211 protein-coding genes, 1 tRNA gene, 1 other RNA gene and 2 pseudogenes (1 of these 215 running past the window's edge) are annotated in these 229,437 nt (G+C 54.5%); 116 read left to right on the plus strand and 99 right to left on the minus strand.

Translation table 11 applies throughout. The features are described from left to right. Positions 1–334 carry the end of an MBL fold metallo-hydrolase gene (locus BJF95_RS12930; protein ID WP_075639857.1) on the plus strand. Its footprint begins 539 nt before the window's first position, so only the last 334 of its 873 coding nucleotides appear in the window; the start codon falls outside the window, past its left edge; it ends in the stop codon at positions 332–334. 90 nt (positions 335–424) lie between these two features. Here the strand turns inward: BJF95_RS12930 and BJF95_RS12935 are convergent, their stop codons facing one another. Beyond that, positions 425–994: a GNAT family N-acetyltransferase gene (locus BJF95_RS12935; protein ID WP_075640326.1), complete on the minus strand. Its 570-nt coding sequence runs from the start codon at positions 992–994 to the stop codon at positions 425–427. Between the two features lie 249 nt (positions 995–1,243). Here BJF95_RS12935 and BJF95_RS12940 point away from each other — a divergent pair, with 249 nt between their 5' ends. After that, the gene (locus BJF95_RS12940) at positions 1,244–2,203 is read left to right on the plus strand and encodes a glutathione S-transferase family protein (protein ID WP_075639858.1); all 960 of its coding nucleotides are present in this window, start codon (positions 1,244–1,246) and stop codon (positions 2,201–2,203) included. Here the strand turns inward: BJF95_RS12940 and BJF95_RS12945 are convergent. Beyond that, positions 2,195–2,686, minus strand: a complete 492-nt coding sequence (locus BJF95_RS12945; RefSeq protein WP_075640327.1) for an NUDIX domain-containing protein — start codon at positions 2,684–2,686, stop codon at positions 2,195–2,197. The genes BJF95_RS12940 and BJF95_RS12945 overlap by 9 nt on opposite strands. Before the next feature lie 138 nt (positions 2,687–2,824). On the opposite strand from BJF95_RS12945, the gene BJF95_RS12950 reads away from it, so the two are divergent. Further along, positions 2,825–3,736, plus strand: a complete 912-nt coding sequence (locus tag BJF95_RS12950) for a metallophosphoesterase family protein (protein ID WP_075639859.1) — start codon at positions 2,825–2,827, stop codon at positions 3,734–3,736. Between the two features lie 48 nt (positions 3,737–3,784). Here BJF95_RS12950 and BJF95_RS12955 read toward each other — a convergent pair whose 3' ends face one another. The 3 genes from BJF95_RS12955 to BJF95_RS12965 form a co-directional block, all read right to left on the minus strand. After that, positions 3,785–5,128 carry an HD-GYP domain-containing protein gene (locus BJF95_RS12955; protein WP_075640328.1) on the minus strand — a complete coding sequence of 448 codons (1,344 nt, stop codon included), beginning with the start codon at positions 5,126–5,128 and terminating at the stop codon, positions 3,785–3,787. A 225-nt stretch (positions 5,129–5,353) separates the two neighbouring features. After that, entirely contained in the window at positions 5,354–6,712 is a 1,359-nt protein-coding gene (locus BJF95_RS12960; protein ID WP_075639860.1) for a cell envelope biogenesis protein OmpA, read from the minus strand. Positions 6,713–6,992: 280 nt separating this feature from the next. Then, complete coding sequence (locus tag BJF95_RS12965) at positions 6,993–7,454, minus strand: tRNA (cytidine(34)-2'-O)-methyltransferase (RefSeq protein WP_075639861.1); 462 nt, start codon at positions 7,452–7,454, stop codon at positions 6,993–6,995. Between the two features lie 344 nt (positions 7,455–7,798). On the opposite strand from BJF95_RS12965, the gene BJF95_RS12970 reads away from it, so the two are divergent. Continuing rightward, positions 7,799–9,655: an ABC transporter ATP-binding protein gene (locus BJF95_RS12970; RefSeq protein WP_075639862.1), complete on the plus strand. Its 1,857-nt coding sequence runs from the start codon at positions 7,799–7,801 to the stop codon at positions 9,653–9,655. A gap of 97 nt (positions 9,656–9,752) precedes the next feature. Beyond that, entirely contained in the window at positions 9,753–11,624 is a 1,872-nt protein-coding gene (locus BJF95_RS12975) for an ABC transporter ATP-binding protein (RefSeq protein WP_075639863.1), read from the plus strand. On the opposite strand, the gene BJF95_RS12980 is transcribed toward BJF95_RS12975, so the two are convergent. Then, on the minus strand, positions 11,621–12,562 hold the full coding sequence (locus BJF95_RS12980) for an endonuclease/exonuclease/phosphatase family protein (protein ID WP_075640329.1): 942 nt from the start codon (positions 12,560–12,562) through the stop codon (positions 11,621–11,623). The genes BJF95_RS12975 and BJF95_RS12980 overlap by 4 nt on opposite strands. Before the next feature lie 627 nt (positions 12,563–13,189). Between BJF95_RS12980 and petA the strand changes: the two genes are divergently transcribed. The 4 genes from petA (at position 13,190) to BJF95_RS13000 (ending at position 16,637) form a co-directional block, all read left to right on the plus strand. Then, positions 13,190–13,792, plus strand: coding sequence for a ubiquinol-cytochrome c reductase iron-sulfur subunit (gene petA, locus BJF95_RS12985; RefSeq protein WP_425348692.1), 603 nt, complete (start codon positions 13,190–13,192; stop codon positions 13,790–13,792). A gap of 13 nt (positions 13,793–13,805) precedes the next feature. After that, positions 13,806–15,074 (plus strand): cytochrome b, encoded by a 1,269-nt coding sequence (locus BJF95_RS12990; protein WP_075639865.1) that lies wholly within the window; start codon positions 13,806–13,808, stop codon positions 15,072–15,074. A 26-nt stretch (positions 15,075–15,100) separates the two neighbouring features. After that, positions 15,101–15,973: a cytochrome c1 gene (locus BJF95_RS12995; protein WP_075639866.1), complete on the plus strand. Its 873-nt coding sequence runs from the start codon at positions 15,101–15,103 to the stop codon at positions 15,971–15,973. 121 nt (positions 15,974–16,094) lie between these two features. Then, positions 16,095–16,637: an adenine phosphoribosyltransferase gene (locus BJF95_RS13000; protein WP_075639867.1), complete on the plus strand. Its 543-nt coding sequence runs from the start codon at positions 16,095–16,097 to the stop codon at positions 16,635–16,637. Between the two features lie 97 nt (positions 16,638–16,734). Here BJF95_RS13000 and BJF95_RS13005 read toward each other — a convergent pair whose 3' ends face one another. The 7 genes from BJF95_RS13005 to ychF form a co-directional block, all read right to left on the minus strand. Further along, the gene (locus tag BJF95_RS13005; protein ID WP_075639868.1) at positions 16,735–17,346 is read right to left on the minus strand and encodes a LysE family translocator; all 612 of its coding nucleotides are present in this window, start codon (positions 17,344–17,346) and stop codon (positions 16,735–16,737) included. Between the two features lie 82 nt (positions 17,347–17,428). Next, the gene (locus BJF95_RS13010; RefSeq protein WP_075639869.1) at positions 17,429–18,226 is read right to left on the minus strand and encodes an AraC family transcriptional regulator; all 798 of its coding nucleotides are present in this window, start codon (positions 18,224–18,226) and stop codon (positions 17,429–17,431) included. 2 nt (positions 18,227–18,228) lie between these two features. After that, on the minus strand, positions 18,229–18,708 hold the full coding sequence (locus tag BJF95_RS13015) for a glutathione peroxidase (protein ID WP_075639870.1): 480 nt from the start codon (positions 18,706–18,708) through the stop codon (positions 18,229–18,231). Position 18,709: 1 nt separating this feature from the next. Then, positions 18,710–19,189 carry a MaoC family dehydratase gene (locus tag BJF95_RS13020; protein ID WP_075639871.1) on the minus strand — a complete coding sequence of 160 codons (480 nt, stop codon included), beginning with the start codon at positions 19,187–19,189 and terminating at the stop codon, positions 18,710–18,712. Continuing rightward, positions 19,186–19,650 carry a MaoC family dehydratase gene (locus tag BJF95_RS13025; protein ID WP_075639872.1) on the minus strand — a complete coding sequence of 155 codons (465 nt, stop codon included), beginning with the start codon at positions 19,648–19,650 and terminating at the stop codon, positions 19,186–19,188. The genes BJF95_RS13020 and BJF95_RS13025 overlap by 4 nt, the downstream gene beginning before the upstream one ends. Before the next feature lie 138 nt (positions 19,651–19,788). Next, complete coding sequence (locus tag BJF95_RS13030) at positions 19,789–21,282, minus strand: hypothetical protein (protein ID WP_139317484.1); 1,494 nt, start codon at positions 21,280–21,282, stop codon at positions 19,789–19,791. A 255-nt stretch (positions 21,283–21,537) separates the two neighbouring features. Continuing rightward, the gene (gene ychF / locus BJF95_RS13035) at positions 21,538–22,641 is read right to left on the minus strand and encodes a redox-regulated ATPase YchF (protein ID WP_075639874.1); all 1,104 of its coding nucleotides are present in this window, start codon (positions 22,639–22,641) and stop codon (positions 21,538–21,540) included. Positions 22,642–22,781: 140 nt separating this feature from the next. Between ychF and clpS the strand changes: the two genes are divergently transcribed. After that, the gene (clpS, locus tag BJF95_RS13040; RefSeq protein WP_075639875.1) at positions 22,782–23,093 is read left to right on the plus strand and encodes an ATP-dependent Clp protease adapter ClpS; all 312 of its coding nucleotides are present in this window, start codon (positions 22,782–22,784) and stop codon (positions 23,091–23,093) included. A 54-nt stretch (positions 23,094–23,147) separates the two neighbouring features. Here the strand turns inward: clpS and BJF95_RS13045 are convergent, their stop codons facing one another. From BJF95_RS13045 to BJF95_RS13070, 6 genes are all read right to left on the minus strand, one after another. Next, the gene (locus tag BJF95_RS13045) at positions 23,148–23,711 is read right to left on the minus strand and encodes a YcxB family protein (protein WP_075639876.1); all 564 of its coding nucleotides are present in this window, start codon (positions 23,709–23,711) and stop codon (positions 23,148–23,150) included. 61 nt (positions 23,712–23,772) lie between these two features. Beyond that, on the minus strand, positions 23,773–24,225 hold the full coding sequence (locus BJF95_RS13050; protein ID WP_075639877.1) for a GNAT family N-acetyltransferase: 453 nt from the start codon (positions 24,223–24,225) through the stop codon (positions 23,773–23,775). A 1-nt stretch (position 24,226) separates the two neighbouring features. Continuing rightward, a complete protein-coding gene (pth, locus tag BJF95_RS13055) occupies positions 24,227–24,940 on the minus strand; it encodes an aminoacyl-tRNA hydrolase (RefSeq protein WP_075639878.1) in 714 nt (237 codons plus the stop codon). 114 nt (positions 24,941–25,054) lie between these two features. Beyond that, on the minus strand, positions 25,055–25,831 hold the full coding sequence (locus BJF95_RS13060; RefSeq protein WP_083638806.1) for a substrate-binding periplasmic protein: 777 nt from the start codon (positions 25,829–25,831) through the stop codon (positions 25,055–25,057). A gap of 48 nt (positions 25,832–25,879) precedes the next feature. Next, positions 25,880–28,252, minus strand: coding sequence for an EAL domain-containing protein (locus tag BJF95_RS13065; protein ID WP_075639879.1), 2,373 nt, complete (start codon positions 28,250–28,252; stop codon positions 25,880–25,882). A gap of 248 nt (positions 28,253–28,500) precedes the next feature. Beyond that, entirely contained in the window at positions 28,501–29,097 is a 597-nt protein-coding gene (locus BJF95_RS13070) for a 50S ribosomal protein L25/general stress protein Ctc (RefSeq protein WP_075639880.1), read from the minus strand. 292 nt (positions 29,098–29,389) lie between these two features. Between BJF95_RS13070 and BJF95_RS13075 the strand changes: the two genes are divergently transcribed. From BJF95_RS13075 to BJF95_RS13085, 3 genes are all read left to right on the plus strand, one after another. Next, positions 29,390–30,346: a helix-turn-helix domain-containing protein gene (locus BJF95_RS13075; RefSeq protein ID WP_075639881.1), complete on the plus strand. Its 957-nt coding sequence runs from the start codon at positions 29,390–29,392 to the stop codon at positions 30,344–30,346. A 147-nt stretch (positions 30,347–30,493) separates the two neighbouring features. Continuing rightward, complete coding sequence (gene adh / locus BJF95_RS13080; protein ID WP_075639882.1) at positions 30,494–32,008, plus strand: aldehyde dehydrogenase; 1,515 nt, start codon at positions 30,494–30,496, stop codon at positions 32,006–32,008. Between the two features lie 235 nt (positions 32,009–32,243). Beyond that, a complete protein-coding gene (locus tag BJF95_RS13085; RefSeq protein ID WP_075639883.1) occupies positions 32,244–32,615 on the plus strand; it encodes a DUF779 domain-containing protein in 372 nt (123 codons plus the stop codon). Between the two features lie 106 nt (positions 32,616–32,721). On the opposite strand, the gene BJF95_RS13090 is transcribed toward BJF95_RS13085, so the two are convergent. The 7 genes from BJF95_RS13090 to lgt form a co-directional block, all read right to left on the minus strand. Continuing rightward, positions 32,722–33,612, minus strand: coding sequence for a hypothetical protein (locus BJF95_RS13090; protein ID WP_083638807.1), 891 nt, complete (start codon positions 33,610–33,612; stop codon positions 32,722–32,724). Positions 33,613–33,937: 325 nt separating this feature from the next. Then, positions 33,938–34,873 (minus strand): ribose-phosphate pyrophosphokinase, encoded by a 936-nt coding sequence (locus BJF95_RS13095; RefSeq protein ID WP_075639884.1) that lies wholly within the window; start codon positions 34,871–34,873, stop codon positions 33,938–33,940. 214 nt (positions 34,874–35,087) lie between these two features. Further along, the gene (locus tag BJF95_RS13100; RefSeq protein ID WP_075639885.1) at positions 35,088–35,990 is read right to left on the minus strand and encodes a hypothetical protein; all 903 of its coding nucleotides are present in this window, start codon (positions 35,988–35,990) and stop codon (positions 35,088–35,090) included. A 180-nt stretch (positions 35,991–36,170) separates the two neighbouring features. After that, the gene (locus BJF95_RS13105) at positions 36,171–37,322 is read right to left on the minus strand and encodes a M24 family metallopeptidase (protein WP_075639886.1); all 1,152 of its coding nucleotides are present in this window, start codon (positions 37,320–37,322) and stop codon (positions 36,171–36,173) included. Further along, complete coding sequence (gene pgeF / locus BJF95_RS13110; protein WP_075639887.1) at positions 37,319–38,116, minus strand: peptidoglycan editing factor PgeF; 798 nt, start codon at positions 38,114–38,116, stop codon at positions 37,319–37,321. The genes BJF95_RS13105 and pgeF overlap by 4 nt, the downstream gene beginning before the upstream one ends. 13 nt (positions 38,117–38,129) lie before the next feature. Next, complete coding sequence (locus BJF95_RS13115) at positions 38,130–39,230, minus strand: class I SAM-dependent methyltransferase (RefSeq protein WP_075639888.1); 1,101 nt, start codon at positions 39,228–39,230, stop codon at positions 38,130–38,132. Positions 39,231–39,355: 125 nt separating this feature from the next. Then, on the minus strand, positions 39,356–40,195 hold the full coding sequence (gene lgt / locus BJF95_RS13120; protein WP_075640332.1) for a prolipoprotein diacylglyceryl transferase: 840 nt from the start codon (positions 40,193–40,195) through the stop codon (positions 39,356–39,358). 196 nt (positions 40,196–40,391) lie between these two features. Here lgt and BJF95_RS13125 point away from each other — a divergent pair, with 196 nt between their 5' ends. The 4 genes from BJF95_RS13125 to BJF95_RS13140 all read left to right on the plus strand — a co-directional run bounded on the left by BJF95_RS13125 (position 40,392) and on the right by BJF95_RS13140 (position 42,802). Beyond that, the gene (locus BJF95_RS13125; protein WP_075639889.1) at positions 40,392–40,655 is read left to right on the plus strand and encodes an accessory factor UbiK family protein; all 264 of its coding nucleotides are present in this window, start codon (positions 40,392–40,394) and stop codon (positions 40,653–40,655) included. Between the two features lie 481 nt (positions 40,656–41,136). Beyond that, positions 41,137–41,637: a type III secretion system chaperone family protein gene (locus BJF95_RS13130; RefSeq protein WP_075639890.1), complete on the plus strand. Its 501-nt coding sequence runs from the start codon at positions 41,137–41,139 to the stop codon at positions 41,635–41,637. A gap of 2 nt (positions 41,638–41,639) precedes the next feature. Further along, entirely contained in the window at positions 41,640–42,446 is an 807-nt protein-coding gene (proC, locus tag BJF95_RS13135; RefSeq protein WP_075639891.1) for a pyrroline-5-carboxylate reductase, read from the plus strand. Continuing rightward, on the plus strand, positions 42,443–42,802 hold the full coding sequence (locus tag BJF95_RS13140; protein ID WP_075639892.1) for a tRNA-binding protein: 360 nt from the start codon (positions 42,443–42,445) through the stop codon (positions 42,800–42,802). Before proC ends, BJF95_RS13140 begins: the two co-directional genes overlap by 4 nt. A 7-nt stretch (positions 42,803–42,809) precedes the next feature. Here BJF95_RS13140 and BJF95_RS13145 read toward each other — a convergent pair whose 3' ends face one another. The 4 genes from BJF95_RS13145 to BJF95_RS13160 are packed head-to-tail and all read right to left on the minus strand — an operon-like array spanning position 42,810 to position 45,998. Beyond that, on the minus strand, positions 42,810–43,391 hold the full coding sequence (locus BJF95_RS13145) for a DUF1349 domain-containing protein (RefSeq protein ID WP_075639893.1): 582 nt from the start codon (positions 43,389–43,391) through the stop codon (positions 42,810–42,812). Between the two features lie 51 nt (positions 43,392–43,442). Then, complete coding sequence (locus tag BJF95_RS13150) at positions 43,443–44,822, minus strand: ATP-binding protein (RefSeq protein ID WP_075639894.1); 1,380 nt, start codon at positions 44,820–44,822, stop codon at positions 43,443–43,445. 4 nt (positions 44,823–44,826) lie between these two features. Continuing rightward, positions 44,827–45,528, minus strand: coding sequence for a response regulator (locus BJF95_RS13155; protein WP_075639895.1), 702 nt, complete (start codon positions 45,526–45,528; stop codon positions 44,827–44,829). Between the two features lie 5 nt (positions 45,529–45,533). After that, positions 45,534–45,998, minus strand: a complete 465-nt coding sequence (locus tag BJF95_RS13160; RefSeq protein WP_083638836.1) for a MarR family winged helix-turn-helix transcriptional regulator — start codon at positions 45,996–45,998, stop codon at positions 45,534–45,536. Between the two features lie 384 nt (positions 45,999–46,382). Here BJF95_RS13160 and BJF95_RS13165 point away from each other — a divergent pair, with 384 nt between their 5' ends. Both BJF95_RS13165 and BJF95_RS13170 read left to right on the plus strand, forming a co-directional pair. After that, a complete protein-coding gene (locus BJF95_RS13165) occupies positions 46,383–46,568 on the plus strand; it encodes a hypothetical protein (RefSeq protein ID WP_075639897.1) in 186 nt (61 codons plus the stop codon). A gap of 85 nt (positions 46,569–46,653) precedes the next feature. After that, entirely contained in the window at positions 46,654–47,301 is a 648-nt protein-coding gene (locus BJF95_RS13170) for an MBL fold metallo-hydrolase (RefSeq protein WP_075640333.1), read from the plus strand. 77 nt (positions 47,302–47,378) lie between these two features. Here BJF95_RS13170 and BJF95_RS13175 read toward each other — a convergent pair whose 3' ends face one another. The 3 genes from BJF95_RS13175 to BJF95_RS13185 form a co-directional block, all read right to left on the minus strand. Further along, entirely contained in the window at positions 47,379–47,594 is a 216-nt protein-coding gene (locus BJF95_RS13175) for a cold-shock protein (RefSeq protein WP_075639898.1), read from the minus strand. Between the two features lie 443 nt (positions 47,595–48,037). Continuing rightward, on the minus strand, positions 48,038–48,928 hold the full coding sequence (locus BJF95_RS13180; protein ID WP_075639899.1) for a DMT family transporter: 891 nt from the start codon (positions 48,926–48,928) through the stop codon (positions 48,038–48,040). A 202-nt stretch (positions 48,929–49,130) separates the two neighbouring features. Continuing rightward, positions 49,131–49,550 (minus strand): hypothetical protein, encoded by a 420-nt coding sequence (locus BJF95_RS13185; RefSeq protein ID WP_075639900.1) that lies wholly within the window; start codon positions 49,548–49,550, stop codon positions 49,131–49,133. A gap of 331 nt (positions 49,551–49,881) precedes the next feature. Between BJF95_RS13185 and BJF95_RS13190 the strand changes: the two genes are divergently transcribed. Beyond that, the gene (locus tag BJF95_RS13190) at positions 49,882–51,084 is read left to right on the plus strand and encodes a pyridoxal phosphate-dependent aminotransferase (RefSeq protein ID WP_075639901.1); all 1,203 of its coding nucleotides are present in this window, start codon (positions 49,882–49,884) and stop codon (positions 51,082–51,084) included. Between the two features lie 93 nt (positions 51,085–51,177). On the opposite strand, the gene BJF95_RS13195 is transcribed toward BJF95_RS13190, so the two are convergent. Together BJF95_RS13195 and BJF95_RS13200 are read right to left on the minus strand one after the other, a co-directional pair. Continuing rightward, positions 51,178–52,404 carry an OpgC family protein gene (locus BJF95_RS13195; protein ID WP_083638837.1) on the minus strand — a complete coding sequence of 409 codons (1,227 nt, stop codon included), beginning with the start codon at positions 52,402–52,404 and terminating at the stop codon, positions 51,178–51,180. A gap of 182 nt (positions 52,405–52,586) precedes the next feature. Continuing rightward, entirely contained in the window at positions 52,587–53,678 is a 1,092-nt protein-coding gene (locus BJF95_RS13200) for a calcium:cation antiporter (RefSeq protein WP_075639902.1), read from the minus strand. Between the two features lie 256 nt (positions 53,679–53,934). Here BJF95_RS13200 and BJF95_RS13205 point away from each other — a divergent pair, with 256 nt between their 5' ends. Next, the gene (locus tag BJF95_RS13205) at positions 53,935–54,207 is read left to right on the plus strand and encodes a DUF2188 domain-containing protein (protein ID WP_075639903.1); all 273 of its coding nucleotides are present in this window, start codon (positions 53,935–53,937) and stop codon (positions 54,205–54,207) included. On the opposite strand, the gene BJF95_RS13210 is transcribed toward BJF95_RS13205, so the two are convergent. Then, positions 54,195–55,088 (minus strand): LysR family transcriptional regulator, encoded by an 894-nt coding sequence (locus BJF95_RS13210; protein WP_075639904.1) that lies wholly within the window; start codon positions 55,086–55,088, stop codon positions 54,195–54,197. The genes BJF95_RS13205 and BJF95_RS13210 overlap by 13 nt on opposite strands. Positions 55,089–55,187: 99 nt before the next feature. On the opposite strand from BJF95_RS13210, the gene BJF95_RS13215 reads away from it, so the two are divergent. Continuing rightward, a complete protein-coding gene (locus BJF95_RS13215) occupies positions 55,188–56,156 on the plus strand; it encodes an NAD-dependent epimerase/dehydratase family protein (RefSeq protein WP_139317486.1) in 969 nt (322 codons plus the stop codon). 51 nt (positions 56,157–56,207) lie between these two features. On the opposite strand, the gene BJF95_RS13220 is transcribed toward BJF95_RS13215, so the two are convergent. From BJF95_RS13220 to trxB, 4 genes are all read right to left on the minus strand, one after another. After that, on the minus strand, positions 56,208–57,323 hold the full coding sequence (locus BJF95_RS13220; protein ID WP_075639905.1) for an alkene reductase: 1,116 nt from the start codon (positions 57,321–57,323) through the stop codon (positions 56,208–56,210). 51 nt (positions 57,324–57,374) lie between these two features. Then, entirely contained in the window at positions 57,375–57,710 is a 336-nt protein-coding gene (locus BJF95_RS13225; RefSeq protein WP_075639906.1) for an ArsR/SmtB family transcription factor, read from the minus strand. A gap of 565 nt (positions 57,711–58,275) precedes the next feature. Continuing rightward, positions 58,276–59,172 (minus strand): LysR family transcriptional regulator VtlR, encoded by an 897-nt coding sequence (locus BJF95_RS13230; RefSeq protein WP_075640336.1) that lies wholly within the window; start codon positions 59,170–59,172, stop codon positions 58,276–58,278. A gap of 25 nt (positions 59,173–59,197) precedes the next feature. Continuing rightward, positions 59,198–60,172: a thioredoxin-disulfide reductase gene (trxB, locus tag BJF95_RS13235; protein ID WP_075639907.1), complete on the minus strand. Its 975-nt coding sequence runs from the start codon at positions 60,170–60,172 to the stop codon at positions 59,198–59,200. A gap of 235 nt (positions 60,173–60,407) precedes the next feature. Here trxB and BJF95_RS13240 point away from each other — a divergent pair, with 235 nt between their 5' ends. After that, entirely contained in the window at positions 60,408–60,875 is a 468-nt protein-coding gene (locus tag BJF95_RS13240; protein ID WP_075639908.1) for an Lrp/AsnC family transcriptional regulator, read from the plus strand. A gap of 17 nt (positions 60,876–60,892) precedes the next feature. On the opposite strand, the gene BJF95_RS13245 is transcribed toward BJF95_RS13240, so the two are convergent. The 5 genes from BJF95_RS13245 to carB form a co-directional block, all read right to left on the minus strand. Beyond that, on the minus strand, positions 60,893–61,696 hold the full coding sequence (locus BJF95_RS13245) for a glycosyltransferase family 25 protein (protein WP_075639909.1): 804 nt from the start codon (positions 61,694–61,696) through the stop codon (positions 60,893–60,895). 22 nt (positions 61,697–61,718) lie between these two features. Beyond that, positions 61,719–62,816, minus strand: coding sequence for a glycosyltransferase family 4 protein (locus tag BJF95_RS13250; protein WP_245297339.1), 1,098 nt, complete (start codon positions 62,814–62,816; stop codon positions 61,719–61,721). Beyond that, positions 62,806–63,282 carry a transcription elongation factor GreA gene (greA, locus tag BJF95_RS13255; RefSeq protein WP_075639911.1) on the minus strand — a complete coding sequence of 159 codons (477 nt, stop codon included), beginning with the start codon at positions 63,280–63,282 and terminating at the stop codon, positions 62,806–62,808. Before greA ends, BJF95_RS13250 begins: the two co-directional genes overlap by 11 nt. A gap of 207 nt (positions 63,283–63,489) precedes the next feature. After that, positions 63,490–63,930: an SRPBCC domain-containing protein gene (locus tag BJF95_RS13260; protein ID WP_075639912.1), complete on the minus strand. Its 441-nt coding sequence runs from the start codon at positions 63,928–63,930 to the stop codon at positions 63,490–63,492. Positions 63,931–64,020: 90 nt separating this feature from the next. Next, a complete protein-coding gene (gene carB / locus BJF95_RS13265; protein ID WP_075639913.1) occupies positions 64,021–67,503 on the minus strand; it encodes a carbamoyl-phosphate synthase large subunit in 3,483 nt (1,160 codons plus the stop codon). 264 nt (positions 67,504–67,767) lie between these two features. On the opposite strand from carB, the gene BJF95_RS13270 reads away from it, so the two are divergent. Beyond that, on the plus strand, positions 67,768–68,481 hold the full coding sequence (locus BJF95_RS13270) for a DUF1868 domain-containing protein (RefSeq protein ID WP_075639914.1): 714 nt from the start codon (positions 67,768–67,770) through the stop codon (positions 68,479–68,481). 40 nt (positions 68,482–68,521) lie between these two features. Here BJF95_RS13270 and BJF95_RS24420 read toward each other — a convergent pair. After that, positions 68,522–69,373 (minus strand): annotated as a pseudogene (locus BJF95_RS24420) (phosphatase PAP2 family protein); the annotation flags it as partial. Positions 69,374–69,501: 128 nt separating this feature from the next. Between BJF95_RS24420 and BJF95_RS13280 the strand changes: the two are divergent. The 4 genes from BJF95_RS13280 to BJF95_RS13295 all read left to right on the plus strand — a co-directional run bounded on the left by BJF95_RS13280 (position 69,502) and on the right by BJF95_RS13295 (position 73,372). Further along, positions 69,502–70,173, plus strand: a complete 672-nt coding sequence (locus tag BJF95_RS13280) for a glutathione S-transferase family protein (RefSeq protein ID WP_075640337.1) — start codon at positions 69,502–69,504, stop codon at positions 70,171–70,173. Between the two features lie 119 nt (positions 70,174–70,292). Continuing rightward, positions 70,293–71,198: a KPN_02809 family neutral zinc metallopeptidase gene (gene ypfJ / locus BJF95_RS13285; RefSeq protein ID WP_075639916.1), complete on the plus strand. Its 906-nt coding sequence runs from the start codon at positions 70,293–70,295 to the stop codon at positions 71,196–71,198. A gap of 170 nt (positions 71,199–71,368) precedes the next feature. Further along, positions 71,369–72,766, plus strand: a complete 1,398-nt coding sequence (locus tag BJF95_RS13290; RefSeq protein WP_075639917.1) for an MATE family efflux transporter — start codon at positions 71,369–71,371, stop codon at positions 72,764–72,766. Positions 72,767–72,778: 12 nt separating this feature from the next. Then, the gene (locus BJF95_RS13295) at positions 72,779–73,372 is read left to right on the plus strand and encodes a VC0807 family protein (RefSeq protein ID WP_075639918.1); all 594 of its coding nucleotides are present in this window, start codon (positions 72,779–72,781) and stop codon (positions 73,370–73,372) included. Positions 73,373–73,445: 73 nt separating this feature from the next. On the opposite strand, the gene carA is transcribed toward BJF95_RS13295, so the two are convergent. Next, on the minus strand, positions 73,446–74,666 hold the full coding sequence (gene carA, locus BJF95_RS13300) for a glutamine-hydrolyzing carbamoyl-phosphate synthase small subunit (protein WP_075639919.1): 1,221 nt from the start codon (positions 74,664–74,666) through the stop codon (positions 73,446–73,448). 325 nt (positions 74,667–74,991) lie between these two features. Between carA and BJF95_RS13305 the strand changes: the two genes are divergently transcribed. Both BJF95_RS13305 and BJF95_RS13310 read left to right on the plus strand, forming a co-directional pair. Next, the gene (locus BJF95_RS13305) at positions 74,992–75,987 is read left to right on the plus strand and encodes an alpha/beta hydrolase family protein (protein ID WP_075639920.1); all 996 of its coding nucleotides are present in this window, start codon (positions 74,992–74,994) and stop codon (positions 75,985–75,987) included. A 170-nt stretch (positions 75,988–76,157) separates the two neighbouring features. Beyond that, entirely contained in the window at positions 76,158–76,613 is a 456-nt protein-coding gene (locus BJF95_RS13310) for a GatB/YqeY domain-containing protein (RefSeq protein ID WP_075639921.1), read from the plus strand. Between the two features lie 80 nt (positions 76,614–76,693). Here BJF95_RS13310 and BJF95_RS13315 read toward each other — a convergent pair whose 3' ends face one another. The 3 genes from BJF95_RS13315 to BJF95_RS13325 form a co-directional block, all read right to left on the minus strand. Continuing rightward, positions 76,694–77,491 carry a class I SAM-dependent methyltransferase gene (locus BJF95_RS13315; protein WP_075639922.1) on the minus strand — a complete coding sequence of 266 codons (798 nt, stop codon included), beginning with the start codon at positions 77,489–77,491 and terminating at the stop codon, positions 76,694–76,696. A 216-nt stretch (positions 77,492–77,707) separates the two neighbouring features. Beyond that, a complete protein-coding gene (bioB, locus tag BJF95_RS13320) occupies positions 77,708–78,685 on the minus strand; it encodes a biotin synthase BioB (RefSeq protein WP_075639923.1) in 978 nt (325 codons plus the stop codon). Then, entirely contained in the window at positions 78,682–79,251 is a 570-nt protein-coding gene (locus BJF95_RS13325) for a biotin transporter BioY (protein ID WP_075639924.1), read from the minus strand. The genes bioB and BJF95_RS13325 overlap by 4 nt, the downstream gene beginning before the upstream one ends. A gap of 226 nt (positions 79,252–79,477) precedes the next feature. Between BJF95_RS13325 and dnaG the strand changes: the two genes are divergently transcribed. After that, positions 79,478–81,487 (plus strand): DNA primase, encoded by a 2,010-nt coding sequence (dnaG, locus tag BJF95_RS13330; RefSeq protein WP_075639925.1) that lies wholly within the window; start codon positions 79,478–79,480, stop codon positions 81,485–81,487. 144 nt (positions 81,488–81,631) lie between these two features. Here the strand turns inward: dnaG and BJF95_RS23850 are convergent, their stop codons facing one another. After that, positions 81,632–81,997, minus strand: a complete 366-nt coding sequence (locus BJF95_RS23850; protein WP_139317487.1) for a hypothetical protein — start codon at positions 81,995–81,997, stop codon at positions 81,632–81,634. An 85-nt stretch (positions 81,998–82,082) separates the two neighbouring features. Between BJF95_RS23850 and rpoD the strand changes: the two genes are divergently transcribed. The 3 genes from rpoD to BJF95_RS24570 all read left to right on the plus strand — a co-directional run bounded on the left by rpoD (position 82,083) and on the right by BJF95_RS24570 (position 85,851). Next, positions 82,083–84,128: an RNA polymerase sigma factor RpoD gene (gene rpoD / locus BJF95_RS13335; protein WP_075639926.1), complete on the plus strand. Its 2,046-nt coding sequence runs from the start codon at positions 82,083–82,085 to the stop codon at positions 84,126–84,128. Between the two features lie 134 nt (positions 84,129–84,262). Beyond that, a complete protein-coding gene (locus BJF95_RS13340) occupies positions 84,263–84,493 on the plus strand; it encodes a hypothetical protein (RefSeq protein ID WP_075639927.1) in 231 nt (76 codons plus the stop codon). A gap of 242 nt (positions 84,494–84,735) precedes the next feature. Further along, positions 84,736–85,851: a DUF930 domain-containing protein gene (locus BJF95_RS24570; protein ID WP_175577254.1), complete on the plus strand. Its 1,116-nt coding sequence runs from the start codon at positions 84,736–84,738 to the stop codon at positions 85,849–85,851. A gap of 10 nt (positions 85,852–85,861) precedes the next feature. Here the strand turns inward: BJF95_RS24570 and BJF95_RS13355 are convergent, their stop codons facing one another. After that, a complete protein-coding gene (locus BJF95_RS13355; protein WP_075639930.1) occupies positions 85,862–86,467 on the minus strand; it encodes a LysE/ArgO family amino acid transporter in 606 nt (201 codons plus the stop codon). A gap of 85 nt (positions 86,468–86,552) precedes the next feature. On the opposite strand from BJF95_RS13355, the gene BJF95_RS13360 reads away from it, so the two are divergent. The 5 genes from BJF95_RS13360 to BJF95_RS13380 all read left to right on the plus strand — a co-directional run bounded on the left by BJF95_RS13360 (position 86,553) and on the right by BJF95_RS13380 (position 90,882). Next, on the plus strand, positions 86,553–87,431 hold the full coding sequence (locus BJF95_RS13360; RefSeq protein ID WP_075639931.1) for a LysR family transcriptional regulator ArgP: 879 nt from the start codon (positions 86,553–86,555) through the stop codon (positions 87,429–87,431). Between the two features lie 208 nt (positions 87,432–87,639). Further along, positions 87,640–88,179 carry a heme NO-binding domain-containing protein gene (locus BJF95_RS13365; RefSeq protein ID WP_075639932.1) on the plus strand — a complete coding sequence of 180 codons (540 nt, stop codon included), beginning with the start codon at positions 87,640–87,642 and terminating at the stop codon, positions 88,177–88,179. Then, a complete protein-coding gene (locus tag BJF95_RS13370) occupies positions 88,176–89,768 on the plus strand; it encodes a putative bifunctional diguanylate cyclase/phosphodiesterase (RefSeq protein WP_075639933.1) in 1,593 nt (530 codons plus the stop codon). The genes BJF95_RS13365 and BJF95_RS13370 overlap by 4 nt, the downstream gene beginning before the upstream one ends. A 12-nt stretch (positions 89,769–89,780) precedes the next feature. Then, complete coding sequence (locus BJF95_RS13375) at positions 89,781–90,206, plus strand: secondary thiamine-phosphate synthase enzyme YjbQ (protein ID WP_075639934.1); 426 nt, start codon at positions 89,781–89,783, stop codon at positions 90,204–90,206. Between the two features lie 199 nt (positions 90,207–90,405). Beyond that, positions 90,406–90,882 (plus strand): hypothetical protein, encoded by a 477-nt coding sequence (locus BJF95_RS13380; protein WP_075639935.1) that lies wholly within the window; start codon positions 90,406–90,408, stop codon positions 90,880–90,882. 22 nt (positions 90,883–90,904) lie between these two features. On the opposite strand, the gene BJF95_RS13385 is transcribed toward BJF95_RS13380, so the two are convergent. The 3 genes from BJF95_RS13385 to BJF95_RS24080 form a co-directional block, all read right to left on the minus strand. After that, positions 90,905–92,260: a putative bifunctional diguanylate cyclase/phosphodiesterase gene (locus tag BJF95_RS13385; protein ID WP_083638809.1), complete on the minus strand. Its 1,356-nt coding sequence runs from the start codon at positions 92,258–92,260 to the stop codon at positions 90,905–90,907. Between the two features lie 263 nt (positions 92,261–92,523). After that, entirely contained in the window at positions 92,524–93,324 is an 801-nt protein-coding gene (locus tag BJF95_RS13390) for a class I SAM-dependent methyltransferase (protein WP_245297315.1), read from the minus strand. A gap of 513 nt (positions 93,325–93,837) precedes the next feature. After that, positions 93,838–93,978, minus strand: coding sequence for a hypothetical protein (locus BJF95_RS24080; protein WP_175577255.1), 141 nt, complete (start codon positions 93,976–93,978; stop codon positions 93,838–93,840). A gap of 272 nt (positions 93,979–94,250) precedes the next feature. On the opposite strand from BJF95_RS24080, the gene BJF95_RS13395 reads away from it, so the two are divergent. Both BJF95_RS13395 and BJF95_RS13400 read left to right on the plus strand, forming a co-directional pair. After that, positions 94,251–94,685 carry a GNAT family N-acetyltransferase gene (locus BJF95_RS13395; RefSeq protein WP_075639936.1) on the plus strand — a complete coding sequence of 145 codons (435 nt, stop codon included), beginning with the start codon at positions 94,251–94,253 and terminating at the stop codon, positions 94,683–94,685. 216 nt (positions 94,686–94,901) lie between these two features. Next, positions 94,902–95,510 (plus strand): class I SAM-dependent DNA methyltransferase, encoded by a 609-nt coding sequence (locus tag BJF95_RS13400; protein WP_075639937.1) that lies wholly within the window; start codon positions 94,902–94,904, stop codon positions 95,508–95,510. 111 nt (positions 95,511–95,621) lie between these two features. Here the strand turns inward: BJF95_RS13400 and BJF95_RS13405 are convergent, their stop codons facing one another. After that, entirely contained in the window at positions 95,622–96,284 is a 663-nt protein-coding gene (locus BJF95_RS13405) for a hypothetical protein (protein ID WP_075639938.1), read from the minus strand. A 293-nt stretch (positions 96,285–96,577) separates the two neighbouring features. Between BJF95_RS13405 and BJF95_RS24085 the strand changes: the two genes are divergently transcribed. From BJF95_RS24085 to BJF95_RS13425, 4 genes are all read left to right on the plus strand, one after another. Further along, positions 96,578–96,721 carry a hypothetical protein gene (locus BJF95_RS24085; protein WP_175577256.1) on the plus strand — a complete coding sequence of 48 codons (144 nt, stop codon included), beginning with the start codon at positions 96,578–96,580 and terminating at the stop codon, positions 96,719–96,721. 252 nt (positions 96,722–96,973) lie between these two features. Beyond that, on the plus strand, positions 96,974–97,891 hold the full coding sequence (locus BJF95_RS13415) for a hypothetical protein (protein WP_075639940.1): 918 nt from the start codon (positions 96,974–96,976) through the stop codon (positions 97,889–97,891). Continuing rightward, positions 97,881–98,369, plus strand: coding sequence for a hypothetical protein (locus BJF95_RS13420; protein ID WP_075639941.1), 489 nt, complete (start codon positions 97,881–97,883; stop codon positions 98,367–98,369). Before BJF95_RS13415 ends, BJF95_RS13420 begins: the two co-directional genes overlap by 11 nt. Continuing rightward, entirely contained in the window at positions 98,366–100,390 is a 2,025-nt protein-coding gene (locus BJF95_RS13425) for a hypothetical protein (protein WP_075639942.1), read from the plus strand. The genes BJF95_RS13420 and BJF95_RS13425 overlap by 4 nt, the downstream gene beginning before the upstream one ends. Before the next feature lie 105 nt (positions 100,391–100,495). On the opposite strand, the gene BJF95_RS13430 is transcribed toward BJF95_RS13425, so the two are convergent. Beyond that, positions 100,496–101,275, minus strand: a complete 780-nt coding sequence (locus BJF95_RS13430) for an XRE family transcriptional regulator (protein ID WP_245297316.1) — start codon at positions 101,273–101,275, stop codon at positions 100,496–100,498. Between the two features lie 48 nt (positions 101,276–101,323). On the opposite strand from BJF95_RS13430, the gene BJF95_RS13435 reads away from it, so the two are divergent. From BJF95_RS13435 to BJF95_RS13475, 11 genes are all read left to right on the plus strand, one after another. Beyond that, complete coding sequence (locus BJF95_RS13435) at positions 101,324–101,662, plus strand: helix-turn-helix domain-containing protein (RefSeq protein WP_075639943.1); 339 nt, start codon at positions 101,324–101,326, stop codon at positions 101,660–101,662. Beyond that, entirely contained in the window at positions 101,662–102,027 is a 366-nt protein-coding gene (locus tag BJF95_RS13440; RefSeq protein WP_075639944.1) for a hypothetical protein, read from the plus strand. The genes BJF95_RS13435 and BJF95_RS13440 overlap by 1 nt, the downstream gene beginning before the upstream one ends. Positions 102,028–102,035: 8 nt before the next feature. After that, on the plus strand, positions 102,036–102,638 hold the full coding sequence (locus BJF95_RS23855) for a hypothetical protein (protein WP_139317490.1): 603 nt from the start codon (positions 102,036–102,038) through the stop codon (positions 102,636–102,638). After that, a complete protein-coding gene (locus BJF95_RS13445; RefSeq protein WP_075639945.1) occupies positions 102,632–102,982 on the plus strand; it encodes a hypothetical protein in 351 nt (116 codons plus the stop codon). Before BJF95_RS23855 ends, BJF95_RS13445 begins: the two co-directional genes overlap by 7 nt. Continuing rightward, positions 102,982–103,320: a ParB N-terminal domain-containing protein gene (locus BJF95_RS24430; protein ID WP_245297317.1), complete on the plus strand. Its 339-nt coding sequence runs from the start codon at positions 102,982–102,984 to the stop codon at positions 103,318–103,320. The genes BJF95_RS13445 and BJF95_RS24430 overlap by 1 nt, the downstream gene beginning before the upstream one ends. Further along, positions 103,308–103,808 (plus strand): DEAD/DEAH box helicase family protein, encoded by a 501-nt coding sequence (locus BJF95_RS24435; protein WP_245297318.1) that lies wholly within the window; start codon positions 103,308–103,310, stop codon positions 103,806–103,808. The genes BJF95_RS24430 and BJF95_RS24435 overlap by 13 nt, the downstream gene beginning before the upstream one ends. Continuing rightward, positions 103,805–104,269 (plus strand): hypothetical protein, encoded by a 465-nt coding sequence (locus BJF95_RS13455; RefSeq protein ID WP_075639946.1) that lies wholly within the window; start codon positions 103,805–103,807, stop codon positions 104,267–104,269. Before BJF95_RS24435 ends, BJF95_RS13455 begins: the two co-directional genes overlap by 4 nt. Further along, on the plus strand, positions 104,266–104,568 hold the full coding sequence (locus BJF95_RS24440; protein WP_245297319.1) for a MerR family transcriptional regulator: 303 nt from the start codon (positions 104,266–104,268) through the stop codon (positions 104,566–104,568). The genes BJF95_RS13455 and BJF95_RS24440 overlap by 4 nt, the downstream gene beginning before the upstream one ends. A gap of 24 nt (positions 104,569–104,592) precedes the next feature. Next, a complete protein-coding gene (locus tag BJF95_RS24445) occupies positions 104,593–104,925 on the plus strand; it encodes a DNA-binding domain-containing protein (RefSeq protein WP_245297341.1) in 333 nt (110 codons plus the stop codon). Between the two features lie 179 nt (positions 104,926–105,104). Next, positions 105,105–105,326 (plus strand): hypothetical protein, encoded by a 222-nt coding sequence (locus BJF95_RS13470; RefSeq protein ID WP_139317491.1) that lies wholly within the window; start codon positions 105,105–105,107, stop codon positions 105,324–105,326. A gap of 240 nt (positions 105,327–105,566) precedes the next feature. After that, positions 105,567–106,595 (plus strand): DUF2806 domain-containing protein, encoded by a 1,029-nt coding sequence (locus tag BJF95_RS13475; protein WP_075639949.1) that lies wholly within the window; start codon positions 105,567–105,569, stop codon positions 106,593–106,595. Positions 106,596–107,290: 695 nt separating this feature from the next. Here BJF95_RS13475 and BJF95_RS24090 read toward each other — a convergent pair. After that, complete coding sequence (locus BJF95_RS24090) at positions 107,291–107,437, minus strand: hypothetical protein (protein WP_175577257.1); 147 nt, start codon at positions 107,435–107,437, stop codon at positions 107,291–107,293. A gap of 1,154 nt (positions 107,438–108,591) precedes the next feature. Between BJF95_RS24090 and BJF95_RS13485 the strand changes: the two genes are divergently transcribed. Next, entirely contained in the window at positions 108,592–108,873 is a 282-nt protein-coding gene (locus BJF95_RS13485) for a hypothetical protein (RefSeq protein WP_139317492.1), read from the plus strand. Between the two features lie 36 nt (positions 108,874–108,909). After that, positions 108,910–109,764 carry a hypothetical protein gene (locus BJF95_RS13490; RefSeq protein WP_075639952.1) on the plus strand — a complete coding sequence of 285 codons (855 nt, stop codon included), beginning with the start codon at positions 108,910–108,912 and terminating at the stop codon, positions 109,762–109,764. 9 nt (positions 109,765–109,773) lie between these two features. On the opposite strand, the gene BJF95_RS13495 is transcribed toward BJF95_RS13490, so the two are convergent. Continuing rightward, entirely contained in the window at positions 109,774–110,364 is a 591-nt protein-coding gene (locus BJF95_RS13495; protein ID WP_075639953.1) for a recombinase family protein, read from the minus strand. A gap of 203 nt (positions 110,365–110,567) precedes the next feature. Between BJF95_RS13495 and BJF95_RS13500 the strand changes: the two genes are divergently transcribed. Continuing rightward, a complete protein-coding gene (locus BJF95_RS13500; RefSeq protein WP_075639954.1) occupies positions 110,568–111,287 on the plus strand; it encodes a hypothetical protein in 720 nt (239 codons plus the stop codon). Between the two features lie 54 nt (positions 111,288–111,341). Here BJF95_RS13500 and BJF95_RS13505 read toward each other — a convergent pair whose 3' ends face one another. The 3 genes from BJF95_RS13505 to avs3a form a co-directional block, all read right to left on the minus strand. Further along, positions 111,342–112,064: a hypothetical protein gene (locus tag BJF95_RS13505; protein WP_075639955.1), complete on the minus strand. Its 723-nt coding sequence runs from the start codon at positions 112,062–112,064 to the stop codon at positions 111,342–111,344. Positions 112,065–112,136: 72 nt separating this feature from the next. Continuing rightward, positions 112,137–112,865, minus strand: coding sequence for an AVAST type 3 anti-phage protein Avs3b (avs3b, locus tag BJF95_RS13510; RefSeq protein WP_342587947.1), 729 nt, complete (start codon positions 112,863–112,865; stop codon positions 112,137–112,139). Between the two features lie 4 nt (positions 112,866–112,869). Further along, complete coding sequence (gene avs3a, locus BJF95_RS13515; protein ID WP_075639957.1) at positions 112,870–119,142, minus strand: AVAST type 3 anti-phage nuclease/ATPase Avs3a; 6,273 nt, start codon at positions 119,140–119,142, stop codon at positions 112,870–112,872. A 255-nt stretch (positions 119,143–119,397) separates the two neighbouring features. Here avs3a and BJF95_RS24665 point away from each other — a divergent pair, with 255 nt between their 5' ends. Together BJF95_RS24665 and BJF95_RS24670 are read left to right on the plus strand one after the other, a co-directional pair. Continuing rightward, positions 119,398–119,688, plus strand: a complete 291-nt coding sequence (locus BJF95_RS24665) for a ribbon-helix-helix protein, CopG family (protein WP_075639958.1) — start codon at positions 119,398–119,400, stop codon at positions 119,686–119,688. A gap of 122 nt (positions 119,689–119,810) precedes the next feature. Beyond that, positions 119,811–120,014: pseudogene (locus BJF95_RS24670) on the plus strand (hypothetical protein); the annotation flags it as partial. Positions 120,015–120,059: 45 nt separating this feature from the next. On the opposite strand, the gene BJF95_RS23860 reads toward BJF95_RS24670, so the two are convergent. Next, the gene (locus BJF95_RS23860; protein ID WP_139317493.1) at positions 120,060–120,515 is read right to left on the minus strand and encodes a hypothetical protein; all 456 of its coding nucleotides are present in this window, start codon (positions 120,513–120,515) and stop codon (positions 120,060–120,062) included. On the opposite strand from BJF95_RS23860, the gene BJF95_RS23865 reads away from it, so the two are divergent. Together BJF95_RS23865 and BJF95_RS13530 are read left to right on the plus strand one after the other, a co-directional pair. Next, positions 120,508–120,726 (plus strand): hypothetical protein, encoded by a 219-nt coding sequence (locus BJF95_RS23865; RefSeq protein WP_139317494.1) that lies wholly within the window; start codon positions 120,508–120,510, stop codon positions 120,724–120,726. The two genes, BJF95_RS23860 and BJF95_RS23865, sit on opposite strands and share 8 nt — an antisense overlap. A 969-nt stretch (positions 120,727–121,695) precedes the next feature. Continuing rightward, complete coding sequence (locus tag BJF95_RS13530) at positions 121,696–122,796, plus strand: tyrosine-type recombinase/integrase (protein ID WP_075639960.1); 1,101 nt, start codon at positions 121,696–121,698, stop codon at positions 122,794–122,796. 8 nt (positions 122,797–122,804) lie between these two features. On the opposite strand, the gene BJF95_RS13535 is transcribed toward BJF95_RS13530, so the two are convergent. Continuing rightward, positions 122,805–122,880: transfer RNA gene (locus BJF95_RS13535), tRNA-Ile, on the minus strand. A 161-nt stretch (positions 122,881–123,041) separates the two neighbouring features. Between BJF95_RS13535 and BJF95_RS13540 the strand changes: the two genes are divergently transcribed. After that, entirely contained in the window at positions 123,042–123,788 is a 747-nt protein-coding gene (locus tag BJF95_RS13540) for an SIMPL domain-containing protein (protein ID WP_075639961.1), read from the plus strand. Between the two features lie 199 nt (positions 123,789–123,987). On the opposite strand, the gene BJF95_RS13545 is transcribed toward BJF95_RS13540, so the two are convergent. Both BJF95_RS13545 and BJF95_RS13550 read right to left on the minus strand, forming a co-directional pair. Then, entirely contained in the window at positions 123,988–124,638 is a 651-nt protein-coding gene (locus BJF95_RS13545; protein ID WP_075639962.1) for an outer membrane protein, read from the minus strand. Positions 124,639–124,829: 191 nt separating this feature from the next. After that, positions 124,830–125,696 (minus strand): DMT family transporter, encoded by an 867-nt coding sequence (locus BJF95_RS13550; protein WP_075639963.1) that lies wholly within the window; start codon positions 125,694–125,696, stop codon positions 124,830–124,832. 143 nt (positions 125,697–125,839) lie between these two features. Between BJF95_RS13550 and BJF95_RS13555 the strand changes: the two genes are divergently transcribed. Both BJF95_RS13555 and BJF95_RS24455 read left to right on the plus strand, forming a co-directional pair. Then, a complete protein-coding gene (locus BJF95_RS13555; RefSeq protein ID WP_139317495.1) occupies positions 125,840–127,237 on the plus strand; it encodes an aminotransferase-like domain-containing protein in 1,398 nt (465 codons plus the stop codon). Between the two features lie 146 nt (positions 127,238–127,383). Further along, positions 127,384–128,181, plus strand: coding sequence for a thermonuclease family protein (locus BJF95_RS24455; protein ID WP_245297321.1), 798 nt, complete (start codon positions 127,384–127,386; stop codon positions 128,179–128,181). A gap of 39 nt (positions 128,182–128,220) precedes the next feature. Here BJF95_RS24455 and BJF95_RS13565 read toward each other — a convergent pair whose 3' ends face one another. Continuing rightward, positions 128,221–128,727: an FUSC family protein gene (locus BJF95_RS13565; RefSeq protein WP_075640342.1), complete on the minus strand. Its 507-nt coding sequence runs from the start codon at positions 128,725–128,727 to the stop codon at positions 128,221–128,223. A gap of 331 nt (positions 128,728–129,058) precedes the next feature. On the opposite strand from BJF95_RS13565, the gene BJF95_RS13570 reads away from it, so the two are divergent. Together BJF95_RS13570 and BJF95_RS13575 are read left to right on the plus strand one after the other, a co-directional pair. After that, positions 129,059–129,283 carry a hypothetical protein gene (locus BJF95_RS13570; RefSeq protein WP_075639965.1) on the plus strand — a complete coding sequence of 75 codons (225 nt, stop codon included), beginning with the start codon at positions 129,059–129,061 and terminating at the stop codon, positions 129,281–129,283. Between the two features lie 204 nt (positions 129,284–129,487). Next, entirely contained in the window at positions 129,488–129,973 is a 486-nt protein-coding gene (locus BJF95_RS13575; RefSeq protein WP_075639966.1) for a hypothetical protein, read from the plus strand. Positions 129,974–130,033: 60 nt separating this feature from the next. Here the strand turns inward: BJF95_RS13575 and BJF95_RS13580 are convergent, their stop codons facing one another. Beyond that, positions 130,034–131,290: an AGE family epimerase/isomerase gene (locus BJF95_RS13580; protein WP_075639967.1), complete on the minus strand. Its 1,257-nt coding sequence runs from the start codon at positions 131,288–131,290 to the stop codon at positions 130,034–130,036. A gap of 154 nt (positions 131,291–131,444) precedes the next feature. On the opposite strand from BJF95_RS13580, the gene metH reads away from it, so the two are divergent. Both metH and BJF95_RS13590 read left to right on the plus strand, forming a co-directional pair. Further along, positions 131,445–135,218 carry a methionine synthase gene (gene metH / locus BJF95_RS13585; RefSeq protein WP_075639968.1) on the plus strand — a complete coding sequence of 1,258 codons (3,774 nt, stop codon included), beginning with the start codon at positions 131,445–131,447 and terminating at the stop codon, positions 135,216–135,218. 47 nt (positions 135,219–135,265) lie between these two features. After that, complete coding sequence (locus tag BJF95_RS13590; RefSeq protein WP_075640343.1) at positions 135,266–135,691, plus strand: GNAT family N-acetyltransferase; 426 nt, start codon at positions 135,266–135,268, stop codon at positions 135,689–135,691. A 129-nt stretch (positions 135,692–135,820) separates the two neighbouring features. On the opposite strand, the gene BJF95_RS13595 is transcribed toward BJF95_RS13590, so the two are convergent. The 10 genes from BJF95_RS13595 to BJF95_RS13640 all read right to left on the minus strand — a co-directional run bounded on the left by BJF95_RS13595 (position 135,821) and on the right by BJF95_RS13640 (position 148,132). Continuing rightward, positions 135,821–136,657, minus strand: a complete 837-nt coding sequence (locus BJF95_RS13595; protein ID WP_245297322.1) for an MBL fold metallo-hydrolase — start codon at positions 136,655–136,657, stop codon at positions 135,821–135,823. Further along, positions 136,635–137,768 carry a LysR family transcriptional regulator gene (locus BJF95_RS13600; RefSeq protein ID WP_245297342.1) on the minus strand — a complete coding sequence of 378 codons (1,134 nt, stop codon included), beginning with the start codon at positions 137,766–137,768 and terminating at the stop codon, positions 136,635–136,637. The genes BJF95_RS13595 and BJF95_RS13600 overlap by 23 nt, the downstream gene beginning before the upstream one ends. Positions 137,769–137,885: 117 nt before the next feature. Beyond that, complete coding sequence (locus BJF95_RS13605; protein WP_075639970.1) at positions 137,886–139,049, minus strand: acyltransferase family protein; 1,164 nt, start codon at positions 139,047–139,049, stop codon at positions 137,886–137,888. A gap of 292 nt (positions 139,050–139,341) precedes the next feature. Further along, a complete protein-coding gene (locus BJF95_RS13610; RefSeq protein ID WP_245297323.1) occupies positions 139,342–141,171 on the minus strand; it encodes a heavy metal translocating P-type ATPase in 1,830 nt (609 codons plus the stop codon). Positions 141,172–141,277: 106 nt separating this feature from the next. Beyond that, complete coding sequence (locus BJF95_RS13615; RefSeq protein WP_075639971.1) at positions 141,278–142,147, minus strand: PP2C family serine/threonine-protein phosphatase; 870 nt, start codon at positions 142,145–142,147, stop codon at positions 141,278–141,280. A gap of 237 nt (positions 142,148–142,384) precedes the next feature. Continuing rightward, positions 142,385–144,127: a methyl-accepting chemotaxis protein gene (locus BJF95_RS13620; RefSeq protein ID WP_075639972.1), complete on the minus strand. Its 1,743-nt coding sequence runs from the start codon at positions 144,125–144,127 to the stop codon at positions 142,385–142,387. A gap of 141 nt (positions 144,128–144,268) precedes the next feature. Then, positions 144,269–145,327, minus strand: coding sequence for an ABC transporter ATP-binding protein (locus tag BJF95_RS13625; RefSeq protein WP_075639973.1), 1,059 nt, complete (start codon positions 145,325–145,327; stop codon positions 144,269–144,271). A 6-nt stretch (positions 145,328–145,333) separates the two neighbouring features. Then, complete coding sequence (locus BJF95_RS13630; protein WP_075639974.1) at positions 145,334–146,122, minus strand: ABC transporter permease; 789 nt, start codon at positions 146,120–146,122, stop codon at positions 145,334–145,336. Further along, complete coding sequence (locus BJF95_RS13635; protein ID WP_075639975.1) at positions 146,119–146,988, minus strand: ABC transporter permease; 870 nt, start codon at positions 146,986–146,988, stop codon at positions 146,119–146,121. The genes BJF95_RS13630 and BJF95_RS13635 overlap by 4 nt, the downstream gene beginning before the upstream one ends. An 82-nt stretch (positions 146,989–147,070) precedes the next feature. Beyond that, the gene (locus BJF95_RS13640) at positions 147,071–148,132 is read right to left on the minus strand and encodes an ABC transporter substrate-binding protein (RefSeq protein ID WP_425348698.1); all 1,062 of its coding nucleotides are present in this window, start codon (positions 148,130–148,132) and stop codon (positions 147,071–147,073) included. Positions 148,133–148,995: 863 nt separating this feature from the next. Between BJF95_RS13640 and BJF95_RS13650 the strand changes: the two genes are divergently transcribed. The 3 genes from BJF95_RS13650 (at position 148,996) to BJF95_RS13665 (ending at position 152,919) form a co-directional block, all read left to right on the plus strand. Further along, on the plus strand, positions 148,996–150,567 hold the full coding sequence (locus tag BJF95_RS13650; protein WP_075639978.1) for an amino acid permease: 1,572 nt from the start codon (positions 148,996–148,998) through the stop codon (positions 150,565–150,567). Positions 150,568–150,792: 225 nt separating this feature from the next. Continuing rightward, complete coding sequence (locus BJF95_RS13660) at positions 150,793–151,938, plus strand: iron-containing alcohol dehydrogenase (RefSeq protein ID WP_075639980.1); 1,146 nt, start codon at positions 150,793–150,795, stop codon at positions 151,936–151,938. Positions 151,939–152,202: 264 nt separating this feature from the next. After that, positions 152,203–152,919, plus strand: a complete 717-nt coding sequence (locus tag BJF95_RS13665; protein WP_075639981.1) for a ParA family protein — start codon at positions 152,203–152,205, stop codon at positions 152,917–152,919. Positions 152,920–152,987: 68 nt separating this feature from the next. Here BJF95_RS13665 and BJF95_RS13670 read toward each other — a convergent pair whose 3' ends face one another. After that, positions 152,988–154,409: a L,D-transpeptidase family protein gene (locus tag BJF95_RS13670; RefSeq protein WP_245297324.1), complete on the minus strand. Its 1,422-nt coding sequence runs from the start codon at positions 154,407–154,409 to the stop codon at positions 152,988–152,990. A 167-nt stretch (positions 154,410–154,576) separates the two neighbouring features. On the opposite strand from BJF95_RS13670, the gene BJF95_RS13675 reads away from it, so the two are divergent. From BJF95_RS13675 to BJF95_RS13690, 4 genes are all read left to right on the plus strand, one after another. Then, entirely contained in the window at positions 154,577–155,398 is an 822-nt protein-coding gene (locus BJF95_RS13675) for an aldose 1-epimerase family protein (protein WP_075640346.1), read from the plus strand. A gap of 61 nt (positions 155,399–155,459) precedes the next feature. Further along, the gene (locus BJF95_RS13680; RefSeq protein WP_075640347.1) at positions 155,460–155,795 is read left to right on the plus strand and encodes a protein tyrosine phosphatase family protein; all 336 of its coding nucleotides are present in this window, start codon (positions 155,460–155,462) and stop codon (positions 155,793–155,795) included. Between the two features lie 69 nt (positions 155,796–155,864). Further along, positions 155,865–156,206: a RidA family protein gene (locus BJF95_RS13685; RefSeq protein ID WP_075639982.1), complete on the plus strand. Its 342-nt coding sequence runs from the start codon at positions 155,865–155,867 to the stop codon at positions 156,204–156,206. Positions 156,207–156,326: 120 nt separating this feature from the next. Next, positions 156,327–156,812 (plus strand): hypothetical protein, encoded by a 486-nt coding sequence (locus tag BJF95_RS13690; RefSeq protein WP_075639983.1) that lies wholly within the window; start codon positions 156,327–156,329, stop codon positions 156,810–156,812. A 41-nt stretch (positions 156,813–156,853) separates the two neighbouring features. Here the strand turns inward: BJF95_RS13690 and BJF95_RS13695 are convergent, their stop codons facing one another. The 3 genes from BJF95_RS13695 to BJF95_RS13705 all read right to left on the minus strand — a co-directional run bounded on the left by BJF95_RS13695 (position 156,854) and on the right by BJF95_RS13705 (position 160,534). Then, positions 156,854–158,506: a thiamine pyrophosphate-binding protein gene (locus BJF95_RS13695; RefSeq protein ID WP_139317496.1), complete on the minus strand. Its 1,653-nt coding sequence runs from the start codon at positions 158,504–158,506 to the stop codon at positions 156,854–156,856. Positions 158,507–158,540: 34 nt separating this feature from the next. Further along, positions 158,541–159,512, minus strand: a complete 972-nt coding sequence (locus BJF95_RS13700; RefSeq protein WP_075639985.1) for a DMT family transporter — start codon at positions 159,510–159,512, stop codon at positions 158,541–158,543. A 98-nt stretch (positions 159,513–159,610) separates the two neighbouring features. Next, complete coding sequence (locus BJF95_RS13705) at positions 159,611–160,534, minus strand: alpha/beta fold hydrolase (RefSeq protein ID WP_075639986.1); 924 nt, start codon at positions 160,532–160,534, stop codon at positions 159,611–159,613. A gap of 80 nt (positions 160,535–160,614) precedes the next feature. Here BJF95_RS13705 and BJF95_RS13710 point away from each other — a divergent pair, with 80 nt between their 5' ends. The 5 genes from BJF95_RS13710 (at position 160,615) to metF (ending at position 168,363) form a co-directional block, all read left to right on the plus strand. After that, positions 160,615–161,355 (plus strand): ribonuclease T2 family protein, encoded by a 741-nt coding sequence (locus BJF95_RS13710; protein ID WP_075640348.1) that lies wholly within the window; start codon positions 160,615–160,617, stop codon positions 161,353–161,355. Between the two features lie 129 nt (positions 161,356–161,484). Further along, complete coding sequence (ettA, locus tag BJF95_RS13715; RefSeq protein ID WP_075639987.1) at positions 161,485–163,134, plus strand: energy-dependent translational throttle protein EttA; 1,650 nt, start codon at positions 161,485–161,487, stop codon at positions 163,132–163,134. Between the two features lie 687 nt (positions 163,135–163,821). Further along, entirely contained in the window at positions 163,822–166,077 is a 2,256-nt protein-coding gene (locus BJF95_RS13720) for a methyl-accepting chemotaxis protein (RefSeq protein WP_075639988.1), read from the plus strand. A 355-nt stretch (positions 166,078–166,432) separates the two neighbouring features. Beyond that, entirely contained in the window at positions 166,433–167,434 is a 1,002-nt protein-coding gene (locus tag BJF95_RS13725; RefSeq protein ID WP_075639989.1) for an ArsR/SmtB family transcription factor, read from the plus strand. Continuing rightward, positions 167,434–168,363, plus strand: coding sequence for a methylenetetrahydrofolate reductase [NAD(P)H] (gene metF, locus BJF95_RS13730; protein WP_075639990.1), 930 nt, complete (start codon positions 167,434–167,436; stop codon positions 168,361–168,363). Before BJF95_RS13725 ends, metF begins: the two co-directional genes overlap by 1 nt. Positions 168,364–169,033: 670 nt before the next feature. Here metF and BJF95_RS13735 read toward each other — a convergent pair. The 6 genes from BJF95_RS13735 to BJF95_RS13760 all read right to left on the minus strand — a co-directional run bounded on the left by BJF95_RS13735 (position 169,034) and on the right by BJF95_RS13760 (position 174,950). Beyond that, positions 169,034–170,050 carry a GlxA family transcriptional regulator gene (locus BJF95_RS13735; RefSeq protein ID WP_075639991.1) on the minus strand — a complete coding sequence of 339 codons (1,017 nt, stop codon included), beginning with the start codon at positions 170,048–170,050 and terminating at the stop codon, positions 169,034–169,036. Next, positions 170,047–170,613 (minus strand): isochorismatase family protein, encoded by a 567-nt coding sequence (locus tag BJF95_RS13740; RefSeq protein WP_075639992.1) that lies wholly within the window; start codon positions 170,611–170,613, stop codon positions 170,047–170,049. The genes BJF95_RS13735 and BJF95_RS13740 overlap by 4 nt, the downstream gene beginning before the upstream one ends. A gap of 180 nt (positions 170,614–170,793) precedes the next feature. Continuing rightward, on the minus strand, positions 170,794–171,984 hold the full coding sequence (locus BJF95_RS13745; protein WP_139317497.1) for a lytic murein transglycosylase: 1,191 nt from the start codon (positions 171,982–171,984) through the stop codon (positions 170,794–170,796). Positions 171,985–172,095: 111 nt separating this feature from the next. Then, positions 172,096–172,914 (minus strand): glycoside hydrolase family 25 protein, encoded by an 819-nt coding sequence (locus BJF95_RS13750; RefSeq protein WP_075639994.1) that lies wholly within the window; start codon positions 172,912–172,914, stop codon positions 172,096–172,098. 111 nt (positions 172,915–173,025) lie between these two features. Next, positions 173,026–173,706, minus strand: a complete 681-nt coding sequence (locus BJF95_RS13755; RefSeq protein WP_075639995.1) for a class I SAM-dependent methyltransferase — start codon at positions 173,704–173,706, stop codon at positions 173,026–173,028. Beyond that, on the minus strand, positions 173,703–174,950 hold the full coding sequence (locus tag BJF95_RS13760; RefSeq protein WP_075639996.1) for a BtaA family protein: 1,248 nt from the start codon (positions 174,948–174,950) through the stop codon (positions 173,703–173,705). The genes BJF95_RS13755 and BJF95_RS13760 overlap by 4 nt, the downstream gene beginning before the upstream one ends. A 166-nt stretch (positions 174,951–175,116) precedes the next feature. On the opposite strand from BJF95_RS13760, the gene BJF95_RS13765 reads away from it, so the two are divergent. Then, the gene (locus tag BJF95_RS13765; RefSeq protein ID WP_075639997.1) at positions 175,117–176,496 is read left to right on the plus strand and encodes a serine hydrolase domain-containing protein; all 1,380 of its coding nucleotides are present in this window, start codon (positions 175,117–175,119) and stop codon (positions 176,494–176,496) included. Positions 176,497–176,529: 33 nt separating this feature from the next. On the opposite strand, the gene BJF95_RS13770 is transcribed toward BJF95_RS13765, so the two are convergent. From BJF95_RS13770 to BJF95_RS13780, 3 genes are all read right to left on the minus strand, one after another. Further along, positions 176,530–177,495: a lytic transglycosylase domain-containing protein gene (locus tag BJF95_RS13770; protein WP_075639998.1), complete on the minus strand. Its 966-nt coding sequence runs from the start codon at positions 177,493–177,495 to the stop codon at positions 176,530–176,532. Positions 177,496–177,610: 115 nt separating this feature from the next. Further along, positions 177,611–178,246: a hypothetical protein gene (locus BJF95_RS13775; protein ID WP_075639999.1), complete on the minus strand. Its 636-nt coding sequence runs from the start codon at positions 178,244–178,246 to the stop codon at positions 177,611–177,613. 55 nt (positions 178,247–178,301) lie between these two features. Then, a complete protein-coding gene (locus BJF95_RS13780) occupies positions 178,302–179,516 on the minus strand; it encodes a pyrophosphate--fructose-6-phosphate 1-phosphotransferase (protein WP_075640000.1) in 1,215 nt (404 codons plus the stop codon). A 340-nt stretch (positions 179,517–179,856) separates the two neighbouring features. Between BJF95_RS13780 and BJF95_RS13785 the strand changes: the two genes are divergently transcribed. The 3 genes from BJF95_RS13785 (at position 179,857) to BJF95_RS13795 (ending at position 182,168) form a co-directional block, all read left to right on the plus strand. Further along, positions 179,857–180,594: a J domain-containing protein gene (locus tag BJF95_RS13785; protein ID WP_075640001.1), complete on the plus strand. Its 738-nt coding sequence runs from the start codon at positions 179,857–179,859 to the stop codon at positions 180,592–180,594. Then, positions 180,591–181,349, plus strand: coding sequence for an N-acetylmuramoyl-L-alanine amidase (locus tag BJF95_RS13790; RefSeq protein ID WP_075640002.1), 759 nt, complete (start codon positions 180,591–180,593; stop codon positions 181,347–181,349). Before BJF95_RS13785 ends, BJF95_RS13790 begins: the two co-directional genes overlap by 4 nt. Before the next feature lie 261 nt (positions 181,350–181,610). After that, entirely contained in the window at positions 181,611–182,168 is a 558-nt protein-coding gene (locus BJF95_RS13795; RefSeq protein ID WP_075640003.1) for a lytic transglycosylase domain-containing protein, read from the plus strand. Positions 182,169–182,278: 110 nt separating this feature from the next. Here the strand turns inward: BJF95_RS13795 and BJF95_RS13800 are convergent, their stop codons facing one another. Further along, the gene (locus BJF95_RS13800; protein ID WP_075640004.1) at positions 182,279–182,848 is read right to left on the minus strand and encodes a DJ-1/PfpI family protein; all 570 of its coding nucleotides are present in this window, start codon (positions 182,846–182,848) and stop codon (positions 182,279–182,281) included. 140 nt (positions 182,849–182,988) lie between these two features. Here BJF95_RS13800 and BJF95_RS13805 point away from each other — a divergent pair, with 140 nt between their 5' ends. The 14 genes from BJF95_RS13805 to murB all read left to right on the plus strand — a co-directional run bounded on the left by BJF95_RS13805 (position 182,989) and on the right by murB (position 198,970). Continuing rightward, a complete protein-coding gene (locus tag BJF95_RS13805) occupies positions 182,989–184,182 on the plus strand; it encodes an FAD-dependent oxidoreductase (protein WP_075640349.1) in 1,194 nt (397 codons plus the stop codon). 50 nt (positions 184,183–184,232) lie between these two features. Then, positions 184,233–184,632, plus strand: an RNA gene (gene rnpB / locus BJF95_RS13810) — RNase P RNA component class A. 510 nt (positions 184,633–185,142) lie between these two features. After that, positions 185,143–185,583: a division/cell wall cluster transcriptional repressor MraZ gene (gene mraZ, locus BJF95_RS13815; RefSeq protein WP_075640005.1), complete on the plus strand. Its 441-nt coding sequence runs from the start codon at positions 185,143–185,145 to the stop codon at positions 185,581–185,583. Positions 185,584–185,612: 29 nt separating this feature from the next. Beyond that, complete coding sequence (gene rsmH, locus BJF95_RS13820; RefSeq protein WP_075640006.1) at positions 185,613–186,638, plus strand: 16S rRNA (cytosine(1402)-N(4))-methyltransferase RsmH; 1,026 nt, start codon at positions 185,613–185,615, stop codon at positions 186,636–186,638. A 3-nt stretch (positions 186,639–186,641) separates the two neighbouring features. Further along, a complete protein-coding gene (gene ftsL / locus BJF95_RS13825) occupies positions 186,642–187,013 on the plus strand; it encodes a cell division protein FtsL (RefSeq protein ID WP_075640007.1) in 372 nt (123 codons plus the stop codon). After that, positions 187,013–188,761: a peptidoglycan D,D-transpeptidase FtsI family protein gene (locus BJF95_RS13830; RefSeq protein ID WP_075640008.1), complete on the plus strand. Its 1,749-nt coding sequence runs from the start codon at positions 187,013–187,015 to the stop codon at positions 188,759–188,761. Before ftsL ends, BJF95_RS13830 begins: the two co-directional genes overlap by 1 nt. Positions 188,762–188,824: 63 nt before the next feature. After that, positions 188,825–190,297: a UDP-N-acetylmuramoyl-L-alanyl-D-glutamate--2,6-diaminopimelate ligase gene (locus BJF95_RS13835; protein ID WP_075640009.1), complete on the plus strand. Its 1,473-nt coding sequence runs from the start codon at positions 188,825–188,827 to the stop codon at positions 190,295–190,297. Further along, the gene (locus tag BJF95_RS13840; protein WP_075640010.1) at positions 190,294–191,727 is read left to right on the plus strand and encodes a UDP-N-acetylmuramoylalanyl-D-glutamyl-2,6-diaminopimelate--D-alanyl-D-alanine ligase; all 1,434 of its coding nucleotides are present in this window, start codon (positions 190,294–190,296) and stop codon (positions 191,725–191,727) included. The genes BJF95_RS13835 and BJF95_RS13840 overlap by 4 nt, the downstream gene beginning before the upstream one ends. 60 nt (positions 191,728–191,787) lie before the next feature. After that, positions 191,788–192,888 carry a phospho-N-acetylmuramoyl-pentapeptide-transferase gene (mraY, locus tag BJF95_RS13845; RefSeq protein WP_075640011.1) on the plus strand — a complete coding sequence of 367 codons (1,101 nt, stop codon included), beginning with the start codon at positions 191,788–191,790 and terminating at the stop codon, positions 192,886–192,888. A gap of 7 nt (positions 192,889–192,895) precedes the next feature. Next, positions 192,896–194,305 carry a UDP-N-acetylmuramoyl-L-alanine--D-glutamate ligase gene (murD, locus tag BJF95_RS13850; protein ID WP_075640012.1) on the plus strand — a complete coding sequence of 470 codons (1,410 nt, stop codon included), beginning with the start codon at positions 192,896–192,898 and terminating at the stop codon, positions 194,303–194,305. Position 194,306: 1 nt separating this feature from the next. Then, the gene (ftsW, locus tag BJF95_RS13855; RefSeq protein ID WP_075640013.1) at positions 194,307–195,461 is read left to right on the plus strand and encodes a putative lipid II flippase FtsW; all 1,155 of its coding nucleotides are present in this window, start codon (positions 194,307–194,309) and stop codon (positions 195,459–195,461) included. A gap of 3 nt (positions 195,462–195,464) precedes the next feature. Beyond that, positions 195,465–196,553, plus strand: a complete 1,089-nt coding sequence (murG, locus tag BJF95_RS13860) for an undecaprenyldiphospho-muramoylpentapeptide beta-N-acetylglucosaminyltransferase (protein ID WP_075640014.1) — start codon at positions 195,465–195,467, stop codon at positions 196,551–196,553. Positions 196,554–196,583: 30 nt separating this feature from the next. Beyond that, a complete protein-coding gene (murC, locus tag BJF95_RS13865; RefSeq protein WP_075640015.1) occupies positions 196,584–197,999 on the plus strand; it encodes a UDP-N-acetylmuramate--L-alanine ligase in 1,416 nt (471 codons plus the stop codon). Then, positions 197,996–198,970: a UDP-N-acetylmuramate dehydrogenase gene (murB, locus tag BJF95_RS13870; RefSeq protein ID WP_075640016.1), complete on the plus strand. Its 975-nt coding sequence runs from the start codon at positions 197,996–197,998 to the stop codon at positions 198,968–198,970. Before murC ends, murB begins: the two co-directional genes overlap by 4 nt. A 149-nt stretch (positions 198,971–199,119) precedes the next feature. Here the strand turns inward: murB and BJF95_RS13875 are convergent, their stop codons facing one another. Further along, a complete protein-coding gene (locus BJF95_RS13875) occupies positions 199,120–200,412 on the minus strand; it encodes an MFS transporter (RefSeq protein WP_075640017.1) in 1,293 nt (430 codons plus the stop codon). A gap of 271 nt (positions 200,413–200,683) precedes the next feature. Between BJF95_RS13875 and BJF95_RS13880 the strand changes: the two genes are divergently transcribed. From BJF95_RS13880 to BJF95_RS13930, 11 genes are all read left to right on the plus strand, one after another. Next, entirely contained in the window at positions 200,684–201,610 is a 927-nt protein-coding gene (locus tag BJF95_RS13880; protein WP_075640018.1) for a D-alanine--D-alanine ligase, read from the plus strand. Next, positions 201,598–202,551, plus strand: a complete 954-nt coding sequence (locus tag BJF95_RS13885; RefSeq protein WP_245297325.1) for a cell division protein FtsQ/DivIB — start codon at positions 201,598–201,600, stop codon at positions 202,549–202,551. The genes BJF95_RS13880 and BJF95_RS13885 overlap by 13 nt, the downstream gene beginning before the upstream one ends. Then, entirely contained in the window at positions 202,548–203,876 is a 1,329-nt protein-coding gene (gene ftsA / locus BJF95_RS13890) for a cell division protein FtsA (protein ID WP_075640020.1), read from the plus strand. Before BJF95_RS13885 ends, ftsA begins: the two co-directional genes overlap by 4 nt. A 107-nt stretch (positions 203,877–203,983) precedes the next feature. Continuing rightward, positions 203,984–205,750, plus strand: a complete 1,767-nt coding sequence (gene ftsZ / locus BJF95_RS13895) for a cell division protein FtsZ (protein ID WP_075640350.1) — start codon at positions 203,984–203,986, stop codon at positions 205,748–205,750. A gap of 473 nt (positions 205,751–206,223) precedes the next feature. Then, a complete protein-coding gene (gene lpxC, locus BJF95_RS13900) occupies positions 206,224–207,180 on the plus strand; it encodes a UDP-3-O-acyl-N-acetylglucosamine deacetylase (RefSeq protein WP_075640351.1) in 957 nt (318 codons plus the stop codon). A 231-nt stretch (positions 207,181–207,411) separates the two neighbouring features. Further along, a complete protein-coding gene (locus BJF95_RS13905) occupies positions 207,412–208,284 on the plus strand; it encodes an outer membrane protein assembly factor BamD (protein WP_075640021.1) in 873 nt (290 codons plus the stop codon). Between the two features lie 40 nt (positions 208,285–208,324). Then, on the plus strand, positions 208,325–209,998 hold the full coding sequence (recN, locus tag BJF95_RS13910) for a DNA repair protein RecN (RefSeq protein WP_075640022.1): 1,674 nt from the start codon (positions 208,325–208,327) through the stop codon (positions 209,996–209,998). Between the two features lie 96 nt (positions 209,999–210,094). Further along, positions 210,095–211,543: a cardiolipin synthase gene (gene cls, locus BJF95_RS13915; protein ID WP_075640023.1), complete on the plus strand. Its 1,449-nt coding sequence runs from the start codon at positions 210,095–210,097 to the stop codon at positions 211,541–211,543. A 26-nt stretch (positions 211,544–211,569) separates the two neighbouring features. Next, entirely contained in the window at positions 211,570–212,394 is an 825-nt protein-coding gene (locus tag BJF95_RS13920) for an endonuclease/exonuclease/phosphatase family protein (RefSeq protein ID WP_075640024.1), read from the plus strand. Between the two features lie 62 nt (positions 212,395–212,456). Continuing rightward, positions 212,457–214,616 (plus strand): NAD-dependent DNA ligase LigA, encoded by a 2,160-nt coding sequence (ligA, locus tag BJF95_RS13925; protein ID WP_075640025.1) that lies wholly within the window; start codon positions 212,457–212,459, stop codon positions 214,614–214,616. A 229-nt stretch (positions 214,617–214,845) separates the two neighbouring features. Then, complete coding sequence (locus tag BJF95_RS13930) at positions 214,846–216,969, plus strand: hypothetical protein (protein ID WP_139317498.1); 2,124 nt, start codon at positions 214,846–214,848, stop codon at positions 216,967–216,969. Positions 216,970–216,987: 18 nt separating this feature from the next. Here BJF95_RS13930 and BJF95_RS13935 read toward each other — a convergent pair whose 3' ends face one another. Next, positions 216,988–217,398, minus strand: coding sequence for a YkgJ family cysteine cluster protein (locus BJF95_RS13935; protein ID WP_075640027.1), 411 nt, complete (start codon positions 217,396–217,398; stop codon positions 216,988–216,990). Between the two features lie 353 nt (positions 217,399–217,751). On the opposite strand from BJF95_RS13935, the gene BJF95_RS13940 reads away from it, so the two are divergent. Further along, positions 217,752–219,410 (plus strand): BCCT family transporter, encoded by a 1,659-nt coding sequence (locus tag BJF95_RS13940; protein WP_075640028.1) that lies wholly within the window; start codon positions 217,752–217,754, stop codon positions 219,408–219,410. A gap of 73 nt (positions 219,411–219,483) precedes the next feature. Here the strand turns inward: BJF95_RS13940 and BJF95_RS13945 are convergent, their stop codons facing one another. Both BJF95_RS13945 and BJF95_RS13950 read right to left on the minus strand, forming a co-directional pair. Beyond that, a complete protein-coding gene (locus tag BJF95_RS13945) occupies positions 219,484–221,484 on the minus strand; it encodes a DEAD/DEAH box helicase (protein WP_075640352.1) in 2,001 nt (666 codons plus the stop codon). A 197-nt stretch (positions 221,485–221,681) separates the two neighbouring features. Next, positions 221,682–222,221: a GNAT family N-acetyltransferase gene (locus BJF95_RS13950; RefSeq protein WP_075640029.1), complete on the minus strand. Its 540-nt coding sequence runs from the start codon at positions 222,219–222,221 to the stop codon at positions 221,682–221,684. A 278-nt stretch (positions 222,222–222,499) separates the two neighbouring features. Here BJF95_RS13950 and BJF95_RS13955 point away from each other — a divergent pair, with 278 nt between their 5' ends. Both BJF95_RS13955 and BJF95_RS13960 read left to right on the plus strand, forming a co-directional pair. Then, positions 222,500–223,129 (plus strand): 3'-5' exonuclease, encoded by a 630-nt coding sequence (locus tag BJF95_RS13955; protein WP_075640030.1) that lies wholly within the window; start codon positions 222,500–222,502, stop codon positions 223,127–223,129. Positions 223,130–223,196: 67 nt separating this feature from the next. Beyond that, the gene (locus tag BJF95_RS13960) at positions 223,197–223,688 is read left to right on the plus strand and encodes a CreA family protein (RefSeq protein WP_075640353.1); all 492 of its coding nucleotides are present in this window, start codon (positions 223,197–223,199) and stop codon (positions 223,686–223,688) included. 501 nt (positions 223,689–224,189) lie between these two features. Here the strand turns inward: BJF95_RS13960 and BJF95_RS13965 are convergent. The 3 genes from BJF95_RS13965 to BJF95_RS13975 all read right to left on the minus strand — a co-directional run bounded on the left by BJF95_RS13965 (position 224,190) and on the right by BJF95_RS13975 (position 227,336). After that, on the minus strand, positions 224,190–224,531 hold the full coding sequence (locus tag BJF95_RS13965) for a hypothetical protein (RefSeq protein WP_075640031.1): 342 nt from the start codon (positions 224,529–224,531) through the stop codon (positions 224,190–224,192). A gap of 346 nt (positions 224,532–224,877) precedes the next feature. After that, positions 224,878–225,345, minus strand: a complete 468-nt coding sequence (locus BJF95_RS13970) for a chemotaxis protein CheW (protein ID WP_075640032.1) — start codon at positions 225,343–225,345, stop codon at positions 224,878–224,880. Between the two features lie 2 nt (positions 225,346–225,347). Next, complete coding sequence (locus BJF95_RS13975) at positions 225,348–227,336, minus strand: methyl-accepting chemotaxis protein (protein WP_075640033.1); 1,989 nt, start codon at positions 227,334–227,336, stop codon at positions 225,348–225,350. Positions 227,337–227,678: 342 nt separating this feature from the next. Between BJF95_RS13975 and BJF95_RS13980 the strand changes: the two genes are divergently transcribed. Continuing rightward, positions 227,679–228,278 (plus strand): SCO family protein, encoded by a 600-nt coding sequence (locus tag BJF95_RS13980; protein ID WP_075640034.1) that lies wholly within the window; start codon positions 227,679–227,681, stop codon positions 228,276–228,278. A gap of 201 nt (positions 228,279–228,479) precedes the next feature. Next, positions 228,480–229,352 carry a 50S ribosomal protein L11 methyltransferase gene (locus tag BJF95_RS13985; RefSeq protein WP_075640035.1) on the plus strand — a complete coding sequence of 291 codons (873 nt, stop codon included), beginning with the start codon at positions 228,480–228,482 and terminating at the stop codon, positions 229,350–229,352. Positions 229,353–229,437: the final 85 nt, after the last annotated feature.

Genomic DNA, 229,437 nt, shown 5'->3' on the forward strand with positions numbered 1-229,437 from the left:
CGATGATGGTGCGGTTCTGCCCGGCTTCAGCGCCATTTTGCGCGCAGGCCATACGCCGGGACATTTGACCATTCGCTTTGAGAGCGATGGACAGGTCATCGCTTTTGTTGGCGATATTGTGCATGGCGATAAACTGCAATTTGCCGATCCATCCATCACCATTGATTTTGACTATGATCAGAAAAACGCGGCCATTTCCCGAGCAGTTGCATTCAAACAGGCGGCAGACGAGGGGTATCTGATCGCCGCCGCTCATATTCCCTTTCCGGGTGTGGGGTATGTGCGCCGTGACGGCGATCACTACCGTTTTGAACCGCTCCTGCATCATTCGTGAAATCGGAATCGATTCAAGGCGAAAATTTGCAGCGGATATAAAGCGCTACAGCACTGTTTGCCATCTATGGCACAGTGCTGTGAAGCAGCCTTAACCGTTGGCAACCAGCAACTGCGGCTCATAAAAATCCTGATCCGCAGTGTCTTCGATCACCGGAGTGGGCGCGCGCCAGCCAATCTTGCCAGCAAGCCTTTGATGCACATCATCTGCCAGCGGCACAACCAGCACCCGGTTGGCATCCACCGGCCCGGGGAATTCCAGCGCCTTATAGCTAACTTTTTCAAATCCAAGCGGCATGTAATAGGCGGCGTCACCCACCAGAATCACGGCTTCGGAGCCATTGCGTCTGGCAGCTTCAATGGCAATCCGCACCAGTTCACGGCCAATGCCGAGGCATTTGTGCGAAGGGCGCACGGCCAGTGGGCCAAGCATATGGCCTTTGACGCTGCCAGCCAGCACCGGTGTCATCCGCACCGAGCCAATGGTTTCGCCGGCATCTGCGCAAACGAAAGAGAGTGTGCGATCATGCGGGCCTTGCTCACGGATACGTGCGGCGGCTTTTGTAAAACGGCCGGGACCGAAAGCTTCGGAATTGATGAGTTCGATGATGGCGTCGTGAGACGCGTCCTCAGTGAGGTAGACCAGATCGTGCTTATGCATGAAAACCAGAACCGTAATGCGAATTGCGTAAATGTGTTCCACCATCCATCAGATGGTTGATCAGCATCAGCGTCGTCGCAGGTTCCGGGTGGTCATAGGGTGTTATCCTCGTTGGTGAAAAATTGCATAACAGCATTTTTTTGTCTCGTCTATCGCAAAAACGCACTGTTCAGCATTTGCAACCTCGCCTTTTTTGTTCGACCGCTTATGTATTAGAGCAAGAAAATTACAGCAGTAAGGCAGGATAACATGGGCATGCTTGTGGACGGCGTCTGGAAAGACGTGTGGTATGATACCAAATCAACCAAAGGCCATTTCAAACGCACCACCACCAGTTTTCGCAATTGGGTCACAGCCGACGGCGCACCCGGACCGACAGGTGATGGCGGGTTTAAGGCCGAAGCGGGTCGCTATCATCTCTATGTCTCGCTGGCCTGTCCGTGGGCACATCGCACGCTGATTTTTCGCAAGCTGAAAAAGCTGGACGACCTGATCTCGGTGTCTGTCGTGCATCCGTTGATGCTGGAAAACGGTTGGACGTTCAAGACCGATGATGCCGCCACCGGCGATGATCTTTTTGGGCTGGATTATCTGTGGCAGGTCTATGTGAAGGCTGATTCCGCTTACAATGGACGCGTCACCGTGCCGGTGCTGTGGGACAAAAGCCAAAATACCATTGTGTCGAATGAATCCGCCGAGATCATCCGCATGTTCAATTCGGCTTTTAACGGGCTCACCGGTGATGATCAGGATTTTTATCCGCAAGCACTGCATGCCGACATTGAGGCGCTGAATGATCGTATTTACGATACGGTGAACAACGGCGTCTACAAGGCCGGTTTCGCCACCACCCAGGAAGCCTATGAAGAAGCGCTCACGCCCTTGTTTCAATCGCTGGATTGGTTGGAAGAGAAGCTGTCCAGCCAGCGCTATCTATGCGGAGATGTGCTGACCGAGGCCGATTGGCGGTTGTTTACGACGCTGGTGCGCTTTGATGCGGTCTATGTCGGCCATTTCAAATGCAACATTCGCCGCATTGCCGATTATCCGGCGCTTTCTGCCTATGTTCGCAGCCTCTATCATGTGCCCGGTGTGGCCGAGACTGTGAACATCGATCACATCAAGCGCCATTACTATGGCAGCCACAAGACCATCAATCCAACCGGGATTGTGCCTGTTGGGCCGGAGTTGGGCTTTCTCTTACCATAAGTCGGCGTAGGGGCCGCCGTTTTGCAATTCGTCCAGGCGGCGGCGGGTGGCGGGTGTCACCTCATCGGGCAGGGCTGTGAGCGGAAAAAAGCCGCTTTCGGCAATCTCATGGTCAGGGAGCCGCGGTGCTGTCTGGCGCACTGCAACACGATAAAACAGCACATGATCACGGCGGCTAGCGCTGAGATTGAGATAGGATTGCAACAGAATCGGGGCCTCTGTCATCAGCAGATGACCTTCTTCGCGTAATTCCTTCTCCAGTGCCTGGCTTGCGGTTTCACCCCGCTCCACGCCGCCGCCGGGCATATACCAGCCGGGCAGGTAGGTGTGGCGCACCAGAAAAATACGCCCTTGCTCATCAAAGCAGGCGGCGCGCACGCCCAGCGTCATCCCTCGGGAGAGGGCGAAATAGACATGCAAAAGCCGGACAATTGTTTTTTTAAACGGGCCAATCTTGCCATCATCGCGGTGTTTGCCGCTCATCATTCTTGCTCCTCACCCGACAGCGCCGTGCCCATATATGGCGCACGGCGCTGTCGCTCTTTATGTGTGTTGCATAATTTTCTCTTTAAACCGATTCCGGTTTATAGAATTATGCAATAGATGGTATAAACAGGGTCCATGTTTAAACTCGCTCATATTTCCGATGTCCACCTTGGACCACTGCCGCATCTCACCTTTCGGGAGTTGGCATCGAAGCGAATCACCGGCTATCTCAATTGGCACCGCAACCGCGCCAAGCATATGGTTTCTGGCACGTTGGACGCGTTGGTGGATGATATGCGTTTGAAAAGCCCGGATTATGTGGCGGTGACGGGTGATCTTGTCAATCTGGCAACCGGCATAGAGATCAACCGTGCGGCCGATTGGCTGCATGAACTGGGACCGGCCGACGGCATTTCCGTGGTGCCCGGCAATCACGACGCCTATGTGCCGCGCGCCCATGAGAAGGCGATGAAGGCATGGTATGACTATGTGCGTGGCGATGATGATCCGCACATCTGGCGCAAGGAATTCAAGCTGTGGCCAACAATCCGCCGGCGCGGGCCTGTGGCGCTGATTGGTTGCTCAACCTCGATTGCAACGCCGATCTTTTCCGCCTCAGGTTATTTTGGTGCGCGGCAAGCCCGCGAGATGGCGCAGCTTTTGCGACAAGCCGGAGAAGAAGGTCTGTTTCGCGTCGTGATGATTCACCATCCGCCCATTCGCGGTGCGGCGTCCCAGCATAAACGCATGATCGGCATTCGCCGCTTTGCGGCTGCCATCGCCGTGGGCGGGGCAGATCTTGTGCTGCATGGCCACACCCACCTTAACACGCTGAATTGGCTGTACAATCGCCATGGCCGCGTGCCGGTTGTCGGCATTGCTTCGGCATCGCAAGGGCCGGGGGGCAAAAAGCCACCAGCCGCTTATAATCTGTTTTCCATTTCGGGAGAGATGGGCGCTTGGTCGCTGGATTGGCAGCGCCATGCGCTCAATCCTGAGGGCGATGCCGTGGTTTTATCCCATCAAGAAGTGCTGTTAAAACCCTGATTTAGAGACTGTCAGGGAAAAGTGGAATCCGGTCTTCTGCACGATGCTCTAAGCAGCCAGATCTGCCTTCACCAGAGCGTCTTCCAGCGCCTGGATACAGATGGGGTCGTGGCTGGTGCCCGCGCCTTGCCATAGAATATCGAGGGCTTCGCGCACATTCATTGCGGCGCGATAGGGGCGGTCTGCGGTCAGCGCATCAAATACGTCGGCGGTGGAAACAATGCGGGTTTCCAGATTGATGGCGTCTGCCGCCAAGCCTTGCGGATAGCCTTTGCCATCCAGCCGCTCATGATGCGCGCCGCCAATGACGGCCAAATCGGCAAAGGCATGGATGCGCGACAGGATTTCAAAGGAAAATTCGGGGTGGCGGCGCATCAGCAGCCATTCATCCTTGTTCAGACTGTTGGGCTTGTCCAGCACGCTATTGGAAACACCCAGCTTGCCAATATCGTGCAAAAGTGCGCCGCGTCGCAGCTTGCGGCGGGTGGCGGCATCAATTTGCATCTGTTCGGCAATCAGGTCGGTGTAGAGCGCAACCCGCTCGCTGTGGCCGGAGGTGTAAGGGCTTTTCGCATCCACCACACGGGCAAAGCCTGCGGCAATGTCATCCAGATAATCTTCATCGGCCATAATCACATGCCGACCGGGTTCGGTGCCCAGCACAATGTTTTCCAGATCCGGTGAGGTCAAATCCTCCCAAAAACAGGAGCGATAGGCAATGCTGACGAATGCATCGACAATAACGGGGTCAAACCATGTGCCGGAGCGACTCTCGATTTCCCGCAAAGCCCCCTCGGCACCGCCGACTTGAAAAAACACATCCACCACCTGGGCCACCAGCGCAATGCGGGCAAACACATGGATCGTTTCGCCAGCAATGCGCATCGGCAGGCCGCCGCCATCATAGTGTTCATCCAGATCGCGAATGCCATTGGCCACATCGTCTGAAAAGCGCATCTGGCGGGCAATATCGGCACCACGCTCACAGCGGGTCTGCATCAACTCCACGGAATTTTTACCGCCGTGCTTCACCACGCTCAGCAATGTGCGCATTCTCTCGGCGAGGCTGGTTTGCGCACCCGCGTGGGTTAGCAAAAACCGGATCATCTGCGGTAGGCTGCCGTTGACCAATTTGAAATCGCGTTTAAAGGCCAAATCATCGCTGACGTATAATTCGCAAATCCGTGCGGCATTGCTGGAGCAGCCAAGGTCTTTGAGCATCAGCGTGTAATAAAGGTCATGCAATTTTTCGTCGGGCAGGCGAAGAGCGCGGCCAATGGCCATGCCGATGTGGCAACAGCGAACGCAGTGGCCCGGCAATTGTCCCTCGGTCAGATCAAGCGCATGACTCAGTGCCTTGATAATTTCGGCCAAACGAATGCGTAGTGCCATGAATACCCCTTGCCCACGGATGAGGGCCACATGCCGAGTTTTCGAAGCCCATGCACAATCATCATGCTGATTGCGCATCGTTCAAAAACATCGGCAAATGCCTCAACCGGACATGTTTCCAAGAGGCATACTCGATCATTTTAGAGCAAGTGGGTTAACATGAGGTAGTTTCTCACACATCCTGCCATCAAGATGAATGAAATACGCAATTTTTACTTCAGAATTTTACGGTTTTCTGTTGTTGCGCGCGTTGGACTTTGCCGATCGTCTTGATTTGAAACTCGGAACTGGCTTTAGGCTTGCCTCGGGCGTGGCAGCAGGCGCGATGTCCGGCTTTGTTTCCGCAACAAGAATGTCCGTTGCCTCAAGAGCGCTTGCCTCTGCCAGCTCCTCAACTGGGGCAGCAATCTCGGCTTCAGGCTGCACGGTCTCAAGCGTTTCTTCTGGTATGGCCTGCACCGCCAACTCCTCAGTCGCGGCCAATTCCTCAGTCGCGATTGTGCTGGCCTCTGCGACTTCAGGTACTTGCTCGCTCAAGTGCTCTGGCTGGTCCGATGCTTCGATCGGTTCTGACGTTTCCACCAGATGCAGCGCTGCCTCCTGCGGTGATGCTTCGGCTGTTGCGGGAGCCTGTTGTTTTGGTGTTTCGCTGAGCACATCCCGCAACAGGCTGGTGATTTTGAGCGCACCTGGCACGTCGGTGTTGGTGGAATGGCCGCTTCGTGGAACACGAATGAGATGGCTGGCGGGGGCCGTTGCATTCAATTCGCCATACCAGTCCAGCTCACCCATAATGGCAAGAGGCGGTTCTATGGCTGCTGGCACCGAAATCCGGGTGGAAAAGGAAATCACCTTGAGGGATTGACCCAATGTTGCCAAGCGCTCAGGCGCATCGCTTTCCAGCGAGTGCAGGGCCTCTGCGATGATGAGATTGCCTTTGGAGTGGCCGGTCACCAGCTGAAAGTCGAGCGCCTCGTTCATCAGCAACGCTTCGACCGTATCGGTATCAAGACTGCTTTTGCGCGGCGCACCGGCGGTTACGTCGTAACGTGTGTAGGCCCCCAGCTTGGGGCGTCCAACAAGATCATCAATCATTTCAAAGTTATGGCGCAAAAAGCCAAGAGGGCCGAACAGGAAGTTGCTGCCCAAGGCCTCGGAAATCATATCGCCAAGCCCGTAGCCGGACACAACAGCGGCCACCGGCGCATCCACCGCATTGGCAATATTGCGGGCAAAGGCCGCAGCCCCTGTGGCCGAGCCGCCAATGCCTGCCACCGCCATCACATGAACGTCACGGCCGCCGCGCAAGATATATTCATCAATGCTGTCACACATCATCAACATGCCTTGGCCGGTGGGCGGCACAATCATCAGCATGCCTTCGGCCGCAATCGAATCGCTGATGTAAAAAGCCTCATCCGCGGTCAAGGTTTTGATGTCGTAAAACATCGCATCAAGGCTTGAGTTGCGAAACCGCCATGGCTCCAGCGTGGCATTGCGAAACGGTCTTTTTTGCAACCTTTCGGGCAGGGAGAGGGATCGAGCGAATTGTGTCAAGCCAAAGGTGAATGCCGTGTTGAACATCGTGCTTATCCTCGTTCATCTTGCTGCAACGCAGCATAAAATTACAGGATCGAATTGGCAATGATTGTTTTAAACTTTTCTCATGCACGTATAGGCTGCCACTCTGCAGCGCCTCTCACCAAATATGGCGCACAAAGGACGCTGTAGCACTTTTGATCTGCTGCATAATTCCTTAAATCGATTCCGATTTAAGGAATTATGCAGTAACAACCTATTATAACGCAGTGTTGACGGTTTGGCTTTGATGAAATGCAGAGCTGCTGCGATTTATAATCGGCGGTTATGGCATCCGTGTCTGGCGTATGGCTTCACCGGCAATCATGGCGACAGACATGGCGAGATTGATGGAGCGCTGGCCTTCGACCATGGGAATGAGAATGCGACTGTTTGCCATGTCATGCACGCTATCGGGCACGCCCGCACTTTCGCGGCCAAACAGCAAGATGTCGTTCGGCTGAAAGGCAACGTCAAAATAGACCTCGGCGGCTTTGGTGGATGCCAGCACCAGTCTTCGACCGGTGCCAGCGCGCCATTCTTCAAAATGCGCCCAGCTGATATGGCGGGTGAGCACAACGCTTGCCAGATAATCCATACCGGCGCGTTTTAAATTGCGATCAGACAGATCAAACCCCGCAGGCTCGATAATATCCACGCCCAAGCCAAGGCAGGCCGCCAGCCGCAAAATCGTGCCGGTGTTGCCCGGAATATCGGGTTGATAAAGAGCGATGCGCAAATCAGACATGGGTTCTGCATAGCGTCAACGGCATGGCCTGTCTGTGGTCTGCGGGCAACACTGCCCAAACAAACGGCAGGCTTGTCGTTTTGCGACTTTGCAATTTTTTCTGCGACACGTAGAAAGAGATCATCTTCAACTCGAGACATGGGAGGCGTGCATGATTGTAACTGACTGGATGCGCTTTCCCGCCGTTTTGGCTTTTCAGCAGCGCTGAATCCTCTCGTATTTTCCGTATCTTTTAAAGTTTAGAGCGATTTCCGGATCTGTCATGTTCCGGATTGATTCCTGTGGTCGAAGTGGGCTGGTGTTTCGCCGCTTTGCGCCGTGTTATGACGAAATGGAGCTTGTCCATGTTTGCGTGGTTTGAAAACCGCATTAATCCTTACCCGGAGGCCGCTCCAAAGCTGCCGCCTGCGGGATTGTTCCGGTTTACCTGGCACTACACCCGCCCCGTGGCGGGCTGGTTGGCGCTGATGACGTTTCTGGTAATGTTGATTGCCGTGGGCGAAGTCATGCTGTTTCAGTTTCTGGGCGATATTGTTACCTGGTTGTCGCAAGCCGACCGGGCCACATTCTTGCAAACCCAGGGCGTGCGGCTGCTGGGCATGGGCTTTTTGGTCATGGTGGTTCTACCCGGCCTTGGCACCATCAATTCATTGATTGTGCATCAAACCCTGCTGGGCAATTTTCCCATGATTGCGCGCTGGCAGATGCATCGGTTTTTGCTCAACCATTCCATGACTTTCTTTGCCAATGAGTTTTCGGGCCGGGTGTCCACCAAGGTCATGCAGACCTCGCTGGCGGTGCGCGAAACCGTGGTCAAGATTCTCGATGTGTTCGTTTTTGTTGCCACCTATTTCATCTCGATGCTGGTGATTATCGGCAATGCCGATCTGCGTTTGCTGGTGCCCATGCTGGTATGGCTGGCAATCTATATCGCCATCGTCAGCTATTATGTGCCGAAACTGCAAAAGATTGCAGCCGCACAAGCCGATGCGCGCTCATCCATGACGGGCCGCATTGTCGATAGCTACACCAATATCGCCACCGTGAAACTGTTTTCCCACACCAGCCGCGAAGAGGCCTACGCCAAGGGCGCGATGGATGGATTCCTGCAAACGGTCTATGCGCAGATGCGCAAAGTGACGATGTTTCAGGTTTTGGTCTATCTCAACAATTGCGGCGTGATTTTTCTGATCGGTGCTCTGTCGATCTGGCTGTGGCTGAACGCGTCGATTGAAATCGGAGCCATTGCCATTGCCATTGGTCTTGCCATGCGGGTCAACAGCATGTCGCAATGGATCATGTGGGAAGTCTCGGCCCTGTTTGAAAACATCGGCACCGTCTATGACGGCATGGAAATGATGACCAAGCCCCATGATATTGTTGATGTGGACAATGCCAAGGCGCTGAGAGCCGATAAAGGCGAGATTGTCTACGACAAGGTTCGTTTTCATTATGGCAAGACCAAGGGCATCATTGAAGACTTTTCACTGACCATCAAAGCTGGTGAAAAAATTGGTCTGGTCGGCCGCTCTGGCGCTGGCAAAACCACATTGATGAACCTGCTGTTGCGCTTTTATGAGGTCGAAGCCGGGTCTATCACCATTGACGGGCAGGATATATCCAAGGTCACCCAGGAAAGCCTGCGCTCCAAGGTCGGGGTGGTAACGCAAGATACCTCGTTGCTGCATCGCTCTATTCGCGACAACATTGCCTATGGCCGTCCTGATGCCAGCGATGCCGAGGTGGTGGAAGCGGCCAAGCGTGCCAACGCCTGGGATTTTATCGAGGGATTGGTGGATTCGCGCGGCCGCAAAGGTCTGGATGCGCAGGTGGGCGAGCGCGGCGTGAAGCTCTCGGGTGGCCAGCGCCAACGGATTGCCATTGCGCGGGTGTTTTTGAAAAACGCTCCGATCCTCATTCTGGACGAGGCAACGTCTGCGCTTGACTCAGAGGTAGAGGCCGCCATTCAGGAGAGCCTGTTTGCCCTGATGGAGGGTAAGACGGTGATTGCCATTGCCCACCGCCTGTCCACGCTGACCCAGATGGATCAACTGGTGGTGCTGGACAAGGGCAAAATCGTCGAGATGGGCAACCACCCGCAACTGGTGGCCAGAGGCGGTATCTATGCTGATCTGTGGAATCGCCAGTCTGGTGGCTTTCTGGCCGATGAGGTGGATGGACAGGAGACGGCGGCGGAGTGATCCGCCGCTGCCTTGTTTACGCAATCGTGACCAGAAACTGAGCGACGTTTGGGTGTTTCACCTTTGTTGCGCTTCGGAATCGCCCTAGGCTGCTCGCATGATCATCCGCGCTGTACTCCGTCTTTTTGAAAACTGGACCAATCCCTTTGCGGAGCAGCAGCTGCTGCGCCCTCCCGGCAGTGCCTGGGCCTTTGTGTGGTTTTATGTGCGTCAGGCAAAGCTGGCCTTTGTGGCCATGGCGGTGTTTGGCGGTGCCGTGGCGGCCATGGAAGCCAGCATGTTCTGGTTTGTCGGGCGGCTGGTGGATGTGCTGGAAACCGTGCCCAAAAGCGAAGGCTGGCAGGGGCTGTTTGCCATGCATGGCGCGGAGCTGGCTGGCATTGCGCTGGTGGTGGTGGCCGTGCGCTTTTTGGTCATCACCCTCAGCGCCTTGGTGGAAGAGCAGGTGGTGGTGCTCAACTTTTCCAATCTGGTGCGCTGGCAGAGCCATGTGCATATCAGCCGACAGGCCATGAGCTTTTTCCAAAACGATTTTGCCGGTCGCATTGTCACCAAGGTGTGGACGGGCGGCTTGGCGGTGGGCGATCTGCTGACCTCGCTGTTGCAGGTCGGCTGGTTTATGGTGATTTACACCCTTTCCACCATCGGGCTTTTGGCCCAGCTGGATTGGCGGCTATCGGCGGTCATTGCGCTGTGGGTGGTGATGTTTGTGTTTATGGCGCGGTATTTTGTGCCGCGCATTCGTTTTCATGCACGCGAAACGGCGGAAAGCTCATCGGCGCTCAGCGGCAGGCTGGTCGATAGCTATGCCAATATCCAGACGCTCAAACTGTTTGCCCGTGAGCGCCACAATGATCACTATATTCGTGAAGGGTTCGAGCGTTATCAGGCATCCTTGCGACCGTTCACCCGGTTGATCACCGGCGTTCGCGCAAGCCATGCCTTGCTATCGGGCTTTATGGTGCTGGTGATTGCCATGCTGTGTATTGATCGCTGGTTTCAAGGGGCGATGACCCCCGGCGGCGTGGCCTTCACGCTCGGTCTGGTGCTGCGCCTGAGCATGTTGCTCAACCGCATGATGACCCAGCTCAACAGCATGATGCGCAATCTGGGCACCATCCAGAATTCGGCCGAGCTGATTTCACAGCCCATCGGTTTGAATGATCAACCGGACGCAAAGGTCTTGAGTATTTCCGGCCCTCTGATCCGTTTTGAAGACGTCAGCTTTCACTACGGCAAGGACAAGGGCGCGATTGATCATCTGTCGCTGACCATTCATCCGGGCGAAAAGGTCGGCATTGTGGGACGCTCTGGGGCGGGAAAAACCACACTCGTCAATCTGTTGCTGCGGTTTTACGATGTTGAAGGCGGAGCCATCATGATTGATGGGCAGGATTTACGCCACGTGACGCAGGAGAGCCTGCGCGCCAAGATCGGCATGGTCACACAGGATACGTCCCTGCTACACCGCTCCATTCGTGACAACATCATGTTTGGCCGTGATGATGCCACGGAAGTGCAGTTGCGCAAGGCGGCAGAGCAGGCCGAGGCGCTGGACTTTATTGAAAGACTGGTCGATCAGCGCGGTCGCCGTGGCTTTGATGCCCATGTGGGTGAGCGCGGCGTGAAGCTGTCGGGCGGCCAGCGCCAGCGCATTGCCATTGCAAGAGTGATGTTGAAAGACGCACCGATTCTGGTGCTGGACGAGGCCACCTCTGCGCTGGACTCGGAAGTTGAGGCCGCCATTCAATCCAATCTCGAGCTGTTGATGAACGGCAAAACCGTTCTGGCCATTGCCCATCGGCTTTCCACCATTGCCAGCCTTGATCGGTTGGTGGTGATAGACAAGGGCCGGATCATCGAAGAAGGCACCCATGCCGAATTGGTGGCGCGCGGCGGGCTGTATTCCGAACTATGGGCGCGGCAGTCCGGCGGTTTTCTGGGCGATGAGCCGGAGGATAAGATTTAGGATTTCGGAAGCCCCAGATCGGCAGTCAATCCATAATGGTTGGAGCCAAAATTGGAGGGGATGCGGGTAAGCTTTTGCGCCATCAGCGGTGCGCGAATGAAAATATGGTCAATTGGCACGCCAAAACGCCCGGCACGCACCGGCCATGTGGCGGGTTCCCAGCCGGTGGTGGTCAGGCCAATGCGCTTGAGCAGGTTTTGCATGTCGGGTGCAATGGTTGCGGCATTAAAATCGCCCGCCAGCAGCAGCGGGCCTTTGATGGGCTGAAGCGCATCGGCAAGCTCATCCAGTTCCTCGGCATGGTAATCATCGAAATAGGGTTTGCTGAGGTGGGCGGCAGCAAGGTGCAGGCTTGTTTGGCCGACATGGATACGCGCCATGACAAACCGATCTTTGCGCAGATCGCTCAGATTGCCGACAGAAATGTCATCGAGAGGATATTTCGACAACAGCATGAGATCGCAGGTGGGCGTGTGCTGGCCGCAACCGATTCGGTAGGGGTAGAGTGTGGATAGCTGGTCCAGATAGGGAGCAAGCGGCGCTGCTTCCATGATATAGGCAATGTCCGCACCGGATTGCGCAATGTAATCGGCAATCGTTGCCCCATTTTCGAGATTATCACCCAGCACGTTGAAAGACAGCACCCGCAGTTTTTGCATGTTTACGATATCTGTGGGCGGTGAGGGCGGCAGAGATTGCCACATCATCAGCACGGCGTGGCTGGCAATAAACACGCTTGCCACCAGCAGCGAGAGCGTAAACGCTCCGGGCTTGAGGGAGAGACACACAAGCGCCATCACCACCATGACAACGCCTGCCTGGAGCTGCAGGCTATAAGCAACGTTCACGCCCCAGAAGTGGGTGATGTAACGCAAGACAAACACAGCCAAGCCTAAACAGAGCAGTGTCGCGATAATGTGCAGTAGCATTGCTCTCATGGATCTCTTTGTGGGGTGCTGGATGGTGCTTTGGCGGGGTCTTGATGAGAGTTTGTCAGGTTCAGATTGAACCAGCAAACTCTCGATTCTTTTGATTTCGTTTGTCCTATCAGGAAAACCGGGTTCCACTTTTCCCTGGCAAACGCTCTCGGGCGGCACCATGGTGAAAAAATCTTTGCAGTGCAATAGTCATATATGCACTGCGGTATACTTGACATTTTTCAAACAGTCTTTGCAGAGAAAACCGGCAAAAAATGGTGATTTGGGTGCTCCTCTCAATTGATAATCGGCAAACCCCTGCAATTAAAAGGGAAATTTTATATCCTAAAACTCTAACTTTTTCCGCGACATGTTGCCTCCTTTGCGGTTGAAGACTGGACAGATTTCACCGGTGTGCTTAGAAATTGACTTATGGGCGGTGAATCTATGGCGGCTTTGTGGCACATTGATTTTTCGCTGGGGGGCGCTGCTGCTTCTCACTGCATTGTGAACACTCACGAGAGAGAGTTTTCCCGGCGCAGGTGCTGAGCAGCAGATGGTACGTGAATGAGCGTTTTTTGCGGGTCGGTCTTGGCGCGCGGCGCTCAAACGGTTTGTCGCAAGTGTTGCGAAGAGGATGGTTTGACCGTGAGCGAACACAATACACATAGTGAGAGCATGGCCGGGGTTGGTGGTGAAGGCGGGGGCGAACCCACACGCCGTGATTTCCTCTACCTCACAACGGGCATGGCAGGTGCGGTGGGTGCCGTTGCTGTTGCCTGGCCTTTTATTGATCAGATGCGGCCTGATGCCTCAACCTTGGCGCTTGCCTCGATTGAGGTGGACGTGTCGGCGCTTCAGCCCGGCATGTCGTTGACGGTCAAGTGGCGGGGCAAGCCGGTGTTTATCCGTAACCGCACGGATAAGGAAGTGGAGGAGGCCAAGGGCGTGCCCATGGCCCAGCTGAAAGATCCGCTATCGCGCAATGCCAATCTGGCAGACGGCGCAACTGCAAGCGATCTGGACCGTTCTGCTGGCAAGGGCAAGGAAAACTGGATTGTCATGATCGGGTCTTGCACCCATCTGGGTTGCGTGCCTTTGGGGCAGGCGGGTGAATATGGCGGGTGGTTCTGTCCCTGCCATGGCTCGGTTTATGATACCGCGGGCCGCATTCGCAAAGGTCCGGCACCGGAAAACCTGCATATTCCAAATTATGCATTCGTGACCGATTCTGTCATCAAAATCGGCTGAGGGGGAGATATTTATGAGTGGGCATTCCAGTTACCAGCCTTCATCCGGGCTGACACGATGGATCGATCAGCGCTTGCCATTGCCGCGCCTCGTTTACGATAGTTTTGTTGCTTTTCCCGTGCCGCGCAACCTCAACTACGCCTATACGTTCGGGGCGATGTTGTCGGTCATGTTGATTGTGCAGATTTTGACCGGCGTGGTTTTGGCCATGCACTATGCCGCCGATACGACTGTTGCGTTCAACTCGGTCGAAAAAATCGCCCGTGATGTCAATCACGGTTGGCTGTTGCGCTATATGCATGCCAATGGCGCATCCTTTTTCTTCATTGCCGTCTATCTGCATATTGGCCGCGGCCTCTACTATGGCTCCTACAAGGCGCCGCGCGAAATTCTCTGGATGCTCGGCGTGGTCATCTTCCTTTTGATGATGGCAACTGCCTTCATGGGCTATGTTCTGCCCTGGGGTCAGATGTCATTCTGGGGGGCCACGGTTATCACCGGATTCTTCTCGGCCTTTCCCTGGGTTGGCGAGTGGATTCAAACCTTCCTTCTCGGCGGCTTTGCGGTGGATCAACCCACTTTGAACCGCTTCTTCTCGCTGCATTACCTGCTGCCCTTCATGATCGCCGGTGTTGTGATCCTGCATATCTGGGCCTTGCATGTCACCGGCCAGACCAACCCGACCGGCGTTGAAATCAAGCACAAGACCGACACGGTGCCGTTTACGCCTTACGCCACCCTCAAGGATGCGTTTGGTGTCTCGATCTTCCTGATCGCCTATGCTTGGTTTGTGTTCTACATGCCAAACTTCCTAGGCCATCCTGATAACTACATCATGGCAGACCCCTTGAAGACACCGGCACATATCGTGCCTGAATGGTACTTCCTGCCATTTTACGCCATGCTGCGCGCCATCACCTTCAACATCCTGTTCATCGATTCCAAACTCGGTGGCGTGTTGGTGATGTTTGGTGCCATCATCGTGTTGTTCTTCCTGCCCTGGCTGGATACATCCAAGGTACGCTCGGCGGTGTATCGCCCTTGGTACAAGCTGTTTTTCTGGCTGTTTGCGGCAGATTGCATGCTGCTGGGCTGGCTTGGCTCGCGTCAGCCAACCGACACCTACACCTTGATGGCACAGTTTGGCACGCTCTACTATTTTGGCTTCTTCCTGGTGATCATGCCTCTGCTGGGTCTGTTTGAAACGCCACGGCGCGTGCCAAACTCGATCACGGAAGCTGTTCTGGAAAAGAATGCCAAATCGGCAAAGGCAGCCGTTTGATACGGGCTCAGGAGAGGATTAATTTTATGAAAAAGCTTGTTTCAAGCCTCCTGTGTCTAGTCTTTGCAACAGGTCTTGGCCTGTCGGCAGCCATCGCACAGGAACATGCGGAAGGCGAAACCCCGCATTATCCGCTGCATAAGCCCCGCAATCAGGAATGGAGCTTTGCCGGTCCGTTTGGCAAATACGACAAAGGCCAGCTCCAGCGTGGATTGAAGGTCTATAAGGAAGTGTGCTCTGCCTGCCACTCGATGAACCTTGTGGCGTTTAGAACACTGGGAGATCTGGGCTATTCGGACGCGCAGGTGAAAGCCTTTGCTGCCGAATATGAAGTGCAGGATGGCCCCAACGCCTCAGGCGATATGTATACCCGCAAGGCAGTGCCATCGGACCACTTTCCTTCGCCATTCCCCAACCATGAGGCCGCTGCTGCGGCCAACAATGGCGCGGCCCCGCCAGATATGTCGCTGCTGGCCAAGGCACGCGGTATTGAACGTGGGTTTCCGACCTTTCTCTTTGATATTTTTACCCAATATCAAGAGGGTGGACCGGATTACATCTACTCGCTGCTGACCGGCTATCAGGAGCCGCCAGCCGGGGTTGAGGTGGCGCAAGGCACCCATTATAACCCATACTTCGCCAATGCTGCGGCATTGGCCATGGCTCCGCCTCTTGCGAAGACAGAGCAAGGTAAGGGGGGACAGGTAACCTATGACGACGGTACCCCTGAGACTTTGGACCAGTATGCCAAGGACGTCTCAGCCTTTTTGATGTGGGCTGCAGAGCCGCATCTGGAAGAGCGCAAGCGCACCGGCTTTATGGTGTTGGTGTTTCTGCTGATCTTTGCCGGTTTGATTTACCTGACCAAGAAGTCGGTTTACGCCAACAAGCCACATTGATGATTTGGCCATTAAAAGGTTCTGGAAAGGCGGCTCTTTAGCCGCCTTTTTTTGTTGGGGCGGCTCGTTAATCTTGATAGAGTCCCCTGTAACTAGAAAATCCGTAGACCCGGAACTGACAATGACAAAATTTTCCCAGGAGCTTTCCGATACCATCCGCTCCATTCAGGATTATCCCAAGCCCGGCATTATCTTTCGCGACATCACCACACTGTTGGGCAATCCGCGCGCCTTTCGCCGCGCCGTGGATGAGTTGGTGCAACCCTATGCTGGCTTGAAGATCGACAAGATCGCTGGTATGGAAGCGCGTGGCTTTATCCTTGGTGGCGCTGTGGCGCACCAGCTCTCGGCGGGCTTTGTGCCAATCCGCAAAAAGGGCAAGCTTCCGCACGATACGGTCAGCATTGCCTATAGCCTCGAGTATGGTCTGGACGAGATGGAAATGCATGTGGATGCCGTGCAGCCCGGCGAAAAGGTCATTCTGGTCGATGATCTGATTGCCACGGGCGGCACAGCCGTGGGTGCCGTGCAGCTCTTGCGCCAGATCGGTGCGGACGTTGTGTCTGCATGCTTCGTGATTGATCTGCCCGATCTGGGTGGCCGCAAGAAGCTGGAAGCGCTCGGCGTGGATGTGCGCACGCTGGTGGAGTTTTCCGGCCATTGACCTGGATGTGAGCTTTCAGGAGGGTGTCCATTCGGAAAAACAAGGATAAAGCGCGGATCTGCTGAATCCAATAAAATGCGCCGCGCTTTGGTGGATTTCAGCGGCTGGAGAACGCGAGTTTTATGCTCATGAGTAAAAATGCCGCTGAAAATCCTTGAAATATCCGCTTCATCACGTTTGGCTTTGTGAAAACATATCGGCGTAAGCTTGCAGCAAGCGACCCGTAAATAGCAAAGACGATGAATGTTAGCGTCATGAAGATCATGGAGTGGATAGCAAAGAGCCTGAGGGGTGTTTGATCATCGACGGGAACGAATTGCGGTAAAAAGGCAAGGAAAAACAGCGATAGTTTCGGGTTGAGCAGATTTATCAGTACAGCTCTTACAATGATGTCACCCGATTTTTCTCGCTGATGTCCGTCGTGTTCAAGGCTTATTGTGCCGCCGCTCCAAAGGCTCAGGGCCATGTAAAGCAGGTAGATAACCCCCGCTATTTTTAAAAGTTGAAACAGGGTTTCATGGGTTGCAAGCAGTGCTGTGAGGCCGAGGCTTGCGGCCAGCATATGAGGCAAAATGCCAAGTGTGCAGCCGAAGGCGGCAACAACCGCACTTTTTGTGCCGCCTGATAGTGCCTTCGAGAGGGTGTAAATCACACCGGTGCCCGGCGTGGCGACAATGATCAACGATGTCACGAAAAAGTCTGGCGTCATGGAAAGAAGGCCCTCTGGTTGGTGTCCTCCCTTCTTACGCGTGGCCTTACGGGTTCATCTTGAATGAAATTGCAGAACGCACTCAGACGCGAAATGTTGCAGGGGTCATACCGTATCGCCGTTTGAATTCTCGCGTCATGTGGCTTTGATCAGCGTAGCCACAGGCTGCGGCAACATCCGCTAAACTGTCTCCGGATGTGATGAGACGGCGCGCGCGATTGGCTCTCTCTTGCAGAATGAAAGCGTGCGGGGTTAGCCCGGTAAACGTTCGAAATGCACGTAATGTTTGAAATGGGCTTGCATTGGCAACTTTTGCCAACTCTGTCAGCGATGGATTGTGCATGATGTTGTCGCAGATCATCTGATGCACACGTGCCATTGCAACATCGTATTTCTCGCTGGAATGCTTACCCTTCGCTGAAATCAAAGGCGTGAGCAATTCAAGCATGGCCTCCTCAAGCGCCAACAGCGAAGTGGGATACACGCCTTCTGTTGCCGCCTGAAATGTCGCATGAAACTGCTGTGCCCGAACGTGGTTGGTGAAAACGGGTTGCTCGAATTCAACCTGTCCAACTATCCCCATCTCTTGCTGAACAGACGAAATGAGGGTCGGCTCAATATAGAGCATCCGCCATCCGCGATTGCTTCGTCCAACGGGAGCGCCATCATGCACTTCGCCCGGATTGACGGTAATGATGTCTCCCGGTTCCGACGCGACCTGGCCGCGGCCAGATGCCGAGATTTGACTTCCGCTCAGCATAACTCCGATACCGAACTCATCGTGGCTATGAAGCGGGAAAACATGCGCGCTACTGGCCGTCACGGCGCGCACAAGAGGATCAACAGTTGGTAGCGACTGAAAATCCCGTTCCTGCCCCATGTTTAGCCTCTTACGGCCTTGGCAATATCATCCTCAATCTCTTCGGGCTTGGTAATGGGGGCGAAACGCGCAAGCGGTGTTCCGTCACGGCCAATCAGGAATTTGGTGAAATTCCATTTGATCGCTTCGGTGCCAAGAATGCCGGGCACTTCGTGGGTGAGATATTTGTAAAGCGGATGAGCGCCGTCACCGTTGACCTCTACCTTGGAAAACATCGGGAAGGACACTTTGAAATTCGTGTCGCAAAAGCTGGCGATTTCGGCTTCGCTGCCGGGCTCCTGCGCGCCAAACTGATTGCAGGGAAAGCCAAGCACCACGAGGTCATCCTTGAAGCGCTTTTGCAGTGCCTCCAGCCCCGCATATTGTGGCGTGAGCCCGCAGGCGCTGGCTGTGTTGACAATCAGCAGCAGTTTTCCCGAAAATTCGGCCAGTTTCCGCTCCCGGCCGGTAATATCCCTGGCTGAAAAGTCATGAACATTCATGTCATTCTCCTGTATCGGTAAACTCTAGCACATTGCTGGTAAAGCGCAGAACCGGCTCGCCTTTTTGGTTGAAGCCTTCTGCAATGCTGCTGTTCAGCCGCCAGCCGGGGCGCGATTTCAGCCCGCGACCGCCAGAGGCGGTCAGGCTATAGGTGATGTCATCACCCGCGTAGACCGGCTTTAACCAGATCAGATCCTGGAACCCGGGCGAGGGGCCGAGTGTGGGTGGGGTTTTGCCCTCTTTGCGCAGCGTTGTGACGGTTTCATTCCAATAATCGAAAAAGGTGCGCATCCAGCCTGCGCAGGTATGCCAGCCTGAGGCGCAAAGCCCGCCAAACACAAAATCCTTTGCCGCTTCTGCATCAACGTGAAAGGGTTGCGGGTCGAATTTTTTGGCAAAGCGCATGATGTCTTCCGCCGAAAAATGCCGGGTGCCAAGGATGATCTTTTGCTCCAGCGGAAAAATATCGAGCATCGTCATTGGGCGGCTCCTGGCAACTGGCGCATCCGCACCATAGCAGCGTTACGGGCGTTGAGAACAATATCGCCATTCTGATTCATCAAGGTATGGCGAGTTGTGATCACGCCAATGCCCGGGCGCGAGCGCAAGGGGCGCATTTCTTCCACGGTCGTGCGCCCGCTGAGAGTGTCACCGGCCATCACCGGCTTTTTCCATTCGACAAACTCGATGCCTGGTGCGCCTTCGCCATGGCTTTTCAGCACGTAGGCATCAATCATCATCCGCATCATCAACGCTGACGTATGCCACCCGGAGGCTGCCAGCCCGCCAAGCAGGCTGGCTTTGCCTGCCTCCTCGCTCAAATGCATGGGCTGCGGATCAAATTCTGCGGCAAATTCGATGATTTCTTCTGCGCTCACCGGAATGGGACCCAACTGGATCTCCTGTCCGACCGCAAAATCCTCATAAAATAGCTTATCCATCGTGTCGCGTTTCCTCCCGCTTAGCTCAGGCGCGCAGTACGCATTCCTCTTTGGTTGCTGTGCGCCATCCCATCTTCTTTGTATCCGAGTTTTTGCACCTGCGTACAGGGCGCAGGTGCAAAGATTTTTCTCACATCCTCATTGTTTTGGGGCCGGAGGAGCGATGGGTTGTTGTGGGGCGGAGGGGAGCTGGAATTCGTGGCCATTTATTTTGATCTGTCCGGCGCTATCACTTTCCACATGCCAGAGGTTATCGCCATTGCTGTCCGTCTTGGCAAAGCCTTTGGCCATCATCATAAAGAACGCAGCCTGTCCCAGCTTGGGCTCTTCTTTGGCATGAGACGAGAGATATTCGATTGTCTTGTCCAAACCCTTGGCGCGGATGGTGACATCGGCCTGCGGCTTGTCCGGTCCGCTAATGGCGATGATGGTCTTGCCGGTGACCGTTACGTCATAGAGAGATGATACGGCATGGCTGCCGTCATAGGTGAGCGTCAGGGTGTTGTCGGGGAAAAATTGACGGCGAATCTCGGCTGTCTGTGGCGGTGTCAGCGGATGCCCCGGCGTAAAATCAACATTTTCCATCATGTAAACAACGCCATTTTGCGTATTGATGCCGCTGGCCGCGACATTGATATGAAGATCATCCGGGATGAGGGCAGTAAACGTTGGCGGCAACATGCCGGGTGGCAGTTTTAGGCCCGCAAGATCCAGCCCAATCGAATAGCTGGCGTCGTTTCGAATGCCATTGGCGTTTACGTCCAACCCGTAGCTTTTGACGCCAAATGTGGCACCGTTTGTATTGATCTGAACATCGCGATAGACAATGTTTTGCGAGATATTTTCAAACAACGGGAAACTGCCGCGAAACAGCGTTTTCAAGCGTTCCTTGTCGTCCAGTCTGATGTGCTTGTTGGGCACATTCTGAAGCAGAAGCGACGCCATTTCCTGAATAGCCTGCATGGAAAGACCGGTTATGTTGCCTTCTCCCGCGCCGGAGGCCGCCTGAAACAACGTGCTGGGCTTGTTCGCCGGGTTCATTGTTTGCGAGTAATCCTTGATCGCCATGGTGTTTTTGATGTTGAGCGTGTTGTTGTCACCTTTTTCGCCGCTCAAGCTATAATCCAGCGAACCAAAACCGATATCGAAGGATTGAGCCGGATTTTTCGAGGTGATGCGCGCATTTTTGGCGTTGAAAGTCGCCGATTTGGCATAGCGTAGGGCGGGATCAAAAATGCCGTTATATTGATAGGACGCAATGGCATATTCGAGATCTGTTGGCCCCTGCGGTGATTGGAATTGTGCTTTGACATCAAGATTGGATTGCTGGTCCAACTGCCACAGCCCATCATCCGTTGGTCGCAGACGATAGACCCACGGCGTCAGCCCGGAAATTTTCACGTCCTTCTTCTTGTCGAGAGAGAACAATTCCATCGGATCGACGGTCACCTGATAGGCGTCGCCTTTTGCCTGTACGGTGATTGCGCCCGCCGGGATCATGCCCTTGGGCAGGATGGATGTGAGATTGGTTTCAATCTGTTTTGCCTGTTCCGGCGTAATCTCGCTGGCGTGAGCGGCTCCGCCCATGAGCGCAGCAACAATAAACATGGACCGTATCGGCAGTTGGGACATGGAGTTCCTCTTTATCACTCAGTTGGCAAAATGGATTGAAATGTCGCAGTGATATTGGGCGCTTGCCTCCATTTTTAAAGGAGAGGCCATCACTTATTTCGCTGTCATTGCTTGCATTTGCTGCATCAACCCTATCTCCAAAATATCCTTTGGCAAGATCGCATCCTCTGATGCTTTTTGGCTGAACAGGCCCGCGCAACAAAAAAGGAGGCTGTTGCCAGCCTCCTTTTGTAAAACATCTCGAGTATGATTTGATCAGGTGTTGAAACGGAAATGGATGACGTCGCCGTCATGCACCACATATTCCTTGCCTTCGTCGCGCGCCTTGCCAGCTTCCTTGGCGGGCACTTCGCCGCCCAGCGTGATGTAATCATCATAAGCGATGGTGAAGGCACGGATAAAGCCGCGCTCGAAATCGGTGTGGATCACGCCAGCCGCTGCCGGAGCCTTGGTGCCGCGACGAATGGTCCAGGCGCGGGTTTCCTTGGGGCCAACGGTGAAATAGGTGATCAGGTCGAGCAGGTGGTAACCAGCACGAATCAAACGGTCGAGACCGGCTTCTTCCAAACCGAGAGCCGAGAGGAATTCCTTGGCTTCTTCGTCAGGCAATTGCGCCACTTCGGCTTCAATCGCGGCCGAAATAATCACGGTTTCGGCCCCTTGCGCAGCAGCCATGGCCTGTACGGCCTTGGTATGCTCGTTGCCGCTGACGGCATCGGCCTCGGCGACGTTGCAGACGTAAAGCACCGGATGGGAGGTTAGCAGATTGAGGCTTTTGAGGATCTCGCGCTCTTCAGCATCGACGGTCTTGAGCAGCAGACGGGCAGGCTTGCCATCTTGTAACAGTTTGAGTGCGGCTTCCATGATCGGCAATTGTGCCATGGAGTCCTTGTCCTTGGAGGTGGCGCGCTTGCGGGTCTGCTCGGTGCGGCGCTCCAGGCTTTCAAGGTCGGCCAGCATCAACTCGGTTTCAATGGTATCGGCATCGCCAACCGGATTGATGCGACCTTCAACATGGGTGATATCATCGTCTTCAAAGCAGCGCAGCACATGCACCACCGCATCCACTTCGCGGATGTTGGCCAAAAACTTGTTGCCGAGACCTTCACCCTTGGATGCACCGCGCACCAGGCCGGCAATGTCCACAAAGGAAATGCGGGTCGGGATAAGCTCCTTGGAGCCAGCAACTTTGGCCAGCTTTTCCATACGCACATCCGGCACAGCCACTTCGCCGGTGTTTGGCTCAATGGTGCAGAACGGATAGTTGGCAGCCTGAGCTGCCGCTGTTCTGGTGAGCGCGTTGAAGAGGGTGGACTTGCCAACATTCGGCAGGCCAACGATACCGCATTTAAAGCCCATGGGTGTTTTCCGTGGTTTAATTGAAATCTGTTGTCTTGCCTATGGGGGAATGGATGCCTGTGGTCAAGGCTTTGGTGCCGGTTGAAGCCGTCGGCATTTCGCATTATGCTATTTTCATTCGTTGCTGACGGGAGTTGCCAGTGCCTCGTAAAGACATTGCCCTCAAGCCAAAACAGCAAACCAAGCTGCAGCTGCAAAAGCCAAAGCTCTATAAAGTCATTCTCAATAATGACGATTACACACCGCGCGAATTTGTGACCATTGTGCTGAAAGCGGTGTTTCGTATGAGTGCTGACACCTCCCACCGCGTGATGATGACCGCCCATAAATTCGGCAAGGCCGTGGTGGTGGTCTGCACCAAGGATATTGCCGAGACCAAATCAACCGAGGCCAATGATCTGGCCAAGGAGGCGGATTTCCCGTTGCTGTTTACCACGGAGCCGGAAGAATAGTTCGAGGCGGAGTGCGGCCTTTTGGTCCCATGGTTTCTCTTCAGGTCGACCTTGTTAAATGGGCATGAGTTTGGAGTGCTTTATTCCGACATCCTGTAAATGGGCTTTGAAATTGTCTTGCTGGTGGGGTCTGAAAGCCCGTTTTGGCAGTGGGATGACAAGCTGAGGTCCATAAAACAATGTGATAATGTTTGCGTCTTCGCTCCACGCCTGGAAATCTTTCCACTCGTAGCGTTGGTGTCCGTTGTTATGGCGGATCGTCAGGGCTGTTTTATCCCACTCAGCGGTTAAGTTTAATTGAGCAAAAGGGGAGCGTTTGAAATTTCTGGCCGATGTACGTCGGCCAATCAATGTCAATAAAAGATAGGAAATAACTGCGAAGCTTATTGTGGCGGAGGCGTAGTAAAAAAATGTGAACGAATAGCTATTCCATCTGTTTGCATCTGTCGAGTTTGTTGAAAGATACAGGGCAAGGCACGCAAAAAATACTATGGCGATATAAAAATTTTTATGTGTTCTTCTGTGGTGGTCCATTCCACGGACGAATTCGTGATCCGTCAGTTTATAATGGATTTTACTCATTTCATGTTCTCTTGACGTTGTCTCTTCGGCTTCCATTTGATTTACTCTCCTGTCATCCCGAAGAAAAAGATTGAGCGGGTGTCGATTTTGTCAAGTCTCAGCCTCTGCGCACCTGAAAGCCGGTTTTGTTTTGCACAAAGCCGCAAGCCTCGTAAAATTGGTGAATGGCGGGATCTTGCCGTCCTGTGAGCAGCATGGCTTTGTAACAGCCAGCCTCCCACGCGGCTTGAATGGCATGGCAAACGGCAGCCTTTCCAAAGCCTTGGCCCCGATGGCTGGGCGCACTCACCACATTCTCAATCAGGGCATAAGGTCTGCCGCCGCGGGTGAGATTGGGAATGACGACAAGTGATGCGGTTGCAACCGGCACGTCCTCATCAAGCGCCATAAATATTGTCAGGCCGGGGTGGGTCAGAATGGCCGCGTATTTTTCGCGCACGAGATCAGCTTGCAACAGATCATCATCGCTGTTTAACGCGCTGTAGAGCGAAAGCAGACTTTCCAAATCGCTGTCTTTTGCAGGACGAATGCGGATCGGCGGCTTCAGCATGTCAGTCCTTCTTGGCACCAAACATTTTCTTCAGCATCTCGACCATTGGCCCCGTCTCGGGCAGTTTTTTCGGCTGGGCCGAATTGCGGGCCTGATGAACATGCGATTTGGCGGGCTTGGGGGCTTTCGGCTTTTCGTCTTCGACTTTTGCTCCAGTGGCCAATGCCAGCTTGTTCAGCAATTGGCTGTCTTCGCCACGCACCAACATATCGGCATTGTCGGCCAGTGCATTGAGAAGTGGATCAAGCCATTCGGCATCCAGCTTGCCAAAATCACCCAGCACATGGCCTTGCACGCGGGATTTATCGCCCGGATGGCCAATGCCAAGGCGCAGGCGGCGATAGTTCAGCCCGCAATGGGCATCGAGTGATTTGATGCCATTGTGGCCGCCATGGCCGCCGCCCAGCTTGATGCGGGCCTTGCCGGGCATCAAATCCAGCTCGTCATAAATCGCCACCAATTGCTCAGGCCCAAGCTTGTAGAAGCGCAGCGCTTCGCCAACCGATTCGCCAGACAGGTTCATAAAAGTCTGCGGCTTCATCAGCAGCACTTTTTCACCGGCCAAGGTGCCATCGGCAATCTCTGCCTTGAACTTCTTGCTCCAGGGCGAAAATCCGTGACGGCGGTGAATGGCGTCAAGCGCCATGAAGCCGATATTGTGGCGGTTTCCAGCATATTGAGAGCCTGGGTTTCCCAGTCCGGCAAGAACGATCATGGTGTGGTCCTGAAGCAATTTTAGACAGCACGTCGCGTTTCATTGTCCTCAATGAAATTGCGCCCGCTTTATGGGTTATCGCCACCAATGCGAGGACGTCGCTGTACCACGGATTTATGGGGAGATCATCAGGCCATAGCGTTTAAAAATCGCCTGCTGTTGACCATTGGCAATCAGCTTGTTCAGGCTCGCCTGCATTTTTTCGATCTGTGCATCGGGAACAGATTTGCTGCATGCCAGCGCAAAGATTTGCTCCGTCATAACAAACTGTTGCTCCAGTGGATGGCCGCGTCCGACCAGATCATGAAAGAATTTCTCGGACAAGGGAATGAGATCGATGCGTCCGATTTCCAGTTTTTTCAACGTCAGATCCAGGCTGGAGGCAAGATCAATCTCCTTGAAACCATTCTTCTCCAGAAAGGTCTGGGTATAGTCATCGCGTTGCGTGCCAACGCGATAGCGGCGCGCCTGTTCGAGATTGTCGACATGAATACCGGAGCCAACCTTGGCGGCGATGACGTTGCGATCCACCGCTAATGGCTCAACCCATTTGAACAGCGCGTTACGCTCTGGCGTGTGGGCGGTGGAAAAAACACAGGTGGGCGTGTTCAATTGCGCCATCGCATAGGCGCGCGCCCATGGCATCAACTCGACCGTGTAATGGATGCCGGCGTCTTTCATGATCAGCACCATTTGATCATAGCCAGCGCCCTTGTAAACGCCGTTCTCGACAAAATTATAGGGCGGATAATCCTCGGTGGTGAGTGTGATGCTGTTTTCGGCGCGAGCGGCGCTGACCCAGGCAAAAAGGCTGGCAAAAAGCACGATAAGCCATGCATTGCGCAGTTTGAAGGTCGCCGCAAGGTCTTCCAAGATAGATGCTCTGTTCATGGCTCTCTCGTGCTTTAACAATGAGATGGCGATACTGATACTGCGTGGTCACACGACCTTCAGCGCAGGCATGTCCTTGTGCAGAATGCGGTCGCGCAATTGCTCAAAGGAGAGAGGGCGATCAAAAAGATAGCCTTGGCCATAATCGACACCAATGGCTTGCAGCAGATATTGCTGCTCTTCGGTCTCTATGCCCTCTGCCACCACCGTGCATTTCATCTTGTGGGAGATGGCGGTAATGCCTTCAATCAGCATTCGGCTGCGGTCGCGCGTGTCTTGAACATCGCTGGTCATGGAGCGAATGAAGGATTGGTCAATCTTGACGATATTGACCATAAACCGGGTCAGATAACTGAGCGATGAATAGCCGGTGCCAAAATCATCCAGGGCAATCCGGCAGCCAAAATCGGCAATCTTGCGCAAAATTGTCTGGATGCTGGGATTGTCGTGCAGCATGGTTGCTTCTGTAATTTCAATCACGATCCGCGACGGATCGATATTGAACAGATGGACAATACTGGCCAGCCAAACGGGCAGGCTTGGTTCGATTTGCAAAGGCGACAAATTGACGGCCAGATAGGAGGTGTTATCGCCGCTCAGCGCGGAGAGCGCGGTAAAATGCTCAAACGCTTTGCCAAAAACCTGCTTGCCAATGTCGTGAATGGCACCGGTTTCCTCGGCTGTCGCGATAATATCAAACGGAGCCATGACGCCGCGCTCGGGGTGATGCAGGCGCATAAGTGCTTCATAGCCGATAATGCGATTGGTTTTCAGATCGATGATCGGCTGTAGATAGGCATCAAACCACTCGTTTTCCAAGGCTTTTTCAATGGTCTGTTCAATTTCGGCGCGTTTGCGGGTGTTGCGGCCAATGGTGTCGTCAAACACTTGAAGGCCATTTTTGCCATCGCGCTTACGATCATACATGGCCATGTCGGCCTTTTGCAGCAATTCCGAGGCGTTGTCGGCATGTTGAGGGTAAAGGGCTATGCCAATGCTGGCACTGAGCCGGGTTGATGTGCCCTTGATGATGAAGGGTGCCTCAAACAGCCTGCAAATTTCCGTTGCCAGATCCGTTGCGGCCACTTCGCAATTGTTGGCGCGGAGTAAAATAGCAAATTCGTCTCCGCCGATGCGGGCGGCAATGGAGTTTTCCGGTAAAAGATTGACGATCATGCTGACGATCAGTTGCAGTGTCTTGTCGCCTGCATGGTGGCCAAGATTGTCATTGATCCATTTGAAGCGATCCAGATCCACAAATAGACATGCGAGCGAGCCGCCTTCACGGTCCGTTTCGGCAATCTCGCTATCCAGCGCCATCTCGAAGCCCTGGCGGTTCATCAATCCGGTCAGATGATCGGTGAGGGCCTGGCGGCGATTGCGCGCTTCCGCTTGCTTGAGCGCGGTAATATCCGTCATCACGCTGAGCGACACACCCTTTTCCATGGCCGAGATCTTGGGGCTGGATTCAACGATTAAGACATCCATGATGGAGCCGTCGGCACAGACGAACTTGGTGGTATATTCCCATCTGGAAGCGGTATGCGCCTTGTCTTTGCGATGTTCATAGCTCTGACGTCCGCCTTCATTCAAGAATTCGGCAAACGGCAGGCCTATGACATTTTCGCGCCGATACCCCGTCGCCAGCACCCAATGATCACTGACGCCAATGATGTGATCGTGCTGATCCAGCGAATACAACATGGCCGGGGTGGCGTTATAGGTGTCGGTGGCCAGTCTGTGGGCTTTTTTAAGCTCGTTTTCTTCCTGTTGCAGCTTGATTTGCATGGTGTTGAAACTGCGCGCCAGTTGGCCCATTTCGTCATTGGAGGCCCAGTCAACACTGTGTCGCGAGCCGTGCTGATGCGTGGCGTCAATGGCCGCGGTCAATTTGGCAAGAGGGCGCATGACCATCATCCGGTTGCCAAAAACTGTGGTGCCGATGACAATCAGCAAAGCGGTCGAGAAAATGGCAACCAGAATGCTCTCGCTGCTGTCGATGCTTGAGAAAAACGCAATCGGTTGAAAGGACAGCGTGATGGTGCCCACATGTTTGGGGCCATCAATATCCTGATAAACGATCTCCTCGGAGAGGGAGGTTGTGTGCACGGTTGGCGGCAGCGGAGCCAATGGCAATGAGATATTGATGTCGCCGGTCTGATCTATGACGGTGATGCCCAGGACGCTTGCGTCGGTTGCAACGGCTGCCGCAATCTGCCTGACGCTCTCCGTGTCAAAGTCCCACAGGGGCTTTGCCATTGCCTTGGCATTGGCCGTGAGCAACACAGAAATATTGTGTCTTTGCTCGTTTTCCGCCTTGTCCGATGCAAGCCACAGGAACAGCGTGAACAATGGCACAATGCAGACAAACACCGTGCATGCCACCAAGGCGAGAAAACGGCGCTCCACCGAGCTATTCATCGGCGCACGCAAAAGGCCTGGATTGATGTTTTTAAATACAATTTCTAGTCCCCAATATCCTGCTTTTGGGGATGATAATTCACTTGATTTGTTAATGTTAGCTAAAAATCCAAATTGCGTATGAAAATTGTCACATAGGCTGTCATGAAAAAAACCCGCCATAAAGGCGGGTTTAATCGTTTTAGAAGAACTTTGCGTGGGCCATGCTCAAAACCTTTTCAGGATCAAGCATTTATGCGCAGTGCTGATTAAGCGGTTTCTTCTTCTTCAGCAACGCCAGCTGCTGGTGCAACGATGGTTGCAATGGTGAAGTCACGGTCAGTGATAACCGTGCTTGTGCCAGCTGGCAGCTTGATGGCAGAGATATGAATGCTGTCGCCAACCTTCAAACCGGAAAGATCGAATGTCAGAGCTTCAGGAATGGCGTTTGCCAATGCGTGCAGCTCAACTTCGTGACGAACGATGTTCAATACAGCGCCAGTCTTGACAGCAGACTTGTCTTCATTCACGAAATGCACTGGTACCGATACCACGACGTGGCTGCTTGCAGTCACGCGCAGGAAATCGATGTGCATGGTGAAGTCGCGAACTGGGTCCAGCTGATAGTCTTTCGGCAGAACGCTGATCTTTTCGCCATTGACGTCAATGGTGGCGACCGTTGTCATGAAACCGCCAGCGTGGATACGCTTGGTGACTTCATTGGTGTTCAGGGTAATAGCAATAGGGGCCTGCTTGTCACCATAGATGACAGCGGGAATCAAGCCGTTGCGACGAAGTTCACGGGAGGACCCCTTACCAACCCGTTCGCGCGTTTCGGCCTTGAGCTCATAAGTTGCGTTGCTCATGGCAATACCTTTCAAAGTTACTGGAGAGCTCCAACCGTTGGCATCCGCCAAAGGCTTGGAACCTGAAGCGATGATGACGATACCGATATCAGGGCTTCATCCGTGTTGCCTCCAAGGGTGTCTACACGGACGGGGGCGCTATAATACGAAAGTGCCGCGCGCGCAAGGCTTGTCTGGGGTTTGATGGGGCGAAAACACCGGATGCGGCGGAGCTATTGTGTCTTTGCCATTGCCTTTGGCATTCACGCGGTCCATCTTGATGGCAGATAAACGTTTGCTTTGGGAGGAGCATATGAATGTCGGATGCAAACACTCTGATACGGTTTATTCCATAGCATTGAAAGGCTCGACTGCGGCGCGTTCGCCGATTGCGGCATCCTGGCGGCGCTGCCTGGATGTTTATGGCTTAAGCCCGGATCAGGCGGCAAAACCGCGAACCCTGGATCAAGCCGCTTTTCGTCAAGCGCGCGAGCGCATGGATGATCTGATTGCCGCCAGCACAGACGAGCTTGATCGTCTGTTTCAGACCGTGGGCCGCTCCGGCTGCTGCCTTGTGCTGGCCGATGCGCAAGGCGTGGTGCTGGAGCGGCGCAGCACATCGGGGGATGATGCCGATTTTCGAAGGCTGGGCCTGTGGGAGCAAGCAGAATGGAGCGAGGCCAGCGTTGGCACCAATGGTATTGGAACAGCCCTTGCTGATGAACGCCCGGTGATCATTCACCGCGAACAGCATTTTCTCAGCGCCAATATCGCCCTTAGTTGCGCCACCGTTCCGGTGCGCGATCATCGCGGGCAGTTGGCGGCGGCACTGGATATTTCCACCTGCCGGCATGATGTGACGGATCTGTCGATGAATATTCTGGCGCAGGCGCTTCGTGATGCGGCACTCAGAGTGGAGACCAACCTGTTTCGCATGGCCTTTCCCATGGCACGGATCATCATGTTGCCTAACACAGTGACGCCTGCCGCGCTTTTGGCCGTGGATAGCGATGATCTGGTGTTAGGTGCGACGCGGGCGGCCAGAATGGCCCTGCAAATTGACGATCAGCTGATTGCTGCCGGTCTTCCTGCCGCCGATGCCTTGCGGGAAAAGCATCATGATGCGGGTGATGATCTGGTGGAGGCCGAACGCTCCGCTCTGAAGCGAGTGTTGTCGCGTGCCAAGGGCAATGTCTCGCGCGCCGCACAGCTTTTGGGGATCAGTCGTGCAACCTTGCATCGAAAAATGAAGCGGTTTGATATTCATTGAGGGCTGCGGGGAGGGCTGCGGGCTTCACTGTCTCACGGATGCGACACTGTGCGCTGCGGCATTGGTTTTGTCCTCTTTCATCTTGAGCAAACAGGTTGCATCTTCTTCTCACGGTTCCAAACGAACCTTCATCAGGGAGGATGACACATGAACATTCAGACACAGACCAAAGCCAGCACGCCGTTCAAATTGAAGTACGGCAATTTTATTGGCGGTGAATGGCGTGAACCGGTCGGAGGCCGGTATTTTGAAAACACCACCCCTGTGACCGGTGGCAAGCTGTGCGATGTGGCGCGCTCCGACGAGCATGACATTAATCTCGCGCTGGATGCCGCCCACGCTGCCAAGGACAAATGGGGCCGCACCTCGGTTGGCGAGCGCGCCAATATCCTCAACAAAATCGCAGACCGCATGGAGAGCAATCTGGAGCTTTTGGCGCGTGCCGAAACCTGGGACAATGGCAAGCCATTGCGCGAAACCATGGCCGCCGACATTCCGCTGGCCATTGACCATTTCCGTTATTTTGCGGCTTGCGTTCGTGCCCAGGAAGGCTCCATCGGCGAGGTCGATAACGACACGGTTGCCTATCACTTCCATGAGCCATTGGGTGTGGTTGGCCAAATCATTCCGTGGAACTTCCCGATTCTGATGGCAACGTGGAAGCTGGCTCCGGCTTTGGCAGCGGGCAATTGCGTGGTGCTCAAGCCTGCCGAGCAGACGCCTGCGTCTATTCTGGTCTGGGCCGAGTTGATCGGTGATCTTCTGCCGGCGGGTGTGCTCAACATTGTCAACGGCTTTGGCCTCGAAGCGGGCAAGCCATTGGCCTCCAGCCCACGCATTGCCAAGATTGCCTTTACCGGCGAAACCTCGACGGGCCGGTTGATCATGCAATATGCCAGCCAGAACCTCATTCCGGTCACGTTGGAACTGGGTGGCAAATCGCCAAACATCTTCTTTGAAGATGTGATGCGCGAAGATGATGACTACCTCGACAAGGCGCTTGAAGGCTTTGCCATGTTTGCCCTCAATCAGGGCGAAGTCTGCACGTGCCCGAGCCGTGCGCTGGTGCATGAAAAGATCTATGATCGTTTCATGGAAAGAGCCGTGAAGCGGGTTGAAGCCATTGTGCAGGGTGACCCGCTCGATATGTCAACCATGATCGGCGCGCAGGCTTCCAATGAGCAGTTGGAGAAAATTCTCTCCTATCTCGACATTGGCAAGCAGGAAGGCGCTGAAGTGCTGACCGGTGGATCGCGCAACATGCTCACTGGCGATCTGGCTGGCGGCTATTATGTGAAGCCCACGGTGTTCAAGGGCCATAACAAGATGCGGATTTTCCAAGAGGAAATCTTCGGTCCTGTCGTGTCCGTCACCACCTTCAAGGACGAGGCGGAAGCGTTGGAAATCGCCAATGACTCGCTCTACGGTCTTGGGGCTGGCGTGTGGAGCCGTGATGCCAACACCTGCTACCGCTTTGGCCGTCACATTCAGGCCGGACGCGTGTGGACCAATTGCTACCATGCCTATCCTGCCCACGCTGCCTTTGGCGGCTACAAGCAATCGGGCATTGGTCGCGAAACCCACAAGATGATGCTGGATCATTATCAGCAGACCAAAAACATGCTGGTAAGTTATAGCACCAAGGCTCTTGGTTTCTTCTAAACCCATAACGCAGAGACTGGCGGATATTTCTCCGCCAGTCAGGTTGATGATAAAGGGCAGAACATCTCCTCGAGTCATCCTCGGGCTTGACCCGAGGATCTATAGGCCGTTGAAAAATGGATCCTCGGCTCAAGGCCGAGGATGACGCAGAGTGCGAGGATAGGTTTGTCAGTGGTCTGACTGGCGGATATTTATTTCTCCGCCAGTTTTTCTTGTTTATGTGGGAGGAGCGGACATGGATGAGCAGGTTACTGAGCAGCGGGTGCTGGCCACCGATGCAGCGCTGGAGCTGATCCGGGAGATCAAGCGCGACTATCCCGAAATTCTGTTTCACCAATCCGGCGGCTGCTGCGATGGCTCTTCGCCGATGTGCTATCCCGCCAATGATTATATTGTTGGTGATACCGATGTGAAGCTGGGTGAGATTGATGGCGTGCCGTTTTACATTCACCAAAGCCAGTATGAGGTGTGGAAGCACACCCAATTGATCATTGATGTTGTCAAAGGCCGTGGCGGCATGTTTTCGCTCGATAATGGCCGGGAAAAGCGCTTTTTGACGCGATCAAAACTGTTTAATGGTGAGGTTTGCCCGCTGCCTGCGCGATGATGGACTAGAGTTTGTCAGGGAAAAGTGGAATCCGGTTTTCCTGATAAAGACAAACTCCAACAAAGAAGTTTAGAGACTTTCTGGTTCAATTTGAACCTGACAGTCTTTAAACAAGCCCGCAGCGCGCGCATGCGCGGTCAATGATCGCCAGCTTGATGCATTGCGCGCGGGCATATTCCGCGCGAAACGCATTGGAAACCCAAAGTTCGGAACGGCCGCGCGCGCCCAGCCAGCCAATGGTGCCCGCTTTGGCGGCATCAAGCAGCTTGCGGGTCAGGTGTGTTCGTGACAGATGAAAAGTCTCGGACATTGTCTGGATGGAGACGATGCCGACCGGTATTCTCTCGGCTGCGGGATCAACGGATTGCGAATTGGCAATCAACCAATCGATGATGATATTGCCGTTGTTGAGCCATATGAAGGGGTCGAACACCTTCGGCTGGTCGCGGAGTTCCGCAGTCTGCATGAAATCCGCCGTGATGAGGGGATGGACCTTGCTCATGTCTCGACCGCTGGCGTGGAATTTTTGAATCCGGTTTCCGTGATCAAAACGGTCGAGCGTCTCCAGATGCAGTTCCAGCCAATTCAGGGCGGCATTGATGCTGATGTCTGATGGCACAAGCGGGCGGCTGCGCCGATCTGATGCTGCAATCGGGTCGGCAATGCCGTAGGTTTCCATTTCTTTCAGGAAAGCATCGGCGGTGTTGCGGCTGGCAACGGCATTGTGTTCGATACGGTCAAAAAAGCGGGCCGGTAAAATCTGCCCGGTCTCGAAATATTGCACCAGCGCAATATGCGCCAGCAACCAACGCTGATGGCTGGCAAAAATCCGCGCAACAAGGGGAATCTCTGTAAAACGTGACAAAAATCCCGCCGCCTGCTGGCGAATGAAATCATGGGCAAGGGGATGGGCCAGCATGACATCGCTTGTTAATGCCACTGGCGGTTCTTGCTTGTCGCCGGAGGGAATCTGATCGCTGGCGATATTGACGTGCATGGTATGGTTAGGGTCCTCAATCCCGATCGATGGTCGATGACGGCGTTCTGCGGCCGACATGGCGCATACACAGCAGTGTACCGAGATAAGATTACTTTTCCATCAAATTCAAGGAGGTCTATATCGCGATGCGTCGCCGTTACAGCACTGTTCGCCATATGTGGCGCGCAGTGCTGTAAAGTTGAGAACCGGCTTTCGGATAAATCCGATGTTCTGTTGGATTAAAGCATGTCGCGTTTTATTGTCGTCAATAATACGATAACGTACATGCGACAAAATAAGATCTAAAGCCTGTCGCAGTGAATCCTATTCGCCGCGACAGGCTTTAGTCGTCGAACAGGCTGGAAACCGAGGCTTCGGCGCTGGTGCGGTCAATGGCTTCGCCCAGCAGGGTGGCAGAGCTGAGAACCCGGATATTGGGAGCAGACAGCACGGCCGTTGTCGGCTGGATGGAATCGGTAATCACCAATTCGCGCAATTTTGACGACGAAACGCGGGCAACGGCACCACCAGACAAGACGCCATGGGTGATATAGGCCGTTACGCTGCTGGCACCCTGCTTCAAAAGCGCTTCAGCCGCGTTGCACAAAGTGCCACCGGAATCGATAATGTCGTCAATCAGGATGCAATCCTTGCCGGTCACATCGCCGATCACGTTCATGACTTCAGACTCGCCCGGACGGTCGCGGCGCTTGTCAACGATCGCCAAAAGACAGTCCAGCCGCTTGGCCAGTGAGCGGGCGCGTGCAACACCACCCACGTCTGGCGAGACCACCATCAGGTTTTTCAGGTCGTAATTGTCTTTGATGTCGCGGGTCAGAAGAGGAGCGGCATAGAGATTGTCGGTGGGAATATCGAAGAAGCCTTGAATCTGGGCGGCGTGGAGATCCATGGTCATCACGCGGTCTGCGCCGGATTCGGTGATGAGGTTTGCGACCAGCTTGGCGGAGATTGGTGTGCGCGAACCTGATTTGCGATCCTGACGCGCATAGCCGAAGTAGGGAATAACAGCTGTGATACGCTTGGCGGATGCGCGACGGAACGCATCAATCATGATCAGCAATTCCATCAGGTGGTCGTTGGTGGGCGACGATGTGGGCTGGATGATGAAAATATCCTCCCCGCGCACATTTTCCTGAATTTCCACGAAGATTTCCTGGTCAGCAAAGCGCCGAACGCTGGCCTTTCCAAGCGGAAGATTGAGATATTTACAGATTGCTTCTGCAAGTTGCCGGTTTGAATTACCTGCGAAGACCTTCATGTATGTCCGCCTGTTTGCAAGCTGGCGCTAAAGCTGCGGGACCGTTATTGATCGGGCTTAGCCTTACGCGGCAGATCTAAAACTGTTAGCACGAAGCGCGCGTGTTTGAGTGATACGCGGCGCTCTATTGCGGGCTTTTTAGCGCCCTTCACCTTGAATGCAAGAGGTTTACGCGCTCTTCTGCTGAATTTCGTAAATGGATATGGTTTACGACCTATCCGGCGCTTTTGGTGCGCCACTCCTGGTAGTCGTCCATGGTTTGGGTTGCAATGTTTTGCATGGTCGACGCGGGCACCGATGCCCATGGATCTTTGGCCTTGCCGGGCACGGTTTCCTGCCCTTGAATACGGTGTAGGCGATTGCCGCTGGCGTCCAGCACATCCCACACATAGACAACCACGGTTCGGCCGCCATCATTATAGGCCGAGAAATACCCTTTCAGGATATGTTGGGCCGGTTCGCTGCTTGAGTCCCGTAAAACAAGGCCTTTTTCGCGTGCCTCCGTGCCAAGTTGGCGCGACAGCGGCATGACGACTTGCGATGGCGCGCCGATGATTGGCAAAAAGCGAATGGCGTTTGCCGAGGCTGGATCGGGCGCAATGGCGGCTTGCTGCGTGCTTGCCGGGGAGGGCTCAGTGGTCTCGGCACTCGCTGAGGTCGGCTCTTCTTGCGCGTGCTGAACCGGCGCTTGGTGGGCTTGCGATTGCTCGTCTAAGATGCGGTGGTTTTCCACAGGCTGGCGCGTGCCGCCATGGTGCCGTGTGTGCTCTTGCTGGCCAAGATTGTCGCCCAAGGGTTTGGACGCCACGGGGTTGTAGCCACTTTGCAAAGCCTGCGCCTGCGCTTCCAGTGAATTTTGGGGCGACGATTGCGCCTGTTCGTTCGGCTGTTGCGGATAAGAATAGCCCAGCGCGGTTTGTTCGCGCATGGGGCTCGAGGATAAGCCCTGATTTTGCGCGACTGCCGTTTGCATGTCGGTGCGGTTCAAAGGGGCGCTATTGCTGATCGAGCCGCTGGTGCCAACATCCAGCGGTGGCGTCAAGGTATCCGAGACCGTGCAGCCTTGAACCATGCTGAGGGCCGCGATCATGGCAGGCCCGGAAACGGAATATCTCATGGCGGCCTCCTGGTCGTGTTTCCGTTCGAAACCAGTGTTCCGCCCGGAATTGAGCAAAAACAAACAGCCAGAGACATTCACCCACGTCACAAAGGCAAAAATGCTCGGGCAGACAGAGTATCGCGCCCGAGCATCCCGCTATTGTCTTCCGAAATCGTTAAATTCTATCTTAAATCGTCATTATTTTACGATCATCTCAAGGGGATGCCGCGACAAGGCCCGTGGTGCATCCTCGGTGGTGAGATAGGTGTGGCCGAGGGTCATGGCGATGTTGCGCTCCGAATCCATAATAATCATATGGATAAACAGGGACATATCCGGCAGGATTGGCTGTGGATTGCCCACATGGAACATCTGATGCTCCATCCACGACGGTGAAAAACGAGCGCCAAGCGAATAGCCGCAGGCATTGAGCCGATGGCGCGTCAGGCCGCGTGCATCCAGCACCCGTGAGTGCGCCTCAAACACATCGCCAAAGGTATGGCCGGGGCGCATGACCTTTTCGATCTCCTGAATGGCATCATAGCAGGCATCAAACAGCTCAACATGGCGGGGTGTTGGCTCGCCAATCACCACCGTGCGCATCATGGCGGCGTGGTAATGGGCAAAAGTGCCAGCCCATTCCAGTGTCAATTGGTCATTGGCATCCAGCACGCGACGACCGGCTTTATAGCGGCACAAAAGAGCATCCTGACCGGAGCCAATGATAAATTCATTGGCGGGATAATCGCCACCACCGGCAAACACCGCACCTTGCATCGCCGCCAGAATGGCCGCCTCATCAGCACCCGGGCCGGTCAGTTGCAAGGCTGCATCCAGCGCATCATCGGCAAGCTTTGCGGCTTTCTCGATATAGGCAATTTCCTCAGCGCTTTTGATCAGCCGCAGTTCGCTGACCAGATAGGAGGCATCCACCATCTGGCAAAAGCTCATCAATTGATTGTCGAGCAAGCGGGCAACCCGGCCGGTCATGCCGTGGGTGTCATATTCCACGCCGATGCGGGCACCCAAGAGATCCAGATCATTCAGCAGATCTTTCAAATCAATGGTCGGGTCGGCGTTGGTGCGATCCACCCAGATATTGATGTTTTGAATATTGGAGGTCTGGCGGGCCTGACGCAGATCGGCGGAGCGCGTCAGCAGCGTCATCTCGCCATCGGCCTTCACCACCAGTGTCTGGAAAAAGCAATAGCCAAAGGTGTCATAGCCGGTCAGCCAATACATGCTTTCCTGCGCAAACAGCAGGACGGCATCCAGCTTTTCAGTGGCCATACGGGCCTTCAATTGATCCAGCCGCGATGCATATTCTGTTTCAGAAAAGTGAAGCGTCATTGGGAGATCTCCCTGAGGTAAATTGCGGATACCTGACGACCATAATCCGGCTCACCAGCATGGGTTGTGCGACGATAGGAGAAGAAAGACCCCGAATCGCCATAGGTGCAAATCCCTAGCATGTCGGCAAGGATTCCGGCACCCCGCAATCGTTTCACGGTCAGGCCCGGCAGATCAAACATGGCATGACCTGGCTTGGGCGAGGGGGTGAAAAAAGCGCTGTAGGACGGATCATGGGCCACGAACCGCTCCACAAATTCCGGCCCTACCTCATAAGCCTTGGCGCTGATGGAAGGGCCAAGCGTGGCAACGATGCTTTCGCGTTTTGCACCAAGGCCAATCATGGCATCAATGGTGTTTTCCAGCACGCCGGTCAGCGCACCTTTCCAGCCGGCATGGGCCGCGCCGATGACGCGATGGGCCGGATCGGCAAACAAAATCGGCCCGCAATCGGCCGATAAAACGCCGAGCGCCATCCCCGGCGTGGCCGTCACCATGGCATCCACCTGCGGGCGATCTGCGCCAAATGGCGCTGTCACGCTGATAACATCGGGTGAATGCACCTGATGCACCGTGACCAGATGCGCGGCATCAATATCAAACCAGCCTGCAATACGGCGGCGATTTTCAAGCACATGCTCCCGATTGTCATGCGAGCCAAGCCCGACATTCAAACCCTGATAGATGCCTTCTGAGACCCCGCCTTGGCGGGTGAAAAAGCCATGGGCAATGCCTGCGCTTTCGCCTTTGGCAAGCAAGGGGCTTTGCAGCGGGTTCGGCGTGACTTGGGACATGGCTGCAACCTTATCAATGGAGGGGACGAAAGGGAGGCAAAGACAGAGCAGGGGTGGAGACGGCCAAAACCTTGAACAGCTCACCCATTCTGCCTTCTCCGCTTCCTGCCAACCGGGTGACGGCTTCTGTCAGCATCAATTGCGTGGCGGCGTCCTTGCCACGTCCCAGCACGCCAGCGCGGTCGGTAATGCCAAGGCCGAGCAAAAAATCACCCTGCCGCATGCAACCGGTCACCGAGATGCCGTTGCTGATCGCTGTGCGGGCCAGATCTTCAAAATCGACATGGCTGGTCAGATCGGCAATGCCGGGATGGGCCAAGGGCGGATCATAATCATGGGTGCGCACGGCTTGCAATGTATCGCCAAAGCCGGTGGCCATATGGCCATAATCTATAATCAGGGCGGTGCCGCCTTCCTGGCCGAGGCGGTGGCACAGACCTTCCATCACGGCGCGGCGCGCAGGCGAGAACTCATAAATAGTGCCGTCTGGCGCGCCCTCTGCTCCTTCCGGCAGCAAGGATGGATCGAGAACGGCGGTGCCAAGGGCAAAAACAAGCTCGTCCTCGTGATCGAGGCCGATAACACGCTCGACAAAATGTGCACCTGCCTTGACGAACTGCCGGATGGGAATGGCATCAAACAGCTCATTGGCAACCACCAGCGTGAAGCCTGCGGGGGCATCTTCCAGCGTGTCATGCCAGTCGATTTTTTCAATATGGACGGCGAGGGTGCTTTGTTGGACTTCCCGCAGGCGTTCGCTGGTCTCAATCATATGCACGCTGGTGTCGCGGTACATATCAGGGGCAAGCTTGGCAATCACCCGCAGCATGTCGCTCATCATAGTGCCACGTCCGGGGCCAATTTCAACCAGCCGCACAGGGTTGGGCAGGCCGTGGCATTTCCAGGCATGGACCAGAAAGGCGGCGATCATTTCACCAAAGATCTGGCTGATTTCCGGCGCGGTGATAAAATCCCCTTGCGCGCCAAAAGGCTCGCGGCTGCGATAATAACCAAATTCCGGATCGGCCAGGCAGAGCGTAAAATAATCGCTAACGCTCATGGGACCATTCAGGTGGATCAACCTTTTGATCTTGTCACCGAGTGGAGTGCTCATACGTGATAGGCCCCTGTTCATTGTTGGGGTCTACGGCACCGCGCGTTTACACATCGCGCAAAGGACGCCGTAGCAGTTTAAATCTGCTGCATATTCTTTCCTCAAACCGCTTGCGGCTTCAGGAATTACGCAGGAGTGGCTGTTTGCGCTCGCCAGATAGCCCAAAGGCCAAGCGCAAACATTGGCATGGACAAAACCATGCCCATGGTGAGCCAGCCGCCCGCCAGATAGCCCAATTGAACATCTGGCTCACGGAAAAACTCAACAAAAATTCTGGCCAGAGAATAGCCACAGATGAAAACGCCACTGATTGTGCCGGATTTCTTCAGAGCCGATGTTGTGCGACCCAGAACTTGCACGAGGATGAACAGCGCGATCCCTTCCAGGGCGGCCTCATAAAGCTGACTTGGGTGACGGGTAAAAGGGCCGCCTGTCGGAAATTGCATGGCCCAGGCCACGTCGCTGGCCCGTCCCCAAAGCTCGCCGTTGATGAAATTGGCGATGCGGCCAAAGAACAGGCCGATGGGGGCGACTGAGGCCACCACATCAAACAGCATCCAGACGGGCAGGCCGTTGCGGCGCGCAAAGATGATCATGGCAAGGGTGGCACCCGTGAGGCCACCGTGAAACGACATGCCGCCGCGCCAGATTTCCAATGCCACCATGGGATTGGCCAGCACCGGCTCAAGATCATAAAACAGAATATAGCCGATGCGGCCACCCAGCACGATGCCGAGGGCGGCCCAGACCAGAAAATCATCGAGATGTTTTTCGGTAATCGGTGTATAATTGTTGGGCCATAGGCGGGGCGTGTTGATCATGCGCCGCGCCAGCCACCAGCCAAGCAGAATGCCTGTGACATAAGCAAGGCCATACCAGCGGATCGCCAGCGGCCCGATGCTGATCGCAATCGGGTCAATTTGAGGATAAGGTAGCTCGGTGAAAAGGCTTAACGCTGTATTCAAGGACATTCTCTCACTGTTTGCCCGGAAAATGGCGGGCGGCCTTTGCACCGTCAAGGTGATTCTAGGGTTAATGATGGCAGAAGCCGCGTTTGTCAGGGGAATTTTGTCTTGCAAGCCGCGTTGCGAATGCCTACCTGCATAAATATCGAGTTTGGATGCCCAAGATGGGCATACCCCTATGGCCAGATGGAGCACGATGATGAGCACCGGAACCAATCGTATCATGGACGAATTTGCAAAGCTGATGACCGATGCTGCGGGCGCTGCCCAAGGCGTGCGCCGTGAGGCAGAGACCGCTTTTCACGCTCAGGCCGAGCGCTGGCTCAACAGTCTGGATGTTGTGCGTCGGGAAGAATTTGATGTGGTGCGCGAGATGGCGCTGAAGGCGCTGGATGAAAATGAGGCCTTGCGCGCAAAAATCGAAGCGCTGGAGGCCAAGCTTTCTGGCGACGGAAAGTAACGAGTTACGGAATGTCGGGTTAGATTCCTGTTTTTCCGTAGTATTTCGTGCAAATCATTAATGACGTCTTGAGGCGGCTGCGCGTGGGTGCAGCCGTTTTTTTATGGCCTAAGTCCGAGATTTTACAGCGGCTTTTGGCTTATGCTTAACGATTGGTTACGTTTTTTTTCCACATGTGGATAGTGCCAAAAAACGCAATGGCCAGAGTCAGTTAAGGCCCGGTTCTGAGAGATGAAAACAAGCACTGTCCACAGCGACGGTTGTGAAAAGCCCTCAATGGGGCTGGTTTGAGACTCCCGGCGTTATACACTGATTTTAAATGATGATTCGAAACGACCCGGCAAGTTTCGGGCAGGGTGCCGCAAGCACTCTGGGGGTATTGGGTATCATTCGAAATGTGTTTCCGGTGGATGCGTGGCGTTTTGACGATGGTGTATTCTTTTGTCGTCGATGTGCGGATTCCCGGCTGAAAAGGTGCGGCATGACCCTTATGGAATTGCAAATGGAACGTCAGTCCAACCCGGTTGATATGATCGAGTTCGTGGCTTCGAATAATGACTGGTCGTTCGAGCGGTCATGTGAAGATGAAATTGCCATGACGGTGAATGGCCGTTGGGCGGCCTATCAGGTGTCGTTTTCGTGGATGGAAGAATGCGAGTCCTTGCATTTGGCCTGCGCGTTTGACCTGCGTGTGCCCGATGCCAAGGTCAATGAGATTATTCGTCTTTTGTCGCGCATCAACGGACAGGTGATGATGGGTCACTTTGACCTGTGGAAGCAGGAGGATGTGGTGATTTTCCGCCAGTCGCTGCTGTTGGCCGGTGGCGCAGAACCCACCAATCAGCAAGTGGAAGTGCTGCTGTCCAGCGCGGTTGAGGCGTGTGAAGCTTATTATGAAGCCTTCCAATACGTCATCTGGTCTGGATTGGATGCGAAAGCAGCCATGGACGTTGTGCTGTTCACCACGGTTGGGGAAGCCTGAGAATGAGCGGTTTGATTGCTTTGGTGGGCGCTGGCAATATGGGCGGCGCGATGCTGTCCGGCTGGCTCAAGAATGGTGTTGATCCATCTTCTATTCTGGTCATCGATCCCGGTGCCAATGATGCTGCTAAGCTGCGTTTTCGTGACGCCGGCGTGCAGCATGTGACGGAAGCACCGTTGAATACAACAGTGTCGCTGTTGTTTCTGGCCGTCAAACCGCAGATCATGGCAGCAGCGCTGCCATCGTTGAAGGGTCTGGTGGGCAGCGACACGGTTGTGGTCTCGGTTGCCGCTGGCAAGACGCTTGCCTTTATGGAAAGCCATCTCGGGGCTGTCGCCATGGTGCGGGCCATGCCCAACACGCCAGCCATGGTTGGGCGCGGCATTACCGGTGCCTATGCCAATGGGCTTGTCAGCGAGGCGCAGCGTGCCACTGTGCATGATCTTCTGAAGGTCAGCGGCCCGGTGGAATGGGTTTCCAGCGAGAGCGATATTGATGCTGTCACGGCCGTTTCCGGCAGTGGTCCAGCCTATGTGTTTTACCTTGTCGAATGCATGGCGGAAGCGGGTCGCAAGGCCGGTTTGCCTGCGGATCTTGCCATGCGCCTGGCGCGCGAAACGGTGGCGGGGGCGGGCGAATTGCTGCATCAATCAACGGACGAAGCGGCAACTTTGCGCAAAAACGTCACCTCTCCGGGCGGCACAACGGCGGCAGCGCTTTCGGTTTTGATGGCCGATGATGCCATGCAGCCTCTTTTTGATGCGGCGATTGCGGCAGCAAAGACCCGCGCAGAGGAACTGGCATCGTGAGCGGTGATGCGAAGAATCCTGCCGAGATCACCTATGGTGACTTTGAAAAGGTCGATATTCGTGTCGGCACCATCATCGAGGCTGAGGATTTTCCGCAAGCGCGCAAACCAGCCTATAAGCTGAAGATTGATTTTGGTCCCGAGATCGGCATCAAGCGCTCGTCGGCCCAGATTACCGTGCATTATACGCCGGAAAACCTGATTGGCCGACAGGTACTGGCTGTGGTGAATTTTCCGCCACGCCAGATCGGGCCGGTGCGCTCCGAAGTTCTCACCCTCGGTTTTGAGGATGAGAATGGAGCCATAGTGCTGGCCTCGGTCACAAAGGGCGTGCCCAATGGCAAGAAGATGATGTGACTTTTGTTCAGTGGATCTCGCGCGAGACGGGATCTGTGAGTTTGAAATCAAAAAACTCAACACGAAAGCCAGCGCGCTTGGGTGAGCAGGTCATAAGCCCCACCTGCACAGTTTCAGGCGATGGTGAAAACCATGCCAGCCGGGCCATGGACCAGCTTTTTCCTTCATCAATACTGTATTGAATGAAAAGCGCATCGCCCAGGCGGGTGATGCGGGCTGAAACCACCTTGGGCTCCCCCTTCAGCATCACAACCGACCAATCCGAGTGATCATTGGTGACAACGGTGCTGAAATGCATGTGCCCGTCGGTATATTCCACTCCGCATTTGACCCAGTGGGTTTCATCCACCCGCAGCATCAATCCGGCCTGATCGTAGAGGGTTTCATATTGGCCGGAAAAACTGACTTCGACGGTAAAATCACCGTTGCGTGGGGTGGAGAGGAAATGGCCACTATCCGGCGTGAAGCCATAATAGGTCTTTTGCCAGAAATCGCTGGCGTCTTTTGTTTCAACAATCACGCCGCGCGCGGTCCACGTCGCTTTTTCTGGCGGGTTCAACCATTGCATGGTCTTGATATCAAAGCTCATTTTTCCCTCCCAAATTCTTTTAAAAACCGGTTGTCAGGCCGCAGTCACATCTTAAACGGGGATGCGGATCTTGGCACGCAAGCCACCCATGGGGCTATCCGACAAGGTGACATTGCCGCCGTGGCTGCGGGCAATGTCGCGGGCAATTGCCAGCCCCAAGCCAGTGCCGGATGAATCGAGATTGCGCGCCTCATCCAGCCGGAAAAACGGTTTGAACACATCTTCGCGCGACGCTTCCGGAATGCCGGGGCCATTGTCATCAAACACGATGGTCAGCCATTTGCTGCCATGTCTGGCTTCCACATGGACTTTTTGCGCATAGCGGCGACCGTTGGCGGCAAGATTGCCCACCAGACGCCAAAAGGCATTGGGGCGCACACGCACATTATCATCGCCGGTGATGTGGAAGCTGAAATCCTTGCCATGCAGCGCGTAATCGCTGCTGATTTTCTCAAACATGTCACTCAAATTGAACGGACCAAAATTCTCCTCAGCCTCGCCTTTGGCAAAGGCCATATAGCCTTCGAGCATGGATTGCATGGCATCGACATCTTCATTCAACGGCTCAAGATCGGGATTGTCGCCCGCGAGCGCCAGTTGCAGCTTGAAGCGAGTGAGAATGGTGCGCAAATCATGGCTGACGCCGGTCAGCATGGCCGTGCGCTGCTCCAACTGGCGCTCGATGCGCTCGCGCATCAGAATAAAGGCGCGGCCCGCGCGGCGAATTTCATCAGCCCCGCGCGGCACAAAATCCTTTTCCAGCTTTTGGCCCTTGCCAAAACTTTCGGCGGCCGAGGCCAGCGACAGAATGGGGCGGATTTGGCCACGCAAAAACAGGGTGGAGATGATGATCAGCACCAAAGAGGTGCCAAACATCCACAGAATGAAAATATGAGTGTTGGAGGCATAGGCCTGGCTGCGCCGGGTGAAAATGCGCAAAACCTCACCATCCAGTTTGATGCGAATCTCAATCAGCGGTGAATCGCCCACCGTATCAATCCAGAAAGGCCGGTTGATCTGTTGGCGCAACTCGTCGCTCAGCAATTGGTCAAGAATCGAGAAAAACGGTTTTGGGCGCGGGGCAGGCAATTCGCCATTTTTTTCCAAAGTGGCCGTCAACGCCATTTTTTCGCGCGCGACAGCGAGGATCTGCGCGCTGTCGTTTGGATATTTTTCCAACAACACAATGACCGCCGATATATCGCGGGTCACGGCGGCGGAAAGCCGCTGCGTTACCATTTGCCAATGTCGTTCCATAAACACAAACAGCAACACTGTTTGCAAAATCAACATCGGCAAAATGATGATCAGCAGGGAGCGGGCAAACAGGCCGGTGGGCAATTGCCTGCGCAGCCATCGGCTGAACCAGCGCAGGTTGACCCATGAAATGCGCCGGGTTTTGAGGTGGCCGATCGCCTCGAACAGGGTCATGTCGTCAGTCCCGGCTCAGGCGATAGCCAATGCCGCGCACGGTTTGCAGCCAGACCGGATTGGCCGGGTCATCCTCAATCTTGCGGCGCAAACGGTTGATCTGCACATCAATGGTGCGCTCGCCCACATCGGCGTCTTCGCCCACCAGTTCGTAGCGCGGAATGGTTTCGCCTGCCTTGTTGGCAAACAACATCATAATGTCCTGCTCGCGATCGGTGAGGTGGATCACGTCGGCACCTTTTTTCAATTCCTTGCGCAGGAGAGAGAAACTATAGGGGCCAAACATCACCTGCTCGATTTTCGGCCCATCGCCGCTGCTGTTGCGCTTGAGAATATTGTTGATGCGCAGCACCAGTTCGCGCGGATCAAACGGCTTGGCCAGATAATCGTCAGCACCCGCCTCCAGCCCGGCAATCCGCGAATCCGCCTCAGAGCGGGCAGTGAGCATGATGATGGGGGCCTGGTTTTTTTGCTCGGACAGGGACTTGGTCAAGGACAAGCCGTTTTCGCCCGGCATCATCACATCAACAATCAGCAGATCAAAGCTCAGGCCATTCAGCCTGCGCCGGGCCTCCTGCGCGTCGGCGGCAACGCTGACGCGAAAACCCTGTTCGCTCAAATAACGATGCAGCAGGTCACGAATACGGGTGTCGTCGTCAACAACGAGAAGGTGAGGGGCATCATCCATCAGATCTATCTGTTTCATATGCGTCAGGACTCCTCGATTTGTGCGGTGCTTTCCACCGCTTCACTGCGCATGGCGTTCAGGAAAACCCGAACAGCCTGCATTTGATCCGGTGTCAGGCCTTTAAAAGCATTGGCAATGCGGCGTGATTGTGGGTCCGAGAGCGCCAAAGCCAACTCACGGCCAGCAAGGGTTGGATAGAGCCTGCGCTGGCGACGATCCGCAGGGCCAGTCATCTGGCGAATATAGCCTTGCTCGATCAGCTCTTTCAGCACCCGCGCCAGGCTTTGCTTGGTGATGCGCAAGATCGACAACAGATCGGCAACCGTCATGCCCGGTTGGCGGCTGACAAAATAGACCACACGATGGTGGGCGCGCCCGTAGCCGAGTTTCTCCAGAATTTCATCCGGGTCTGACACAAAGTCACGATAGGCGAAAAAGAATAGCTCGATGGTTTCGAAATCAATGCTCTTGTCGTCTATATGCGGCATTTCCGGCAGCTGTTTTTTGGCTGTTTTGGCCGTAGGCGATCTTTGCACGTTTCAAATTCCTTATCTATGCCAATGCGTGTAAAGGCTGCGTATTCCTTGCGGCGACCGCTGCTGCTCTTTGCGGTTCAAATTTGAGCAAAACTATGCCGAGTGGGGCAAAATTGCCAATAAAAACTGCGCTTTTCCCACGGGATGAGCGCGCGCTACGCCTCGCATGCGACAAAGTGGGTGAGAGCGGCTGCCGCACGGCCTGATCATGGCATAACTTTGCCCAAAATCTGTCCGATCTTCCAGAAAATGGCATCGTAGAAAATATTTTAATTCGCATGCAACCAAATCGCGTCTCGCGACTTATTAAGCTAAATTAATAACGGAGAGGCGAGCATGACCCCGACACCTGAGCTGACAGATCAAGATGTTGTAGATGACAAGCTGCGCCCCCTGATGATTCTGGTCTTCAGTTTAAAGACGGCCGCCGCCGCTCTGTTGCTCGCCAATTTCCTCATGGCCGGCGCGCCGCAAAACGACCATCAGGTTATGGCGTCACTTGGTTCACAGCCTGTTCAATAATCCGAGACTGGCATTCGACCCTTGAAAAGGCTATGCAAATATCGGTTTATAGTCATGCCGCATGCATGGTGATGAAGAGGGTATTATGGGTCAGTTGCAGGCAGGGATTATTCCGGTCACGCCGTTTCAGCAAAATTGCACGGTGTTTTTTGACAGCGAAACCAAAGAGGGTGTTGTTGTCGATCCGGGCGGTGATGCGGAGCAAATCCTGGACATGGTGTCGAAAAATGGCATCATCCTCAAGGAGATCTGGTTGACTCATGGTCATCTGGATCACGCAGGCGGTGCAGAAGACGTCAAAGATGCGCTTGGCATTCAGATCATCGGCCCCCATGAAGATGATAGATTTCTGTTGGACAGCATTGAGGAAAAGGCGCTCGCTTACAAAATGCCGTGCAGAATGCGCAACGCCACGCCTGACCGCTTTTTGAAAGAAGGCGACGTGGTGGGTTTTTCCGGCCATAGCTTTGAGGTGTTTCATTGCCCCGGCCACGCACCCGGCCATGTGATTTTCTACAATCGGGCGCAAAATTTTGCCCATCTTGGCGATGTGCTGTTTAACGGCTCCATTGGCCGCACGGATTTGCCCGGCGGCAATCACCAGCAATTGCTCGATAGCATCCGCGACAAGGTTTTGCCGCTGGGTGACGATGTTGGCTTTATCTGTGGCCACGGCCCCGGCAGTCGTATTGGCGATGAGCGCCGCACCAACCCCTATCTCAAGGGGCTGTAAGCTTCCCGGCTTTGATCAAAAAAAACCCGGCAAAACTTGCCGGGCCGCTGCGCGAATGAAAAATGTGAACGAGGTAATCAGCCTGCGATCTGCAGATTGACAGCCTTAGGTCCTTTGCCGCGGCGGTCCGGTTCCGTATCAAAGCTCACCTTCTGGTTTTCACTAAGACCAGATAGGCCAGATGCCTGTACGGCTGAGATATGCACAAAAATGTCGGCAGCACCATTGTCCGGCTTGATAAAGCCGAAGCCCTTGTCAACGTTGAAGAATTTTACAATGCCAGTTTCGGCCATGCGTCAGGTCCTTTTGTCTCTGTCCGGGATCGACGGACAGCTATGCTCCATCCCCTAAGGGTCTAGCCGGCCAATCAAATGGTGAGGAAAGGTCCCTGCTACCGCAGCCACGCGAAAATAACACGACATAGTGCCGGTATCCCCTGTGGTTGCCCGGAACTTCTGCGTCTCCGGTGCCATAAATTATAGGTCTTTCCGTGCATTGAAATTGCCCGAACGAGCGAAGATTGCTTGGTTTAAAGGGAATTGGCAAGCAAAAGTTTCTTTACCAATCTGTGTTTTGTGAAGCTGCGAGAATCGCAAATAAGCCGAATTTTGGGCGTTTTGGGCGAAAATTTGCGAAGAAGCCGCTTGCCAAAGCGTAGCGCCAATAAAATCAACTCAAATTAATCAAACTTGTGGTAAACTTTTTCACATCAGCAAAATGCTGCGTGATTTAAAATTTATGCCATTGAACGCGATGTTTTGTGCCATTCAGGGACAACTTCCACCGCCAACATGGCCAAAAATAACAATCCGCAACCCATGTAACCAATCGGCGGTAGTGTTTCATGGAGAAAATAGGCGCCCAGCATTGCACCAAACAGAGCTTCGGACGACATGAAAATCGCGGCCTGAGATGATGTTGTGTAGCGTTGGCCGATAATTTGCAGGCTGAACGCCAAACCGCTGGACAACAGACCGCCATAGAGAATTTGCGGCATGCCGTTGGCAATGTCGCTCATGGTGATCGGCTCGAGTGCGCTAGCAGCTCCCGTGCAGAGCAGGGTGGTGACGGCAAATTGCGCTGCTGCCAATGTTAAAGGGCGCGGCACGGTTTGCATGATCCGGCCTGTCATCAGGATCTGGATGGCAAAAAAGCCAGCGCAGAGAATGGTGAGGCTATCGCCGGGCGAAATTGACTGAAGGCTTGCACCGTTGAGCAAAAAGATGCCCGTGACGGAGGCAAGCGATGCTGGCCAGATGACCCAATGCGGGCGATATTTTAAAAACAGCACCGAGACCACCGGCACGATGATGACGTAAAGGCCGGTTAAAAAGCTGGCATTGGTGACGGTGGTGGTTTTCAGGCCAAATTGCTGGGCAGTCTGGGCCAGAAACAGAAAAACGCCGACAATCACAAAATTTGCGATGTCGCCTCGGCTGAGCTTTTTTGTCGCTTTGCGACTTTCCATCCAGGCAAAGGGCAGCACGGCCAGTGTGGCAAGACCAAAACGCAGCGCATTAAACCAATTGGCCTCGACATGGTTCATGGCCGTTGATTGGGCCACAAACCCACCGCCCCAGATGGCGGCGGCCAGAAGAAGCGCGAGATTGGCTTGTATGCGTGTCATTCCGGACCCTTTGAATTCTAAAGCATGTCGCGTTTCATTGTCCTCAATGAAACGATAACGTACATGCGTCAAACAATGGGACCTTCCTAACGAATAAATTCCGAAACCGGAATCGAATTCGGGAAAAATAATCTACAGGTGTTGGCCAGATGTTGGGAAACAGCGGTGCACATGCGCGAATACCGGCAGATCAGGTCCCGCTCTAGCTCTTGGTGTCGTCGCGGCTTTGCGGGGTGCGATTGATCCACACTACAAACAGGCCAATCAGACTGAGCATCACCAGAATGCGGCGATCTGCCAGCATGGAAAGATAGGACGGGATTTGCACCGACGACACGCTGTTGGCAACGGCGCGGTCTATGTGGGTGTTTTCCAAATTGTCGCGGGCCTGATTGACTGTCGTGCCGATGCTGCCGGTTGAGAGCGGGTCTGGTGCCATTTGGCTCACCGGCTGTGATGCCGATTCAACTGAGGTTTCGACAACAGATGCCTGTTCGACGGCAGAAGCGGTCTCGGCGCTTGCAAAAGAAGCAAACATTGACACGCCAGCCACTGTCAGTGCTGCCAAAACTGCGCAAACGCGCAACCGTTTTCCAAGTTGATTTTCAGTCTTCTGTGTCATCGTGTCACCGCTTTATTTCACCCAAACCGCAAGGGCATAAAAGCCGCTCGAAATGGTTCGTAAAGGGACGGAATTGTGGCACTGCACCGCAAAAAATAAGGCGATATTGTGGCACGTTAACGTTTGGCCGTGAAGCGGGTTAACAGCTTCCCTGTTTGGGATGGTTTGTGCGGCTGGGTGGCCAATTGCCACTTGTGTCACCGTGACAAGAAAAGCAGGCCTGTTGGGCGTTTATGCTTGAAACAGAGCTTGAGAATTGTCATAGAGCTGTAACCTGAAGCCTTGGAAAATCCGAGGCCTGTGATCGTTCATTAGCTTCAGGATATGTTACATGGCTTTTCTTGCCGACGCTCTTTCCCGTGTTAAGCCTTCAGCCACCATTGCAGTGGCGCAGAAAGCCCGTGAACTGAAGGCCAGTGGCCGCGACGTTATCGGCCTTGGCGCAGGCGAGCCGGATTTCGATACGCCAGACAATATCAAACAGGCGGCCATTGACGCCATCAATCGCGGCGAAACCAAATATACGCCGATCTCCGGTATTCCAGAACTGCGCAAGGCGATTGTTGAAAAATACAAGCGCGAAAATGGTCTGGAGTATAAGCCAGAGCAAACCATTGTTGGCACCGGCGGCAAGCAGATCCTGTTCAATGCCTTCATGGCAACCCTGAACGCTGGCGACGAAGTGATCATTCCGGCTCCTTACTGGGTGTCCTACCCTGAAATGGTGGCGCTGTGCGGCGGCACGCCGATTTTTGTGGCCACCAAGCAGGAAAACAACTTCAAGCTCACCGCGGAAGATCTGGAAAAGGCGATTACGCCAAAGACCAAGTGGTTCCTGTTTAACTCGCCATCCAACCCATCGGGTGCGGCCTATACCCATGATGAGCTCAAGGCGCTGACCGATGTGTTGTTGCGCCACGAGCAGGTTTGGGTGTTGACCGATGACATGTATGAGCACCTGACCTACGGCGATTTCAAATTCGCAACGCCTGCTGAAGTGGAGCCGAAGCTCTATGACCGTACCTTGACCATGAACGGCGTTTCCAAAGCCTATGCCATGACCGGCTGGCGCATTGGCTATGCCGCAGGTCCACTGCCACTGATCAAGGCCATGGACATGATTCAGGGTCAGCAGACATCCGGAGCATGCTCGGTGGCCCAGTGGGCGGCTGTTGAGGCCCTGAACGGTACACAGGCCTTTATTCCAGAAAACAAGAAGATCTTTGAAGGTCGTCGTGATCTGGTGGTGTCCATGCTTAACCAGGCCAAGGGCATTGTTTGCCCATCGCCAGAGGGCGCATTCTACGTTTATCCGTCCTGCGCTGGCCTGATGGGTAAGACCGCGCCATCTGGCAAGGTGATGGAAACCGACGAGGACTTCGTCACCGAACTGCTGGAAACCGAAGGTGTTGCCGTGGTGCATGGTTCTGCCTTTGGCCTTGGCCCGAACTTCCGCATTTCCTACGCCACGTCGGAAGAGCAGTTGGAAGAAGCCTGCAAGCGCATTCAGCGCTTCTGCGCTGCTTGCAAATAAGCTCTTTGCTTGATGACAAAAAGGCGGGATGGTTTTGACCATCCCGCCCTTTTTTTGGCCCGTCTTTTTTATGTCTGTCTCTTTGTTCTCTGCTTACGCCGTTTTGGTATATTTCATCTGCGTGACGGGAGCGGCTGCGGGCTTAGGCTCTTTCGGCTGTTGGAAAAACAGTTCCCTCTCGCGGTAGAGAGCGGGAAGGGCCAGCAGCGATACACAGAAGACGGCAATGATTGTCTTGGTCAGTTCTGTGAAGGGACCAGCAAGGCCATCAATGTAGCGCACCGCAAACACCACCAACACATGCCAGACATAAACATGCAGCGAATGGCGACCAATGAGGCGCAGGAAGCTCAGCGTGAACAGGCTATGAAGCACATTCGCAGCCTTGCGCACAAATGCGTTTTCATGCTTGTGCCCGGCAATCAGCAACCACGCCACCAGGCTGGTCAGGGCAATGAAGTTCAGCAGGTATACCGGGCCGAAATCTGCCCGCACTTCCATGGTGCCGAATTTTTGCAAAATCGAATCGGGCATCCAGCCGTTGGCCGTCAGGATCCGAAGCGGCGCAAAGAACACCAGAATTGCCAACGCAAACTTTGGAATCAGTGTTTTTTCCGGTGCGAACACCTTGGTCCATTCGATTGTGCGATTGGCGGTCATGCTGCCAATAATCACGCCGGAGAAGAACACAATCTGCCAGCCCAGCAAGTTGAAGCTGGCGCGAATGCCTTCCTTGTCCGCAGCGCTCAACCAATCATTCACAGGATAGGTCACCAGGCGGTGCAGGCCAAGCTGCCCCGCCATCCACACCAGCAGCGAACCGATGGCAACCTGCACCCAGCGACCTGTGATGCAGAGCCAGATCAGGATGGGCGCAAAAATCATGTAAATGATATATTGCGGCAAAATATCCATGAAGGTGGGCTGGAACAGGAATGTTGCAATCGAGCCAAGGCGAAGAGGATCATTCAGGCTCGTTTCACCCAGCCAGTCATGCCAGATCTGAGTGGATTGCGGCAAAACCAGGCGCGCGGCCAGAATCACCAGCACGATGCCCATGGCATAGCGATACAGCTCAAAGGCGCGCGCCCAGATTCTGTCTCGGGCGGCATCATAGCCGCTTTTCAGCATTTTTCGCCCATACACCATGCCCACCAGGAGGCCGGACATGAACACGAAACCCTGTGCATCTTCAACAAATGTCAGCTGGTTATGATTGATCTTCACCAGCAGATAACCACCTGTAAAAATCAGGTGATTGAGCATCATGAACACAAGGAAATAACCTCGCATCCCGTCGAGAACATCTAATCGCTTCAAGGCCGTAGCTCCCGATTCAAAAACCATGCGTGCAGCATGTTCGGTTTTGTTGTCCTTCATCTTGGTGATATTGCGGCAAGCGTGGAGGCTTTTTCACCATATCTCCATGTCAACGAACTTGTTTGGGAATCGTTCCCGATTCACGCGAACGTGACGAAGGTTCCTAATTTTAGAAGGTTAACTTAGAGCCCCAAAGCTGAAAGCATGATGAACGTTGCAAAGAGGACGAAATGGGTCATACCCTCAATTGCATTTGTCTCGCCATCGTTGAGATTTATGGCGGCAGCAATCAGCGTTATCGTGACCATCACCGTCTGCACCGGGCTCATGGCCATGATGAAAGGCTGGCCGGTGTAAAGCGCTATGGCCTCCATGACCGGCACCGTGAGGATGACGGTGGAGAGCGAAGCCCCCATGGCGATGTTGACGGTTGCCTGCATGCGATTGTGCAAGGCTGCTTTCAATGCGGTGATAATTTCGGGCGCTGCCGAAATCGAGGCCACCAAAATCGCCATAATGGCCGGTGGTGCGCCGGTGCCGCGCAGTCCTTCCCCCATCAACACCGACATGAATTCGGCCAAGATACCAATCACCACCACGCCGATGATGATAATGGCGATGGAGGTGGCAACGGAATGCTCTTCTTCGGCGGGGGCGTCATCCTTTGCGCTTGAGGCGGCACGGCGCGGATAGCTGTAGCTGAAAAAATAGCTGTGCTGGCCAACCTGCATGCGCAAAAACACCGCATAAAGCGCCAGCATCGCAAAAATGGTGAAGGCGGAATAATAGGTCCATTTCGCATCGGGCACAAATTCCGGCACAATCATGGAAATGCCCATGGCGGTGAGAATCATCACGCCATAGGTTTTGCCACTGTCGTCATTATAGGGTTGCTCGCCATGCTTCAGGCCGCCCAGCAGCGCTGCCAGCCCCAAAATACCGTTGATGTCGAGCATCACGGCTGAGTAAATGGTGTCACGCACCAGGGTGGGTGATTCCTCGCCACCCATCATGATGGCCAGGATCAACACTTCCACCGCCACTGCAGACAATGTGAGGATCATGGTGCCATAGGGATCGCCAACTTTATGGGCGAGAATTTCAGCATGGTGGGCAACGCGCATGGAGGCCACCAGAATGCCACCCACCAACACGGCTGCCCCCAGCAGAGACACAATTCTTCCCGCTTCAAGCAGGCTGTGCTCTGCGAAAAAGGCAATGATCGCCAAAACAAGCGGCAGCACCAAGATTTTTTCTTGTTTTATATCGCTCACGTGCTGTCATCCTTTTGTCTGCATGCTGTGTGGAAGATCGCGAATCTCTCTTGGGATGAACCGTAACGGTTGAGTGCTATTTGCAGTTCCGTCTCCAAGATGCAATAGTAGGTGCCTGTACAGGTGATCGTATGATTTTATTCTTGACCCTGCCTTATGCTGGCATAGGGTGATGATAAAATGATGTGGCAGATCAAAGCTCTACATTGTTTCTCATGCGTTAAAATCCGAGCTGCTGTTGGGAGAGGAACCCACGATGGTCAAAGTTACCTATGAAATCGTACCCCATGATGAAGGCTGGGCTTACCGCTCAAACGGAGCCTATTCCGAGCGATTCGACAGCCATGACCAGGCGCTGGAGGCGGCGCGGATTGTGGTGCGCGAGTTGTCGCTCAATGACGAGCCGGTGCGCATTATCTATCAGGATGAAGATGGCAAGTGGCGCGCTGAGATGAGCAGCGGAGACGATCGCCCCGAGGCCGAGATTGTTGACAACTACCAGCCCAAACAGGGGCGTCACTCGGCCTGATAGGCCTTCAATCCGTTGACGATGGCGTCAAAGGCCACGCGACAGCGCGGGCTATGCTTGAGATCTTCATGCATCACCACATAGGTGTCGAGATCGACGTTGAGTTGGGTCGGTAAAACCTCGACCAGATCATCATGGCGCTTTGCCAACGTGGTTTGGCACATGCCAATGCCAGCCCCCGCACGAATGGCGGCAAATTGCGCTGCATTGCTATCGCAGCGAAAGGCAAAGCTGATGCGCGCGAGATCGGGCCGCGCTTTTAAAATGTCACGAATATAGGCCAGCTGCCGGTCAAATCCGATCAACCGGTGCTGATGCAAATCCTCCAGTGTCTTGGGCGTGCCGTGTTTGGCTAGATAGCGGGTGTGGGCGTGAAAGCCTAAGCGGATAGCGCCGATGCGCTGACTGAGAAGATTGCCCTGCTGCGGGGCCACCATGCGCACGGCAATATCCGCCTGATGGCGCAGCAAATCCTCCACCTTATCCGATAGCGACAGCTCGATCTCGAGGTTCGGGTGGCTTTCCTGCAAGTCCGCCAGAATAGGCGGCAGAATTTCAATGGCGACAATTTCACTGGCGCTGATGCGCACCGTACCTTGCGCGGCATGGTGGCCGCTTGATGCAATGCGGGCAAGCGTGGCGCCGCTGGCTGCCATCGCTTCCGCCTGTGCGCGCATGGCCAAGGCGGTATCGGTGGGCAGCAGCCCTTGCGGAACCCGCAAAAACAGCGAGGTGCCAAACATGGCCTCCAGCGCTTCGATATGTCGTCCCACGGTGGGCTGCGTCAGCCCAAGGGTTCTGGCGGCCGCAGAAAGCGAGCCTTCGTCCAGAACGGCTAAAAAGCTTCGAAAGTGATCCCAGCTGGTTATGTCTTTTGCCATGCGAAAATGTATAGCATAACCACATAAATATACAATTTTGAAAAGCACGCTCAAAGCGCACTGTCTGGCCATCAGACACACCGATGACGGAGACAGAACATGACAGAGATGGGCAATAGAAAACTGGTTTTGGTGCTGGGCGCGACCGGCGGCATTGGTGGTGCGCTTGCCAAGGTGCTTTTGGCGCGTGGTTATCGCATTCGCGCGCTGCATCGACTTGGCAGTGCCATGGCAAAAAACAACCCGGCGTTTGAGTGGGTGCAGGGTGACGCCATGAATGCCAAGGATGTGTTTGAAGCGGCAGCGGGCGCGTCTGCAATCGTGCATGGCGTCAATCCGCCCGGCTATCAGCGTTGGGCTGAGTTGGTGTTGCCGATGATTGACAATAGCATTGCCGCTGCCAAGGCCCATGGTGCCATGATTTTGATGCCGGGAACCATTTATAACTTTGGGCCGGATGCCTTTCCGCTTCTCAAAGAGGACAGTCCGCAGCATCCGTGGACGAAAAAGGGAGCCATTCGGGTGCAGCTGGAGCAGCGGCTGGAAGCGGCAGCACAATACGGTGTTCGGACGATTCTTGTGCGGGCAGGGGATTTTTTTGGCCCCGATGCGGGCAACAACTGGTTTGCCCAAGGCTTGGTGAAGCCGGGAAAGCCGATTACATCGGTGTCCTTGCCGGGAAAGCCGGGGCTTGGACACGCATGGGCTTACCTGCCTGATGTTGCCGAGACATTTGCGCAATTGCTGGAAAAAGCGCCCGCCTTGCCGCCATTTGCCCGCTTCCATATGGCGGGCCATTATGACGCTGACGGGCTTGCCATGGTTCGTGCCATTGCCAAAGGTCTTGGCAAGGAAAATATCAAAACCCGGCGGTTCCCGTGGTGGATCGTGCCGGTGCTGGCACCCTTCATGCCTTTGTTCAAAGAGCTTGGGGAAATGCGTTATCTTTGGCAGCAGCCATTGCAGCTCGATAATCAGCATTTGAAGGGAGCGCTTGGCGAGGAGCCACAAACGCCGCTGGATGAGGCAGTGCTGACGACGTTGAAGAGTTTGAAATGTGTAGCCTGAAACGATCTTAAATTTGCCCCCGCCTGTTGGCGGGGGCAGACTATCCTACAATCAGGCGTTCAAGGTTGGGTAGTCGGTGTAACCCTTTTCGCCGCCGCCATACATGGTGGCCTGATCAAGCTCGTTCAAAGGCGCATCCGTCTTCAAGCGCTCCACCAGATCGGGGTTGGAGATGAATGGCTTGCCAAATGCCACCATGTCAGCCTTGCCGGAGGCGATGGCGTCTGTGGCGGTTTTCTTGTCATAGCCATTGTTGACCATCCACACGCCCTTGCCACCGGCATTGATGTAGGCATCCTTGAAGGCTGCCCAATCGAACGGGGCGTCGCCCTGGGTAAAGTCGCGCGCACCACCGGTGGCACCTTCAACAACGTGAATATAGGCGAGATCAAAGGGAGCAAGCTTTTCGATCAAAGCGGTGTAAACCACCTGAGGCTCGGGATCGAACACATCATTGGCGGGCGTAACCGGCGAGAGGCGAATGCCGGTACGGCTGCTGCCGATTTCGCGGGTGATGGCTTGCACCACTTCCAGGGTCAGGCGAATGCGGTTTTCAACAGAACCGCCATAGGCATCCGTGCGCTGGTTGCTGCCCGCGCGCATGAACTGTTCCAGCAGATAGCCATTGGCGGCATGGATTTCCACGCCGTCAAAACCAGCATCAATGGCTGCGCGGGCAGCCTTGCGATAATCTTCAATCAGGCCTGGAATTTCGGAAAGCTCGAGCGCGCGTGGCTCGGATGTATCGGCAAAATGGCCATTGCCTTCACCATCCATAATATAGGTCTTGGACTTTGCGGCGATGGCAGAAGGAGCAACCGGTTTGCCGCCATTGGGCTGCAGGCTGGTGTGCGAGATACGGCCAACATGCCAGAGCTGCGTGACAATCTTGCCACCTGCTTCATGCACAGCCTTGGTCACGGCCTTCCAGCCCTCGATGGATTCTGGCGTATAAAGGCCGGGAACGTCAGCATAACCCTGACCCTGGTGGGAAATAGCGGTTGCCTCAGTAATCAGCAGACCCGCCGTTGCGCGCTGGCTGTAATAAGTGGCCGTCATGGCGCGCGGAACAGCGTTTGGCGAACGATTGCGGGTCAGCGGTGCCATGGCAATGCGGTTGGCGGCGGCGATGTCGCCGATCTGGATGGGATCAAACAGAGTGGTCATTGAAATCGTCCTTTCAAGGGGGAAAGATGGCGTGGGGGGAGGAGATGGATGTCAGAGGTGGGCTTTAAGCTTTGCAAGAAAAGCTTTGATGGCCTCTTCATCCCGTTTGTAGAAAATCCATTGGCCCACTTTTTTGGAGGTCACGAGGCCTGCTTTTTGCAAGCTTGCGAGGTGGGCCGAAACCGTGGACTGAGAAAGACCACACCGCTCGAATTGACTGGCGCAGATACCCATTTCCAGCGGATGGGCTTGATCGCTGAAATGCAACTCCGGCTCCTTCAGCCATTGCAGCATGGAGAGCCGCACAGGGCTGGAAAGCGCTTTCAGGGCTTCATCCAGATTGTCAGGTTCCAGAGAATTGTCCGGTGATGAGGTTATATCGTCCATGACCAATATATAGATCGTTTAATTTCGATATCAAGAGCCGCCCTTTCGATATCGCAAAAAAAAGCACCCGTCGCCGGGTGCTATAGGTGTGGAGATGTTCATCCTCCAGAGGGGAACAGCTGAAAAGGGAGGCCACCCAGAGGTGGCTGCTTTGCTCAGCTACACTCTATTTAGGGTGCGGAAATCGCGTTTCAATGGCGTGTGAACAAAATTCATCAAATTCATGGATGATGGATGCATGGCCCATATCGGAGGTGAGATTTGGCCAAAAAAAAAGGGGCCACCGGATTGCTCCAGGGCCCTAAAGTGTGAAGGTTAATTTAACCTCCAGAGGGGAACAGCTGGTGCGGTGGAACTGGGAGGAAGCCACCGTGTGCATCAGCTATGTGCTGTATGATGGTTTTTTGTGCAGTGAACAATGCTTTTTTGTGCATGGGAGGCATGCAAGTGTCGCAAGTCTCTCAATTTTGTCGTTATTGAGAGATTGTTCAACAATGTCCAATGCAGGAAAAATCCCTTATTTTCAGGGATGTTATCGACCAGATGCTTCACGGTTGTGAAAAAATCAGAAACTCCAGTTTCTGGCTTTGGCAACGATGAAATCACGAAAAACTTTTAGCTTCGCCGCATTTTTCATCTCATCCGGGTAGCAAAAATAGGTATCAAACGACGGAACATCGGCGTTGATGGGCAGTTGGATGAGGCCCGGATCGCGTCCCACGATATAATCAGGCATGCAGGCAACGCCGATTCCCAACAGGCAGGCGCGCTTGATGGAGGTTTGACTGTTGATCTGCAAATGCGGAATGCGGCGATTATCAGACGAGCGGCCTGCCACTTCCAGCCAGTTCACATCCAGCAGGTAGTTTGGCGCAGGCTCACCAAAGGAAATGATGCGGTGATTGTCCAGATCTTCAATGGTCTGCGGCTCGCCGTAACGATTGATATAGGATGGTGCTGCGTAAACATGCATGTGCACGGTAAACAGCTTGCGCTGGATCAGGTCTGATTGCTGCGGCTGGCGCAGGCGAATGGCGCAATCGGCATGGCGCATGTTCACATCCAGTTCCTCATTGTCGAGGATCAGCTGAATGGACATATCGGGATAAAGTTGCAGAAACTCCTGCACCTTATCGGTCAGCCAGCCCTGGCCAAGGCCAACGGTGGTGGTAACGCGCAATTTGCCGGTGGGCTTGTCGGTGGTTTCCGTCAGCTGCATTTTCACTGTTTCCAGCTTCAGCAGCACATCATGGGCGGTGCGATAGAGCAGCTCGCCTTGCTCGGTGAGAATAAGACCACGGGCGTGGCGGTGAAACAATTTCACGCCCACGTCCTGCTCTAGTGCGCTGACCTGACGGCTGATGGCCGATTGCGAAAGGTGCAGCTTATCGGCCGCATGGGTAAAGGACCCAGCCTCGGCTGCGGCATGGAAAATCCGCAACTTGTCCCAATCCAGCGGTATATTGCTGCCCCCTCGCATCATGCTCTTACTCCGCAGCTAGGGCCGGGGCGTCTGCCACGGCCAGAAAACGTTCTGCTTCCAAAGCCGCCATGCAGCCCATGCCGGCAGCCGTGATGGCCTGACGATAGACATCGTCGGTCACGTCGCCTGCGGCAAACACGCCGGGCACATCGGTGGCTGTCGAATCAGGGGCAGTCCAGAGATAGCCATTGGACTTCAATTTCAGCTTGCCTCTGAACAGCTCGACGGCTGGCGCATGGCCAATGGCCACAAACACGCCGTCAATCGGCATTTCGGTGATGGTATCGGTTTGAATATTCTTCAGCTTCACGCCGGTTACCGATGGTGGCATGGGGTGCTTGGCCGGGATGCCCGTGACTTCATCGACCACGGTATTCCAGACAATCTTGACGTTTTCCTTGGCGAACAAGCGTTCTTGCAGGATTTTTTCCGAGCGGAAGCTGTCGCGGCGGTGTACGACGGTGACAGACTTGGCGATATGCGACAGATACAGTGCTTCTTCCACCGCCGAATTGCCGCCGCCAACCACAATCACATCCTTGTTGCGATAGAAGAAGCCATCGCAGGTGGCGCAGGCCGAAACGCCAAAACCCTGAAAATGCTGTTCGCTTTCAATGCCAAGCCACTTGGCCTTGGCACCGGTGCAGATAATCAGCGTGTCAGCCGTCCAGATGGTGCCGCTATCGGTTTTGACGGTGAAGGGGCGGTGCGCGGTATCCACCTCGGTCACCAGATCATTGACAATTTCAGTGCCAACGTGGGTTGCCTGCTTGAGCATTTGCTCCATCAGCCAAGGGCCCTGAATCGGATCGCCAAAACCGGGATAATTTTCAACATCGGTGGTGATCATCAACTGGCCACCTTGCTCCATGCCCGCAATCAGCACCGGCTTCAGCATGGCGCGCGCAGCATAAATGGCGGCAGTGTAACCGGCAGGGCCAGAGCCGATGATCAGCACTTTGGTGTGACGGGCAGACATGTCAGTTCCTTTCAAGGGCGAGGGACGTGTTGAAAGACCGCATATAGGATGCCTTCCTCGCCTTTTCTTCTTTTCATTTATGAAGGCTCTATGCATTTATTCAAGGGCAGCATTGCTTTAACAACAGGGCAATTCAATCCACCGCAATTTTTATGCGCATTCGCGACATATTCTTGCGCGCAATCGCCGCTGGCGTCATAACCTTGAGGGAGGGAACAGAGAAAGGTGATCGCTGGTGTTTCGTGCCGAACTGGATGCTATCGACATAAAAATTCTAAGAGAGCTGCAGCGCGATGGCCGCATGACCAATGTGGAGCTATCGGAGCGGGTCGGCATTTCGGCACCGCCCTGCCTGCGGCGGGTGCGCAAGCTGGAAGAGGGCGGCATTATCCAAGGCTATCATGCGCTTTTAAACGGCCCCAAGCTTGGCTTTGATCTGGTGGCCTTTTGCATGGTGGGTTTGAAGCATCAATCGGATGCCAATCTAAAGGCGTTTGCCGCCACCACCAATCAGTGGCCGCTGGTGCGTCAGGCGTGGATGGTCAATGGCGAGAGCGATTTTCTGCTGCAATGCGTGGCTGAAAACCTCACGGTGTTTCAGGATTTTGTCATCGAGGTGCTGACCAGCAATGAGCATGTGGATACAGTGCGCACCATGCTGACCATCCGCCAGATCAAGCGGTTGGGCGCGCTGGAGATTTAAGGACTGTCAACCTTGGTTCACACTGCGAGCTGGGCAGGCTGCGAGAGGTTAAGCTGATTGACATGGGCAAAATCCTCCGGCTTCAGCGTGGCGTGACGATGGGATGCAATGCCGATGTGCGTGAGCTGGCGAAGGCCCTGACGTATTTGCGCGATCACGCGGCGCAGCAAAAATGCGGTGCTTGATTTCGGCCTGCTTTCATTGATGGACGTTGCGGTGTGCAGAGGTGGTGTGACGCCGTAATGGGCGCAAAAATCTAGCTGCACGGCCAGCGCGGGTTCTGCCTGAAAGGAGCGCAGGCTATAGGTTGCGCAAATGGCAGCGTCGGCAATGGCGGCCTGCCGTGACGTCCTGCTCAACAGCTTTTTTGCGCCGGTTGGCCACAAAATATAGGCGGCGGCTCCAGATCGGTCTTGGTAGAGCCTTGTTACGGCGGAATCGGACGTGTGTTGTTGCGCCATCAGCTTTTTACGGCCACGGGTTTCAAGGGTCAAATGATCAATATCCTGACGCTTGGCCAATTGCGCAAGCAGAGCCGGGACTGTGATCGATAAAACCGCATCATCCTCCAGCACAAGAGCGGGTTGATCACTTTGCGAAATCTGTGTCCACACGGCACGATGGCTGAGAAAACACGCTTTCTCTGAAAGACGCATTGGCCGTTCCCAACGGTTCCAATAGGGATCGGCTTCATTGATGGTCAGGTCTTGCGCGTTGACAGCCGGAATGCGGGTGTAGCTTAATCCGAGTGCTGCCATTTGCGCGTGTTGAAACGCAAGGCGATCCGTGGATCTGTCGAGATTAATGATCAGCACCTGCATAAGAATTACGTCCTTGAAAGATTTAAAATACGCAGGTAGTGCCCAAGTCGGTTCCGAGCAATGCAGCGTATTCTTTTTCAAGCGATTTTGCCTCGTTTTTTAAAGCAAAATGTTCTGACACATGTGTGATCGCGGCCAGCCCATGCTGGTAGGCCATTTCCGGATCGGCCAGATAGGGGGCGATGGCATCGCGCAAGGCGTCGTAATCGCCAGCGGCCACAACAGAGCCGGTTTTGCCTTCCGCGATCAATTCGGCATAGGCTCCGGCATCGGAGGCGACAACTGCGGTTTGTGAGGCCATGGCCTCCAAAGGGGTCAGGCCAAACCCTTCATTGCGCGAAGGCGCAACATAAAGGCTCAAGCGGCGATACCAGGGCTTGATATCGGCAACTTCGCCCAGAAAAACAATGCGATCCGACAGGTTGGCCTTGGCTATATCCGCCTTGAGCTGATCGGCAAAGGCGGCATGGTCTGGCGTGATCCGGCCAGACACCACGGCTGTCCAATCCGGGTTTTGCGGCAAAAGGTCAATCATGGCGCGGACAAAAAGGTCTGTGCCTTTCTGGTGGCGCACACGACCAAAGCAGCCAACAAGATAGCGACCGGGCAGATGGGTGGCCGAAATTGTGTCGTCTTCACTGGTGGGCGGGTGGAACAATGCGGTATCAATGCCGTGACGAATGACGGTGTGCGGCACTTTCAGATAAGAGCCGGAGCGCCCGCTGGTGGCCACAACGGCATCCATCTTTGAGATCAGCCAACGGGTATAGCCGCTATGATGACGCTGGGCGGCCGAGGTAAACAGCAATTTCAGCGGCATGCGCAACACATCGCGCAAGATCAGACCCGCCAACATTTCATTGTTGCGGCGGGCATGCCAGACGCGGTGCGATGCGTTTTGCGGACGTTTCCACAAAAGCGGCAACTGCCAGTATGACATGGCGGGCATGTCATCTGGCAGGCCGGGGCCAAGCGTCGCAATACCCAACCCGCGCCGCCTGTGCTCTGGAATCAATTGAACCAGAGTGGAGGTGACACCAGACAGGCGTTTTTTGAAATTGGGCGCGATGACCAGGATATTGCGAAGCTGCACTTTGCTGGAAATTGGCTTAACCCCAATTGACCGCAATAACTTCGTAAGCCTTGGAGCCGCCGGGTGCGACAACTTCAATGCTATCGCCCACTTCCTTGCCAATCATGGCGCGGGCAATGGGAGAGGAAATCGAGATTCGGCCAGCCTTGACGTCGGCTTCCTGATCGCCAACGATCTGGTAGCTTTTTTCTTCTTCCGTGTCTTCGTCCACCAGCTTGACGGTTGCGCCAAACTTGATCTTGGTGCCAGACATCTTCGACAAGTCGATCACTTCGGCGCGGGCCGTGAGGTCTTCCAGCTCGGAGATACGGCCTTCATTATGGCTCTGGGCCTCTTTGGCAGCATGATATTCGGCATTTTCCGACAGGTCGCCATGGGCGCGCGCTTCAGAAATAGCCTCAATGATCCGAGGACGTTCTTCTTGTTGACGCCAGCGCAATTCCTCCTGAAGCTTGGAGAAGCCGCTCTGTGTCATCGGTACCTTTTCAACCATGTCCTCTTCCTTCACCTTTCATGCCCGCATGGGTGGACATGAAAATAAAACAGGTCCCGAAGCAAAGCCACGGAACCAGCCACAAATCAAACTCTAAGGACTATAGCAGAGTGTGACAGTGAATTTCCAGATATTTCGAATTGCTGCATTTACAATCGTTCCTGCCCGACAAAATCAGGGGGTATTTTTGTCGACTGCGAAGCGTTTTTAATGGATGCCAAGCAGACGCTCCAGTCGATCAAAATTTTGCTCATTGGCGGCGGCAATGAATGTCTTGAGCATTTGATTTTCTTCACAACTTTTGAAAAACATCCGCCATATCAGGCGGGTTCCTCCGGCCTCCTCTCCAAACGCCATTTCCATGCGATAAACATGGATAGGCTCATGGTGGATGAAGCTGATGCGCTTGGGCGCTTCGACCTCCAGAAAGGTGGAGTGGTTGACGAAATCTGTACCATTTGAGGCGGTCATGGTGATTTTCCACTCACCGCCGGGCGTTAGATTGAACACATGGATCGTGTTGGTGAAACCATCTGGTCCCCACCAGTCGCACAGCTTTTTCGGGTCAGCGAAACTATCAAACAGTGTTTGCCGATCAACCGCAAACAGACGTTCGTTGATAATTTCGATCTCATCCGAATCGGTCATGTCCCATCCTCGTTTCTGCCGGCTTTCATAAAAATGCCGCGCGTCATGGGGTGACGCGCGGCAGTATGCGGGCTCAGATCTGAGGTTTGATCAGAAATAGCTCTGCAATGGGCGCACTTCCAGCTGACCATTCTTCAAAGCCTGAATAGCTTCGGCAGCCGCCAAAGCACCAGCCATTGTGGTGTAGTAAGGCACCTTTTGCATCAATGCGGCGCGGCGCAGCGATTTGCTGTCCGAGATCGCCTTGTTTGAGTCGGTGGTGTTGATCACTAGCTGGACCTGACGGTTGCGGATGGCATCTTCAATGTGTGGACGGCCTTCCAGCACCTTGTTGATCTTGATGGCTTCAATGCCTTGCTCGGCCAGGAAGCGCTGCGTTCCGCCCGTTGCCATAACCTTGAAGCCAATGCTGACCAAAAGCTTGATGGCGGGCAGAACGCGGGTCTTGTCGTCATCGCGCACCGAGACAAACACTGTGCCATCGCGCGGCAGCTCAACACTTGCACCCAATTGGCTCTTGGCAAAGGCCAGCGCGAAGTTGGTGTCGAGACCAATGACTTCACCGGTGGAGCGCATTTCTGGGCCCAGCAGCGTATCGACGCCGGGGAAGCGGGCAAACGGGAAAACGGCTTCCTTGACGGCAATGTGGTTCAGGTTGCGTGGGTCGGGCTTTTTGCCGTAAGCCGCAATGGCGGCATCCAGCTTTTCACCAGCCATGATGCGGGCGGCAATCTTGGCGATTGGTGCGCCAATGGTCTTGGCGACAAACGGCACGGTACGCGAAGCGCGTGGGTTGACTTCTAGAACGTAGATCACGCCATCCTTGATGGCATATTGCACGTTCATCAAGCCGCCAACGTTCAGCGCCTTGGCCATGGCGGCCGTCTGGCGCTCCAGTTCATTCAGCATCTCGTCGCTGAGCGAGCGTGATGGCAGTGAGCAGGCCGAGTCACCGGAATGAATACCAGCTTCTTCGATATGCTCCATGATGCCGGAAACGAAGACATTTTCGCCATCGCACAGCGCATCCACATCCACCTCAATGGCGTTGGTGAGGTAGCTATCGAACAGCAGCGGGTTTTTGCTCAGCAGCGTGTTGATCTGGCCGGTCTTGTCGTTGGGATACCGCTGCTTGATCGATTCAGGCACCAGACCGGGAACCGTATCGAGCAGATAGGTTTGCAGCATGTTTTCATCATGGATGATCTGCATGGCGCGGCCACCCAGCACGTAGGATGGGCGCACTACCAGCGGATAGCCGATTTCGCCAGCAATCACGCGGGCCTGTTCCACCGAGTAAGCAATGCCGTTGTTGGGCTGGGTCAGATCCAGCTTCATCAACAGCTTCTGGAAGCGGTCGCGATCTTCGGCAAGGTCGATCATGTCCGGCGCTGTGCCGAGGATCGGAATGCCGTTCTTTTCCAGCGCTTCGGCCAGTTTCAGCGGCGTCTGGCCACCAAACTGCACGATAACGCCAACCACTTCGCCCTTTTCCTGCTCGGCGCGCAGGATTTCGATCACGTCTTCAGCGGTCAGCGGCTCGAAATACAGGCGGTCCGAGGTGTCGTAGTCGGTGGAGACCGTTTCCGGGTTGCAGTTGATCATGATGGCTTCAAAGCCAGCATCCTTCAAGGCGAAGGCGGCATGGCAGCAGCAATAGTCAAACTCGATGCCTTGGCCAATCCGGTTTGGACCACCGCCGAGAATGACCACTTTCTTGCGATCCGACACTTGCGCTTCCGAGCGGGCAGCACCGACAAAAGGCGTTTCATAGGTCGAGTACATGTAAGCGGTGGGTGACGCAAATTCGGCAGCGCAGGTATCAATGCGCTTGAACACGGGGCGCACATCCAGACCATTGCGCAGCTCTGCCACTTCCTTCGGGCGCTTGCCCGACAGGCTGGCGAGACGGGCATCTGAAAAGCCCATGGCCTTGATCTTGCGTAGGTTTTCAGCATCTGTTGGCAGGCCGTGTTCTCGGATGCGGGCTTCCAGATCGGTAATCGCCTTCAGCTGAGCGATGAACCATGGATCGATCTTGCAGCCTTCATGCACTTCTTCTTCCGACATACCAAGGCGCAGAGCCTGAGCCACCATGCGCAGACGATCTGGCGTTGGTGTGCCAATGGCGGCGCGGATGGCGTTCTTGTCATCGCCCTGGCCGAGGCCGGGGATTTCAATTTCGTCCAGACCGGTCAAGCCAGTTTCCAGACCACGCAGGGCTTTCTGCAAGCTCTCGGAGAAGGTACGGCCAATGGCCATTACTTCGCCCACCGATTTCATCGCCGTGGTCAGCGTTGGTTCTGCACCCGGGAATTTTTCAAAGGCAAAGCGTGGAATTTTGGTGACCACATAGTCAATCGATGGCTCAAACGACGCAGGCGTTGCACCGCCGGTGATGTCATTGTCCAGCTCATCCAGCGTATAGCCAACCGCCAGCTTGGCGGCCACCTTGGCAATCGGGAAGCCCGTGGCCTTCGACGCAAGTGCAGACGAGCGCGACACGCGCGGGTTCATTTCAATCACCACCAGACGGCCATCGGCAGGGTTGACCGCGAACTGCACGTTGGAGCCGCCGGTTTCAACGCCAATTTCCCGCAGCACCGCGATCGAGGCATTGCGCATGATCTGGTATTCTTTATCGGTCAAGGTCAGGGCAGGGGCAACGGTGATGGAGTCGCCGGTATGCACGCCCATCGGGTCGATGTTTTCAATCGAGCAGATGATGATGCAATTGTCCGCCTTGTCGCGGACCACTTCCATTTCATATTCCTTCCAGCCGAGAACCGATTCTTCAATCAGCACTTCGGTGGTGGGGGAAGCGTCGAGACCGCCATTGATGATCTCGAAGAATTCTGAGCGGTTGTAAGCAATACCGCCGCCGGTGCCGCCCATGGTGAAGGACGGGCGGATAATCGCGGGCAGGCCAACAACATCCAGCGCTTGGGCGGCAATGGCCATGGCATGGCTCATGTAGCGCTGCTTGCGGTCGGTTTCGCCAAGGTTCCACTGGTTTTCCAGCTCGTCCAGCGCCTTGTCCAGCGCATCACCAGACAGCGAAGCCTTCAGCTTTTCGCGCTCGGCCTCATGGGTCTTGCGGTCGGCATCCTTGATTTCGGTGGCGTTGGCCAGCAGCGACTTTGGCGTTTCAAGGCCAATGCGGGCCATGGCTTCGCGAAACAGGGCGCGGTCTTCGGCCATGTCGATGGCGGCAGGCTTTGCGCCAATCATTTCAACATTGTAGCGGTCCAGAACGCCCATGCGCTTCAACGAAAGCGCAGTGTTCAGCGCCGTCTGGCCGCCCATGGTGGGCAGCAGTGCATCGGGGCGCTCCTTGGCAATAATCTTGGCCACTACTTCCGGGGTGATCGGCTCCACATAGGTGGCGTCAGCAAGGCCGGGGTCGGTCATGATGGTGGCGGGGTTGGAGTTGACCAGAATAACCCGGTAACCCTCTTCCTTCAGCGCCTTGACGGCCTGTGTGCCGGAATAGTCAAATTCGCATGCCTGTCCGATAACAATCGGACCTGCGCCGATGATCAGGATGGATTTTATATCTTGGCGCTTTGGCATGTCTCTATCCGTTCTCTTAATGCTGCGCAAAAAGCGGCCAAGGTGATGGGCTCACCGGCCGGGCGCAGATCAATGGTCATTTCAGGCTAGAAGCGGCTTATAGGGAATTCTTGGACAAAGCGGAACCCCCGATTTCATCTTTTCATACGGATAAGTGAACAGTTTTTCCGGTGTGGTGAATTCCAGCCAATTGGGGGGTGCTTGTCATGCAATTGTTGTGAAGACAGGTGTTAACTCCAGGCGGTACGTAACGGAGATCGCTTTATGTCGCACACCCAACTTTTGCCTGCTCTTTTGCCCTTTTCCGAAACGGAAGGCGAAGGTGCGTCTCGCCATCTCGGCATTCGGTTTAATCAGGAAGGAAAATTTCTGCCCGAACCCGGCAATACAATTGTGTGCCATTTGACGGAAGGCTCGCCAAACCGCCAGGCGATCAGCAATGCCCGCAGCCGTTACATGAGCATGGTGGAGGCGGATAGACTGGCCTTTACCGCCGAATCCAGCCTGCACATGACGTTGTTTCAAGGCATTATCGAATATCGCCGTGCGCTTCCCTATTGGCCAGCCGATATTCCACTTGAAACACCGATTGACGATATGACCGAAATTCTGGCGCAAAGGTTGGAGCATTTTCGCAAAGGCCCAAGCTTTCGTGTGCATGTGACCCATATGTTGCCCACCGGCCTGCAAGTGGAGGGTGTTACAGCGCAAGACCGCGCGGCGATGGCGGAGTGGCGCAATCGGCTGGCCGATCTGTTTGGCTATCGCCATCCTGATCACGACAGCTATCAATTTCACATCACCTTTGCCTATGTCATCCGGCCTTTGAGTGAGCAGGCGCTGTTTCAGTGGCAATCAATGCTGGGTGAGGTTCGCGATGAACTGCGTGCGCAGTTTGATCATATTGAACTTGATCCACCCGCCTTTTGTGCATTTGAGGATATGCACCACTTTGAAGAGTTGCTTGTGCTGGATTGATGCTTTGTGTGGTCACGGCGGTGAGGGCGGCGATCACGCAGGCTGCCAGCAGAAAACCGGCCGGAATATCAATGAAATAGTGGCTGCCATGAGAGAGGGCAGCCACGGCCATCATCAGGTTGAGGCCAAGAACGGGGTAGCGCGCTGGCTTGATCGACCAAGCCCCCCAACTGTAGAGCACAGCACAGGCGGCATGAACCGATGGAAAGGTGATAATGCCCGCCGCCTTGCTGGTTTCCAGCACGAAAGTGTGTTGGCTGCGCACGGCATTGAATTCGCTCAGAAAGCCGTAGCCCAGCGACGTGTTGATGTGCAGCGGCGGATGTTCTGCCAGATGATAGGTGACATAGGCGCTTTGGGCCGGAAACCAGATGGCGATGATGCTGGCACAATAGCCGATGGCCCCAAAGCAGAGAATCATTGTGTAGCCGCGATCTTTTTGCCCAACGGCACAAAGAACCATGGGTATCGCCATCAATTGAAAGCCGAAACTCTGATAGGCAATGCCAAGGCTCCACGCGAGCAGCGGATGCCGATCAACCGTGCGGATAAAACTCCACCAATCCAGCCCCATGGCCTGATCGATCTGGCGCAGCCAAAGGTCGGCTAAAGGCCTGTCCAGCTTCATGGCGGCATAGGTGGAAAACAGAATGGGCAGGCCCAAAAGTACGCCAAAGAGAAAACATTCCGCAATGGACGAAATGCGCCCATAGCGTTTGTGTCTGGCATAGACTGCCAGCGTCATACAGGAGATTAGAAACGGTGAAAGGCTTAAAAGCCACTGAGAGACATCGATTGTCAGCCCGGTTGTTAAGGACAGCGGCATCATCAAGGCGTAGGACGCTATAATGAGGGTAATCAACAAAACTCTGGGGCGTGTGCGATATATCATCAAGGTGCTGGCAATTTAAATCTGACGTTCGATCTGCATATGTGCTCTGGACTTTAACCCTGAATGATTGATGATGTGTTCGCATTGCAATAAGCTGAAATATCAATTTCATTGAGGGTGTGCTTGATTTGATTACCGTTCATTATCTCGAAAATTCCAGAGCGCATCGTATCCTCTGGCTGCTGGAGGAGTTGGGTCTTGACTATGATATCAAGACCTACAAGCGGGGTGCCGACATGCGCGCGCCCACAACGCTGAAGGCCATTCATCCCCTTGGCAAATCTCCGGTGATTGAGGACAAGGGCAGGGTGATTGCCGAAAGCGGTGCGATTATCGAATACCTGATTGGCGTATATGATAAAGAGCATAAGCTCCGTCCGCCGGGCGGCACCGATGAGCGTTTGCGCTATATTTACTGGCTGCATTATGCTGAAGGCTCGGCCATGCCGCTGTTGCTGATGAAGCTGGTTTTCCTGCGCCTGCCCCGCCAGATGCCGATATTCTTGCGCTCGGTGGGCAAGCTGATTTCCGACAGCGTGCAGCGCAAGCTGATTGATCCCCAACTGGCCGACCATCTCGCCTATTGGAACAGCGAATTGTCCCGCGACGGCTGGTTTGCCGGAAATGCGTTTTCTGCCGCCGATATAGCCATGAGTTTTCCGGTGGAAGCCGGCATGAGCCGCATGGATCAAACAGGCGATGTTCAAGCTGTTCGTCGTTATCTGGACGCCATACGGTCTCGCCCGGCCTATCAAAGGGCTCTGACGCGCGGCGGCGCCTATGTCTATGCTGAAAGCTAGAATGGCTGGCGCAACATGGCTGGGAACTTATCGGTCTGGCCATGTGTTTCTGTCCTGATAAGCGTATAGGTGTTCGATAGGGTCGCATTTTATGCGCTCTGTCGGCTTGGGGGACGGGCATGGAACTGGATGGACAGCGAAAATCTGACAATGTTGAAGATGTGCGAGGTCGATCCGGCAGCGGCTTTGGCCAAGGTAATTTTGGCCGACGCGGAATTCGCTTTCCAAGCGGCGGTGGCGGGCGCGGTTTAAGCCTGTCGACCATCATCATTCTCGCGCTGATCTATTTTGGCCTTCGCGCTATGGGCATTGATGTGGCGCAATTGCTTGATGATGGTAGCAGCGGGTCATCATCCTATCAGCAGCAATCAAACGCATCTGGTGCTGAGCAGGAGATGAAAGTCTTCGTGCAGCGCGTGCTGGCCTCAACCGAGGATGTGTGGACGGATATTTTCGAGGCCCATGGTGGTCAATATGATATGCCCAAATTGAGCCTGTATTCGGGGCAATATCCATCCGCTTGCGGCACGGCATCGTCTGCGACCGGGCCATTTTATTGTCCGGGAGATCGAAAGGTCTATCTCGATACGGCGTTTTTCACAGAGCTTTCGCGCCGCTTCAAAGCCTCTGGCGATTTCGCCCAAGCCTATGTGATTGCCCATGAAGTCGGCCATCATGTGCAAAACCTCACCGGCGTGTTGCCAAAATTCAACCAGATGCGTCAGACGATGACGCCGGCGCAAGCCAATAAAATGTCTGTTCGGGTTGAGCTACAGGCCGATTGCTTTGCCGGAATCTGGGGCCGCAAGGCCGATGACAAAGGCTTGCTCTCGGCAGGTGATCTGCAAGAAGCCCTGAATGCCGCCCAACAGATTGGCGACGACGCGCTGCAAAAGCGCGCCCAAGGCTATGTCGTGCCGGAGAGTTTCAATCACGGCACCTCTGCCCAGCGGATGAAGTGGTTCAAGCGCGGGTTTGATCAGGCCCGGATGGAGGCTTGCGACACTTTTTCCGACCCGGTTTGATGAGGCGGCGTTTGCTCGTCGATTTGATCCATCAATCAATGTGATGGAATTGCGAAAACATTTGTCCTGCGTTGGCTTGTGGTTGAAACATCCCACTTGATGGCGTATCGCTGCATAAATGGCCGTTTGCCTTGTTTTTGGGCGCGGCATTTTTCGTTTTGGAAGCAATCATGAACCAGGTTTCACTTGCAAAAGCTGGCGGCAACGCTGCTGGTTGGGGCAGCCATTTTCGCGCAACGCTGGCGTTGGGGATTCCATTGGTGGGTGCACAGCTCGCCCAATTGGCCATTCACACCACCGATGTGGTGATTGTGGGCCGTCTGGGGGCCGAATCCCTGGCAGCTCTGGTTTTGGCCGGACAGTTTTTCTTCACTGTGTTTATTTTTGGCTCCGGCTTTGCCATCGCCGTTATGCCCATGGTGGCAAATGCTTACGGTAAGGGCGACGTGCGGCTGGCCCGACGCTCGATCCGCATGGGCTTGTGGGTGTCGCTGGCCTATAGCGTGTTGATGTGGCCGCTGTTTCATTATTCGCAAAATGTGCTTTTGGCCCTTGGGCAGGTGCCGCATGTGGCCGAGCTGGCATCAAGCTATATTCGCATCATGTGGATCAGCCTGCCTGCGGCGCTTGTGGTTGCGGTTATGCGCGCGCTGGTGAGCGCCATCGGCCGGGCGCAGATTGTGCTCTACATTACCATTGCGACGCTGCTGCTGAATGCCGGTCTCGCCTATTGCGTGGTGCTGGGGCATTTTGGCTTTCCAGCCTTTGGCATTCTCGGTGCCGCATGGGTTGCGGTGACGGTTAATATCTTTGCCATGCTGGCCATGGCGGCCTATTTGCACTTCAACAGCATGACCCGCAAATATGAGCTGTTTGTACGCTTCTGGCGGCCCGATTGGGAGGCGCTGCACGATGTCATCCACCTTGGCCTGCCCATTGGCGTCACCGTGCTTGCCGAAGCGGGCCTGTTTACCGCCGCCTCCTTGCTGATGGGGTCAATCGGAACGATTGAGCTGGCCGCTCATGGCATTGCACTGCAATTGGCCTCGATTGCTTTCATGATTCCGCTTGGCCTTGCGCAGGCAGCCACGGTGCGGGTCGGTGTGGCCCATGGCCGTGGCGATTTTGCCAATGTGGTGCGGGCCTCTATTGCTGTGGTGTGCATTGCGGCCACACTTTCGCTTTGCGGCGGCTTGTTGTTCTTTTTCTTCTCCAATGAGCTAAGCGGCCTGTTTTTGGATCGCGGCCGTGACGATGCCGCAGCTGTGCTGGATTATGCCGCCCCTTTGGTGGTCGTTGCCGGTATTTTTCAGCTGGTCGATGGCTTGCAGGCCATTGCGGCTGGCTTGTTGCGTGGCCTCAAGGATGCCAGAGTGCCGATGATTTTGGCGCTGATTTCCTATTGGCCCATCGGGTTTGTGCTGGCCTGGTTTATGGCCTTTCCGCTTGGGCTTGGCGGCCTTGGTGTGTGGTTTGGCTTTTTGATTGGCTTGTCCAGCGCCGCCATCATGCTCGGCCTTCGTTTCATCTTACGACTTCGCCATGAAATGCGGATCGCCGCCATTTAGAGGAAAGCTGCCGTGTTGAAAGACATTGTTGTGAGTGCAGGTCTGCCGTATCTCACTTATCTGTTTTTGTCTTCGCATGGTGTTTCAACGGTGGTCGCCCTCGCAGTCGGGGCGATTTTCCCGATCGGTTCGATTGTCATCGCCTTTGTGCGCAGCCGCCGCATTCAGGCCATTGGCATTTTAACCCTTGCCGCAACACTGGCATCGGTGATCACCAGCCTTTATTTCAACAGTCCCTATCTGGCGCTTGCCAAGGGATCGTTGATCACCGGGTGTGTCGGTCTGGTGTTTGGTCTGTCCCTGTTTGCCAAACGGCCTTTGATTTTCTATCTCAAATCCAGTGATGCTGAAGGGCGCGCGCGCGCCGAGGAACTTTGGCAAACCGCCCCGCAATTTCGCAAGGCCATGCGTGTCATCACCACTGTCTGGTGCGTCGGCTTGATGTGTGAGGCGGGATTGCGCCTTGTGCTCATTCCGCTTTTGCCCATTGATGTTTTTCTGCCTGTCAGCGAAGTGATGTGGATTGCCTGCTTTGCGCTGCTGATGGCCTGGAGCTACCGCTATGGCCGCCGCAAAACCGCAGAGGGTCGAGTGTCGTCGTCTTGATGTATTGCTCAAGAATCAAATAAGCCGACCAAGTGATTGGTCGGCTTATGTTTTTTAGCGTTCAAATCCGGTTTTAACGTTCAGACAAAGCCGCTTCGCCCTTGTTTTCGCGCACCATGTTGATGAAGCGGCGGAACAGGTAGTGGCTGTCTTGCGGGCCGGGCGATGCTTCCGGGTGATGCTGGACCGAGAACACATTTTTGTCGGTCAGGCGCAGGCCGCAATTGGTGTTGTCGAACAGCGAAATGTGAGTCTCTTCAACGCCTTCTGGCAAAGACTTGGAATCCACCGCGAAGCCGTGGTTCATCGAAACGATCTCAACCTTGCCGGTGGTGAAATCCTTGACCGGATGGTTCGCGCCATGATGGCCCTGATGCATCTTCTCGGTCTTGGCACCAAGGGCCAGACCCAGCATCTGGTGGCCAAGGCAGATCCCAAACATGGGAATGTCTGTCTTGATCAACTCCTGAATGACTGGAACCGCATATTCACCCGTGGCGGCTGGATCTCCGGGGCCGTTGGAGAGGAAAATGCCATCGGGCTTCAGCGCAATAATATCAGCAGCACTGGTGTTGGCAGGCACAACCGTGACCTTGCAGTTCAGGCCGGTAAACAGGCGAAGGATATTGCGCTTGACGCCAAAATCCATGCAGACAATGTGATAGGCAACGTCGGCATCTGCCAGTTCGCTGACGCCTTCGTTCCATACCCATGGCTTTTCATTCCACACCGACGACTGGCCAGAGGAGGCCACCTTGGCAAGATCCAGACCTTCAAGACCGCTCCAGGCCTTTGCTTTGGCTTTCAGATCGTCAATATCGAAATTGCCGTTGGCGTCATGGGCAATCACGGCGTTTGGCGCACCGTTTTCGCGGATCCATGCGGTCAGCGCGCGGGTATCAACACCCGACAGACCAATGATGCCGCGGGCCTTCAGCCATGCATCGAGATGCTTGGAGGCGCGATAATTGGATGGCTCGGTGATGTCGGCTTTGAAAATGGTGCCGACCGCACCGTGGCGGGCAGCCGGTGTCAGGTCTTCAATATCTTCTTCATTGGTGCCGACATTGCCGATATGCGGGAAGGTGAAGGTGACGATCTGGCCGAGATAGGAGGGGTCGGTGAGGATTTCCTCATAGCCGGTCAGCGCTGTGTTAAAAACCACTTCGGCCTGAACGATACCGGTTGCGCCAACGCCCTGACCTTCAATGACCGTTCCATCGGCCAGAACGAGAAGGGCAGTGGGCTTGGCTGTGGTCCAGGGGGCGGTGGGCGATGGCGATGTAGCGGTCATATCCGTTCCTTTTCCAGCCTTTTGCCCCGGCGCATCAAAACCGGCGGCGCGTGGCCTTATATGTGTGCCAAGTGTCCTCACGCAGCAGATGAATGCGCGTGCGGGAACCTGATGTCGATGTGTGTGCAGGCGATGGTACATAGACGACAAGTGTGGGGCAGGTCAATTGTTCCCTGGGTAAAACAAGTGGGATTCGGGTCTCGAAGCTGGATCTCGGCATGCAATTTTGTGCGGAGCAGCCAAGTGCAGCTTGTTGTGAGGTACGATTTGTATCAGAGTTTCTCTCTGTGCGCATTGGTAGGGGGCTATTTCAAAGGAGGGCTCAGTGCCTATTGGCTTCCAAACGGGAATGAGCTTTGACGAGACACGGCTGAATTGGGATGCCTCCGGTGCCCGGCCTTTGGCTTGGTCGCTGTGGTATCCGGCAGAAGATCATGTTGGTGCAGTTCACCCCACTGATACGTCATGGTTTAAACAACACCCGGTCGCATATGGTGCCAAGCCACGTTTAACGGACAATCCTTTTCGTTTGGTTTTGCTCTCGCATGGAAGCGGTGCCACCCCATCAGCAATGGAATGGCTGGCTTATGGGCTCGCACAGCAAGGCTTTGTGGCTCTTGCTGCCCATCATCACGGCCATACTGGTTCGGAGCCGTATCGGGCCGAAGGGTTTCTTTGTATGTGGGAGCGGGCGAGAGATTTGAGCGCGCTTTTAAGTGACGAGAGCTGGCGACACGCGCTCGGTGCGCCGATAGATGATCGAGTCCATGTTGCTGGTTTCTCTGCCGGTGCCTATACGGCTATGCTTCTCATGGGCGCGCGTGTTGCTTATTCGCAATTTGAACCCGACAACCCGGTTAAAAGCCCTATCCGAGGTCCAAGAGAATTTCCTGACCTTGTCGATGAACTTCCAAAACTCCAGAGGAGCAAAGTCTTTCGCGAATCATGGGACCGGCGGCGCGATAGTTATGCCGATGCCCGAATTGCGTGCGCATTGGTGATCGCACCGGGAAGGTCGGTACTTGGTTTTGATATCGACAGTTTACATCAAGTTCGCAAGCCCCTTCTGCTGATTGGCGGCGACGCTGATACGGTTGCGCCGCCGCAGGAGTGCTGCAAATGGCTGCACGACAATGTTTCGTCCATCGCAATCAGCATCATCAAACGTGGGGCAGGCCATTATACCTTTCTGTCAGAAGGAACCCTTGCGGGGATACAGGCTGCACCTGAGTTGTTTCTTGATCATGCCGATTTGCAACGTGAAGCAGTACATAAGCATGTTGTTGGATTGGCTGCTGATTTTTTTGCTCTGCCACGATAAAATTCGTTAAGTACGGCCTTTGAGGTTATTTTCTCATCAATCAATCAAACAATCGATTTCCCGACCCTGTTCCAGCAGACTTTCATTGCGCGTCTTAGCAGACAGAGGTATCACCACGCTAAAATAGATGGCGCTTTGGCATTTTCTGCCGCCCAACAAGGAGAAAAGACATGTTACGTGAGGATCTGACCGCCGCTCTCAAGGATGCGATGAAGGCCAAGGAAACCCGCAAACTCTCCACCATTCGCCTGGTGCAGGCGGCCATCAAGGACCGCGACATTGCCAACCGTGGCGAGGGCAAGGCTGAGTTGAGCGACGACGACATCTTGCAGCTCATGGCCAAGCTGGTCAAACAGCGCGAAGAATCAGCCAAGATCTATGAAGACAATGCCCGCCCCGAACTGGCCGCTCAGGAACGCGAAGAAGTCGCGATCATCAAGACATTTATGCCCGAGCAGATGAGCGACGAAAAAGTGCGCGAAGCGATTGCTGGCGTGATCACCGAGATCAACGCCGAAGGCATGCGCGACATGGGCAAAGTGGTGGCCGCCTTGAAAGAGCGCTATGCCGGGCAAATGGATTTTGCCAAGGCATCCGGCGTGGTGAAGCAGCTTTTGACGAAGTAAGCGGCTGTCGCCGCGGCGGGTTTTGCCGAGTAAAGGTCAGCCATTGACGGCCCGCTTTTACTCGGCGCGTTCATAGTACGTTATTGATTTTTTACGCTCAGAAACAGCCCGAACTGCTTTTCAGTTTCCAACGCACCCTTTCCTGCAACAAATTCCTTTGCGATCGCATCGCGAAGATTGGCAAGCTGATTTTCATCCGCCTCGTCGCCGGGCGGAAAGGACGTCAGCATCATGAAGACATCCTCCGGATCGGTGATATGAAGCCGAGCCGGATGTTGGCTCATCCTGACATTGCCAAATTGGGCGCTCAACATGCGATTCGCATGGTCAAAGCCAAAAACGCTGGCGACGGGGTTGTGGGGTGGGCTGCCGAAAACCGTCGCCAGTTGATAGATTTTAGCCGAGTCTCCGATGCCGTTTGTTGTCACGGCCAAAAAGCCGCCTGGCTTGAGCAGGCGATGCATGTCCGCGATGGCTTTTTCCAGATCGGGCACATGATACAGCATGTGCATTGCAATGATCGCGTCAAAAGATTGGTCTTCAAATGGTAGGGCACTGGCATCGGCTTGTTGACATTTGAAAGCGCCAAAGTTCAGAGGTTCGCAACGCGCTTGCGCTTCTTTCACCATGCCCTCCGAGAGGTCGCACAGGGTTAAATCCAACGTCTTCGGCAATTTGTCACGCGCGGATGACCAAAACCAGCCAGGGCCGCAGCCAATATCCAGAACGTGATCGCCATTTTTGAGCGGTAATTGACTGGCAATCCATGGAAACCAGCTAACATCACTGATCGTGTACTTGGTAACAAGGCGCGCGCGGGCTGCAAGTTTGTCACTGTTGCCATATTGCTTGCGATTATCATGGGCTGCGATAGACATGAGCGTGTCTCCATGACGGATAGGTCGTGTCTTCAGACTTGAAATCTTTCTTTCTCGCCTGACACTCCAAGGCATTGTTGTGGAGATTTAAACTCCTTTTGCTGCTTTGAATAGCGAGGCGCATTCTTCCAGTGATCACATTTGAAAAGCGTTGCTTAACATCATTTGTTTGTGCCCGTTGGTAGGCAACGGGCACGGCTTCGGTGGGGTGCCGCTCTATTCGGCCGCAACAGCCTGCCCTTGCTCGACCCAAGGGCCGATGGCGTTGAACAAGTCATCATCCGCGCTTGGGCCTGCGTTCGGCGTGGTCAGCAGGGTATCGCCGTAGAAAACGGAATTGGCTCCGGCCATCAGACAGAGAATTTGTGCCTCTCTGTTGAGCGCTGAGCGACCAGCGGACAGCCGCACCATGCTTGTGGGCATAACAATACGCGCGGTGGCCACCATGCGCACCAGTTCCAGCGGATCAATCCGCGGGCGGTTGGCAAGCGGCGTGCCGGCCACTGGCACCAGCGCGTTGATGGGCACGCTTTCGGGATGCGGTGTCATGTTGGCAAGCACATGCAGCATGGATGCGCGATCGCGCACCGTTTCACCCATGCCGATAATGCCGCCGCAGCACAGCTCAATATTATAGGCGCGCACGGTTGCCAGCGTATCCAGCCGGTCTTCGTAGGTACGCGTGGAGATAATATCGCCGTAAAATTCCGGGCTGGTATCGAGATTGTGGTTATAGGCCGTGAGACCCGCCTGCGCCAATTGCTCGGCCTGATGCGGCTGCAACATGCCCAAGGTCACGCAGGCCTCCATACCAAGCGCGCGCACGCCGCGCACCATGGTCAAAACAGCATCGAATTCCTTGCCATCGCGCACTTGCCGCCACGCAGCCCCCATGCAGAAGCGATCTGCCCCGGCATCCCGCGCCCGTTTGGCGAGCGTGAGAACGCTATCCGGGTTCATCAACCTGTCTTTTGTCAGGGCCACATCGCGGTGATGGGCGGACTGAGGGCAATAGGCGCAATCTTCCGGGCAGCCTCCGGTTTTGATCGAAAGCAGGCTGGCCTTTTGCACGTGGTTGGGATCATGATGCTGTCGGTGAACGGCGTTGGCGCGCCCCACCAGCGCCAGAAGCGGCTGGTTGTGCACGGCCACAATGTTGTCCACGCTCCAGTCGTGTCTTATATCTGCGCTCATGCCTGCATTCCCGATGATGTTTGGCCGCTCTTTGCAATCAGGGTGGTGATCATCACCGCCAAGGCACATTTCACCAGATCGCCCACCAAAAATGGCGCAAGACCCGCTGCCAGAAGTTTTTCGGATGGCACAAAAGCCCAAAGGCCAAGCAGGCCCGCGCCATAAATCACAATAAGGCCAGCAAGGCAGGCCATGCACCGTTGCAGCAGCGGTTTGCCATGGCCCAGCACGCCCACCAGGCATGCGGCAATGAAATAGCCCAAAAGATAACCGCCGGTTGGTCCCATCATATAGGCAAGGCCCACGCCGCGCTCTGGACTGCCGGAAAAGACTGGCATTCCGGTGGCACCTGCTGCCAGATAGGCCGCAAAAATCGCGGTGGACAATCTCGGCCCAAGAATCAGCGCGAAGCTCATCACGGCCAGCGTGTGCAGGGTCATGGGCACGGGCCAGAACGGAATCTGCACCTTTGCCGCCAGCGTCATGAGGCCCACGCCAATCACAACAACAGCTGCCTTTTCAATGGGTCGAATGGCCGGTTTGTCTTTGAGTAAATCCGTCAGCAAGTGCTCTCTCCGGGTATTTATTGATAAAAAGATAAACTATCTATAATCTACAATTGCTTCAATTTATATGTCAATCACTGTTTCCGCTGTGTGCGGCTGCCGTCTGGGCGTGTATGACCAAGGGCCATGCAGTGCTGGCCATGTGGATAGCGGGTATTTCTCGCGAAATGCGTAGCGTTTGCTGCTGTGAAGTCCTATATGGACAGATCATCCTCAAGGTTGCCCCATGCGCTTTTCGAACGATTTTCTTGATGAAATCCGTGACCGCGTGCCGATTTCGGCCGTGATTGGCTCACGCGTGCCGTGGGATCGCAAGAAAACCAATGTGTCGCGTGGGGATTTTTGGGCTTGCTGCCCGTTCCATGGTGAAAAAAGCCCAAGCTTTCACTGCGAAGACCGCAAAGGCCGCTATCACTGCTTTGGCTGTGGTGTTTCTGGCGATCATTTTCGCTTTCTGACTGATCTGGAAGGCCTCAGCTTTCCCGAAGCCGTGGAGCGCATTGCTGATATGGCGGGCGTTGCCATGCCAAAAGCCGATGTGCGCGACATTGAGCGCGAGCGCGAGCGCACCACGCTGCAAGATGTGATGGAGCTGGCCACCCAGTATTTTCAAGATCAGCTGCAATCGGCCAATGGCGCGAAAGCCCGCGCGTACCTGCGCGAGCGCGGCCTATCTGGCCGTACCATCGAGACGTTTCGGCTGGGCTTTGCCACGGAAAGCCGCAATGCCTTGAAGGAATATCTGGCCGCCAAAGGCGTGCCGAAAGAGCAGATCGAGGCCTGTGGGCTGGTGGTGCATGGACCGGATATTCCGGTGTCCTATGACCGTTTTCGTGACCGCATCATGTTTCCGATTCTGTCATCGCGTGACAAAGTGATTGCCTTTGGCGGTCGTGCCATGTCGCCTGATGCGCCCGCGAAATATCTCAATTCCAACGAGACCGAGCTTTTTCACAAAGGCAGCGTGCTTTATAATTTTTCCCGCGCCCGGCGCTCCTTGCAAGGGGCGGAAGGGGCAGGCACCATCATTGCCGTAGAAGGCTATATGGATGTGATTGCGCTCTATCAGGCAGGCGTGGAAAATGCGGTCGCTCCGCTCGGCACGGCACTCACGGAAAACCAGCTGGAGCTGATGTGGAAAATGACGCCGCAGCCGGTGCTGTGCTTTGATGGCGATGGTGCGGGCCAGCGGGCGGCGTTTCGTGCCGTTGATCTCGCCTTGCCGCATCTCAAGCCCGGAAAAAGCGTGCGCTTTGCCATGCTGCCCGATGGTAAAGATCCGGACGATCTGGTGAAACACGACGGACGTGCGCCGTTTGATCGGGTGCTTGCGGAAGCGCGCTCGCTGGATGACATGGTCTGGACCAAGGAGGTTGGCCAGGGCCGTTTTGAAACCCCTGAGCAGCGGGCCGAGCTGGAAGCGCGCTTGAAGCAGATTGTCACCGTGATTGCCGATGAAAATGTGCGCAAGCACTATCAGCAAAATGTGCGAGATCGTCTCTACGCCTTCTTTCAAGGCCAAAGCGGCGCAAGAGGCGGGCGTGGCAATTATGAACGCGGTGGCCCGGCTGCGCGCGGCGGGCCGCGCAATGGTGCGGGTGCGGGGCAGGGCGGTTTCCGCGGGGCGGCTCCCCGTGGTCCGACCTTGTCATCGGACCGGCTGACGCGCTCTGGCATTGTCAGCCGCAACCATGATCAGCCAACATTGCGAGAGAGCGTTCTGGCGTTGACCATCGTCAATCATCCGCAGCTTTTGCAGGAAGATTACGATGAAATTTCTGTGATCGATTTTGATAGCCGCGATTTGCAACGGCTGTGGCCTGCCGTGTTGACAGCAGTGGCTGATACGGGTGCGTGGTTGAGCCGGGAGGCGCTGTTTGAGCGGTTGTCCGCTGAAGGATTTGACACGCTTCTTGCGGCGCTGGACCAGCAGATCCGCAATGCGCGGCTTTGGACGGCAACCACAGTGGCAGCGCTGGAGGATGCGCGCGAATGCTACATTCAGGCTTTGTCATTGTATAAGCGCTCAAAAGCGCTGAGGCGTCAGCGCATGGAGCTGGAGCGTGAAATTGCCGATGCCACGGAAGCGGGCGATGATAGCGGCATTGGCGGATTGCTGGCAGCGCTGCAGGAAGTACAGCTGGAAATCGTGCGGATGGAAAATCAGGAAGCGATTATTGATGGCTTCGGGGTGATGTCCGGCCGGGTCAAGGGGCCAGCTTATGGCAACAAATGAGGTGGTCGATTTCACATTGTTATAATCAATATCGGTTGCCCCTCTTGCAACGGCGCGATTATTGCCTAACTTTCAGCATACGGTACAAGAAGCTTAAAACGATGCTGGAGTCGTTTTTTTACGGTTTCAACAGGCTGGTGAACGTTAAAGGGCTTGACGTGGCGCTAAATTGTGGGAATCACCACGGGAAGATAAAAGGTGACGCAAGTTACGCTGGATTTGAGTCTGGCGGGCTTCGTTGCCTATTTGTGTAATCATATCACATTTGGCTGTGGCCGCTGTGGTTAATCGGGAATTAAGGATCACTTCGTAAAGCAATCTTGGGAAAAGTGTGTGGCGGTTTTCCGTTGGAGATTGCGAAACGAAAAGCAATCTCAGGAAAAGTGCAAGACGGTTTTCCGTATGAGAGTGCGGTATGAAAAGCGCAATTTCGGCAAAAGTGCATAGCGGTTTTCGGCTGAAATTGCGAAGAGCGTTTTTCGTTGTTTTAAGAAAAACGCGGTAGGTCATCAGCAGTGATCTGCGACAGGCGGGACGAGACAATCATCCGGCATTGCTGCAGAAAATTGAAGCGTCAGGGAAAGCGACGAGATACATGGCAACTAAGGTCAAGGAAAACGAAGAAGCCGACAACGAGCGCGATGGCGCAACCGACGGTCCGCTTCTCGATCTTTCGGACGACGCTGTCAAAAAGATGATCAAGGTCGCCAAGAAGCGCGGCTATGTCACCATGGACGAGCTGAATTCGGTTTTGCCATCTGAGGAAGTCACCTCGGAGCAGATCGAAGACACCATGTCCATGCTGTCCGACATGGGCATCAACGTCGTTGAAGACGAGGACGTGGAAGACCCGGCTGCGGAAGACAGCGACAGCGACGACGCTGCTGATAGCGAAGGCGGCGAACTGGCAACCACCAGCGGCAATGCCGTGGCCACCACCAAGAAAAAAGAGCCAACCGATCGCACCGACGATCCGGTGCGCATGTACCTGCGCGAAATGGGCTCGGTGGAGCTTTTGTCTCGCGAAGGCGAAATCGCCATTGCCAAGCGCATCGAGGCTGGCCGCGAAACCATGATTTCGGGCCTTTGCGAAAGCCCGTTGACCTTCCAGGCCTTGATTATCTGGCGCGATGAGCTGAACGAAGGCACAACGCTGCTGCGCGAAATCATTGACCTTGAAACTACCTATTCTGGCCCGGAAGCCAAGGCTGCTCCGCAGTTCCAAAGCCCGGAAAAGATTGAGGCAGACCGCAAGGCTGCCGAAGAAAAAGAAAAGAACCGCCGCCCCCGCGGTGGCGAAGACGACATCACCAATGTCGGCGGCGAAATGGGCTTGCCGGAAGAAGAGGAAGAGGACGAAGATGAGTCCAACCTCTCGCTGGCCGCTATGGAAGCCGAGCTGCGCCCGCAGGTCATGGAAACGCTCGATCTGATTGCCGATACCTATCGCAAGCTGCGTAAATTGCAGGATCAGCAGGTTGAGGCCCGTTTGGCCTGCACAGGCACCCTGTCCACCGGGCAGGAGCGTCGCTATAAGGAATTGAAGGACCAGTTGATCACGGCGGTGAAGTCGCTGTCGCTGAACCAGAACCGTATCGACAGCCTTGTTGAGCAGCTTTACGACATTTCCAAGCGCCTGATGCAGAACGAAGGCCGTTTGCTGCGCCTTGCGGAAAGCTATGGCGTGAAGCGCGACAGCTTCCTGGAGCAATATCAGGGTGCGGAACTTGATCCGAACTGGATGAAGTCGGTTGCCAATCTCTCTGCCCGCGGGTGGAAGGATTTTGCCCGCGAAGAAAACCAGACCATTCGTGAAATCCGTCAGGAAATCCAGAATCTGGCCACGGAAACCGGCATTTCGGTCGCAGAATTCCGCCGCATTGTTTCCATGGTGCAGAAGGGCGAACGCGAAGCTCGCATCGCCAAGAAGGAAATGGTGGAAGCCAACCTGCGTCTGGTTATTTCGATTGCCAAGAAATACACCAACCGTGGTTTGCAGTTCCTCGACCTTATTCAGGAAGGCAACATCGGCCTGATGAAGGCGGTGGACAAGTTCGAATATCGGCGCGGCTACAAGTTCTCCACCTATGCAACGTGGTGGATCAGACAGGCCATTACCCGCTCGATTGCCGATCAGGCGCGCACCATCCGTATTCCGGTGCATATGATTGAAACGATCAACAAGATCGTTCGTACATCGCGCCAGATGCTGCACGAAATCGGCCGCGAACCAACCCCGGAAGAATTGGCCGAAAAGCTGGCCATGCCTTTGGAAAAGGTGCGCAAGGTTCTGAAAATTGCGAAAGAGCCAATCTCGCTCGAAACCCCTGTGGGCGACGAGGAAGATTCACACCTTGGCGACTTCATCGAAGACAAGAACGCACTTCTGCCCATCGATGCCGCCATTCAGGCCAACTTGCGCGAAACAACAACCCGCGTGCTGGCCTCGCTGACACCACGCGAAGAGCGCGTGTTGCGCATGCGCTTCGGCATCGGCATGAACACCGACCACACGCTGGAAGAAGTCGGCCAGCAGTTCTCGGTCACGCGCGAACGTATCCGTCAGATCGAAGCCAAGGCGCTTCGTAAGCTGAAACACCCAAGCCGCTCAAGAAAGCTCCGCAGCTTCTTGGACAGCTAAGATTCTTTGTAGTGTGAGATTTGAAAAACCCGGCGGCAACGCCGGGTTTTTTGTTGATCCCTTGATTTAGCATGAATAAATTTCATTCTGCGATGTGAAATAAAATCTTAATGTAGATTTAGTGGAGGTGGGGAATGGTTTTCATAAAACAATTGGAACGCATCAATATGGAGCGTAACTCACTTCACGGTGATGTTTCGGCGACATATTCCGTGTTTGGCCAAGATGAGAGGTTGGTCTTGCAAATTGATACGTATGGTAGTGCGGAAAGGCAAATTCCGGGGAAGAAGAGTCAAACTGTTCAATTTGATCGAAAATCTGCTGAACAGCTTTTTAGAGTTTTAAAAAAAAGAGTTTGGGTTTAAGTAAAAATTTATATTGCACCTATAGATTGTGTATGCGCATAGATTAGGCGCCTTCCGCCTTCCGCCTTCCGCCTTCCGCCTTCCGCCTTCCGCCTTCCGCCTCACGATCACATCCTTGCTATTGTTTTTTTACTCTCATCAATTGGGAGGCGCGCGCTGGGGGCGAGGTTGGCTGTCATCCTTATAGCCTGTGGTGATTTCTAGATTTGCGAGTTGCGGTGTGGGCGTGTATTGCTGCGGCCATGACAGATAAGCAAAATCCTGTGCCGAAGCGTTTGATCTGGGGTGTTGGTGCCTCGGTGCTTTTGCACGTCTTTTTGCTGTTGGGATTTTTGTGGAATTGGCCGGTTACTGCACCTGAGCCTCCGAAGGAGGAGGTGGTCAATGTTTCGATTGAGCAGCTGCCAGAAGAGAAGCCGCAGGAAAAACCTGAGGAAAAACCGAAGGATGAGCCAAAGCCGGAGCTGAAGCCTGAAGAAAAGCCAGAGCCCAAACCCGAACCAAAGCCAGAGCCGAAGCCGGAGGAAAAGCCGCAGCCTAAGCCTGCGCCTGCGCCGGAGTTGAGGCCAACGGAAACCTTGCCGCCGCGTCCGCCGCCCGAATCGGTGCCGAATGCATTTGAATCGGCACCCAAGGACGAGACCGCCCCGAAAGAGGAGGACGCGCCCGCGCCGCCGCCATCAGAGCAGCCAGCGCCGGAGGAAGCCAAAACCAATACGGCGGAAAAGCAGGGCGAGGATAAAGCCGTTTCGGGCAATCCCAACAGCCAAGAGCCTGCAAAAGAGGCCAGCGTGCTGAAGGATATTGCCCCGCCAGAGCTTGGCCCTGATGCGCGCCCAAAAGTGTCAGACAAAGCGGAAGAAGCCGGTGGCGGCATTGTGACTGAGCAGCGTTTTCCCTTGAGCGAAGGCGCAGAAATTGGCGTGCCGACAGCGTCGGTGCCAACGCCTGCGCCAAAGCCAAAGCAGCAGACCACCATTGCCAGCCTCAAGCCTGCCAAGCGGATTTTTTCCAAGGACACGCTGTCTGATCCGCGCGTCAAGGAGGCATTGGGCAAGCTTCCGCCCAAGCGGCGCGTGGTGCAGATGTGCAGCATTGAGATGTTGGAGCAAATTCGCCGCAATGCGCCGGGGGCCGCGCCCGATATTATTGCGCCCACCGCTGAGACCCGTGAAAACATTGATGATCAGCTGATGGATGTGACAGATGCTGCTTATCACAGCCGTGGTCAGTGGTTTGATGTGAGCTATCATTGCGAGACCGATGCCAAAACCACGACCATCACCGCGTTTCGCTTTAATCTTGGCAGCGCTATCCCCAAGAGTGAATGGGGCTCACGCAGGCTTCCGTCTCGTTAATACCGATGTTCTATGCCATCCACACCAGTTTGATGGCAATCCATGCCATCACCAGCGCGATGGCCCCATCTAGCACGCGCCATGCCTGGGGCTTGGCAAAAAGCGGGGCTAAAAACCGCGCGCCATAGCCAAGCGAAAAGAAAAACGCATAAGAGGCCGTGACCGCGCCGAGGCCAAAGGCGAGGCGATGATCGGGAAAGCGGCTGGATACCGAGCCGATCAGCAAAACCGTATCGAGATACACATGCGGGTTTAAAAACGTCAGGGCCAGGCAGGTGGCAAGGCTTTTGATCAGCGAGGTTTTGGGCTGGTTGGCGGGTGTCAACGTTCCGTTGTGGGTTATGGCGGCATAGGCATGGCGCAGGCTGTAAAGCAGCAAAAACGTGGCACCACCGTAGCGCAACACCAATGCAAAGGCCGGGAAAATCGCGCTGACTTGCGCAAGCGCCGTGATGCCAAGCGCGATCAGCAGGGCATCTGCGGTGGCGCAAGCGAGGCAGAGGGCAAAGACATGTTCCTTGCGCAGCCCCTGCTTGAGCACAAAGGCGTTTTGCGCGCCAATGGCCAAAATGAGGCTGAGGCCCAAAGACAGTCCGGAAAAAAAGGCATTCTGCATGGTGATCTCCGTCTTGAGAATTTTGACTACCACGTCGATTTGAATTAGAAAAATGAATGTCTCTAATGGATGATCAGATATTCTAATGGTAATTGATGGTGAGCACCTGCGGGCGCTGGTGGCGATTATCCGCAGCGGCAGCTTTGAAAAGGCGGCCCATATATTGGGCATCACCCAATCGGCGGTGTCGCAACGCATTCGGCAGCTTGAAGATCGGGTGGGGGCCGTGTTGATTGCGCGCGGTCAGCCGTGCCGAACCACGCCGGCTGGTGAGCGGCTGTTTCGTCACGCCGAAGAGGTCGCGCTCTTGGAGCGCCAGTTGCAGACGGACCTGGGGCTTGAGCAGGATGCAGGCCCAACCGTGGTGCGTCTGGCGGTCAATGCCGATAGTTTGGCAACGTGGTTTCTGCCGGCCATGGCTTCTAGCGATGGTTTACTGTTCGATATTGTGCTGGATGATCAGGATCACAGTGCTGATTGGTTGCGGCGGGGTGAGGTGCGGGCGGCTGTCAGCGGCGCATCTGATGCCGTGCAGGGCTGCGATTGTCGGCCTTTGGGCGCGCTCACCTACCGCGCAACAGCAAGCCCCGCGTTTATGGCTCGCTGGTTTGCCAAGGGTGTTACGCAAGACGCGCTCGCGGTTGCACCATGCTTGACCTTTAATGCCAAGGACCGTTTGCAAAGCAATTGGCTCTTGCAGGCTTTTGGTATCAGCATGGCTCTGCCCACCCATTGGCTACCCTCCAGCCATGCCTTTGTTGATGCCGCAAAACTTGGATTGGGCTGGGGCATGAACCCCGATTGTCTGGTTGCGCCCTTGCTTGCCTCGGGTGCTCTGGTGGAGCTTGTGCCGGGCCAAGTGTTGCGGGTGCCGCTTTATTGGCATTGGAGCAGATCTTTGGCAAAGCCCCTGCAGAGCTTGACCCAAAATGTGTTGGCGGCAGCAGCACGCGGGCTTTCTTGAGAATAAACATCCTGATATTTTTATGTTTAAATAAAGGAATATGAGATATTCTTTGCGCGATGACGTTGAATACCGTGTTTCCTATGAGAGTATGCTGCGTTTTATATGGCGCAAACAGATGGCTGTAACGCTTTAAATTTGGCTGCATCATTTCCCAAATCGCTTCGGGCAAAAGGAATGGTGCAGTGGAATTACAGTTGGAGTGTCCATGAAAGGTGTTGTTTTTACAGAGTTTCTGGCATTTGTTTCTGAAAGCTGGGATGAGGATATGGCGGATGATATTGTTGAGGCCAGCTCCCTTGCCAGTGGCGGGGCTTACACCAGCGTGGGCACTTACGATCACCGGGAAATCATCTGTCTGCTGGAGGCGCTATCCGTTCGCGTCACGCTCTCCAAAGAGGCCTTGATGCAGCAATTCGGGTTTTATCTGGCAGGCCGATTTTCGGTTTTTTTCCCGCAGTTTTTCACCCGTTGCGGCACCCTTTTCGCCTTTCTGGCCAGTATTGACGATTATATCCACGTCGAAGTCAAAAAGCTCTATCCTGATGCGGAGTTGCCGTCTTTTGATGTGCTTGATAGTGATGAGGCGCAGATGTCGATGCGCTATCGCTCCTCGCGGAAAATGGAGGCTTTGGCGGAAGGGTTGATTTATGGAGCCGCCCATCATTTTGGCCGCACCATCAATGTGGTCGCGAAAGACGGTGGTGATGGCTCCGTTATTTTTGTGATTAACGAGACGCACTCATGAATGATTCAAGATCGTCCGAGAGTATTGTTGATGATCGCGTCAAGCGACTGACGCGCAGGCTTGAGCGCGAAAAGTCGGCACGGCAGCAGGCCGAGGCCTTGCTGGAAGAGCGCTCCCGCGAGCTTTACTACGCCAATACGGCGCTGGCGCAATTGGCGCAGGATCTTGAAAAGCGCGTTGTTGCACGCACATCGGAGCTGTCGGTGGAGCGCGAACACGCCATGGCGCTGGCGCAGCAAGACCACCTGACGACATTGCTCAATCGGCGTTTCTTTACCAGCAGCTTAGGCGACTTATGCCAAAAAGCCCGCCTTCGTGGCGGGCGCGTTGTGGTCGTTCTGGTTGATATGGATGATTTCAAGACGATTAACGACACACAGGGCCATGAAGGCGGCGATATTGTGCTGCGGGAGGTTTCCCGCCGGCTCACATCTGTGGTCGGCTATGGCATTGCGGCGCGCCTCGGTGGCGATGAATTTGCTTTGGCCTTATCGGATTTGCCAAATGACATGGCAGATGCCGTTTTCGCCCAACGCCTTATTGCGGCGCTGAGCGTGCCTGTTGATTTTAACGGACGCAAATTGCAAATCTCGGCATCAATTGGCTACGCCAGCATGCCGGATCATGCCGTATCGTCGTCGCAACTGCTGCGGCATGCTGATATGGCGCTCTATGCTTCCAAAAAAGCAGGAAAAGGCCGCGCGACCGGATTTACCGATGATTTGCGCGCCGAAGCCGATGAGCGCCGATTGCTGGAACTGGAGTTGGTTCTGGCCATTGAGCGGCAGGAAATTGTGCCTTGGTATCAGAGAATTGTGGATGGCCTTACCGGGCGCACCCTGGGTGTTGAGGTGTTGGCACGATGGCATCATCCCTATCGCGGGTTGGTTTTGCCCGGTATTTTCCTGCCGCTGGCCGAGGAGAGAAACCTGCTTGAGGCGATATTTGTTCAGGTTGCCACAAAAGCTTGCGCCGAAATGGCCCCCTTTGTTGCCATGGGCAAACTGAATTATGTTTCGCTCAATGTTTCTCCCAGCCAGTTCAAGGCGGGCGATATCACCTCCACCATCGCCAAAATTTTGAACAAAACCGGTTTTCCGGCAACAGCACTTGTGGTGGAAATCACCGAGGATTTGATCATGTCCGATCTGGGGCGTGCAGCCAGCGAGCTTTCCGAATTGTCGCGGCTGGGTATCCGCATTGCCCTTGACGATTTCGGCACCGGTTATTCCAACATCGCATCGCTCAGTGCTTTGCCGATTCAATGGATCAAACTGGATCGCAGCCTTGTGCGAAAGCTGGGCGAAAGCAGGGTGGGGCAGGCCATTGTTGAAGCCGTGCTGCAAATGGCGGCGGCTTTGCATATTGATGTGGTTGCAGAAGGCATTGAAACCGAGGTACAATCGCAATGGCTTGTTGCTGCCGGTTGCCGAAAACATCAGGGCTTTCTCTATGGCCGACCCGGCCCCTACCACGAGCTTCCTTGTTTTGCTGATGGAACTGGCCAAAAACAGTTCCGACGTGAAAACAAGAATTTGGAGCATCGTGGGCGTAAGACTGCCTTGCCCGATTCTCTCAAACAAAAATGAGTGCAGGGGCGCATGACACAGCAAACGATGCTTTCTATTTCAACCCGCGGGCAGGGGCTTTATGAATTCACCGATCAGGTGGAGGATTTTGTGCAGGCCAGCGCCGTGGATCAGGGCTTGCTCACCGTGTTTGTTCGGCACACATCCTGCTCGCTGATTGTGCAGGAAAATGCCGACCCGGATGTGCAGCACGACCTCTTGAGCTTTTTCCAACGCCTTGTGCCGCCAAGCACAGACCCATCCATGGGCTGGATTGTGCACCGGCAGGAGGGGCCCGACGATATGCCCGCCCATATCAAGGCGGCGCTGACGCAAACATCCATCGGTATTCCAGTGTCTGATGGTCGCCTGGTGTTGGGAACATGGCAGGGCATCTACCTTTTTGAACACCGTGATAGCCGCCATCAGCGCCAAGTGGTTTTGCACCTCTCCTCTTAAAAGGATGAGCGCGCTTTGCGCCAACCATAGCGCACGGTGCTGCCGTGCGACGGGATTTTGCACGCCACAGAGTTGAAATGAATGAACTGGGGGTGAACGCCGCTTTCGGATCGCATTCACCCATGCCGGAATAATCTCTCCTCAATCGCAGAAGGGCCGGGCTGGTCAAAAGCGAGACTTTGGTTTCAGGAGAACGAGAATGTCCATCACTTTTGCAAAAGCCGCTCTGATTGGCCTCGTTGCCATGGGTGCCGTAACAAGTGCGATAAGCCCGGCAGCCGCACAGTCCAATGTGGGGTTCAGCCTGTTTGTAGGCCAAGATAATGGCCCGGATGATGACGATGATGATGTTGTGGTGGCACCTCCCCACGTCGTGAGAGTATGGGGTGATGATGATCGCTATGCGCCACCACCGCCACCGCCTCCACCACAGTATTGGGATGGCCCACGCTATGCGCCTCCGCCACCACCACCGCGCTGGGATCGCGGCCCTGGCCCACGTTTCAGCGGTGTCTGTGCGCCCGGAGATGCTATTCGTCAGGCCCTTCGCGATGGATTGCGCCGTCCCACCATCGATCGCGTGACACCGCGTGTCGTGGTTGTCAGCGGGCGTCGTTATGGTGATTTTGATCGCGTCATCTTGAGAAATCGCCCTGGTTGCCCCTACGCTGACTAAAGCTTTGGTGCCAACCATGAATCTAAAGCATCGTGCGGATCTCGCTTATCCGCGCGATGCTGTCGCGTTCAAACGCATCAATGGAAACCGGGCGTCCAAAATAATAGCCCTGAAATTGCTGACAGCCGCAATTGAGAAGAAATGCTTGTTGCTCTGCCGTTTCCACCCCTTCGGCGAGAACGGTGACGCCAAGATCCAGGCCCATTTTGACAATGCTTTTGATCAGCTTTGCGCCTTGCGGATTTTCGGTCACGCCTTGCACAAAGCTGCGATCAATTTTCAGTTGCTGGATAGGCAGGCGGCCTAAATGGTTCAAGGATGAATAGCCGGTGCCAAAATCGTCCAGCGCAAAGGTGATGCCAGCCTCGCGCAATGTGTTCATCTTCGCAGCCACTGTTGCAATGCCCACAAGCGTTACGCTTTCCGTCAACTCCAGTTTCAGCTTGTTGGGATCTGCCCGGTAGAGATCTAACGTATCGAGCACAAATCTCTCAAAATCCTCTGACACAAATTGAATGGCACTGACATTGACCGCCAGTGTGAGCGTGCTCAAATGCGGGTCTTCACGCCACTTCGACAGCGTGTTGCAGGCGTCCTTGAGCACCCAGCCGCCAATCAAAGGCATGAGGCCGCATTCCTCGGCGATGCCAATAAATGCATCCGGCGCGATATAACCGCGCTGCGGATGCTTCCAGCGCAACAACGCCTCGGCGCCAACAATTACACCTTTGCGATCCACCTGAGGCTGGAAAAACAATTGCAATTCGCCATTGCGCACCGCCGCCTGCAACTCGCGCTTCATGCTGTGATGGGCGGTAAACTCTCGCTGAAGCGCATAGACACAGCCGCATATCATCGTCACGGCGAGGATGCTATTGAACCATGCGCCAAAGACACGGATCTCATTTGGGATTGTTTCGGCCGCCGGAATGGCAAAATGCGTGCTGGAGAAGAGCACGAAGCTCGCCAAACTTGCAATGATAATGGCCAGCTGGAACATCGACTTGCTGCGCAGGAAATGAATATAGCCAAGCATTGCCACGACGGGCAAAAACAAATGGACAACCCGCGGTGTTTTGCCATCAGGCACATCCAGCGTCATGCAAAAAATGATGGCGATAGCCAGAAATGCAAGCTCAGAGAGAATGAGCACAGCATTCAGCCTGCCCCTGCCAATCAGCAACCAGCTTATTGCGGCCACGAAAGCGCCCAGAATTTCGAGAAAGGCAATGTGCCAGCGTTGATGAAAAGCGAAAAGCATTGCCCAACACAGGCAAAACACGGCAATCGTTATCGACGCGGCTTTATAGGTAAAGATCAGGCGTTGTGACGGCTTGTCAAGATAACGCCCTTGCGCCACGTTTTGTTTATCGCTCACACTCTCTTCTCACACTGCAACGCCAACGATATCAGTCATTATGAATATGATACTGCATAATTCCTTAAGAACAGCCTTTAAAAAGCAAGACAACAGATGATACTTTTCCTGTTATGCTTTGGTTTTTGGCGTTCTTGAGGTCTCCCTACCACCGCCAGTCTGGTTCAACCGAAATCGCCCTTATCGGGCAAGTCAGCGGTGGGGGAGCTACAGATAAAAACGATAGCGTCTTGCACGTTGGATGTGATGAAGCCCGACGTTCTTTAGATCAGCTGATAATTTCTGCCACGGCGTGCGTTGGTCTTGAATATCTCTGACGCTTTTTGCTGCGACCGCCGAACCTTGATCATGTGCGGCGAAACAATCATGTCTTCAATGGCACCGCCAAGTGCCATTTCCTCCATCAGGTCAACAGCGAGATTGGCGAGGGAATGATGCGCGGCCCAAGGATGGTCTTCGCGCTGGTAATCTTCAAAGAAACTCCAGCTCCAGTCTTCAATAATATAAAGTCCACCTGGGCGAAGCCGTGGAAATGCATAGGCAAAGCCCGCTTTTGTCTGGTCATAGAAATGAGACGCGTCATCAACCACAAGATCAAGCTCGCCGCCGAAGTCTTGATCGATGATTTGGGCGAGCCGCGGAACATCATCTTGCGACGTGCCATAGTACAACGAGGCCCGGGCCTTGTGCTTTTCCACATATGCGTCGAGCGCCGGTATTGGCTCTACGGCCAATTCTATTGCCGAAATTCGATCGGGGTTGAAAACTTGATCAAGGAACACGAAAGAGCCACCCTGATAGACCCCCATTTCCAATATCCGCCTGAAGTCTTCGCCTTTATGCTGCAAGTATTGATCGAGAAATGATCGAGACTTCATCATCGTAAAGTCGGAAGGGGCAGATTTCCGTTTGCTCCCTCCATACTCATAATTCATCGTAATCTTGTGGCCACCGATTTCAAAGGTTGCGTTATCAAGCCACTCTATATCACGCAGTGCTTTCGGTTGTTTCGCCATGGTGTCGCGATGCGATACCATATCACTAATTTTTTTTAAGAGCTTCATTTTTACCCTGTATTGAATTTTAGGCTGTCACTGTTTATCGGCGACAGAAATGCCTGGAGACCGTGGTCTTTCAAAAAAGGAGGCGGATCACACCAGCTCGATATCTGGCCGCAGCGGAACCAAAGTGGCAAATGCTGCAGGCGCAGGACTATGATGTCGCCTCAACCGGGGGAATAGTGTATCCGCCCTCTGTAAATTTAGGGCGTGTATCACATTTTGACAGGCTTACGAAAATTTGATTTTTCCGGTTTTGCGCGTCTGTCGTCGTAAGCGGCCATCCAGAACACATGGCAACATCTGGAATTAAATCGCAATCTGCAAAAAACCATTGTTTTTAAAGGTATTTTGACGATGAGAACGACATTCCTATAATGACGATCTGGACAATTTTTTTCTCTGAAATCGCAAGCATGGTTGTTGGTGTTGAAGCCCATACGCTTCTTCAAATCGGTCTGCATGATCTCGACAGCGACCTTTTCACCTCGATGAAATTCCCATATGAGCGCGTCGGGATCAGGGCCAGAACATCAGCAAACCAATGCCGATGATAACCAACACAAACCCGCCGTACTTCTGGATGCGTTTGCCGCTTTTGGTTTTCGCAGGCGACGCACCGACCAGGCCGCCAATGATTATTTCAAGAAATGTGCTCATACCGACTGATGTAGTAACGACATATGCTCGAGCAAGGGGTGGCCGTTGTCTGACACACATATCCGCACCACACGGGAATCTCTGGAATCAAGCCGCACTCTTCAATATTGGCGTATTGTATCTGACAATCACGCCCAATTGGTTGGGTACCCTGCGCGGTAGGGGTAGCACTTTTGCTGAAAATGTCTGCTTATCGGTCATTGCGCGGTCTGGGAGAATCCTTATCCTACGGCGCACTGTCCAGAGAGTAATCGTAAGAAGGATGATTCTCATTGCAGGTTAAAGTTGACGTTGAAAGCCAACCTGACGAGTATGATCAGCGCTTGATCGACAACGGGCTGGATATATTCAATGCTTCCAAAGCAGGTCCAGACAATGCGCGAGACCTTTGGGTTATGGCCCGGGAGAGTGAGGGCAATCTGCTAGGAGGATTAAAAGGCCGCACCTTTTATGACTGGCTCTTTATCGATTGGCTCTGGGTTTCTCCTGCAGCACGTGGTCAGGGCCTTGGAGCAAAGCTACTCGCAAAAGCAGAGCAAGAAGCACAGCAACGTAAATGCGTGGGAGCTTACGTAGATACATTCAGCTTTCAAGCGCCCGACTTCTATTTACAGAAGGGCTACGAAGAATTTGGGCGGATTGCCGGGCTACCTCCGGGGCACTTCTGCATATGGCTGAAAAAGTCATTTCAAGTACTGCCCACTTAATGTCAGCAAAGGATAGCGGAGGATATTTCACCCAGATGAGATCACCAATCCTTTGGTGAACGTTCGGTCCATACGGGAACGTTATCTGATATTTGCGCCCGAATTGGGCAGCACTTTTTATCTGAAAATGGCTGCTTTGCGCCAACACTGTGTATTGCGACTGCCGCAAAACTCCCTATTCTGCGAGACCGGAAACACGCAATCAACCGCAATGCCATGACCGACGCCGCAGCCCGTATCATAGACCTTTATAGTCGCCATGCAGTCGCTTGGACACGTGCTCGCGGCACGGCGCTGCGGGAGCGTGCGTGGATCGAGCGGTTTGCCGACATCCTGCGGCCAGGAGCGACAGTGCTTGACATTGGATGCGGATCAGGCGAGCCGATCGCTCGGTTCCTTGCCAGCGGAGGTCATCCCATTACGGGCGTGGATGGCTCACCAGAAATGGTCGCCTTGTTCCGGACTAATCTGCCCAGTGAGGCGGCGGAAACGGTGGACATGCGCTCTCTGAAAATGAATCGGAGGTATGGGGGGCTGGTTGCCTGGGACAGCTTCTTTCACCTTACAGATCACGAACAGCGTATGATGTTCCCTATTTTCTGCGATCATGCTGAACCGGAAGCGCCATTGCTATTCACAAGTGGTCCCGCCTTTGGCGAAGCGATCGGCACGTTGGAAGGGGAGCCCCTCTATCATGCTAGCCTCGACCCGAACGAGTACGACCTGCTGCTCAATGAGAATGGCTTCGATGTTGTGGCTCATGTTGCGGAAGACGCCGACTGCGGCGGACGTACGGTTTGGCTGGCGCGTCAGCGGCCGCTGTGAAAGCGTTGCATAAATGACGATCACGCCGAATTGGGGACACTTCATATGAGGATGTTATCTGACATTCGTATGGAAATTATCGCTTCGGCCCACATCACAATCAGCCGGGTTTTATGGTCGAAGTGGGATCAAGGTCGTCACTTTCTGAATTCTATCCATCCAGGATGCAGCGGTCGGATTGCGCCAATGGATCATATCATGAAGTCTCTGATATTCGGCTTGGATGTCCCTGGTAAAGATAGGTTCGTGATGTGCAATCCGGTTGCGCAAGGCACGCACAGCCTGCAAGGCTGCAAAGGCATTGGCGCGCGCCATAGGAATAGGTGTCCCAGCAGGAACTCCAGGAAATGCAGACTGCATGTGAGGAACCCATAGTCGCAAGTCCTGCCCCGCCGTGAATGTCTTTTCCCAAAAAGCAAATTTCAATTCTGCGACGACCTTTCCTGCGGTCGGCATTCTGGAGGCCACAGTCTGCAAATCCGTTTGTGGATTGTAGTGCCATGTCTTTTTGGGAATAGGCAAGCTGCGAATGAAACCATTTGACCACGGCCAATTCGCACCGTGAACCTTCTCCAGGGCCTCAACGACGCCGTTTCGAACAGCAACCTCACAGACCTGCAAAGGGACAATAAAGGCTGCAGAGACCTCAAGATTCCATTGATAAAGAGCGAGTGCGTCAGACCGGTTATTACCAGCGGCCCGCAAGTAAGTCGCAAAGCGCGGCGCTGAAATGACATCGGGGAGATCGCTCAGCTCAATTGCAGAAAATGGCACCGTGTCCCTCGTTGATTATGGCCGAAAGCAACAGATGGTTGACTTTTTGCCGTACCTATCTATATTCCCAATCAATGGCTTTGAGAAACGCGGGCGCAAGCCCCCCCTCATCGCTGCAGGAATACGGAAAACCCGCCAGAAATGGCGGGTTTTTTCGTTTTATTGTTCTTTTATTAGTTTGGTTGCCATCATAAAAAGCCAGTAAAATAGAGGAAATTCTTTTGAAATCATATACTTATCCTAGTAAATGGCGTATAATGATTTCCATGATTAACGCGTCAAGGAGACGATACATGAAAAACCTCACCCACTGGACAAAACGATTGCGCCATGTTAAAATCATTAGCTTTTTCAATCGTTTAGCAGCCTCCTGCAAAGGAGAAGCCATCGTTCGCTACGCTCTCTCAGCTTCTCCTTTGCAGGAGGCTGCAAGCTAATATCATATTTTAACAAAAAATTCAATACTTACAATATATTATCCACAGATTCTTGTCGGTATGCGGCGGTAGTAAATTGTCTAGAATCTATTGTAGATAGACATGCGTTCCATATCTTCACATAATCTGACATTCGCGTCTGTTTAGCGCGCCTGTCGCTGGTGGGCTTAATTTATTTTTTGTTTCTGCTGGTGCTTAAAGTTGTTGAATTGTGTTGCGCTGCCGTTAAACTGGCGTGACAGGGGGACGACAATGTTAAGTGCAGTGCAGGTCTGGAATCCAGACGATTGGGAATTTTTTGCTCAAACACTACTACATGCGCGCCACGGTCCTTTGCACGTGCAGAAGATCCCTGCTGCGCACAAAGGCGATTTTGGGATTGACTACTATTGCACGAAGGATGCGGTTGTATATCAGTGCTATGCGGTAAATGAGCCTATAGATATTGCTGAAAGAGCGGAGCGACAGAAGAACAAGATTACAGAAGATATTGGGAAGATAATAAAGAATCATGTTGAAGTTGGCAAACTGTTCCATGGTGTGCCAATTCGACACTGGGTGCTTATGGCCCCCCTTCATGACAGCAAGGATGTCAATCTTCATTGTGCCAAGAAAACGAAAGATTTACGAGGCACTAATAAGCCAGCATTCGATACAAATGTTGAGGTGATAATCCAAGATCTCGACAATTTTCCGGATGATGTCATTGCTCGCGGCATATCTTCTCTTTCAAAAGTTAATCTCTCTATTCCAATGCCATCACAATCCGAGCTTGATACTTGGGCGGCTGGATCTTCTGATCTGCTGTCGAATGCTACGACGAAGCTCAAAAAGCGAGCCACGTCGGAGGATCTAGATGATGTTGTGAGTCAAGTGGTTCGGTCGTTTCTTCAGGGCAATGCGTTGCTTGATGCTCTTCGCTCTGGTTCGCCTGATCTTCATGAGAAAGTTATGACTGCAGTAAAGAGTCACGCGCGCAGATTGAAATTTGCGGGTCCGCAGTCGAATGGATCGGCGGGGCAAATACTGAATACGGAATTGGATGCGCTAATTTCGGCCGTAAGAGCGGAGGCTCCGAGTCTTTCTACAGAAAATGCTGAGCAAATAGCATACGGCGCGATATGTGAATTGATCATGCGTTGCCCTTTGGATTTCCCCAATGTCCAGTGATTCTATACTCAGGAATGCGATTCTTGGTGGGGCGTTTACATACAGCGCTCGTCCTGATCCCGTTCCGGGTGATCTCCGTATGTCTTGGGGTATCGCAGTTTTGGTGCTTGCTCTCTTTTTCAGTCACGGAAAAAAATCGAACTTCCAGAAGCTTCAGTTTATGGCCCACGCTGTTCGGCTACGGGAGGGTAGGGAGGAAGTTCGTGGGCTTCTGTCAGGCGAATATAATGCGGCCGACGTTTCCGTTCGAGTAGAGCCATCTTTAAACCGAGCGGTTGCTTTTGCACATGCGCTGCAGTTGGTGACAATTAAAAAAGGTACATCAGTGTCCTTGACTGATAGTGGAAAGAAAATGGCTGAGGCCATTTTGAAAGAGGGTGATACCCTCAAAGACGAAGTGTCGTTTCTGGGAGATGTGGCTCCTAAAATGACTGATATACTTATGAAACGAGTTTGGCGTCTGGAGGACATAATATGACTCTGCGCTTCCAGCGCTTACTGCTTCGGGCGGTGACAACAGACGGAGTGTATGGAGCAGATGTCCCATTCTCTCCGGGGCTGACGGTCTTGTGGGCCGATAATACCAAAGGTAAGTCGACCTGTATGCAGGGAATGCTCTATGCTTTGGGATTGGAGCGAATGCTGAGTCCCCGCCGGGAAATTCCGTTGCCGCATGCAATGACAAGTTATCTTGAGACTGACGAAAAAAAGCGATTTGATGTTCTGGAATCGAGTATATCGCTCGAAATCGTGAACGGGGATGACCAGGTCATCACCGTAAATCGTGCTGTCAAGGCAACGACCGATCCACGACTAATAACTGTTGATTTTGGTGCAGCATTGTCCGGCGATGGAACTGGTCTTCGGCAAAAGAATTTTTTTGTTCACGATCCTGGTGCGGCTCAACGAGAAGATGGATTTCACCACTTTCTTGAAGGCTTTTTAGGGTGGCGCTTGCCACAGGTTAGACGTTATGACGCCCCTGAAACGAAGCTTTATCTCGAAACAGTGTTCCCTTTGTTCTGGGTTGAGCAAAAATTTGGCTGGACCGCTATACCAGCTGCTATCCCGACCTACATGCGGATTCGGGAAGTGCATAAACGTGCAGTTGAGTTCATTATGGATCTCGATGTTTACAAGCTTGAAGTTCAACGAGAACGCCTTGCAGAGCGATTTGCGACCAATTCCAAAGAATGGTCTATGGTCCTGCAAGAGTTGGAGCGATTTGTTGCCAGAGGTGGCGGAAGAGTGTCGGGGCTTAGCGAGAGTCCTGTAGCCGATCCGGCTACGCTTTCTAACGCGCATGTGCAGTTGGCGGGCGCGCCCGACTGGGTTCCGTTAAGCTCGGTTATTAAGGAGCTTCGGGGCAATATCGCTGAATTGGTTTCGCGGGAGGTCCCTGCAGTCGAGGAACAATCCGATGAGGTTACGAATGTACTAAATGAACTCTTTCAGCGTGTAGATCAGCTAAATGTTGAGAGAATTCGTCTGCATGGAATTCAGCAGCTTAAGAGTGCTGATAGGAAGTCGCTAGAACGGCGTATCGAGGCTCTTTCACAAGACCTTGCAAAGAACCTTGATGTCCAAAGATTGCAGAGGTATTCCGGCGTTACTGCTGCATTGACACCAGACAGATGCCCAACCTGCGAGCAGGCGCTGGTAGATACACTGTTGTCACAGGATGCTCTCTCGACAGTTATGCCGATCGCGGACAACATCGAATACATTAGATCGCAGAAGAAAATGTTCGAAGACATTCTTCGCAGGGAAGAGTCAGAGGAGAGCGAGCGCCGTGATCAACTTTCATCAATCAGTCGAAGCTTGCTAGATCACTACGCTCAGATCCGTCTCCTTAGATCCGAGTTGGTAGCACCGGGGACAAATCCATCTGCCGCTATTATCGAGGAGCGCATCCGGGCTGAAGCACGGTTGCGGGATCTTGAAGCCCTTCAGGCGATATTCGATGATGCGATGATTCGTCTTGTTAAATTGCAGGAAATTTACAAAGAGCTCCTTTCAGAGCGAAGCAAAATGCCGACTGAGAAGCTTTCTATTAGCGATCACGATAAGCTCAATCGGCTGACGTCTCTCGTTCAGGATCGGGCCAGAGAGTTCGGATTCAGTACCTTCTCCCCGGAGGAGTTGTCGATATCGCAAGACAGCTACAGGCCTGAGAAAGAAGGATTTGAGATTGGCTTTGAGACGTCGGCGAGTGACTCGATTAGACTCAAATGGGCCTATCAGTTGGGACTACTTGAGCTGGCGGGTGATAAATCCACCAACCATCCCGGCATGCTTATCTTCGATGAACCACGTCAGCAATCGTCTTCAAAGCCAAGTTTTCAGAACCTTCTGAAGCTGGCTTCTATGGCAAAAAAGCGCAATCAGCAGGTGATATTCTCTACAAGCGAAGATCTTGAAACGCTCAAATCTATAACATCTTCTATCGACTGTGCGGAAGTCATATTCCCTGGCTATATTCTTCAACGACTTGAATAAGTTATCATCCATCCAGACCTTTATGATCTGAGCAGAACACGTTGCCGCTGGAGGCTCAGAGGTTTGGTGTGTGAGTGAAGCTAATTCTAAATGTCTTTAGTGCCATCAAGGCGGGTGGCCCACGAAGATTACCCGCCCGACGACCACAAGATCCTCAACCCGGTTGGCATCAAACGTCTCGACCGGGTATTTCCCTGCGAGGTTATCTGAGATCAGGTCGAGTTTTCCGTCCATGCGCCAGTTGGCGCGTTTGACCAGGACGGCGTTGCCGACGCTGAAGACGTAGATGCGGCCGTGGTCTACTTGGGTTTGGCTGGCGTCTACGATCATCAGGGAGTTGTCGGGGATTGAAGGGAGCATGCTGTCGCCTGTTGACCACATGAGGAAGCATCGGTCTGGTGAGCCGCCGAGATCGCGGAGGAACTTGCGTTCGAATGCGGTTTCGCTAGTTGGCATTTGATTGACCGCAATCAGGCCATTTCCAGCAGATGCGCGCACGTCATATTGAGGCATCAGAACAAAGTCTCGCTCAGGCGCTTTTGCCACTTGAGCACCCAACCCTGTCATTTCACCTTCACCGCTCAACAACCATTGAACGTTTGCGCCATAGGTCTTTTGGTACTGTAAAAGTGCGGAGGCCGTCGGCTCAGATTCTCCCCGCTCATAAGACGCCAATGTGGTTTTACTAACCCCGATTGCGCGCGCGAATTCATCGCGCTCGGGATCTCCCATCGCCTTGCGGAACGCGCGAAGCCTTGATGCTATTGGAGTTTTCGGTTCGACTTCAGGTCTTGCCAACGCGCAACACTCAATAAAACAAATATCCGCTTTACAAAGACGGAAATCCGTTTTATCCTCTCTATAAATACAGACCAAATCACCCATGAAAAAGGAGGCCAGTCAGGGCCTCCCCGTTCACAACGAGGAACTATTATGCACCGTGCCCGTACTGCGGACAAGGCAGCGAAACTGCGCCTTGATGAGATTAATCGCATAAAGGCGAGGCTGAATGTTGCAGGCCTCACGCTTTTGGCGATTGACCGGGAATATGCCTTGCCGCGTGGCACGGCTGGAAACACTTTGCAGCAGGCCAATCTGGCAGGCGAACGCGCCATTGCGGCTGCCCTGAAAACCCGTCCGCATCTGCTGTGGCGTAGCCGCTATCACCCAAGTGGTGAGCGCCGCACGCCGCAGCCTCCTGAAAATTACCAGCGGCCACCCAATATGCAAAAGCGCCGTCTTGAAAGCTCTAGCACCCGCGAGGCTGCGTGATGGCCCGGGCATTCAAATTCGATCCCGAATTTCTCGATGCATTGATCGATGCAATCGACAAGCATCGCAGTGAGCTGCCGGCGGAAAAAGGCAAGCGGCTCGCTTCCTCGCTTCGATCCCGCTTGAGCAAATGCCTTCCGGAGGAGGACCTGCTGAAGGTGCACGCGGAACGCTCTCTGATCGATGCCTATAACGTCGCCCGCCGCAGGCTTTCCGTCGAGCAAGCCAATGCTGCGATTGAGCACGCAGAGCGCCGGATCACCCACCTCAAGCTTTATCGCCGCCGTCCGGCGCTTTCGGCACAAGGGTTGGCCGAAATCTATCGGTCTGCGCAGGCTCGTGCCGAGGAAGAGGGTCAGGAATGAGCCCCGCCATGATCCGCAACAGCCTTTGCCTGTCACAGGGTTCACGTTCGATATTGCATCTCTCTGTCAACGCGTCGTCAACGCGCGGCAGCGCCTTGCGAAAGCCCTCGATTGAGAACCCCGGAAGAAGAACGTCGAGAGTTATCAGCAGATGCCTGATGATCCTCTCCTGTGCTGCCAGCATTTCCTTGATCGTCGGGTCCTCCACGTCTGGCAGTTCTTCGTCGGTGTGGCAGCCGGTCCAGTCCTCCATGTGGTGCATCTGGCGCTCAAGTTCGTTCAGTCTCAACTCATTCAGGCGGCTCGCCTTCCTGCATCCTCGTCTGATCATCGTCGCTCTCCGTCGTTTAAAGCTGGAGCCAGTTTTTCCGCAAAGAAAGCTCCCTTTCCGGCTGTTCAGTCCTGCTGTCCACGCCGCACACCAACAATTCCCCAAATTTGCGAGTGCCACAATGACAAATCGTCAGGCCAAAATTGTCATGAAAAACCCATTCATTCCGTCATTTTCGCCCATTTGCCGGGTGGCCGATATGGTTTTGCTGTTTGCCATCTTTGCCGCTGGATTGGCTGCCGCTTTGATTGCTCTGATCAGGCAGGTGCTGCCATGCTGAACCTTCATTCCCAAGCATCGCGACATGACGGTGTTTTTCATGCTTGCGTCATGGCGGTGCGGGAAGGCTTTCCGCATTTGTCGGTGCAGACGATTATCGATCCTCCGCATGAGTGGTTTGACGCTGCTTTGGCGCGTCAGGTGGTTATTCACATGATGGTGCGGGTGTTTTTGATCCCCAAAAGGGCGGTTGTTGAACATCAGGATCGGTCCCGCGAGGCCATTAACAGGGCGCTGCGCACCATTGATGCGCGCCGGACGACCCCGAGTTTTGAGAGGCATTACTGCAAGATGGCTGCCGCTGCGCGTGCCTCGCTGTATGCCCGCATGGAGGACGCTGCCTGATGGCTGAGTTTGCCCGTATTTCCCTTTCCAGTATCCACATCGGTGTCCGCACGCGCCCTGTGGATGAAGACCACGCTTTGGCCATTGCTGCGTCAATGGCTGAGCGTGGTCTGATCAACCCCATCACAGTGCGCAAGACACCTGCCGCCAACAAGGGCGCGACACCTTACACATTGGTGGCGGGTGGCCACCGTTTGCGGGCGGCAGAGCTGAACCAATGGACCGAGATTGACGCGATTGTCGTTGCCGCCGATGCGGTCGAAGGGCAGTTGATCGAGATTTCTGAAAACCTTTCCGCAACGAGCTTTCCAAGCTGGACCGGGCCATGTTTGTGCTGACCTTCCGCGAATTGTGGGAAGAGAAGAACGGCAAGATTGAGCGCGGGCGTTACGCAGATCAAAAGGCCAATGATTGGCCTTTTAGTACGGCCCCCGGCAAAGAGCTTTCAGAGCGGGTTCAAGAACGCCTCGGCTTTGGGAAAAGCACCTATAAATATGTGACTTCGATTGGTCAGAACCTCTATCCACCCTTGCGGGCGGCGCTGCGCGGAACGCCTTTTGCCGATGATCAGGCTTTGCTTTTGAAGCTTGCCAAGAAGGGGCCAACCGACCAGGCGCAAATTCTCGCGGCCATGGAGACCGAGCCGGATGTGCGCAAGATCCTGTCATGGATGTCTGCGCCCAAGACGTCGCCTGATGCGCAAACCAAGCAGGCTGTCCTTCTCACCACACTGCAAAAGGCGTGGAAGGATGCGAATGAGGCGACCCGGCATCGCTTTTTGCAATCCATCGGCATGGCGGACGAGTTTCAAGAGGCTGCACAATGAGCAAGCCCGATCCTTCCCAGCTCGATTTTTTCGCCCAGCCGGTGTTTCCGGTGCGCGATGGGGCAAAGCAGGTAGATCTTGATCGTTATCGCGCCAAGATCAAACGGGCCATGGCCCGCGCCATTCGCGAGTGTGATTATGATCGGGCCACGATTGCCGCCCGCATGGCGCAATATCTGGGCCTGCCGAATATCAGCAAGACCACGCTGGATGCCTACACGGCCGAGAGCCGTAACGGCCATGATGTGACGTTGATCCGCTTCACGGCCTTTGTTCATGCCACCGGCGCGCTCTGGCTTTGGGACGAGGTTGCCTCGGTGCAGGGCGTCACCGTGCTGATTGGCGATGAGGCGCGGTTGGCCGAGATTTCAAGGTTACGGCAGGAGCGCAAGCGCATTGAGGCGGAAATCCGCCGTCAGAGCGCACGTCCCGTCACGCTGGTTTCAAGGGGGCGGGGATGAAAGAGTGGTTTTCTCTCGCGGAACTGGCCGAAGTGGCATTGCCAGACCTGCCGCATAATGTGCCGAGCCTGCATCGGCTGGCAACCTCACAGGGGTGGCGCAATTGCGTGGGTTTGGCTCGTCAGGTGACGGGCCAGACAAAGAAGATCTGGGAATATCATGTTTCACTGCTGCCGCCATCGGCGCGGGGACGCATTGCCATTGCCAGTATCGCAGCGACGCCGGAAGAATTTGAGGCGATCCGAGCGCGCAAAAACCAGCTTTGGGCACGGTTTGAAAGGCTTTCAAACGAGCATTGAGAGATCTGCAAAACCCGTTTGAACGTGCTTTGCCGGGTCGAGGAGCTGGCCGCGCACAAGGGCGTGAGCCGTGTGGCTGCCATTGCCATAGCCCCGGCTGACGCGGGTGTTCAGAAATCGGCCTATTATGACTGGAAGGCTTTGACCAACGGGCTGGACCGGGAAGACTGGCTTGCCGCGTTGGCTCCATCCTTTTCGCCCGCCGTTGATGGTGTTGTGCCTGACATGGCCGACATTCACCCCGACGCATGGATGTTTCTGAAATCCGACTACCGAAGCACTGGAACTGATCTTCAAATCCGGGGTGCTTTGAACCGCCTTCTCAGCGTCTTCAAAGGGTCTTCAAAGAGGGTTTGAGAAATCGAAAAATCCTTCAAAAACGGGCGAATTTGAAGTCAGCAACGGTTTTGCTCGAATGATTCGATATTGCCGGAATGCAGCCAAAGCAGTTCTGTTGTGGCCGATCAAAAGAACCCGATTGCTGGGCTTGGTAGGTCTGTGGAGCGATGGTGCGGTCATCAACAAAGGAGATGACAATGACTGAAGATAGCAAAAAAATCGCCTTCACCGCCATGATCAAGGCCATGCAGCATGAGGCAACTGACTTGATGGAAAGGATCGATATTGCGGCAGTGGACATGGAAGAAGGACGGCGCAACAGCGCGGTCGGAGCCTTATGCATGGTCGATGAAAGCCTCGAGCGCATCGCTTCCTTGCTTTCTGCCGTCAGGGTCATTCACCGCATGACGCCATTCTGATTCAGCTAAATTATCAAACTCAGAGCCCCGGTTATGCCGGGGCTATTTCGTGACTTCAAAATGAATTTTATTAAAGAAAAGTAATTATTTCTTCCGAACCGCAGCCAATCGGCCATGAGCATCTTTTAAAAACTCCAAATCAAGAAGTTAGTTTGCGAGTAGACGGTTGGTGATCAAGGTATAGTAACGAAGTCAAAGAAATTATTATACTGTATTTGTGAGCGGGCAGGGAGTTGATATATGTCTTCAAATGAAAAAGACCGAGGCGTTGGGATAAGTCTGAGCTGGAGTAGCAAGGGGTTGTCTGCGAAGATCACAAGTCGCGTTGTGTCTGCGGCCGATCGTCTAGGTGCTGTAAAGATTGATGAGAAAGGTCTAGAGTCCGAGCGCAGTGTGGCAGTGCATCGAGCTGTTACAGATGCACAAGTCAAATTGATTGCAGCGGCGTCAAAATCCGTAACTGCCGAAATAGAGAATGACCCGGCATTAGCTCAAAAAGCGTTGGGATTATTTAGTAACTTAGCTCAAAAAGCTGAAAATACTAATGCGTGTTTTGAACTCGCGTTGCAGGATCTCAGCAGTCAGGCGCACGTAGCTGACTCGGAAGATGGGCCAGATGAGGTGAATTCTGATCTATTAATGAGGTGGCAACACTATGCTGAGGGAGCGACAACCGACGTTGTCCGGGAGAAGTGGGGAAAAGCACTGGCCTCTGAAATTCGGCAGCCGGGTACGTTTTCGTTAAAAACTCTTCGTATTATTGATGAATTGGATGGTCATGTCGCAGAAGGCTTTCAGGCTTTTTGTCAAAATCTTATCGACGATCATGTCCCTACGCTTTTGTTAGAAAACAGTGGCATTCCGCTTGAGGCACTAAGGGAAGCAGGACTTATTCAAGTTTCGTCTTCTCCGGCTTTATTACCGTTCAGTGATGCCACGGGAAGTGATGGAATTAATTGGTGGGGTTTAGGGTACGGAGGTAGTGGTGTTTGTGTTCGTAAAGATGCTCCATTGCGGGGTGTATTGCGCGAAGGATTCTTTCCGGCGGGGATCGGGGTTATTCAAGGTAAATTGACAATAGCCATGGTAGGCTTGACCCAACCTGGAAAGGCTATTTCGTCTATAATTCCTACAAATGTAGAGAGAACGTTTCGTGAGTTGGCCGAGCGGTTGACGCCGTTCTGCGCTACTGAAGAGATAAAATACGTTCGGTTCGTTCGCGGTAAAGGCTATCTTGATGATGAAAAAATCCTCAACATCTCCTTCTGAATTCAGGAGTCTTTGCTCAGAGGCTGCGGAGTGATTTTGGGAATCTATATGATCAGTTTGAGCAATGTTTGAGGAGTATTGAGTGGTCTATCAGACACGCCTATAAATAAATTTTGTCATTCCTTCCGGAATTTTCGTTTTTCCGATTTTGCGTGTCAAAATTCCGGAAAATTGCGGCGAGCTACAGTGTGTCAAAATTCCGGAAAGCCGCGGCGAGCTACAGCGTCTGCTCCATATTCAGATCTTATCTGATAAATGGTGGGCCCGGAGGTTGGCACATAATTAAGCGTTTTCAAATGGTTAAGTTCCCCGCACCTGCAAAAATCTGCCATTGATTTCGCTTTCAAATATCCAGCGCACCCCGCACCACTCTCGAGAAAGGCTCGAGGGTGACTTTCAGACTAGCTCCCGCCGCGAACCATCGGTTTGCACAGTCACGCCAACTAGCCCAGCGACTTGAGCAAGTCGGTGCCGACGTATTCGTCTCGGATAGAGATCGGTATCTCATTCTGCTGCAGGATGCTCCTGGTGAGATCATCGAACTCGGGCGACCCACCCGTGGATCGCGGATGTTCAAGGCAAATGCACGCCGCAGGAACATCCCTGTGGTGCGCGACTTTGAAGCATTTGCGGCTGACATAGGGCTTCATGATTGTGTATTCTGGTGTGTAGGCATCCCTAGCGCGAAGGTGAGTTCACGGGCTCTGGAAGCCGGTCTCAAAGCGTTCAACTCGCTTTTGAATATCCACCTGAGCGAACTTAGGAAACGATGCTCTTTCGAGCTTCTCCTCCTCACGATTCATCCGCGCTTCGATCCCGTCAGCGGGCTCTTTGACCTCCATGCACACTTCATAGCACGCATACCGCCTGCTGCGCGGGACGCCGCGAAACGTCGGCTGACTGTCAAGTTCTCCAAGGTGGACTTGCCTGATTACCCGATACGCAAGGCCGGCGCGGTAGCTACCTATATGCTCTGGGGTATTTGGCGAGAAAGCGAGATGCTTGCATGGCCAGATGACGCGCTTGCTGCAGCGTGGGAACTAAGCCGCAAGCGCTGCCGCTTGTTTCGGGCAGGCGGAGGTTTCGCCCGATGGAGATCGGCGGCCCGTTCCATTGCATCGAAGGCGAACTTGAAGCCCTCTGCGGAAACCGTAGCTGCCAACAGGAAGGAGACCGCGCCCCCACCCCGCCGAGATCTGACAACCGACCGGATATTAGCTAAGGTACTCGTTCGGTACGGCAGCCGCCGCGTCGCGGCATTGCTATGCGAAAACCGCACAATGACAAGCACAGAAGCTGGAAGTCCATCCGCTATTCGCGCAGATGAATATTCTTCAGCGAATAGCGTCGTAACTCAGGCATGGGAACTGGTCAGAACCCGTTTGTCAGGCCTGCGTGCACAGCGAGGAGAAAGCGACAGTCACTGCACTGGCGAGACGGCATCACCAAACGAAAGGCCGTGCCTCGCATTTCGTGCGTTGGCAAGGATTCGAGGACCTCCATCATCTCAGCGATTCCTTGCTGCGTACGACGACATCAAAAGTCGCATGAAACACTTTTGCGCACATAGCAGTCAAAATAGGCTTCGCAGGGCATAAAATCCTAATTAGCCCTAAAAGCTCCCCTCCGAGCACTCCGAACGGACGACTGCCTGCTATCTCATCGCAAGGATTCAATTTGAGTTCGCTGCGGTGTTAGCAGTCGGTATGCATCGCCGGATGCTCAGCGCTATTTTTGATTGTCTGTCCAAATGCTTCACCAAGAAACATGCGGCGAAGACCGTCGGTTCCTCGGCTGATCCAGTGACTTCGAATCCTTGATCAGGCCAGCCTTCAAATCAAAAAAGTAGGCTTTCACCTTGAGGAATGTTATTCCAATCCTTGACGCCTTCAAGGACTAAAAAAATAGACAAATCAATATCTTGCTTCATCATAAGGTAGCAACCGATGACGACGGAAGCACATTGGCAACATGCCCAAAAATGATTGGAGTGACAGTGAATAGCGACAGCCTCTTCTTCAATACCCACCTCAATAGCTTAGCCATCGCCAGCCAAGCGGCCGAGGCGGATGCGACAGAAACCTCTTCCCCCGGTGTGGACAAACTGGTCGAAAACGAGCTTCCCTTGGAAAGGCTTACGCTCACGGAAACTCGTATTCTGAAGCGCTCGAAAAGCGGCGATATTGGGCTGAACTGGAAAGACAATTCGCGAACGCTGGCCTGCGAAGCAACTGCATTCAACGCTCCTATGCCGCCAGCCCTTTCCATTTTTCCCTGATCAAACAATTGCTCGTCACAAACGGAGACACTTGTATTGCTGCCCACTCGTAACCTCATTCTCAATCTTGCCCGGACCAACAGGCTCGCCTATGCCATTGTGCTACCCCAACAGGATCTCGCACTGACGGCGCGTCTATATCGGAGGATCATCTCCAGACTCTCTGATCCCGACATCTTCGAATTTGTATGGAGGGAATCAGGTATCCATATAGATTCCGAGGAACTTACGTATTATCCACATGTAGAGGTAGAAGAACTCACGGATATCTCAACTTATCCGCTGCCTCACGAACACGTCTGGATCGAGACCGCGGTCAAAGACCCTTTCGACGGGCCGGATCGGATGTACATCTGGGATCTGCAACGGACCAAAAATCGGAACGGATATAACGCAATCCCATTGGTGTTCGTTGACGGGAAGCTGTCTTTCCACGGGTACGAAATCGATTTTCATCCGGACATCGTAAACGACAACGGAACTCGCGGCGCATTTGAAATGTGGTGCCATTTTCCGGACTACGAGAAAACGTACGATCCTCTCGAATTTCAGGATCACGCTCTCATGCTGGGACGCTTCCTGCGGCTGCTCTGCTTGCCCAAGGTACGAATTGAGACCACCAATCCAGATGAAAAGAGAAACGCTCGCCGCGTGAAGCGCGGCCAGAGCGCATATGCTAAACGTTCTATCGTTAGGATCGACCCTGAGGCGATTTGTGAAGCATTGCCGAAGGGAAAGATGAGAGGTGGGCATGCTTCTCCGCGTCCGCATCATCGACGAGCGCATGTCCGCCGCCTATCGAACGGAAATGCCGTGCCGGTTCGCGAGTGCATCATCGGAATGAATTTCCGGGATGGACCGCCCCCACCGCAGACGTTCATTGTCGATTGAACGAAACGGTCACGCTCGAAGACATCCATCTGGCGCAACGTGGCGATAGAGCGTTTGCCGCGATACTCCCAATTCGCGGCATAGCTCAGCGACAACAGTTCCTTGCCTTGCCATTGCCGCCTGCGCCAGCCGGAGCTTTGCGCCGGTCATTTTTGGCTTTCGGCCGCCAACTCGCCCTCTGGCGCGGGCGGCCTTCAGGCCCGCCATAGTTCGCTCGCGGATGAGTTCGCGCTCGAACTCCGCTAAGCTGGCAAAGATTCCGAAAATCAGCTTGCCCTGCGCCGTGCCGGTGTCCACGGGCATTTGCCCAGTGAGCACGCGCAAGCCTACGCCGCGTTTCGACAAGTCATCGACGGTGTCGACCAGATGTCGCATGTCTCGCCCGAGGCGATCAAGCTTCCAGACCACCAGCGTATCGCCTTCGCGCAAGGCCTTGAGGCAAGCTTGAAGGCCGGGCCTATCGTCTCGCTTGCCAGTCGCGAAATCATCGTAGATGCGCCCAGCCTCAACGCCAGCATTCAGCAGTTCGTCCTTCTGAAGATCGAGTGTCTGGCTACCGTCCGATTTCGATACGCGTGCATATCCGATCATCTCGCCCATTGCCCCCTCCGGTCATTCAAACGGTCGTTTCTTGGACATATAGTGAGACAGAGTTTTATCGGCTGCAAAGTGTCAAATAATCCGACAAAGAATCAACGTTCTGCAAACCTTGGAGAAATATAAGGCCTACACCACAGCCCACCACGCTGTGGTCGCAGGCGGGAAGTCAATCCCCCTACACGAATGTGAGGAGCAGGTGAAAAATGACGAAGGAAATAATTTGGTGGGAGAAAACAGTAGAGTACGCCTATCTCAATCATTATTTCTTGAAAAATAGTATCTCTATCGCGCCTCTGGCCGGGCCTATCGAACGTTATATCGGCGACGCAATAACAAAAAGCAGAAACGAATTTTGCATTATCGAATTTAAAAAGTCTCATTCTGAAATAAATAGAGAAATACACAAATTCATTAAAGATGAAACATGTAAAGACTACACTGAATTTCTTTCAAAAGTTCAAAATGAATTAAGTTCGACGGGCATAAGGGGACGCGAGCCGCATTACCTTGTGTACGGCGAGCTCGAAGGTCGTCGCATCAGCCCGGTAACGATCGATTACTGGAGACGCCACAAGGATCGCGGAAAGGATATCCCTCAAGAGCAGAAAAAATTGCCCAATTCGCTGTTCCTTGAGTATGTATCAGCGCTATCAAAATACAGGCTACCACCAGAATCAGGATCAGCCGGGGGCGGGATCGTTCTGGGCTTTGATATTTCTGGAAAATTACAGAAATGCATCCCGCTTGACGCGTTAATCAAAGCGCTTCATCCAAAATATATGACAGAAAACGGGATTAGTAATTCAAACTCGGACGCGAAGGATGCGGAATTACAGGAGGATTATAATGATCACGCGGAAAGTGAGGAGAGCGATATCCCAATATTCAAGCCCGGTTTTCCGGGATCAAGCAGTGGAACATGATTGGCGAAAAGGTCTGTACACCGCGACCCTAATTCAGATTAGGGGGGGGTGAAGCTACTTTGAAATCAAGTGTCCCCATTCATCGAGGAATCGCTTCTTTGTACGGTCCAAAACTCTCTGCACAGCTTCTCGTTGAAGCCATTTAGGCTCCTCTGGAAAAATGTTCTCGTCAATCAGGCGCTTCCAGAAATGATCTCGCTGCTCGTCAGTGGTTAACCCTTCGAGTTCGCACAAGATCTCGAAGGGGCTGCTTTTACCGCAGAGGCCAACTAGGTCGTCATATTCAAGCGCTACTCTCAGTATTACTTCGGATTGGCGCGACTTGAAGTGCAAAAGGGCGTCAGCGTTCTCACCGCTTCGCGCCGCGTAGTTCTCAACTAGACCTCGAAAATCAGGCTCATCCCAAAGGGCCTGAATATTCACAACGACTTCATCAGGTCGCGGTGCTCGAGCGAATATCGCGGAAAAGGTTCCTTCACGCAATGGATCCTTAAAGTCCTGTGCGAACCTTGGATCGGATGTCCAACTGGCGACTCCTTCCTCGATTCGTCCCGTTAGGAAAAGCGGAGCAAGGTCTCCGCCATTCTGCGGGTTAGTTGGTACAAGAAAACGCTTCCGGTAACATAAGCCTGAGGCAGTGCTGGCCTTAGCCGGAAGGTCGTCTGCGGCAACAGCTTCCTCCAATTCCTTGGTGATAGCCAAACGGCGCGCCGGGTCTTCTTTCCATCCGCGCTGCCAGGCCCCAAGAGCTGCGAGAAATCTGTCCGTAATTTTCATCTGGCGTTCAACCTTGCTCTTTCTGAAGCCTTCACTTACCGATATAATTCTTCGTCTTAGAGGTTTGACCACTCACTTAGGCATTGTCCCATTCAAGGCTGCGGGCGACAGGTGAGTGATATGTTCTTCGCTTTCGCTGACGTCATTCGTTTTCGGCAACTTATCAAGCCGAGCCTGAAAATGTTTGTCTAAGCCCTCCGCTAACCCCTGAAATGCTCTAAGTCGCTGCAATCGATCCTCAAGATCCTTGCGCGTGGCGTTGTTTGCTTTGACCTCATCGTCCAGATCCTCGGGTTCGGATATGAAACGGATGAAAATTTCGGAGACACCGGAGTTGGCTCCCGCAGCTTCCGCGAGCCTCACCCACTCTTTCGATTTGTCCGTTGCCAAATCGGCTGCCTGAGACAGGCAGTGCCTGATCAGGAGCTTTGCTGAATAATCGAGCCCCCGAGCAAGATCGAGCCACTTTTCCACTTCAGCGCTTAGAGTATCATTCTCCGATGGTTGCGCGGACGGGTAATACCTTGGGTATTCGGCGGCAGTGTCGAGACTTTCCAGGACCCGCAAGACCGGTTCCAACTCCTGGTGCGGCCGCATTCCTTTGGGAAATTCCGCTCGGTGACTCCATAGTTCAAGAATGGCTGAAAAGCACCTGTCCTGAGCTGCTGGCTTCTCGGGACCAGCGGTTCTCTCTGCCACATCGATCAACTCAGCAATATAGTGGGCCATCCACCTGCCAAGCGTATCGGCAGATCCGTCGACGTTCATTGCCTCTACCAGCTTTCGACCTAACGTCAGTATTGCATCAGATCGTGTGCAAGCTTCCGTCGGCTTTGAACAGGTAGATTCTTGACTTTGTTGGGATTCGGTCTTTGTCATTTTCGATACTGCTTTCATATGATCTGTAACGTCGTCGACGATCGATGTTTACCGCGATAATCAGATCCCGTTGCAGCTTGCCAAGGAGTGCTTTCAGGAAGTCCTGTGATGCAGTGATGCGACTTCCACGTTCCGGGCTGACGTTCTCATGCCGGTTGCCCTCGTCGAAGTGACCCCAGACCTGGGATATCATCGCAGTTGAATCATCCCTATCTGTCCACGTCCGTTGATCAGCATCCGATCGTAGACCCATCAATTCGCATATGCCTTCAGCCGGGTGTGGGGCGGGGTAGCTGACACCTCCCGCCCACCGATCTTGGCTATCTACCCCGCTGTCGCTGCTGCGGCCGATGATCCAACCTTTGAGCGAGTATGTATGTTGATCGATTTCCATATCGTCTTCAGCGCCGGGAATAGCGTAATCATACCTGCTCTCGGCCGTGCTCAATGCGCGTAACAAGGCCTCCGAGTTCTTCGGAGATACCAAGGCGCTGTGGATGCCGACTGACTGCTCGCGCTCGGAATTTGCTGTCGTCCAATAGCCCCAAATATTGGTCATTGCGCCACTACGCAATGCCTCATCAAAATCCGTAGTCGTGATGATGCTGTAGTTTTCGTCTGTCTTATCACAATCCAACCAAGATAGCTGTTCGGGCGGAGCTGGGTCACGCCGGTCCCACAGCCAGCGCCCGTCTTGACGTGACAGGTCGTGCCTCTCCAACCAATCAGCAAACTCATCGACAACTCCATATTCCGAGTCGCAATGAACTGGCCTGCGTGCCAGATTTCTGCCCGCGACAATCAGCATGGCGTGGTATGCTTGATAAAAATTCAGACTATCTGCGCGAGGGTAAGAACTGTGTGAATGGTAGGTGTGCCCCTCTTGGTACAGCTTACGACGAGAACGCTCGTCCTCGTCCCACCGTCCGCGGCCAGCAAATCTTAACTGATCCCGGATGACGGTTCGTGCCTCTGATTCGACTTGTCCTTGCGACAAACCGAATACTCTTCCCAATGGTGCGTACCAGTACTGACCGGTGTCCAAGCCGAAATAGAAGCTGTCATCGTTCGCATCTCCGGCCTCATCGCTTCTGGTGAAACGATCATAAGATTTCGATTCTACGGCAGGAAATGGCGATTTGGCGACGTGCTCCAAAGTGTGGCGGAGATTGGCTTGATCATCCACCAACTCGTTGTCCATCAATATGCGGACTGCCCGAGATGCGAACAGCCTGATGAGGATGTGCGGCTCCCCTTTCAACGCCAAGTCCACCAGACGTTTACCATATGGTGCAAGGGCCGCAGCGTTTGTGATTGCTCCTCGATTTACGCCGATCAGGAACCACTGGAGCGCGTGCAAGCTGTAGAACGGCAATTTTGCATCGACAAATGAACCTCCCACATTCTCGGAGCTGTAGTTGAACAGGTGCTCTAATATGTCTTTCCGTCCAAGCGAGACAAAGCCCAGCACCGCATGCGCGCCTTCCCATCGCGTGACGGTCTCTGGTGCTGCCATCGCGGCCCAAACATAGCCTGCCACGGCTGCATTGATGTCAGAAGGCGGCAGGAGATCAGGCGACCAAGGACCATCGCCGTCACTCTCCTCCAAAGAGCTGGACAAAAGGTCTAGGCCGAAATCCAGAGCATGTAACGCTTCGTCTTCAGAGAGCTTTATCGCCAAAAGCCCGACCAGCGAAAATAGCCGCGCTGCATCGGCGAAATCTGCTGTTTCACCGATACCATCCAGGACAACTTCAACAATATCGGCTTCGTCCACTCCGCTGAGAAGGCAAGCGGTTTTAAAGGGAAAAATTTCGTAATGCCGATATTTGGCTACGCTAAGGCAATACCGTCGGCAAAGCTTCTTTAGGATAGTCTCGAAGGCGCGCTTGATCGCTGGGCGCTGACTCCACTCCCTCGGGCATTGCTCCAAGAAAACTCTCAGATGATAGAGTTCAAATTCGGGCACTTCGCCAAATGACAGGATGAATTCGACTTCCGAACCAATAGGTACGCGGATAAGCGCTTGCTGGAAGAATTGCTCGCTATACCAAGGGCGCTCTGAAGCCTTGTACTTCCTGTAGCTCTCGGAAATACCGTTTGCACTGGCCAAGTTTAGCCCGTCGAAAACGCTGTTCCAATCCTTTTCATTTACCGAAACAGCTTCCACGTTGAAGCCGTTTTCTTCCACTTTCCGCGACTTTCTCTTGAGTTCCACGTCGTCAGTAAAGCGAACGGCTTCATCGAGCCCTTCCAAAGGTACCCCGTGGCGGCGTATGACTTCTTGCAGTTCTTTAAAGTCGCCAGAATTAAATCGAGAATAGCGGAAGAGGTAAGCGGCGATATCTGCTTTTTCGTTTCGGGACTTGCAAGCGTTCAGCGCCTCGTCAAGCAGCTTTTCAAATCGCCAGCGCCCCCGAAAGCCTATCAATGGGAGTGCGTTTAGCGGATTCAATTCTCCGCGTTCAACGAGCTTTATTACTGCGACAGGTACAATTCGTTCTGACCATCCAAAACCACGGTCCCGCCAACGGCTAAGGATTGCAAGTGATGAAGGAGGGCACAGCCCGGTCAAAGCCTCGACGGTTCCGTGCCAATCGAAGTGCTTGTCTCGCACAACATAGTCGTAGGTTAGCTCTGCGCAGCGTGCGAAGCGATACGCAGTCTCGGGAACGGGGCGGCCTCTGCGAACTGATCGATCAGCCAAATCCAGTATGGCATCCCATCGTGACAAATTCTCATCGCCAATTTTACTTGCGATTTCCACCGCCTCGTTGAAATACCCGTGGGCTTCCCCTTTGCTAATGCAGAGAATTGCGCGGGATGCTTCGATAAATCCATCCGACTTCTGTTCCGCGTCAGATCTTTCATCATTGGTGAGATTGAATGCCTCCAACGCAAATTCGAGCGCGTTCTGCTTAGTATTCGACTTTTCGCAACATAGCCTCGCTAGGGCGGTTAAGGTCGGCGTGAAAAGTGGTCGCTTCAAACCGCTCTTCCAGTTGGAGAACGCAGCCAGTGTTGTCGCGTCGACTGCCTGCAGTCTGAATAGGATCTCGAACCACAGCAAGGCAATCTCGTTGGATGTGTAATGGTCATCCCGGTAGTAAATTCGAGCGGCTTTGCTTGATGTTTCAAGCGCTATGGCAAGCTCGTCATTCAGTTCCGGACCGCCTACGATACCGCAAACGACTTTCGCCCTTAGGTTGTGCCAAGGCAAGAGAGCGCCAATGTCCTCTTCGAACTCTTGACGATCGCGAGACGTTGAATGCTGATTTTTTCCCTCCATTTCCTTTCGGAGTGAATCATGTGCAAGATCCATGAGTTCGACGCTTGTGTCGAGCAATGCTGCTCGCAGGCTATACGCCCGCAGAAGATAAGATCGAGTATTGGAGAAACGGGATGAAATATCCGACGGAGGTTCACTTGGCAGATAACGCGAAACGACCGAAACGGCCTCTGCTTTGGAACAAAGTGAGTGCTCTAACGCCGCCTCCACGAGAATCACCACTGCATTCAAGGCAGAATAGCGGTCATTGAACGAAGCACCATCGCTAAGGCTTATTCGGGGGCTGGCAAGCAATCGGAACGCTCTTTGCGTCACTTCGAGAGGCGGTACCCTTCTAATTCGCTGCAATGCTACGGCGATCCCCAGCACCAAACAAAGGTTGTTGTGAGCGGCTACCGCGAATGCATTCAAATCATTTATGCGGTTGTGATCGATAAGTCGTTTGGCAACAGCAAGCCCGACGCGGAACGAAACCTCCCTGGGTGTCCATAGGCCAAGGCTATGTGCAGCAGCTTCGGCACCATGAATATTAAATTCGGCGTAGGTCAATGCAACGATGTCTTCGTCCGAAATGCGTTCCTTCTCTTGCTCTTCTTCAGACAATCCGCTCCAGTTTCTAAGCCATTCCAATGCCATGCGCAGACGGCTCCGAGCATCGCCCACTAAAGCCGGGCACCCTGACATTAAGGCTGCTTCGTAGGCATGATGCGATCCAAGCCAGCCCGAACCGAATGTTCCTCGCGACACAATTTCCTGAATTAGGTCCACGTCGAGAAATGTCGAAGACAGGTCAGTGTTGGCCTGCAAAATCTTTCTCTGCCTGTCGTCTCCCGCTGTTTCACCGCCCGCTTTCAGCGCGAGTTTGGTCGCATCAAGATAGCGTTTCGCGCGAAGACCTGCTTTCAACGCGAACTGTAGCCGCTGCAGTTCGATGTCGCGTCTCTCTAGGGGACTCGTCTCTGGAAGAGCATCGGACTTCAACGCAAGGTCAACAAGATTTGAGAACTGCCCGGCATCGAGCATCAATTGCGGTAAAACAGATGCAACATACGGGCTTTTCGAGGCGAGCGGATACAAAACACTGATGAAGCCACCCATCGAGGTACTGGATGGCTTGTACCTCTCGCGGAACCACGTCTCCGCAGGTTCATCAAAAAACTGCACAGAATCGCCTGCCAAGCGCAGTGGCCGTCCGATATCTATGACAAAGCTTTTTATTGCTGACTCTGGAACGTTCGAAATCGCGGACAATACTGACAATGGGATGAGCGGGCGAAGCGCGGCCAACGCGGTGCAGATACTGTCGACCTGAGATCTTTCTATTGGTCCCAAGTGATCCTTCAGCTTCTCTATGGCTGCTTCGAGCAAGGTGCCGATAGTGTCTTCAACTGATTTGGGGTTGGGGCCAAGCAAGCGAAGCGTATTGGGCAGAGTCTCGTCACGAGACAGAGCAAGAGCCTGAACGCGGGGATTGCATGAACTGAGGCGATGAAATTCGTCCACATCATGTTCATCGGCTTCGGGAAAACGCAGTCGAAGATGCGCCGCTGTTTCTGCGCGGCTGAATGGTTGCAGTTCACGACTTAGCGCCTCGCTAGGCGGGTCGAGGAGTTGTTGACGATGTGAGCGGCAAAGGAATACCAACCGGACATTATCTGGCATCTTTTCCCTAATAATGTCGCGCACAAATGATTTCTTTTCTCCAATCTCTTCAGCAGCCATCTGGGCGTTGTCTGCAGCATCGATTACGATACACAGCAGCGCTTCGGGGTCTTGAAGCCGTATGAAGTCGGAGGCTTGCCTTATGCGATGAACGAAGGCTTTGACGTAGGAAGCCGAATCCGCGTGAACTGTGGGAATGAGCAAATGGCAGAGCCCTTTGCTCGCCAACTCATTTGCAATTTGTACCAAACCGTCCTTATGCCGGTGGCGATAGCCGGATGCATTACGATATTGGCCGTTTCCAAAACAATCGTAGACAATGCAATTCGAGCCGCCAGGCAGACTGGCTGCAATTCTGTTCGCGAAGATCGTCTTGCCGATACCACCAGGCGCATGAATCACCACTGGGCTTTTCGCTGAAACAATTTCGGCGATGAGTGCAAGCTCTTGATCCCGAGCCAGCGAGCCATCCAATCTTTCAATGAGGTTCGGAGCCGGAAAAAGGGCGCTCTCATCGGTATCCAAAGCACGCAATACGTCCATCTTTGTAATGGAAGGATTGCGCTCTCCCTCCGACAGCGCCTTCCGCGTGACAAGCACTTTTAGCTTCAGGGGTCCATACACGTCAGAATCTGGGAGATAACCACCAACATCCTGGAATAGAATGTTGCGTTGATCCCAATAGTCATCCTGTCGCCCTTCAAAATGCATAAGCTGACAGAACGCCGCAAGATCATCGCCGGAAAGGCCTGCGAAGCGCTCAATCTTCTTGACTTCCTTGATGTGGCGAACGGCACGCCCTTCCGCAACGTCTTCAACGGTCTCAGCGAAGGCATCACCAATTGGCCGATTCGTGACAAACCAAAATTCCAGCTTTCCGGCTAGGACATCTTTAGGAAGGGTCTTAAGCAACTCCCTGTACCGCTCAGCGAAACCCGTGATTGATTTCTCTAGTCCGCTGGCTGTCCATGGTTCATGGGCGTGCAAAGTGGAATGCTTGAGTTGCATGTAACGCACGAGCCGCGCGTCAGCGAAATCCTCACTACCGAAGTATTCGGCTATGTCGATAACATCTTCCCCGGCCGTAACGGTTGGCCCGCTCGCACCTTCTGTCGGCGATATTCCCTCAATAGTCACCGCTACAAGGTCGCTCGCGGCGGACAATAGCTTTAAGCATCGTCGCGCTGCCCAAAGGTAGTGAAACTGGTCGCCATCGCGGCTCGGGCGAACAAGATTAGTTTTTGCCATTTCAATCGTGCCTATTGATAGCTTTTTGCCGCCTAGCAGCCTATGGGCGAATCTTCCAGCAAGGTAGCAAACAAGAATTGAGTAATGAAAGTGAGGCTATAGAATTTAATTTGCCGCCGGTGAGAATCTGACCAATCCTTTTCTCGTAGTCACATAGTTTCGAGTGACCTGCGGTTGCCAGCCATGCGCGTGTGAACACGCGCAGCAGGCCAAGGGGCATGCCCCTGTGGAACCCCAAGAGGAGGGTGAAGAATCATGAAGGAGGCTTCAATCCGGTTTCGGCTTTCGGATAACGAGAAGAAAGGCCTTGAGAGGTTTGCGGAGAATTCCGGCAGGTCAATGTCTCAGATTATTCGGCAGGCTGTCGCCGAAACATTGGCGGGCAAGATTCCCGGCATCGCTTTGCGGAGTGCCGTTACAGAGCTTCGGACGGCCGCGAATTCTGTTCTCGACATGGTCGAGCGGCAACCTTGCGAAGCCCATGAACTGAAAGAACCTACGGAGCGACTGCAGGCTGCCGTGCGGCGAATCCTGTCGTGCGCATGATCATCAAGAGCATTCGTGTTAGGACGCGCTCCGGAATTGGGCGACTTGTCCGGCATCTGCGGAACGGCGCGGATAATGAAGCCGTTGAGTTCCTTCAGGGAACAGCGAGAGACATACAGGACATGCAAGCCGATGCGCGTGTTCATCGCTCCACATACAGCGTTCGGCATTGGATTATTGCCCCGCAGGAAGTGACAACGCGGGAGCAGTTCCGGCAGACAATGGTCTTCCTCGCCGCAGAGTTCGGTTTCGATCCGAACCGTGCGGTTATCATCGAACATACCAAGAAACGTGCCACCGCCAGCGCAACCGATCGGCACTGGCATGTCTTGGTCTGTGAGATTGACGCTGTCACAGGAAAAACGCTGAGGTCATCTTTTGACCGAATCCTCCACGAGCTTACTGCGCGATGGAGTGAATATTCCTTTGGTCATTCCTTCATACCCGGCAAGCACACGGCAGCAGTCATCAGAGGCCTCCGGGATCGTGGAATGACCTGCGTTGCGGACCGTCTTGCCGCGGCGCTTGGCACCAGCGTCGAGTTGCCCGCCGAAGCTTTCTCGCACGCCCAACATCAGGAGGCAAAACGCGCGGGATTCGACTTGGCGTCGGTCAAACTGGCTATCCAAAAACTCGTTGCTGAAGCCGCCACTGCCGCTGAGTTCGAGACCGGAATTCGCCAGCATGGTCTCGAAATCCGAGCGGGAGACAAAAGGAATACATGGGTAGTAGTCAGCCCTGACGGCAGCGTTCTCGGCGCACTGCACCGTCTGGCTGCAGAACGCAAATCGGCGATCAACATCTTGATGGAGAAGGTGAATGAACACAAAGATTCCAATCGAACAGGCCATTCTAAAGGACACCAGAGCTATCCGCCGCCTCCTGGAAGTGGACGAGGCGGCGAAAGGACCAGAACTTCTGATCTCGCTACAGGAAAAAATGCTGGAAGCCATCGAACAGACCCAAGCTCAGATCGCGCAGATGCACCAACTCCTGGGCAGCAACAGGCGAAACCCAACAGTCAGTTCACGCGACTAGCGCTCACGACAGACCAGGGCCTTCAGGTTCAGAGGCTACATGCCAAGGCTTGTGAGTTAGCCAAAGCTAATCTGTTGCGCGTTTCTGACGAATTAAACCGCTTGGAGGTTTCCGCCAGAGCCGATTTGGCTTCTACGCTCCCAAAGAGACGCTATACGCCGGAGGTCATCGCAGCAAAGGCTAATGCCAAAAGAGCCAGAGCTGAAGCTGATAGCGCTTTTGATCGACAGTGGCAGTTGGCCGAGAGCATACGGAACGCACCAAAGGTGTCTTGGTGGACATACCTTATTGGCTTAGCCGCTGTTAGGAGCAGGAGGATTGAAGAGTTGCAAAGACAACTTGCGTCCGCAGACGATCATTTGTGGCAATGCCGGACGTATGCCGGACAATGTGAGGCGCTGCAATTGAACGCAGAACGACGAGCTGATCAAGAGCATCGAACGGCAGCGGGAGCCGTCGAAGCAAGACGCGAGGCTGCAGAAGCGACCTTAAAGAGAGTTGTAAGGGCGCGCGCGTTCTTAGCTTCATTTCCGGAAGCTGCCGATGCTGGGCTTGATCACGTTTTCCGTCGATCAACGCCAGCATTGGAGGATGAAGCTATCTCTCCGCCACCTGCACTTGTTCCGAGACGAACGCGATAGGGTAATAGCCTAAGCCTGTCCGCCACTTCCCCAACGAAGTTCCCTAAGGGTTAGGGAGTTTGGCTAGTGGACTGTTTTTTCTAAATTATTCTGTTGCCACAAGGCTCTTTCTGCAGCAGCATTTTCGTGTAACGAAAGTGGCAGGTCGAGTGGTGAGAAAATCCGAAAAGTTATCGAAGGCTGATTTGAAGAGGGCTGCAGATGTCGCCCGAAGTGAAAACGTAACGGTGGAGATCGAAATCGATGGGCGGGTCTTTAGGATCAGCCCTATCATTTCTGGGGGTCCTTCATTCGGACCCGTTGCGCCCAGCGGGGGCGTGGTTCTCTAATGAGCACCATGCCAAAGCCCCTACCTCTCTACGTCGTCAAAGAGAAATCGCGCCATGGGCGCACAAAGCTGTTCTTCCGGATCGGAAAGGGTCCGAGAGTTCGGTTGCCCGACGATCCCTCAAGCAAAGCGTTCAAGGCGGCCTATAAAACCGCCATGAAAGGGGAGCAAGTCGAAGCAACGATTATCGTCGAACGCGTCAGGTCACTTCGATGGTTGGTTCAGCGATACATGGAAAGCGCGGAATGGTCGGGGTTAGCGATAGCTACGCGGAAACAGAGAGGACTGTTCTATCGTCAGGTCGTCGACGCGAGCGGTAATGTCGACTGCCGGACAGTCACCGCCAGAGACATCCGCAATGGCTTGGAACGCCGAAAGGCAACACCAGCTTTAGCAAACAACTTCCTGAAATCGATGTCGGCCCTTTTCAAATGGGCTTTGGTACATGAGCATGTAGGAGTTGATCCTACAACTGGGGTTAAGCGGCTCAAGAACAAGTCGGACGGCTTTCCAGCATGGACTGACGAGGACGTGAAACGTTTTACCAATCACTGGCCGATCGGAACTCGCGAGCGCCTCGCCTTCGAAATGTTACTTACATCGGGCTTCCGTCGATCAGACATTGTCCGCGTAGGAAGACAACATATGACTCAGGCTGTCGTAAGAATTCGCACCGCCAAAACTGGCACGCCAGTGACTGTGGAGCTTTCTGATAGGGTTCTGGACCTGATCGAGGAGACACAGACCGGTGATCTGTCGATCATTGTCGGGAAGAAGGGCATGCCTCTCACAAAGGAATCGTTTGGCAATTGGTTCCGCGAGGTCTGCAGGGCCGCTGGGGTTCAGAAGAGCGCTCATGGACTGCGCAAGCTCAGTGCGACGATTGCCGCTAATGCAGGCGCTACAACTCATCAGTTGATGGCGCAATTCGGCTGGGTAACGACACAACAAGCGGAAGTCTACACGAAAGGCGCGGACCGTGAACGTTTGGGCATTGTCACCTCCAGACTGGTATCGGAACAAATCGAGCTCATTACTGCCCCGCACCCTGAGAAAGGTGCGGGAATTGACGGAAAAAATCGTTCTAAATCAAATAGATAAGAAAAGAGTGGTGGGCCCGGAGGGACTCGAACCCCCAACCAAGCGGTTATGAGCCGCCGGCTCTAACCATTGAGCTACAGGCCCGTTTGGCGATGTGCCAAAAGTGAGCGGTGGCAATGGCACCAGCGCTTCGCGTTGATCATCTAGCGGAAAACCTTTTCCTCGACAAGCCTTTGCCGCATTACCTTCACAATAGGTTGCGCATTATCCAAGATCTTATAGTGGGTCGTATGGGAGAAAGTAATATGTCGAATTTTTTGATGACGCGACGGGCCATGCAGGCCGGGGTTTTGTTGGTGGGCTTTGGAATGGCCTTGCCTGCATGGGCGCAGGAGGCCAGCCGCGCGGAGGCTGTGATCAATGTGGAGGGTGAGGGTGAGGCGAGTCTGGCACCCAATATGGCCATTATGCAATTGGGCGTGGTGAGTGAAGATGAGGCGGCAGAGCAGGCGTTGAAATCCAACACACTCGCGATGGCGGGCGTGATGAAAATGTTGAACACACAAGGTGTTGCGGATCGTGATATTCAAACATCCGGTTTTGAAATCACCCCTCGCTATCAGCATGTTGCGGACGATAAGCAGGATGGCAAAGCGCCCAAGATTGATAGCTACAGCGTCAGCAACGGGTTGAGCGTTCGCGTGCGCGATCTGGCCAAATTGGGCGGCATTATTGATGGGGCTGTTCAGCTTGGCGTCAATCAGGCTGGTGCCATTCGCTTTACCAATGACAAGCCTGAGCTGGCTATTAACGATGCTCGTAAACAGGCCATGGAGGATGCCATTGCCAAAGCCAAAACACTGGCAGAGGCTGCAGGCGTGAAGCTTGGTCGGATTGTCACCATCAATGAAAACGCCTCTCGGCCCTTTGAGCAAACCATGATGATGAAAACCAGCATGGCAAGGGATATGCCTATGGCACCCACCCCGATTGCGGCAGGCGAAAACAACTATCGCGTGACTGTGAATGTAACGTTTGCGCTGGCGCAATAGAGCATCGCGCAGAAAATTTGAATCGGCTCGATACTCTACAGCGCCGCGCGCCATATATGGTGCACGGCGCTGTAACACTTTTAATCTCCTGCATAATTTTCACCTTAAATTGTTTCCGATTTAAGGAATCATGCAGTAGCCCAACAAAAAAAGCCCCGGTTCAATGAACCGGGGCTTTTCAATGCGCATAACAAATGGATTAGAACTTCATACCCACGCCAACGTTAACGACGTTCTGTGACAGATCGCGAACGTTGTTGCCGCCGAAGAAGTTCTTGGAGCCGTAATCGTTGTAGCGATATTCAACACGTGTGAAAACTTTGTCGGTAACAGCGTAATCAACGCCTGCGCCAACGGTCCAGCCGTTCACCATTTCACCAGTGTTTACACCAGTTGCGCTGTCCTTGAACTTGGCACCAGCGCCGGTCCAGCCGCCAGCAACGTAGAGCAGGGCTTTATCCATTGCGTAACCGGCGCGGGCACGAACCGAACCAGAAACGTCTGTGCCGAAGTTTTGGCTGCCGAAGCTGCTCTTGTTCCAGTCGTAGTTCAAATCGCCTTCGGCACCTAGAATGACGTTGCTGCCCATGTCAAAGTTCCAGCCAGCGAAGCCGCCGATACGGCCGCCGTCAAAATCCTGCTTGGATGAGCCGCTTGTACCGCTTACGCGGCCGTCTGCCCAGCCATAGCCGCCATGAATACCGGCGTAGCCACCAGCCCAAGAAAACACAGGAGCAGGGGTGTCAACTGCAGCCGGTGGTGCTGGGATAGTTTCGACAGCATCAGCCGCAAATGCTGCGCCCGACATGAATAGGGTTGCTATGCCCGCAGCCAAGATTGTCTTCTTCATTTTCCAGTCTCCAAATTTACTCTAACGCTTGAGATAGGTCTCTGCCCCGGTTTGACGAGAGCTCTTTTGCACTTTTTGCGCAGATCTAGGCTTTTTTCGGTCCAAAACGGCTCTGTTTGGTAAGTTTATTTTTTTCAAGAGTGGGAACTTTTAGGCGAGTTGCATTTTGGCCGCACCAAACCGGGCTATCGTCACCTATGTGCAAATTTGCGTGCACCAACCACGCAGGCCACCACAGCAAGGGTTGTTGCCAACATGGCAGGGCTTACGGTCTCGTGAAGAAGTGCGGCCGCCAGCGCCAGGCCAAAAAACGGTTGAAGCAATTGCAATTGGCCAACGGCTGCAATGCCGCCCAATGCCAAGCCGCGATACCAGAAGATAAATCCAATCAGCATACTGAAGAGAGAGACATAGGCCAAACCCAGCCAGGCAGGCGTTTGCACCTGCGCAAAGGCCGATGGCATGGTCAAAATACTGAGCGTGAAGCTGACGGGCAGGGCAAGCGTAAGCGCCCAGCAAATAACCTGCCAGCCGCCAAGGTGGCGCGACAGCCTTGCACCCTCGGCGTAACCAAGGCCGCAAATTATAATGGCCAAAAGCATGAAGAGATCGCCAAGCGAGGCCGATGCCGCCCCTTGCGCCAGCGCGAATGTTGCGACCAGCAGGCCGCCTGTGACGGAAAAAAGCCAGAAAATTGGACGTGGGCGGTCGCCGCCACGCAGCACCCCGAACAAGGCGGTGGAGAGCGGCAAAAGGCCAATAAACACCAGCGAGCGGGCAGAGGTGATGTGCTGAAGCGCCAAGGCGGTCAGCAGCGGAAAGCCAATGACCACACAAAGCGCCACAACGGCCAGCGCCACTGCTTCTCGCGAGGTTGGTCGTGTCTGGCGAAATGTGAGCAGCAGCAAGCAACCCAGCAGGCCCGCAATTGTTGCACGCGCAACGGTGAGAAAGGTGGGATCAAAGCCCGCGACAGCGGCACGGGTGGCGGGCAGAGAGCCGCTGAAGATGACCATGCCGATAAAGCCGTTGATCCAGCCGCTTGTTTTCGTGTTCATCTCAAAAGCCCCTTGGCAGCATATTGTGTTTATCGATTGCTGTTTTGGCTTGATGTGGCGGAATTACCAGATACGGTGCAGTACAATTTTTAAAAACTGTTATGCTTATGAGGGCAATACAGATGACAATAATGCAGAACGGGATGCAGAATGCACTGCGGCCCGGCAGCACGCGGATTGAAGCTGTCATGGTGGCCATCTCGGAGCGGATTGCGGCACGCAGCCTGCCGCCTGGGGCAAAATTGCCGTCCGTGCGGGCCTTTGCAAAAGCCATGCAGGTGTCTGTATCCACTGTGGTGGAAGCCTATGAGAGGTTGGCGGCGCAAGGCTTGGTCCGCGCCAAGCCGGGGTCCGGTTTTTACGTGGCGGCACCGCTGGCCCCTTTGTCGCTGGCACAGATCGAGCCGCGGCTGGATCGGCAAATGGACCCGCTTTGGGTGTCGCGCCAATCGCTGGAATCGGGCGTGGAGGTGATGAAACCGGGCTGCGGTTGGCTGCCGCCATCGTGGATGCCGGAGGCGGCCTTGCGCCGGGCCATGCGCCATTTGGCGCGGGCTGACGCGGCAGTGTTGACCGATTATGGCATGCCGCTCGGGCTATTGGCTCTGCGACAGGTGCTGTCGCGGCGCATGGCAGAGCATGGCATGGGTGTTTCACCAGACCAGATCATGCTGACAGAATCGGGCACCCATGCGCTGGATCTGATCTGTCGGTTTTTGCTGGAGCCGGGAGATTGCGTGCTGGTTGATGATCCTTGCTATTTTAATTTCAATGCGCTTCTGCGGGCGCATCGGGTCAAGATTGTCGGGGTCGCTTATCGCCATGACGGCCCGGATATCGAGCAGTTTTCCAAAATAGTCGCGGAACATCGCCCTCGGCTCTATCTGACCAATTCCGGTGTGCACAATCCCACTGGGGCCAGCCTTTCGCCTGTCAATGCGCATCGGGTTTTAACGCTAGCCGACCAAGCGGGATTGACCATTGTCGAGGATGATATTTTTGCCGATTTTGAAGATGTGGCGTCGGCGCGCCTGTCGGCTTTTGATGGCTTGAACCGGGTTGTTCAGATTGGCAGCTTTTCCAAAACGCTTTCGGCCTCTGTGCGCTGCGGATATATTGCCGCGAAGCCAGACTGGATTGACGGGCTGGTGGATTTAAAAATTGCCACCAGCTTTGGTGGCGGGCGGATGGCCGCAGAACTCGTGTTGGCCATGCTCACGGATGGCAGTTATCGCAAATATCTCGAAGGGCTTCGCGCCCGCCTTGCTGCGGCGCGCGATGCTGTGACGGCTCGCCTCGCACCGCTTGGCATAACACCCTTTCTTCGCCCGCGTGCCGGCATGGTGCTCTGGTGCCAGCTACCGAGCGGCGTCGATTCTGCCGCTCTGGCCCGCCATTGCCTGCAAGATGATGTGGTGTTGGCTCCCGGCAATGTGTTCAGCCAATCGCAAACAGCCGGTCAGTTCATGCGGTTTAATGTCGCTCAAATGAATGATGAGAGAATTTATCGGTCTTTAATGCGCGGATTGGACGCAATGTGATAGGCGGACAGGCTGAAACATTCGTGCTGTTGGTTTCACCGTTTTTGTCTGTGGATAGAGTATGGTTTCATTTGTCTGCATGGGGACGCCAACCATTTAGAAACTCTTAAGCACGATAATGCCGCCGACATAGCGAGGAATCGATCATGGCGGCTAGAAAAGCAAGTGGACGAAAGCCAAGCGGCGGCGCACGGCGCAAGCCCGCCCGCCGCGCTGCAAGCTCCAGCGGCGGCGTGTGGCCCTGGGTTGGCGCATTGGTGCTGGTGGTGGGTAGCGTGTCCATCTATGACCACCGCGCGAATTTGCCGGGATGGGTTGATAAGACGTTTGGCTTTGGCGGAAAGGAAATCGCAAGGCTGGAAGGTAAGAAGCCTTCTGAGCCAACGATACCGTTGTCTTCTGTGCCAACGCCTGCGGTGCGCCGGCTGGATCCAGCTCCCTTGCCGCCCGCCACCACCATGACGCCGACGGAATCGATGACCCCGCGTGAACGTGCACAATTGCCTTTGCCACCTGCGACAACATTGGTGTCTGAAGTCTCTGGCCAGACGGTTGCGTCTATTGCGCCGGGGAGGATCGACCGCAAGCAGGTTTCGGCCCGCTTTTATTACTGTGGCACCAGTGGGCTGAACAATTGTGTGGTCGATGGTGACACATTCTGGCTGAACAAGGAAAAAATTCGCGTGGCGGATATTGATGCGCCGGAAACAGAACAAGCCAAATGCAAATCGGAGCGCGACCGGGGTTTTGCCGCCAAGGTGCGTTTGCGTGAATTGCTCAATGCCGGTGGTTTCGAGGTCGAATCCTTTGGCACGCGCGATGTGGATCAGTATGGCCGCAAGCTGCGGGTGGTAACCCGTGATGGCCGCTCGCTTGGCGGCATTCTGGTGCAGGAAGGGCTGGCGCGGCCATGGACCGGGCACCGTATGCCCTGGTGCAATTAATCGACAATTGGTGAATGGCGGAAATTAATCGCGCTTTTGTTAATTTTTTTCCGCGTCTGGTGGAACAAAACGGTTGATGATGAGTTCGGCCAGCGCATGGAGAACAGCTCCCACCATGCCGCCGACCAGAACTTCGGTTGCGCGATATGCTCCTGCTGTCCAGATAGGGACGGGAGGGTTGCCGTGGGCTGTGAGAAAAACAATGGGTGTGGTCCACATACACACCCGCAGGAGGGGGGAGACGCGCGCGATGACAGCGCAAATTGCAACGGCAATGGCCAGTTGGACTGTAATGCTTGCGCCAAAAGGATCTGTTGCAAGTGAAACAGCCACCGCTGCCGCAATGCCGATCAGTGTTCCTCCAAACCGTCCCACCATGGCGTCTTTCGTTTCATTGATCTTTTCCTGAGAGACAATGATGGCCGACATGGAAGCCCAGACCGGGTGAGGCAGCGATAAGGCTGATGCTAAGCCATAAGACAGACTGGCCGCAGCGGAGCAGCGAATGACAAAGGCGAGGTGACGGATAAAGTCGTGACGTGTCATCATTTTCTTTCGTGTCGTCGCTCCCACTTTAGTTAACAACGGCCTCAAAAACGATGCAATGACAAAGTAAGTTGTTCCAAGATTAGAAACGAAGTTGAAATATTTAGATGTTTCTAATTTTAACTTTTTCGGTTGCGTTTTATCAATGAAAACTGCCCATTCTCATCATCGAGACCAGAGTTTTTATCAATAGTTTCAATGATGGCGATGAGAAGATTTGAAATCAATCTGCCTTGAAAGCTTTCCGGTTTTGCCACTTTTTTGCCTTCTGCACGACACTTGCCTGTTACAGGATTGATGCATGATCCAACGATAAAAGGAGAACAGAAACATGACATACGATTTTCAAGATATGACAATGTCCGAGATGCTGAGAGATCCTATGATCCGTCTGATGTTGCGTGCAGATGGTGTTTCGCTCAGCGATTTTGCATCCATGCTGGATGATGCTGCGCGCCAGAGCAGCAAGTCGAGCCGCAATGCGAAGCTTGCGATTCCTGCTCCCCACATTATTTGCCAGAATGCTTCTCAAATGTGCTCTTCACGGGCTGTGTGAAAGAAATCTGATGCAAATGACAATTGAGCCACACATGATGCGAACCGGGCGGCCAACACATGCTCGTCTGGTTCGCATCATCTTGATTGCCAGCCGTTGTCCATGTTTTATCAATCAACAAAGATGCTGCATGATGTCTTGATGGGATTTTGATGTCTCCAATTGTGCAGTCGGTTTTGGTTTCGACAGCGCAAGGCTTGTTTTATGAATATTGTCCGGCTTTTTTGCTCACTTGTTTTTATCGCCTTTGCTCCTTCCTTTTTCGCCCCTGCCGCTTTCGCCGCGGAAAACCCTCCACCGCAATTTGGCACCGTCAGCGGTCGCTGCCTGACACTGTTCATCGGCCAACAGGATTTTTCCAAACTGTGTGAATCCCAATTGGGCCGCAGCCTGCACGCAGATGGGCGAACCGGTGTCTATTTCTTTCTTGGATCCACGCATATCATCACCTTCAGCGGTCGCTCCCAAGAGAACCGAACGCGCGATCAAACCAAGCTGGATTCGATCGCGCTTGATGAGATTGTTCTCAATGAAGGCCAAGATGGCAAAGCGCCACCGCAACATATTGCCGCCAAGGGCAGTTGCGACACCGCGCAGGAAACCGACAGGCTGTATTTGGTCAGCTGCCGCGGCACCCTGGAAAAGGGCACGACATTTTCGGCAAGCTTCCAGATTGATACATCGCTATAAAGCATCGGACCGAAAAGTGGCGACCGGTTTTCGGTCCGATTAGACGTCGTTCAGCACCCGTTAAAGAACGAGCGGGTGCTCCTTGATCATCTTTGTCAGGCTGCCTTCTGCGGGAAACAGCGGAATAAGGCAGGCTTGCAGGGCGTGATAAATATCGCCTTTGCCGGGGAAGAGGCTGTTGGAGGGTTTGAGATCCTCGGTCATTTCCTCATGCCAGCCACCAAATTGCTGATCGATGGTGTTGTTGGCAATGAAATTCCAGACCTTGCGATATTGGTCTTCATTGAGGATTGTGCCCTGATGGTGGTTCAGGAAGTGGCCAGCCGCTGCCGCCTCGCACAAGGGCCACCACAGTTTGAAGGTTTTGGCCGGTACATTGTCCCAATCGAGCGTGTAGAAAAAGCCGCCGAGTTTTCTATCCCAGCCCAGCAGCATGGATTGATAAAACAGACCACGGGCTGCTTCCGGCATCCAGCTGTGCTGCTTGCCGCTCAAGGCCCAGAGTTGCAAAACAAGGCGGGTCCATTCCAGCCAATGGCCGGGCGTGGTGCCAGCCGGACGGAACATTTCATTGGGGTGATAGTAAGTGCGATCCACCACCCATTCCTCGTTGAAATGTTCTGGCACGCGGAAGGCTTCTTCGCGGGCGCGGCGGTTGATCAAGAGATCGGCAATGCGCACGGCCTTGTCGAGATAGTGCTGCTCGCCGGTGGCCTCAAAGGCGGCCATCAGGGCTTCTGTCAGGTGCATGTTGGAGTTTTGGCCGCGATAGCCCGCGACTGGCTGCCAGTCTTCGGAAAACTCCTCAGCAATGGCACCATGGCGCTGCTCCCAAAATTTGGTTTCAATCACTTCGGTGATGTCTTCCAGCAGGCGATCGGCCAGCGGATGGCCAATGGTTTTGGCCGAAGAGGCGGCCAGCAGCACAAAAGCATGGCCGTAGCCCTGTTTGGAGCCATCGGCCACGCCATCATCATTCAGTTGCCAGAAATAGCCACCGTTTTTCTCATCGCGATGCTTGCGCCACAGATAGCGCATGCCATGATCCACCACGTCGGCGGCACCCGGACGGCCCAGCAGATCGCCAATGGCATAGCAATGCACCATGCGCGCACTTGTGTGAATGCCACGCACGGGATTGTCGGTGGACAGCGGCTTGCCATCGCGGGTGAGATCGTAAAAGCCGCCGTTTGGATTGATGGCGGATGTCTGGAAAAAATCGAACAAGCCATTGGCCTGATCCAGCAACCATTTGCGGTGATAGGGGCGCTTGCTCCAGTTTGCTGGTAATGTGTTGGTGTCAGCAATGTTCGACATAATTCCCTCCGGCAACGAATATTTGTCAACTTCTATAAAGGCTTCGTGGCATATTGTCACCGCGCTCGGTGATTTGAATTTGCCGTGTCGTATATTGACATAAACATATCTTTATGTGATTTGGTTGTGATGTTGGGAACGGAAGGACACCGCTATGCTTGATCAATTGTTTGGACGCGAAGGCGCGAACCGTGATGGTGCGGAGATCCTGAAAGCCCTGCAACAGGCAGCAAGAGAGCGCATTCTGATCCTTGACGGTGCGATGGGCACGGAAATTCAAGGCCTTGGCCTGGATGAAGATGACTTTCGCGGCGAGCGGTTCCTTGGCTGTGCTTGCCATCAGAAAGGCAACAACGACCTTCTGATCCTGACCCAGCCGCAAGCCATTGAAGATATCCACTTTCGCTATGCCATGGCCGGCGCGGATATCATTGAAACCAACACCTTTTCCTCTACCCGAATCGCTCAGGCCGATTACGAGATGGAAGGGGCGGTTTACGACCTCAACAAGCATGGTGCGCAAGTGGTGCGCCGGGCCATTGCCCGCGCCGAGCGCGAAGATGGCAAACGCCGCTTTGTGGCCGGTGCCATTGGCCCAACCAACCGCACGGCGTCAATTTCGCCAGATGTCAACAATCCCGGCTATCGTGCCGTGTCTTTTGATGATTTGCGCCGCGCTTATGCCGAGCAGATTGATGGTTTGATTGATGGCGGTGCCGATCTCATTCTCATTGAAACGATTTTTGACACGCTGAATGCCAAGGCCGCCATTTTTGCCTGCGAAGAGCGCTTCCTTGCCAAGGGCATTCATTTGCCCGTGATGATTTCCGGCACGATCACCGACCTTTCCGGCCGCACGCTGTCTGGCCAGACGCCATCGGCTTTCTGGAATTCGGTGCGCCACGCTAAGCCATTCACCATTGGCCTCAATTGCGCGCTCGGTGCCGATGCCATGCGCCCACATTTGCAGGAACTGTCGGCCATTGCGGATACGTTCGTCTCGGCTTACCCCAATGCAGGTCTGCCCAATGAATTTGGCCAATATGACCAGAGCCCGGAATTTATGGCCAAGCTGGTGGAAGGCTTTGCCGAAGAGGAAATCGTCAATGTGGTGGGCGGCTGCTGTGGCTCCACGCCCGCGCACATTCAGGCCATTGCCGAGGCCGTGAAGGGCAAAAAGCCGCGTCAGCCGGCGGAGCATCGCCCGTTCATGTCGCTGTCCGGCCTTGAGCCTTTTGTGCTGACCAAGGATATCCCTTTCGTTAACGTCGGCGAGCGCACCAACGTCACCGGCTCGGCCAAATTCCGCAAGCTGATCACCGCCGGTGATTACAATGCAGCCTTGGTGGTGGCCCGCGATCAGGTGGAAAACGGCGCGCAGATCATCGACATCAACATGGATGAAGGCCTGATCGACAGTGAAAAGGCCATGGTTGAATTCCTCAACCTGATTGCTGCAGAACCTGATATTGCCCGCGTGCCGGTGATGATCGATTCATCCAAGTTCCAGATTATCGAATCCGGCCTCAAATGCGTGCAGGGCAAGGCCATTGTCAATTCTATCTCGCTGAAAGAAGGCGAGGAGAATTTTGTGGCGCAGGCCAAGTTGATCCGCAATTACGGTGCCGCTGTGGTGGTCATGGCCTTTGACGAAAAGGGTCAGGCGGATACCTATGAGCGCAAGGTGGAAATCTGTTCCCGCGCCTACAAGATCCTGACCGAAGAAGCTGGTTTTGCGCCAGAAGACATTATTTTCGACCCCAATGTGTTCGCGGTTGCCACGGGCATTGAAGAGCACAACAATTACGGCGTGGATTTCATTGAGGCCACCCGCACCATCCGCCAGCGCATGCCGCTGGTGCATATTTCCGGTGGCGTTTCCAACCTGTCCTTCTCGTTTCGCGGCAATGAGCCGGTGCGCGAGGCGATGCATGCCGTGTTTCTCTACCACGCCATTCAGGCGGGCATGGATATGGGCATTGTCAACGCTGGTCAGTTGGCGGTCTATGAAAGCATTGATGCCGAGCTGCGCGAAGCCTGCGAAGACGTGGTGTTGAACCGCCGCGAAGACGGCACGGAACGCCTGCTGGAGATTGCCGAGCGCTATCGCGGCACGGGCGAGGCAAAGGCGCGTGTGCAGGATATGTCCTGGCGCGAGCTGCCGGTGGCCAAGCGGCTGGAGCATGCGCTGGTCAACGGCATTACCGAATTTATTGACGCTGATACCGAGGAAGCGCGTCAGGCCGCTGATCGGCCCTTGCATGTGATTGAAGGTCCGCTGATGGCGGGCATGAATGTGGTGGGCGATCTGTTTGGCGCGGGCAAAATGTTTCTGCCGCAGGTGGTGAAATCTGCCCGCGTGATGAAGCAGGCCGTGGCCGTGCTTCTGCCTTACATGGAAGAAGAAAAACGCTTGAACGGTGGCTCTGGTGAGCGCGAAGCCGCAGGCAAAATCCTGATGGCCACCGTGAAGGGCGATGTGCACGACATCGGCAAAAACATTGTCGGCGTGGTTTTGGCCTGCAACAATTATGAGATTATCGATCTCGGTGTGATGGTGCCCGCCACCAAGATTCTGGAAGTGGCCAAGGCGGAAAATGTCGATATCATCGGCCTTTCAGGCCTGATCACCCCATCGCTGGATGAAATGGTGCATGTGGCGGCTGAGATGCAGCGCCAGGGCTTTAACGTGCCGCTATTGATTGGTGGCGCGACCACCAGCCGCGTGCACACGGCTGTGAAAATTCATCCGCAATATCAGGCAGGGCAGGCGGTTTACGTGCTGGATGCCAGCCGCGCCGTGGGTGTTGTCTCGTCCTTGCTGTCGCCCGATACGCGCGATAGCACGATTGAAACCTTGCGGGGCGAATACGCCAAGGTGGCCGATGCCCACGCCCGCGCCGAGTTGGAAAAACAGCGCCTGCCGATAGCCCGCGCCCGCGCCAATGCCGCCAAGGTGGATTGGACCAATTACAAGCCCAAGAAGCCAAGTTTCACCGGCATCAAGGTGTTTGAGGATTATGACCTCAAGGAATTGGCGAAATACATCGACTGGACGCCGTTCTTCCAGACATGGGAGCTGAAAGGCCGTTATCCCGCTATTCTCGAAGATGAAAAGCAGGGAGAAGCCGCACGGTCTCTGTTTAATGATGCGCAAGCAATGCTGGCAAAAATCATCGATGAGACATGGTTCCGTCCCCGCGCCGTGGTTGGCTTCTGGCCCGCAAACAGCGTAGGTGATGATATTCGCCTGTTCACGGATGATGCCCGCAAGGAAGACCTTGCCACTTTCTTCACGCTCCGCCAGCAGCTCTCCAAGCGCGATGGCCGCCCCAATGTCGCCTTGAGCGATTTTGTGGCACCAGTGGATAGTGGTGTGGAAGATTACGTGGGCGGGTTTGTGGTCACGGCAGGCATCGAAGAAGTGGCCATTGCCGAGCGTTTCGAGCGCGCCAATGATGATTACTCCTCCATCATGGTCAAGGCGCTGGCCGACCGCTTTGCCGAGGCCTTTGCTGAGCGCATGCATGAGCGGGTGCGCAAGGAATTCTGGGGCTATGCCACAGAAGAAAACTTCACGCCTGAGGAGCTGATCTCGGAGGCTTATGCCGGTATCCGTCCGGCCCCCGGTTATCCGGCCCAGCCCGACCACACCGAAAAGGTCACGCTGTTCAACCTGCTCGACGCCACCGCCACTACCGGCGTCACACTCACGGAAAGCTACGCCATGTGGCCCGGCTCCTCTGTCTCCGGCATCTACATCGGCCACCCGGACAGCTATTATTTTGGCGTTGCCAAGGTGGAGCGCGATCAGGTGGAAGATTACGCCTCCCGCAAGGGCATGGAGATCCGCGAAATTGAGCGCTGGCTTGGGCCGGTACTGAACTATGTGCCGAAGGCAGCTGTGGATGAGGATGCTGCGGCGTGAGCGCGAATGTTTTTATCAGACCCGCAACATCCTTTGATGCACAAGGGATGTGCGATGCTTTGAACGAGATTTTTGCAGCAGGTTTGCGCAAAACTGCCGGTGATGTAAAAACGGTTTTGGCCAACTATCTTGAGCATCAAGACCGCATTGAGTGCTCGGTTGCTCAAGATGAGGATGGTCGTATTCTGGGTTTTCAATCCTTGCGTTATGCACGGCTCGATAATCCTTATGGTACGCCTGAGGGCTGGGGCATTATTGGCACCCATGTTAGCCCGCGTGCGGCCAGAAAAGGTGTTGGCTCGGCTCTGTTTCGCGCAAGCCACGCTGCGGCAAAAGCCTATCCGGTTGAGAACATCGAAGCCGCCATTGGCGCGGATAATCAGATGGGGCTTGCCTATTATGAGGCGATGGGGTTTTGCACCCATCGCACCACTGAAGAGCTGACCTGTAAAGTTTATCGGATCGAAGCCTGACAGGACCGTACAGCGCTGTAACACTTTAAATTTGCTTCATAATTTTCTCCTTAAATCGATTGCGATTAAGGAATTATGCAGTGGCCGCGCTGATACAAACGCGGCCGCCATTCTGGCAGATACCTTCAATTATTGACTGGCACGATTGCGGTATTCAACCGGATGCCAACCAAAGCGATCGTTGCCTTCCTTGCTGATGTGGCCAATGCCGGGAAACGGCAGGTGAGGGGCTGCCACAAGCAGGTCTTCTGCGGAAAGGTTATTGAACGCGTTGATACGGGTTGTTGCAGCCTGCTTTGGGTCAACATCATACTGGATGGTGATTTTGGGTTCAGGAAACTGCACTGCGGCGACATGGATTGTGTCGCCGATGAAGACAATGGTTTTTCCTTCTGAGGTGACCGTGTAAAAGGCGCTTCCCGGCGTATGGCCTGGGTGAATTGACACTTTGATGCCGGGCAGGATGGTGTCGTTATCCGCAAAGGTCTTCACCTTGCCCAGTTTGTTGTAAACGCCAACGGTTTCGATTGCTTCATCAAAATATCTCTCGGAATACCCCGTTTTCTTTGAGTTTTCCGGATTCAGAAAGAAATTTTCGTCTATTGCGCTGACGTGCACGATAGCATTTGGAAAAACAGGCTTGCCGTCATGGACCAATCCACCGGTGTGGTCTGTGTGGATATGGGTGATGAGAATATCAGTGACATCTTGTGGCTTGATGCCTCGGCTTTTCAAGCTGTCGAGTACCTTCCCGCCAAAGCTTGGTCCAAAAAGATCGCCAGAGCCGGTATCAACAAGGATGGTCCGTTTCCCATCCTGTATCATGAACACGTTAATGGAGACTTCGACGGGGTTGGCCTGATACTCCTTGTGGAGCAGACCATCGATTTCCGCATGACTGGTGCCGTTCAGCAGCTTGTATAGATCCTGAGGAACGGTCCCGTCAGAGAAGGATGTGATCTGCAAGTCGCCGAGAGGGAAGGAATAGCTGTCGGCAACCTGATGATATTGCGTCAAACTTTTGGGAGTAGAGTCCGCCGCAATTGCGGATGTACCAAAGGTGGAGGCCAGCGCGAGGGCACTGGAGAGAAAAAGCAGTCTTGCAAGTTTCATTGTGTCGGCTTTTTTGTTGGTTGAGAAAGGTGCGGCCGTAGCCGGTTTCCGTGCAGCAATGACCTGTTTTTATCGCCTGCACCAATCTCAATTCACAATCAGACCTATGGCTGGCGCTGATGGCTTTTTTGCCCTGCGGCTTGCAAAATCTGATTGCGAAACCAGGTGTGGCCGGGATCCGTTTCATTCTTGGGTGCCAGAATAGTCGAAGATCAAAAGTTGCCAGATCAAAGGGGGGCATAAAAAGATCCAGCGTATCGGTGAAGCGTTCCAGAAAACCGCGTGGCAGCGTGCAGAGACAATCGGTGGTGCCCAGCACCAGCGGCGTGAGCGCATAGCTCTGTATGGAAACAGACACGTGGCGTTGGCGTTCCAGATCCGCAAGCGTGGTATCAATGATACCACTGAACCCGCCGCCATCGGTCGAGATGACCAGATGATCATAGTGACAGAATTCATCAAGGGTCAGCGGAGCCGTTCCACGCGGGTGCCCCTTACGCTGGGCCGTTACCAATTGTTCTGAGAACAGCATCCGCCCGATCATCTCGGGTGTCGCGTCTGTTAACGCGCCAATGAAGAGGTCTATTTCGCCTTTTTCCAGACGCTCTGAAATTGTTGCCTGGTTTGGAAGAACGAAGGCAACGCGTAAAGCCGGGGCGCGTTGCTGAAGCAAGGGTAGCAGGTCGGGGGCAAGGATTGCGGCGGGATTATCGCCCGCCGCAATGGTGAACGTGCGGTCGCTGGATGCCGGATCAAACACATGGGCTGATTGAACAAAGCGCGTCAGTTGCTCTAACAGCCGATCCAGGTCCGGCCGCAGCGTCAGTGCATGAGGCGTTGGGGTCATTCCCCGTCCGGACGAGGCCGGAACGAAAAGGGGATCGTTGAGGACGTGACGCAACTTGGTCAAACGGCCCGAGAGGGCCGATTGGGTGATGTTCAACCTTGCCGCCGCGCGTGTCACATTTTCTTCCCGCAAGAGCGCATCGAGCGTCAGCAAAAGATTGATGTCCAGTTCCGCAACGTGTTGATGCAAGGCTTGCTCCTGAAATGATCCGGCCGCTGAGATCTGACGCCATTATCACTTTGTTGCGGCCTGCGCATTGGGAAGATGTTGCGCGTGATTGCCTTTCTGAGCTGTGAAGCTGAATTTTTTGCGCAGTTTTAAAATTGGCTTTTCAATGAAATGCCACGAACCCATGGCTACCAGTGTCGCAATAGGCAGGGAAATGGCAAAATGCAGCCATGGTGATGTCAGCTTTGGAAACAGCGTGACGAGGCCTTGCTGAAAGGGATAGCCGTAAAGGTAGATCCCGTAGGAATAGTCGCCGCGATGATAGAGCGGAATGCGGGGAATGGGCGTCATGCCGATATAGGCCATGAGGTAAACCAGCATGGGCGCGAAGATGATGCAGAGCGTGCTGCCTTCCACATCGGGAAAGATAAGGGATGCGGTCATCGGTGCGGCGACGCAAACCAGCGCTATAATCCCGTGTTTAGGGATAGAGTGGCGAAACAGGAAGAACACAGCACCCAGCATGAAGTTGACATAGAGCATCAGTCCTTTTGAACCGATGAAGTGATTCAAAAGCTTGAAGCCTGCGCTGTCGGGCTGAAATGTCCCGCCGAGCGTTGCCGGATTCACTCGATTGATAGAGAACGCAATGATGATGGCCGTTACCGCCACTGTTGCACCCAAAGTCGCCCAAGGGCGCTTAAGAAGGCCAAAAATAATCAAGGCGGACATGATGACGTAGCAGCCGATCTCATAGGGAACGGTCCAGAGCGAGCCGTTTACGATGGCTGGAAACGGGTTATGCTCAAACACGCCCGGCAAAACATAATGAATCACGCCAAAGATGTTGGCGAAATATGACCAAAACTCATAGGAGCTGAAATAGGCTTGCAGGCTGACTGTTGTGAAAATCGGTCCGAGAATGAGGGCTGCAAAAACGATATCAACAGAAAGGGCCGGGACGATCCGAATGCCACGATTGAGCAAAAAATCCTTGAGGCGAAGGCGCATGGCGCTGCCGGTGATCAAAAAGCCGCTGAGCGCAAAAAACATCGGCAGGATTGTGGCTTGAAGCACCGTAATACCGGGCTTTGAAAATTGAAATTTCTCACCCTCGGCAATCAGGAAGGAATGGCTAAAAAGCACCATGATTGCCAGGAAAATTCTCAGAAAATCAAACCCCGGTCCAATGCCCCGGTGTTCATCCAATACAGATCCAATTGTCTTCATTGAAATACCTCTGTGTGCAAGGGTAGCGATCTCTATGTTAGAGAATCGATAGGTGAATGCTCATCGGTGGGTCGTTCAATGCTCAGGCTTTAGATTGAAGTTGTGTTGATTTTTAGGGCGCTTAATGTTTGCGTTTTCATGTATAGCAATTTTGAAAATTTCGTTTGGCTTTTCATGCTCTTCTTTTTAATTCTGCAATACTTGAAAAATACATTCTAATATTATTATATTTTCTGTTTTGGTGTCGGCTTTTTGCTTAGATTGTCTGTTAGGTTACGTGTTGATAGGGGCTCTAACGCAGCGCCCGAAGTGCGTTCAGAATAACGGCAACATCAATCACTTCTTGCAGCAAGGCTCCTTGCACGGGGGGCAGATAGCCGAAGGCGGCAGCGACCATGGCGCTCAGCGAAAGGCTAAGACCAACGATAACGCTCTGAAAGGCAATGGTGCGGCTGCGCTGGGCAATTGTCATGGCTTTGGACAGCGCAGCAAGTTGGTCTACCAGCAGCACGACACCTGCGACTTCTGAGGATGAGGCGGTGCCGTGGGCTCCCATGGCGACGCCAATATCGGCGGCGGCAAGGGCCGGGGCGTCGTTGCCCCCATCGCCCACCATCATCACCGGGCCATTGTGGTGCTCGGCGCTGACGGTTGCCACTTTTCCGTCCGGTGTCAGATCGCCCAAAATCACATCAATGCCAAGCGTCGCGCCAATGGTGTCGGCAATGTCTTGCCGATCACCGGAGGCGAGAATGATTTTGGCAACACCGGCATTGCGCAGTGCTTGAAGGGCGGCGCTAGCGTCGGCGCGGATGCGATCAGCGAGAATGATAACGCCCGCGATAAGGCCATCCACGCCGACAGCCACCGTCATCGCGGTTTTATCAATGTTTGAGAGCAAGACATGATCATCGTCCTCCTTGCAGCGATCGCGCACAAAGCTGTTGCCGCCAACAACGATATGTTGACCATCAACCACGCCCTCAAGGCCTGCGCCGGGGACCTCGATAACCTCTTGCGGAGCCGAGAGCGTCAGTCCACGCCTTTGTGCTTCACCAATCAGGGCGGCGGCCACCACATGCCCGGAGGCCTGATCAAGGCTGGCGGCCAGCTGCAACACTGCATCGGCATTATAGGACTTGGAAGTTTTGATCTCCACCACCTCCGCCTGCCCATGGGTGAGGGTTCCGGTTTTGTCGAGAATAACGGTGCGCACCTTGGCAAGTGTTTCAAGCACCCCGCCGCCTTTCACCAGCACGCCAATGCCCGCCGTGCGTGACATGCCTGCCATCAGCGCCACGGGAACCGCGAGAATGAGCGGACAGGGCGTCGCAGACACCAAAACGGCCAGCACACGACTGGTCTCACCGCTCAAAAGCCATGTGCCGCCCGCAATCGCTAGCGTGAGGGCCAGAAAACCCAGCGCATATTGATCTGCCATGCGCACCAGCGGCGCTTTGCTGGCCTGGGCGGTGGCCACAAGCCGCACAATGCCTGCATAGGTGCTTTCCATTGCCGGGCGGGTCGCAATCATCTCAAACGCTGGGCCAGCGCAGGTTGAGCCGCTCAATGCTTCATCGCCTTTCTGCCGTTTGACGGGCAGGGATTCACCAGTGAGCGATGAGAGATCAAGAAGGGCAACATCACTGGCAATGCGGCCATCCACGGGGAGCACTTCTCCCTGCCGGATCATTAGACGATCTGCTGGTTTGATCACGGCAATCGCCACCTCTTCCAGCGCGTTGCCATGATAGCGCATGGCGGTGTGGGCGACGCGGCTCATCAATGCGGTCATTTCGCGTTTGGCCCGGCCTTGGGCAAAACGCTCCAGCAATTGGCCGCTGGCATACATCATGGCCACAACATTGCCCGCCAGTGGCTCACCAAAGGCAAGTGCTGCCGACATGGATAAGGCTGCCACCACATCCAGGCCAATATCACCGGCCCGCAGCGCATTGACGATCTGCACCAACAAGCTGACCAGCACAGGCACCGTTGCCAGCGACCACACGAGATCGGCATAGGAAACGGCGTCCACCCACCACAAAACACCACCCAGCAGCAGACCAACCCCTGCCATGGTGATCAAGATATTGGCGATATGCTTTCTGAAGCTATCCATCGGATGGTCCCTTGGTTCTTCTTGTGGGGGCAGAAGGGTTTTCTCACCTTCTGCCCGCGGCAAAGAAGAAGCAAGCTATCCAACAGTCCAACAGGCTTGCCCGAGGTCAGACCTCAATGCGGCACAAAATTGCAGTGGTGTCATCGCATTGTTTGAAGCGTGGAAACTGGACACCATCGGGGTCTACGTCGCGTTCCAGATGGCGCAACTCTGCCACCAGGGCCTTTAGCCCAACGGTTGAGGCGCGCTTGATCAGGGTTGCGGGATCATAGGCGTGGTAGAGGCTGACAAGATCGGCGAGTCCATCGGAGGCAATCAACGCGGTTGCCCCCCCTGTGAAGATAATGTCTGCGCGGGCCAGATGATCGGCGGCGTCGGGCACAAGGCCAAGCGACCAAATCCAGCCATCCGGCGTATTTTGTTTTTCGCGGGCGCGGCGCAGCTCGCTCAGCGTTTGTGGATCATGGGCGGCAACGCCGCTTTTACCGATGCTGCCGACGCGCTCAACATGGGCGCGCGCCGCCATCTGCTCGCGCTCAAAGGCATCGGGCAGGGCCGTCAAGCTATCCACCCGTCCATCGTCATGCAGGATATAAACCACGCTGTCGCCAAGGCCGATAAACTCGGCACCATCGGGGGTGAGACGAAGAGCGGCGAGGGCGCACAGCGGCCAGGCATAACGCGGCTGCTCTCCTGCCGTCGCGGTAAAAAGCTCGTGGGCATCAAAGGCGATGGCGCGGATAAGCTCGGTGACAAGCGTGTCAACCGAGAGTTCGTTGATCAGGCGCTTTGCGGCAAACTGCGCCATCCATGCGGCGTCGGAGCCAAAACCTTCCATATATTGATGATCGCCAAGGCCGGTTGCACCGTCCAGCACAAAGGCACAATCTCCATTATAGCCAAGCCGATCCTCATTGGCGCGATCGTCCTTACCGGGGTCGGTGATGGTGTCGATGATGGTCAGTTGCGCTGTCATGGTGGCTCATATCACGGGTGGGCGCGTCTCCCGCTTCGTCTTGAAACAGGCAGACGCACACTTCTTCTGTTTTCGTTTGTCTTTTGGGCAAATCTCTTGCCGGTTTGTCAGACAAACGTCGAGGAAAAATCATGTGCTACTGTTCCACACTGGACTGAACTTGCAAAAGAAAAATGTCAAAAATAAAAAACGCCAAGGAGATTATCCTTGGCGTTGTTGCATGAACACGGCGCATGTTCAGGCCGCACTTCGCCTTTGGTCGGTGCCTTGGCCTCTGCGGTCTTGCGATCCGCGCATGGCAGCCGAGCTTCCCGGCTCGCGAATGCCTGAGCGCCGGTTGAGCTGGAAGCGATTGGCAAGTTCCGTGAGCTTGGCGGCACCGCTGGAAAGCGCTTCGCTGATGGCATTCATGCCGCTGACCATGGAGGCATTCTTCTGGGTCATCTGATCCAGAGCGTTCACGGCCGAGCTGATCTCTGTGAGGCTGGTCGATTGCTCGGCTGCCGCTCTGGCAATGGCTTCGATGTTGGTATCAATCGATTCCACAAAGGTCGAAATACGGTTGAGTGCGCCGCCTGTCTCGCCCACCAGGCGCACACCTTCGGTGACTTCGTCGGTGGATTTGGCAATGAGCGCCGAAATTTCGCGGGCTGCCTTGGCTGAGCGCTGCGCCAATTCGCGCACTTCCTGCGCCACAACCGCAAAACCCTTGCCGCTTTCGCCAGCGCGGGCCGCTTCAACACCCGCATTCAAGGCCAGAAGATTGGTCTGGAAGGCAATTTCATCAATGACGCTGATGATGCTGCTGATTTCTTTCGAGGCGCCTTCAATGCGGCTCATGGCCTCAACGGTGGAATCGACAACCTTGGTCGATTCTGTTGCAGCCTTGCGGGCATCGCGCACAAGATTGCGGGTTTCGCTGGTGCGTGAACTGGATTCCTTGACGGTGACGGTAATTTCTTCCAAAGCCGCCGAAGTTTGTTCCAGTGCGGCTGCCTGCTGCTCCGAGCGCTGGGCGAGGCTGGAAGAGCCTTCCAACATCTCGTCACTGTTGCGGGAAACAGCTGCGGTTTCGGACAACACCTCGGCCAAAGTCTCCTGAAACTTGCCGATCGACATATTGAAATCTTTGCGCAGATGCTCAAAGGTTGGAATGAAAGGCTCATCAATCGTCATGCGGATGTTGCATTGGGCCAGACGTTCAAGGCCAGCACCTATGGCGGCAATGGCGTTGACGCGGCCCGTCACATCGGTTGCGAATTTAACAACCTTGAAGACTTTGCCTTTTTCATCAAAAATCGGGTTGTACGTCGCTTGAATATAGACCTTTTTACCACCCTTACCGATGCGCATAAACTCGTCGCTCTGGAACTGGCCGGCGTCCAGCTTGCGCCAGAATTCTTTGTACTCTGGTGATGCAACATAGGTTTGATCGCAGAACATCGAGTGATGCTTGCCGACAATCTCTTTCGAATCATAACCCAGCGTTTTGCAGAAATTTTCATTGGCGGTCAGAATTTCACCAGATGGCGTAAACTCAATAACAGCCTGAGACCGCGACAAGGCATCAATCTTGCCGTCGCTATCCATGGATTTCATCTTGGCTGCGGTGATGTCAGTGGCGATTTTAATGATTTTATAGGGCTTCTTGCCGCGGAAAACCGGATTGTAGGAGGCTTCAATCCAGATGGGCTGACCGGATTTGGCAATACGCTTGTATTGCCGCTGATCAAACTCGCCACGGCCAAGCTTTGCCCAGAAGTCACGATAGCCCTGCGAGTTGGCCTCGTCCTGCTCAACAAAGATCCGGTGATGCTTGCCAACGATTTCTGAGCGGGTGTAGCCCAGCGCTTTGCAAAAATTGTCGTTGGCATCCAAAATAATGCCCTGAAGGTCGAACTCAATAATAGCTTGCGAGCTGTTGAGCGCCTGAAGGATGGCCTTTGCATCTCCACCTTGGCCTAGCGAAAATAACCCCATGCGTGTAACCTCCTGTTCGTGGCTACACCATAGCGATACATTATTTAGCTTGGGTTAATTTTAGGAGCTGTCCATTTTTTAAATTATTCCAGCTCGGCACGTCATCTCAAACACGCAAACGCTTCGGCACGAAGTGTGGCATTAATCCGCAATGATCATCAAGTCGTCTGCGGCAAATTTCAGCGTGACGCTTTCGCCAGGCATCGGCGGTTTCATGGCCGGATCATTGAATGTGTCAAAGCAGATGGTGGTGCCGCCGACATTGAGGCGGGTGCGAATGACGGAACCCAGAAAATGGCTGGAAGAAACCGTGCCGCTCAATTGCACATCGCCTTTGGCACCTTCTGCCATTGAGCCCGCTTCCGGACGCAGCGCAATTGTAACGGATTCACCATGGGCCTTGTTCACGGCCTGCTTGACCTTCACCTGCTGATCGCCAATTTGCAGCGTGTTGGTGGAGCCATCAACAACTTTGGCTTCAATCAGGTTCAACGTGCCGACAAAGGAGGCGACGAAACGGGTTTGCGGATTGTTGTAGATCTCAAACGGTGAGCCAATCTGGTCGGCGCGGCCAGCATTCATCACCACGATACGATCTGAGATCGACAGGGCTTCTTCCTGATCGTGGGTGACGAAGACAGTGGTGATGCCGAGCTTCATCTGAATTTGGCGAATTTCTTCGCGCAAGGACACGCGGATTTTGGCATCCAGCGCCGAGAGCGGCTCATCCAGCAAAAGTACCTGTGGTTTCGGGGCCAGGGCGCGGGCCAGCGCCACGCGCTGTTGCTGACCGCCGGAGAGCTGATAGGGGTAGCGGCTGGCCAGATGCTCCAGATGGATCAGCTTGAGCATCTCCATCACGCGCGCCTCAATTTCGTTTTTCGCCACCTTGGCAATCTTGAGGCCAAAAGCAACATTGTCAAAGACGGTCATATTGGGAAACAACGCATAGGCCTGAAACACCATGCCAATGTTGCGCTGGTTTGGCTTCAGATCATTCTGGTTTTTGCCTGCAATGGTAATAGTGCCGTCGGTGATGGTTTCAAAGCCGGCAATCATGCGCAAAATGGTGGTTTTGCCGCAGCCCGATGGGCCGAGAAAGGAAATGAACTCTCCTTTGTTGATCGACATATTGAAATCATGCACGACCTGAACGGTGCCGTAGCTTTTCTTGAGGTTGGTGAGGGTCAAAAAGGACATGGGCAATCAGGCCTTTGCGGGCATATGTTTTGAAAAGCGGGCGACGAGGTTGAGAAGCGCAATGCTGAACCAGGTCATGGCGAAGGCAATGATGGCAAGTGCCGGAGGCTCATAGGCCTTATTGGCACCAATCAATTGCAGATAGGGTCCAAACGCCGGGCGGTTGAGCAGCGATGGAATGGTAAACTCACCAATGACAATGGCAAAGGTGATGAAAGCGCCAGACAGAATGCCCGACAACACATTGGGGAAGATACAGCGCAGCAAGATTGTTGCCCAACCCGCGCCAAGACTTTGAGCGGCCTCCGTTAGGGTGCGCACATCAATGGTGCGCATGGCCGCGTCAATCGAGCGATAGGTATAGGGCAGCGACAGCATCATCAACCCCAACAAAAACAGAATGTTGGTGCCAGACGTGGTGGCGGTGAGCGGCAGGAAAGACGATGAGTTATACAGCCGAAGATAGCCGAAAATGACCACAATGGACGGAATGACCAAAGGCAACATGGTGACGAACTCAACAACCGGCCGCATTTGCGGCAGGCGCAGACGAACCCAATAGGCGGTTGGCACAATCAGCAAGGTGATGAAAATAATGGTCAGAATGGCCATCAGCAACGAAAAGCTGAAGGAATCGCGAAAGGTGGTATCGGAAAACACCGAACGATAGGCATCGAAGGAATATTCGCCACGGCGCATGCGCAGTGAAAATTCAAAGGTCGCAATCAGCGGGACGAGAAAGTAAAATGCGCCAATGGCAATGGCCAGCCAGGCGAAAAATTTTTGCATCTTCATTTCTGCCACCGTTCTGCACGAACGCGCAGCGTGATGTAAATAATATTGGAAATAGCGGTCACCACAATCATGCCAAAGGCCAGCGCGTAGCCAAGGTTGGCGTTATGCAGCACGTCGCCACGGATTTGGGCGTAAAGCTGAATGGGTACGATGTTGAGCGAGCTGCCGGTGAGCGAAAATGCCGTGGCAATCGCCCCGAATGAATTGGCAAACAACAGCACAAAGGCCCCAGCCAGACTTGGCAAGAGAATAGGCAGGGCGACTTTGAGCCAATATTGCGCATGGGTTGCGCCGAGGCTTTCGGCCGCTTCGCGCCATTCCTTGCGCATGCCTTCCAGCGCCGGGGTAATGATCAACACCATCAGCGGAATCTGGAAATACATATAGGTCAGGGTCAGGCCGGTGAAACTGAGCAGGTTGAAGCCGGTGGCATAGAGATTAATGCCAAACCAGTCGCGCAGCAGCACGGTGATCAGGCCAAGGCGACCCAGCGTTGACAAAAACGCGAAAGCCAGCGGCACGCCCGCAAAATTCGATGCAACGCCGCAAAAGGTCATGACGGCAGAGCGCACAAAGGAGGGCAGACCGCCCAACACCAGCGCCCAGGCGATATAAAAGCCCAGCAAAACCCCGCCAATGGCCGAGGCAATACTGATGCGAATACTGATGGAAAAGGACGACATGATCTTGTCGGTAAAAAGATCGACAATATTTTTAAGGGTAAAATGGCCTTCGGCATCCTGAAATGCGCCAGTCACCAGATAAAGGGTTGGAACAATCAAAAACATGAGGGCGAAAAGCATGAAGGGTGCAACACCCAACCAATCGAAGAGCTTTCGGTTTCGCTCCGCCTTACTCACTTGCATATAGAAAATCCCTGCCGGATAAAAAGTCTTCAATGCAAATGTGCCTCCCCGACACATCGGAGAGGCACATCAGGTTGGTGGATTACTTTACAGACGCGCCGACAACCTTGTCCCAGCCTTCTGTGATCACCTTCTTATAGGCGTCCTGCTGGTCAAGTGTTGGGAAGACAGCCTGTTCATAGGCCTTTGGATCAGGCAGCTTGGCCAGAACGTCAGCTGGAATCTTGCCATTCTTGGCGAGATCGTTGAAGCGGATCGGGTGGCAATAGCCCTTCAACCAGCCAACCTGGCCTTCGTCGGAATAGAGGTATTCCATCCACAGCTTGGCGGCATTTGGATGCGGCGCATAGGCAGAAATAGCCTGCACATACACACCCGCAACAACGCCGGAGGCAGGAACGATAACGTCAACCGGAGGGTTGCCCTTCAGCGAGTCACGGCCAGCCAGCGCGTTATAGTCCCAACGCAGGATGATCGGGGTTGTGCCTTGCGCAAGCGTTGCAGGCTTGCCAACAACAGGTACGAAATTGCCCTTGGCGTTCAGGTCTTTAAAGAAGTTCAGGCCAGCTTCGCCAGCCTTGGCAACATCACCCTTGGCAGCGGACAGGCCAGCTGCGAAAACAGCCGAAATCGCCTGATTGGCCGTGCGCGGATCACCACCCAGAGCAACCATATTGGCATATTCAGGCTTCAACAGATCGGCCCAATCCTTTGGCGGATTCTTGACCAGATCCTTGTTCACTTCAAAGGCCATAACGCCGTAGTAGTCGCCATACCAATAGCCGTCAGCATCCTTGGCGGTGGCTGGAATGCTGTCCCAGGTCGAAACCTTGTAAGGCTGGATCAGTTTGTCGGCCTTAGCCGTTGGGCCAAAGGACAGACCAACGTCAATCACGTCAGGAGCCTGATCGCCGGTGTTGCCTTTGTTGGCCTTGATGGCTTCGATTTCGTCGCCAGAGCCAGCATCAGGGTTCAATTCGTTGACTTTAAGACCATACTTGGCCTTGAAGCCTTCGATAACGCCACCATAACCGCACCAATCGTGGGGAAGGGCGATGGTTGTCAGCGCGCCTTCCTTTTTGGCTGCGGCGATAAGATCCGCGCTCGGCTCGGCGGCTGCAAAAGTGCTCGAAGCAATGACCATGGCGGTCGAGAGAGAAAGAATGCGGCGCAAACGGGTGTTCACTGGTGTTCTCCTTGGTTGTCTGCTGATAGCCGAGCAAGTCAATATGAGGCTGACATGATAGTTGTGTGACGGTTTGGCGCGGTTTCCACACACGGAAAGCCGATTGTTCCCAGGTTAGCTCTTCCCCTTAGCCGTGCGGGCATCAATGTGTGGTGCCCAATGCGTTTTGATTGTGCCCCGATTAAACTCTGCTGTTCCCTTATCCGGTCTTTGCCGGCCGGTGCTTGCCGGTTTGTGACAGCAGATAAGACGAGAGAGGGTGTTTGAGTCAATCTGTTCTGATTTAAAAAATCGCGTATATTGGCAATTTGCGGTGCAATATCTTGCGAGCATTGATTTAAGCTTCTGATATATAAATATATTTTTCTATCTGTGGATTTCAGAATTTCATCATCTTCCCGTCACAGACGTGTGATTACGCCCATTGCTGTGATTTTTATCAGACCCCGCGTTATTTTTGTTCATTTGCTAAAAAATCAGCGCAATATGGACAGGGCACGGTTCCAAAGCGCAGTCACTTTATTGTGTTTCAAACCTGTGGCCCGCACGGCCGGCTTGATGGCGAAACGGGGTCAAAGCGGGCTGTGTATATTCGGCATGCAAATTGCTTCTCGGCTTATGTCAGTCATAACGGAATGGATATTGAATGGTGTCTCACCTGAGCCAATGGATCGGGCTTTGGATATAAAAGCGGAAAGCGGCGTTCTGCAAAAAAAGATCCGGGGAAGCAGCAAGAGCGGGCACAGCGTTTGTAACGGCAAAAGCCGATGAGCGCACAGGCAAAAGCTGCCGGGTTTATCCCGGCGTAACAGGGGGTCACGATGGCCGATTACTCAGACGTTGATAAACAGGACGATCTGCATATTCTGCATTCCATGGGCTATGCTCAGGAACTTGAGCGGCGTATGAGCTCGTTCTCTAATTTCGCGATTTCATTTTCGATCATTTGCATTTTATCCGGTGGTATCAACTCACTGGCGCAGGCAACATCCGGTGCGGGCGGCGCTGCCATTGGTCTTGGCTGGCCGCTGGGTTGCATCATCTCTGGCGTGTTTGCGCTGGGCATGGCGCAAATTGCCTCTGCCTACCCAACGGCAGGCGGGCTTTATCATTGGGGCTCTATTCTGGGCAATCGCTTTACCGGCTGGGTCACCGCCTGGTTCAATCTCATCGGTCTGGTTACCGTGCTGGGTGCAATCAACGTTGGCACCTGGGGCTTTTTTGCAGGCTCAATTGCACCCTGGTTTGGCATGAATGTTGATACGGCGACCGCAGGCGGCTTTGCCAATCAGATCATTTTTGTCGGCGTCATCACAGCCCTTCAAGCGCTGGTCAACCACCTCGGCATCAAGCTGACGGCGAAGCTGACCGATATGTCGGGCTATCTGATTTTCATCACCGCCATCATCTTGACGGTCGTGTGCCTGTTTGGTGCAAAATCCCGGGAATTCAGCCGCATCTGGACGTTTACCAACTACTCTGGCACCCCGGAGGGCGACGCATCCGTATGGCCGCACACCGGCAGCATGTGGTATATTTTTGCACTCAGCCTGCTTTTGCCGATCTATACGATCACCGGCTATGACGCCTCCGCCCACACATCGGAAGAAACCATCAAGGCTTCTGAATCCGTGCCAAAGGGCATGATTTCATCGGTGTTCTGGGCCTCCTTGTTTGGCTACATCATGCTTCTGGCTTTCCTTCTGGCCATTCCAGATATGGATGAAGCCGCCAAGCAGGGCTGGAACGTGTTTTTCTGGACGCTCAACAGCGTGACCAATCCGGTTGTTGCCAATATTCTGTACTTGGCCATTTTTGTTGCGCAGCTGATTTGCGGTTTGGCCACGGTAACGTCCGTGTCACGCATGATTTTTGCCTTCTCGCGTGATGGCGGTCTGCCCATGTCCAAGGCCTTGTCCAGTGTCAGTACAAAGTTTCGCACCCCCGCTGTTGCCATTTGGGTGGGGTCGGTGTTCTCGGTGCTGTTTGTCTGGGGTGCCTCGCTGGTCACCATTGGTGGCGCATCGGCCTATACCATCGTTGTGTCCTGCACGGTCATCTTCTTGTTTCTGTCGTTTGCCATTCCGATTGTGCTCGGCATGAAGGCAATCGGCACTGCAAAATGGCCGAAAATGGGTCCGTGGAACATGGGTATCAGCACCTATAAGCTGGTGGGTTGCCTGGTCATTCTGGCCATGGTTGCCATCTTCATCATTGGCGTACAGCCGCCAAACCAATGGGCGCTGTATATCACTGTTGGTTTCCTTGCGCTGACGGCGGTGATCTGGGTGTTGTTTGAGCAGCGCCGTTTCAAAGGGCCACCGATTGGTGATGAAGTCATCAAACGCCAGCGGGAAATTGCTGCTGCTGAAAAAGCGATCACTGACGTTTGACGGATGATCGTAGCGATGAGGAAAGGCCGCGCAAATGTGCGGCTTTTTCGCTTTTGGCCTGAAAACGGCCAATTCTCAACAATTCATTAGCATTTATTTATTCTGCTCAGCCTATCCTTATGATTGCAGGCTTGGAGGAGGCTGCACAATTGGAGGGTTGGTTGTCGCCTTGACGCGCCGCCTTTCGATTCCGTCTTTCATCGCCGGACGTGAGGAGTGAGCGCTATGAAGATCGTTGCCAATTGGAACTACCCCACAGACATTCGGGTTGGGCGAGGCCGCGTTGAAGAACTGGCCGACGCCTGCCGATCCCTTGGAATGTTCAATCCCCTGTTGGTTACGGATCGTGGCTTGGCCAATATGGCCATTACCCGGGCTGCGCGTGAAACGCTGAGCGATGGCGGATTGAGCCACGTTTTGTTTTCCGATGTTGATCCAAACCCGAATGAATTCAATCTGGAAGCAGGTATTGCCGCTTTTCGAGACGGTGGCCATGATGGCGTGGTGGCCTTTGGTGGCGGCTCCGGCATTGATCTTGGCAAATGTATTGCGCTGATGGTGGGGCAGACCCGTCCAGTCTGGGATTTTACGGAGAGTGACGACGGCTGGAAAAATGCCGATGCCGATGCGATCGTGCCGATTATTTCTTTGCCGACCACCGCCGGAACCGGGGCTGAGGTTCGGCGCTCATGTATGATCACCAACAGCGTGACCCATGTAAAAACGGCGATTTTCCATCCCAAGATCATGCCGTCTGTGGTGATTTGCGATCCGGAATTAACTGTGGGCATGCCCAAATCCATCACGGCGGGCACCGGCATGGTGGCGTTTTCCCATTGCCTTGAGGCCTATTGTTCGCCGGTCTATCACCCCATGGGGCAGGGCATTGCCATTGAAGGGATGCGGCTGGTGAAGGAATATTTGCCGCGCGCTTACCGTGATTCCATGGATCTGGAAGCGCGCCTCAATATGATGTCGGCGGGCATCATGGGAGCAATTGCCATTCAAAAGGGTTTGGGCGCAATCCATGCCCTGTCGCACCAGATTGGGGCAATGTATAACACCCATCACGGCACCACAAATGCCGTGCTGATGCCGATGGTGCTGCGCTTTAATCAAAAAGCGGTGGAACGTAAAATCGAAAAACTTGCCGGTTATCTTGAAATCCCTGGCGGCTTTGAAGGGTTTCATGCGTTTTTGCTGGCGTTTCGCGCCGATCTCGCCATTCCGCAAAGCTTAAGCGAAATGGGCATTGCAAGCGACCATGTTCAAGATATTGCCGCCAAAGCCATTGCAAACCCGATGGCTGCGGGCAATCCGGTTAAGCTCACGCTGGACAATACCATGGAGCTGCTGGAAAGCTGCTTTTGACCATCTTGGGCACATGTTAGCAACTTTGCGCTACTGCATAATTCCTTAAATCCTAATAGATTTAAGGAATTATGCAGTAGATTAAAAATGTTACAGCGTCCTTTGTGCGCCATATATGGCGCACGGCGCTGTAAGTGCCTGTTTTTTTGCCTCTCTGGAGCATGTTTCCTATTTATTAACCAATTTTAGTAATGATGCATTAACACCATGCAAACGGGTGCCAGAACGAGCGATGAGTGGCTCAGACATTGCATCGAGGACACTATGCCAGTCATCTCATTTGCCAACGCCAAGGGCGGAGCCGGAAAAACCACAGCGGCTCTTCTCTTGTCGACTGAACTCGCCCAGCAGGGTTACCGCGTTTGTATTCTGGATGCCGATCCGCAGCGCTGGATTACCCAATGGGCCGAATGCGCGGGCCATCATACTAATATCGAGGTCATTTCTGAGGTTTCCATCGGCTCGCTGCATTGTCATATCCGCGAGGGCCGCAAAACCGCAGATTATATCATTATTGATCTGGCTGGTGCGCGGGATGCGCTGGTCACCATGGCCATCGGCCTTTCGGATCACGTGATGATTCCGGTGCAAGGCTGCGCCATGGACGCCAAGGGTGCGGCGCAAATTCTGGATTTGATCGAGCAGATGCGGATAGCCGGAAATCTGGTTATTCCGCATTCGGTGGTGCTGACGCGGGTGGCCTCCATGGTCACCACCAAAACATTGCTGGCCATCAAGGGCATTCTGGCCCAGCGCGGGGTTAATATCGTCAACACACCGATTGCCGAGCGCACAGCTTTTCGCGATATTTTCGAAACCGGCGCATCGCTTTACACCATGGACCCACTCAAGGTGAGCAATCTCGATAAGGCCAGAGAGAATTCCAAGGCGTTTACCGCCGAGGTTATGCGGCTTTTGCCAGCGCGCGTAGTGCGCTCCGCTCGACCACGGCTTTTGCGCATGGTGAGCAACGCGGCCTGAGCGGCAAACAAGCCAGTGTTTGGGTGAGCCTGTTGAACAACCGGCTCACTCTTTACCCTAAAAAGCCATCAATCCACAAATTCCACAGTCACGCCCGGCTGCACCATCTTGGCAAGCTCTGTTGCATCCCAGTTGGTCAGACGCACGCAGCCATGGCTTTGGGTGCGGCCAATCTTGGAGGGATCAGGCGTGCCATGGATGCCATAGGTTGGCTTGGACAGCGCAATCCACACGGTTCCAACCGGACCATTTGGCCCCGGCGGAATGTTCAGCACTTTATCGTTGCCAGCCTGCTGGAAGTTGATCTTGGGATTATAGGTATAGCCCGGATTAAACGCCACGCGCTGCACTGTCACGGTTCCCGATGGAGATGGTGTGTCGCTGGAGCCAATGCTGGCGGGGTAGGCGGCAATCAACTGGCCATCCTGTCCATAGGCAAACACCTGTTTGCGGCCCTTGTCGGCAACAATACGGGCAACTTTGCCGCTTTGCCCCGACCCGACATTGACCACTTTAACGGTGCTGCCGGGCACGGTGAAATCGACACCGGGATTGATGGCCTTGAGATAATCCTCATCCATGTGGAATTTCTCAGCCAGCATTTCGGTGGTTGAGGTGTAGCCCAAAGATTGCATGGCAGCCTTTTGGCTGTAATCGGTCGGAATTTCTGCCACATAGGGGCCAGCGGCATCGGCAGCCGTGACGGTGTAGGTCTTGAACGGCAAGCCGCCGTCGAGCTGAAGACGATCCATGATCGCCTCAGTGTTTTTTGGATCAAGCGTTTCGCCGGTTTTCTGCTCCCAAGCCTGTAACGCTTTTTCGACGTTTTGGCCCATGCGACCGTCAATAGCGCCCGGTGAGAAGCCCTCGCGATCCAGAAACACCTGAAGCGCCGTTATCTCTGGCGTGGCCTTGCTGCTGCCAGAAAATGACGGTGTGGAATAGGACGGCTTGCGTGGCACGGTGCCATGCATGTCACCCATGGAAGGGTCGTTGCTGGCATTTTGCGGATAGGGCTGCTCGAGCGAGCCGCGTTCAACGCTACCCTCATCAGGAATGCCGCCCGTTGCGAAATTATCATCATCCGATCCACCACCGGATGGGGCTGGTGGATAATAATCATTGGGATAGCGCGCCCGGTTTGGCCGTCCATACACCACATCGGCAGGCATTTCCGTGGCAACCACATTGCCGAAACTGTCGATCAAAACCGTGCGGCCCATGCGGTCGCGGCTGATCATCACCGAGCCACGCTCCGGCACATATTGCAGCACTTCACCCGAGGGGGTGATCAGCACCGTTTCCGGGCGCTGGTTATAATAGGGGCTGCGGGCCAACGCAGATCCGCTAACACTGGAAAGCAGCACTGCAACGATAAAACCAGTTTTCCAAAACGATTGCACAGGCCAAAACGATTTCACAGGGTGGTCTTTCCGGTTGAAGTCAAGGTGTTTCATGGCGTCAAGAATGGGCATGACTTGTCGGTGCATGTCTCACCCTTTTATAGGTAGTGCTATGACAAGCAAATTTTGACCCTAATGTGGAAAAATTTATATTTGGTAAAAAAATAGTTAAAACGCCGATTTTCAAGGGTTTTTATGCGCTGGATCTATGGCTTTCTCTGGCATAAAAACGGGGAAACTCGATGGAGGAGCGAATCGTGAAACTGTTTGCCAAAACTGGACCTGTTGTTGAGCTTGACGAAGGCTCGGTTCTTGATATCCGCAGCCTCACCGTGAACGGGGTCGATCTGGCACCCGGCCGTGCTATTCCTGATGATGGTGATCCACGCATCGATCATTCGCTTGAAGGGTTTATGTTCACCTGTGGACCAGACCACATCCGCCATCCAGAGCCGCTTGCCGATGGTTCGGGTCGCTACCCATTGCATGGTTCGTTCTCGTCCCATCCGGCCAAAATTGTCGAGGCCAGCGAGACCGAATGCACCGCCGAGATTGCAGTTTCTCACGCCGATGGCGGCCAATCGCTGTTGACGCGCAACTGGCGCGTTGATGCCGAGACCGGCACGGTTTTTCTGTCTGATCGGCTGACCAATACCGGCGATGCTGCGTTTCCCGCCATGCTGATGTATCACATGAACATTGCCGCCAAGCTGTTTGACGATGCCGTGCGGCTGGAAGGCGACATGCTGGCGGGCGGCGGTTTTGGTTGGCGCTTTGGCGAGGAGCCTGGTGGGGTGTTTTGTGTGCCCGCGACGGCGGGCGGTGATGGCTGGGCCGAGATGCGGCTGGGGCCGATTGCCGCGATTGGTGGGTTGACGCTGACCGTGCGGTTCGATGCGCAAACCCTGCCGCATTTGCAGATCTGGCGCAACCAGCAGGCACCAGCCCATGTGCTGGGCATTGAGCCTGTGTCGCATCGTTGGGTTGACCGGCAAGAGCTGGCAGAGGCGGGCGAGTTGGATATGCTGGCTCCGGGCGAAAGCCGGCAGTATCAGCTGTCATTTTCCTTTGCGTAACGTTGACGCAATCGCGCCTGCGTCGTAGATGTTTGCGCGAAATTGATGAGAGGATATGCTGATGAACATCAGACCAATCAATGAGGAATATTCGGTGAGCGGCCAAATTCAGGTTGCTGATCTGGATGAGATCAAGGCGCTCGGGTTTAAATCCATTGTATGCCACCGCCCCGATGGCGAAGAGGCCGGACAGCCATCCTTTGCTGCCATTGCAGCTCGCGCCAGCGAGCTTGGTCTGGCCATCAAGCATATTCCGGTTGGTCCCATGGGCGTGACACCCGATGCCGTCGTGGCCATGGTGGACGCACTCGACGATTTTGAGCGTCCGATGCTCGGCTATTGCCGCTCCGGTGCACGCTCGACAGCCACCTATGAGCACAGCCTGCGTCAGCGTTAAGCAAACCCTTTCTTCCGCTGCGGACGCAAGCCCGCAACACTTTTGTGTTTCAAACCCAAGGAGATTTCCATGTCCATCAAGCGTATCGAGCCAGGCAAGCGTATGAGCGGTGCTGTTGTTCACGGCAACACTGTTTACCTCGCCGGTCAGGTTGGCGAAGGCGTGAGCGTTACCGAGCAGTCCAAGTCGGCTCTGGCTGAAGTTGACCGTCTGCTGGCGGCTGCCGGATCAAGCAAGTCGAAGATCCTGCAAACCATCATCTACCTCTCCGACATGTCGACCTTTGGCGAAATGAACGCTGTTTGGGAAGGCTGGATCGACCCTGCCAACCCACCAGCCCGCGCCACCAGCGAAGCTGCTTTGGCCACACCAGATTACAAGGTTGAGTTTATCGTAACGGCTGCGATCTAAGTACTCTGGTTATCTTAACCAATTCAAAACGAGAACATTTTCGCTATTCATTCTGGCGAAAATGTTCTTTTGAAATCCAATGCATCGGGGATGCCATTTTGGACAGGAGAAGTGCATTGAATGGTACTGTTCAATCGAAATTTTCTTTTATGTCTTAAATTTTTTACAGTAATATCTTTTGTGATTTCGGTTCTGATTCCTCATGGATATTACGAGTCATGCCGTGGATATACATCTGTTGGGTGGTTTGAGTCCCAATCAATTCTATTTTATTTAGTGATTTTTTATCTTTTATTGTCGTTTTTTATAGAATTTTTGAAATTCGGATACATGATTTTGCTCTTTGATTGTTTCATTTTTTTGTACCTTGTTCAGTATGTTTTTATTGATGCTATGCTAACTCCAATATTTGGAGGAGGAGCTACAGTTTTTCTTGATCGTATTTTCGGAAGCATATTTGGAGGGTTGGCTGGAAAAGAAGGCTGTGGAGCCGATATTATTTTCCATTATCAATGGGGATATTTCTTCTACATAACAACAGTAGGGAGCTTTTTTCTCTCGACTATCTTGGGTTTGGTGACGTTCTTACGCAACCGAAAAGGTTAAGAGCGGTAGACCGACGGCATACCGCTCTGTTCGCATGGGACTCAAATCTGCCCTCTGATCTGCGTGAGTGTCCGGGTTGGCGTGATCGCTTCCGCATCCAGTTTGATTTCAATGATCGATGGCTTGCCCGACGCCCGTGCGCGTTCAAAGGCGGCTTCGAATTCCTCAGTCTTTTCCACCAATTCGCCATGACCGCCATAGGCCACGGCAAAGGCTTTGAAGTCGGGGTTGACCAGATCGGTGGCGCTGACCCGGCCCGGATATTCGCGCTCCTGATGCATGCGGATGGTGCCGTAGGTGCCGTTGTTGATCAAAAGCACGATGATCGGCAGATTGTAGCGCACGGCGGTGATGAATTCCTGCCCGTGCATCATGAAGCAGCCGTCACCGGCAAAGCAGATCACTTCGCGCTCGGGAAACAGCGCCTTGGCGGCCACTGCTGCGGGCAGACCATAGCCCATGGAGCCGGATGTGGGAGCGGCTTGGGTGTTAAAGCCCTGAAAGCGGTGAAAACGGTGCAGCCATGTGGCATAATTGCCAGCGCCATTGGTGAAAATCGCGTCTTTTTCGGTGTTGGCTTCGATCCATTGCATGATCGGCCCCATGTGTACGCTACCTGGGCCTGTCATTGGCGGGGTGGACCAGTTGAGGTAACGGGCGTGCATTTCCTCGGTTCTCGCCGCCCATACCGGTGATATTGGTGCTTCCAGCGTGGCAAGGCCTGCGACAAAATCCTTCGGGCTTGCGCATATAGCAAGATCGGGGCGATAGACCCGGCCAAGCTCGGATGGATCAGGATAGACATGCACCAGCGTTTGCTTGGGACAGGGGATGTCCATCAATGTGTAGGATGATGATGGCATCTCAGAGAACCGCCCGCCAAGCAGCACAATCAGATCAGCCTTTTTGATCTCTTTTGCCAAAGCGGGGTTGATGCCAATGCCCACGTCACCGGCGTAAGCGGGGTGCAGATGGTCAAACAACATCTGGCGGCGGAAAGAGCAGCCGACCGGCAATTTCCACTGGGTCGCAAAATCCTCAAAGGATTTGACCGAGGCTTCATCCCAGCGGGTGCCCCCGAGGATAACCATGGGGCGTTTGGCGCTGGCCAGCATCTCGCCAAAGGCTTTGATCTGGTTGGGGCCGGGGTGCGCTTCCACCGGCATGTAGGGGCGGGCCTCTGGCACTTCGACCTCTTCCACCAGCACGTCTTCGGGCAGGGTCAGCACCACGGGGCCGGGGCGGCCGGAGGTGGCAATGGCAAAGGCGCGGCTGATAAATTCGGGTATGCGGGCAACGTCGTCAATCTCGCCAACCCATTTGGCAAATTCGGTAAAGGCGCGGCGGTATTCCACCTCTTGAAAGGCTTCCCGCTCGCGCGCGTCCCGCTGCACCTGACCAATGAATAGGATCATCGGCACCGAATCTTGCTTGGCAATGTGCAGGCCAGCAGACGCATTGGTAGCACCGGGGCCGCGCGTGACCATGCAAATGCCCGGCTCTCCGGTCAAGCGCCCCCAGCAATCGGCCATCATGGCAGCACCACCTTCCTGACGGCAGACCACGGTTTCGATCTGGGTGTCATAAAGTGCATCCAGCACCGCCAGATAGCTCTCGCCGGGCACGCAGGCCACGCGCTTGACGCCATTGGCTTTCAGGGAGTCGACAATCAATTGTCCGCCGGTCTTTTTCATGGGCATCTCCTTCAATGATCTGCGTTTCAGCCGGTTATGGTTGAGGTGGTCCGCTGGTATTGGAAACAGGCCTGGAGGCGTGGCGACGCTCCCGCCAGATGATGTACAGGCCGGAGCCGATGATGATGGCGATGCCCAGCCATTTGAGGGCGTTGGGCAGAGCACCAAACACCAGCCAGCCGAACAGGGTAGCAGTGACAATTTCAAGATATTGCAGCGGTGCCAGCGTTGATGCCGGTGCTGCGCGATAGGCAAAAACGCCCAAAACTCCACCAATTGCGGCTGTGAACCCGGTGCCCAGCAGCCAGAGAAAGCCGGTGCTATCGGGCCAGACCACAGCAAATGCGGCTGGATCGAAACTGTGACCCACCACCATGATCACACCGGAATAGAGTGCAGCCCAGCAGCCGGTTTCAACCTGAATCACAAAGGGGTCCTGATGGCGCGCAAGCACCCGTGTTAAAATGGCAAAAATGGCAACGCACAGCGCAGTAATCAGCGGCAGAAACGCAACCCCGCCCACCTCTTGAAAACTCGGCTGAACCACCAGCATGGCACCCAAAAAGCCGACGGCGCAGGCAGCATAACGTCGCCAGCCAATGGTTTCCTTGAGGAAAATGCTGCTCAAAATCGTCAGCATGATTGGCTCGACGAAAAATATCGCCACCGCATCGGCCACTTCCATATAGCGCAGGGTGGTGACGAAGCTCAGCATGGACAGGCACAGCACGCCGCCACGCAGCATATGCATGCGCGTGTGGTGCCATGTCAGTTTCAGCCATGTGCGGCGAACAATCAACACCGGCAGCATGAACAGCACTTGAAACACAAAGCGGGCAAGGCTGATCTCAGGTGACGGCATGGTCTCTGTGGCCAGCTTGGAAAACACATCGACCAGCGGCGTGATCAACACCGACAGCACCATCAGACCAAGCCCCAGAGTGACGCCCGAAAACAGGGGCACCGATTGAGAAGCACCGGAAGAATTGCTGCGTGGCGTGGACATTCAGGGTCTCGCTTTCTATTCTTATCCTATAGCCGTTTGGCATCGCCCCAGCACGTGAATTTCTGGCATAGGGTCATTCTGAAATGGAATGAGCTTGCTCACACGGCAGCCGTTGCCCAAGCGATAAATTCATCAATGGCCTGTTCGCGGCCAATCTCGTTTAAGGTTTCGTGGCGCATATCGGGGTATATTTTCAAACTCACATGGCGAAGGCCAGATTGCTTCATGCGCTCAAAAAGCCATCGGGTTGCCGCCGCCTTTGCCGTTGCCGGGTCCTGGCCGCCGCCCACCAGATGGATAGGCAGCGTTTTTGGCAGGCCAGATAGGCGCTCAGGCGTTGCGGTATTCAGCGTTAACTCCATTAGATCCAGCCAGAGCGAAACGCTGACGGGAAAACCGCAGAGCGGATCGGCGATATATGTATCCACCTCCTGCGCGTCCCGGCTCAGCCAGTCAAATGCGGTGCGGTGGTTGGGGATGGATTTTCCCCAGGCTTCAAAGGTTGATTTCGCCATAATCAGGCTTGGAACATCGGAGCCTTTCAATGCGCGCTCAATTTTGAGCACGATGCGGGCCATATGTCCCGCAAGGCCTGCATTGAAATTGGAATTCCACACCGCAAGCGCGTTGAAGCTTTCGGGATGTTCAGTGGCTGCACGCAGCACAAGCAATCCACCCATGGAATGGCCAAACAGCACAACGGGCAAATCCGGATAGGCACCGATTGCGAAATCGCGCATCGCCTTGATATCGGCAATCACCTTTGCCACCCCATCTCTGGGCGCAAATTGCCCAAGGTTTGCGCCCGGCGCTATTGTCTGGCCATGGCCTCGATGATCATGGGCATACACATGAAAGCCCGCAGCACTCATGGCTTTGGCAAAGGCTGCATAGCGCAAGGAATGCTCCGTCAGCCCATGGCTGATGAGCATGATGCCGCGTGCGTTCAAAACACTAGGCTCGAGATGATAGGCCAAGCGCGTGCCATCCGGCATTTCCAGATAATGTGTCGATTCGAACATGGAAAGCCTCCCCTTGCTGCCAGGAAAAGGTTATGTCTTGCCATGATGTTTTTGTCGATATTGGTTTGGGAGGTGTTTTTATGAACAGACGTAATAACTGTTTATCGTTTGCCTTGATGTTGGCGGCGGGCGTGACCTTGTGCGCGCCCTTGCAGGCGCAGGACAATGGGCGCGGCAAGACAACCAGCATTTTGGCTGTCAGCTGGCAGCCCGCGTTTTGCGAAACCAAACCCAATAAGCCGGAGTGCAAAACACAGACGGCTGATCGTTATGATGCAAACCATTTTGCTTTGCATGGTCTTTGGCCCATGCGCAAAAACTATTGTGGCGTCGATCAAGCCGATATTGATGCCGACAAAAAAGGACGCTGGACCGATTTGTCAGAGGTGAAATTGTCGGCAACGACGCGCGAAGCGCTGGACAAGCTGATGCCGGGCACGCAATCGGCGCTCGAGCGCCACGAATGGATCAAGCACGGCACCTGCACCAATCTCAGCCAGGAAGATTATTTTGCTGAAGCCATTTCGCTTTTGGACACATTGAATGCGTCAAAGGTCAACGCGCTGTTTGCCGCACAGGTGGGCAAGGCCGTCACGCAAGATCAGGTTCAATCGGCCTTTGATGAAAGCTTTGGTGCAGGTGCTGGTCGCCGCGTGAAAATGCGCTGTGAACAGGATGGCGATCGCCGCATTGTAACCGAATTGACCATCGGCCTTGGCGATGGCGACCCTAAAACACCGCTCGCCAATCGCATTCAGGCGGCAGGTGGCACCAAGTTTGATTGCGATCAGGGGATTGTTGATCCCGTTGGCCTGCAATGAGCGGAAAGTGAGCGCAATCGGCGGGAGGGCTGCGACAAAAGCGTGGTTTTCCTGCCGGTCAGCATTGCCCCGGCGCATGGTTTCCCTTACATAGCGGGCAATTCCATTTACCGTGCGGAGTATTTACCGATGGCACGTCAGTTCATCTATCACATGTCCGGGCTTAACAAGTCCTATGGCGCCAAGAAGATTCTTGAGAACGTCAATCTGTCTTTTTATCCCGACGCGAAGATCGGTATTCTCGGCCCGAACGGTGCCGGTAAATCGACGGTTCTGCGCATTATTGCCGGCCTTGATAAGGAATATACCGGCGAGGCATGGCTCGCCGAAGGCGCGACCATGGGCTATCTGGAACAGGAGCCAAAGCTCAACCCAGACAAGACCGTGTTTGAAAACGTTATGGAAGGCGTTGCCTCCAAGACGGCCATCCTCGACCGTTACAACGAGTTGATGATGAACTATTCTGATGAAACCGCCGAAGAAGGCGCGAAGCTTCAGGATATGATCGATAGCCAGAACCTGTGGGATCTGGAAAATCAGGTTGAAATGGCCATGGACGCGCTGCGTTGCCCTCCGGGCGATGCCGACGTAACCGCTCTTTCGGGTGGTGAACGCCGCCGCGTGGCGCTGTGCAAGCTGCTGCTGTCACAGCCAGACCTTCTGCTGCTCGACGAACCAACCAACCACTTGGATGCAGAAACCATTGGCTGGCTGGAAAACCACCTGCGGGAATATCCCGGCTCCGTGCTGATGATTACCCACGATCGCTACTTCCTCGATAACGTCACTGGCTGGATTCTCGAACTCGACCGCGGCCGCGGCATTCCTTACGAGGGCAACTACTCGGCTTATCTGCAAGCCAAGGCCAAGCGCCTGATGCAGGAAGCCCGCGAAGACGCATCGCGCCAGAAGGCGCTGTCGCGCGAACAGGAGTGGATTGCATCTTCTCCGAAGGCCCGTCAGGCAAAGTCCAAGGCGCGTATCAAGTCCTATGAGCAGCTGGTGGAAGCGGCTGACAAGCAGCGCCCCGGCGATGCACAGATCATCATTCCGGTCAGCGAGCGTCTTGGCCAGGTGGTTATCGAGCTGGATGGCATTTCCAAGTCCTATGGCGATCGTTTGCTGATCGACAACTTGAGCCTCAAACTGCCTCCGGGTGGTATTGTCGGCGTTATCGGCCCGAACGGTGCCGGTAAAACCACATTGTTCCGGATGATCACCGGTCAGGAAACCCCGGATACGGGCACCGTCAAGGTGGGCGATAGTGTGCATCTTGGTTATGTTGACCAGAGCCGCGATACGCTTGCCGCCGACAAGACCGTGTGGGAAGAAATTTCCGGCGGTGCCGAAATCATCAAGCTCGGCAAGTTCGACATGAACTCGCGCGCCTATTGCGGTGCCTTCAACTTCAAGGGCGGCGATCAGCAGCAGAAGGTTGGCAATCTCTCCGGTGGTCAGCGCAACCGCGTGCATTTGGCCAAGATGCTCAAGGCTGGTGGCAACGTGCTGCTGCTGGATGAGCCGACCAACGACCTTGACACGGAAACGCTGGGTGCTTTGGAAACCGCACTGGAAAACTTTGCTGGCTGCGCCATCATCATCAGCCATGATCGCATGTTCCTCGACCGTCTTGCCACCCACATTCTGGCTTTTGAAGGCGACAGCCATGTGGAATGGTTTGAAGGCAACTTTGAGGACTATGAGAAGGACAAGATCCGTCGCCTTGGTGCGGATTCTGTCAATCCAAAGCGTGTGAGCTACAAGCGCTTGACGCGATAAAGTGCCGCACTGAAAATCACAATCGGGAATTTTCTCTCGATTGTTATTTTTCCGTCCGATACCCGAAAGTCTGTTAGATTCAATCTAAAGTTGACAGGCTCCCATATTTTAAGTGTTCAGCCGCGGCCGCCATCAATTGAAAGATTGATGGCGGCCGCGGCTTTTCGAGAGTCTGTCAGGTTCAGATTGAACCAGAAAGCCTCTCGATTCCTTTGTTTTCGTCTGTCTGATCAGAAAAACCGGGGTCGACGTTTTCCTGACAAACTCTATGATTGTTTAGTCCTCAAAGATGGACGCGACAGAGCGCCGTAACACACAGACTTTGCGGTAGAAGCGTTGTATTTGAGCTTTGGAGGCTCGACCTAGGGTGATTACCCTGTGCTTTGGCAAGCAAAGTGTTGATCTAAAAATTCCCCAGGTTTTTCAGAGGTAACCTACAGCATCGCGCCTTTCTTCAAACGGACGATGCTGTCACATTTTAAATCTGCTGTGGCAGGGCTTTTGCTTGAATTTCTATTTTAAACAATCCTTAAATTAATCCTGTTATTTCAACGAATGGTTCCATATAAGCAAATAAAAAACGGTATTATTACTGTATTTACCTGCCTTTGGTATAATGGTGCCCAAAACGTTTGAATCCATATCTGAGAATTCTGGTCGCGGGTGCCTTCTGGGGGGAACTATAGAATGTCAAAATTATCGTTGCGGACAATGCTCTACGCCTTGGCAATTGTGCCGCTCATTGCATTTCTATGGGCAAGTTTAAACTCTACCTTTAGTAGCTACCGGATTTATGAAGAGCTTGATACGCAGCTTTATCTGCAGCGCGTTGGCGAAGCAGGGGGGCGTTTGGCGCAAGCCTTGCCATCGGAAACCTTCGCCACACCGCAACAGCTTAAAGAGCGCCGCGCGGTGACGGATACCACCTATGCCGGGATTTTGAGCGCCTATGATGATTGGAAAAATCTGGGAGCCAGTGATCCAGTCATCGAAAAATCTATCGCCGAGCTTAAGACCAAGATGACGTATTTGGCGACATATCGCACCCACGTCGACAACGGGACTGCGACCGATGACGAGGCGCTCACGTATTTGCAGCCTGCCGCGGCTTATGGCCTGGAACTGGTGCGTCGCGCTGGAGCAGCCATCAATGATATTACGCTATCTCACGCATTGGACGGCTATCATGCGTTGTTACAGGTTTCAGACGCAGGCTTGATCGAAATCGAGTTTGGCAAAAACTTCCTGGGTGGAAGAGCGCTTTCGTTGCCAGAATATGCGTTCCTCGCCTACGCGAAAGGGCTGAGGGCGCGCTATGGTGTGCAAGTGGCGGAGTTTCTGCCGCCTGAGGTCACTTCGGACATTACGAAGTTTGACCAGTCGCCCGATGGACAGTTTCTGACGCAGACCCTTGAGGTAATGTATATCAATGAGCCGGTCGCTCAAAACAAAGCTGCAGTGGCGCGCTGGTCTGATGCGACATTGCAGCGGGCTGGTATCATCTCTGATGCCATTGCAAAGACTGGCGCTTTGGTCGAAAGGCAATCTGTTCAAAAGCTCGAGAGTTTGAAATCAGCTTTATATAATTCAGCTTTGATCTCATTTATTGTGTCGGCGCTGGTGATTTCGCTGTCTGCACTGGCGGCGCGACAGGTATCCTCTATCATACACTCGATTCAAAATCGAATGAAGGCGCTTGCCGATGGCGACGTGAATGCGGCAATTCCCTGCGTTGAGCGCAGTGATGAAATTGGCGATATGGCGCGTTCTGTCGAGATCTTCCGTCAGGCTGCCATCCGCAATCATGAGCTTGAAGCGCAGGCCGAGGCAAGCCGTCGACGCTCGGAAGAAGAGCGAATTGAAGTGCAGCGGCGAGCTGAAGCGGATGCAGAAGAGCGTCTGAACAAGGCAACGGGCTCGCTTGCAACAGGTTTGCAGCGTTTGGCGAGTGGAGATCTTCTTTGCGAAATCAACGAGCAATTCGCACCGCAGTTTGAAGCCCTGCGCCACGATTTTAACAGCTCTGTTGTCCAGCTTCGCTCGGCGATTCTGGCTGTCGGGGAATCGGCAAGTGCTGTGCGTGGTGGCAGCGGCGAAATTTCGCATGCCTCCAACGATCTTGCGAAACGCACCGAAGTGCAGGCGGCCTCCCTTGAGGAGACAGCGGCAGCGCTTGAAGAAATTACGTCGAATGTGAAGTCGACCACGTCTCGCACCGGCGAGGCCCGGGATCTGGTGCGTGATGCGCGAGATCGGGCCGACAAATCCGGTGTGGTGGTCAGCAACGCTGTGAATGCCATGGGGCGCATTGAGGACGCATCAAAACAGATTGCGCAGATCATTGGCGTGATTGACGAAATTGCCTTCCAAACCAATCTTCTGGCCTTGAACGCAGGTGTTGAGGCCGCCCGTGCTGGCGAAGCCGGTAAGGGATTTGCAGTTGTTGCGCAAGAAGTGCGCGAGCTTGCCCAGCGGTCCGCCACTGCCGCAAAAGAGATTAAGCAGTTGATCAGCAATTCGGAAATAGCGGTGTCTGAAGGCGTGAAACTGGTGAATGAAACCGGCTCCGGCCTCGGCGCAATTGCGACGGTGGTGGAAGCGATCAATAAACATATGGACGCGATTGCAACAGCGGCGCAAGAGCAGTCCGTTGGACTTGCGGAAGTGAATACTGCCGTGAACCATATGGATCAGGCAACCCAGCAAAACGCGGCGATGGTGGAAGAAACCAGCGCTGCCAGTGCGGGGCTTGCCGAAGAGGCGCGAAAACTTGCAGAATTGATCGCCGGCTTTAGGGTGGGACATGTTCAGCCCACACAATCGGCGCAGCGCGGCGTTGCACCGTCAGTGCCTTTATCGAGGCCAAGACCCGTTGCGTCGCGGCCCGTCGTCAGCAGTCGTGTTGGTGCCGCCGTGGCTAAGGAGAGTTGGGAGGAATTCTGACATCCGGCAGCCATACGGCCTGTCTCTTCGCGGCCAAGTGCCTCGAAGTCTCGAAACCATGTTCTCTACCTTGAAAACCCGCCACCTTGTGGCGGGTTTTCAACTTTGGTCGACCTGGATCGGTGGTTGTGACTGAGTTTCGATGAGACATGCCATGGTGCCTCTATCGAAAGGCACTTGCTTTGGGACCAAAGCGGTCGCAAACGGCCTTGCAAGTGCCGAAAAGCATCGGATCTATCCCTGCTTATTGCGCCTGATATCCGCAGCCATTTTGAATGAAACTTGGTATTAGGCTTGCAAAATGCAAATACATCACATAAAGATATGTTTATATCTTGATTGATGGAATGTGGCGATGGCGTTTACCCTCGATGGTCTGGTGGATTTGCTGAAAGCGGCTGGCGAGCCGACGCGGCTGAGGCTGCTGGCTCTGCTGGGCGCTGGCGATTTGACGGTGTCTGATCTCACAGACATTCTCGGCCAATCGCAGCCGCGCATTTCCCGCCATTTGAAGCTGTTGGCTGAGGCCGATCTGGTCGATCGTTATCAGGAAGGTGCCTGGGCTTACTTTCGCTTGAAGCAGGATGGCCCAGCCGCGCGGGTTGCGCGCCTGTTGCTGGACGAAGCCTCCGGCTCCGATGCGGTTTTGCAGCGGGATGGTGATCGGCTGGGTGCTGTAAAGCGTGCGCGGGCGGAGAAAGCCCAAGCCTATTTCAGCCGCAATGCTGCAGAGTGGGATGAGCTACGCCGTCTGCATGTGAACGACGCGGAGGTCGAGGTGGCGCTTGTGTCGCTGATCGGCGATTATCCTGTTGATGCGCTGTTGGATCTCGGCACTGGCACAGGCCGGATTTTGCAATTGCTGGAGAGCCGCTATCAGCGCGCAGTGGGCATTGATGCCAGCCGCGATATGCTGGCGGTGGCGCGGGCCAATCTGGATAAGGCGGGTGTCATCAAGGCATCTGTGCGCCAGGGCGATATTTTGAACCTGCCGCTGGATGGTGGTGAATTTGACATCGTGATCATCCATCAGGTTTTACACTTTCTGGTCGAGCCTGAATTGGCGTTGCAGGAAGCGGCCCGCATGCTGAAGCCCGGCGGGCGCTTGGTGATCATCGATCTCGCTCCGCATAAGCTGGAGCATCTGCGAGACGACCATGCCCATGTGCGACTTGGTTTTTCCCATCAATTGATGGGCGATTGGCTGATAAAAGCGGGTTTTGAGGTGGAGAATGCGGTGGATGTTGCCCCGCGCCAGCAACCCGGCGAAGCATTAACGGCAACACTCTGGCTGGCAACCTATAAGGCCGCCGAGACCTATGTTGCGCAACAACCAAAATTGGTGGGAGGCTATTGATGGCTGGTCATTTGCAAACACAGGCGCTGAAGCGTCCTTTCAAGCTGTCGTTTGAGTTTTTCCCACCCAAGTCCGAGGATATGGAAGCCCAGCTTTGGGAAACGGTGGATGATCTGGCCGGTTGGGAGCCGGAATTCGTCTCCGTCACCTATGGCGCTGGTGGCACCACCAAAGCGCCAACGCTTGCGGCTGTGCGCCGCCTGATTGGGCAAACGCCGCTTGCCACGGCATCTCACCTGACCTGCGTGGGCGCAACGCGCGAAGACGTGGCCAACGTGGTGGAAGAGTTTCGGGCCGTGGGCGTGAAGCACTTTGTGGCTTTGCGCGGCGATCCGCCGACGGGCGTTGGCTCTGCCTATCAGCCGCATCCCGGTGGCTATGAAAATGCCGCCGCTCTGGTGGCGGGTCTTAAGGATTTGGGAGATTTTGAAATTTCAGTCTCGGCCTATCCTGAAAAGCACCCGGAAAGTGCCGATCTCGCCATGGATATCGATATGCTGAAACGCAAGGTGGACAATGGTGCCACGCGGGCGCTTACCCAGTTTTTCTTTGATAATGACCTGTTTGAGCATTATCTGAACCGTGTGCGGGCCGCAGGCATCACCATTCCGATTGTCCCCGGCATCATGCCAATTTTGAACCTCACCCAGTTGAAGCGTTTTGCCTCAATGTGTGGCACTTCCGTGCCCGCATGGCTGGATGATCGCTTCGCTGGTTTGGAAGACAGCCCCGCAGATCGCGCGCGGGTTGCCGCCGAAATTGCGGCTGAACAGATTGCCGATTTGCAGCGCCGGGGTGTGGATGAATTCCATCTCTATACCATGAACCGCGCGCCGCTGGTGAACACGACCTTGCAACAGTTGGGATTGAGCAAGCCAAAGCTGATGGTCGAGAGCGATGCGCAGCTTGCTGTGAGCGCCACGGCCTGATGGCCAATCAATAGCTTTCCGCTATAACGCATAAATCCGGGCCCTCCATTCAGCGGGCCCGGATAGCGGCAAACAGATCCGTGCGATTATTCAATGCACAGCGCTGCAATAGTTTAATCTGCTGCATAATTTTCACCTAGAATCGAGTCCGATGAAGCAATTATGCATGATGCCGCGTTCGCGCGATTAAGACAGTTTCTTCTGGTGTGCCTTGCAATTTGCCTCATGATTGCAAATTGCGGATATTTTTATTGTATCCTGTTTAGCCAGAGATTTTTTCAATCCTCTCAAAGCCAATTGTCATGGTTCATGTCATATGAACAGCATGACCGCTACAAAAACAAATGCTGCACTTACTGCCAGGATGTTGAATGAACGTGTTAGTTCCATCTCTGCCTCCTTGCGTTAACGTTTAGAGAATATGACCGTTTTGTGTCTTTTGGAAAGCGAAAACTGTGCTGCATTGCAGCGGAAGTGTGGATGGGCCCGGAATGCCAATTGGTAACGCTTGGAAACAACAGGTGAAATTGGCGTGATAACGAAATATTTCAAGGTTAATCTGCTCTTCACCATAAGTTGGTTATGGCGGCGTTATGAGACGTTTTCACCTGTTTTGGCATCAAAAGTGTCTTCGCATTTTTAAGCGCGATCTGAAAATGAGAGGCAGGAATCACCCCATTTTTTCATCAACTCGGCGGAGCAGATGCGGCGGGCTCTGGTAGAGCCGGTTCCACGCGCGTCGAAACTGCCGTGCCGATGCAAAACCGCAGCGTTCGGCAATGGCTTCCATGTCCAGCCGGGAATTGATCACCAGTTCGCGCGCCAACGCCATGCGCATGCGGTTGACGTAATCGGTGACGCTGATGCCGGTATGGTCATTAAACAGGCGTGAGAGCGTGCGGCGGCTGGTCATGGCAATATCGGCCATGGCATCCACGCTCCAGGGGCGCGTTGGATCTGCCGTCACGGCATCCTGCACACGGTGAATGGCGGGATGAATGTGATTGCGGCCCTCAAGCCATGGCGAGAGTTGTGGATCGCCGCCAGCGCGGCGCAGGTAAACCACGAGATAACGCGCGATGGTCAGGGCCGTGACATGCCCAACCTCTTTGGCAATCAGCGACAGCATCAGGTCAACGCTGGTGGTAATGCCCGCACTGGTCAGCCGGTTTTGATCCTCCACGAACAAGCGGTTTTCCAACACGGTGGCGGTCGGTGCCAGTTTTTTCAGATCAGCAATATTGGCATGGTGCGTTGTGCAGCGATAGCCCTCCAGCAAACCCGCCTTTGCGGCAAACAGCGCACCGGAGCAAATGGTGATGAGCTTTGTGCCCTGTTGAACCGTATCACGCAACCACGCGATGATTTCGGCTTCCGCTCTGGTGTCGCGCGGCGAGGGCGGCGATCCATCGACCACAAGCGGCTCATCGGCACAGCCGGAAATGACGACCATTGCGTCTGGTGGCAAAGTATGGGGTAGGGGCGCGATGCCGCTGAGACTGAGACCGATCGAACTGATGACATCCGCCGAGGCACCGACATAGCGCACACTGAAATGCACCTCCTGTTGCACAAGATTGGCCTTGCGCAGCACTTCCATCGGCCCAGCCAAATCCAGCAGCAACGCATTGGGTGGCACAACCACAATCATCGGAATTATGCGTGGTTGGCCAGCCTCGTCTGTCATGCGTCTTTCTTCTCTCTAATGCCTTCCAGCGCCTGTTCCACAGTGGCGATCCGGGCAAAGCGGTCTGCCAGCACCAGTTCGGTGCGGGCGCGGATTTCCTCTCCGCTCCATTCCCGTCCGCTGACATCTGTCATCGGGAAGGTCAGGGTCGCTTCTGCCACGAAATCGACACTGTAGCCAAGGTCCGAGGCATTGCGGGTGGTGGTTTCGCAGCACTGCTCGGTGCGAATGCCGGAGACGATCACATTGCGAATGCCATTGGCAATCAACCACACATCCAGACCGCTGCCAATCAGGGCGCTATGGCGGGTTTTATGAAAGATGACATCTGGCGCACATTGCAACTGCGGCAAGGTTTTGACAAAGCCGGAGCTTTCGGAAAAGACGCCGGTTTTTTCCACATGGAAAATCTGCACCACGGGAATACCGGCTGCCTTGGCACCATCAATCAACGCCTGCTGACGTGCGATATAGGCATCAAACCCGTCCTCGCGAAAATAGGGGCGGTGGAGAAAGGATTGCTGGGCATCGATAACAAGCAGGGCGGTGTTTGAGGTTGGCATGGTAAGTCTCTCGACGTCTATTGAACATGCTGCCAGTTTAGTGCCTCGGTGAATTGCGGAAATACAGGTCCGGGACGTTGATGGGACAAAACGCGCCATTCGGTTTTCGCATCATCCGAAAGAAAATGCCACGCATCAAGGGTGATGCGTGGCACTGGGAACCAAATCTGGCAGCTAAGCTCAGAGAGCGGCCAACAGAGCAGGGGTCGGCCAGCCATCGGCGGGCAAATTATGCTTCAATTGCTCTTTTTGCACGGCATCGCGTGTGCCACCGCCCAAAATGCCGTCGATGTCGCCAACGTCATAGCCCTTGGCTTTCAGCTTGGTCTGCAATTCCTTCATCTCGACATCGCTCAGGCCCTGTTCGGGATTGCCCTTCAGGTAAGGCTCAGCCCCTTCCAGACGGGTGGCGAAATAGGCCGCCGAGGTGGTGTAGATGAACGACTTGTTCCACTCCAGATAAATGCCAAAATTGGGGTAGGTGATGAAGGCTGGACCTTTGCGGCCCTGCGGCAGCACCAGCTCGCCTTCGAGGTTGGCAAATTTGGTATTGCCGTCGCGTGGCTTGACGCCCAGCTTGAACCAGTCACCGGCTTTCATGCCGCTATCAAAGCCGCTCTTTTCCCAAGGCAGAGTGTCCGGCACGGTGACTTCCTGAATCCAAGGCTCACCGCGCTTGAAGCCAAGGTGCTGGATGAATTTTCCAGCCGTCATGATGGCGTCTGGAGCGCTGGTTTTCAGCGCCACATGGCCATCGCCATCGCCGTCGACGCCAAAGGCAACGATGTCTTTGGGCAGCATCTGCACCTGGCCAATTTCGCCAGCCCATGCGCCGGTGTTGGTGGCGGGATCGAGATCGCCATGCTGCACCATGGTGATCAGCGCCAGCAATTGCGGACGAAACAGCTCTGGGCGGCGGCAATCATGCGCCAGCGTTACCAATGCGTTGCGGGTGTTGAAATCGCCCTGAAACGCACCAAAATCGGTTTCCATTGCCCAGAAGGCAGCGATCACGCCGGGGGCAACGCCATAGTCTTTTTCCGCACGGGAAAAGACGTTGGCATATTCCTGCAACTTCTTCTTGCCCTGATCCAGACGACCCTTGGAGACCGTGCGCGACGAAAACTCGGTAAAGGTCTGCTTGAAGACACCTTGAGCGCGGTCGCGGGCCAGAACCTTCTGGTCGATTTGCGCGCCTGCCAAAGCCTTGTCGGCGGCCTCAACGGAAGCGCCATTTTTTACCGCTTCCGCCTTTACGCCTTGCAGGAATGTGTTCAGGTCACCGCCACATTGTGGGGTTTGCGCGAAAGCGGAACCGGCCATGAGACCGCTCAGCAGGGCCGCTGCGGTAAGACGGGAGGCAATTGACATGTTGCAGTATCCTCGAATTGAAAAGATGGCTTGCTGTGCACAAGCTTTATGACCTTAACATGGAAATGTGGCTTGCTGCTTATGCAAGCGGTCACGAATTTGTGGTGGCAGTCAATTTGCTGCTTGCTGCACCTGTCGCTCTTGCCGTGGTGGGGCAGAGACGGCGGCCACCCACTTGTTCCAGTATTGCTTGCTTCCGGCAAACACGTTGATGTCAGTGTTGCCCTTGATGCCGGGGATCACACCGGTTGAAGTATATTGCCAAAACGCCCATTTGCGATCCGTGTAAATCTCGGATGGGTGTTTGGCGACGGCACGGACCCAGAAATAATAATCCTTGAAGGCACCTTCGAGGTTATCCCGATGGAAATCGACGGAGGTGTAGATGATGGGCCGTTTGCCATAATAGGCTTCCAGCCGATCCATAAACCGTTTCATTTGGGCGCGCACAACATCAGCGGGCGGGCGGGTGGTGCAGGTTTTGGAGGTATGGTTCCACTCCACATCAATCACCGGCGGCATGGCCATGGAATCGCGCGGCACATTGGCAATGAACCAATTGGCCTGATCATCGGCGGTGGAGCAGAAATAATAGAAATGATAGGGCGCATGCGGCATGCCAGCGGCACGTGCTTCCTGCCAATATTCGGCAAAGCGTGGATCGACAACATCCTTGCCTTCGGTGGCCTTGATGAAGACAAAGGCGACGCCGGATTGCTTGACCTGCGTCCAGTTGATGTCGCCGTTCCACTTGGACACATCAATGCCATGCACCTGATGGCGGTGCGGCGATTTGATGCCGAAATCCTGCGGATCCTTGTCGTGGAATCGGGGCTGAATCGAAGCAGTCTCCATGAGATCGTAGCTCGTGGAGGTGCAAGAGGCCAGAATAAGGGATAGTGGCATCAGTGCTAAAATCAGCGACCGCATCGGAAACCCGTTCAATCAAAGAGTGAAGCCACTGATGCCCGGCGCACACACGCAAGAACAAAAGAGGCGCTATCCATCTTCTGCTCTATCATCATTAAAAAAAAGTTATTTTCAACTCAGGATGCAATGCCTTTTTTGCAAAATCGCATGCCACGCATATCCCCTGTAGAGAGGGGTGAAGGTCAGGCGCGCTTGGCTGATCTCTGCTTGACGTGCCAGAGCCGCGCGCATGTTGGAGCGTGGAGTGACATGAAAACGTGCCAGCCAGCGATGAAGACCTTGGCGAAAACGCTGTGGCAAGTCTTCCTGCTGGCCAAAATCCACAATATGCAGCGAGCCGCCGGGGTTGAGCGCATCAAGCGCGCAAGCCACGGCTTTTTCCCATTCGGGGATCATCGAGAGCGCATAGGAAATCAGGATGCGATCAAACCCGCCTTCGCCGAATTCGGCTGCCGTGAAGGCCGAGGCATCAGCAATGCGCAAAAGCGGTGGGTGAGCGCTTTTTTTAAAATTGCGTCCAGCCTGCGCCAGCATTTCTTCTGAAATATCCAACCCGAACAGATTGGCGGTCGGGTAGAGCTTTTGTGCGCATCGAAGGTTGCGACCCGTGCCACAGGCCACTTCCAAAAGACTGCCATTTTCGGGCACGTCAAGTTTCAAAATCGCTCGATCACGACCCAGAAGATAGTATTTGCGCGTAAGATCATAGATATAGCGCTGATAGCGATAGACCTGATCCATCTTTTTCGCGTGGCCATGGTTCATGTTTTCGCCGGTCGTTGCGCTGCTCATGACTTTTTCTCATAGATATGAAAGCCGCCGTAAATGGCCGAACGATCCAGCGTGTTCAGGTGTTCCGAGCGCTCTTTAAGATAGGTCCATTGGTCTGAGATCGCATCCGAAATGCGGCCCTCAATCACGCTTTTTTCGGCGGCAGTGCGGAAAATAACACGCGCACCCTGATCTGCCGTGCGGGTGATTTCCGTCCAGAGATCATTCAACTGCTCGTCGGTCATCCAGTCTTGCGCATCAAGCAGGATGAAACGGTCAACCGAGCTTGCGGGTTTGGTGGACAAAAGCTCGGTGTAGCTGGCGTGGTGAACAGTCACGTTGTCGGTATGGGCGCGAATTGTGCTGTAGTATTCGGCGCGCAGATAATCTGGCAGGGCACCTTCATGGGCCTTTGGATAGCGCCGGGCAAAGGCCTGCCAGGCAAAATAATTGTCCTTGATGGAGAAATGACAGGCAAGCTTTTCCAGCCGCTCCTTCAGCACCGGTGCAATTGTACCAGTTTCGGACACAGACGCCAGCTCGTCATATTGCTGCGGTGGAATGCCAAGGCCAAACAGCGAGCTTTTGCGATTGGTCAGCCAGCGCACCAATGGGCGCTCGAAAATCGGGGCGATGCGGGTATCAAAGAAATGCCGTTGCTCTTCCATCGAGCGGCAGCGGGTGATGTCTTCCAGCTTCACCCCATGCAGGCGCGCCAGCGCGTGGCCAGCAGCGATGAAACGGCCCAGCAGACCTGTGCGATAGAAATTGCCGTTGAACACCGTGATGCGGCGGCGACCCAGCGGGCTGCGCTGGTTCCAGTAACGATGCGTGCTGCTATCCAGATTCGGCGCAATGTAGCGGTCAAACATGGTGGCATTGGTGCGGGCATTGTCTGAGCCCAGCAGTCGCACCACCGCCATATGATCTGGCAGATGCCGAAAGGCCGCAAGCTTCATGCGGTTCAGCGCGATGTGGTGGGGGTTGAGGTCAACCACATCAATGCTTTCCGGTGCGCGGGAAAGATAGGCCAGCATGTTGCAGCCGCCAGAACCGATGGTGACGATGCGGTGGCCGGGAGCCAGAGCCATGGCCTGCATATCCACATCCGGGTCTTCCCAGATCTGCGGATAGACAAGGCCAGAGAACAGAATGCCAAACAGCCGCTCCGACAGGCCCTTGGCAGAAAGGGCACTATGCTGGAGAAGGGCTGATTTCAGCTTTTCATTTTTGCGAAAGCCCGCATCAGGAACAAATTCGGTCATGGTCTTCAGGCCCTGTGTCACGTTCCGGTTTGGATAGAGTGTCTCTACTACAGTTTGATGACGGGGCCTGTTGACGAGGTGAGAGAACAAAGTTCTGCTGATTTTTTCTGTCAAATAGATTTGTTACATTGTAACGGGCTGCTGTTGCGGATGTGGAGAATGTGAAATGGCATTGGTGATTCGAGGATTAAAATTCGCAGCCCTGGGCGTTGCTGCGCTCACAGCGGGTGCCGCAGGTTGGCTTGCTGTTGCGCCACCTGAAATTCTGCGGGTTGGCACGGGTTATGCGGCCAAGATTGTCTGCTCTAACGTGTTTATCGCCCATCGCGATCCCGATACGGTTTTGCAAGTGGATGTTCAAGCCGCCCAAAATCCGGCCTTGAAGCTCTTGCGGCAGACAGTCGACCGAGAGGCAAACACCGTAACCACTTATTTTCTGGGCGTATTTTCCCCTAGCGTCGCGCTGTATCGTCCCGGCCTTGGCTGCGCCAATGTGGTTGATGGGCGCGTGGATGAAGCGCGCAAGATTGCACTTCCCGCAGTAGACGTTGCCTCCGCCAATGGCGTGACCAGCACAGCACCCTGGCCGGAGGGCATGGGGGCCGCAGAAAGTGACCCTGCATTAAAGGCGATTTTTGCCGATCCCGCCTTGATGGGGCAGGGCATGCGGGCCGTGCTGGTGATGCGGGGTGGCAAGCTGATCGGCGAGGCCTATGGCAAGGGTTTTGGCCCCAACACGCCGCTTCTGGGATGGTCCATGACCAAAACAGTCACAGCCGCTTTGGTTGGCCTGCGGGTGCAAGCCGGTGCCATGCGGCTGGATCAGGATCATCTTTTTCCGCAGTGGAGCGGTGATGGTCGCTCAGCCATCAAGCTTTCGGATTTGATGGCGATGCAAAGCGGCTTGATGTTTGACGAGGATTATAGCGATCTCGCCGATGTGACCCGTATGCTGTATCTGGAGCGTGATCAGGTTGGCTTTGTTGCCAGCCGCCCGTTGATTGCGACGCCGGGGACGACATTCGCCTATTCGACCGGCTCGGCGGTTCTGGTGTCGCGCCTGTGGATGAACAGCTTGCCAACGCAGGCGGATGCGCTTCGCTATCCCAAAGATGCCCTGTTCACACCGCTTGGCATGACAAGTGCAACGCTGGAGGCTGACGAGAATGGCACATTTGATGGCGGCTCTTATCTCTACGCCACGGCGCGGGATTGGGGTAAATTCGCGCAAATGCTGTTGCAGGACGGGGTCTGGAACGGAAAACGCCTGTTGCCCATTGGCTATCTGGGCATGATGCAGCAGCGAACCAAAGCATCAAACGGGATTTATACCCAAGGCTTCATGTGGCGTGTGGGGCCGCAGCCCAGCGCGCAGTCGGAAGCAGGCTTGCCAGCAGATACCGTGTGGATGCAGGGGCATGATGGCCAAACAATTGCGATCGTACCGTCTGCCGGCCTGATCGTTATGCGCATGGGCTTGACCCCGCTCAGCGTCGGCTACAAGCCGCAGAATCTGTTAAGGGCGGTTGTCGCCGCCCTTCAATAACGTTCGTGATGGGGGAGGGGGCTGGCCGATTGTCTATTGAAGATAATTGGTCATGCCCTTGCGCTTGGCATCGTTGTAATAGCCGCGGGCATAGAGGCGCACTGCGTTGTCATTATTGTTCTCGGCCACCATCCATGCGCCGCGCAGATATTTGATCGCGTATTTCAGGTTGGTTTCAGGATCAAACAGACCTTCGGGCTTGCCTTCATAACCAAGGCCACGCGCTGTGTTATAGCGAATTTGCATCAGGCCATAATTGCCACTGTGGTAAGCAGATGGATTATAACGGCTTTCGCGGTGGATGACGCGATGAATGAGAGCCGATGGCATGCCGTAGAGTGCGGCATATTTATTGACAAGACCATTGATAACGGTCGGCCCGGCGCTTTGCGTTGCGGAGGCTGCCACCAGGGGCTGCGCGTTGGGCGCGCTTGTGTCAAACTGTGCGTCCAGCGTGGCAAAGGATACCAACACCGGCTTTGCTGCTGTTTGTGCGGGCATTGCTGGCGCAGTATAGCCCAGCGATGCTGGCCGTGGTGTTGGAATTGCCGATTGCAAGGCAATCACATCCGGCTGCAGTGCCTCGCTTTCCAGACCAATCGGCTGATTGTCGCTCACGCTGGCGGGGGCATTGGCGCTGGTGACGGACGCAACCGTTGGGCCAAGCGAGCCCGAATTTGATTCATGCGGGTTGGCTGGAGGAATGGGGCCTTGCCCTGCCGCCAGATCAATCGCCGCAGAAGCGGCGTTGCCCTGCTTGGTTGTCGCCAATGCTGCAACAGCAGATTGGGACGGATTGGCTGGAGAAACCTGATTTCCTGTCGCAGATGCAGTTTGTGCGGTCGTATTTGCGGATGCAGCAGCGGCAACCTGGTGGGTTGCGGGTTTGGGTGCCAAGTCTGCCTTGGCACTCTCATTTGCGCCTGTGCAACTCGAAAGGGCAGCAACGATTGCAGCAGTAAAACTGAGTGTAATCGCGCGGTCCGTTTTCGCTGTCATACGTCTGTCCGTCGGCTATTGAAACGAGCGAGGATTTTACACCTCTGACGAACTATTAACATCTGATTCACAAATTTGACAGCCCCCCTGATGCCGAAGTTTTGATTAGCTGTGGTCAGGCGGCAATTTTTCTAAATCCTGCGCTGACGGAGCGGGCTGAAATCAACATGGTTTTGCCGTTCTGCGGGGCCAATTTGCGCACTGAGCGTTTGCGGATGATACGGTCTATCACATTCGCAAAGATGGCCTGATAAAGGCAGGTGACAGTGGCAATTGCGGCAAAAATACCCGCCAAATTCAGGAAATCGCGGCCCTGAGGCGAAAACACGGCCCCCAACTGGGTGGTCATCGCCAGCAAAAAAAGCACCGTGCGCCCATCCAATGCACAAGTTGCCACGCCCTGCGACACAATGACCGCAAAGGATTTGTTTGCTATATTGTCATTATCTGCAACCGGACCAATATGCAGGGGTGCTTTCCACAGCCGCAGCGCTAGCAGCATAAGTGCTGCCATGCCCAACCATTGCAGCTGTTGCATCGCCACCGCTCCGGCATCGACCAGGGTTTGCGCAGCCGCAAACACCGCAGTGGTTGCGATGCCATAGCCTGCCATGCAGCCAAGCACAGAAAAGCCCGCAAGTTTTGCTCCGCCTGCGCGCCGACAATCAACAATGCGCTTCGCCGCCCGTCCGGGCACAGCCAGAAAGGCGGCGGATGTGGCCGCACAGAGCAGCCAGTCCTGAAGTTGCATAGACTTCTCCTCTCCCTATTCCCATGACAAGAGAAGTCACCACATGGCTATGCGATCAAGCGGCCGGGCGAAATTTCTGTCCAAGATGATCCATAACATCTTTAAACCACGGCGTATTCAAATCAAATGCCTTGCCGCCCTTTATCCGCGGAAATTCGATGGCACGCAGCTTGCCGCCCTGATCTTCATCATGGCCGGTCACGCCTGAGACACCATTCAGGCCGCTTTCAACGGCCAGATCTACCATGCTTTGAATAAGACGCAGATCCTCGTAATTGGCAGGGGCGGAGCGGGCGTAATAACCGGATTTTTGCACCATCGAGCGTTCCGCTTGCAAAAGCTTGGCAAAATGCTGCTGAAACCAACCGCCAACATTGATCTTGTCCAGCTGCACATGGCCAAAGGCATCGCGCTTGATTTCTTCGCCCGCCGCTTCACGGTCGGCAATAATCTCATCCATGCAGGCACCTTCCGACACGAACAGGGTCACAAAGCCGGTCTTGTCCATCATTTCTTTCAGACGTTCGGCTTCGCTCTCCATATCGAAATGGGTTTCGGGCAGATACAGTCCGTCAATATTCTTCAGCGCTTCATTCATCATGAAACCCTCGACATATTCATTGTGCTTGACGCGCTGAATATAGGCGCGGGCGGTTGCGGCTGTCAGCCAGCCACAATGGCGGCCCATGACTTCATGAATAACCAATGTGCGCGGGGCCGCACTCTGTTCATTGGAGACATTGTCAAAAAAGCGCGCGCCAACCTCGGCGGCAGTCCATGCGCCCAGCGATTGCTTGATGGGCACCACATCATTATCCACCGTCTTGGGCAGGCCAACCACTGTGAGGTCATAGCCATTGGCACCAAGATAGGCCGCCAGGTCTGCGGCCGTTGTGTTGGTGTCGTCACCGCCAATGGTGTGCAAAATAGTGATGCCGTCGGCCGCCAAGCGCTCGGCTGCCACCTGAAGCGGATTTTGACCCTCTTTGATCAGGCCGCGCTTGACGCAATCGGCAACATTGGTGAGCTTGACGCGGCTGTTGCCAATCGGTGATCCACCATAGCGGTGCAGAACATGGGCCTGCTCGCGCATATGCTGGTTGATCTCGATTTTGTAATCCATCAACAGACCGCGATAGCCGGATTTATAGGCAATGATGTCGGCGTCAGGGGCAATATCGGTATAACGTTCGATCAGCCCGCCAACGGCGGACGAAAGGCAGGGTGCGAGACCGCCTGCGGTGAGCAGCGCAACTTTGGTTTTGGCCATGTATCCTCCTTCTGGCGACGCGTGACGCCGCATATCCTGTGACTGATTGCCCCATGGATGCGATAGCAAGCCCGGCCTGTAAAGAAAAAAATCCTGTAAAATCCGCAGTTTCGCGGAAATGTCACAAAGCAATCGGTTTCAATCGTTTCAAATATCCTCTCCCCTGTGTTGGCGATTGTGGATAAGTTGGGTCGAGGTTGTTTTGTGAAATAATGATGTGATTCGCCTTTGTTGTTCATGTCGTGTTCAGGCAGCGTTGCGGGATTGTGAACAAAGTTTAACCAAAATCATGAGCGCGCCTGTCTTGCTTTTCCAGCGGTAATTTGGTCAAGCTGCCAACATGATGTTTGATTTTAGCTGCCTGCAATTATCGTCTTTATGGGAACGGCTGGTGAGCGCGGTGAGCGACGCAGCCGGCAATGCCCTGTCGTCGCTTGTCGATGCGATCCGCACAATGTTTGAGGGCGATCCGGAAACGCGCAGGCGCGTGTCTTTTTCTGTGGCGATCATTGCGCTGTCGGCCAAGATGGCAAAGGCTGATGGTATTGTCTCGCAGGCCGAGGTCAATGCCTTTCGCAGCATTTTCGAATTCCCGCCCGAAGAAGCGCGCAATGTGGCGAGGCTCTATAATCTCGCCAAGCAGGATATTGCCGGTTACGAAGCCTATGCCGAAAAGCTCGCCAATCTGTGCGGCTCGCGCACCAAGGGCTGCCCTATGCTGGAGGAGATTGTTGACGCACTCTTTCACATTGCCACGGCGGATGGGCTGGTTCACGAAAAGGAAATGGCATTCCTGAGCCGGATTGCCGAGATTTTCGAAATTGGTGAAGACCGGTTTGAGGCCATTGCTGCGCGCCATCTGGCATTGGATCACGATCCCTATGGCATTCTGGGCGTATCGCGCAGCGATGATTTCAGCACGATCCGCAAGCGTTATCGCACGTTGGCGTCCGAACATCACCCGGATATGCTTTATGCGCGGGGCTTGCCCGTGGAAATGCACGCGGCAGCGCATCAGCGCATGGCCGCCTTCAACGCCGCCTATGCTGCGATTGAAAAGGAACGTCGGGCTGCATGACTGATTTTAAGGCTGATTATTCTGGCGCGGAGGTCATCGCATCTCCAAACCATGGTGAGCGCGTGGACATCGCAGCCCCCGATACGATTATTTTGCATTACACCGGCATGCCGAGCGAAGATGCCGCCATTTCGTGGCTCTGCAATCCCGAAAGTCAGGTGTCTAGCCACTATCTGGTGCGCGAAAACGGGGACGTTGTGCAAATGGTGAGCGAGAGTCGGCGTGCATGGCACGCTGGCAAAAGCTTCTGGGCTGGTGCCACTGACATCAATTCGCGCTCGATCGGCATTGAAATTGCCAATGCTGGCCATCCATCCTTGCCGGATTATCCGCAAGAGCAGATCGAATCCGTTGCACAATTGTGTCTGGATTGTGCAAAACGCTGGTCTATCACGCCTGAGCGGGTGCTGGCGCACTCCGATATTGCCCCTGTTCGCAAGGTTGATCCAGGTGAACATTTCCCTTGGGATCGGCTGCATCAGATGGGGGTTGGACACTGGGTTGAACCAGCGCCCATGGGCGGCGGGAGGTTTTTCAGCCAAGGGGATCGCGGCCAGCCCATAGAAGCTTTGCAATCCATGCTATCTTTCTATGGCTATAACATTGAAATAAATGGCGAATTTAATGCTGAAACCGTCGGCGTCGTCAAGAGTTTTCAGCTGCATTTTCGGCAAGCAAGAGTTGATGGAGTCGCTGATTCCTCGACCATAGATACATTGCATCGCTTGCTGGTATCGCTGCCGCGTTTTGCCTGATTGCTGCAAGATTGGCCGCCCGGACGCGGCCCTCTTTGCTAGCCAAAAATCATAAAATTTTGCTCGGCCATAGGATTTCCTTATTGCGGCTGTTTAACAAACTCGCTGAACGGCGGGTTTGACTTCACAAGATGATGTCTTCCGCAATTATCAACGATGAGGGTGATGTAAATCGTCGCTTTTGCAAAAGCGGTGACATGGAGAAGCTTTGACTATGCTTGTCTTTATTTCGAACCCTTTGACTGGAGACTGAACCTTTTCATGAAAACGCATCTTTTTGCTGCTGCGGCATGCCTCGCTATGACTTTGCCTGCTGGCTCCTATGCCCACGCCAATGAAACCGCGAAAATTCCGTCCTTGATGGACATGTTGCGCGGAGATAAAGAGCAACCAAGCGAGAAGGAAATTGACAGCAATTCGGGTGTTGAGCGCGCCAGCGGCAAGCTGCCCTATCACGCGCTGATTTCATCCTATTCCAAGCAATACGGCGTTTCCCCGCAGTTGGCGCAGGCTGTGATCAAGATCGAGAGCAATTTTAACGCCAAGGCGCGGGGTGCGCATGGCGAAGTCGGCCTGATGCAAATCAAGCCGGCCACCGCCCGCGCCATGGGTTATAGTGGCAACACGGCAGGCCTTTATGATCCGGCAACAAATCTGAAATACGGCATCAAATATCTGGCCATGGCCAATCAGCTTGGCGGTGGTGATATGTGCGGCGCGATCTTGCGCTACAACGCCGGCCATGGTGCGACCCGCATGAACGCAACCTCCAAACGCTATTGCGGCCAGGTGCTGGCGATGATCGGCGAGAAGGTTTGATGTGACTTTGACCGATGCGAGGAGAGCGGAAAACCAAATTGGTCAACCGCTCTCTCTTGTTGTGGACGTGCGAAGCGCAGTCCCGTGTTCACATCCATTGAAGGGGGCGTTCAATGGTGCTCGGCCGCAAGCATGGTGGTGAACTGGGATATGAGTTCGGGGGCAATGCCGACGCTTTCAAAAATCGCAGCGGTGAAGCTGACGGGTGCCGTTCCGGGCGCGGTGATAATCCCGTCTGCGGAAACCGCCGACGGGCGATCCTGATAGAAGGAAGCTCCGGCGTAATTGCCCGCATTCTCAATCAGAAAATCGCGGCTATTGGATGTGTGCGGGAGCGTGTCGAGCAGGCCCGCTCTTGCCAAGGCAAGCGTTCCGCCGCAAATGCCGCCAATTGACGCGCCATCTGTCCGGCAGTCGTTGAGGAAATCCGCAATCTCGGGCGCTTGGCTGTCTGCCCATATCGCTCCGCCAACAACAACGACGCTATTGGGTTGCCATTGACGGCATTGATTTAGGTCCTGGTCGACGTTGGTAACAAGTCCTCCCTGCGAGCGGAGGCTTCCGGTTTGCGGCGTGAAAAATTGCACGTCAATGCCATAGAAAGGACCACCAGTTCCCGCGATCAAGGCATATTCCCAGTCCGCGAAGCCTTGCGTTAAAATCAGTGCAGCTTTCGGCATTTCTATACTCCGTTTTCAATATGGAAAAGCGAGGATGGTGACCTATTGTTGGGGAAGAGTATGGCCTGCGTCAATCTCTCCGATGTGAAATCAAATCCGCCGTGCTAATCCTTGCGCCATTGAATCGTTTGGGTGTTGATATGGCAGATCAGGTTTTCAAATACATCATTATCGGGCGCGGCATGATGGGGGCGGCAGCTGCGCGCCATCTTGGGGCGAACGCCGATGGCGTTGCCCTGATCGGGCCAGATGAACCTGCCGACAAGGCCAATCATGAAGGCGTTTTTGCCAGCCATTATGATGAGGCCCGTATCACCCGCACCATTGATGGCAATCCCGTCTGGGCCAAGCTGGCCAATCGGTCGATTGCACGCTATCATGCCATGCAGCAGGAAAGCGGCATCACCTTCTATCATGAGGTGGGATGCCTGATTGTTGCGCCAAAGCCCGGCGGGCAATCCACCTATATTGCCAATGTGCAAGAGGCTGTATCGCAGCTCGGTGTGGTGACGGAGTCCTTGGATGGTGGGGCTCTGGCGGGCGAATTTCCTTATTTTCAGTTTGAAGTCGGATGTGTTGGCGTTCATGAGCGCCACAACGCGGGCTATGTGAACCCGCGGGCAATGGTGGCGGCGCAAACCATCTTGGCTGAAAAGGCCGGTGTCACGCTGATCAATGCCATTGCCGCCGCCGTGCGCGATGAGGGCACGTATGTTTCTGTAACGACTGCAGACGGGCAGGTGGTAAAGGGGGAGAAAGTGCTGGTGGCTGCCGGTGGCTTTTCCATTGCGCCCGACCTCTTGCCTCAAAGGCTTGACCTTTCCATCAACGCCCGCACGGTCGCATTTTTCGAAATCCCGGATGAGGAATTGTCGACTTATGCCGGCATGCCATCGCTGATTTATGAGCCGAATGGCCCGCAAGATCACATATATTTGCTGCCGCCGGTGCGCTATCCCGATGGCAAGACCTATTTGAAAATCGGTGGCGACCCTGATGATCTCAAGCTTCTGACCGAGCCAGCCATTCGGGAGTGGTTCAAGAGTGGCGGCCGTGAAAGTACGCGCAATCACCTCAAGCGAATTATTGATGGCCTGGTGCCAACACTTGCCCATGCGCCGGTTTCGATGGCGGCTTGCGTCACATCGTTCACGCCCGGTGGTTACCCGGCGATTGGCATGAGCCGCAGCCAGCGCATTGGCGTGCTCAGTGGCGGTTGCGGGGCTGCGGCCAAAAGCTCGGATGAAATTGGCCGCCTGGGGGCTGTGCTGCTGCGCAATGGCACGCTTGAGGGCGAAGATTATCCGGCAGTTTTTTCGCCCAGTTTCTCCTGAGGTGATTATAGGGGTGGTGTTTCGCATCCGTCTCGTTTAAGCACCCCACACCAGTCGGCCGGGCAGCCGCGCTTTACCAATGTCGAAAGACGGTAGGGTGAGGAAAGTCCGGGCTCCACGGAAACACGGTGCCGGATAACGTCCGGCGAGGGCGACCTCAGGGAAAGTGCCACAGAAAGCAGACCGCCTCGCTTGTCGAGGTCAGGGTGAAAGGGTGGGGTAAGAGCCCACCGCGTCGCTGGTGACAGGGACGGCATGGTAAACCCCACCGGGAGCAAGACCGAATAGGGATGACGCGGGGGCGGCGCAAGCCGCACTACAGCCGGTTTTCGGGCCAGTCATCCGGGTGGGTTGCGAGAGGCGGCGCGCAAGCGTCGTCCCAGATGAATGGCTGCCACGTTCCGGGAAACCGGGGCCATACAGAACCCGGCTTACAGGCCGACTGGTGTTTGTTTTTTCAAGGATTTTTGCGAAAGCATTGTTCGCCCACTCTGGGGCGCAAGGGCGCGCTTTTGCTCCTTCTGTTTGCTGCATGATTTTCACCTTAAATTGTTAGGATTCAAGGAATTATGCAAGAGCGCTTCGTGAAGATGCAATTTCACAAAATTAGAAAAATATAATTTATATCAATGGTTTGCTCAGCCCGCCATGGCTTTGGCGTGTCTTGAGCTGCCATTGACGTAATAACTATTCATTAATCTTAACGGGTTATAAATTTCCGATGCCGTGGTCCGTGTTGGCGGGCCCATTCCCATTGACGCCCATATGGTCCCATGTTATCCCATAAGTGCACTGCCGAGGGGCGATCAGATGCCCCGACATGTGAAGCAAAGATGCGGACCTTCAGGGGTTTGCTCGACTGTTTTTGCAATTCGGCAATGAGCATTTCTGCGCACGTGCATTCATGGAGTTGCGGGTGTTTGATCCGCATGAAAGGACAGGAGGCGGCGGTAAAGCGTTATGAACCGCTTCTTATCCAATGCGACAAACCGGATCGATGCGAAGGGACGGGTTTCCGTGCCGGCGGCGTTCCGTGCTGTCTTGGTAAATCGGGAAATTCAGGAGCTGTATTGCTTTCAGGATTTCACGTTTCCGGCGATCAGCGTCGGTGGTCCGGATCTGCTCGAGCGGTACGAGCGCCAGATCACTGCGGAAGATCCGTTTTCGCCGGTAGCAAACGAGATGTCGCTCTTGATCCACGGGGGCGGCGTGTTTATGCGTCTCGATTCAGAGGGGCGTTTGATGGTCACGGATTTTATCCGCGACTTTACAGGCATTACATCCGAAGTGACCTTTGTGGGGCGGTCGGATCATTTTCAGGTGTGGCAGCCGCAAGCGTTTCACGAGGCGCAGGCGGCAGCCAGAAAAGGGCTTGGACTGAGAGGTTCGCGCCCGATTTAAGGCAAGACGACTTAAGGCGGAGAAGCGGAATGATGACGGATCTTGGCGGAGGGAATACTGAAGCCGAAGGCGGACCGGTTCGTCACATTCCGGTTCTTCTCAAAGAAGTTCTGGATGCGCTTGAGCCACAGGCTGGCAAGGTTATTCTTGATGGCACATTTGGGGCTGGCGGTTATACCTCTGCGATTTTAAGCGCCGGTGCCGATGTTATCGCGCTTGATCGTGATCCAACAGCCATTGCCGCAGGCCAGGCCATGGTTGCCGCGCATGGCGGTCATCTCACCCTCAATCACACGCAGTTTTCCGTGCTGGATCGTTTTGCGCCGGAAGATGGGCTGGACGGCATTGTGCTCGATATCGGCGTGTCGTCCATGCAGATTGACGAGGCCGAACGCGGGTTTTCATTTCAGAAAAATGGTCCGCTGGATATGCGCATGTCCGGTGCTGGCGTGTCGGCTGCCGATGTTGTCAACCGGGCCAAGGTATCAGACCTGATCCGGATTTTTGGCTTTCTGGGTGAGGAAAAGCAGGCTGGCCGCATCGCGCGTGCCATTGAAAAACGCCGTGCCACCCATCCTTTTGAAACCACCCGTGATTTGGCAGGCATGATCGAGATTGTGACGCCGCGCAAGGCCAAGGACAAGATCCATCCGGCAACGCGCGTATTTCAGGCGCTTCGTGTGTTTGTCAATGACGAGTTGGGCGAGTTGGCGCAGGCGTTGTTTGCAGCCGAGCAGGCACTCAAGCCCGGCGGGCGGCTGGTGGTTGTCACTTTTCACTCGCTTGAAGATCGCATTGTTAAAAAATTCTTTTCCGATCGTTCGGGCAAAGCAACAGGCTCGCGCCATCTCCCGATGGTAGTTGAGCGGTTGGCAACTTTTGAGCCGGTCGGCAAAGGTTTGCTCGCCGCCACTGAGGAGGAGGCCGAGATCAATCCGCGCGCCCGTTCCGCCAAACTTCGCGCTGCCATCAGGACAGTGCATCCAGCCATGAAGGCCGATTTCTCAATTTTCGATCTGCCCGATCTCGCCGAGATCGAACGACTGGGAGGTTGATCCATGATTCGCACCTTTGACGTTATTTTGATCGGAGTCATGGCGGCGGCTGCCACCGTGACCTATCAAATCAAGCACAATACTGACGAAAAATTTCAGAATGTGCGGCGCGTTGAGGCGCAGATCAAGCTGGAGAAAGACACGATTGAGCTGTTGGAGGCCGACTGGGCCTTGCTGACGCAGCCCAACCGGCTGGAAAAGCTTGCCAATGTCTATCATGACGAGTTGCAGCTTCAGCAGACCGATCCTAATCAACTTGCCCGCGCCAATGAATTGCCGATGCTGAAGTCGCAGGTTCCTGTTCCCCAGATCGCTGACGGTCGTCCCAAGACGAAGCCGACAGACCAGATCACAACAGGATCGGTGGCGCGCTGATGTCGTTTTTGTCTCGTATGATGTTATTGAAAAGCAAGGCGCATCTTTCGGCAGATGTTCGCCGGGCTGGTCCATCTCGCAATCGCTCGCGCGCCGCTGATAATGCAGCCAAACGCAAGGCCGATATGGCGCGTCGGCGCGTTGGCTTGCTGATGTTTGGTTTTGCGGCTGTTTACATCGTCATTGGCGGGCGGCTGATGCAATATGGCTATGCCCATCCTGAAAACACATCCAGCATCATCCCGCCAGATCGGCTGATGGCAGCGCGCCCGGACATTCTGGATCGCAATGGTCAGGTGCTGGCCACGGATATTCGCACCGTATCGCTGTTTGCCGAGCCGCATAAAATTGTCGATGCCGATGAAGCGGTGGAAAAGCTGGCAACGGTTTTGCCCGATGTGGACGCGCGCGACATGTATCGCAAGCTGTCGTCGAAGTCGCATTTCCAATGGCTGCGCCGCCAGTTGACGCCCAAGCAGCAGAGCCAGATTTTGGCCCTTGGCATTCCCGGTATCGGCTTTCGGCCTGAAATTCGCAGGTTCTATCCCGGTGGTTCCACGGCGGCCCACATTGTCGGTTTTGTGAATATCGACAATCGCGGCATGGCCGGAATGGAAAAATACATCGACAATCAGGGCTTGGCCGAACTGGCCGATCTGGGCATGACCAGCAACGCCCGTTTGGAGCCGGTGAAGCTGTCCATCGATCTGCGTGTTCAGAATATCGTGCATGATGTGGTGGCCGCCGCTCAGGTGAATTTCAAGGGCAAATCTGCAGGGGCCGTTGTGCTGGATGCGGAAACTGGCGAAGTGCTTGGCATGGCATCTTACCCGGATTTTGATCCCAACAGTCCAGAGCAGGGTGCCAAGGATGGCTGGCTGAACCGCATGTCGAATGGTACATTCGAAATGGGCTCGACCTTTAAATCCTTCACGCTGGCGATGGGCCTGGATACCGGCCGCATCAAGCTGACGGATAGTTTTGATGCGCGCTACCCGATTAAAATCGGTGGCTTCACCATCAAGGACTTCCATGGTCAGAGCCGGTTTTTGACCGTGCCCGATATTTTCAAATATTCCTCCAACATTGGTACGGCGAAGATCATCGACGTTGTCGGCATTCCTGAGCAAAAGGAATATTTGACCCGTCTTGGGCTGTTGACCAAGATGAAGACGGAATTGCCTGAAGTGAAAATGCCGTCTCAGCCGCGCGAATGGAAAAAAATCAACTCGATCACCATTTCCTTCGGCCACGGCGTTGCCACCACACCGTTGCAGACGGCGGTTGCGGGTGCGGCTTTGGTCAACGGTGGCCGTTTGATCGAGCCGACATTCCTGCCGCGCACGCTTGAGCAGGCCGATGAAGTTGCCGAGGCGGTCTTGAAGCCGACAACCAGCGCCGATATGCGCTACCTTTTTGATTATAATGGAAAATTTGGTTCGGGCCGTGGTGCGCGCATTCCGGGTTTCGATGTGGGTGGTAAGACGGGTACCGCCGACAAGGTTGTCAACGGTCGTTATGACAGCAAGCTGAACTTCAATGCGTTCCTGGGAGCATTTCCCATGGGCAAGCCACGCTATGTGGTGCTGAGCTTTATCGATGAGCCGTTGACCGGCGAGCAGGGCGGAACCATCTCTGCTTACACGGCATTGCCGATTGTTCGGGACATTATTCGCAGAACGGCCCCAATTCTCGGTGTAGAACCGGACTTCGGTTCGCTCGGAAAAGACATGCTCGTGTCATATTGAGGTTTCAATGCAGGACTGGTGGGTGGAATCAGTGCCGCCCAGCCAGTAGGGGACGAAGAAAAGATGAAACTGCGAGAACTCACGGATGGTGCGCTGCAAGAGTTGATCGGCCCGCTGGACAGCGGATTGGCAGAGCTGGAGATTTCTGGCCTCACTGCCGATAGTCGAAAGGTGCAGCCCGGCATGATGTTTGTGGCGCTCAGCGGTGTGAAAGCCGATGGCGCGCAATTTATTGCTGATGCCGTGGCGCGCGGTGCGGCTGTTGTGGTGGCATCATCTTCCGTGGACGCCAATATGAATGTCAATGTTCCCGTGTTGGTCACAGATCAGCCGCGCCGCGCACTGGCGCTGGCTGCGGCCCGTTTCTATAACGCTCAGCCGCAGACGATGATTGCCGTTACCGGCACTGCTGGCAAAACCTCGGTGGCATCATTTGTGCGCCAGATCTGGGCCTTTGCCGGTTTGGACAGCGCGCAGATTGGCACCACGGGTGTCATTTCCGCCAAGCGCAATGATTATGGTTCGCTGACCACGCCTGATCCGGTTGAGCTGCACAAGATGTTGGCGGAACTGGCGGGCGAGGGTGTTACCCATGCGGCGATGGAAGCCTCCAGCCATGGTCTGGATCAAAGCCGGCTGGATGGCGTGGTGTTAAGCGCTGCGGGTTTCACCAACCTTGGCCGCGACCATATGGATTATCATCCAACCATTGAGCATTACATGGCCGCCAAAATGCGGCTGTTTGAGGTGCTTTTGCCCAAAGGCGCGCCTGCCGTGATCTTTGCAGATGATGAATGGTCAGCAGAGGCGGCGCGCGTGGCGACAAAAGCAGGCCATGATGTGCGCACCGTTGGCCGGGCAGGGAGCTTTTTGACGCTGAAGCGCGTTGAGCATTTCCGCCACAAGCAAACCGCCGAAATTCATCATGGTGGTGCGATTTACGAGGTTGATTTGCCGCTGGCGGGCGATTTCCAGATTGCCAATGCGCTGGTGGCCGCAGGTCTTGCGATTTCCACGGGTGTTTCGGTTGAAACCACCATGAAGGCGCTGGAAAGATTGCAAGGTGCATCGGGACGGTTGGAGCTTGTGGCACAGGCCAAGGGCGGAGCGCTGGCCTATGTGGATTACGCCCATAAGCCGGATGCGTTGGAAAATGTGCTCAAGGCGGTTCGTCCTTTCACCAGTGGCCGTATTATTGCGGTGTTTGGCTGTGGCGGCGACCGCGATAAGGGCAAACGTCCGATTATGGGCGAGATTGCCAATCGCCTGGCCGATATTGCTATTGTTACCGACGACAATCCGCGCTCGGAAGTGGCGGCCACCATTCGCGCCGAGGTTATGGCGGCAACCTCACGGGGTATTGAAATTGCAGACCGCAAACAGGCCATCCGCGCGGCTGTTGCCATGCTGGCAACGGGCGATACTCTGATTGTGGCTGGCAAAGGCCATGAACAGGGCCAGATTGTTGGTGGCATCACCTTGCCATTTTCGGACCATGCCGAAATCCTGAATGCCATGGAGGAATTTCACCCTTGAATTTTCTTTGGACCATTGATGAAATGGTGGCGGCCATGAATGGGCGGCCATTGGGCGTGATGCCGGAAGGCATTACCGGCATTTCAATTGACAGCCGCACCGTGCAGCCCGGCGAAGCCTTTTTTGCCATCAAGGGCGATCGGGTAGATGGCCATAACTATGCATCAATTGCTGCGGCCAATGGCGCATCCTTGATGGTGGTCAACGAGGCTAAGCTGCCGGCGCTTGGTCGGCTGACCGTGCCGATGATTGTGGTGGAAGATGTGTTGCAGGCGCTTGGGCTTTTGGCCTTGGCGGCGCGGGCGCGCTCAAAAGCCCATATTGTTGCCGTTACCGGCTCGGTGGGCAAAACCACCACCAAGGAAATGCTGCGGCAAGTGCTGGCCCCATCGGGCGAGGTGCATGCTGCCGTTGCCTCGTTCAACAACCATTGGGGCGTGCCGTTGACCTTGGCGCGCATGCCCGCCAGCGCCGAATTTGGCATCTTTGAAATCGGCATGAACCATAGTGGCGAGATCACACCGCTGGTACAAATGGTGCGCCCCCATGTGGCGGTGATTACCACGATTGCACCGGCCCATCTGGGCAATTTTGCGAGTGTGGATGAGATTGCCGATGCCAAGGCCGAGATTTTCTCAGGTGTTGCGCTGGGCGGTGTGGCACTGCTCAATCACGACAATCCCTATTTCGAATATCTGGCTAGAAAAGCCTATGATGCCGGTGTGACGCATATCCATTCTTTTGGCCAGCACACCAAGGCCGAGTTCCGCCTGGCAGAATTTGACGGCGGAGCCGAAAGCTCGACCGTCTGGGCGGTGATTGATGGCGAGACCCGCGAAGTGGCCATTGGCGCACCGGGGCGTCACATTGCGGAAAATGCCATGGCGGCTTTGGGCGTTGTGCGTCTTTTGGGTGCCGATATGGATGCGGCTGTGCAGGCTTTGGCAGACCTTGCAGCGGTCAAGGGCCGTGGCCAGCGCCATCGGCTGCGCACAGACACCGGCATTCTCACCGTGATTGACGAGAGCTATAACGCCAACCCTGCATCGATGCGGGCTGCTATTGCGGTTTTGGCGGCAGCCCAGCCCTACGCCGATGGTCGTCGCATTGCCATTCTGGGCGATATGCTGGAAATGGGCGAGTTGTCGGGCGAGCTTCATGCCGAATTGAGCGGCCCTTTGCTGGCGGCTGGCATTGAGCATGTCTGGCTGGCAGGCTCCGAAATGGCAGCACTCAAGGCACATCTGCCCGAGAGCGTTTCCAGCATCTGGTTTGAAACCACGGATGAACTGGCAACCTATGCCACCTCTGCTGTTCATGGTGGTGACGTTGTTATGGTTAAATCCTCGCTTGGCCTTGGTTTTGGCAAGATTGTTGCGGTCCTGCTTGACAAGTATCCCTCATTGGACGACACCCGCCGCCCAGAATAGACTTAAACGTTCGGCCAAAGATTCGATCTTTGGCCGAAGCGACTCTTGGAAAGTGCTTTCATGCTGATCTGGCTTGTTGACTTCGCGAACCATGTCCAATTTTTCAACCTGTTCCGCTACATCACGTTTCGGACCGGGGCTGCGATGTTTACCGCCGCGCTGATTGTCTTTTTGTTTGGCCCTGCGATTATTGCCTCGCTCAGAGTGCGCCAAGGCAAGGGCCAGCCCATTCGAGCCGATGGCCCGCAAACCCATTTTAAAAAGGCTGGCACCCCAACAATGGGCGGCCTGATGATTTTGGCAGGCATTGTGGGGGCTTCGTTGCTCTGGGCCGATTTGTCCAATGTCTATGTGGTGGCAACGCTGCTGGTCACGCTGGGCTTTGGGGCCATTGGCTTTTACGATGACTATTTGAAAGTGACCAAACAGTCGGACAAGGGCTTTTCAGGCAAGGCGCGCTTAGGCATTGAGTTTCTCATTGCCGGCATTGCCGTGTTTTTCATGATGGAAGCGGCCAAAGTGTCGGCACCCCAGGGTCCGCATGTGGCAACCTCTGTGGCCTTTCCATTCTTCAAGGATGTTTTGCTCAATCTGGGCTATTTTTTCATCGTCTTTGGTGGTTTCGTCATTGTTGCCGCTGGCAATGCGGTCAACCTTACTGATGGTCTTGATGGGCTGGCGATTGTTCCGGTAATGATTGCCTCTGCCGCCTTCGGCTTGATTGCCTATCTGGCCGGTAACGCGGTGTTTGCAGGCTATTTGCAGATCAATTTTGTACCGGGCACCGGCGAGCTTGCGGTTATTTTGGGCGCGGTGATCGGCGCTGGCCTCGGCTTTTTGTGGTTCAATGCGCCACCGGCTGCTATTTTCATGGGCGACACCGGCTCGCTGGCGCTGGGCGGCTTGATTGGCACGGTGGCGGTTGCCACCAAGCACGAAATCGTCATGATCATCATCGGCGGCCTGTTTGTGATGGAGACCCTCTCGGTGATCATTCAGGTTGGCTATTACAAGATGACCAAGCGGCGGGTGTTTTTGATGGCCCCCATCCATCACCATTTTGAAAAGAAGGGCTGGACCGAAAGCCAGGTGGTGATCCGCTTCTGGATCATCGCCGTGGGTCTTGCCATTCTTGGTCTCTCCACTCTGAAGCTGCGGTGAGGCCATCATGATTCCGGTCACCAGTTTCAAAAATCAAAAGCTTGCTCTGTTTGGCCTTGGCGGCTCCGGCTTTGCCACAGCACGAGCGCTGATTGCAGGTGGCGCGGATGTAACCGTTTGGGATGACAATCCCGACAGCGTGGAAAAAGCCCGCGCGGAGGGCTTGAAGGCCGAGGATCTGCGTGAGCTTGACTGGTCCGCTCTTGCGGCACTGATCTTGTCGCCCGGTGTGCCGCTGACCCACCCCAAACCGCACTGGACGGTGGAACTGGCTCATGTCGCCGGCGTTGCCATTATCGGCGATATTGAGTTGTTTGTGCGTGAGCGACGGTTGCGCTCACCCGATTGCCCGTTCATTGCCATCACTGGCACCAACGGCAAATCGACCACCACGGCGTTGATCGCGCATATCTTGCGCGCCAGTGGCCGCGATGTGCAAATGGGTGGCAATATCGGCACGGCGGTGCTGACGCTTGAGCCGCCTCAAGCCAAGCGCTTTTATGTGGTGGAATGCTCGTCTTATCAGATTGATCTTACCCCAACCATCAACCCCTCAGTTGGCATTGTGCTCAACCTGACCCCAGATCATCTGGATCGTCATGGCGATATGCAGCGCTATGCCGACATCAAGAACCGTCTTGTTGAGGGCAGTGATATTGCCATTGTCGGCGTCGATGACAGCTACACCCAGCGCATTGCCGAGCGTTTGGAAAATGCCAATCGTCAGGTTATTCGCATTTCCAAACATGAGCCGGTCAAGCAGGGTTTTTATAACGACGGCCACCGCATTTTTCTGGGAACAGAGCAGGGCGGTGCGCTTGTTGCGGACCTCAACGGTATTCCCACGCTGCGCGGCAGCCACAACGCCCAGAATGCGGCGGCAGCCATTGCGGCATGCCTTGCGGTGGGCTTGTCAGAAGATGAAGTGCGCTCCGGCCTTGCCTCGTTTGGTGGCTTGAAGCACCGCATGCAGCCTGTTGGGCGGCGCGGCAAGGTGGTGTTTGTCAATGATAGCAAGGCAACCAATGCGGAAGCCGCAGAGCCTGCGCTATCAAGCTATGATCGCATCTACTGGATTGCCGGTGGTGTGCCGAAAGTGGGTGGCATTGCCAGCCTTTCACCACTGTTTTCGCGCATTGCCAAAGCCTATCTGATTGGCGAGGCAGCACCGGCTTTTGCGGCAACGCTTGGCAATGATGTGCCGTTTGAAATGTCCGGCACCTTGGAGCAGGCGGTGCGCCATGCGGCGGTCGATGCCGAGGCCGATGGGGCGGAGGTGGCCGTGATGTTATCACCGGCTTGCGCAAGCTTCGATCAGTATAAGAATTTTGAAATGCGTGGCGATGCCTTTGTGGCGCTGGTCGCCGGTCTTAAAGATGTGACAATGCTGGTGCAACAGGTCTCAGGAGAGCAATGACATGGTAAGCCGCGCACAACGAGGCGCTTTGGCCGACTGGTTCTGGACCATAGACCGCGTTTTTCTGGTGTTATTCATTGTGCTTTTGGGCATTGGCTTCATGCTGTCTTTTGCGGCATCGCCAGCGGTTGCCGAGCGCATCGGGCTGGATAGCTTCCACTTCGTGCGCAGACAGGCGGCGTTTACCGTGCCGTGTCTGGCCACCATGATCGGCATTTCGTTTCTCACGCCCCGGCAGGTGCGCCGCGCCGCACTGCTGATCTTGCTTGCCTCCATCGCCATGATGATTTTGGCGCTGTTCTTTGGCCCGGAGGTCAAGGGTGCGCATCGCTGGATCAATTTTGGCAGCCTGTCCATTCAGCCATCCGAGTTCATGAAACCTGCCTTTGTGGTTGTCTGCGCCTGGCTATTTGCCGAGCACGCGCGCCAGCCGGATATTCCGGGCAATTTCTTTGCCATTTTGCTGTTCATGGTGGTGGTGGCGCTGTTGATGGTGCAGCCAGACTTTGGTCAGACGGTTTTGACCTCGGTGGTTTGGGGCGGCATGTTCTTCATGGCCGGCGTGCCATGGATTTTCATTGTTTTGCTGGCGGTTGGCGGTGGCGTTGGCTCAACCCTTGCCTATTACACCATGCCGCACGTTGCCGGTCGTATTGACCGCTTTTTGACCGGCGACGGCGATACCTTTCAGGTGGATACGGCACGCGAAGCGATTATTCGTGGCAACTGGTTTGGCGTGGGGCCGGGCGAAGGCATTGTCAAGCGCATCATTCCCGATGCCCATACCGACTTTATCTTCTCGGTTGCCGCTGAAGAATTCGGCATTGTCTTTTGCATGGTGCTGGTGGCCATCTTTGCTTTTCTGGTCATTCGTGGCCTGCGCCATGCGTTTCGTGAGAAAAACGACTTCAACCGTTTTGCTGTCGCCGGTCTGGTGCTGCAAATCGGTGTGCAGTCGATGATCAATATCGGCGTTAATCTCGAGCTTTTGCCTGCAAAGGGCATGACCTTGCCGCTGATTTCCTACGGTGGTTCTTCCATGGTGGCCATTGGCATTACCGCCGGTTTCATTCTGGCACTCACCCGCCATCGTCCCGAACAAAGATCTCAGGAGCGGCGGTTGTTCCGCTCGGTCCAAAGCGTTGCTGCGGAGTAAGTCATGTCCAGAGGTTTGATCCTTCTTGCCGCCGGTGGTACCGGCGGCCACGTTTTTCCAGCAGAAGCGCTGGCCCATGAATTGCAGGCCCGTGGATATAGCGTGCATCTGGTCACCGATAGTCGGGCCGAGCGTTATGCGGGCAAGTTTCCGGCCGATGCCATTCATGTCGTACCCTCGGCCACCATTGGCTCAAAGAACCCGATCAGCGTGTCAAAGGCTTTGCTGACGCTGTGGCGCGGCTATCGCACGGCGCGCAAATTGATTGCAAAGCTCAAGCCCAATGCGGTCATTGGCTTTGGTGGCTATCCCACCATTCCGCCTTTGCTGGCGGCTTGCGCGCTGAAAGTGCCGACCCTTATTCACGAGCAAAATGCGGTGATGGGCAGGGCCAATAAATTTCTGGCCTCACGCGTCAACAAGATTGCCGGTGGCTTTTTGCCAGCCGGTGGCGCTTATGCCGACAAAACAGTGGTGACGGGCAATCCCGTGCGGCCAGCGGTGCTGGCAGCCTCCGAGGTGGAGTATACATCATCGGGTGATGGCGATCCGTTTCAGCTGGTGGTGTTTGGCGGCAGCCAAGGTGCACAGCATTTTTCCAACACCGTGCCCGGTGCCATTTGCCTGCTGGATGATGTGCTGCGGGCGCGCCTTGTGGTGACCCAACAGGCGCGGCCAGAGGATGTGGCGCAGGTGAAAGGATGTTATGCCAAGCTGAAAGTTCCGGCCGACGTATCACCATTTTTTGGCGATATGGCGGATCGTATCGGCAAGGCCAATCTGGTGATTTCCCGGTCTGGCGCGTCCACTGTGTCGGAACTGGCGGTGATTGGTAGGCCCGCCATTTTGGTGCCCTATCCTTTTGCTCTGGATCATGATCAGGCGGCCAATGCGGCCACCATGGCAGGGCTTGGCGGCGCTGTGGTGGTGCCTCAGTCGCAAATGACACCGGAAAAGCTGGCAGCCAAGCTGAAAAGCTGGATGACCAGCCCGGAAAAAATGACCGAAATGGCCCAGGCTGCGGCCAAGGCGGGCCAACCGCAGGCGGCAGGCTTGCTTGCCGACGTGGTTGAGTCTATTGCCAGACATTGAATTGACTTCGATTTTGAGGGGAATGAACACATGAAGATGCCGCAAAGCATCGGTCTGGTCCACTTTATCGGGATCGGCGGAATCGGCATGAGCGGCATTGCGGAAGTGCTGCACAATCTTGGCCACCGCGTGCAAGGTTCTGATCAGGCCGATAGCGCCAATGTGCAGCGCCTGCGCGAAAAGGGCATTGAGGTTTTTGTTGGCCACAAGGCGGAAAACCTTGGCGATGCCGAAGTGATTGTGGTGTCCACGGCCATCAAGCAAAACAATCCCGAACTGGTTGCGGCGCGCGAAAAACTGCTGCCCATCGTGCGACGGGCCGAAATGCTGGCCGAGCTGATGCGTTTTCGCAATGCCATCGCCATTGGCGGCACCCATGGCAAAACCACCACGACCTCCATGGTGGCCGCACTGCTCGACGCTGGGCAGATGGACCCGACGGTGATCAACGGCGGTATCATCAACGCCTATGGCACCAACGCCCGCATGGGCGAGGGTGACTGGATGGTGGTGGAAGCCGACGAATCCGACGGCACCTTTTTGAAATTGCCTGCCGACGTGGCGGTGGTTACCAATATCGACCCCGAGCATCTCGATCATTACGGCACGTTTGATGCAGCCCGCGCGGCCTTTCGGCAGTTTGTAGAGAACGTGCCGTTTTACGGCTTTGGTGTGCTGTGCCTCGACCATCCCGAAGTGCAGGCACTGGTGAGCCGCATCGAAGACCGCAAGGTTGTCACCTATGGGGAAAACCCGCAGGCCGATGTGCGGTTTTCCAATGTGCGCATTGATGGCACGAAATCGATGTTTGATGTCGAGATCCGCCGTCGTCGCACGGGCCGGGTATTCAACTTCAAGGATTTGGTGGTGCCCATGCCGGGCCGCCATAACGTTTCCAACGCCTGCGCGGCCATTGCCGTTGCCAACCGGCTTGGCATTTCCGAAGAAGCCATCCGCAAGGGGCTTTCGTCGTTCAGTGGTGTCAAGCGGCGCTTCACCTTGACCGGCACGTGGAACGGCGTGCAGATTTTCGATGATTATGGTCACCACCCGGTTGAAATCAAAGCGGTGCTGAAAGCTGCGCGCGAAGCGTGCTCTGGCCGAATCATTGCAGTGCACCAACCGCACCGTTATTCGCGTCTTTCCAGTCTGTTTGATGATTTTGCCAATTGCTTTAACGATGCCAACAGCATTTTTATTTCGCCGGTCTATGCGGCGGGCGAGGACCCAATCGAAGGTTTTGACTCAGAAGCCCTTGTTTCTCGCATTAAATCGGGCGGCCATCGCGATGCGCGCACTTTAGCCTCGCCTGATCAGCTGGCTCAGGCAATATCAGCCATTGCGCAACCGGGTGATTTTGTGGTCCTCTTGGGGGCAGGAAATATCACGCACTGGGCAGCAGCACTGCCCAAGGAATTGGAAGCGCTTTCGGGAAAGTCGGAATGAAACAGGTCGATGGGGAAAAGTTGCTGGCTCGCTTGGGGCCGGGGGTCAGTGAGTTGCGGGGGCGCTTGACGCCGGATGCGCCAATGGACCGTGTTACGTGGTTTCAGGCTGGTGGTCTGGCCGAACTGATGTTCCAGCCGCACGACAAGGAAGACCTGATAACCTTTTTGGCGTTGCTGCCAGAAGATGTGCCTTTGACCGTGGTGGGCGTTGGCTCCAACCTGCTGGTGCGCGATGGCGGCATTCCGGGCGTGGTTGTGCGTCTGTCGGCCAAGGGCTTTGGCGGTCTTGATCTGGAAGGTGAAAACCGCATCCGTGCCGGTGCCATTTGCCCGGACAAGCACATTGCCGCGATGGCCATGGACAATAACATTGGCGGCTTTGCCTTTTACTATGGCATTCCCGGCTCGATTGGCGGTGCATTGAAAATGAACGCAGGTGCCAATGGCGGAGAAACCGCAGCACGCCTCATTGAGGTTGAAGCGGTGGATCGTCAGGGCAATATCCATGTGCTGTCCAACGCTGATATGGGCTACAGCTATCGCCATTCCTCTGCGCCGGAAGGTCTGATTTTCGTCAGTGGCCTGTTTGAGGGTTATAAGGACGAAAAATCCAAGATTCGTGGTGAAATGGATGCGGTGCGCCAGCACCGCGAAACCGTGCAGCCTGTGAAGGAAAAGACCGGCGGTTCAACCTTCAAGAACCCGGAAGGCCACTCGGCCTGGGAATTGATTGATGAAGCCGGTGGTCGTGGTTTGATGATCGGTGGCGCGCAAATGTCGTCGCTGCATTGCAACTTCATGATCAATACCGGGCAGGCGACGGCCTATGAGCTGGAATATCTGGGCGAGACCATTCGCCGTCAGGTGTTTGAAAATTCCGGCATCAAGCTGCAATGGGAAATCAAGCGTCTCGGCTTGTTTATGCCGGGTCGCGAGGTTGAGCCATTCCTGGGTGTCACCACCGAGTAATCGCGATGCAAACACATAAAAAAGCCCGCCAAGTCAGTGACTTGGCGGGCTTTTTTATTGTTCTGAATCTGATTCAATTGATTCAAGCTAAGCTCATTTCTTTCGCATTTCCGGACGCAAAACCGCGATGCACTTTTGCTGGAAACGCTTTAAACTTCACCCTTGCGCGAAGCCAGAATGCACAGCAGCGTGATCAATGCGGCCAGTCCCAGATAGTAGCCGACATAGGCCATGCCGTAATTGGCCTGAAGCCATGTCGCCGCGTAGGGTGCCAATGACGCGCCAACAATGCCTGCAAAATTGAAGGTCAGCGATGCACCGGTATAGCGCACATTGGTGGGGAAGGGTGCTGAGAGAGCCGCACCAATCAGCGCATAGGTCATGCCCATCAAGGCCATGGAGCCTGCGGCAAAAATGGCAACGCCGACTTCGCCACCGGCCAACAGCGCTGGCAGCAGGAAGGAGAAAGCACCAATCATCACGGTGATGCCGATCAGCGATTTGCGACGACCGATCTTATCGCCCACCTTGCCGGTGAGGGGGATGAAAATACCAAATACCACCGAGCTCATGATCTGGATTTCCAGAGCATCGAGGAAGGGCATCTGCAGCACTTTGATGTTGTAAGACAATAGCCAGGCCGTGCCGATGTAGAACAGCACGAAGGTGACCAGCGCCACAAATGTGCCAAGGAACAGGCTGCGCTTGTATTTGCCAAAGATTTCGGCAACCGGCACCGCCACCCGCTCATGGGCTTCCAAGGCTTTTTTGAAGGCGGGTGTCTCGGAGATCGAGAAGCGAACCCACAGACCAATGGCAATCAGCACTGTCGATGCGAGAAAAGGAACGCGCCAGCCCCAAGCCAGCAGGTCATCCTTCGACATCACATGCAGCAGCAGCCAGAAAATGCTCGATGACAGGAACAGGCCAACCGGAGCACCCAGCTGCGGGAACATGGCGTACCAGTTGCGCTTACCTTCTGGAGCGTTTTCGGTTGCCAGCAGCACTGCGCCACCCCATTCGCCACCAAGGCCAAAGCCCTGGCCAAATCGGCAGAGGGCCAGCAGCAGGGGAGCGTAAACGCCGATCTGTCCATAGGTTGGCAAAACGCCGATCACCACGGTGGAAATCCCCATGGTCAGCAGGGCTGCAACCAGTGTTGCCTTGCGCCCGATCCGGTCGCCGAAGTGGCCGAACACCACAGCACCCAAAGGCCTTGCAAAAAAGGCGATGGAGAATGTGGCAAAGGATGCCAACATTGCAGTCATCGGGTCACTGTTGGGGAAGAAAAGCACCGGAAAAACCAGCACGGCTGCGGTGGCATAGACGTAAAAATCGAAAAATTCGATCGTTGTGCCAACCAGACTCGCCGTCAGGACCCGTGCAGGAGAATTCAGTGCAGCGGGAGCAGGCGGCGACACATTGCGTATCGCATCGGTCATAATTCGTGTGTCCATTGAGAGTTTATAAAAGGTGAGTGGCGTTTAACGCAACTTTCTGTCTCAAGAAAGCGTTTTGCGGCAATTTTTCAAAATTGTGACGGTCCAATCTGGGTCTGCACGCCGAAGCCGAGCGCAGGAAGTTAATCAAAGTAAACGGTTCATTAACCTTAATCAGTCTTTATCTATGCAGGTGCCAGAGATCACGCGAATCAAGCCGCAACTCTGGCGCAAGATAGAACGGGTTCATTGTTGTTTCTCTTCGGGTGCGTGAATGTCTAAGAAGCATGTTGCTGTATTGATGGGTGGATTTTCCTCTGAAAGGCCAGTGAGCCTTGCCAGCGGCACCCCTTGTGCGGCGGCGCTTGAAGAGGAAGGCTATCGCGTGACCCGCGTAGATGTGTCGCGTAATGTGGCAAATGTGTTGCAAGAGCTGCGTCCTGATGTTGCTTTTAATGCGCTGCATGGCCCTTACGGCGAAGACGGCACCATTCAAGGTGTGCTGGAATATCTCGAAATTCCCTATACCCATTCAGGCGTTTTGGCGTCGGCACTGGCGATGGACAAGGTTCAGGCCAAGAAGGTGGCGGCCGCAGCAGGTATTCCTGTTGCTTTCGGCCGCAGCATGTCGCGCTTTGATATTGGCAATGTTCATCCGATCGAGCCGCCCTATGTGGTCAAGCCCGTGCGGGAAGGTTCCAGCTTTGGCGTGGTGATTGTCAAGGAAGATCAATCGCATCCACCGCAGGTGATTGGCTCCAGCGATTGGCGCTATGGCGATACGGTGATGGTGGAAAAATACGTGGCAGGGCGCGAGCTGACCTGCGGCGTGATGGATGGCAAGGCGCTGGCCGTGACCGAAATCATCGCCAAAGCCAATACATTCTATGATTATGACTCGAAATATGCGGCGGGTGGCTCCACACATATCATTCCGGCACAAATTTCACCGAAAATTTACCAAAAAATACAAGAATTGGCAGTCAAGGCGCATGAAGCAATCGGCTGCCGTGGCGTGAGCAGGTCTGACTTTCGCTATGACGACCGTTTCTCGGAAGATGGCGAGTTGATCTGGATGGAAGTGAACACCCAGCCCGGTATGACCCCTACATCCTTGCTGCCTGAAATGGCCATTCAATCTGGCCTGACGTTTGGTGAATTTGTCAGTTGGATCGTGGAGGACGCTTCGTGCTCACGTTAAGCGCCAAAAAATCAAAATCGAGAAAGCCCAAAGCGGATCGGTTTGCCAGTGCCAACCGAATCGCGGCGGGCGCAGAAGACGGCTCATTTGTTCTGCCACGGCCTGCGCGTCGGTTGGTGCGTTTCATTGTGTCGCTGTGCACCGGCAAGGTTGAGCTGCCACGGCACATTGGTAAGGCGTCGCTGGCAGCTTATGTGCTCGCCGTGGGCGGCTATGGTGTTGTGCATGGTGGCTATTGGCCGCAATTTTCCGAGACCATGACCTCAAGCGCAGGCTTTGCCGTTGATAACGTCAAGCTTGCGGGCAATGTGCATATTTCGGAAATCGATGTCTTGCAGTCGCTGGGTCTGGATGGCGCAACCTCGCTGGTGTCGCTTGACGTCGATGACGCGCGCCGCCGGGTTGCCAGCCTGCCATGGGTCGCATCCGTTGATATTCGCAAGGTCTATCCCCGGACCATCCTTTTGAACATCAAGGAGCGGAAGCCTTTTGGCATCTGGCAGCATGGCAGTGATCTGTCGTTGATCGAAGAGAATGGCAATATTATCGCGCCCCTGCGCGACAATAAATTTGCAAGTCTGCCGCTGTTTGTCGGGCGCGATGCCGATACCGATGCAAAAGACGTGATGGCCGAGTTTGCTGCATTTCCGCAGGTTGCTGCGCGTGTGAAGGCCTATGTGCGGGTTTCAAGCCGCCGTTGGGATCTTTATCTGGACAATGGCGTAACGGTGAAATTGCCAGAAGATGATGTGGGTGATGCCCTCAAGCGTCTGGTCCGCATGGAAACTGAACAGCAATTGCTGGAGCGCGATATTGCCGCCGTTGATCTGCGCCTTGCGGATCGGATGACGGTTGAACTGACGCCTGATGCCCTGGCCCGCCGCAACGCCGCTGTTGCGGCACGCACAAAAGCCATGGCGAAACTGGAGAAGGAAACATGAGTATTTTTGGCTCCTCCTCTCAAGGCCTGCCACGTATGAAGCCTTTGTCAAGCAAGCGGCATCATGTTGTATCCGTGCTGGATATTGGCTCCACCAAGGTTGTCTGCATGATCGGCCGGCTGTCGCCGCGCAAGGAAAGCGATGTGCTGCCGGGCCGCACCCATCATGTGGAAATTATTGGCATTGGTCATCAGCGCTCTCGTGGCATGAAGTCTGGTGTGATTTCTGATGTGGATGCGGTGGAAAGCGTTGTGCGCCTGGCTGTTGATGCCGCCGAGCGTATGGCTGGCCTTACCGTTGACAGCTTGATCGTGAATGTGTCTGCCGGTCGCATCGGCTCGGATGTTTACACCGCCACCATCGATCTGGGTGGTCAGGAAGTGCAGCGCGGAGATTTGAAACGCGTGTTGTCGGCCGCAAGCCAGCAATCCCAGCGCCGTGAGCGGGTGATTTTGCATGCCGTGCCAACCGGCTTTTCGCTGGATGGCGAGCGCGGCATTCTCGACCCACTTGGCATGTATGGCGATGCATTGGGTGTTGACATTCATGTGGTGACGGCTGAGCGCGCCGCAATGAAAAACCTCGAATTGTGCATCAACCGTGCCCATTTGACGGTGGAAGGTCTGGTTGCGACGCCTTACGCCAGCGGTCTTGCGGCTCTGGTGGATGATGAAGTCGAGCTTGGCTGTGCCGCTATCGACATGGGCGGCGGAACCACGACAATTTCGGTTTTTGCGCAAGGAAAATTGATCCATACGGACGCAATTGGCATTGGCGGTCATCATGTTACGACGGATCTGGCCCGTGGCCTGTCCACGCGCATTGAAGATGCGGAACGGCTGAAAGTGGTGCATGGATCGGCTTTCGCCAATGGCACGGAAGAGCGCGAAGTTGTTGCAATTCCGCCAATCGGCGAAGATGATCGCGATTTACCGACACAAGTTCCACGTTCTTTGCTGACGCGAATCATTCAAGCGCGTATTGAAGAGATTCTGGAGATGATTCGCGACCGCATCCATGCATCGGGCTTTAGCCCTGTGGTCGGTAAGCGGGTCGTTCTGACCGGAGGCGCAAGCCAGTTGACTGGCCTGCCGGAAGTTGCGCGGCGCATTCTTGCCCGTAACGTTCGGATTGGTCGGCCAATGGGGGTTTCGGGTCTGCCTGTGGCAGCCAAGGGACCGGCGTTTTCCACGGCGGTGGGTCTGATGATCTATCCGCAGGTGGCCGATCAGGAAATCGCTGTGGGCCATGGAGGTTTGTTCTCCTCTGGCACCGGCAACAGCCGCATGATGCGGGTAGGCCAATGGCTAAAAGAGAGTTTTTGAGAACCCGCGCCTTGACGGGACGAGAGCAGATTCAAGGCGCGTGATCTGAACATAGAGACGACATGGCTGGCGTGGCGATGCGGCCAGGGAAAGAAGGAACGGGTACAATGACCATTAATCTGAATAAGCCAGACATTACCGAGCTGAAGCCGCGCATCACCGTTTTTGGCGTCGGCGGCGGCGGCGGAAATGCCGTGAACAACATGATCACAGCTGGTCTCCAGGGTGTGGACTTTGTTGTGGCCAACACCGACGCTCAGGCGCTGAGCATGACCAAGGCAGACCGGATCATTCAGCTCGGTGCCAGTGTCACTGAAGGCCTTGGTGCCGGTTCACAGCCAGAAGTTGGCCGCGCTGCTGCCGAAGAATGCATCGATGAAATCATTGAGCACCTGCACGGCACCCACATGTGCTTTGTGACCGCCGGTATGGGCGGCGGCACCGGCACGGGGGCTGCTCCTGTTGTGGCGCAGGCTGCGCGCAACAAGGGCATCTTGACGGTTGGCGTTGTTACCAAGCCTTTCCATTTTGAAGGCGGTCGCCGCATGCGTCTGGCGGAAGCGGGCATTGATGCCTTGCAAAAGTCGGTTGACACGCTGATCGTGATCCCCAACCAGAACCTGTTCCGCATTGCCAACGACAAGACCACCTTTGCTGACGCTTTTGCCATGGCTGACCAGGTGCTCTATTCGGGTGTTGCCTGCATCACCGACCTGATGGTCAAGGAAGGCCTGATCAACCTCGACTTCGCCGACGTTCGCTCGGTGATGCGTGAGATGGGTCGCGCCATGATGGGCACCGGCGAAGCATCCGGCCCAGGCCGCGCGCTTCAGGCTGCGGAAGCCGCGATTGCCAACCCGCTGCTGGACGAAACCTCGATGAAGGGCGCACAGGGCCTGTTGATCTCCATCACCGGTGGTCGCGACCTGACGCTGTTCGAAGTCGATGAAGCCGCAACCCGCATCCGCGAAGAAGTCGATGCCGACGCCAACATCATCTTGGGTGCGACCTTCGACGAAGCGCTGGAAGGCCTGATCCGCGTGTCTGTTGTGGCAACCGGCATCGACCGTGCTGCCAATGCGCTGGAAGCCCGTGGTGCAGAAATGCGCAATATGGCTGCCAAGCCTTTGATCCGCCCGTCGGCCGCAATTGCTCCGGCTGCACCAGCTCCAACAATGGCTCCAGCACCTGTGATGGCGGCGGCACCTGTTGCTCCAGCACCAGCCGCTCAGCCTGCACGTGATGCCATTGCCGATCAGATCCGTGCGGCGGAAGCTGCTTTGGAGCGTGAACTCGGCTTGGCCATGACCCGTCAGGAAGCGCCTGCTCCTGTTGTTGAGCCTCAGCCAATGGCGGCAGCTCCGGTTGACGATTTCCGTCCACAGAGCAAGCTGTTCTCGTCCTTTGCAGCTCCTGAGCAGCCTGTTGCGCGTGCACCGGCTCCACAGCCTATGCAGCAGCCAGCACCGGCTCCGCAGCCTGCTCAATCGGCGTTCCGTCAGGAGCCAGTTGCCCCTGTGATGCGCCAGCCAGAGCCTGTTCGCATGCCAAAGGTTGAGGATTTCTCTCCTGTTGTGCAGGCCGAAATGGAACATCGTTCGCAAGGTCAGGCTGCTCAGGCTGCTGACGAGCGCGGTCCAATGGGTCTGCTGCGTCGCATCACCAGCTCGCTGGGTCGTCAGGATGAGGTGGCTGAAGTGGCTCCAGCTGCGCCAGCTCAGCCACAGCGCCGTCCATTGACGCCAGAGGCCAGTGTTTATGCACCGCGCCGTGGCAATCTCGACGACCAGGGCCGTCAGGTTCCACAGGCTCGCGCATCGCATGACGACGACCAGCTGGAAATCCCAGCCTTCCTGCGTCGCCAATCCAACTAATAGTGTCCAACGGATGCTGTTGAATTGATTTTTGCCGCAGTGCACAAGCTGTAAAAAAGCCCGGGTTGAAAAGCCCGGGCTTTTTCATTTGTATGATTCCGTGAAGTCAAACTCATCCTGTCCACCAAAGAGGTTACAGCGTCGCTGTATGCTCTCTTTGTCTTCCAGTGCTGTAAGATGAAATTATCCATTATATTGAGGATGTTAAGGTGACTTTCATGCCCACATCAGCCGGAAAATGCTGATTGTCACAAAATGTTCTCATCCACAGATTTTTCTAGGTTTTTCAGATGGATGTTTCGTAACAATCCGAAAGAAACATTGATTTGGAAAGTTAGGTTTCGAAACGTATATCCCTTTCAAATGATCGAGACTGCGACCCATCTTAAAACGGTACGTTGCTGTGTCGCACAATAGGTCACCCGGGTGTTTTGTGTTTTCGGGTGCCACGTGTTTTGAAAGGTAGAATGTCCATGGCAATCGGTTTGTTGAGCTTGCAGACGACCATCGCTCAGCCTGCGACCCTGAAGGGCATCGGTGTTCATTCCGGTCAGCCTGTGACCATGAGCTTTTTGCCAGCCGATGCCGATACCGGCATTGTCTTTCATCGCCTCCACGCCAATGGCTCTGTAACCGAGCTTCGCGCGGTGTCCTCGCAGGTGGGCAACACGGACCTCAGCACAGTGCTCGGTTTTTCGCCAGCCCATTGGGTGGCAACGGTTGAGCATGTGATGGCCGCGATTTATGCGCTGGGCCTCGACAATCTTATTGTTGAAGTCGATGGACCTGAAACGCCGGTGATGGATGGCAGTTCTGCCGTTTACATTGACGCTATCGAGCAGGCTGGCATTGTCAGCCTTGATGTCAAGCGCCGCTATATTCGGGTGGTCAAGCCTGTGCGTGTTGAAAATGGTGCGTCTTGGGCAGAGTTTCGTCCCTATGATGGCACGCGATTTGAAGTCGAGATCGATTTTGACTGCCCGTTGATTGGTCGCCAATCCTGGCAGGGCGATTTGACGGCTGAAAACTTCAAGCGTGAATTGTCGCGTGCCCGCACCTTTGGCTTCATGCGCGATGTTGAGCGGCTGTGGGCTGCGGGCCTCGCTCTTGGCTCCTCGCTCGAAAACTCGGTGGTGATCTCCGATGACGACAAGGTCGTCAATGTTGAAGGTCTGCGCTATCCGGATGAATTTGCCCGCCACAAGACATTGGATGCTGTGGGCGATCTGGCTTTGGCCGGTGCGCAGTTTATCGGCTCTTACCGCTCCTATCGCGGCGGCCACAAAATGAACTCCATGGCCTTGAAGGCTCTTTTGTCGGATGCCAGCGCCTATGAAGTGGTCGAAGCGCCGGGTGCGCCGCGCGGTCACGCACGGGCACGGGAATTCGTGGCGATCAATGCTCCCGGCTTTGCGCCTTGGACGGCCTGATCCGAATCATACGTGTTTTGAAGTGGCACCGTGAGGTGCCATTTTTATTTTGGGGCTTAAAATCGGGGCGCGCTTGGGCTTAAACATTGAATAAAACGTGGCAATTCGTTACCACGCCATAAAAATGCGTTAAATCATCAGCATTGCGTTGCCCTTATCTAGTCTTTATGGCTAAAAACGCCTAGCGGACGTGATGGCTTGTGAAGCGCCGCTGCAATTGGGATCTGTCGTATGAGTGAAGTGAAGTCTTCCATGGTTCATCAAACTGCACGTGTTGCGGCCATTTGCCTGTCTATCTTTGGAACTGCAGCGCTGCTCTCAGCCTGCGGCACGGATAAAGATATTGATATTACCAAGCTGGGCATGGAGACTGACCCACCGGAAATGCTTTATAATCAGGGCCTTGCCAATATCAAGGCAGGCAATCTTGCCGAAGCCGGTCGCAAGTTTGATGCGGTGGACAAGCAGAACCCGTTCTCGGACTGGTCGCAAAAGGCGCTCGTGATGAGCACGTTTGTGAAATACAGACAGAATAACTATTCGGAAGCGATCGCCACGGGCAATCGCTATATGACGCTTTATCCTTCCACGAAGGATTCGGCCTATGTGCAATATCTGATTGGCCTTTCAAACTGGCGCCAGATTGCCAGCGTCACGCAGGATCAGAAATTCTCGACCCGCACCATCGAAGCCATGAACAAAGTGGTGAAGAATTACCCGACATCGGAATATGTTGAGGATGCGCAGGCTAAGATTCGCTATGCGCGTGACCAGCTGGCCGGTAAGGAAATGCAGGTCGGTCGTTATTATCTGGAGCGCAAGGAATATCTGGCCGCCATTCAGCGCTTCCGCGTGGTGGTTGAGCAATATTCCAACACCAATCAGATCGAAGAAGCTTTGGCACGTCTGGTTGAAGCCTATTACGCCATGGGTGTGGTGGAAGAAGCGCAAACAGCGGCTGCCGTGCTGGGGCATAACTACCCTGACAGCAAATGGTACAAGGATAGCTACCAGCTGCTGAAAAAAGGTGGTGTATCGCCAAACGAATCCAAGGAATCCTGGATTTCCAAGGCAGGCAAGAAGCTGTTTGGCTCCGATTCCTAATCCCCTGTTCATCATCGTTTCACGAGAGATGTAAACACTTATGCTTGTCCAGCTTGCGATCCGGGACATTGTTTTGATCGAGCGGCTCGACCTTGACTTTTCCGCCGGTCTCTCTGTGCTGACGGGGGAGACGGGCGCGGGCAAATCCATTTTGCTGGACAGTCTGTCGCTGGCCCTTGGCGGGCGCGGCGATGGCGGTCTGGTGCGCCATGGTGAAGACAAAGGTCAGGTCACGGCGGTGTTTGATGTGCCCATGGTGCATCCGGCACGCGCCCTGTTGCGCGACAATAATATTGACGATGATGGGGATCTGATTTTCCGCCGGGTGCAATCGGCGGACGGCCGAACCCGTGCCTATATCAACGATCAAACAGTCAGTGTGCAGCTGATGCGGCAAGTGGGCCAGCATCTGGTGGAAATCCACGGTCAGCATGATGATCGTGCCCTTGTGGATACGGGCGCGCATCGCATGCTGCTGGATGCCTTTGCCGGGCTGACAGAAGAGGCACTGGCGCTTTCCGACACCTATCGCCGCTGGCGAGAGGCTGAGCGCAGCTATAAGACGCATAAGGCCAAAGTGGAGGCCGCAGCCCGCGAGGCGGATTATCTGCGCGCTTCCGTCGAAGAGCTGGAAGGCTTGAACCCGCAAGAGGGCGAGGAGGAAGACCTGGCTGAGCGCCGCTCACGGATGCAGAAATCCGAGCGCATCGCTGGTGATATTTCCGAGGCCAGCGAGTTTCTCAATGGCCATGGCTCGCCCGTGCCGCTGATTGCTTCCATGATGCGCAGGCTGGAGCGCAAAAGCTCCGAAGCGCCGGGGCTTTTGGAAGAAACTGTCAGCCTGCTGGGGGCAGCACTCGATACGCTTTCCAGCGCGCAGATGGAAGTGGAAGCAGCACTTCGGCGCACCGAATTTGATCCGCGTGAATTGGAGCGGGTGGAAGAGCGGCTGTTTGCCCTGCGTGCGGCTGGGCGTAAATATTCCGTGTCTGTTGCTGACCTGCCAGCTTTGGCCGAAAAAATGATTGCCGATCTGGCCGATCTGGATGCCGGCGAGGATAAGCTGGGCAAGCTGGAAAAGGCGGTTGGCGAAGCCAAAGCCATGTATTTTGCATCCGCTCAATCGCTGTCGACAAAGCGCCAGAACGCTGCCTCTGCCCTTGCCGATGTGGTGATGGCGGAACTGCCAGCATTGAAGCTTGAGCGCGCGCGTTTCATGGTTCAGGTCACGGCCGATGCCAGCAATGCCTCTGCCGATGGCATTGATCTGGTCGAGTTTCACGTGCAGACCAATCCAGGCACACGGCCCGGACCGATTATGAAGGTTGCCTCAGGCGGCGAACTTTCGCGCTTTTTGCTGGCGCTTAAAGTGGCACTCGCTGATCGTGGCTCGGCCCCGACACTGGTGTTTGACGAAATTGATACCGGCGTGGGTGGTGCTGTGGCCGATGCCATTGGCCAGCGCCTCAAGCGGCTATCCGATACGGTGCAGGTTCTTTCCGTGACCCACGCACCGCAGGTGGCGGCGAGGGCGGCAACCCATCTTTTGATCTCCAAGGGACCGGCCAGCGATGGCAGCGAGAAGATCGCGACCGCCGTGGCCACCATTGGCCCTGACCACCGGGTGGAAGAAATTGCCCGCATGCTGGCCGGAGCATCTGTCACTGATGAAGCCCGTGCGGCTGCGGCCAAGCTTTTGACCGGGAGCCATTGACCATTCCCGTTTTTGCACCATCTGTTGGCAAAATAGGGTTAGTGGCGTTCGAATATTCGACGTGCATATCACTGGGTTGAGGGGGCACCGTGACGAATGTTTGATGTGGTTTATACCTATTGGCCGCATATCTTATTGGTTGTTTCCACGGTTTTGAGTGTGATTGCCAGCGTGCATGTGGCGATGACCAAGCGTGATGTGCGCTCTGCCAATGCCTGGGTGGGTGTCATCATTCTATCGCCCATCATCGGCCCCTTGGCCTATGCGGTAGCGGGCATCAATCGCATGCGTCGCACATCCTATATTGCCAAGCGCTCACGCAGGCAGCGCCGTTTGAGTGCGGCACTTGCCCATTATGCCGTGCCCGATGGCGTGATCGAATGCCAGTTTGGCGGGCGGATGGAAGCGTTGCGGCGGTTGGGAGACCGTGTTGCGCTTCATGCCTTGACGTCGGGCAATCAGTTGATGCCGCTTGAAACGGGCGACGCGGCCTATGAAGCGATGGGGCAGGCGGTGGATGCGGCGCGCCACAGCATTTTGATGGAAACCTATATTTTCGATCGCGACGGCGCTGGCCTGACGCTGGCCGATAAGCTGATTGCGGCCCATAAGCGCGGTGTGACAGTGCGTGTGCTGATTGATGCGGTGGGCGCGCGCTACAGCGTGCCAAGCATTGTCCAATATCTGGAAGAGGGCGGTGTCACGGTTGCCTGTTTCAATGGCAAGGTCATCATGGGGCTGCGGCTGCCTTATGCCAATCTGCGCACCCACCGCAAAATTCTGGTGGTGGATGGCACGACAGCCTTTATGGGCGGCATGAATATTCGCGACGCTTTTGTCGGGCCGAATGCAGCCCACGACACCCATTTTAAAGTGTCTGGCCCAGTGGTGGCCGATCTTTTTGCTGTCGCTGCCGATGATTGGCATTTTGAAACCGGCGAAGCGTTGGATTCGGATGTGTGGCAGATTCGGCTGCATGAGATAGCAGACTCTCCTGCGGGCTTTACCCGCGTTGTGGTGACGGGGCCGGATTCCAATCTGGAATGCAATCATAAGGTTTTAACCGGGGCGTTTTCGGTCGCAAAACGCTCGATCCGCATCATGTCGCCGTATTTTTTGCCGGACGCTGTGTTTCTGGCCTCCTTGGCCACAGCTGCACGCCGTGGCGTTGACGTTGAGATTGTCGTGCCATCGAAAAACAATCTCGCCATTGTCAGCCATGCCATGAACGGGCAGTTTGAGCAGATTATCAAAAATGGCTGCCGGATTTTTCGCTCCACCGGACCGTTTGACCATTCGAAACTGCTGGTGGTGGATGGCCGCTGGGCTTTTGTTGGCTCGTCCAATATGGACTCCCGCTCGCTCCGGCTGAATTTCGAAGTTGATCTGGAAGTCTATGATCAGACGTTTGCCGCTTTTGTGGAAGATCGGATGATGAAAAGCAAAGAGGGTGCGCAGGAGGTGAGTTTGAGCGAATTGCAAAACCAGCCGTTTGCGCTCAAGCTGTTGCAGCGTGTTTTGTGGCTTGGTTCGCCTTTTCTGTAACAATGGCGGCGCATGGTTAGGTCAGCATGAAAAAACAAATTCCCACGCTTCGTTCGCAAATGCTGACATCGTGGCGCAATCACCGTAGCCGCACGCCGGAGATAGCGGCCGATGAGCGCAAGGCCGGGCTGCTGGTGGCCTCCTATAATGTGCATAAATGTGTGGGCAATGACGGCCAGTTTGACCCCGAGCGGGTGCTGCATGTGATCCGCGAAATTGGCCCGGATGTGATTGCCCTGCAAGAGGCAGATCAACGGTTTGGTGAGCGCAATGGCCTGTTGGATTTGGCGCGGCTTCATGGCGAAACCGGACTGACGCTGGTGCCGGTGGAGGGATTGCCCAACAGCCACGGCTGGCGCGGCAATGTGCTGTTGTTTCGCGAAGGGGTGGTGCGCGACGTGCGACCTTTTAAATTGCCGGGGCTGGAGCCGCGCGGCGCTGTGGTGGCCGAGATCAATCTGGGCGAGGGGCGCGAACTGCGCATCATTGCCGCTCATCTGGGTCTGTTGCGCTGGGCGCGGCGCAGGCAGGCCGATTTCATTCTCGATCTGATGCGTGATTGCGCCGATTGCCCGACGATCTTGATGGGTGATTTCAATGAATGGCGGGTTGGGCGCGGCTCGGCGCTTACGCGGTTTGAGCCTATCTTTGGTCCGCTACCGGCTCCGGTGCCCAGTTTTCCCGCCCGTTTGCCGGTGTTGGCGCTGGACAGAATCATGACCAATCGACCCGGTCTGATTGCCGATATGCGGGCGCATAATACACCGCTGTCGCGCATGGCATCAGATCATTTGCCGCTCAAGGCATGGATTGATCTTGAGCAAACTGTTGAGGATTATGCACCGCGGTAATCTCGTCTTCCTATTGGGCTAAATTCGGGTAAGACCAAAGCGGATAAAAGCAGGAGTGTGTGATGGCGGATGCATCAATGGCCGTGAGCGAGCTGAGTGAAGACCAGGCAAAGGCCGAGTTGGCAAGGCTGGCGAGCGAGATTGCCCATCATGATGCGCTCTATCACGGCAAGGATGCGCCGGAGATCTCCGATGCTGATTATGATGCACTGAAGCGCCGCAATGATGCGATTGAAGCGCAGTTTCCGCAATTGTTGCGCACCGATAGCCCATCGCAGCGGGTGGGGGCGGCTCCCGCTGGCATTTTCTCGCAAATCACCCATGCGCGACCCATGCTGTCGCTGGACAACACGTTTTCTGACGAGGATGTCAGCGATTTTGTCGCCTCCGTCTATCGCTTTCTGGGGGTGATTCCGGACAATTCCATTGCTTTTACCGCAGAGCCGAAGATTGACGGGCTTTCCATGTCGATCCGCTATGAAAATCGAAAACTGGTGACGGCCGCCACGCGTGGCGATGGCACGACGGGTGAAAATGTTACCGCCAATATTTTGACCATCAAGGAAATCCCGACAGAATTGCCAGATGATGCCCCGGATGTGGTGGAGGTGCGCGGCGAGGTCTATATGGCCAAGAGCGATTTTCTGGCGCTGAATGCCGAGATGGAAGCGCAAGGCAAACAGACTTATGTAAATCCGCGCAACACCGCAGCCGGATCACTGCGCCAGCTTGACCCAAAAGTCACCGCCAGCCGCAAGCTAAAATTCTTCGCATACGCTTGGGGTGAAATGGCAGAGATGCCGGCCGATAGCCAATCGGGCATGGTGGAAGTGTTCAAGCGCTGGGGTTTTCCGGTCAATCCGCTGACCAGACGCTTGACCTCGGTGGAGGAGATCATCAGCCATTATCGCGAGATCGGCCTTCAACGCGCTGATCTGGATTACGATATTGATGGCGTGGTCTATAAGGTGGATCGGCTGGATTTGCAGGCGCGGCTTGGTTTTCGCTCGCGCTCACCGCGCTGGGCCACCGCCCATAAATTCCCGGCAGAGCAAGCCTTTACCAAGGTCGAGGCCATCGACATTCAGGTGGGCCGCACAGGTGCTTTGACGCCGGTTGCACGGCTGGAGCCTATTACCGTTGGTGGCGTGGTTGTTACCAATGCCACGCTGCACAATGCCGATTATATCGAAGGCATTGGCAATGGTGGTGAGCGGATTCGCGAAGTGGGTCACGATATTCGCATTGGCGATACCGTGATTGTGCAGCGGGCAGGCGATGTGATCCCGCAGGTGCTGGATGTGGTGCTGGAAAAGCGTCCTGAAACAGCGCTGAAATATGAATTTCCCAAGACTTGTCCGGTGTGCGGCAGTCATGCGGTGCGCGAAAAGAACGAGAAAACCGGCAAGCTGGATTCGGTCACCCGCTGCACCGGCGGCTTTGTGTGTTCAGCGCAGGCCAAGGAGCACATCAAGCATTTCGTGTCGCGCAATGCCTTTGACATTGAAGGGCTTGGCACCAAGCAGGTGGACTTCTTCTTTGATTGCCAGGACGAACTGATGAATATCCGTACAGCGCCGGATATTTTCACGCTGAAAAAGCGCCAGGATAGCTCGGTGTTTACGCGGCTGGAAAATGTCGATGGCTTTGGCCGCGTCAGCGTGCGCAAATTGTTTGATGCCATTGATGCACGGCGTGAAATTGCACTGAATCGCTTTATCTTCGCCCTTGGCATTCGCCATGTGGGTGAAACCACCGCCAAGCTGCTGGCACGGTCTTACGGCTCCTATGACGCCTTCGCCAAAGCCATGCAGGATGCCGCGCCAAAATTTGGTGAGGCATGGAACGAATTGAACAGCATTGACGGCATTGGCGAAGTGGTGGCGGCCTCCATTGTGGAGTTTTTTAATGAGCCTCGCAACATGGATGTTGTCTCCCGTCTGTTACAGGAAGTGACTCCGCAGGATGCAGAAGCCGTAACGTCAAGTGACAGCCCCGTGGCGGGCAAAACCGTGGTGTTTACTGGCTCGCTGGAGCGCTTTACGCGCGACGAAGCCAAAGCCCGGGCGGAAAGCCTCGGTGCCAAAGTCGCAGGCTCCGTGTCGAAAAAGACCGATTATCTGGTGGCCGGACCGGGTGCAGGCTCGAAGCTGGATAAGGCCCGTGACGTGGGGGTGACGGTGATGACCGAGGATGAGTGGCTGGCCTTGATTGGGGGATGAAGGCTTCCCTTTAAATTGCTGTATAATTTCATATTGTAATTGTTTCTTAACGACGAATGAGGCTTTGTTTCATGTAGCTAAAGTTTGTCAGGAAAAGTGGTCAATGTGGCCTCGAAAGCAAACTTGAACACAACAATTGAGGGTTTGTCTGTTTCAACTTGAACCTGACGATCCCTCCTTGCGAGGAATAAGGTAGGCGCTCGTGACAACTTGTATCATGGTGTTGGGAATGCATCGCAGCGGTACCAGTTCTGTTGCGGGTACTTTCGCAGCTCTTGGTGCTGCTGCACCCAAAACGCTCATGCCTCCACAAGCCGATAATCAAAAGGGTTTTTTTGAATCGCTTGCTATCGCTAATTTCAATGATGAAATTTTGAGTTCTGCCGGGACAGTCTGGCATGATTGGCGCAAACTCAATTCTGGTTGGTATGAATCGACGGTTGCCAAAGAATTCGAAAGACGGGCAGTTAGTGTCTTGACCGAGGAGTTTCAAGACCAACCGGTATGGGTCATGAAAGACCCACGCATGTGTCGCATGTTCCCATTCTGGCTTTCGGTCATGGATGGCATGGGTGTTGCTACAAAAGTCGTTATCCCAATACGGCCTCCCCTGGATGTCGCAACATCGCTGAAAAAGAGAAATGGGTTTTCCTTAAGCCGTGCGATGTTGCTGTGGTTGCGGCACGTGCTGGATGCCGAGCGTGACAGCCGCGGCGTGGATCGCAGCATTATCTTTTGGGCAGATTTCCGCCGTGATTGGCGCAAAGTCTGTCTAAGGGTCTCGGCAGATATCAATATGACATGGCCCAAAATGACGGACGTGTCGGCCCATTATATTGATGAATTTTTGAGCGACGATCTGGTTCACAATAAAACCGAGGACGAGGATTTTCGAGCCCACTCATCAGTTCATTCCTGGACCCTCGAGGCTTACGATGCGCTCAAGGATCTGTCGCAGGGCAAAGACATTGAAAGGGCGCAACAAAAGCTTGATGACATAAATGCGAAGCTGGATGTTGCTGCATCGTTGTTTGGACCCGTTGTTGCTGAAATTGAAGCGCACAGGGATCATGTGGCCCATGAACATGCTCAAAGCCGTTCCGAGCTCCACAGGGTCAATGGCGAGCTTGAGGCGGCCATTGCTCGACAAACGCAAGAGCAGCACGCTCGCGAGCAGCTCAACGCGCATATACAGGAATTAAACGAACGGATCCACGCTTATGCGGAGATGGTGCAGGCAAAAAACTCCGAGCTCGATGCGTTAAATGCGACCTTGGCGGCATCGTGGCAAGAGCGGGAGAGTGTAGCAAATGAGCGGGAGCGTTTGGCACACGAACTCGAGCGTCTGGCACATGAGTTGCAAACGCTGACAGACAACCGCGCTGCTTTGGAGCAGCATGTTGCTGATCTGCAATCGTTAAATGATAGCACTGCATATGTGCTTGATCAAAAGGTCACCGCGCTGGAAGCGCTGGAGGCGGCCCATGCTTCATTGGCTGAGCGCGCACGGACTTTGGAGAGTGAGCTGGCCGCTCTCATTGAGGCCAACAGCGCGCTTGAGGATGTTGTTGAAGACCAGAAGGCGCTCAACGGCGACCGCGAACGAGAAATTCTTGATTTACATAGCAGACTGGAAACCGTTCAGGCATCAAATGCCTCGACTTTGGCCATGTTGGAACAGAAGACAACGGCGCTGGAGACACGTGAGACGGACTACAATGCCTCCATCCAGGAACGGCAGATATTAAAGGACCGGCTTGAGCGGCAGGTTCATGACCTCAGCGGTAGTCTGAACGCCTTACAGGCGAAATATGATGAACAGTCGTCACAAATTGCTGTTTTGCAAAACGCTGCTGCTGATTTTACGATCGCCAAATCCATTGCAGCCCGCAAGCGGCATGGTTCCGCTTCTAATCTCCTGAATAAAATCTCTGCGCGGTTCATTGCGCGAAAGCTCGTTCAATTTGGTCTGTTTGATTGCTCATTTTACGTGGCGCAGCTTCGGGAACAAGGGCTCTCTTTCGATGAGACATTGAGCTCAAATTCCTTGGCGGGTTGTCAGCACTACATGGCATTTGGATGGGCCTTCGGGATTAATCCGAACCCGTATTTTGATAATCGCTGGTATCTGACACGTTATCCCGATGTGCAGGCCGATGGCATCAATCCACTGTGGCATTACTTTGCCTATGGAGCTGCAGAAGGTCGAGATCCGGGCCCATTGTTCTCGACAGATGCATATCTCAGGTACCATCCTGATGTTGCGGCTCAAAATGCCAATCCGTTATCCCATTACCTGCTCTATGGTCAAAAAGAGGGTCGGTTGGTTCCTGCCGTTGCGAACGCCTCTTAAGCAGGGAGCTGCAGGCGTTTACGTCGATGGCTCGATCTTGAAGACCGTATCCCCAACGAAAACAATGATATATCCGCCGTGAAGTGCCATTTCCAACGCCCGACGGCTGAGTTGCGTGCGATAAGGCTCCTGCTTCCACACATCAGGGTAGGCGGGGTCGACCAGCACGGTCATTTGCGGGCCTTGGGTGTAGACCATCATGTGGGCTTTGGTGGGTTCCCATTCCGGACCGAGTTGCGCGTCCGTGATCCAGAGACAGAGAAAATCGCGGCAGGTTTGCGGGCGGCTCTGGTAGATTTTACAGCCCATGCCATCGACGCAATGAATGCACCATGCGTTGGCGGGTTTGGACAGCTCGTCGATATCCGGCAGCCGACAGCAGAGCGTGCAGGTGCCGCAGCTGCGGTCTGGTATGGCGTGATGTGGCATTGCGTTACTTGATTGTGGTTGCCTTGGCCGAAGGTCGGCCAATTTTGTCAGAATTGTGGTTGATCTTGGGGGCATCCGCCCTACATCGCCCTTAAGCACCCTGCCTGATTATACGGTTCGTCGTGTTGACGCCATGAAATTTTGGGGTGGCAAAGAACAAATTCATACGTGAAAACCCAATCTAAGCGGGTTTTTTCCGGTATTTTTAAAGGGGCGCTGTGGTCAACCGCGCAATCTTCGCAGGATGGTTGATCTCTGATGGTGTGGCGAACATCGGATTCTGATGTCGATCTTTTGTGGTTCGTCTCCGCGAAGCCCCGATATTCTGTGCGCAGAAAAAAGGAAATCGACCTTTGAACGATAAAACCACCATTGCCACGGGCAATCAAGATGTTGAGGCCATTCCGGCACCGGAGGGCCAGACAGAAATTATTGAGACCTCCTACCAGATTGGTCAGGACAACTATAGCTATAAAAAACGCTTTGTGTTTGAACTGGATATTCATAACGTGGTCTTCAGTGTCTCGGCACTGACAATTGTTGCCTTTACCTTTCTCACACTGGCGTTTCAATCCACCCTTGAGCCTGCCTTTACAGGCTTGCGCAATTTTCTCACCACCAATCTCGATTGGTTTTTTCTGCTCACCGGCAATGTGTTTGTTGTTGTGTGCATTGGTCTGATTTTGTCCCCGCTGGGGCGCATCCGTCTTGGTGGCCCAGATGCTCGGCCGGACTATACCAATATCTCCTGGTTTTCGATGTTGTTTGCCGCAGGCATGGGCATCGGATTAATGTTTTATGGTGTATCGGAGCCAATTGGACATTTCACCGCGGCCCTGAAAGGCCCGATTTTCGAAAATGGTGTGCGCACCGATTGGGCACCGTTGAATGGTGTTGTTGGTGATATGGAAGGATCACGCCGATTGGCCATGGCGGCTACCATTTTTCATTGGGGCCTGCACCCTTGGGCGATCTATGCCATTGTTGCTTTGGCTTTGGCCCTTTTCTCGTTCAATAAAGGCCTACCGCTTACCCTCCGCTCGATTTTCTATCCCATTTTTGGAGAGAAGATTTGGGGTTGGCCCGGTCATGTGATTGATATTTTGGCGGTTTTCGCCACCATTTTCGGCCTCTCCACTTCATTGGGCATTGGTGCGCAACAAGCCAGCGCCGGTTTGAACTTTTTGTTTGATGTCCCCAAGACAGACGCGACAATGATCCTGCTGGTCATTGGCATCACAGCGATTGCCACGGCCTCGGTGGTGGCGGGCATGGATAAGGGCGTAAAAATCCTGTCCGAGATCAATATGGCACTCGCCGCCTTGCTGCTGGTGTTCATTATCGCTGTCGGGCCAACCATGCAGATCGCCAAGGGCTTCTTTTTGAACCTTGCAGCCTATGTCGAATATCTGCCGCAGTTGGCCAATCCCTTTGGCAGAACAGATTCAAACTTCTCGCAAGGCTGGACCGCGTTTTATTGGGCATGGTGGATCAGCTGGTCACCTTTTGTTGGCATGTTCATCGCCAGAGTAAGCCGGGGCCGCACCGTTCGCGAGTTTCTCACTGCCGTGCTGCTCATTCCCTCGCTGGTATCGGTGTTGTGGATGACCGCCTTGGGCGGCACAGCCATCAGCCAGTTGGCCAATGAAGGCTTGACCACCGTGAAAGACGCCGCTCTGGAGCTTCAGCTGTTTGAGATGCTGGCGCACCTGCCGTTAACGTCCATCACCTCGTTTATCGGCATTGTTCTGGTGATTGTGTTTTTCGTTACCTCATCCGATTCCGGCTCGCTGGTGATTGATACAATCTCCGCCGGAGGCAAGGTGAATGCGCCAGTGCCACAAAGAGTGTTCTGGGCCAGTTTTGAAGGTCTGGTGGCCATTGCGCTGCTGCTGGGCGGCGGGCTGGTTGCCTTGCAGGCCATGGCCGTGTCAACCGGCTTGCCATTTGCCGTGGTGTTGCTCGGCGCAACCTATGCCTTGGTCAAAGGCTTGCTCACGGAGCCCAAGTGAGAGCAACCTTGAGGACTGACGGAAATGGAAAAGGGGTGGTCTATGACCACCCCTTTTCACGTCGCTGTATTTATCAGCCCTTGGGCTTGAAGCTCTTTTTCTTGGCTCCGCTTGCCGGGCCATCAAACTTGCCCTTTGGCTTACCAGCATAGGCTGGCTTGTCACCCTTGCCTGCGAAGGCGGGCTTTGCGGGCTTGTCCCAGCTGCGACCCTCGCCAGCGACATAAGGCTTTTTCTTCGGCTTGGCTTCGCCCCACACATCGGCATCGACCTTGGCCAGCTCGTCCTTGTAGACGCGGCGTTCAGACGATTCAGCCTTTTTGGCGTAGGGCTTCTTTTCACCGTAAGGCTTGGCATCGCCGCGCGGCTTGCGATCGGCAAAATCCGAATCGTCGCGCGGTGGGCGGGCGGTGCGTTCCTTTGGCGGCGCATTGAAATCAGGCATGCCGGGCAATTGCTTGACTGTAATGCCACGCTCCAGCGATTTGTTGGGGCCAAGGGCTGTCAGGAACTTATCCAGATGGGCCTGGGAGATTTCCACAAAGGTCTCTTCCGGCTGCATCTTGATAGCACCAATTTCGTTCTTGGTGATATTGCCGTTGCGGCACAGCATCGGGATCAGCCAACGCGGTTCAGCGCTCTGGCGACGACCGATGGATAGCGAAAACCAGACGCTTGGGCCAAACTCGCTGCGCGGACGCGAAGGCGTGTTGGGCTCATAGGTGTCGCCTTCTCGGCGCTCGCGGGCGGGTGTCACCTTGACTTCCATCAGGTCTTCCGGTGCCGAGCGCGTGCTGCGGTAGCCACGCAGGAAAGCAGCGGCAACCTTTTCAGCGCCGTGAGCTTCCAAAAGGCGGGCAACCGTTGCGGCTTCGTCCTCGGTGATCTTTTCCTGGAAGACGGGATCTGCCATCAGGCGTTCGTCGTCGCGGGCCAGAACTTCGTCGGCCGATGGCGGAGCAACCCAGGCCGGCTGCACATTGGCACCACCCAGAATGCGCTCTGCCTTGCGGCGCTGGCTCATCGGCACAACCAGAGCCGAGACGCCCTTGTTACCGGCGCGGCCAGTACGGCCAGAGCGGTGCAAAAGGGTTTCAGAATTGGTAGGGAGATCGGCGTGGATCACCAGCTCAAGGCCGGGAAGGTCGATACCGCGGGCGGCAACGTCGGTGGCAACACACACACGGGCGCGGCCATCACGCATGGCTTGCAGGGCGTGGGTACGCTCATTTTGCGACAGTTCACCAGACAGAGCCACAACCGAGAAGCCGCGATTGTGCAGGCGGGCGGTCAGGTGATTGACGTTGGCGCGGGTGGAGCAAAACACAATCGCATTGCGGGCTTCATAGAAGCGCAGCGCGTTGATAATCGCATTTTCCTTGTCGGCCGGGGCCGTCAGCATGGCGCGATATTCAATATCGACGTGCTGCTTGCGTTCCGACACAGTCTCTATGCGCTTGGCATTGCGCTGATAGCTCTTGGCGAGATCGGCAATCGAGCGCGGCACAGTGGCCGAGAACATCAATGTGCGGCGTTCATCCGGCGAGGCTTCGAGAATGAACTCGAGATCTTCGCGAAAGCCGAGGTCCAGCATTTCGTCGGCTTCGTCCATTACCACAGCCTGAAGGCCGGAGAGGTCGAGGGCGCGGCGAGTGATGTGGTCACGCAGACGGCCCGGTGTGCCAACAACAATATGCGCACCACGCTCCAGCGCGCGGCGCTCGTTGCGAATGTCCATGCCGCCAACGCAGGTCGCGAAAACTGCGCCGGTGTTCTCATAGAGCCATTCCAGCTCGCGCTGAACCTGCAAGGCCAGTTCGCGGGTGGGGGCAATGCAAAGCGCTACGGGCTGGGTGGTGGCGCGGCCGAAGCGGTTTTCGCCGCCAAGCAATGTCGGAGCCAGCGCCAGACCAAAGGCAACGGTTTTACCAGAGCCTGTCTGAGCCGAAACCAGCGCATCCCGGCCTTCGAGATCTTCATCGATCATCGCTTGTTGCACGGGGGTGAGGGTGGCGTAACCACGTTTGCGCAAGGCCTCGGCAATCGCCGGGACGATGCCGTCATAAATAGTCATGGGGTCATCTCTCGAAATGTCTGTCATAAGGTCATGCGCCAAGCAGCTATCTCAGGACAGACACGAAGGCACGACGCCCGCCGATTGCGGGTATGGTTGCGCTGTTCCTAACCGGGAAAGCTTCGAAAGTACAGAGGGGGGCTGTAAAAAGCCAACAAGATGGTGAAGAGGGGTGGCAAAACCCCTCTGTTTTTTGCTCACAAACGGATGCGGGCCATGGCATAGGCATCCACAAAGCAGCCATCCCGAAAAGCAAAAGCACGGTGCAGGCCTTCCTGACGGAAGCCAAAACTTTCATAAAGCGCGATGGCACCCGTGTTGTCGGTATAAACGGTCAGTTCCAGCCGTTTGATGTTGAGCCAGTCATCGGCAATGGCGACCAATTCGCCCAGCAGGGCGCGGCCAATGCCACGGCGCTGGTAATCATCGTGCACTCCCATGCCGATGCTGGCCGCGTGGCTGCGGCGGCCCGCCAATTGGGTCATGCCCGCATTGCCAACAATTTTGCCGTTTAAGACAGCAACCAGTGATGTGACGTTGGGTTGAAGGCTCTCGATATATTTGCGGGCACCTTGAACTGTTGGATAGGGTGGGCGAAGCGTGCCGAACCGATATCCGGGCAGGCTCTGCATGGCTATCAGCGCCTCGGTATCCTCTGGGCCTATTGTGCGAATTATCAACCCTTCTGGCCATCTGGCATTTGCGGCCACTGGAATAACGGGTGGGGTATCTTTCATATCTGCTCTCTCATTTGGCGAAGGAGCAGGGATATTGTTCAACCCTGCTCGTGATCGCAGGGTTGGCGGGGAATGATCGTCGTTACGTGATCGTCGCGCGACAGCATCCCCACGTTCCCTGTGGAACGTTGGTGAGAAGGGTCATCACGTGGGTCGAACGAAGTGCGATCATGTATTGAGTTTTGCCGGGTTTGAAATGATTGTCAACGCGGCCCGTTTAGAAGCTTGTCTTTGAACGTTGTCTTGCGCCGAGTCATTTTGCGTCTTATGCGATCTTCATGACATCACCATCACGATCTAGCGGTAAAACCATTGCCATCGATTTTGAAACCGCCAATGAGGGGCGCGATAGCGCCTGCTCGGTTGGATTGGCGTGGATTGAGGATGGGGCCGTGGTGCGGGTGGAGGAGCGGTTGATTCGCCCACGCAGCATGCGGTTTTCATCCTTCAACATCGCCATTCACGGCATTCGGCCCGAGCATGTGGAAGACGCGCCGGAATTTCCCGAAGTGATGGATGAATTTGCCGATGATTTTGCCGGTGCAATGATGATTGCCCACAATGCCGCCTTTGATTTTTCGGTCTGGCGTGGCGCGCTGGATAGCTATCGGCTGTCCTATCCGAGTTTTGACTATGTGTGCAGTGTGAAGCTTGCGCAAAAAATCTGGCCGCAACTGCCATCCCATAAGCTGAATGTGCTGGCGGGCCATCTGGATCTGTCGTTTCGCCACCACAATGCCGCTGAAGATGCCAGCATCTGCGCACAAGCCGTGGTGGCGATGATGGATCGCAGAGGTGCTGCTGATGTGATCGAACTGGCGGGCATGGTTGGCCTGTCGGTGGGCAAGTTGTTTCCCGGTGGTTATCAGGCCTGTTCTGTGCGCAAACCGGTGCGAGCCTCACGCTGATCAGGCTCTACTCTTGTAACGGTGTCGTGAAGCCATATCTCTTCTTCAGATGCATTTGGAGATTGATATGTCGAGCTTTGTGAAAACCCTGACCATGGCCGCTGCCGCAATATCGGTGTCCAGTGGATTGGCCTTTGCAGATGTTATTGGTAAAGTTGGTGTAGACTGGACCGGCAATGACATTGTGGTTGAGGCCATTGCCGATCCGCAAGTCAAAGGGGTGACCTGCCACGTCACTTATTTCGACCGCTCTCTGATTGATCGATTGCACAAGGGAAACTGGTTTGAAGACCCCTCAAACGGTGCCATTGCCTGCCGCCAGACAGGACCGATCGAGATTGGTGACATCAATCTGTCCAAGTCTGGCGAAGAAGTGTTTCGTCAGGGACGTTCGCTGATCTGGAAAGCACTGGTGGTGAATCGAATTTACGATAAGGCCAATGACACGCTGGTCTATCTGATCCATTCCCGACAAGTTGTGGATGGTTCGGCCAAGATGGGAATTTCCACGGTGCCGCTGTTCAACCAGAACGCGGTCTGGAAGAATGGTAAGCCGTAAATGCGCGATTATTAACCCAAAAAAGGTCATTTCATCCCGCATCATTCTGGCCATTCATGAGAATTGAGGGGTTTATCCTTGGCGCGTGATAGTGCAAATTAACGCTGCGTGGGGGCTGGGTTAAGAGCTTCACCACTGAGCGTCTGCGCATGTCAAACGACTGGGCTAGGTTGTCGTCTCTGGTGCATTGCGTCCTTGGCTGGAATTGTTTGGGGAAAATATGCAGCGGATTTAAAAGCTTACAACCTCTTTTGTGCGATCTATGCCGCATAGAATGTTGGATGCTTTTAAGGCGAACATGAGCGCAGGATACGAATGCTCTAGCGGTTTTGGCTGGTTTTGAGGCTGCCGCTTTTGCACAAAGACCTTTACCTGTGGGTCACGAAGACCATCCTTAAGCCACCGGGGTGGTCCTCATTGCGCAAGCATTCATTGGCGTGTCGAAAAACAAGGCCTGCCTGTTTTATAAAAAGCAGGCAGGCCTTTTTTGATCTTCGGAACTTACTTTATGTAAACGATTTTTCCGCCGTTGAGCGCGGTTTGTACCCACAGAATGTTATGGAGGCGAATGCCGCGCTTTTGCATGGCCTCCTGCAGGGCAGGGCTGCTTCTCACTTCAGCTTGTGCGGCTTGAACGCGATCTCTTGATGGGTACATTGCCGTGAGCGGCAGGTCTTTTTCGCGCCCATACATGTGGTTCGTCACATTCACCACGGAAACGTTATCGTTGTAGATCGTACCAAACAGGATTTTGGAAATCTCGCTTTGCGCGGCATTGGCCGGAAGCACTATTGTGCCAGCCAGAAAAGCGGCTGCAAGCGTGGATGTGATCAGGGTTTTCATGGTTGGTCTCCATTCTCCGTAAAGGCGCAATTGCAAAGAGGCTCAATGCGGATGTCTCTCTGATGATTATGTAAGAGCCCTTTGGTCGAATTTCACGGGTGCGGATGAAAAAAACGCATCGTGAGAAATCGGATTATCACCTGCGTCACTCGGAGAACTGCGGATAAAATTATGCAGCGGCTTGAATATTTTGAAGCGTCTTTTTTGCGTTTTAGCAAGCGCCCAAGTTAGCAAACGCCCAAGCGTACTTTAAATGCGAAAACCACCGGTTCGGTGCCATCACGTCCGAACCAGTGGATAGGGTATCGCAATTCACCATGCTCTTTCGTGCATAGTGAAGATGGTATCAGGCGGCGTTTGCCAGCAACTCGTCGGCAATCACCGTGTCGAGGTTGAGGAAGCAGACCATGGATTTTTCGAGCGCCACGATGCCGCGGCAGAAGGCGCGCTGCATTTCAGGAATGATTTCCGGTGCTGGCTGCAAGTCTTCGCCGCGAATGGTCATCATGTCGGACACCTGCTCAACCAGAAGACCAACCAGTTTGCCGCCAATGTCGGTGACGATAATGGCAGAGCGCTCCGATGGCTCGGTCATGCTCATGCCGAGGCGGCAGGCCATGTCGATAACCGGAATAACGGCACCACGCAGGTTGATCAGACCCAGCACATAAGGGGGGGTATGAGGCATTGGCGTCACCGGTGCCCAACCACGAATTTCGCGGATGGCCATGATGTCGATACAAAACTCTTGCTCGCCCAAATGGAACGATACAATTTCGAGATAGGCCCCAGACTGTTTGATGGCATTAGACATGGTTAGAACTCTTCCCACTGATCGGTTGCTGTCGCGGTTGCCGCTGCCTGTGCTCGGGCTGGCGGCGCATTGCTACTCTTACTGAATGCACCCGCAACCTTGCCCATAAGTTGCCTTGCAGGCGACGGTGTTGGTGCCGATGTCGATTTTGCCGGCATCGGTGTGTTGACTGGGCCTCGCAGCTGCGCACCTTGAACCTTGAACTGGCTCACCAGCCGTCCCAGATTTTCAGCGTCGCTGGCAAGCGTGTGGCTCGCGGCGTTGGTTTGTTCTACCATGGCCGCATTTTGTTGCGTCACGTGGTCCATTTGTCCAACGGCGGAGTTTATCTCGCTCAGTCCAATTGATTGTTCGCGCGCCGAGGTTACGATCGACTTAACATGCCCGTTAATTTTGAGAACATCTTCACCTATTTTGTGCAAAGCCTCGCCTGTGGCCGTCACAAGCTCCACACCGGTGCGTACTTCATCGTTGGATTTACCCACCAGCGACTTGATGGTTTGGGCCGCCGTGGCGGCGCGACCGGCAAGGGCGCGCACTTCCTGGGCGACAACCGCGAAGCCTTTGCCAGCTTCGCCAGCACGGGCTGCCTCAACACCGGCATTCAGTGCCAGCAAATTGGTCTGGAAAGCGATTTCCTCAACCACATTGATGATTTTGCCAATTTCGGCGGTGGCGTCTTCAATCCGCTCCATGGCGGCCATGGCATCTGCCACAACAGCGACCGAGCGCTCGGCGAATGAATTGGTGTTGGCAACCATATTGCCGGCATCTTCAGCCCGCTGGGTGCTGGTGCGCACGGTTTCGGTGATTTCGGCAAGGGCTGCGGATGTTTCTTCCAGCGAGGCGGCTTGCTGCTCGGTGCGCTTGGCCAGATCATCGGCGGCAGAGCGCATCTGGTTGGCGTTGGCCTGAATGGAGCTGGAATTAACCGAGATCTCTTCCATGACATTGTAAAGGCGCGCGGCGACCTGATTGAAATCGATTCGCAAGCGGTCGATTTCCTGCGGGAATTCCTGATCAATGACGGCGCGCAAATTGCCTTCCGCGAGTTGATTAAGCCCCTTGCCAAGCGCATCAACGGCAGCGTTAAGACGGTCACGCTCTTTGGCTGCGGCACTCGCGCGCTCATGCAGTTGGGTTTCGTTGGCCTTGCGGGCTTCTTCGCTTTCCACTTCAAGCGCCAGCTTTTCCATCGCTGATTTGCGAAACACCTCGGCTGCGCGAGCAATTTCACCAATTTCGTCGGAGCGGTTCAGGTTTTCGATTTGGGCGTTATAATTTCCGCTGACAATTTGCTGCAGGCTGGTGCTGACCCCACGGATGCCCGCGAGAATAAACCGGGTGTTGATAATCTGCAGGGCAAGAACCACCAGAAAGGCAACAAAGCCAATGGACAGCTGCATGACAATGGAGCTGTGAGAGGCCATGGTTGCCTCGCTCACACGCTGTTCCACCAGTTTGTTTCCGGTCTGATAGAGTGTTGCCAGCATTTTGCCCAAATTCTCGCCGGCCTGGTCGATCACATCATCAATGCGTGCGTAGGCCGCTTCTTCCGCTCCCGATTCCACCAGTTTTTTCAACTCAACGCTGGTTTCCTGAATGAAGCTTTTGACGTCTGCGTCGTAGGTGGTCACCGCACTTTCCACCCCGAGATCCTTGGCGACTTCTTTAACAATCGCGGAGCCACTCAGAAGCGTCTTGCTGCCTCTGTCAAAAATTTCCTGGCGCTCGGCGTAAATTTTACGGTCGCCGCGGTCAATAATTGTATCCATGGCAGCCAAGGTGATTTCATCATTGGCACGCCGAAGATCGTTGATGGTCTCGACCTTGCCTTTGATGTCGATGGCGCGGATGAGAGAGGCGTCCAGCTGGGTACTTTTGTAATACCCCACGGCAAGCATGGCGACGATTGCGCACGCGGTTGCCACCCCCAATGTCATCAAGCGTTGACTGATGGAAAGTCCGCGCCCAGAACCTGTGTCGCTCATGAATGTCACCGCCCCGCTGGATAGGTCTCTCAGAAATTGCTGCGGGCTAGCCGCAATGAAATTTGCATGCGCCTTGCGAGATGTGGCACAGGTCTCACCATGCCATTGCCCGCAAGCTCAGATTTTACCGATAACAGTTAAGCTTCCGCTAATTTTGCAGAAGATTGTTTTTTATCTTTGGAGGTAGAGTGGAGCGCAATGTTTTAGAGAGCGGCAGCAACGTGTTGTTTTCGCCAGTATGGTGATAAAAGTTGCAGAGCATTGCCGAGTTGATTTGCATTTGAACAACCAAGCGGCGTATTCAGGATCGTGGCAGGTTTTGAAACAGGGCAGTGCGGTGGAATGAAGAGATTACGGATTGCATTATGGGGACTGGCAGCAGTTTGCGCCGCATTTCTGGGCTATATGACATTTCAGATTTCCGGAGCAAAGCAGCAGCTTGTGGAGAGTGCGTTTGGCGCGCCGTTTCAGCTGGTTGACCAGCACGGCAAAGCCATTTCCGAGCAGGCCATGCGCGGCAAGCCGAGTGCGGTGTTTTTCGGCTTCACCCATTGCCCCGAAGTGTGCCCTACAACGCTTTTCGAGCTGGATGGCTGGCTGAAAAAAGTGGACCCGAAAGGCGATAAGCTCAACGCATTCTTCGTGACCGTTGATCCTGAGCGCGACACACCTGACATTATGAACCGCTACGTCTCCAACGTGTCAGACCGCATCACCGGCATTGCCGGCGCGCCGGACAAGGTGATGGAGATGGTGAAGAGCTTTCGGGTCTATGCCAAGAAAGTGCCGGTCGATGACAAAAATCCGAACGGTGACTATACGATGGATCACACCGCTTCGGTTTTTCTGCTCGACAGTGCTGGCCGCTTCAAGGGCACGATTGCCTATGGTGAAAACCCCGATGTGGCAGTCAAGAAGCTGGAAAATTTGAGCAAGGGCTGAATTTGTCCCTTGGTCGGGCTTTTTCTTGCAACCGGCGCTCAGGCATTGTACCGAAAAACAGCGCTGCATCATTCTCTCCTGAAACGGACATCGGTTCAGGAGAGAATGATGCAGCCAACACAAGTGCTACAGTGATGTTTTCTGCGTTCTGAGGAGCGTATGGCACTGTAGAGAAGAGACCTTCAGCAGGACATTTCCATCGTGAGCGAAATTCGTTTTTTTGTCAGCGCCACCGAACAACAGACCAATCGTATTCTGGATCTGATGAGCTTTGAATTTGGCGAGGAGGATTTCGCCATCGCCACCACGGAAGTGGATGAGAAAAACGATGTCTGGGAAGCATCGATTTATCTCATGATCGAAGACGAAGGTGATGTGCTGCCGCGTGTGCAGTCGGCGCTTTCGGAAGAGTTTGCTGATTTGCCGGTGCAGCGTGAAGTGATTCCCGATATCGACTGGATTGCCAAATCGCTCGAAGGTTTGACGCCTGTGCGGGCAGGGCGCTTTCTGGTGCATGGTTCGCACGACCGCGACAAGGTGCAGGTTAATGATCTGGCCATTGAGATTGACGCGGGCCAGGCCTTTGGCACAGGCCATCATGGCACCACGGCTGGCTGCCTTGAAATGATCGACAGCGTGGTGCGCTCGCGCAAGATTCGCAATGCGCTGGATCTCGGCACCGGCAGCGGCGTACTGGCCATTGCCGTGCGCAAGCTGTTGCCCGTGCCGGTGCTGGCCACCGATATTGATCCGATTGCGGTGCGTGTTGCCGCCGAAAATGGCATTCGAAACGGTGTTCCCAACGGAATCGAATTTCGCACAGCACCTGGCTTTCACTCAACAGCCTTTTCTAAATATGGGCCGTTTGATTTGATCATTGCCAATATTCTGGCGCGTCCTTTGATGAAAATGGCACCGCAGCTGGTCAATCATCTGGCACCCGGCGGCTCCGTGATTCTCTCTGGCATTTTGGCATCGCAGCGCTGGAAGGTGATTGCGGCCTATAATGGTGCCGGTCTCAAGCATGTCCGCACCATCTGGCGCAATGGCTGGGTGACCATCCACCTGCAATAAGCGAGGCCTTGGCGGTGGGTGCGACAGTGATGGGGCACCCATTTTGTTTTGAAAGTGCTTGGTTTTAAGGTGAGCTATCTCGCAG

Origin of the sequence: Rhizobium oryziradicis (assembly GCF_001939045.1) — a bacterium.
Classification (GTDB): Bacteria; Pseudomonadota; Alphaproteobacteria; order Rhizobiales; family Rhizobiaceae; genus Allorhizobium; species Allorhizobium oryziradicis.

What these genes read in the sequence shown, in the direction of transcription:
- proC (WP_075639891.1), top strand. Translation starts at nt 41,640, where the DNA reads ATGAGCGGTTTGATTGCTTTGGTGGGCGCTGGCAATATGGGCGGCGCG.
- BJF95_RS12945 (WP_075640327.1), bottom strand. Translation starts at nt 2,686, where the DNA reads ATGAGCGGCAAACACCGCGATGATGGCAAGATTGGCCCGTTTAAAAAA.
- BJF95_RS13625 (WP_075639973.1), bottom strand. Translation starts at nt 145,327, where the DNA reads ATGTCCTTTTTGACCCTCACCAACCTCAAGAAAAGCTACGGCACCGTT.
- dnaG (WP_075639925.1), top strand. Translation starts at nt 79,478, where the DNA reads ATGCGCTTTTCGAACGATTTTCTTGATGAAATCCGTGACCGCGTGCCG.
- BJF95_RS13370 (WP_075639933.1), top strand. Translation starts at nt 88,176, where the DNA reads ATGAATGATTCAAGATCGTCCGAGAGTATTGTTGATGATCGCGTCAAG.
- BJF95_RS13725 (WP_075639989.1), top strand. Translation starts at nt 166,433, where the DNA reads ATGGCGTTTACCCTCGATGGTCTGGTGGATTTGCTGAAAGCGGCTGGC.
- BJF95_RS13610 (WP_245297323.1), bottom strand. Translation starts at nt 141,171, where the DNA reads ATGGATAGCTTCAGAAAGCATATCGCCAATATCTTGATCACCATGGCA.
- BJF95_RS12965 (WP_075639861.1), bottom strand. Translation starts at nt 7,454, where the DNA reads ATGTCTGATTTGCGCATCGCTCTTTATCAACCCGATATTCCGGGCAAC.
- BJF95_RS13365 (WP_075639932.1), top strand. Translation starts at nt 87,640, where the DNA reads ATGAAAGGTGTTGTTTTTACAGAGTTTCTGGCATTTGTTTCTGAAAGC.
- adh (WP_075639882.1), top strand. Translation starts at nt 30,494, where the DNA reads ATGAACATTCAGACACAGACCAAAGCCAGCACGCCGTTCAAATTGAAG.
- BJF95_RS13630 (WP_075639974.1), bottom strand. Translation starts at nt 146,122, where the DNA reads ATGAAGATGCAAAAATTTTTCGCCTGGCTGGCCATTGCCATTGGCGCA.
- BJF95_RS13050 (WP_075639877.1), bottom strand. Translation starts at nt 24,225, where the DNA reads ATGCTGAAGCCGCCGATCCGCATTCGTCCTGCAAAAGACAGCGATTTG.
- BJF95_RS13695 (WP_139317496.1), bottom strand. Translation starts at nt 158,506, where the DNA reads ATGAAAAAGACCGGCGGACAATTGATTGTCGACTCCCTGAAAGCCAAT.
- BJF95_RS13170 (WP_075640333.1), top strand. Translation starts at nt 46,654, where the DNA reads ATGGGTCAGTTGCAGGCAGGGATTATTCCGGTCACGCCGTTTCAGCAA.
- BJF95_RS13075 (WP_075639881.1), top strand. Translation starts at nt 29,390, where the DNA reads ATGAATGTCGGATGCAAACACTCTGATACGGTTTATTCCATAGCATTG.
- BJF95_RS13160 (WP_083638836.1), bottom strand. Translation starts at nt 45,998, where the DNA reads ATGCCGCATATAGACGACAAGAGCATTGATTTCGAAACCATCGAGCTA.
- BJF95_RS13640 (WP_425348698.1), bottom strand. Translation starts at nt 148,132, where the DNA reads ATGGTCATTGCTTCGAGCACTTTTGCAGCCGCCGAGCCGAGCGCGGAT.
- BJF95_RS13495 (WP_075639953.1), bottom strand. Translation starts at nt 110,364, where the DNA reads ATGGGCGAGATGATCGGATATGCACGCGTATCGAAATCGGACGGTAGC.
- BJF95_RS13425 (WP_075639942.1), top strand. Translation starts at nt 98,366, where the DNA reads ATGACTCTGCGCTTCCAGCGCTTACTGCTTCGGGCGGTGACAACAGAC.
- BJF95_RS13030 (WP_139317484.1), bottom strand. Translation starts at nt 21,282, where the DNA reads ATGTCCCAACTGCCGATACGGTCCATGTTTATTGTTGCTGCGCTCATG.
- BJF95_RS13570 (WP_075639965.1), top strand. Translation starts at nt 129,059, where the DNA reads ATGACATACGATTTTCAAGATATGACAATGTCCGAGATGCTGAGAGAT.
- BJF95_RS23865 (WP_139317494.1), top strand. Translation starts at nt 120,508, where the DNA reads ATGAACACAAAGATTCCAATCGAACAGGCCATTCTAAAGGACACCAGA.
- trxB (WP_075639907.1), bottom strand. Translation starts at nt 60,172, where the DNA reads ATGTCTGCCCGTCACACCAAAGTGCTGATCATCGGCTCTGGCCCTGCC.
- BJF95_RS12940 (WP_075639858.1), top strand. Translation starts at nt 1,244, where the DNA reads ATGGGCATGCTTGTGGACGGCGTCTGGAAAGACGTGTGGTATGATACC.
- BJF95_RS13210 (WP_075639904.1), bottom strand. Translation starts at nt 55,088, where the DNA reads ATGGCAAAAGACATAACCAGCTGGGATCACTTTCGAAGCTTTTTAGCC.
- murD (WP_075640012.1), top strand. Translation starts at nt 192,896, where the DNA reads ATGATTCCGGTCACCAGTTTCAAAAATCAAAAGCTTGCTCTGTTTGGC.
- ftsA (WP_075640020.1), top strand. Translation starts at nt 202,548, where the DNA reads ATGAGTATTTTTGGCTCCTCCTCTCAAGGCCTGCCACGTATGAAGCCT.
- BJF95_RS13590 (WP_075640343.1), top strand. Translation starts at nt 135,266, where the DNA reads ATGTGCGATGCTTTGAACGAGATTTTTGCAGCAGGTTTGCGCAAAACT.
- BJF95_RS13045 (WP_075639876.1), bottom strand. Translation starts at nt 23,711, where the DNA reads ATGGAAGCCGAAGAGACAACGTCAAGAGAACATGAAATGAGTAAAATC.
- BJF95_RS13875 (WP_075640017.1), bottom strand. Translation starts at nt 200,412, where the DNA reads ATGACCGATGCGATACGCAATGTGTCGCCGCCTGCTCCCGCTGCACTG.
- BJF95_RS12935 (WP_075640326.1), bottom strand. Translation starts at nt 994, where the DNA reads ATGCATAAGCACGATCTGGTCTACCTCACTGAGGACGCGTCTCACGAC.
- BJF95_RS13060 (WP_083638806.1), bottom strand. Translation starts at nt 25,831, where the DNA reads ATGAACAGAGCATCTATCTTGGAAGACCTTGCGGCGACCTTCAAACTG.
- BJF95_RS13310 (WP_075639921.1), top strand. Translation starts at nt 76,158, where the DNA reads ATGTTACGTGAGGATCTGACCGCCGCTCTCAAGGATGCGATGAAGGCC.
- BJF95_RS13010 (WP_075639869.1), bottom strand. Translation starts at nt 18,226, where the DNA reads ATGGGGCAGGAACGGGATTTTCAGTCGCTACCAACTGTTGATCCTCTT.
- BJF95_RS13215 (WP_139317486.1), top strand. Translation starts at nt 55,188, where the DNA reads ATGACAGAGATGGGCAATAGAAAACTGGTTTTGGTGCTGGGCGCGACC.
- ychF (WP_075639874.1), bottom strand. Translation starts at nt 22,641, where the DNA reads ATGGGCTTTAAATGCGGTATCGTTGGCCTGCCGAATGTTGGCAAGTCC.
- BJF95_RS13665 (WP_075639981.1), top strand. Translation starts at nt 152,203, where the DNA reads ATGCCAGTCATCTCATTTGCCAACGCCAAGGGCGGAGCCGGAAAAACC.
- BJF95_RS13945 (WP_075640352.1), bottom strand. Translation starts at nt 221,484, where the DNA reads ATGACTATTTATGACGGCATCGTCCCGGCGATTGCCGAGGCCTTGCGC.
- pgeF (WP_075639887.1), bottom strand. Translation starts at nt 38,116, where the DNA reads ATGTCCCAAGTCACGCCGAACCCGCTGCAAAGCCCCTTGCTTGCCAAA.
- BJF95_RS24440 (WP_245297319.1), top strand. Translation starts at nt 104,266, where the DNA reads ATGAAAGAGTGGTTTTCTCTCGCGGAACTGGCCGAAGTGGCATTGCCA.
- BJF95_RS13745 (WP_139317497.1), bottom strand. Translation starts at nt 171,984, where the DNA reads ATGTCAATTGCCTCCCGTCTTACCGCAGCGGCCCTGCTGAGCGGTCTC.
- BJF95_RS13765 (WP_075639997.1), top strand. Translation starts at nt 175,117, where the DNA reads ATGGCATTGGTGATTCGAGGATTAAAATTCGCAGCCCTGGGCGTTGCT.
- BJF95_RS13065 (WP_075639879.1), bottom strand. Translation starts at nt 28,252, where the DNA reads ATGAATAGCTCGGTGGAGCGCCGTTTTCTCGCCTTGGTGGCATGCACG.
- BJF95_RS13935 (WP_075640027.1), bottom strand. Translation starts at nt 217,398, where the DNA reads ATGCCACATCACGCCATACCAGACCGCAGCTGCGGCACCTGCACGCTC.
- ftsZ (WP_075640350.1), top strand. Translation starts at nt 203,984, where the DNA reads ATGACCATTAATCTGAATAAGCCAGACATTACCGAGCTGAAGCCGCGC.
- BJF95_RS13965 (WP_075640031.1), bottom strand. Translation starts at nt 224,531, where the DNA reads ATGAAAACCCTGATCACATCCACGCTTGCAGCCGCTTTTCTGGCTGGC.
- BJF95_RS13095 (WP_075639884.1), bottom strand. Translation starts at nt 34,873, where the DNA reads ATGAAGGTCTTCGCAGGTAATTCAAACCGGCAACTTGCAGAAGCAATC.
- BJF95_RS13905 (WP_075640021.1), top strand. Translation starts at nt 207,412, where the DNA reads ATGAGTGAAGTGAAGTCTTCCATGGTTCATCAAACTGCACGTGTTGCG.
- BJF95_RS13270 (WP_075639914.1), top strand. Translation starts at nt 67,768, where the DNA reads ATGTCGCACACCCAACTTTTGCCTGCTCTTTTGCCCTTTTCCGAAACG.
- BJF95_RS13455 (WP_075639946.1), top strand. Translation starts at nt 103,805, where the DNA reads ATGAGCAAGCCCGATCCTTCCCAGCTCGATTTTTTCGCCCAGCCGGTG.
- BJF95_RS13180 (WP_075639899.1), bottom strand. Translation starts at nt 48,928, where the DNA reads ATGACACGCATACAAGCCAATCTCGCGCTTCTTCTGGCCGCCGCCATC.
- BJF95_RS13290 (WP_075639917.1), top strand. Translation starts at nt 71,369, where the DNA reads ATGAACCAGGTTTCACTTGCAAAAGCTGGCGGCAACGCTGCTGGTTGG.
- BJF95_RS13970 (WP_075640032.1), bottom strand. Translation starts at nt 225,345, where the DNA reads ATGTCTAATGCCATCAAACAGTCTGGGGCCTATCTCGAAATTGTATCG.
- cls (WP_075640023.1), top strand. Translation starts at nt 210,095, where the DNA reads ATGTTTGATGTGGTTTATACCTATTGGCCGCATATCTTATTGGTTGTT.
- BJF95_RS24090 (WP_175577257.1), bottom strand. Translation starts at nt 107,437, where the DNA reads ATGGAGGTCAAAGAGCCCGCTGACGGGATCGAAGCGCGGATGAATCGT.
- BJF95_RS12950 (WP_075639859.1), top strand. Translation starts at nt 2,825, where the DNA reads ATGTTTAAACTCGCTCATATTTCCGATGTCCACCTTGGACCACTGCCG.
- ligA (WP_075640025.1), top strand. Translation starts at nt 212,457, where the DNA reads ATGGCGGATGCATCAATGGCCGTGAGCGAGCTGAGTGAAGACCAGGCA.
- BJF95_RS13315 (WP_075639922.1), bottom strand. Translation starts at nt 77,491, where the DNA reads ATGTCTATCGCAGCCCATGATAATCGCAAGCAATATGGCAACAGTGAC.
- BJF95_RS13575 (WP_075639966.1), top strand. Translation starts at nt 129,488, where the DNA reads ATGAATATTGTCCGGCTTTTTTGCTCACTTGTTTTTATCGCCTTTGCT.
- BJF95_RS13835 (WP_075640009.1), top strand. Translation starts at nt 188,825, where the DNA reads ATGAAACTGCGAGAACTCACGGATGGTGCGCTGCAAGAGTTGATCGGC.
- BJF95_RS13070 (WP_075639880.1), bottom strand. Translation starts at nt 29,097, where the DNA reads ATGAGCAACGCAACTTATGAGCTCAAGGCCGAAACGCGCGAACGGGTT.
- BJF95_RS13685 (WP_075639982.1), top strand. Translation starts at nt 155,865, where the DNA reads ATGTCCATCAAGCGTATCGAGCCAGGCAAGCGTATGAGCGGTGCTGTT.
- metF (WP_075639990.1), top strand. Translation starts at nt 167,434, where the DNA reads ATGGCTGGTCATTTGCAAACACAGGCGCTGAAGCGTCCTTTCAAGCTG.
- BJF95_RS13580 (WP_075639967.1), bottom strand. Translation starts at nt 131,290, where the DNA reads ATGTCGAACATTGCTGACACCAACACATTACCAGCAAACTGGAGCAAG.
- BJF95_RS13805 (WP_075640349.1), top strand. Translation starts at nt 182,989, where the DNA reads ATGGCAGATCAGGTTTTCAAATACATCATTATCGGGCGCGGCATGATG.
- BJF95_RS13380 (WP_075639935.1), top strand. Translation starts at nt 90,406, where the DNA reads ATGTCCATCACTTTTGCAAAAGCCGCTCTGATTGGCCTCGTTGCCATG.
- BJF95_RS12960 (WP_075639860.1), bottom strand. Translation starts at nt 6,712, where the DNA reads ATGTTCAACACGGCATTCACCTTTGGCTTGACACAATTCGCTCGATCC.
- BJF95_RS13785 (WP_075640001.1), top strand. Translation starts at nt 179,857, where the DNA reads ATGATGTTTGATTTTAGCTGCCTGCAATTATCGTCTTTATGGGAACGG.
- BJF95_RS13430 (WP_245297316.1), bottom strand. Translation starts at nt 101,275, where the DNA reads ATGGGTGATTTGGTCTGTATTTATAGAGAGGATAAAACGGATTTCCGT.
- BJF95_RS13085 (WP_075639883.1), top strand. Translation starts at nt 32,244, where the DNA reads ATGGATGAGCAGGTTACTGAGCAGCGGGTGCTGGCCACCGATGCAGCG.
- BJF95_RS13540 (WP_075639961.1), top strand. Translation starts at nt 123,042, where the DNA reads ATGTCGAATTTTTTGATGACGCGACGGGCCATGCAGGCCGGGGTTTTG.
- BJF95_RS13830 (WP_075640008.1), top strand. Translation starts at nt 187,013, where the DNA reads ATGTCGTTTTTGTCTCGTATGATGTTATTGAAAAGCAAGGCGCATCTT.
- BJF95_RS13930 (WP_139317498.1), top strand. Translation starts at nt 214,846, where the DNA reads ATGCATCGCAGCGGTACCAGTTCTGTTGCGGGTACTTTCGCAGCTCTT.
- lpxC (WP_075640351.1), top strand. Translation starts at nt 206,224, where the DNA reads ATGGCAATCGGTTTGTTGAGCTTGCAGACGACCATCGCTCAGCCTGCG.
- BJF95_RS13620 (WP_075639972.1), bottom strand. Translation starts at nt 144,127, where the DNA reads ATGGGGTTATTTTCGCTAGGCCAAGGTGGAGATGCAAAGGCCATCCTT.
- BJF95_RS13975 (WP_075640033.1), bottom strand. Translation starts at nt 227,336, where the DNA reads ATGAGCGACACAGGTTCTGGGCGCGGACTTTCCATCAGTCAACGCTTG.
- BJF95_RS13760 (WP_075639996.1), bottom strand. Translation starts at nt 174,950, where the DNA reads ATGACCGAATTTGTTCCTGATGCGGGCTTTCGCAAAAATGAAAAGCTG.
- BJF95_RS13220 (WP_075639905.1), bottom strand. Translation starts at nt 57,323, where the DNA reads ATGACCACTCTGTTTGATCCCATCCAGATCGGCGACATCGCCGCCGCC.
- BJF95_RS13340 (WP_075639927.1), top strand. Translation starts at nt 84,263, where the DNA reads ATGGTTTTCATAAAACAATTGGAACGCATCAATATGGAGCGTAACTCA.
- BJF95_RS12990 (WP_075639865.1), top strand. Translation starts at nt 13,806, where the DNA reads ATGAGTGGGCATTCCAGTTACCAGCCTTCATCCGGGCTGACACGATGG.
- BJF95_RS24435 (WP_245297318.1), top strand. Translation starts at nt 103,308, where the DNA reads ATGTTTGTGCTGACCTTCCGCGAATTGTGGGAAGAGAAGAACGGCAAG.
- BJF95_RS13955 (WP_075640030.1), top strand. Translation starts at nt 222,500, where the DNA reads ATGACATCACCATCACGATCTAGCGGTAAAACCATTGCCATCGATTTT.
- BJF95_RS13565 (WP_075640342.1), bottom strand. Translation starts at nt 128,727, where the DNA reads ATGACACGTCACGACTTTATCCGTCACCTCGCCTTTGTCATTCGCTGC.
- BJF95_RS13355 (WP_075639930.1), bottom strand. Translation starts at nt 86,467, where the DNA reads ATGCAGAATGCCTTTTTTTCCGGACTGTCTTTGGGCCTCAGCCTCATT.
- BJF95_RS24080 (WP_175577255.1), bottom strand. Translation starts at nt 93,978, where the DNA reads ATGAGCACATTTCTTGAAATAATCATTGGCGGCCTGGTCGGTGCGTCG.
- BJF95_RS13700 (WP_075639985.1), bottom strand. Translation starts at nt 159,512, where the DNA reads ATGTCCACGCCACGCAGCAATTCTTCCGGTGCTTCTCAATCGGTGCCC.
- BJF95_RS13005 (WP_075639868.1), bottom strand. Translation starts at nt 17,346, where the DNA reads ATGACGCCAGACTTTTTCGTGACATCGTTGATCATTGTCGCCACGCCG.
- BJF95_RS13260 (WP_075639912.1), bottom strand. Translation starts at nt 63,930, where the DNA reads ATGACCGATTCGGATGAGATCGAAATTATCAACGAACGTCTGTTTGCG.
- BJF95_RS13780 (WP_075640000.1), bottom strand. Translation starts at nt 179,516, where the DNA reads ATGGCCAAAACCAAAGTTGCGCTGCTCACCGCAGGCGGTCTCGCACCC.
- BJF95_RS13770 (WP_075639998.1), bottom strand. Translation starts at nt 177,495, where the DNA reads ATGACAGCGAAAACGGACCGCGCGATTACACTCAGTTTTACTGCTGCA.
- BJF95_RS13755 (WP_075639995.1), bottom strand. Translation starts at nt 173,706, where the DNA reads ATGAGCAGCGCAACGACCGGCGAAAACATGAACCATGGCCACGCGAAA.
- BJF95_RS13920 (WP_075640024.1), top strand. Translation starts at nt 211,570, where the DNA reads ATGAAAAAACAAATTCCCACGCTTCGTTCGCAAATGCTGACATCGTGG.
- mraY (WP_075640011.1), top strand. Translation starts at nt 191,788, where the DNA reads ATGCTGATCTGGCTTGTTGACTTCGCGAACCATGTCCAATTTTTCAAC.
- rpoD (WP_075639926.1), top strand. Translation starts at nt 82,083, where the DNA reads ATGGCAACTAAGGTCAAGGAAAACGAAGAAGCCGACAACGAGCGCGAT.
- BJF95_RS13375 (WP_075639934.1), top strand. Translation starts at nt 89,781, where the DNA reads ATGACACAGCAAACGATGCTTTCTATTTCAACCCGCGGGCAGGGGCTT.
- BJF95_RS13400 (WP_075639937.1), top strand. Translation starts at nt 94,902, where the DNA reads ATGACCGACGCCGCAGCCCGTATCATAGACCTTTATAGTCGCCATGCA.
- avs3a (WP_075639957.1), bottom strand. Translation starts at nt 119,142, where the DNA reads ATGGCAAAAACTAATCTTGTTCGCCCGAGCCGCGATGGCGACCAGTTT.
- BJF95_RS13190 (WP_075639901.1), top strand. Translation starts at nt 49,882, where the DNA reads ATGGCTTTTCTTGCCGACGCTCTTTCCCGTGTTAAGCCTTCAGCCACC.
- BJF95_RS13020 (WP_075639871.1), bottom strand. Translation starts at nt 19,189, where the DNA reads ATGACGATGCTCGATATTTTTCCGCTGGAGCAAAAGATCATCCTTGGC.
- BJF95_RS13115 (WP_075639888.1), bottom strand. Translation starts at nt 39,230, where the DNA reads ATGAGCACTCCACTCGGTGACAAGATCAAAAGGTTGATCCACCTGAAT.
- pth (WP_075639878.1), bottom strand. Translation starts at nt 24,940, where the DNA reads ATGATCGTTCTTGCCGGACTGGGAAACCCAGGCTCTCAATATGCTGGA.
- murG (WP_075640014.1), top strand. Translation starts at nt 195,465, where the DNA reads ATGTCCAGAGGTTTGATCCTTCTTGCCGCCGGTGGTACCGGCGGCCAC.
- ftsW (WP_075640013.1), top strand. Translation starts at nt 194,307, where the DNA reads ATGGTAAGCCGCGCACAACGAGGCGCTTTGGCCGACTGGTTCTGGACC.
- BJF95_RS13015 (WP_075639870.1), bottom strand. Translation starts at nt 18,708, where the DNA reads ATGAATGTTCATGACTTTTCAGCCAGGGATATTACCGGCCGGGAGCGG.
- BJF95_RS12970 (WP_075639862.1), top strand. Translation starts at nt 7,799, where the DNA reads ATGTTTGCGTGGTTTGAAAACCGCATTAATCCTTACCCGGAGGCCGCT.
- BJF95_RS13735 (WP_075639991.1), bottom strand. Translation starts at nt 170,050, where the DNA reads ATGACAGACGAGGCTGGCCAACCACGCATAATTCCGATGATTGTGGTT.
- BJF95_RS13470 (WP_139317491.1), top strand. Translation starts at nt 105,105, where the DNA reads ATGACTGAAGATAGCAAAAAAATCGCCTTCACCGCCATGATCAAGGCC.
- BJF95_RS13690 (WP_075639983.1), top strand. Translation starts at nt 156,327, where the DNA reads ATGGTACTGTTCAATCGAAATTTTCTTTTATGTCTTAAATTTTTTACA.
- BJF95_RS13025 (WP_075639872.1), bottom strand. Translation starts at nt 19,650, where the DNA reads ATGGATAAGCTATTTTATGAGGATTTTGCGGTCGGACAGGAGATCCAG.
- bioB (WP_075639923.1), bottom strand. Translation starts at nt 78,685, where the DNA reads ATGAGCGCAGATATAAGACACGACTGGAGCGTGGACAACATTGTGGCC.
- murB (WP_075640016.1), top strand. Translation starts at nt 197,996, where the DNA reads ATGAAACAGGTCGATGGGGAAAAGTTGCTGGCTCGCTTGGGGCCGGGG.
- BJF95_RS13660 (WP_075639980.1), top strand. Translation starts at nt 150,793, where the DNA reads ATGAAGATCGTTGCCAATTGGAACTACCCCACAGACATTCGGGTTGGG.
- BJF95_RS24570 (WP_175577254.1), top strand. Translation starts at nt 84,736, where the DNA reads ATGACAGATAAGCAAAATCCTGTGCCGAAGCGTTTGATCTGGGGTGTT.
- BJF95_RS13790 (WP_075640002.1), top strand. Translation starts at nt 180,591, where the DNA reads ATGACTGATTTTAAGGCTGATTATTCTGGCGCGGAGGTCATCGCATCT.
- BJF95_RS12975 (WP_075639863.1), top strand. Translation starts at nt 9,753, where the DNA reads ATGATCATCCGCGCTGTACTCCGTCTTTTTGAAAACTGGACCAATCCC.
- BJF95_RS12955 (WP_075640328.1), bottom strand. Translation starts at nt 5,128, where the DNA reads ATGGCACTACGCATTCGTTTGGCCGAAATTATCAAGGCACTGAGTCAT.
- BJF95_RS13125 (WP_075639889.1), top strand. Translation starts at nt 40,392, where the DNA reads ATGATGAGCACCGGAACCAATCGTATCATGGACGAATTTGCAAAGCTG.
- ettA (WP_075639987.1), top strand. Translation starts at nt 161,485, where the DNA reads ATGGCACGTCAGTTCATCTATCACATGTCCGGGCTTAACAAGTCCTAT.
- BJF95_RS13615 (WP_075639971.1), bottom strand. Translation starts at nt 142,147, where the DNA reads ATGACAGCGCAACTGACCATCATCGACACCATCACCGACCCCGGTAAG.
- BJF95_RS13545 (WP_075639962.1), bottom strand. Translation starts at nt 124,638, where the DNA reads ATGAAGAAGACAATCTTGGCTGCGGGCATAGCAACCCTATTCATGTCG.
- BJF95_RS13960 (WP_075640353.1), top strand. Translation starts at nt 223,197, where the DNA reads ATGTCGAGCTTTGTGAAAACCCTGACCATGGCCGCTGCCGCAATATCG.
- BJF95_RS24455 (WP_245297321.1), top strand. Translation starts at nt 127,384, where the DNA reads ATGGCGGCTAGAAAAGCAAGTGGACGAAAGCCAAGCGGCGGCGCACGG.
- BJF95_RS13000 (WP_075639867.1), top strand. Translation starts at nt 16,095, where the DNA reads ATGACAAAATTTTCCCAGGAGCTTTCCGATACCATCCGCTCCATTCAG.
- BJF95_RS13415 (WP_075639940.1), top strand. Translation starts at nt 96,974, where the DNA reads ATGTTAAGTGCAGTGCAGGTCTGGAATCCAGACGATTGGGAATTTTTT.
- BJF95_RS13205 (WP_075639903.1), top strand. Translation starts at nt 53,935, where the DNA reads ATGGTCAAAGTTACCTATGAAATCGTACCCCATGATGAAGGCTGGGCT.
- rsmH (WP_075640006.1), top strand. Translation starts at nt 185,613, where the DNA reads ATGATGACGGATCTTGGCGGAGGGAATACTGAAGCCGAAGGCGGACCG.
- BJF95_RS24430 (WP_245297317.1), top strand. Translation starts at nt 102,982, where the DNA reads ATGGCTGAGTTTGCCCGTATTTCCCTTTCCAGTATCCACATCGGTGTC.
- BJF95_RS23855 (WP_139317490.1), top strand. Translation starts at nt 102,036, where the DNA reads ATGATCCGCAACAGCCTTTGCCTGTCACAGGGTTCACGTTCGATATTG.
- BJF95_RS13670 (WP_245297324.1), bottom strand. Translation starts at nt 154,409, where the DNA reads ATGCACCGACAAGTCATGCCCATTCTTGACGCCATGAAACACCTTGAC.
- ftsL (WP_075640007.1), top strand. Translation starts at nt 186,642, where the DNA reads ATGATTCGCACCTTTGACGTTATTTTGATCGGAGTCATGGCGGCGGCT.
- BJF95_RS13705 (WP_075639986.1), bottom strand. Translation starts at nt 160,534, where the DNA reads ATGTTCGAATCGACACATTATCTGGAAATGCCGGATGGCACGCGCTTG.
- BJF95_RS13175 (WP_075639898.1), bottom strand. Translation starts at nt 47,594, where the DNA reads ATGGCCGAAACTGGCATTGTAAAATTCTTCAACGTTGACAAGGGCTTC.
- BJF95_RS13165 (WP_075639897.1), top strand. Translation starts at nt 46,383, where the DNA reads ATGACCCCGACACCTGAGCTGACAGATCAAGATGTTGTAGATGACAAG.
- greA (WP_075639911.1), bottom strand. Translation starts at nt 63,282, where the DNA reads ATGGTTGAAAAGGTACCGATGACACAGAGCGGCTTCTCCAAGCTTCAG.
- BJF95_RS23850 (WP_139317487.1), bottom strand. Translation starts at nt 81,997, where the DNA reads ATGACCTACCGCGTTTTTCTTAAAACAACGAAAAACGCTCTTCGCAAT.
- BJF95_RS13150 (WP_075639894.1), bottom strand. Translation starts at nt 44,822, where the DNA reads ATGACCCTGTTCGAGGCGATCGGCCACCTCAAAACCCGGCGCATTTCA.
- mraZ (WP_075640005.1), top strand. Translation starts at nt 185,143, where the DNA reads ATGAACCGCTTCTTATCCAATGCGACAAACCGGATCGATGCGAAGGGA.
- BJF95_RS24665 (WP_075639958.1), top strand. Translation starts at nt 119,398, where the DNA reads ATGAAGGAGGCTTCAATCCGGTTTCGGCTTTCGGATAACGAGAAGAAA.
- BJF95_RS13360 (WP_075639931.1), top strand. Translation starts at nt 86,553, where the DNA reads ATGGTAATTGATGGTGAGCACCTGCGGGCGCTGGTGGCGATTATCCGC.
- BJF95_RS13650 (WP_075639978.1), top strand. Translation starts at nt 148,996, where the DNA reads ATGGCCGATTACTCAGACGTTGATAAACAGGACGATCTGCATATTCTG.
- BJF95_RS13555 (WP_139317495.1), top strand. Translation starts at nt 125,840, where the DNA reads ATGCAGAATGCACTGCGGCCCGGCAGCACGCGGATTGAAGCTGTCATG.
- BJF95_RS13505 (WP_075639955.1), bottom strand. Translation starts at nt 112,064, where the DNA reads ATGAAAATTACGGACAGATTTCTCGCAGCTCTTGGGGCCTGGCAGCGC.
- BJF95_RS13775 (WP_075639999.1), bottom strand. Translation starts at nt 178,246, where the DNA reads ATGCAACTTCAGGACTGGCTGCTCTGTGCGGCCACATCCGCCGCCTTT.
- BJF95_RS13130 (WP_075639890.1), top strand. Translation starts at nt 41,137, where the DNA reads ATGACCCTTATGGAATTGCAAATGGAACGTCAGTCCAACCCGGTTGAT.
- ypfJ (WP_075639916.1), top strand. Translation starts at nt 70,293, where the DNA reads ATGGAACTGGATGGACAGCGAAAATCTGACAATGTTGAAGATGTGCGA.
- carB (WP_075639913.1), bottom strand. Translation starts at nt 67,503, where the DNA reads ATGCCAAAGCGCCAAGATATAAAATCCATCCTGATCATCGGCGCAGGT.
- BJF95_RS24085 (WP_175577256.1), top strand. Translation starts at nt 96,578, where the DNA reads ATGAAAAACCTCACCCACTGGACAAAACGATTGCGCCATGTTAAAATC.
- BJF95_RS13445 (WP_075639945.1), top strand. Translation starts at nt 102,632, where the DNA reads ATGCTGAACCTTCATTCCCAAGCATCGCGACATGACGGTGTTTTTCAT.
- BJF95_RS13185 (WP_075639900.1), bottom strand. Translation starts at nt 49,550, where the DNA reads ATGACACAGAAGACTGAAAATCAACTTGGAAAACGGTTGCGCGTTTGC.
- BJF95_RS13440 (WP_075639944.1), top strand. Translation starts at nt 101,662, where the DNA reads ATGGCCCGGGCATTCAAATTCGATCCCGAATTTCTCGATGCATTGATC.
- BJF95_RS13090 (WP_083638807.1), bottom strand. Translation starts at nt 33,612, where the DNA reads ATGCACGTCAATATCGCCAGCGATCAGATTCCCTCCGGCGACAAGCAA.
- metH (WP_075639968.1), top strand. Translation starts at nt 131,445, where the DNA reads ATGCTTGATCAATTGTTTGGACGCGAAGGCGCGAACCGTGATGGTGCG.
- BJF95_RS13500 (WP_075639954.1), top strand. Translation starts at nt 110,568, where the DNA reads ATGACGAAGGAAATAATTTGGTGGGAGAAAACAGTAGAGTACGCCTAT.
- carA (WP_075639919.1), bottom strand. Translation starts at nt 74,666, where the DNA reads ATGACCGCTACATCGCCATCGCCCACCGCCCCCTGGACCACAGCCAAG.
- BJF95_RS13105 (WP_075639886.1), bottom strand. Translation starts at nt 37,322, where the DNA reads ATGACGCTTCACTTTTCTGAAACAGAATATGCATCGCGGCTGGATCAA.
- BJF95_RS13720 (WP_075639988.1), top strand. Translation starts at nt 163,822, where the DNA reads ATGTCAAAATTATCGTTGCGGACAATGCTCTACGCCTTGGCAATTGTG.
- BJF95_RS13980 (WP_075640034.1), top strand. Translation starts at nt 227,679, where the DNA reads ATGAAGAGATTACGGATTGCATTATGGGGACTGGCAGCAGTTTGCGCC.
- BJF95_RS13795 (WP_075640003.1), top strand. Translation starts at nt 181,611, where the DNA reads ATGAAAACGCATCTTTTTGCTGCTGCGGCATGCCTCGCTATGACTTTG.
- BJF95_RS13530 (WP_075639960.1), top strand. Translation starts at nt 121,696, where the DNA reads ATGAGCACCATGCCAAAGCCCCTACCTCTCTACGTCGTCAAAGAGAAA.
- recN (WP_075640022.1), top strand. Translation starts at nt 208,325, where the DNA reads ATGCTTGTCCAGCTTGCGATCCGGGACATTGTTTTGATCGAGCGGCTC.
- BJF95_RS13750 (WP_075639994.1), bottom strand. Translation starts at nt 172,914, where the DNA reads ATGCGGTCGCTGATTTTAGCACTGATGCCACTATCCCTTATTCTGGCC.
- BJF95_RS13710 (WP_075640348.1), top strand. Translation starts at nt 160,615, where the DNA reads ATGAACAGACGTAATAACTGTTTATCGTTTGCCTTGATGTTGGCGGCG.
- BJF95_RS13225 (WP_075639906.1), bottom strand. Translation starts at nt 57,710, where the DNA reads ATGGACGATATAACCTCATCACCGGACAATTCTCTGGAACCTGACAAT.
- BJF95_RS13420 (WP_075639941.1), top strand. Translation starts at nt 97,881, where the DNA reads ATGTCCAGTGATTCTATACTCAGGAATGCGATTCTTGGTGGGGCGTTT.
- BJF95_RS13155 (WP_075639895.1), bottom strand. Translation starts at nt 45,528, where the DNA reads ATGAAACAGATAGATCTGATGGATGATGCCCCTCACCTTCTCGTTGTT.
- BJF95_RS13800 (WP_075640004.1), bottom strand. Translation starts at nt 182,848, where the DNA reads ATGCCGAAAGCTGCACTGATTTTAACGCAAGGCTTCGCGGACTGGGAA.
- BJF95_RS13880 (WP_075640018.1), top strand. Translation starts at nt 200,684, where the DNA reads ATGTCTAAGAAGCATGTTGCTGTATTGATGGGTGGATTTTCCTCTGAA.
- BJF95_RS13245 (WP_075639909.1), bottom strand. Translation starts at nt 61,696, where the DNA reads ATGCAGGTGCTGATCATTAATCTCGACAGATCCACGGATCGCCTTGCG.
- BJF95_RS13635 (WP_075639975.1), bottom strand. Translation starts at nt 146,988, where the DNA reads ATGCAAGTGAGTAAGGCGGAGCGAAACCGAAAGCTCTTCGATTGGTTG.
- BJF95_RS12980 (WP_075640329.1), bottom strand. Translation starts at nt 12,562, where the DNA reads ATGAGAGCAATGCTACTGCACATTATCGCGACACTGCTCTGTTTAGGC.
- BJF95_RS13100 (WP_075639885.1), bottom strand. Translation starts at nt 35,990, where the DNA reads ATGAGATATTCCGTTTCCGGGCCTGCCATGATCGCGGCCCTCAGCATG.
- BJF95_RS13550 (WP_075639963.1), bottom strand. Translation starts at nt 125,696, where the DNA reads ATGAACACGAAAACAAGCGGCTGGATCAACGGCTTTATCGGCATGGTC.
- BJF95_RS13950 (WP_075640029.1), bottom strand. Translation starts at nt 222,221, where the DNA reads ATGAAAGATACCCCACCCGTTATTCCAGTGGCCGCAAATGCCAGATGG.
- BJF95_RS13605 (WP_075639970.1), bottom strand. Translation starts at nt 139,049, where the DNA reads ATGAAGACAATTGGATCTGTATTGGATGAACACCGGGGCATTGGACCG.
- BJF95_RS12995 (WP_075639866.1), top strand. Translation starts at nt 15,101, where the DNA reads ATGAAAAAGCTTGTTTCAAGCCTCCTGTGTCTAGTCTTTGCAACAGGT.
- murC (WP_075640015.1), top strand. Translation starts at nt 196,584, where the DNA reads ATGAAGATGCCGCAAAGCATCGGTCTGGTCCACTTTATCGGGATCGGC.
- BJF95_RS13390 (WP_245297315.1), bottom strand. Translation starts at nt 93,324, where the DNA reads ATGAAGCTCTTAAAAAAAATTAGTGATATGGTATCGCATCGCGACACC.
- BJF95_RS13740 (WP_075639992.1), bottom strand. Translation starts at nt 170,613, where the DNA reads ATGCCAACCTCAAACACCGCCCTGCTTGTTATCGATGCCCAGCAATCC.
- BJF95_RS13145 (WP_075639893.1), bottom strand. Translation starts at nt 43,391, where the DNA reads ATGAGCTTTGATATCAAGACCATGCAATGGTTGAACCCGCCAGAAAAA.
- BJF95_RS13680 (WP_075640347.1), top strand. Translation starts at nt 155,460, where the DNA reads ATGAACATCAGACCAATCAATGAGGAATATTCGGTGAGCGGCCAAATT.
- BJF95_RS13435 (WP_075639943.1), top strand. Translation starts at nt 101,324, where the DNA reads ATGCACCGTGCCCGTACTGCGGACAAGGCAGCGAAACTGCGCCTTGAT.
- BJF95_RS13475 (WP_075639949.1), top strand. Translation starts at nt 105,567, where the DNA reads ATGTCTTCAAATGAAAAAGACCGAGGCGTTGGGATAAGTCTGAGCTGG.